Source organism: Enterococcus sp. FDAARGOS_375, from assembly GCF_002393265.1.
In the GTDB taxonomy this organism is placed as follows: Bacteria; Bacillota; Bacilli; order Lactobacillales; family Enterococcaceae; genus Enterococcus_D; species Enterococcus_D innesii.
In genome coordinates this window covers 2,967,501-3,198,186 of the sequence record NZ_CP023515.1, presented here as the reverse complement: position 1 = coordinate 3,198,186, position 230,686 = coordinate 2,967,501, and the positions used below count along the sequence as shown (strand labels likewise).

The 230,686-nt window shown below is 41.8% G+C and carries 226 protein-coding genes, 1 other RNA gene, 5 pseudogenes and 1 riboswitch (2 of these 233 only partly in view); of the genes and pseudogenes, 89 read left to right on the top strand and 143 right to left on the bottom strand.

All coding sequences use genetic code 11. The features are described from left to right. The 19 genes from CO692_RS16635 to coaE form a co-directional block, all read left to right on the top strand. On the top strand, positions 1-564 hold the 3' end of the coding sequence (locus tag CO692_RS16635) for an FtsW/RodA/SpoVE family cell cycle protein (protein WP_077454538.1). 600 nt of this gene lie to the left of the window's left edge; only the last 564 of its 1,164 coding nucleotides appear in the window; the start codon falls outside the window, past its left edge; it ends in the stop codon at positions 562-564. A gap of 22 nt (positions 565-586) precedes the next feature. Then, a complete protein-coding gene (locus tag CO692_RS16630; protein WP_096742762.1) occupies positions 587-4,015 on the top strand; it encodes a pyruvate carboxylase in 3,429 nt (1,142 codons plus the stop codon). Positions 4,016-4,030: 15 nt separating this feature from the next. Then, positions 4,031-5,161, top strand: coding sequence for a CAP-associated domain-containing protein (locus CO692_RS16625; RefSeq protein ID WP_096742761.1), 1,131 nt, complete (start codon positions 4,031-4,033; stop codon positions 5,159-5,161). Continuing rightward, the gene (locus tag CO692_RS16620; protein ID WP_096742760.1) at positions 5,148-5,576 is read left to right on the top strand and encodes a YlbF family regulator; all 429 of its coding nucleotides are present in this window, start codon (positions 5,148-5,150) and stop codon (positions 5,574-5,576) included. The genes CO692_RS16625 and CO692_RS16620 overlap by 14 nt, the downstream gene beginning before the upstream one ends. Further along, positions 5,563-5,907 (top strand): YlbG family protein, encoded by a 345-nt coding sequence (locus tag CO692_RS16615; protein ID WP_077454534.1) that lies wholly within the window; start codon positions 5,563-5,565, stop codon positions 5,905-5,907. The genes CO692_RS16620 and CO692_RS16615 overlap by 14 nt, the downstream gene beginning before the upstream one ends. A 100-nt stretch (positions 5,908-6,007) precedes the next feature. Further along, positions 6,008-6,562, top strand: a complete 555-nt coding sequence (rsmD, locus tag CO692_RS16610; protein WP_096742759.1) for a 16S rRNA (guanine(966)-N(2))-methyltransferase RsmD — start codon at positions 6,008-6,010, stop codon at positions 6,560-6,562. 1 nt (position 6,563) lies between these two features. Further along, a complete protein-coding gene (gene coaD / locus CO692_RS16605; RefSeq protein ID WP_005231326.1) occupies positions 6,564-7,058 on the top strand; it encodes a pantetheine-phosphate adenylyltransferase in 495 nt (164 codons plus the stop codon). Then, a complete protein-coding gene (locus tag CO692_RS16600; protein ID WP_077454533.1) occupies positions 7,048-8,100 on the top strand; it encodes a SepM family pheromone-processing serine protease in 1,053 nt (350 codons plus the stop codon). The genes coaD and CO692_RS16600 overlap by 11 nt, the downstream gene beginning before the upstream one ends. A 92-nt stretch (positions 8,101-8,192) precedes the next feature. Then, positions 8,193-8,606 carry a DUF1149 family protein gene (locus CO692_RS16595; protein WP_077454532.1) on the top strand — a complete coding sequence of 138 codons (414 nt, stop codon included), beginning with the start codon at positions 8,193-8,195 and terminating at the stop codon, positions 8,604-8,606. A gap of 22 nt (positions 8,607-8,628) precedes the next feature. Then, positions 8,629-9,000: a VOC family protein gene (locus CO692_RS16590; RefSeq protein ID WP_042890720.1), complete on the top strand. Its 372-nt coding sequence runs from the start codon at positions 8,629-8,631 to the stop codon at positions 8,998-9,000. A 164-nt stretch (positions 9,001-9,164) separates the two neighbouring features. Beyond that, complete coding sequence (locus CO692_RS16585; RefSeq protein ID WP_077454530.1) at positions 9,165-9,899, top strand: metallophosphoesterase family protein; 735 nt, start codon at positions 9,165-9,167, stop codon at positions 9,897-9,899. Positions 9,900-10,035: 136 nt separating this feature from the next. After that, on the top strand, positions 10,036-12,222 hold the full coding sequence (locus tag CO692_RS16580; protein WP_096742758.1) for a Tex family protein: 2,187 nt from the start codon (positions 10,036-10,038) through the stop codon (positions 12,220-12,222). Beyond that, positions 12,219-12,683 (top strand): SprT family protein, encoded by a 465-nt coding sequence (locus CO692_RS16575; RefSeq protein WP_005225994.1) that lies wholly within the window; start codon positions 12,219-12,221, stop codon positions 12,681-12,683. The genes CO692_RS16580 and CO692_RS16575 overlap by 4 nt, the downstream gene beginning before the upstream one ends. Before the next feature lie 114 nt (positions 12,684-12,797). Next, positions 12,798-14,132, top strand: coding sequence for a UDP-N-acetylmuramate--L-alanine ligase (gene murC / locus CO692_RS16570; protein WP_005225995.1), 1,335 nt, complete (start codon positions 12,798-12,800; stop codon positions 14,130-14,132). A gap of 142 nt (positions 14,133-14,274) precedes the next feature. Next, entirely contained in the window at positions 14,275-14,748 is a 474-nt protein-coding gene (locus tag CO692_RS16565) for a MaoC family dehydratase (RefSeq protein WP_005225996.1), read from the top strand. Further along, the gene (locus tag CO692_RS16560; protein ID WP_096742757.1) at positions 14,741-15,433 is read left to right on the top strand and encodes a Bax inhibitor-1/YccA family protein; all 693 of its coding nucleotides are present in this window, start codon (positions 14,741-14,743) and stop codon (positions 15,431-15,433) included. Before CO692_RS16565 ends, CO692_RS16560 begins: the two co-directional genes overlap by 8 nt. A gap of 125 nt (positions 15,434-15,558) precedes the next feature. After that, complete coding sequence (gene polA / locus CO692_RS16555) at positions 15,559-18,204, top strand: DNA polymerase I (RefSeq protein ID WP_086292321.1); 2,646 nt, start codon at positions 15,559-15,561, stop codon at positions 18,202-18,204. 15 nt (positions 18,205-18,219) lie between these two features. Next, positions 18,220-19,062: a DNA-formamidopyrimidine glycosylase gene (gene mutM, locus CO692_RS16550; RefSeq protein ID WP_096742756.1), complete on the top strand. Its 843-nt coding sequence runs from the start codon at positions 18,220-18,222 to the stop codon at positions 19,060-19,062. Continuing rightward, a complete protein-coding gene (gene coaE / locus CO692_RS16545; RefSeq protein ID WP_096742755.1) occupies positions 19,059-19,652 on the top strand; it encodes a dephospho-CoA kinase in 594 nt (197 codons plus the stop codon). Before mutM ends, coaE begins: the two co-directional genes overlap by 4 nt. A gap of 161 nt (positions 19,653-19,813) precedes the next feature. Here coaE and CO692_RS16540 read toward each other — a convergent pair whose 3' ends face one another. Next, on the bottom strand, positions 19,814-20,593 hold the full coding sequence (locus tag CO692_RS16540; protein WP_096742754.1) for an ABC transporter ATP-binding protein: 780 nt from the start codon (positions 20,591-20,593) through the stop codon (positions 19,814-19,816). A gap of 176 nt (positions 20,594-20,769) precedes the next feature. On the opposite strand from CO692_RS16540, the gene CO692_RS16535 reads away from it, so the two are divergent. The 12 genes from CO692_RS16535 (at position 20,770) to CO692_RS16480 (ending at position 30,992) form a co-directional block, all read left to right on the top strand. After that, the gene (locus tag CO692_RS16535; protein WP_008380072.1) at positions 20,770-21,099 is read left to right on the top strand and encodes a hypothetical protein; all 330 of its coding nucleotides are present in this window, start codon (positions 20,770-20,772) and stop codon (positions 21,097-21,099) included. 246 nt (positions 21,100-21,345) lie between these two features. Further along, positions 21,346-21,987: a FusB/FusC family EF-G-binding protein gene (locus tag CO692_RS16530; protein ID WP_096742753.1), complete on the top strand. Its 642-nt coding sequence runs from the start codon at positions 21,346-21,348 to the stop codon at positions 21,985-21,987. A 203-nt stretch (positions 21,988-22,190) separates the two neighbouring features. Then, complete coding sequence (gene nrdR, locus CO692_RS16525; protein ID WP_005226004.1) at positions 22,191-22,661, top strand: transcriptional regulator NrdR; 471 nt, start codon at positions 22,191-22,193, stop codon at positions 22,659-22,661. Positions 22,662-22,674: 13 nt separating this feature from the next. Next, positions 22,675-24,051, top strand: a complete 1,377-nt coding sequence (locus CO692_RS16520; protein ID WP_096742752.1) for a replication initiation and membrane attachment family protein — start codon at positions 22,675-22,677, stop codon at positions 24,049-24,051. Continuing rightward, positions 24,051-24,980, top strand: a complete 930-nt coding sequence (gene dnaI / locus CO692_RS16515) for a primosomal protein DnaI (RefSeq protein WP_005226006.1) — start codon at positions 24,051-24,053, stop codon at positions 24,978-24,980. Before CO692_RS16520 ends, dnaI begins: the two co-directional genes overlap by 1 nt. Before the next feature lie 26 nt (positions 24,981-25,006). Beyond that, positions 25,007-25,468, top strand: a complete 462-nt coding sequence (locus tag CO692_RS16510; RefSeq protein WP_096742751.1) for a hypothetical protein — start codon at positions 25,007-25,009, stop codon at positions 25,466-25,468. Positions 25,469-25,563: 95 nt separating this feature from the next. After that, complete coding sequence (locus CO692_RS16505) at positions 25,564-26,259, top strand: tRNA (adenine(22)-N(1))-methyltransferase (protein ID WP_096742750.1); 696 nt, start codon at positions 25,564-25,566, stop codon at positions 26,257-26,259. Continuing rightward, positions 26,256-27,374 carry a Nif3-like dinuclear metal center hexameric protein gene (locus tag CO692_RS16500; protein WP_226818200.1) on the top strand — a complete coding sequence of 373 codons (1,119 nt, stop codon included), beginning with the start codon at positions 26,256-26,258 and terminating at the stop codon, positions 27,372-27,374. The genes CO692_RS16505 and CO692_RS16500 overlap by 4 nt, the downstream gene beginning before the upstream one ends. Positions 27,375-27,385: 11 nt before the next feature. Further along, complete coding sequence (gene pepT, locus CO692_RS16495) at positions 27,386-28,618, top strand: peptidase T (RefSeq protein ID WP_096742748.1); 1,233 nt, start codon at positions 27,386-27,388, stop codon at positions 28,616-28,618. 100 nt (positions 28,619-28,718) lie between these two features. Next, positions 28,719-29,627 carry a diacylglycerol/lipid kinase family protein gene (locus tag CO692_RS16490; protein ID WP_096742747.1) on the top strand — a complete coding sequence of 303 codons (909 nt, stop codon included), beginning with the start codon at positions 28,719-28,721 and terminating at the stop codon, positions 29,625-29,627. 33 nt (positions 29,628-29,660) lie between these two features. After that, positions 29,661-29,933 carry a DUF1294 domain-containing protein gene (locus tag CO692_RS16485; protein ID WP_005235800.1) on the top strand — a complete coding sequence of 91 codons (273 nt, stop codon included), beginning with the start codon at positions 29,661-29,663 and terminating at the stop codon, positions 29,931-29,933. Between the two features lie 27 nt (positions 29,934-29,960). Continuing rightward, positions 29,961-30,992 (top strand): lysylphosphatidylglycerol synthase transmembrane domain-containing protein, encoded by a 1,032-nt coding sequence (locus CO692_RS16480; RefSeq protein WP_081118567.1) that lies wholly within the window; start codon positions 29,961-29,963, stop codon positions 30,990-30,992. 38 nt (positions 30,993-31,030) lie between these two features. Here the strand turns inward: CO692_RS16480 and CO692_RS16475 are convergent, their stop codons facing one another. Then, entirely contained in the window at positions 31,031-32,557 is a 1,527-nt protein-coding gene (locus CO692_RS16475; protein ID WP_096742746.1) for an ABC-F family ATP-binding cassette domain-containing protein, read from the bottom strand. A gap of 308 nt (positions 32,558-32,865) precedes the next feature. Here CO692_RS16475 and clpB point away from each other — a divergent pair, with 308 nt between their 5' ends. The 4 genes from clpB to lepB (CO692_RS16455) all read left to right on the top strand — a co-directional run bounded on the left by clpB (position 32,866) and on the right by lepB (CO692_RS16455) (position 38,865). Then, entirely contained in the window at positions 32,866-35,472 is a 2,607-nt protein-coding gene (gene clpB / locus CO692_RS16470; protein WP_096742745.1) for an ATP-dependent chaperone ClpB, read from the top strand. A gap of 164 nt (positions 35,473-35,636) precedes the next feature. Next, positions 35,637-37,178, top strand: a complete 1,542-nt coding sequence (locus CO692_RS16465; RefSeq protein ID WP_096742744.1) for an ABC transporter permease/substrate-binding protein — start codon at positions 35,637-35,639, stop codon at positions 37,176-37,178. Continuing rightward, positions 37,175-38,128 (top strand): ABC transporter ATP-binding protein, encoded by a 954-nt coding sequence (locus tag CO692_RS16460; protein ID WP_096742743.1) that lies wholly within the window; start codon positions 37,175-37,177, stop codon positions 38,126-38,128. Before CO692_RS16465 ends, CO692_RS16460 begins: the two co-directional genes overlap by 4 nt. Positions 38,129-38,295: 167 nt before the next feature. Beyond that, positions 38,296-38,865 (top strand): signal peptidase I, encoded by a 570-nt coding sequence (lepB, locus tag CO692_RS16455; protein ID WP_096742742.1) that lies wholly within the window; start codon positions 38,296-38,298, stop codon positions 38,863-38,865. 58 nt (positions 38,866-38,923) lie between these two features. Here the strand turns inward: lepB (CO692_RS16455) and CO692_RS16450 are convergent, their stop codons facing one another. The 4 genes from CO692_RS16450 to eis form a co-directional block, all read right to left on the bottom strand. After that, the gene (locus tag CO692_RS16450) at positions 38,924-39,109 is read right to left on the bottom strand and encodes a hypothetical protein (protein ID WP_005226019.1); all 186 of its coding nucleotides are present in this window, start codon (positions 39,107-39,109) and stop codon (positions 38,924-38,926) included. Positions 39,110-39,385: 276 nt separating this feature from the next. Continuing rightward, positions 39,386-40,051 (bottom strand): hypothetical protein, encoded by a 666-nt coding sequence (locus CO692_RS16445; protein ID WP_086292337.1) that lies wholly within the window; start codon positions 40,049-40,051, stop codon positions 39,386-39,388. After that, on the bottom strand, positions 40,052-40,537 hold the full coding sequence (locus CO692_RS16440; protein WP_096742741.1) for a nucleoside 2-deoxyribosyltransferase: 486 nt from the start codon (positions 40,535-40,537) through the stop codon (positions 40,052-40,054). A 51-nt stretch (positions 40,538-40,588) separates the two neighbouring features. Beyond that, positions 40,589-41,803: an enhanced intracellular survival protein Eis gene (eis, locus tag CO692_RS16435; RefSeq protein ID WP_008380051.1), complete on the bottom strand. Its 1,215-nt coding sequence runs from the start codon at positions 41,801-41,803 to the stop codon at positions 40,589-40,591. A gap of 145 nt (positions 41,804-41,948) precedes the next feature. Between eis and lepA the strand changes: the two genes are divergently transcribed. The 11 genes from lepA (at position 41,949) to CO692_RS16380 (ending at position 55,612) form a co-directional block, all read left to right on the top strand. Further along, a complete protein-coding gene (gene lepA / locus CO692_RS16430; protein WP_074535928.1) occupies positions 41,949-43,784 on the top strand; it encodes a translation elongation factor 4 in 1,836 nt (611 codons plus the stop codon). Between the two features lie 360 nt (positions 43,785-44,144). Beyond that, positions 44,145-44,873, top strand: a complete 729-nt coding sequence (locus tag CO692_RS16425) for an ABC transporter ATP-binding protein (protein WP_096742740.1) — start codon at positions 44,145-44,147, stop codon at positions 44,871-44,873. 1 nt (position 44,874) lies between these two features. Further along, entirely contained in the window at positions 44,875-45,591 is a 717-nt protein-coding gene (locus CO692_RS16420; RefSeq protein WP_096742739.1) for an ABC transporter permease, read from the top strand. 779 nt (positions 45,592-46,370) lie between these two features. Continuing rightward, positions 46,371-47,018, top strand: a complete 648-nt coding sequence (locus CO692_RS16415; protein ID WP_096742738.1) for a GNAT family N-acetyltransferase — start codon at positions 46,371-46,373, stop codon at positions 47,016-47,018. 132 nt (positions 47,019-47,150) lie between these two features. Further along, positions 47,151-49,166 carry a HelD family protein gene (locus CO692_RS16410; protein WP_096742737.1) on the top strand — a complete coding sequence of 672 codons (2,016 nt, stop codon included), beginning with the start codon at positions 47,151-47,153 and terminating at the stop codon, positions 49,164-49,166. Further along, positions 49,153-49,908 carry a MerR family transcriptional regulator gene (locus tag CO692_RS16405; RefSeq protein WP_096742736.1) on the top strand — a complete coding sequence of 252 codons (756 nt, stop codon included), beginning with the start codon at positions 49,153-49,155 and terminating at the stop codon, positions 49,906-49,908. Before CO692_RS16410 ends, CO692_RS16405 begins: the two co-directional genes overlap by 14 nt. Positions 49,909-49,946: 38 nt before the next feature. Further along, on the top strand, positions 49,947-50,369 hold the full coding sequence (locus CO692_RS16400) for a GFA family protein (protein ID WP_186366393.1): 423 nt from the start codon (positions 49,947-49,949) through the stop codon (positions 50,367-50,369). A 239-nt stretch (positions 50,370-50,608) separates the two neighbouring features. Next, a complete protein-coding gene (locus CO692_RS16395) occupies positions 50,609-51,175 on the top strand; it encodes a M23 family metallopeptidase (RefSeq protein WP_312778827.1) in 567 nt (188 codons plus the stop codon). 416 nt (positions 51,176-51,591) lie between these two features. Further along, positions 51,592-52,542, top strand: a complete 951-nt coding sequence (locus CO692_RS16390) for a zinc-binding dehydrogenase (protein ID WP_096742734.1) — start codon at positions 51,592-51,594, stop codon at positions 52,540-52,542. 273 nt (positions 52,543-52,815) lie between these two features. Continuing rightward, the gene (locus CO692_RS16385; protein ID WP_096742733.1) at positions 52,816-53,067 is read left to right on the top strand and encodes a hypothetical protein; all 252 of its coding nucleotides are present in this window, start codon (positions 52,816-52,818) and stop codon (positions 53,065-53,067) included. Positions 53,068-53,563: 496 nt separating this feature from the next. Continuing rightward, positions 53,564-55,612 (top strand): glycosyl hydrolase 115 family protein, encoded by a 2,049-nt coding sequence (locus CO692_RS16380; RefSeq protein WP_192940736.1) that lies wholly within the window; start codon positions 53,564-53,566, stop codon positions 55,610-55,612. Between the two features lie 78 nt (positions 55,613-55,690). Here the strand turns inward: CO692_RS16380 and CO692_RS16375 are convergent, their stop codons facing one another. Beyond that, entirely contained in the window at positions 55,691-56,203 is a 513-nt protein-coding gene (locus tag CO692_RS16375) for a GNAT family N-acetyltransferase (RefSeq protein WP_096742732.1), read from the bottom strand. Between the two features lie 345 nt (positions 56,204-56,548). On the opposite strand from CO692_RS16375, the gene CO692_RS16370 reads away from it, so the two are divergent. The 6 genes from CO692_RS16370 (at position 56,549) to CO692_RS16345 (ending at position 60,782) form a co-directional block, all read left to right on the top strand. Then, positions 56,549-57,256, top strand: coding sequence for a flavodoxin (locus CO692_RS16370; protein ID WP_096742731.1), 708 nt, complete (start codon positions 56,549-56,551; stop codon positions 57,254-57,256). 416 nt (positions 57,257-57,672) lie between these two features. Continuing rightward, complete coding sequence (locus tag CO692_RS16365) at positions 57,673-58,554, top strand: LysR family transcriptional regulator (protein ID WP_186366392.1); 882 nt, start codon at positions 57,673-57,675, stop codon at positions 58,552-58,554. Positions 58,555-58,718: 164 nt separating this feature from the next. Next, positions 58,719-59,285: a flavodoxin gene (locus tag CO692_RS16360; RefSeq protein ID WP_096742729.1), complete on the top strand. Its 567-nt coding sequence runs from the start codon at positions 58,719-58,721 to the stop codon at positions 59,283-59,285. After that, complete coding sequence (locus CO692_RS16355) at positions 59,254-59,598, top strand: carboxymuconolactone decarboxylase family protein (protein ID WP_096742728.1); 345 nt, start codon at positions 59,254-59,256, stop codon at positions 59,596-59,598. Before CO692_RS16360 ends, CO692_RS16355 begins: the two co-directional genes overlap by 32 nt. Further along, the gene (locus CO692_RS16350; protein ID WP_096742727.1) at positions 59,599-60,018 is read left to right on the top strand and encodes a cupin domain-containing protein; all 420 of its coding nucleotides are present in this window, start codon (positions 59,599-59,601) and stop codon (positions 60,016-60,018) included. 14 nt (positions 60,019-60,032) lie between these two features. Further along, positions 60,033-60,782 (top strand): SDR family oxidoreductase, encoded by a 750-nt coding sequence (locus CO692_RS16345; protein ID WP_096742726.1) that lies wholly within the window; start codon positions 60,033-60,035, stop codon positions 60,780-60,782. Positions 60,783-60,845: 63 nt separating this feature from the next. Here CO692_RS16345 and CO692_RS18160 read toward each other — a convergent pair. Next, a pseudogene (locus CO692_RS18160) lies at positions 60,846-61,025 on the bottom strand (LysR family transcriptional regulator); the annotation flags it as partial. A gap of 64 nt (positions 61,026-61,089) precedes the next feature. On the opposite strand from CO692_RS18160, the gene CO692_RS16335 reads away from it, so the two are divergent. Both CO692_RS16335 and CO692_RS16330 read left to right on the top strand, forming a co-directional pair. Then, positions 61,090-61,353, top strand: a complete 264-nt coding sequence (locus CO692_RS16335; protein WP_413464659.1) for a triphosphoribosyl-dephospho-CoA synthase — start codon at positions 61,090-61,092, stop codon at positions 61,351-61,353. 173 nt (positions 61,354-61,526) lie between these two features. Then, the gene (locus CO692_RS16330; protein ID WP_096742725.1) at positions 61,527-62,570 is read left to right on the top strand and encodes an AI-2E family transporter; all 1,044 of its coding nucleotides are present in this window, start codon (positions 61,527-61,529) and stop codon (positions 62,568-62,570) included. Positions 62,571-62,641: 71 nt separating this feature from the next. Here CO692_RS16330 and CO692_RS16325 read toward each other — a convergent pair whose 3' ends face one another. The 4 genes from CO692_RS16325 to CO692_RS16310 form a co-directional block, all read right to left on the bottom strand. Next, positions 62,642-63,118, bottom strand: coding sequence for a GNAT family N-acetyltransferase (locus CO692_RS16325; RefSeq protein ID WP_096742724.1), 477 nt, complete (start codon positions 63,116-63,118; stop codon positions 62,642-62,644). Positions 63,119-63,295: 177 nt separating this feature from the next. Then, entirely contained in the window at positions 63,296-63,520 is a 225-nt protein-coding gene (locus CO692_RS16320; RefSeq protein ID WP_096742723.1) for a hypothetical protein, read from the bottom strand. A 160-nt stretch (positions 63,521-63,680) separates the two neighbouring features. Then, on the bottom strand, positions 63,681-64,646 hold the full coding sequence (locus tag CO692_RS16315; protein WP_096742722.1) for a Gfo/Idh/MocA family protein: 966 nt from the start codon (positions 64,644-64,646) through the stop codon (positions 63,681-63,683). After that, on the bottom strand, positions 64,643-65,536 hold the full coding sequence (locus CO692_RS16310) for a MurR/RpiR family transcriptional regulator (protein ID WP_096742721.1): 894 nt from the start codon (positions 65,534-65,536) through the stop codon (positions 64,643-64,645). The genes CO692_RS16315 and CO692_RS16310 overlap by 4 nt, the downstream gene beginning before the upstream one ends. Positions 65,537-65,740: 204 nt before the next feature. Between CO692_RS16310 and CO692_RS16305 the strand changes: the two are divergent. From CO692_RS16305 to CO692_RS16295, 3 genes and pseudogenes are all read left to right on the top strand, one after another. Further along, a pseudogene (locus CO692_RS16305) lies at positions 65,741-66,765 on the top strand (Gfo/Idh/MocA family oxidoreductase). A gap of 147 nt (positions 66,766-66,912) precedes the next feature. Continuing rightward, on the top strand, positions 66,913-67,278 hold the full coding sequence (locus tag CO692_RS16300) for a heme-binding protein (protein WP_264291236.1): 366 nt from the start codon (positions 66,913-66,915) through the stop codon (positions 67,276-67,278). Between the two features lie 23 nt (positions 67,279-67,301). Then, complete coding sequence (locus CO692_RS16295) at positions 67,302-68,279, top strand: Gfo/Idh/MocA family protein (protein ID WP_096742719.1); 978 nt, start codon at positions 67,302-67,304, stop codon at positions 68,277-68,279. A gap of 62 nt (positions 68,280-68,341) precedes the next feature. Here CO692_RS16295 and CO692_RS16290 read toward each other — a convergent pair whose 3' ends face one another. After that, on the bottom strand, positions 68,342-68,530 hold the full coding sequence (locus CO692_RS16290) for a hypothetical protein (RefSeq protein WP_096742718.1): 189 nt from the start codon (positions 68,528-68,530) through the stop codon (positions 68,342-68,344). Positions 68,531-68,712: 182 nt separating this feature from the next. On the opposite strand from CO692_RS16290, the gene CO692_RS16285 reads away from it, so the two are divergent. Next, positions 68,713-70,038, top strand: a complete 1,326-nt coding sequence (locus tag CO692_RS16285) for a dihydrolipoyl dehydrogenase family protein (RefSeq protein ID WP_096742717.1) — start codon at positions 68,713-68,715, stop codon at positions 70,036-70,038. Between the two features lie 705 nt (positions 70,039-70,743). On the opposite strand, the gene CO692_RS16275 is transcribed toward CO692_RS16285, so the two are convergent. From CO692_RS16275 to CO692_RS16255, 4 genes are all read right to left on the bottom strand, one after another. After that, positions 70,744-71,538 carry a hypothetical protein gene (locus CO692_RS16275; RefSeq protein WP_096742715.1) on the bottom strand — a complete coding sequence of 265 codons (795 nt, stop codon included), beginning with the start codon at positions 71,536-71,538 and terminating at the stop codon, positions 70,744-70,746. Further along, on the bottom strand, positions 71,528-72,067 hold the full coding sequence (locus tag CO692_RS16270; protein WP_096742714.1) for a sigma-70 family RNA polymerase sigma factor: 540 nt from the start codon (positions 72,065-72,067) through the stop codon (positions 71,528-71,530). The genes CO692_RS16275 and CO692_RS16270 overlap by 11 nt, the downstream gene beginning before the upstream one ends. Before the next feature lie 61 nt (positions 72,068-72,128). Further along, positions 72,129-72,521, bottom strand: a complete 393-nt coding sequence (locus CO692_RS16265) for a hypothetical protein (protein WP_096742713.1) — start codon at positions 72,519-72,521, stop codon at positions 72,129-72,131. A 292-nt stretch (positions 72,522-72,813) separates the two neighbouring features. After that, positions 72,814-73,299 (bottom strand): AmiS/UreI family transporter, encoded by a 486-nt coding sequence (locus tag CO692_RS16255; protein WP_096742712.1) that lies wholly within the window; start codon positions 73,297-73,299, stop codon positions 72,814-72,816. A 341-nt stretch (positions 73,300-73,640) separates the two neighbouring features. Between CO692_RS16255 and CO692_RS16250 the strand changes: the two genes are divergently transcribed. Beyond that, the gene (locus CO692_RS16250) at positions 73,641-73,895 is read left to right on the top strand and encodes a LexA family protein (RefSeq protein ID WP_077453350.1); all 255 of its coding nucleotides are present in this window, start codon (positions 73,641-73,643) and stop codon (positions 73,893-73,895) included. A gap of 33 nt (positions 73,896-73,928) precedes the next feature. Here the strand turns inward: CO692_RS16250 and CO692_RS16245 are convergent, their stop codons facing one another. Then, positions 73,929-74,924 (bottom strand): DNA/RNA non-specific endonuclease, encoded by a 996-nt coding sequence (locus CO692_RS16245; protein ID WP_077453481.1) that lies wholly within the window; start codon positions 74,922-74,924, stop codon positions 73,929-73,931. A 407-nt stretch (positions 74,925-75,331) separates the two neighbouring features. On the opposite strand from CO692_RS16245, the gene mgtE reads away from it, so the two are divergent. Continuing rightward, on the top strand, positions 75,332-76,696 hold the full coding sequence (gene mgtE / locus CO692_RS16240; RefSeq protein WP_096742711.1) for a magnesium transporter: 1,365 nt from the start codon (positions 75,332-75,334) through the stop codon (positions 76,694-76,696). 152 nt (positions 76,697-76,848) lie between these two features. After that, on the top strand, positions 76,849-77,790 hold the full coding sequence (gene rsgA / locus CO692_RS16235; RefSeq protein ID WP_081119455.1) for a ribosome small subunit-dependent GTPase A: 942 nt from the start codon (positions 76,849-76,851) through the stop codon (positions 77,788-77,790). A gap of 315 nt (positions 77,791-78,105) precedes the next feature. Here the strand turns inward: rsgA and CO692_RS16230 are convergent, their stop codons facing one another. The 4 genes from CO692_RS16230 to CO692_RS16215 all read right to left on the bottom strand — a co-directional run bounded on the left by CO692_RS16230 (position 78,106) and on the right by CO692_RS16215 (position 79,524). Continuing rightward, positions 78,106-78,459 (bottom strand): DUF2200 domain-containing protein, encoded by a 354-nt coding sequence (locus CO692_RS16230; protein WP_086292379.1) that lies wholly within the window; start codon positions 78,457-78,459, stop codon positions 78,106-78,108. A 96-nt stretch (positions 78,460-78,555) separates the two neighbouring features. Further along, the gene (locus CO692_RS16225) at positions 78,556-78,843 is read right to left on the bottom strand and encodes a hypothetical protein (RefSeq protein ID WP_005226077.1); all 288 of its coding nucleotides are present in this window, start codon (positions 78,841-78,843) and stop codon (positions 78,556-78,558) included. Continuing rightward, positions 78,840-79,118, bottom strand: a complete 279-nt coding sequence (locus CO692_RS16220) for a hypothetical protein (protein ID WP_077453357.1) — start codon at positions 79,116-79,118, stop codon at positions 78,840-78,842. The genes CO692_RS16225 and CO692_RS16220 overlap by 4 nt, the downstream gene beginning before the upstream one ends. 37 nt (positions 79,119-79,155) lie before the next feature. Next, positions 79,156-79,524, bottom strand: a complete 369-nt coding sequence (locus CO692_RS16215; RefSeq protein WP_016611785.1) for a hypothetical protein — start codon at positions 79,522-79,524, stop codon at positions 79,156-79,158. A gap of 211 nt (positions 79,525-79,735) precedes the next feature. On the opposite strand from CO692_RS16215, the gene CO692_RS16210 reads away from it, so the two are divergent. Further along, positions 79,736-80,185 (top strand): hypothetical protein, encoded by a 450-nt coding sequence (locus CO692_RS16210; RefSeq protein WP_226818191.1) that lies wholly within the window; start codon positions 79,736-79,738, stop codon positions 80,183-80,185. Between the two features lie 1,341 nt (positions 80,186-81,526). On the opposite strand, the gene CO692_RS17765 is transcribed toward CO692_RS16210, so the two are convergent. The 23 genes from CO692_RS17765 to CO692_RS16090 form a co-directional block, all read right to left on the bottom strand. Further along, entirely contained in the window at positions 81,527-81,679 is a 153-nt protein-coding gene (locus CO692_RS17765; RefSeq protein ID WP_170920142.1) for a hypothetical protein, read from the bottom strand. A gap of 126 nt (positions 81,680-81,805) precedes the next feature. Next, positions 81,806-82,654 carry a sce7725 family protein gene (locus tag CO692_RS16200; RefSeq protein ID WP_096742709.1) on the bottom strand — a complete coding sequence of 283 codons (849 nt, stop codon included), beginning with the start codon at positions 82,652-82,654 and terminating at the stop codon, positions 81,806-81,808. Positions 82,655-82,669: 15 nt separating this feature from the next. Next, positions 82,670-83,338: a hypothetical protein gene (locus CO692_RS16195; RefSeq protein ID WP_096742708.1), complete on the bottom strand. Its 669-nt coding sequence runs from the start codon at positions 83,336-83,338 to the stop codon at positions 82,670-82,672. Between the two features lie 84 nt (positions 83,339-83,422). Then, entirely contained in the window at positions 83,423-84,058 is a 636-nt protein-coding gene (locus tag CO692_RS16190) for a hypothetical protein (protein ID WP_096742707.1), read from the bottom strand. Between the two features lie 125 nt (positions 84,059-84,183). Next, on the bottom strand, positions 84,184-86,451 hold the full coding sequence (locus tag CO692_RS16185) for an AAA family ATPase (RefSeq protein WP_096742706.1): 2,268 nt from the start codon (positions 86,449-86,451) through the stop codon (positions 84,184-84,186). Between the two features lie 18 nt (positions 86,452-86,469). Then, complete coding sequence (locus tag CO692_RS16180) at positions 86,470-86,949, bottom strand: DUF6530 family protein (RefSeq protein WP_005235941.1); 480 nt, start codon at positions 86,947-86,949, stop codon at positions 86,470-86,472. 197 nt (positions 86,950-87,146) lie between these two features. Then, on the bottom strand, positions 87,147-87,407 hold the full coding sequence (locus tag CO692_RS16175) for a TfoX/Sxy family DNA transformation protein (protein ID WP_096742705.1): 261 nt from the start codon (positions 87,405-87,407) through the stop codon (positions 87,147-87,149). Continuing rightward, positions 87,404-87,943, bottom strand: a complete 540-nt coding sequence (locus CO692_RS16170; RefSeq protein WP_192940713.1) for a GNAT family N-acetyltransferase — start codon at positions 87,941-87,943, stop codon at positions 87,404-87,406. Before CO692_RS16170 ends, CO692_RS16175 begins: the two co-directional genes overlap by 4 nt. Positions 87,944-88,123: 180 nt before the next feature. Further along, the gene (locus CO692_RS16165; protein ID WP_077453370.1) at positions 88,124-88,972 is read right to left on the bottom strand and encodes a DegV family protein; all 849 of its coding nucleotides are present in this window, start codon (positions 88,970-88,972) and stop codon (positions 88,124-88,126) included. 93 nt (positions 88,973-89,065) lie between these two features. Further along, positions 89,066-90,340 carry an LCP family protein gene (locus CO692_RS16160; protein WP_096742703.1) on the bottom strand — a complete coding sequence of 425 codons (1,275 nt, stop codon included), beginning with the start codon at positions 90,338-90,340 and terminating at the stop codon, positions 89,066-89,068. Positions 90,341-90,457: 117 nt separating this feature from the next. Then, complete coding sequence (locus CO692_RS16155) at positions 90,458-90,928, bottom strand: GNAT family N-acetyltransferase (protein ID WP_096742702.1); 471 nt, start codon at positions 90,926-90,928, stop codon at positions 90,458-90,460. Beyond that, the gene (pheA, locus tag CO692_RS16150) at positions 90,903-91,784 is read right to left on the bottom strand and encodes a prephenate dehydratase (RefSeq protein WP_086292390.1); all 882 of its coding nucleotides are present in this window, start codon (positions 91,782-91,784) and stop codon (positions 90,903-90,905) included. Before pheA ends, CO692_RS16155 begins: the two co-directional genes overlap by 26 nt. A 1-nt stretch (position 91,785) precedes the next feature. Next, on the bottom strand, positions 91,786-92,292 hold the full coding sequence (locus CO692_RS16145) for a shikimate kinase (RefSeq protein WP_086292391.1): 507 nt from the start codon (positions 92,290-92,292) through the stop codon (positions 91,786-91,788). After that, entirely contained in the window at positions 92,289-93,578 is a 1,290-nt protein-coding gene (gene aroA, locus CO692_RS16140) for a 3-phosphoshikimate 1-carboxyvinyltransferase (RefSeq protein WP_096742701.1), read from the bottom strand. The genes CO692_RS16145 and aroA overlap by 4 nt, the downstream gene beginning before the upstream one ends. Positions 93,579-93,587: 9 nt before the next feature. Beyond that, positions 93,588-94,673 (bottom strand): prephenate dehydrogenase, encoded by a 1,086-nt coding sequence (locus tag CO692_RS16135; protein WP_192940712.1) that lies wholly within the window; start codon positions 94,671-94,673, stop codon positions 93,588-93,590. Between the two features lie 44 nt (positions 94,674-94,717). Further along, on the bottom strand, positions 94,718-95,884 hold the full coding sequence (gene aroC, locus CO692_RS16130; RefSeq protein ID WP_096742699.1) for a chorismate synthase: 1,167 nt from the start codon (positions 95,882-95,884) through the stop codon (positions 94,718-94,720). Between the two features lie 19 nt (positions 95,885-95,903). Next, a complete protein-coding gene (gene aroB / locus CO692_RS16125) occupies positions 95,904-96,959 on the bottom strand; it encodes a 3-dehydroquinate synthase (protein WP_081118657.1) in 1,056 nt (351 codons plus the stop codon). Between the two features lie 36 nt (positions 96,960-96,995). Further along, positions 96,996-98,021: a 3-deoxy-7-phosphoheptulonate synthase gene (gene aroF, locus CO692_RS16120; protein ID WP_096742698.1), complete on the bottom strand. Its 1,026-nt coding sequence runs from the start codon at positions 98,019-98,021 to the stop codon at positions 96,996-96,998. A gap of 30 nt (positions 98,022-98,051) precedes the next feature. Next, entirely contained in the window at positions 98,052-98,921 is an 870-nt protein-coding gene (locus CO692_RS16115) for a shikimate dehydrogenase (protein WP_175632034.1), read from the bottom strand. A 415-nt stretch (positions 98,922-99,336) separates the two neighbouring features. Beyond that, complete coding sequence (locus CO692_RS16110; protein WP_096742697.1) at positions 99,337-100,095, bottom strand: ABC transporter ATP-binding protein; 759 nt, start codon at positions 100,093-100,095, stop codon at positions 99,337-99,339. Further along, on the bottom strand, positions 100,095-100,979 hold the full coding sequence (locus tag CO692_RS16105) for an ABC transporter permease (protein ID WP_081118660.1): 885 nt from the start codon (positions 100,977-100,979) through the stop codon (positions 100,095-100,097). Before CO692_RS16105 ends, CO692_RS16110 begins: the two co-directional genes overlap by 1 nt. A gap of 76 nt (positions 100,980-101,055) precedes the next feature. After that, positions 101,056-102,108: a tryptophan ABC transporter substrate-binding protein gene (gene trpX / locus CO692_RS16100; RefSeq protein ID WP_096742696.1), complete on the bottom strand. Its 1,053-nt coding sequence runs from the start codon at positions 102,106-102,108 to the stop codon at positions 101,056-101,058. A 377-nt stretch (positions 102,109-102,485) separates the two neighbouring features. Then, the gene (locus CO692_RS16090) at positions 102,486-103,061 is read right to left on the bottom strand and encodes a hypothetical protein (RefSeq protein WP_096742695.1); all 576 of its coding nucleotides are present in this window, start codon (positions 103,059-103,061) and stop codon (positions 102,486-102,488) included. A 125-nt stretch (positions 103,062-103,186) separates the two neighbouring features. On the opposite strand from CO692_RS16090, the gene CO692_RS16085 reads away from it, so the two are divergent. Both CO692_RS16085 and efbA read left to right on the top strand, forming a co-directional pair. Next, positions 103,187-103,585 carry a DUF1622 domain-containing protein gene (locus CO692_RS16085; protein WP_077453383.1) on the top strand — a complete coding sequence of 133 codons (399 nt, stop codon included), beginning with the start codon at positions 103,187-103,189 and terminating at the stop codon, positions 103,583-103,585. A gap of 107 nt (positions 103,586-103,692) precedes the next feature. Beyond that, positions 103,693-105,393, top strand: coding sequence for a fibronectin-binding protein EfbA (efbA, locus tag CO692_RS16080; protein WP_096742694.1), 1,701 nt, complete (start codon positions 103,693-103,695; stop codon positions 105,391-105,393). A gap of 313 nt (positions 105,394-105,706) precedes the next feature. On the opposite strand, the gene CO692_RS16075 is transcribed toward efbA, so the two are convergent. The 19 genes from CO692_RS16075 to CO692_RS15985 form a co-directional block, all read right to left on the bottom strand. Beyond that, positions 105,707-106,198 (bottom strand): pyridoxamine 5'-phosphate oxidase family protein, encoded by a 492-nt coding sequence (locus tag CO692_RS16075; RefSeq protein ID WP_081118664.1) that lies wholly within the window; start codon positions 106,196-106,198, stop codon positions 105,707-105,709. Next, positions 106,198-107,115 (bottom strand): helix-turn-helix domain-containing protein, encoded by a 918-nt coding sequence (locus tag CO692_RS16070; protein WP_096742693.1) that lies wholly within the window; start codon positions 107,113-107,115, stop codon positions 106,198-106,200. The genes CO692_RS16075 and CO692_RS16070 overlap by 1 nt, the downstream gene beginning before the upstream one ends. A 321-nt stretch (positions 107,116-107,436) precedes the next feature. Beyond that, positions 107,437-108,114, bottom strand: a complete 678-nt coding sequence (locus CO692_RS16065) for a carbonic anhydrase family protein (protein ID WP_096742692.1) — start codon at positions 108,112-108,114, stop codon at positions 107,437-107,439. Between the two features lie 157 nt (positions 108,115-108,271). Next, positions 108,272-108,907 (bottom strand): orotate phosphoribosyltransferase, encoded by a 636-nt coding sequence (gene pyrE, locus CO692_RS16060; protein WP_096742691.1) that lies wholly within the window; start codon positions 108,905-108,907, stop codon positions 108,272-108,274. Then, complete coding sequence (gene pyrF, locus CO692_RS16055) at positions 108,904-109,623, bottom strand: orotidine-5'-phosphate decarboxylase (RefSeq protein ID WP_077453388.1); 720 nt, start codon at positions 109,621-109,623, stop codon at positions 108,904-108,906. Before pyrF ends, pyrE begins: the two co-directional genes overlap by 4 nt. Further along, a complete protein-coding gene (locus CO692_RS16050) occupies positions 109,623-110,546 on the bottom strand; it encodes a dihydroorotate dehydrogenase (protein WP_096742690.1) in 924 nt (307 codons plus the stop codon). The genes pyrF and CO692_RS16050 overlap by 1 nt, the downstream gene beginning before the upstream one ends. Continuing rightward, positions 110,546-111,322 carry a dihydroorotate dehydrogenase electron transfer subunit gene (locus CO692_RS16045; protein WP_096742689.1) on the bottom strand — a complete coding sequence of 259 codons (777 nt, stop codon included), beginning with the start codon at positions 111,320-111,322 and terminating at the stop codon, positions 110,546-110,548. Before CO692_RS16045 ends, CO692_RS16050 begins: the two co-directional genes overlap by 1 nt. Before the next feature lie 21 nt (positions 111,323-111,343). Beyond that, the gene (carB, locus tag CO692_RS16040) at positions 111,344-114,529 is read right to left on the bottom strand and encodes a carbamoyl-phosphate synthase large subunit (protein ID WP_096742688.1); all 3,186 of its coding nucleotides are present in this window, start codon (positions 114,527-114,529) and stop codon (positions 111,344-111,346) included. 1 nt (position 114,530) lies between these two features. After that, complete coding sequence (locus CO692_RS16035) at positions 114,531-115,610, bottom strand: carbamoyl phosphate synthase small subunit (RefSeq protein WP_005235984.1); 1,080 nt, start codon at positions 115,608-115,610, stop codon at positions 114,531-114,533. A 1-nt stretch (position 115,611) separates the two neighbouring features. Beyond that, on the bottom strand, positions 115,612-116,895 hold the full coding sequence (locus CO692_RS16030; RefSeq protein ID WP_096742687.1) for a dihydroorotase: 1,284 nt from the start codon (positions 116,893-116,895) through the stop codon (positions 115,612-115,614). A gap of 31 nt (positions 116,896-116,926) precedes the next feature. Continuing rightward, positions 116,927-117,853, bottom strand: coding sequence for an aspartate carbamoyltransferase catalytic subunit (locus CO692_RS16025; RefSeq protein ID WP_096742686.1), 927 nt, complete (start codon positions 117,851-117,853; stop codon positions 116,927-116,929). A 47-nt stretch (positions 117,854-117,900) separates the two neighbouring features. Continuing rightward, positions 117,901-119,181 (bottom strand): solute carrier family 23 protein, encoded by a 1,281-nt coding sequence (locus tag CO692_RS16020; RefSeq protein WP_081118672.1) that lies wholly within the window; start codon positions 119,179-119,181, stop codon positions 117,901-117,903. Positions 119,182-119,200: 19 nt separating this feature from the next. Next, positions 119,201-119,737 carry a bifunctional pyr operon transcriptional regulator/uracil phosphoribosyltransferase PyrR gene (pyrR, locus tag CO692_RS16015; protein WP_077453394.1) on the bottom strand — a complete coding sequence of 179 codons (537 nt, stop codon included), beginning with the start codon at positions 119,735-119,737 and terminating at the stop codon, positions 119,201-119,203. Positions 119,738-119,980: 243 nt separating this feature from the next. Next, positions 119,981-120,889, bottom strand: a complete 909-nt coding sequence (locus CO692_RS16010) for an RluA family pseudouridine synthase (RefSeq protein ID WP_077453395.1) — start codon at positions 120,887-120,889, stop codon at positions 119,981-119,983. Then, positions 120,873-121,358, bottom strand: a complete 486-nt coding sequence (gene lspA, locus CO692_RS16005) for a signal peptidase II (protein ID WP_015509729.1) — start codon at positions 121,356-121,358, stop codon at positions 120,873-120,875. The genes CO692_RS16010 and lspA overlap by 17 nt, the downstream gene beginning before the upstream one ends. Beyond that, positions 121,355-122,062: a CBS domain-containing protein gene (locus CO692_RS16000; RefSeq protein WP_077453397.1), complete on the bottom strand. Its 708-nt coding sequence runs from the start codon at positions 122,060-122,062 to the stop codon at positions 121,355-121,357. Before CO692_RS16000 ends, lspA begins: the two co-directional genes overlap by 4 nt. Beyond that, positions 122,055-122,462 carry a hypothetical protein gene (locus CO692_RS15995; protein WP_010748376.1) on the bottom strand — a complete coding sequence of 136 codons (408 nt, stop codon included), beginning with the start codon at positions 122,460-122,462 and terminating at the stop codon, positions 122,055-122,057. Before CO692_RS15995 ends, CO692_RS16000 begins: the two co-directional genes overlap by 8 nt. 228 nt (positions 122,463-122,690) lie before the next feature. After that, the gene (locus CO692_RS15990; protein ID WP_096742685.1) at positions 122,691-124,361 is read right to left on the bottom strand and encodes a formate--tetrahydrofolate ligase; all 1,671 of its coding nucleotides are present in this window, start codon (positions 124,359-124,361) and stop codon (positions 122,691-122,693) included. 209 nt (positions 124,362-124,570) lie between these two features. After that, positions 124,571-124,981, bottom strand: coding sequence for an EbsA family protein (locus CO692_RS15985; protein ID WP_005231379.1), 411 nt, complete (start codon positions 124,979-124,981; stop codon positions 124,571-124,573). A 65-nt stretch (positions 124,982-125,046) separates the two neighbouring features. On the opposite strand from CO692_RS15985, the gene CO692_RS15980 reads away from it, so the two are divergent. Next, positions 125,047-125,463 carry a ribonuclease HI family protein gene (locus tag CO692_RS15980; RefSeq protein WP_086292405.1) on the top strand — a complete coding sequence of 139 codons (417 nt, stop codon included), beginning with the start codon at positions 125,047-125,049 and terminating at the stop codon, positions 125,461-125,463. On the opposite strand, the gene cls is transcribed toward CO692_RS15980, so the two are convergent. The 4 genes and pseudogenes from cls to CO692_RS15960 all read right to left on the bottom strand — a co-directional run bounded on the left by cls (position 125,443) and on the right by CO692_RS15960 (position 132,401). After that, positions 125,443-126,909, bottom strand: coding sequence for a cardiolipin synthase (cls, locus tag CO692_RS15975; protein WP_096742684.1), 1,467 nt, complete (start codon positions 126,907-126,909; stop codon positions 125,443-125,445). The genes CO692_RS15980 and cls overlap by 21 nt on opposite strands. Positions 126,910-126,933: 24 nt before the next feature. After that, positions 126,934-128,078: pseudogene (locus CO692_RS15970) on the bottom strand (cation diffusion facilitator family transporter). Positions 128,079-128,354: 276 nt separating this feature from the next. Then, a complete protein-coding gene (gene alaS, locus CO692_RS15965; RefSeq protein WP_096742683.1) occupies positions 128,355-130,997 on the bottom strand; it encodes an alanine--tRNA ligase in 2,643 nt (880 codons plus the stop codon). 351 nt (positions 130,998-131,348) lie between these two features. Then, positions 131,349-132,401, bottom strand: a complete 1,053-nt coding sequence (locus CO692_RS15960; protein ID WP_081118679.1) for a hypothetical protein — start codon at positions 132,399-132,401, stop codon at positions 131,349-131,351. 70 nt (positions 132,402-132,471) lie between these two features. On the opposite strand from CO692_RS15960, the gene CO692_RS15955 reads away from it, so the two are divergent. Next, positions 132,472-132,909, top strand: coding sequence for a GNAT family N-acetyltransferase (locus CO692_RS15955; RefSeq protein ID WP_096742682.1), 438 nt, complete (start codon positions 132,472-132,474; stop codon positions 132,907-132,909). 37 nt (positions 132,910-132,946) lie between these two features. Here the strand turns inward: CO692_RS15955 and CO692_RS15950 are convergent, their stop codons facing one another. Both CO692_RS15950 and CO692_RS15945 read right to left on the bottom strand, forming a co-directional pair. Then, positions 132,947-134,293 (bottom strand): DEAD/DEAH box helicase, encoded by a 1,347-nt coding sequence (locus tag CO692_RS15950; RefSeq protein WP_005226134.1) that lies wholly within the window; start codon positions 134,291-134,293, stop codon positions 132,947-132,949. A gap of 58 nt (positions 134,294-134,351) precedes the next feature. Further along, entirely contained in the window at positions 134,352-135,515 is a 1,164-nt protein-coding gene (locus tag CO692_RS15945) for a VanZ family protein (protein ID WP_081118681.1), read from the bottom strand. Between the two features lie 93 nt (positions 135,516-135,608). Here CO692_RS15945 and CO692_RS15940 point away from each other — a divergent pair, with 93 nt between their 5' ends. Then, positions 135,609-135,935, top strand: coding sequence for a hypothetical protein (locus tag CO692_RS15940; RefSeq protein WP_081118682.1), 327 nt, complete (start codon positions 135,609-135,611; stop codon positions 135,933-135,935). A gap of 158 nt (positions 135,936-136,093) precedes the next feature. On the opposite strand, the gene CO692_RS15935 is transcribed toward CO692_RS15940, so the two are convergent. The 8 genes from CO692_RS15935 to CO692_RS15900 form a co-directional block, all read right to left on the bottom strand. Next, positions 136,094-136,327 (bottom strand): hypothetical protein, encoded by a 234-nt coding sequence (locus CO692_RS15935; RefSeq protein ID WP_096742681.1) that lies wholly within the window; start codon positions 136,325-136,327, stop codon positions 136,094-136,096. Continuing rightward, positions 136,324-136,704, bottom strand: a complete 381-nt coding sequence (locus CO692_RS15930; RefSeq protein WP_081118684.1) for a hypothetical protein — start codon at positions 136,702-136,704, stop codon at positions 136,324-136,326. The genes CO692_RS15935 and CO692_RS15930 overlap by 4 nt, the downstream gene beginning before the upstream one ends. 83 nt (positions 136,705-136,787) lie before the next feature. Further along, positions 136,788-137,447: an HD domain-containing protein gene (locus CO692_RS15925; RefSeq protein WP_096742680.1), complete on the bottom strand. Its 660-nt coding sequence runs from the start codon at positions 137,445-137,447 to the stop codon at positions 136,788-136,790. 147 nt (positions 137,448-137,594) lie between these two features. Then, entirely contained in the window at positions 137,595-139,109 is a 1,515-nt protein-coding gene (locus CO692_RS15920) for a carboxypeptidase M32 (protein ID WP_081118686.1), read from the bottom strand. After that, positions 139,106-140,269, bottom strand: a complete 1,164-nt coding sequence (locus CO692_RS15915) for a THUMP domain-containing class I SAM-dependent RNA methyltransferase (RefSeq protein WP_077453413.1) — start codon at positions 140,267-140,269, stop codon at positions 139,106-139,108. The genes CO692_RS15920 and CO692_RS15915 overlap by 4 nt, the downstream gene beginning before the upstream one ends. A gap of 66 nt (positions 140,270-140,335) precedes the next feature. After that, positions 140,336-140,701, bottom strand: an RNA gene (gene rnpB, locus CO692_RS15910) — RNase P RNA component class B. A gap of 19 nt (positions 140,702-140,720) precedes the next feature. Further along, positions 140,721-141,131 carry a cell division regulator GpsB gene (gene gpsB, locus CO692_RS15905; protein WP_005226142.1) on the bottom strand — a complete coding sequence of 137 codons (411 nt, stop codon included), beginning with the start codon at positions 141,129-141,131 and terminating at the stop codon, positions 140,721-140,723. A 71-nt stretch (positions 141,132-141,202) separates the two neighbouring features. After that, positions 141,203-141,748: a DUF1273 domain-containing protein gene (locus CO692_RS15900; protein WP_077453483.1), complete on the bottom strand. Its 546-nt coding sequence runs from the start codon at positions 141,746-141,748 to the stop codon at positions 141,203-141,205. Between the two features lie 70 nt (positions 141,749-141,818). On the opposite strand from CO692_RS15900, the gene recU reads away from it, so the two are divergent. Beyond that, positions 141,819-142,457, top strand: coding sequence for a Holliday junction resolvase RecU (gene recU, locus CO692_RS15895; protein ID WP_077453414.1), 639 nt, complete (start codon positions 141,819-141,821; stop codon positions 142,455-142,457). Then, positions 142,447-144,768, top strand: a complete 2,322-nt coding sequence (locus CO692_RS15890; protein WP_319016569.1) for a PBP1A family penicillin-binding protein — start codon at positions 142,447-142,449, stop codon at positions 144,766-144,768. Before recU ends, CO692_RS15890 begins: the two co-directional genes overlap by 11 nt. Positions 144,769-145,176: 408 nt before the next feature. Here CO692_RS15890 and nth read toward each other — a convergent pair whose 3' ends face one another. From nth to CO692_RS15850, 8 genes are all read right to left on the bottom strand, one after another. Next, complete coding sequence (nth, locus tag CO692_RS15885) at positions 145,177-145,833, bottom strand: endonuclease III (protein WP_077453416.1); 657 nt, start codon at positions 145,831-145,833, stop codon at positions 145,177-145,179. A gap of 24 nt (positions 145,834-145,857) precedes the next feature. Next, positions 145,858-146,559, bottom strand: a complete 702-nt coding sequence (locus tag CO692_RS15880) for a DnaD domain protein (protein WP_077453417.1) — start codon at positions 146,557-146,559, stop codon at positions 145,858-145,860. A 111-nt stretch (positions 146,560-146,670) separates the two neighbouring features. After that, entirely contained in the window at positions 146,671-147,057 is a 387-nt protein-coding gene (locus tag CO692_RS15875; protein WP_077453418.1) for a RidA family protein, read from the bottom strand. Next, positions 147,054-147,494, bottom strand: coding sequence for a Fur family transcriptional regulator (locus CO692_RS15870; RefSeq protein ID WP_077453419.1), 441 nt, complete (start codon positions 147,492-147,494; stop codon positions 147,054-147,056). Before CO692_RS15870 ends, CO692_RS15875 begins: the two co-directional genes overlap by 4 nt. A 166-nt stretch (positions 147,495-147,660) precedes the next feature. After that, positions 147,661-148,590: a cysteine synthase A gene (gene cysK / locus CO692_RS15865; protein ID WP_081118689.1), complete on the bottom strand. Its 930-nt coding sequence runs from the start codon at positions 148,588-148,590 to the stop codon at positions 147,661-147,663. Positions 148,591-148,790: 200 nt separating this feature from the next. Beyond that, on the bottom strand, positions 148,791-149,660 hold the full coding sequence (locus CO692_RS15860) for a glucosaminidase domain-containing protein (protein ID WP_081118690.1): 870 nt from the start codon (positions 149,658-149,660) through the stop codon (positions 148,791-148,793). Positions 149,661-150,030: 370 nt separating this feature from the next. After that, on the bottom strand, positions 150,031-152,028 hold the full coding sequence (gene tkt / locus CO692_RS15855; protein ID WP_096742678.1) for a transketolase: 1,998 nt from the start codon (positions 152,026-152,028) through the stop codon (positions 150,031-150,033). 100 nt (positions 152,029-152,128) lie between these two features. Further along, complete coding sequence (locus CO692_RS15850; protein ID WP_081118692.1) at positions 152,129-152,368, bottom strand: DUF896 family protein; 240 nt, start codon at positions 152,366-152,368, stop codon at positions 152,129-152,131. A 136-nt stretch (positions 152,369-152,504) separates the two neighbouring features. Here CO692_RS15850 and lexA point away from each other — a divergent pair, with 136 nt between their 5' ends. Continuing rightward, positions 152,505-153,125 carry a transcriptional repressor LexA gene (gene lexA, locus CO692_RS15845; RefSeq protein ID WP_096742677.1) on the top strand — a complete coding sequence of 207 codons (621 nt, stop codon included), beginning with the start codon at positions 152,505-152,507 and terminating at the stop codon, positions 153,123-153,125. 129 nt (positions 153,126-153,254) lie between these two features. Then, the gene (locus CO692_RS15840; protein ID WP_005236082.1) at positions 153,255-153,467 is read left to right on the top strand and encodes a hypothetical protein; all 213 of its coding nucleotides are present in this window, start codon (positions 153,255-153,257) and stop codon (positions 153,465-153,467) included. 119 nt (positions 153,468-153,586) lie between these two features. Here the strand turns inward: CO692_RS15840 and CO692_RS17760 are convergent. From CO692_RS17760 to obgE, 8 genes and pseudogenes are all read right to left on the bottom strand, one after another. Next, positions 153,587-154,995, bottom strand: a pseudogene (locus CO692_RS17760) (IS3 family transposase). Positions 154,996-155,072: 77 nt separating this feature from the next. After that, the gene (locus CO692_RS15825; protein WP_005226167.1) at positions 155,073-155,585 is read right to left on the bottom strand and encodes an adenine phosphoribosyltransferase; all 513 of its coding nucleotides are present in this window, start codon (positions 155,583-155,585) and stop codon (positions 155,073-155,075) included. Between the two features lie 11 nt (positions 155,586-155,596). Then, positions 155,597-157,897 (bottom strand): single-stranded-DNA-specific exonuclease RecJ, encoded by a 2,301-nt coding sequence (gene recJ / locus CO692_RS15820; RefSeq protein ID WP_096742675.1) that lies wholly within the window; start codon positions 157,895-157,897, stop codon positions 155,597-155,599. A gap of 147 nt (positions 157,898-158,044) precedes the next feature. Continuing rightward, positions 158,045-158,482 (bottom strand): lipopolysaccharide assembly protein LapA domain-containing protein, encoded by a 438-nt coding sequence (locus CO692_RS15815; protein WP_005226169.1) that lies wholly within the window; start codon positions 158,480-158,482, stop codon positions 158,045-158,047. A 12-nt stretch (positions 158,483-158,494) separates the two neighbouring features. After that, entirely contained in the window at positions 158,495-159,283 is a 789-nt protein-coding gene (locus tag CO692_RS15810) for an SDR family NAD(P)-dependent oxidoreductase (RefSeq protein ID WP_096742674.1), read from the bottom strand. Beyond that, positions 159,267-160,223 carry a ribonuclease Z gene (gene rnz / locus CO692_RS15805; protein ID WP_096742673.1) on the bottom strand — a complete coding sequence of 319 codons (957 nt, stop codon included), beginning with the start codon at positions 160,221-160,223 and terminating at the stop codon, positions 159,267-159,269. The genes CO692_RS15810 and rnz overlap by 17 nt, the downstream gene beginning before the upstream one ends. Positions 160,224-160,295: 72 nt before the next feature. Beyond that, positions 160,296-160,871, bottom strand: a complete 576-nt coding sequence (locus CO692_RS15800) for a DUF456 domain-containing protein (RefSeq protein WP_010748409.1) — start codon at positions 160,869-160,871, stop codon at positions 160,296-160,298. Between the two features lie 180 nt (positions 160,872-161,051). After that, the gene (obgE, locus tag CO692_RS15795; protein ID WP_077453427.1) at positions 161,052-162,365 is read right to left on the bottom strand and encodes a GTPase ObgE; all 1,314 of its coding nucleotides are present in this window, start codon (positions 162,363-162,365) and stop codon (positions 161,052-161,054) included. Between the two features lie 248 nt (positions 162,366-162,613). Between obgE and gap the strand changes: the two genes are divergently transcribed. Beyond that, positions 162,614-163,624 (top strand): type I glyceraldehyde-3-phosphate dehydrogenase, encoded by a 1,011-nt coding sequence (gap, locus tag CO692_RS15790; RefSeq protein ID WP_096742672.1) that lies wholly within the window; start codon positions 162,614-162,616, stop codon positions 163,622-163,624. A gap of 52 nt (positions 163,625-163,676) precedes the next feature. Here the strand turns inward: gap and CO692_RS15785 are convergent, their stop codons facing one another. Together CO692_RS15785 and CO692_RS15780 are read right to left on the bottom strand one after the other, a co-directional pair. Next, the gene (locus CO692_RS15785) at positions 163,677-164,627 is read right to left on the bottom strand and encodes an alpha/beta hydrolase (protein WP_096742671.1); all 951 of its coding nucleotides are present in this window, start codon (positions 164,625-164,627) and stop codon (positions 163,677-163,679) included. Between the two features lie 180 nt (positions 164,628-164,807). Beyond that, positions 164,808-165,899, bottom strand: coding sequence for a DUF871 domain-containing protein (locus CO692_RS15780; protein ID WP_086292419.1), 1,092 nt, complete (start codon positions 165,897-165,899; stop codon positions 164,808-164,810). 182 nt (positions 165,900-166,081) lie between these two features. Between CO692_RS15780 and CO692_RS15775 the strand changes: the two genes are divergently transcribed. After that, entirely contained in the window at positions 166,082-166,831 is a 750-nt protein-coding gene (locus CO692_RS15775; protein WP_186366423.1) for a peptidylprolyl isomerase, read from the top strand. 51 nt (positions 166,832-166,882) lie between these two features. On the opposite strand, the gene fabZ is transcribed toward CO692_RS15775, so the two are convergent. Next, positions 166,883-167,323, bottom strand: a complete 441-nt coding sequence (gene fabZ / locus CO692_RS15770) for a 3-hydroxyacyl-ACP dehydratase FabZ (RefSeq protein ID WP_005226178.1) — start codon at positions 167,321-167,323, stop codon at positions 166,883-166,885. Between the two features lie 203 nt (positions 167,324-167,526). Between fabZ and fabI the strand changes: the two genes are divergently transcribed. Next, positions 167,527-168,282 (top strand): enoyl-ACP reductase FabI, encoded by a 756-nt coding sequence (gene fabI / locus CO692_RS15765; RefSeq protein WP_096742669.1) that lies wholly within the window; start codon positions 167,527-167,529, stop codon positions 168,280-168,282. Positions 168,283-168,429: 147 nt separating this feature from the next. Beyond that, positions 168,430-169,347, top strand: coding sequence for a mechanosensitive ion channel family protein (locus CO692_RS15760; protein WP_096742668.1), 918 nt, complete (start codon positions 168,430-168,432; stop codon positions 169,345-169,347). Positions 169,348-169,382: 35 nt separating this feature from the next. On the opposite strand, the gene cbpB is transcribed toward CO692_RS15760, so the two are convergent. The 8 genes from cbpB to CO692_RS15720 form a co-directional block, all read right to left on the bottom strand. Further along, positions 169,383-169,886, bottom strand: coding sequence for a cyclic-di-AMP-binding protein CbpB (gene cbpB / locus CO692_RS15755; protein ID WP_005226181.1), 504 nt, complete (start codon positions 169,884-169,886; stop codon positions 169,383-169,385). Between the two features lie 109 nt (positions 169,887-169,995). Next, positions 169,996-170,508: a metallophosphoesterase gene (locus tag CO692_RS15750; protein WP_096742667.1), complete on the bottom strand. Its 513-nt coding sequence runs from the start codon at positions 170,506-170,508 to the stop codon at positions 169,996-169,998. After that, complete coding sequence (gene rph / locus CO692_RS15745) at positions 170,505-171,857, bottom strand: ribonuclease PH (protein WP_096742666.1); 1,353 nt, start codon at positions 171,855-171,857, stop codon at positions 170,505-170,507. Before rph ends, CO692_RS15750 begins: the two co-directional genes overlap by 4 nt. After that, the gene (gene racE, locus CO692_RS15740; RefSeq protein ID WP_081118702.1) at positions 171,858-172,673 is read right to left on the bottom strand and encodes a glutamate racemase; all 816 of its coding nucleotides are present in this window, start codon (positions 172,671-172,673) and stop codon (positions 171,858-171,860) included. Positions 172,674-172,900: 227 nt separating this feature from the next. After that, a complete protein-coding gene (locus CO692_RS15735) occupies positions 172,901-173,557 on the bottom strand; it encodes an amino acid ABC transporter permease (RefSeq protein WP_005226185.1) in 657 nt (218 codons plus the stop codon). Between the two features lie 17 nt (positions 173,558-173,574). Next, positions 173,575-174,222, bottom strand: a complete 648-nt coding sequence (locus CO692_RS15730) for an amino acid ABC transporter permease (protein ID WP_077453437.1) — start codon at positions 174,220-174,222, stop codon at positions 173,575-173,577. Between the two features lie 11 nt (positions 174,223-174,233). Next, positions 174,234-175,043, bottom strand: coding sequence for a transporter substrate-binding domain-containing protein (locus CO692_RS15725; protein ID WP_077453438.1), 810 nt, complete (start codon positions 175,041-175,043; stop codon positions 174,234-174,236). An 18-nt stretch (positions 175,044-175,061) separates the two neighbouring features. Further along, positions 175,062-175,799, bottom strand: coding sequence for an amino acid ABC transporter ATP-binding protein (locus CO692_RS15720; RefSeq protein ID WP_077453439.1), 738 nt, complete (start codon positions 175,797-175,799; stop codon positions 175,062-175,064). 267 nt (positions 175,800-176,066) lie between these two features. Between CO692_RS15720 and trpS the strand changes: the two genes are divergently transcribed. Next, entirely contained in the window at positions 176,067-177,074 is a 1,008-nt protein-coding gene (trpS, locus tag CO692_RS15715) for a tryptophan--tRNA ligase (protein ID WP_081118703.1), read from the top strand. Positions 177,075-177,473: 399 nt separating this feature from the next. Here trpS and pheT read toward each other — a convergent pair whose 3' ends face one another. The 6 genes from pheT to lepB (CO692_RS15685) form a co-directional block, all read right to left on the bottom strand. Then, positions 177,474-179,894 carry a phenylalanine--tRNA ligase subunit beta gene (pheT, locus tag CO692_RS15710; protein ID WP_096742665.1) on the bottom strand — a complete coding sequence of 807 codons (2,421 nt, stop codon included), beginning with the start codon at positions 179,892-179,894 and terminating at the stop codon, positions 177,474-177,476. Further along, positions 179,895-180,941, bottom strand: coding sequence for a phenylalanine--tRNA ligase subunit alpha (gene pheS / locus CO692_RS15705; RefSeq protein WP_096742664.1), 1,047 nt, complete (start codon positions 180,939-180,941; stop codon positions 179,895-179,897). 357 nt (positions 180,942-181,298) lie between these two features. Beyond that, entirely contained in the window at positions 181,299-181,619 is a 321-nt protein-coding gene (locus CO692_RS15700) for a winged helix-turn-helix transcriptional regulator (protein ID WP_005226192.1), read from the bottom strand. A 67-nt stretch (positions 181,620-181,686) separates the two neighbouring features. Beyond that, positions 181,687-185,364 carry a helicase-exonuclease AddAB subunit AddA gene (gene addA / locus CO692_RS15695; protein ID WP_096742663.1) on the bottom strand — a complete coding sequence of 1,226 codons (3,678 nt, stop codon included), beginning with the start codon at positions 185,362-185,364 and terminating at the stop codon, positions 181,687-181,689. Beyond that, the gene (locus CO692_RS15690) at positions 185,357-188,974 is read right to left on the bottom strand and encodes a PD-(D/E)XK nuclease family protein (RefSeq protein ID WP_096742662.1); all 3,618 of its coding nucleotides are present in this window, start codon (positions 188,972-188,974) and stop codon (positions 185,357-185,359) included. The genes addA and CO692_RS15690 overlap by 8 nt, the downstream gene beginning before the upstream one ends. Before the next feature lie 126 nt (positions 188,975-189,100). Beyond that, complete coding sequence (gene lepB, locus CO692_RS15685; protein ID WP_077453443.1) at positions 189,101-189,649, bottom strand: signal peptidase I; 549 nt, start codon at positions 189,647-189,649, stop codon at positions 189,101-189,103. A 215-nt stretch (positions 189,650-189,864) separates the two neighbouring features. On the opposite strand from lepB (CO692_RS15685), the gene CO692_RS15680 reads away from it, so the two are divergent. Further along, on the top strand, positions 189,865-191,316 hold the full coding sequence (locus CO692_RS15680) for an NAD-dependent succinate-semialdehyde dehydrogenase (RefSeq protein WP_096742661.1): 1,452 nt from the start codon (positions 189,865-189,867) through the stop codon (positions 191,314-191,316). A 113-nt stretch (positions 191,317-191,429) separates the two neighbouring features. Then, positions 191,430-192,026 carry a nitroreductase family protein gene (locus CO692_RS15675; RefSeq protein ID WP_081118709.1) on the top strand — a complete coding sequence of 199 codons (597 nt, stop codon included), beginning with the start codon at positions 191,430-191,432 and terminating at the stop codon, positions 192,024-192,026. 63 nt (positions 192,027-192,089) lie between these two features. Here the strand turns inward: CO692_RS15675 and CO692_RS15670 are convergent, their stop codons facing one another. Beyond that, entirely contained in the window at positions 192,090-192,584 is a 495-nt protein-coding gene (locus tag CO692_RS15670; protein WP_096742660.1) for a hypothetical protein, read from the bottom strand. A gap of 137 nt (positions 192,585-192,721) precedes the next feature. On the opposite strand from CO692_RS15670, the gene CO692_RS15665 reads away from it, so the two are divergent. Further along, positions 192,722-193,249 (top strand): HdeD family acid-resistance protein, encoded by a 528-nt coding sequence (locus CO692_RS15665; RefSeq protein WP_096742659.1) that lies wholly within the window; start codon positions 192,722-192,724, stop codon positions 193,247-193,249. Positions 193,250-193,369: 120 nt separating this feature from the next. Next, positions 193,370-193,813: a hypothetical protein gene (locus tag CO692_RS15660; RefSeq protein WP_077453448.1), complete on the top strand. Its 444-nt coding sequence runs from the start codon at positions 193,370-193,372 to the stop codon at positions 193,811-193,813. A gap of 32 nt (positions 193,814-193,845) precedes the next feature. Here CO692_RS15660 and CO692_RS15655 read toward each other — a convergent pair whose 3' ends face one another. Beyond that, positions 193,846-195,780, bottom strand: a complete 1,935-nt coding sequence (locus CO692_RS15655) for a heavy metal translocating P-type ATPase (protein ID WP_096742658.1) — start codon at positions 195,778-195,780, stop codon at positions 193,846-193,848. Positions 195,781-195,964: 184 nt separating this feature from the next. On the opposite strand from CO692_RS15655, the gene rsxC reads away from it, so the two are divergent. The 3 genes from rsxC to CO692_RS15640 are packed head-to-tail and all read left to right on the top strand — an operon-like array spanning position 195,965 to position 198,961. Beyond that, positions 195,965-197,302 carry an electron transport complex subunit RsxC gene (gene rsxC, locus CO692_RS15650; RefSeq protein ID WP_081118711.1) on the top strand — a complete coding sequence of 446 codons (1,338 nt, stop codon included), beginning with the start codon at positions 195,965-195,967 and terminating at the stop codon, positions 197,300-197,302. Continuing rightward, a complete protein-coding gene (locus CO692_RS15645) occupies positions 197,295-198,365 on the top strand; it encodes an RnfABCDGE type electron transport complex subunit D (protein WP_077453450.1) in 1,071 nt (356 codons plus the stop codon). The genes rsxC and CO692_RS15645 overlap by 8 nt, the downstream gene beginning before the upstream one ends. Positions 198,366-198,388: 23 nt before the next feature. Next, a complete protein-coding gene (locus tag CO692_RS15640) occupies positions 198,389-198,961 on the top strand; it encodes a hypothetical protein (RefSeq protein WP_096742657.1) in 573 nt (190 codons plus the stop codon). Positions 198,962-198,997: 36 nt separating this feature from the next. Here the strand turns inward: CO692_RS15640 and CO692_RS15635 are convergent, their stop codons facing one another. Next, positions 198,998-199,195, bottom strand: a complete 198-nt coding sequence (locus tag CO692_RS15635) for a hypothetical protein (RefSeq protein ID WP_096742656.1) — start codon at positions 199,193-199,195, stop codon at positions 198,998-199,000. A 135-nt stretch (positions 199,196-199,330) separates the two neighbouring features. Here CO692_RS15635 and CO692_RS15630 point away from each other — a divergent pair, with 135 nt between their 5' ends. Further along, a complete protein-coding gene (locus CO692_RS15630) occupies positions 199,331-199,603 on the top strand; it encodes a hypothetical protein (RefSeq protein ID WP_005226206.1) in 273 nt (90 codons plus the stop codon). An 88-nt stretch (positions 199,604-199,691) separates the two neighbouring features. Here the strand turns inward: CO692_RS15630 and CO692_RS15625 are convergent, their stop codons facing one another. The 3 genes from CO692_RS15625 to CO692_RS15615 form a co-directional block, all read right to left on the bottom strand. Beyond that, entirely contained in the window at positions 199,692-200,063 is a 372-nt protein-coding gene (locus CO692_RS15625; protein WP_005226207.1) for a hypothetical protein, read from the bottom strand. 168 nt (positions 200,064-200,231) lie between these two features. Next, the gene (locus tag CO692_RS15620) at positions 200,232-200,777 is read right to left on the bottom strand and encodes an ECF transporter S component (RefSeq protein WP_096742655.1); all 546 of its coding nucleotides are present in this window, start codon (positions 200,775-200,777) and stop codon (positions 200,232-200,234) included. Next, complete coding sequence (locus tag CO692_RS15615) at positions 200,761-201,180, bottom strand: DUF4430 domain-containing protein (RefSeq protein WP_086292435.1); 420 nt, start codon at positions 201,178-201,180, stop codon at positions 200,761-200,763. The genes CO692_RS15620 and CO692_RS15615 overlap by 17 nt, the downstream gene beginning before the upstream one ends. A 165-nt stretch (positions 201,181-201,345) precedes the next feature. On the opposite strand from CO692_RS15615, the gene CO692_RS15605 reads away from it, so the two are divergent. Continuing rightward, positions 201,346-202,746 carry a C69 family dipeptidase gene (locus CO692_RS15605; protein ID WP_086292436.1) on the top strand — a complete coding sequence of 467 codons (1,401 nt, stop codon included), beginning with the start codon at positions 201,346-201,348 and terminating at the stop codon, positions 202,744-202,746. Positions 202,747-202,931: 185 nt separating this feature from the next. After that, the gene (locus CO692_RS15600) at positions 202,932-203,102 is read left to right on the top strand and encodes an aldo/keto reductase (protein ID WP_081118717.1); all 171 of its coding nucleotides are present in this window, start codon (positions 202,932-202,934) and stop codon (positions 203,100-203,102) included. A gap of 62 nt (positions 203,103-203,164) precedes the next feature. Here the strand turns inward: CO692_RS15600 and CO692_RS15595 are convergent. Together CO692_RS15595 and CO692_RS17995 are read right to left on the bottom strand one after the other, a co-directional pair. Then, positions 203,165-203,326, bottom strand: a pseudogene (locus CO692_RS15595) (pyridoxal phosphate-dependent aminotransferase); the annotation flags it as partial. A 244-nt stretch (positions 203,327-203,570) separates the two neighbouring features. Next, a complete protein-coding gene (locus CO692_RS17995) occupies positions 203,571-203,753 on the bottom strand; it encodes a hypothetical protein (protein WP_077453460.1) in 183 nt (60 codons plus the stop codon). 164 nt (positions 203,754-203,917) lie between these two features. Here CO692_RS17995 and CO692_RS15585 point away from each other — a divergent pair, with 164 nt between their 5' ends. Continuing rightward, positions 203,918-204,583 carry an NAD(P)H-dependent oxidoreductase gene (locus CO692_RS15585; RefSeq protein ID WP_096742654.1) on the top strand — a complete coding sequence of 222 codons (666 nt, stop codon included), beginning with the start codon at positions 203,918-203,920 and terminating at the stop codon, positions 204,581-204,583. Further along, a complete protein-coding gene (locus CO692_RS17755) occupies positions 204,583-204,756 on the top strand; it encodes a hypothetical protein (RefSeq protein ID WP_005236169.1) in 174 nt (57 codons plus the stop codon). Before CO692_RS15585 ends, CO692_RS17755 begins: the two co-directional genes overlap by 1 nt. 98 nt (positions 204,757-204,854) lie before the next feature. Here CO692_RS17755 and dat read toward each other — a convergent pair whose 3' ends face one another. From dat to CO692_RS15485, 20 genes are all read right to left on the bottom strand, one after another. Further along, positions 204,855-205,709: a D-amino-acid transaminase gene (dat, locus tag CO692_RS15580; RefSeq protein WP_077453462.1), complete on the bottom strand. Its 855-nt coding sequence runs from the start codon at positions 205,707-205,709 to the stop codon at positions 204,855-204,857. A gap of 129 nt (positions 205,710-205,838) precedes the next feature. Next, positions 205,839-206,939 (bottom strand): AI-2E family transporter, encoded by a 1,101-nt coding sequence (locus CO692_RS15575; RefSeq protein ID WP_081118721.1) that lies wholly within the window; start codon positions 206,937-206,939, stop codon positions 205,839-205,841. A 162-nt stretch (positions 206,940-207,101) separates the two neighbouring features. After that, positions 207,102-207,530: a hypothetical protein gene (locus CO692_RS15570; RefSeq protein ID WP_186366425.1), complete on the bottom strand. Its 429-nt coding sequence runs from the start codon at positions 207,528-207,530 to the stop codon at positions 207,102-207,104. Between the two features lie 77 nt (positions 207,531-207,607). Continuing rightward, on the bottom strand, positions 207,608-208,024 hold the full coding sequence (locus CO692_RS15565; RefSeq protein ID WP_096742653.1) for a GNAT family N-acetyltransferase: 417 nt from the start codon (positions 208,022-208,024) through the stop codon (positions 207,608-207,610). A 204-nt stretch (positions 208,025-208,228) separates the two neighbouring features. After that, positions 208,229-209,152: an LCP family protein gene (locus CO692_RS15560; RefSeq protein ID WP_081118723.1), complete on the bottom strand. Its 924-nt coding sequence runs from the start codon at positions 209,150-209,152 to the stop codon at positions 208,229-208,231. Between the two features lies 1 nt (position 209,153). Beyond that, a complete protein-coding gene (locus tag CO692_RS15555) occupies positions 209,154-209,807 on the bottom strand; it encodes a phosphatase PAP2 family protein (protein WP_077453464.1) in 654 nt (217 codons plus the stop codon). Then, positions 209,804-210,997: an FtsW/RodA/SpoVE family cell cycle protein gene (locus CO692_RS15550; RefSeq protein WP_096742652.1), complete on the bottom strand. Its 1,194-nt coding sequence runs from the start codon at positions 210,995-210,997 to the stop codon at positions 209,804-209,806. The genes CO692_RS15555 and CO692_RS15550 overlap by 4 nt, the downstream gene beginning before the upstream one ends. Beyond that, a complete protein-coding gene (locus CO692_RS15545) occupies positions 210,975-212,129 on the bottom strand; it encodes an FtsW/RodA/SpoVE family cell cycle protein (RefSeq protein WP_170920146.1) in 1,155 nt (384 codons plus the stop codon). Before CO692_RS15545 ends, CO692_RS15550 begins: the two co-directional genes overlap by 23 nt. A 125-nt stretch (positions 212,130-212,254) precedes the next feature. Continuing rightward, positions 212,255-212,430: riboswitch (M-box (ykoK) riboswitch) on the bottom strand. 288 nt (positions 212,431-212,718) lie between these two features. After that, positions 212,719-214,614 (bottom strand): endonuclease MutS2, encoded by a 1,896-nt coding sequence (locus tag CO692_RS15540; protein WP_096742651.1) that lies wholly within the window; start codon positions 214,612-214,614, stop codon positions 212,719-212,721. 356 nt (positions 214,615-214,970) lie between these two features. Further along, positions 214,971-216,500 (bottom strand): alkyl hydroperoxide reductase subunit F, encoded by a 1,530-nt coding sequence (gene ahpF / locus CO692_RS15535; protein WP_096742650.1) that lies wholly within the window; start codon positions 216,498-216,500, stop codon positions 214,971-214,973. A 9-nt stretch (positions 216,501-216,509) separates the two neighbouring features. After that, positions 216,510-217,073 carry an alkyl hydroperoxide reductase subunit C gene (gene ahpC, locus CO692_RS15530; RefSeq protein ID WP_005226227.1) on the bottom strand — a complete coding sequence of 188 codons (564 nt, stop codon included), beginning with the start codon at positions 217,071-217,073 and terminating at the stop codon, positions 216,510-216,512. A gap of 308 nt (positions 217,074-217,381) precedes the next feature. Next, complete coding sequence (locus tag CO692_RS15525; RefSeq protein ID WP_096742649.1) at positions 217,382-217,591, bottom strand: hypothetical protein; 210 nt, start codon at positions 217,589-217,591, stop codon at positions 217,382-217,384. A gap of 147 nt (positions 217,592-217,738) precedes the next feature. Next, positions 217,739-218,695, bottom strand: a complete 957-nt coding sequence (locus CO692_RS15520) for a permease prefix domain 1-containing protein (protein ID WP_077453469.1) — start codon at positions 218,693-218,695, stop codon at positions 217,739-217,741. Next, positions 218,692-219,024, bottom strand: coding sequence for a PadR family transcriptional regulator (locus CO692_RS15515; protein ID WP_077453470.1), 333 nt, complete (start codon positions 219,022-219,024; stop codon positions 218,692-218,694). Before CO692_RS15515 ends, CO692_RS15520 begins: the two co-directional genes overlap by 4 nt. 183 nt (positions 219,025-219,207) lie before the next feature. Further along, positions 219,208-220,179, bottom strand: a complete 972-nt coding sequence (locus tag CO692_RS15510) for a siderophore ABC transporter substrate-binding protein (RefSeq protein WP_096742648.1) — start codon at positions 220,177-220,179, stop codon at positions 219,208-219,210. 24 nt (positions 220,180-220,203) lie between these two features. Continuing rightward, on the bottom strand, positions 220,204-220,962 hold the full coding sequence (locus CO692_RS15505) for an ABC transporter ATP-binding protein (RefSeq protein WP_096742647.1): 759 nt from the start codon (positions 220,960-220,962) through the stop codon (positions 220,204-220,206). After that, positions 220,959-221,903, bottom strand: a complete 945-nt coding sequence (locus CO692_RS15500) for an iron chelate uptake ABC transporter family permease subunit (RefSeq protein ID WP_077453472.1) — start codon at positions 221,901-221,903, stop codon at positions 220,959-220,961. Before CO692_RS15500 ends, CO692_RS15505 begins: the two co-directional genes overlap by 4 nt. Continuing rightward, entirely contained in the window at positions 221,900-222,850 is a 951-nt protein-coding gene (locus tag CO692_RS15495) for an ABC transporter permease (RefSeq protein ID WP_096742646.1), read from the bottom strand. Before CO692_RS15495 ends, CO692_RS15500 begins: the two co-directional genes overlap by 4 nt. Positions 222,851-223,486: 636 nt before the next feature. After that, positions 223,487-224,851: an FAD-dependent oxidoreductase gene (locus CO692_RS15490; RefSeq protein ID WP_096742645.1), complete on the bottom strand. Its 1,365-nt coding sequence runs from the start codon at positions 224,849-224,851 to the stop codon at positions 223,487-223,489. Then, the gene (locus CO692_RS15485) at positions 224,848-226,317 is read right to left on the bottom strand and encodes a helix-turn-helix domain-containing protein (RefSeq protein ID WP_170920147.1); all 1,470 of its coding nucleotides are present in this window, start codon (positions 226,315-226,317) and stop codon (positions 224,848-224,850) included. Before CO692_RS15485 ends, CO692_RS15490 begins: the two co-directional genes overlap by 4 nt. Positions 226,318-226,479: 162 nt before the next feature. Between CO692_RS15485 and CO692_RS15480 the strand changes: the two genes are divergently transcribed. After that, the gene (locus CO692_RS15480) at positions 226,480-227,583 is read left to right on the top strand and encodes an SLC13 family permease (RefSeq protein WP_096742644.1); all 1,104 of its coding nucleotides are present in this window, start codon (positions 226,480-226,482) and stop codon (positions 227,581-227,583) included. 131 nt (positions 227,584-227,714) lie between these two features. Here the strand turns inward: CO692_RS15480 and CO692_RS15475 are convergent, their stop codons facing one another. The 4 genes from CO692_RS15475 to CO692_RS15460 form a co-directional block, all read right to left on the bottom strand. Beyond that, positions 227,715-228,431, bottom strand: coding sequence for a class I SAM-dependent methyltransferase (locus tag CO692_RS15475; RefSeq protein WP_096742643.1), 717 nt, complete (start codon positions 228,429-228,431; stop codon positions 227,715-227,717). Then, on the bottom strand, positions 228,432-229,439 hold the full coding sequence (locus CO692_RS15470; protein WP_096742642.1) for a zinc-binding alcohol dehydrogenase family protein: 1,008 nt from the start codon (positions 229,437-229,439) through the stop codon (positions 228,432-228,434). It abuts the gene before it with no gap. Between the two features lie 71 nt (positions 229,440-229,510). Continuing rightward, positions 229,511-230,572: a hypothetical protein gene (locus CO692_RS15465; RefSeq protein WP_096742641.1), complete on the bottom strand. Its 1,062-nt coding sequence runs from the start codon at positions 230,570-230,572 to the stop codon at positions 229,511-229,513. After that, positions 230,544-230,686, bottom strand: the final stretch of a protein-coding gene (locus CO692_RS15460) for a hypothetical protein (protein WP_096742640.1). The gene runs 769 nt beyond the window's last position; only the last 143 of its 912 coding nucleotides appear in the window; the start codon falls outside the window, past its right edge; it ends in the stop codon at positions 230,544-230,546. The genes CO692_RS15465 and CO692_RS15460 overlap by 29 nt, the downstream gene beginning before the upstream one ends.

Below are 230,686 nucleotides of genomic sequence, written 5' to 3'. Positions count from 1 at the left end.
ATCGTTGGTAGCGCATTGATCGTCCTATTTGTGAATCTAACCGGCGGTAAGCTTTTGCCAGCGTATGTCTACAGTCGCTTTTCATCCTTTTTGAACCCGTTTGCTGATGAATACGATACTGGTCATCAAATGGTCAATGGGTATTACGCAATGTTCAACGGTGGGCTTTTCGGACGCGGACTTGGAAATAGTATCCAAAAACGTGGTTTCTTAAACGAAGCGCACACCGATTATATATTTTCGATCGTTATGGAAGAATTAGGCTTGATCCCATCGATCATCATTTTAGGTGTTTTATTTTATATGGTGGGACGGATCTTTCTTGTCGGTATTCGTTCAAGAGATCCCTTTAATTCCATGATGTGTATCGGCATAGGGGCTCTATTTATGTCCCAGATTTTTATCAACTTAGGGGGGATCACTGGTTTGATCCCATTGACGGGAATCACATTTCCGTTTCTAAGTCAGGGAGGATCAAGTTTGCTGATGCTGTCGATTTGTATTGGTTTTGTATTAAATATCAGTGCCGAAGAAAAGAGGAAACAATATTATTTGAATTATTGATCAATTGAATGGAGTGGATTAGATGAAGAAAATTCTTGTTGCCAATCGTGGAGAAATCGCGATTCGTGTCTTCCGCGCATGTGCGGAGTTAGGAATCAAAACAGTCGGTATTTATGCTGCGGAGGATGAATACTCCGTCCATCGCTTTAAAGCAGATGAAGCGTATTTAGTAGGGAAAGGCAAACGACCGATCGATGCGTATTTAGACATTGAAGATATTATTCGCACAGCGAAAAAAGCCGGGGCCGAAGGGATTCATCCAGGGTACGGCTTTTTATCAGAAAACCTGAGCTTTGCGCAGCGCTGTGAAGAAGAAGGTTTGATTTTCATCGGACCATCCACTCACCACTTAGATATTTTTGGCGACAAGATCAAAGCAAAAGCAGCGGCGATCGATGCGGGGATTCAATCGATTCCCGGATCTGACGGCCCAGTAGCATCGATTGACGACGTTTTAGCATTCGCCGACGAACATGACTATCCGATCATGATCAAAGCAGCCCTTGGCGGTGGTGGTCGAGGTATGCGTGTCGCTCATGACGAAAAAGAAGCACGTGATGGCTACGAACGCGCCAAAAGTGAAGCGAAAGCGGCTTTTGGTAGTGATGAAGTTTATGTTGAAAAATATATTAGTAATCCAAAACATATTGAAGTTCAAATTCTAGGGGACAAGCACGGAAATGTCGTCCATCTATTTGAACGTGACTGCTCCGTTCAGCGCCGTCACCAAAAAGTAGTCGAAGTGGCACCATGTGTGTCAATGACGGCTGAACAGCGGGAAAAAATTTGTCAAGCTGCCGTTCAACTGATGAAGCATGTTGGCTATATCAATGCCGGAACAGTGGAATTTTTAGTTGAAGGCGACAAATTTTACTTTATCGAAGTAAATCCTCGGGTTCAAGTGGAACATACGATCACTGAAATGATCACCAATTTAGATATCGTGACGACGCAAATTTTGATTGCACAAGGCAAAGACTTGCATAAAGAAATCGGGATTCCTGAACAAAAAGACATTCGCTTTGAGGGTGTTGCGATTCAATGTCGGGTGACAACGGAAGATCCAGCCAATAATTTTATGCCAGATACTGGTAAGATCGATACTTACCGTTCTCCAGGTGGATTTGGGGTTCGCTTGGATGTCGGAAATGCTTACGCCGGTGCGGTGGTAACCCCTTATTTCGACTCGCTGCTTGTAAAAGTCTGTACACATGCGGCAACCTTTGATCAAGCGATTCAAAAAATGATGCGCTGTCTGAAAGAATTCCGAGTACGTGGTGTAAAAACAAACATTCTCTTTATGCGTAATGTTGTTTCTCATCCAGCCTTTCGTTCAGGTGAAGCCAAAACCACCTTTATCGACAATACGCCAGAACTGTTCAATTTCCCTCGGATTCGTGACCGTGGAAACAAAACCATGAAGTATATCGGTGAAATCACGATCAATGGATTCCCGGGAATCGAAAAACAAAAGAAACCTTTCTACAATGAACCACGGATGCCACAACACATCCAAGCAACGCCAGATTTCGTCAGCGCCAAAAATATTTTAGATACGAAAGGTGCCGAGGGAGTCGTTGAATGGATCGGTCAACAAAAGAACGTCTTGCTGACGGATACAACCTTCCGAGATGCCCATCAAAGCTTGTTAGCAACTCGTGTAAGAACCCATGACTTTAAGAAAATTGCCGCGATGACAGAAGCGGGTCTGCCACAATTGTTCTCAAGTGAAATGTGGGGCGGAGCAACGTTCGACGTTGCCTACCGTTTCTTAACAGAAGATCCATGGGAAAGATTGCGGATGTTCCGGAAAAAAATGCCGAATACCTTGTTGCAAATGTTGTTCAGAGGCTCCAATGCTGTGGGATATTCCAATTATCCAGACAATGTATTGGAAGAATTCATCAAAGAATCTGCAGCGCAAGGAATTGATGTGTTCCGAATCTTTGATAGTTTGAACTGGGTTCCACAAATGGAGAAAAGTATTCAAGCCGTTCGCGATACAGGAAAAATTGCAGAAGCAACGATTTGTTATACAGGGGATATCAATGATCCGACCCGTCAAAAATATTCAGTACAATACTACAAAGATATGGCGAAAGAATTGCAAAATCTTGGTGCCCATATTATAGCTATCAAGGATATGGCTGGATTATTAAAACCGCAAGCAGCTTATCGTTTGATCAGTGAGCTAAAGGATACGATCGATGTGCCGATTCATCTGCATACCCATGATACCAGTGGAAATGGGATCATTACTTACTCAGCAGCTACCAAAGCCGGTGTTGACATCGTGGATGTCGCTATGTCAGCGGTCAGTGGCGCAACAAGTCAACCAAGTATGAGTAGTTTGTATTATGCACTATTGAACGGCGAACGCTGCCCAGAAATCAATGTAGACAACATCCAACAGTTGAACCACTACTGGGAAGATGTCCGCATGTACTATCATTCCTTTGAAAATGGCTTGAACGCACCTCAAACGGAAGTGTACAAGCATGAAATGCCGGGGGGACAATATACCAACCTTCAGCAGCAAGCCAAAGCCGTTGGTTTAGGCGAAAAATGGGATGAAATCAAAGAAATGTATCATGAAGTCAATATGATGTTTGGAGACATCGTAAAAGTGACACCTTCTTCGAAAGTCGTTGGTGACATGGCACTCTTTATGGTACAAAATGGCTTGTCAGAAAAAGATATTTTTGAAAAAGGCGATACATTGAGCTTCCCAGAATCAGTGATCACCTTCTTCCAAGGTGAGTTAGGTCAGCCAGTTGGTGGTTTCCCGAAAGAATTGCAACGCATTATCTTAAAAGGACGCCCAGCTTTTACAGAACGTCCCGGAACATTTGCGAAGCCAGTTGATTTTGCTGAAGTGAAGCAAGAACTAGCAGAGAAAATCGGCTATGAACCAAAACATGAAGAAGTCTTGAGCTACTTGATGTATCCGCAAGTCTTCCTTGACTATCGGAAAGCTTATGAACAGTTTGCCGATGTGAAAGTTCTTGATACGCCAACTTTCTTTAACGGCATGCGCTTAGGTGAAACGATCAATGTTGAATTAGAAAAAGGCAAAATCTTGATTATTCGTCTCGATGAGATCGGTGAGGCAGATATTGAAGGTAACCGGACCCTCTTCTTTAACTTGAACGGTCAACGTCGAGAAATCGTTGTTAAGGACAACTCTATCATCAGCTCTGTTCAAACAAAACGTAAAGCGGAGCCAACGAATAAAGAACAGATTGGTGCTTCCATGAGTGGCTCAGTCTTAGAAGTATTAGTCAAAAAAGGCGACCGAGTGGCACGTGGACAGACCTTGATGGTCACGGAAGCAATGAAGATGGAAACTTCTGTCGAAGCTCGCTTCTCAGGTGTGGTTGAACATGTGTATGTAACCAATGGTGAACCAATTCAGTCAGGAGACCTTTTGATTGAAGTCAAAGAGAAGTAAGGAGTCGATCCACAGATGAAGCGGAGAGGATTATTGTTTTGCGGCTTATTTGTCCTGGCCCTAATAATCGTGTATTTGCAGCCAGTATTCATGCAAAACGCTTCAGATTCAAGAATGACGATCGAAAACCCAATCAAAGCGCCAACAACCATGAATTACGAACCGATCGCAGCCCAAGGATTAGCTGAAATGATTGGGGAGCCTGTTTCGGATTTTGAAGAAGTCTACGGTCTTCCCATTCAAACCTATCGCTCGGGCTACGAGTTTGAAATTCGGGTCTACAATCAATTAGACGATCAACAGTATGTTGAGATCAATACCGATGGTGAAAGTGTGCAAGCAATCAAAGTAATCGGCGCCGGGGGCTCTTCCCTGGCACCTTTTACGATGGGCATGACCTTGACTGACTTGACGGAGTTGACCATGATTTATCCTAACTTTACCTTGACACAAAATGATCGTGCGATCAGTTTCGAATTGATGGAAGAAGATATGAACTATCGTCCATTAGTGGCTTTTGACAACGGGACTTTTGCTGTTTTGTTCTTCGATCAGGAGACTGCCCAACTGCAAGCCGTTACTTACTTGGATCAGACCACGCTACTTAAACTGGCACCTTATCCCTTGACGGAAGGACAGCGACCGCTGTTTCAAGTTTCGCAAACAATTGACCAAGCCCAAGCCAACCTTGAAAAAGAGACCCTGGCGTTTGTTATCATCGATAAAATTCGCCAGCAAATCGGCTTAGAAAGCTTCTCACAGGATACCCAAACACATCAAGAAGCAGCTGGACTTTTATTTGATTTGACGAATAATCTATCAGACTATTTGACTTCTCAACGAATCCATTCTTATCAACGCGCTCTTTCTTCAGAAAAAACGAGTAATTTTGTTTTAACGAACGACGAGTGGCGAGAGTTGTTGGCGGATAAGGAATTGGAAGCATCTGCTTCGATCTTCGAAGCGCCTGTTTACGATCCGACTTTTACGATTTTGTCTTGGTTTAGTAACCCAAGATTTGCTGAACATCTGACCTATGAACAATCAGAAAAGATAGGAATTGCTTTTTCTGAAGCAAATATGGTAGTCTTAGTGCAAGAAGATGTGGAAGGGACCGAGGATAGTACGTCAGATGATTTACGATGAAGCATTTTTCGAGATTGAAGATCAAATCGATTCACTTGTGATGGCGATCAAAGCAAGTGAAACGTGTAGAACCTATCAAAAAGCGAAAACAATTATGTATCAAGATCCTGTTGTTCAGGAATTGATGCGATCGTTTTTAGAAAAGAAGCTGGATTTTGAAAGAATTGAAGCTTACGGTGAGTATGCGCCTGATTTCAAAGAAAAAAAACGGGCGTTGCGCACAGCCAAGCGGCAGTTGGATCTTAATGAACAAGTAAGTGAGTATCGCTGGAGTGAAACACAACTACAGCGTTTGCTGGATGAACTGACTGTGGCGATCTCTACTTGTTTTTCTCCCTCTGTCAAAGTGGACGCTGGGAGTCCCTTTTTTCAATCAAAATCAAGTTGTGGAGGAAATTGTCATGCACGAGGATAAAGAGCCTTTTACGATGCAAAAGCGTCGAGGATTGATCGTATGGGTTTACAGCCTACGCCAACTAAAAAATTTGCGTCGTTTTGGTTTTGTTCATTATGTATCACGTAAGATGAAATACGTGGTCATGTATTTGAACGAAGAAGAATACGAAAGCAAAAAAGCAAAAATCGAGCAGTTTCACTTTGTTCGACAAGTTGAAGCTTCCTATCGACCAGATGTCGAAATGGATTTTGCTGAAAAAATTGGTACTTCAGCAGCCTATCCAGTGAAAGATGAAGGGTTTGATATCGAAGAAAAAAATACGATGATTCGATTGGCAGAAAACGTGTAATAAAAAAGTGGGGGTGCCTTGAGTCACCGCCATTTTTTTATTGCTATTTATAGAAACAGTGCTATATTTGTATTTACGAAGATCTTGGAGGGAAAAACGCATGCGTGTAGTAGCCGGAGAATATGGTGGCCGCAGATTAAAAAGTCTCGCTGGAGACAACACTCGCCCCACGACAGACAAAGTAAAAGGGGCGATCTTTAACATGTTAGGGCAATATTTAGATGGAGGAGTTGTACTGGATCTGTTTAGTGGGAGCGGGGGCTTAGCGATCGAAGCGGTCTCTCGGGGAGCCGATCATGCCGTTTGTGTCGACCGTAGTTTTCCAGCTATTAAAGTGATCCGTGAAAATATTGCAATAACCAAAGAACCAGAAAAGTTCATGGTACTAAAAATGGATGCCAATCAAGCCTTACGCCAGTTTGCAGCTGAGGGACAAAGTTTTGACTATCTATTTTTAGATCCACCTTACGCAAAGCAAGAGATTCTGCAACAGCTAGAAGCTATGCTGAAGGATGAATTGATTCGTCCGTTTGCTTATGTAGTTTGCGAAACAGATAAGTCCATCGCCTTGCCAGAAAAGATTGGTTCTTTGCATTTGATGCGCGCCCAAACCTATGGCATATCTGCGGTGACGATCTATAGAAATGAGGGATAACATGAAAAAGATTGCTTTATTTCCAGGAAGTTTTGACCCATTGACGTCCGGTCATGTTGACCTGATCGAGCGAGGAGCCACGCTTTTTGATGAACTGATCGTCGGTGTTTTTACAAATACCAATAAAAAAAGTTTTTTTACAAGTGAAGAAAAAGTTCATCTAATTGAAGAAGCCCTCGCTCATATTCCAAACGTCAAGATTCTGGCGCAAGAAACGGAGCTGACAGTCACGATCGCGAAAAAACTAGGCGCCCAGTTTCTGCTTAGAGGCATTCGCAGTGTGAAAGATTATGAGTATGAGCGGGACATCATGGAGATGAATCATCACCTAGAACCCTCATTAGAGACCGTTTTTCTTTTAGCAGACGCAAAACACAGTTTCATCAGTTCCAGTTTGTTGAAAGAAATCTTAACCTTTAACGGCGATGTTGCCGAATATTTACCTCAAAATATCTACGATGCTATAGTAAAGAAGCGTGATACCAATGAATCTTAAATCAACGATCAAATATCTTCTTCTGTTTGTTTTAGCGCTGATCATCGCAGCTTGTGCTTTTTTGCCGATTCCCTATTATATCGAGCAACCAGGAGCAACGATCGATTTAAAAGAGCTGATTACCGTCAATCAAAAAGAAGACACCTCAGCCGGCTCCTTTTCTTTGACCAGTGTTGGGATTCGACAAGCTACCGTGTTCACAGCGATTGGAACGAAATTCAATGAATTCCAAGACTTGATCAGTGAGGAAGAACTTTTAGGCGGTGCGACAGATGAGGAGTACAACCGCATTCAACGTTACTATATGGAATCCTCGCAAAATAGTGCGATTGAGCAAGCATTAAAGCTGGCAGACTTACCTTATGAAATGACCTATAAAGGGGTCTATGTCATGGGGATCGATCCAAATTCCAGCTTTGCTGGGAAAATATCCGTTGGAGATACCGTCACCGCAGTCAACGGTAAAGAATTTAAAAGCAGTCAAGATTTTATCGACTACGTCCAAAGTCAAACCATTGGTGATGAAATCACCGTGACTTACTTGCAAGATGGCGAAGAAAAAGAAGCAACGGGCAAACTAATTGAACTGGAGAGCAATCAAAAAGCCGGTATCGGCATCTCCCTCGTCGATCATACAGAGATCACTTCTGATGAAGAGATCGTGATCGATTCTGGCAATATCGGAGGACCTTCCGCTGGTTTGATGTTCACCCTTGAAATTTATGAACAGTTGACCGGAGATAACCTACGTAAAGGCCACAACATAGCTGGGACAGGAACGATCTCAGCTGACGGAACCGTTGGTCGAATCGGTGGGATCGATAAAAAAGTAGCGAGTGCCAGTGAAAGTGGTGCAGAAATCTTCTTTGCCCCAGATGATGAGATCACTGACGAAGAGCGTGAAATAGATCCTTCCATCAAAACAAATTATGAAGAGGCAGTGGCAGCAGCGAAGAAGTTAGACACGGATATGAAAATCGTTCCGATCGCCAATGTCCAAGATGCTTTGGATTATCTAGCAACACTAAAAGAAGCAAATTAAAACGGCACTCGCCGTTTTTTTTATTGTCTAAAGAATACAGTAGGCTCAAAGAAAAGGTTATGCTATACTTTTAGATAAGGAGTGTGAATCTAGTGGAATTAAAAAGACAACAACCGATCGTTGAAGCATATCATTTCGATATGAAACCGAAAGACAAAGAAATGGAAACCAAATTGAATGTCGGCTTTGCGCCGTTAAAAGTCAAAGATGAAGAATATATGGAAAAAAATAGTATTATTGGCGCTCGGCTAGAATTCCAATTGGTGTTCCCTGATTATGTTTTGTCAGGACGTGTCGGACAGGTCAATCATATTTTGAATCGTAAAGTCAATTCCGGAGAAGATCTAACAAAAGCCGAAACTGACCGCTTGGTGGAACCATTGTTTGATATCATCAAACGCTTGACTTATGAAGTGACAGAGATCGTAACTGACAAACCAGGTTTACAATTGAACTTTAATACCAATTCGAATGCTGCGCAAGAAGCGAAGGAAGAAGACAAATAACGAGAAATAGGAGGGATGCCCATTGTTTTCCAATCAAATGCAAGTGATGCTATACGTCGATGATGTGACGAAAGCAGTTGAGTTTTGGCAAGAACTAGGGTTTGCGATCATTGAACAACAAACCGTTGATGGAACATCCGTCGTCGAAATCGCGCCATCAAAAGAGGCAGAGGCTCATTTTGTCTTATATGACCGTGAGTTCATCGAAACGCACTCACCTGAAGTCGCATTAAATTCCCCATCGATCATGTTTTTTGCTGAGGATATTACAGCTCTCTATAAAAAACTTTTAGAGATGGAAGCAGAAGTCGGCGAATTGATTCAGATGGAAGAACAGCTGGTTTTCAATTTTGCCGATCCGGATGGCAATTATTTTGCTGTTTCAGGAAAATAGGTTTTACCGATCGTAATCAATCATTCGTCTTTATGAACCCGACTCTATGCTGTCGAACCGTTCAAGACGAATGATTGTTTTTTGATTTTAATGCAAGACATTTTGCAGCCAAAGGGCTAAAATTGATAATAAGAGACTCAATTGCCTTTAAGGAGGGAATGACTATGCAAAACTATCTCTATGCAATCAGTGATATTCATGGAATGGCCGATCTTTTTAAAAGTCTTCTTGCGGAATATGATCCTAAAATCCATCAGTTGCTTTTGATTGGTGATCTAAATGACCGAGGACCAAAGTCCAAAGAGTGTTTAATGCTCGGAAAGAAATTAGTTGAAGAACATCAAGCGATTTATTTACGTGGCAATCATGAAGAGTATTTTCTGCAATTTCTAAATGCCCCAGAGGATTGGTTCGCCGCCTACGTACGCAATGGCGGCAAAGAAACGATTGAAAGTCTTTTACATTCAGGAGCTACTGAAGAGTATTCTCCAACGGAAATTGCCTTGATGATCCGAAGTAGATATGGAGACTTAATAGAGTTTTTGATGGAGCGGCCGCTTTATTACGAATGGGGGAAGTATCTTTTTGTCCATGCGGGCGTGGATTTAAGTAAAAAAGATTGGCGGAAGACCGCTGACCACGATTTTATCTGGATTCGCGAGCCATTTCATAAAGGAAAAAACCGTACAGGAAAAACGATCGTTTTTGGTCATACCATCACGCCGATGCTGCATGGAGATATGCAGACGACGGATCTTTGGCAACAAGATGACAAAATCGGCATCGATGGCGGGGCAGTATTTGGTGGATCGGTGCATGGCGTGATTTTTGATGAGAAAGGGATCGTTCAGGACATCGAATACCAAAATTTAGCAGGCCCTTGGCAACCAGACTTTTAAAAGTCTTTTTTGGAAAGACAAAAGCAGCCATAACAAGAGTCGCGAAAGCAACGTTGTTTTCGTGCAATCTTGTTCGCTCAATGGCTGTCTTTTTTATGTTAAAATAGCAAAAGCAACAAAGGAAAGGTGAGAACAAATGGCAGAAATGAATCAAGAGGTACTTGATTTAGTGAAACAAGAATTAACCGCTTTTACCCAAAAACAAATCAGTACGGTGTTGCAGTTATTGCAAGAAGGAAATACCGTCCCCTTTATTGCCCGCTACCGTAAAGAAATGACGAATGGACTTGACGAAGTTCAGATTCGAGAAATCGAAGAGCGATACCAGTACTTAGAAAACTTAGAGAAACGCAAGCAAGAGGTTTTGCGTTTGATAGAAGAACAAGAAAAGCTAACGCCTGAACTATCTCAGGCGATTTTAGCTGCGACAAAAATGCAGGCCGTCGAGGACCTGTATCGTCCTTATAAACAAAAACGACGCACCAAAGCGACGATCGCTAAAGAAAACGGCTTGGAACCATTTGCTCAGTGGCTGTTAAGCTTCCCAAAAGCAGGTGACGTACAAGAAAAAGCGGCCGAATTTTTGAGTGATGCTGTTCCTACTGTAGAAGATGCCTTAGCAGGCGCGCACGAGATCATTGCAGAAGGTGTTGGTGACACTGCAGAGTTTCGTAGTTGGATCCGCAGCTATTACACAAACAAAGGGCTGTATCAAAGCACGGTCAAAAATGCTGAAAAAGATGAAAAAGGCGTTTACGAAATGTATTACGATTTCCAGCATCCTATCAATAAGATGGTATCCCACCGAATTTTAGCCACCAATCGTGGGGAACAAGAAGACATCTTGAAGGTCGCACTTGTGGCAGATGAAGAAAAAATCATGGATTACCTACGGCGTAAACTGATTACAAATAGTGATTCACCCGCAGCCAGTTTTGTTGAAGCTGCAGCTGCTGATGCGCTGAAACGTTTTATTTCACCAGCCATCGAACGAGAGATCCGCAACGAATTGACAGAAAAAGCCGACGAACAAGCCATTGCGATTTTTGGCGAAAATCTTCGCAATCTGTTGCTGCAGCCGCCACTAAAGGGCAAAGTCGTTTTAGGTTTTGATCCAGCGTATCGTACAGGCTGTAAACTAGCAGTCATTGATGAGACAGGAAAAGTACTAGCGATCGAAGTGATCTATCCTCATAAACCAGCGCCTATGAATAAGCGAGAAGCGGCTGGACCAGCGTTTCGTCGCTTATTGCAAACCTATAAAGTCGAGATGGTCGCAATCGGTAATGGGACGGCGAGTCGGGAATCAGAGCAATTCGTCGCTGAACAATTAAAATTGATCGATCAAGAAGTATATTATGTGATCGTGAATGAGGCAGGGGCTTCTGTTTATTCGGCCAGTCCGATCGCCCGGCAAGAATTCCCTGATCTGCAAGTGGAAGAACGCAGTGCCATCAGTATTGGTCGCCGTCTGCAAGATCCGCTGGCAGAATTAGTCAAAATTGATCCACAATCGGTGGGCGTCGGGCAATATCAGCATGACGTCTCACAAAAACGCTTAGCCGAACAATTGGATTTTGTCGTTGAAACAGTCGTCAACCAAGTAGGCGTTGATGTCAATACCGCAAGTGCGGCACTCTTACAGCACGTGGCTGGTCTAAATAAAACGACCGCTCAAAATATTGTGACTTATCGAGAAGAAAACGGGGTATTTACGCAGCGAAATCAACTGAAAAAAGTCCCTCGCTTAGGGCCAAAGGCCTATGAACAGGCGATCGGTTTTATGCGGATTCCTGGCGGAAAAGTCATTTTGGACAATACCGGGATCCATCCAGAAAGTTATGACACTGCCAAAGAAATTTTGGCGATCGCGGGTATTTCTTTAGCGGAGCTAGGGAAAGAGCAAATGGAAGAAAATAAAGCGAAGCTTGCCCAACTACGCCCAGCAGAGCTTTCCGCAAAATTGTCAGTCGGGAAAGAAACCATCACGGATATCTTAAAGGCGTTAATGCAGCCTGGACGCGATATGCGTGATGAAATGCCAGCGCCATTATTGCGAAAAGATGTGCTGAGTATGGAGGACCTAAAACCGGGAATGGAACTGAAGGGAACGGTTCGAAATGTGATCGACTTTGGTGCTTTCGTCGATATCGGTGTCAAACAAGATGGACTGGTGCATTTGTCGAAGCTGAGCCGTTCGTTTGTAAAGCATCCGAAAGACGTTGTTTCCGTCGGTGATGTCGTAACCGTTTGGATCGAGCAAGTAGATGTCAAAAAAGGCCGTATCAGTTTAACCATGGTCGATCCGGGAAATGCAAAATGACCCAACAAGAATTGCAGCATTTGGTGGAAGAGCTGTCGCTGTCTGTTTTCAACAAACCATTCACTCATCGAGCGGTGTTTAATTCTCGCTTAAAAACAACCGGTGGCCGCTACCATCTAAGTGATCACCACTTGGATTTCAATCCAACCATGCTCACAGAACACGGGATGGAGGTTTTTATCGGCATTATCAAGCATGAATTGTGTCATTATCATTTGCACTTAGCAGGTCTTGGTCACCGTCACCAAGATCCTGCCTTTAAAGCATTGCTGGCAAGAACGGGAGGCTTGCGTTATGCACCTCCTGCCAAAAGGACAGCCAAACATCGCTATCGATGCCAAAATTGCGGCTGCGAGATTCGGCGGCAGCGACGGGTGGATATCAAAAAATATGTTTGTGGAAAATGTCGTGGACGTTTGCTAGAAATAGGAAACGATGAGAAAAGTCAAGTCGAAAAATAAAACTCGTTGCTATTTTTTTCATTTTGTATGATAATGTAGGTCGTGTGACAACCTGATATTTGTCAATACACGCGTTTTTTTACGACGCGGATTTGAGAAAAGAGGATTATAATAATGGAAAATCAAAACAAAATACATCATTTTGTTGGAATCAAAGGTTCCGGTATGAGTTCATTGGCTTTGATTCTGCACGAAAAAGGCTACCAAGTACAAGGCTCTGATGTGGAAGAATATTTCTTCACTCAACGTGATCTAGAAAAAGCAGCGATCAAATTGTTGCCTTTCGATAAAGCAAACATTCAACCAGAAATGGTCATTATCCAAGGGAATGCTTTCCCTGACACCCACGAAGAAATCGTACGGGCCAAAGAACTTGGTTTAGAAGTTACTCGTTATCATGACTTTATTGGCCAATTCATTCAGCCCTATACGAGTATTGCGGTGACCGGTTCTCACGGGAAAACCAGTACGACAGGATTGCTTTCTCATGTCTTAAGCGGCATCCGTCCAACAAGTTTCTTGATTGGCGATGGGACTGGTCATGGGGAACCTGATGCGGAATTCTTTTCATTTGAAGCCTGTGAATACCGTCGTCATTTCTTAGCGTATTCACCGGATTATGCAATCATGACCAACATCGATTTTGATCACCCAGACTACTTCCACTCGATCGAGGATGTCTTCTCAGCCTTTCAATCGATGGCAAGTCAAGTGAAAAAAGGCATCTTTGCTTTTGGTGATGATGAATATTTGCGTAAACTTGAAGCCGATGTCCCAATCTACTATTACGGCGTCAACGATAACGACGATGTCCAAGCAAAAAATATTGAACGCACCACCCAAGGTTCAGAGTTCGACGTCTTTATCCATGGTGAAAATATTGGCCATTTTGTCTTGCCAGCGTTTGGTCAGCACAACATCAACAACGCACTCAGTGTGATCGCTGTGGCTTACAAAGAAGGATTGGATATGAAAGAAGTTGCTGCTGAGATGATTTCATTTCCTGGAGTGAAACGCCGCTTTAGTGAAAAAATCGTGGCGGATATGACGATCGTGGACGACTACGCCCACCATCCTGCAGAAATCAAAGCAACGATCGATGGCGCTCGTCAAAAATATCCAGAGAAAGAAATTATTGCTGTCTTCCAGCCACATACCTTTACCCGTACGATCGCTTTGATGGATGAATTTGCGGAAGCCTTGGATCTTGCAGACCATGTCTATCTATGTGACATTTTTGGATCTGCTCGTGAATCACGAGGAGATGTTAAAATTGAAGATCTAGGCAAGAAAATTCAAAAAGGCGGAACTGTGATCAAAGAAGAGAACGTATCTCCGCTATTGGATCATCAAAATGCTGTCGTGATTTTCATGGGAGCAGGCGATGTGCAAAAATTTGAAACAGCCTATGAAAAACTATTAAGCAATACAACTCGTAACGTATTGTAATCAAAGACTCTTGTGGCGTTTTTGCTGCAAGAGTTTTTTTACATATGAAGTTTTTGCAAAAGCAGCACCGCGAACTTGCACTTTTGTCGGCATCTGATAGAATATACTCAGATGAAACTATTCTTTTTGGAGGAATTAAATTTTGAATATAGGGAAACCGCGAAAAATAGGAAAAAGTATTGAAGATATCGAGGAAGGCGATTCGTTATCCTTAACAGAATCGATCGAAGACAATCAACTATTGTTATATTTAGGGCTTACTAATGATGCAAATCCTTTGTATATACAACATGACTACACGCAAAAAACTGAGTATCAGCGTCCCATCGTGCCATCCATTATGTTGATGGGGATCATCACCAGTGCCGTATCGAAACATTTGCCTGGTCCTGGTTCTCATGTAGTCAATTTTTCGGTAAACTTTATTGAACCTGTATATCATTATGAAACGTTGACCTTTGAATTCGAAGTGATCAAAGTGGATAAAATGAAAGACGTGGTAACTATTTCGGTTGAAGCGATCAACACAGAAGATCATCGTATTTTAGATGCTGTGGTCATGGTCCAGCCACCAAAAGCAGTAGCAGAAAATGAGGAGGAACAACAAGATGAATAATTTAAACAATGAAACCGTCCAAGCCCAAGGCTTAAATCGCTTTTATTCAAAAGTGTATTTATTCTTCGGCGTTGGGCTTGCGATCAGTGCGATCTCGGCCTATATTTTTGGGGAAGTCTTCCAAGCGCAAACCCTGCAATTTATCGACAATTTTCCGCTAGGATTTACTGGTCTTTGGATCGTACAGATCATTCTAGTTATTGTATTAGGGGTGAAGGCGCAGAAAAATCCTTCCTTGACCGTTGCTGGCTTTTTAGTCTATTCTCTCTTGAATGGATTGACCTTGTCTGTGACACTGATGATCTATGACTTTGGATCGATCGTGGGGGCATTTGTTTCCGCAGCTGTCACTTTTGGTGTCATGTCAGCATTTGGGATCATGACCAAACGTGATCTAAGTGTGGTTGGACGTATCGGCTATGGTCTGTTGATCGGGATCATCATCTCGACGCTCTTGAATGTATTTATTTTACGCAGTCAACCGGTTGATTTCTTTTTATCGATCGTGACCGTCTTTGTCTTTATGGGGATCACCGCTTATGACAATCAACAAATCCGCAATGTATACTTCGCAACGAATGGTGGCGCAAATACTGGAGTGGCCGTTTTCATGGCATTACAACTGTATTTGGATTTTATCAACTTATTCCTTGCGTTATTGCGAATCTTTGGAAAAAACAACTAAAAAAAGTGCGAGGAAACTCGCCTTTTTTTTTGTATAAAATGAGAGAGAAAACAAAGCAATTCATCGCTTTTGTGCCCGTTCTTTGATAGAATAAAGAGGAACTTTTTGAGAAAAGGAGTAATCAAATGCCAAAAAATAAATTACTACTCGTTGATGGGAATAGTGTGGCTTTCCGTGCGTTTTTTGCGTTGCATAATTCATTAGAACGGTTTAAAAATGCCAACGGGCTGCACACAAATGCCATCTATGCGTTTCATACTATGTTTGAAAATGTGATGGCAAAAGAACAGCCAACACATGTTTTAGTGGCTTTTGATGCTGGAAAAACCACCTTCAGGACAGCGATGTATGAAGATTATAAAGGCGGACGTTCGAAAACCCCTGGGGAATTTAAAGAACAAATGCCTTACATTCGCGAATTGATCAACGCGTTAGGTGTTCAATACTACGAATTAGATAACTATGAAGCCGATGATATCATTGGCACATTGGCAAATAAAGTCGATAAGGAGCTATTTGATGTCGTCGTTTTATCTGGTGATCGCGATTTGACTCAGCTGGCAACGGAGCACGTGAAAGTTGACATTACGGTCAAAGGAGTTAGCGAAATTGAAAGTTATACGCCCGCTCATGTGGCTGAAAAATATGACGGCCTAACGCCCTTACAAATCATCGACATGAAAGGACTAGCTGGCGATGCTTCCGATAATATTCCCGGCGTCACCAAAATTGGTGAGAAGACAGCCATCAAGCTATTGAAAGAATATGGCTCTGTTGAGGGGATCTATGAACACATCGATGAAATGAAAAAAAGCAAGATGAAAGAAAACTTGATCAATGATCGTGAGATCGCCTTTCTTTCAAAACAATTAGCAACCATCGATGTGGATGCGCCCATTGAGGTCGATGTCGACAAACTCAAATATGAAGGCAAAGATTTAGAGAAATTGGTGCCATTCTACCAAGAAATGAACTTTAATAGCTTCTTAGATAAGTTGCAGATTACAGCTGAACCAGTTGAGATGGAAGACATTTTGTTTTCGGTCGTTGAAGAAGTAACGGAGGATATGTTCCAGGGAGACACGGCATTGTATGTCGAGATGATGGGGGATAACTATCATTTGGAAGACATCGTCGGTGTTGCTTGGGGCAATCAAGAAAAAATTTATGTCAGCAATCGTGAAGAATTGTTTGAAAGTCCAGTCTTTACCGATTGGTTAAAAGACGAGAAACGTAAAAAATTCGTCTATGATGCCAAACGCACGTACGTGGCGTTAAACCGGTACACGACAGCACCAAAAGGAATCGCTTTTGATGTTTTATTGGCAGCTTATCTTTTAGACACGAATGATACGAATAATGACATCGCAGGTGTTGCCGCTCACTATGGCTATGATGCGATCCAATCGGATGAAGCGATTTATGGAAAAGGCGCGAAAAAAGGGCTGCCGGCGGATGAGGAAGACTTCTTTGCTCATTTAGCCCGTAAAGTAGCGGCGATTACGAACCTAACCCCAAAACTTACAGAAGAATTGGCAGCGAAAAATCAAACAGCGCTATTTGAAGAAATGGAATTGCCTTTATCAATGATTTTAGCTGAGATGGAGATCACTGGAATCAAAGTTGATGCGTCTCGCTTGCATCAGATGAAGGGCGAATTTGCGCAACGGTTGCATGAAATTGAAGAAAAAATCTACGCCGAAGCAGGTGAAACCTTCAACTTAAACTCACCGAAACAATTGGGTGTGATTTTATTCGAAAAAATGGGCTTACCAGTTATCAAAAAAACCAAAACTGGCTATTCGACCGCAGTCGATGTGTTAGAACAACTAAAAGAGCAAGCACCGATCGTTGAAGACATTTTGACTTATCGTCAAATCGCTAAGATCCAATCAACCTATGTAGAAGGCTTATTAAAAGTGATCCAAGGGGATGGCAAAGTCCATACACGATATGTACAAACCTTGACCCAAACTGGTCGTTTAAGTTCTGTCGATCCGAACTTACAAAACATTCCGATTCGTTTAGAAGAAGGTCGAAAGATCCGTGAAGCCTTTGTGCCACGAGAAGCTGATTGGGTGATCTATTCTTCTGACTACTCTCAAATCGAATTACGGGTGTTGGCGCATATTTCAGATGATACCCATTTGAAAGAAGCCTTTATCGAAGGTCAAGATATCCACTCAAGCACAGCGATGCGAGTCTTTGGTATCGAAAAAGCAGAAGATGTGACACCAAATATGCGTCGTCAAGCCAAAGCAGTCAACTTCGGTATCGTTTATGGTATTTCTGATTATGGCTTATCCCAGAATCTAGGAATCACCAGAAAAGCCGCCCAACAATACATCGATACGTATTTTGAAAAGTATCCTGGGGTGAAAACGTATATGGAGGATGTCGTTCGTGAGGCGAAGGACAAAGGGTACGTTGAAACCTTGTATCATCGCCGTCGTTACCTACCTGATATCAATTCGCGCAATTTCAATATTCGAACTTTTGCCGAAAGAACTGCCATCAATACACCGATTCAAGGCAGTGCGGCGGATATCTTAAAAATTGCCATGATCGATCTGGCGAAACGTTTGAAAGAAGAAAAATTAGCAGCAACGATGCTGCTGCAAGTACACGATGAATTAGTCTTTGAAGTACCTGAATCTGAATTGCCTCGTCTTGACGCTTTAGTGAAAGAAGTGATGGAGCAAGCCGTTGCATTGCATGTCCCTTTACTGACAGACAGCAATTGGGGCAAAACATGGTACGATGCTAAATAAATGAGGTGAACAGAGGTGCCGGAATTACCAGAAGTTGAAACGGTCCGTAAAGGACTTGAAAAACTTGTTTTGAATAAAACGATCGAATCGGTCGAGATCCTGTGGCCACGAATCATTGAAAGTCCTGAAGTGCCGATCTTTTCGGCGCTTTTGAAAGGGCAACGCTTTGAAAAATTTGAACGACGCGGAAAGTTTTTGATTTTTAAATTGACAGATTATGATTTGATCTCACATTTGCGAATGGAAGGCAAATATGAATATTTTGAGTCAGAACCAATTGTTGATAAACATACACATGTCATTTTCCATTTTACAGATGGCAGTCAGTTAAATTATCATGATGTAAGAAAATTTGGTCGTATGACCTTAGTGGATAAAGACCAAAGCGCAGCCTATAAAGGGATCATGCAATTAGGTCCTGAGCCTAAGCCTGAATTGTTTTTATTAGAAGCATTTGAACAAGGATTGAAGCGGTCTAAAAAAGCCATCAAACCGTTATTGCTTGACCAAAAGCTCGTTACTGGTTTGGGCAATATTTATGTAGATGAGGCGCTGTGGCAAGCGAAAATCCATCCAGAGCAACCAGCGGATTCATTAATGCCAACTGAAGTAGATGTGCTGCATGAAGCAATTATCGATGTCTTAGAACGAGCTGTTGAAGCAGGCGGAACCACCATTCGTACCTATCTCAATGCACTAGGAGAAGCCGGGAAATTCCAAATGTCATTAAATGTCTATGGCCAGACGGGCAATCCTTGTGGCAGATGCGGTACACCAATCGTCAAGATCAAAGTTGCCCAACGGGGGACGCACTTTTGCCCTCAGTGCCAAAAATTGCATGTGAGGTCCAGCAAATGAGTTTTGTCTTAGGAGTCACGGGGGGGATTGCCACCGGAAAAAGTACCGCAGTCGCGTATTTTCGATCACTGGGTTTACCGATTATTGATGCCGATATCATCGCAAGAGAAGTCGTTGAACCGAATACTGAGGGCTTGCAGGCGGTGACGCAAGCCTTTGGTCCGCAGATTTTGACCGATGATGGACACCTAGATCGGCAAACCCTCGGTGCTTTGATTTTTAACGATCCAGAGAAACGCCGCATGCTGAATCAGACGTTATCTCCTTTTATTCGACAAGAGATTTTGTCTCAGATCGAAGAAAAAAAGCAGGAAGTGCCATTGTTGATCGTTGACATTCCTTTGCTTTATGAAGCCGACTATGACCAATACATGGATCAAACCGCAGTCGTTTATGTGCCAGAAGCCATTCAAAAAGAGCGGTTGATGGCACGCAATCAGTTGACTGAGCAAGAAGCGCAACAACGAATCGACAGTCAGCTGTCAATTGAGAAAAAGAAACAACGGGCCGATATTGTCTTTGACAATCAAGGAACGATCGCCCAACTCAATCAGCAGATCGATGATTGGTTTGCATCTATAAACAAATAGGTAAAGCAGCAGGTTCCCTTTCACCAAAGGAAACCTGCTGTCTTTTTTTGTACAACAGCAAATCTTCGTAATCTTACAAAGAACTATCGTTTCTGAAAAAAGTTGACTTGTGGCAAACATCATTGTGTGTCTAATGTTTACCATGCATTGATGCGTACCTCTTACTTGGGTGTCACAATGATTCGGTCACCTGTGAAGGGGTGAAGAAGGATCGGCTGATCATAAAAAGTAGTGAGAACCTCCTCAGTAAAAATGGCCTCTCGTTTACCTGCAGCATGGACCTTGCCGTTTTTTAGCATCAGCAAATGAGTGAAAAGCGGTAGCAACTCTTCTGTATGATGGGTAACGTAAAGAATGGTGGGTGTATTTGTCAGCTTTGAAAAATCCTCCAATCGTGCTAACAGTTCTTCTCGCGCAAATAAATCAAGACCCGTACAAGGTTCGTCCAAAATCAGGATCTCTGGTTGTGCCATCATGGCACGTGCGATCATGACAAATTGTTTTTCTCCTTGTGAAAGAACGTGATAGGAACGATGGATCAGATGAGTCAGGCCCAAGTCAGCCAAAAGCGCTTTTGCTTGGTCTAATTGTTTTTCATCATAAGTTTCATAAAGACCAATACTGGAATAAAGCCCAGATAGAACGATCTCTTCAGTAAGATCTCGTCCATAAAATTTATTTTGTAAAGCGGAACTAACCCAACCGATGCGCCGTTGAAGATCCGGGACAGATGTTTTGCCATATCGTTCACCTAGGACTGTTCGTTGACCAGAAGAAGGCCATAAGGTTCCTGTTATCAGTTGCAATAGTAAGCTTTTGCCTGCGCCATTCAGGCCTAAAATCGCCCAATGTTCATTTTTTTTCACTTGCCAATTGATAGTTTCTAATAAAAATTGCTGGTTGCGAATGAATGAAACCTGTTGAAAATCAAGGACTGTCATCGATAATTGAACCTAATCAGGTTCTTCACCTCCATTTGTAAGAATATTCAGAAAATAATACCTGCTATTATAACACATCCTTCCAAATTTCGCTGGTTGGTTGGTATCGCATTCATATCTTTTGTCAGAATTCAGAATGCTTGTTATGATGAAACTATACAGGAGGAATGATAACTATGGGTACTTTTAAAGACGAAAAAGATGTGATCGTTGGCAAGGCTAAAGAAAAAATTGGTGAATGGACCAATAATGAAGAACTTGCCCATTCTGGAAAAGAACAAGCACACGAAGGTCAGATCAAGAAAGAGCACGATCAAAAAAGAGTCAACGAATTAGAAGATCAAAATGACGAGCGCGATGCCCGCAATGATCGAACTACCCCAGAAAATGTCAGCAGTGAAGAATTGTTGCGAGCTGAAAATCCTGATGCCAATAAAATTTCTTCTGCCGATCGTCGAGATGCAGACCAGCTGAAACATTATACTGGAATTGAAGATAAATTATAACTGAACACGGATGCCTTCGTCTTCTAGACGAGGCATTTTTTTGTTAATCAGAGTGGATGAAGAGTCAAGAGACTACTGCTCAGTTGACAATTGCTCAACATCTCATTATAATCCATTAAGATCGCATAGCGAGAAGCAAAGAAATTGGGAGGTGGTCATCAAATGCTAATTTATGCATTGTGTACGACTGTCAAGAAAGTAGAACAGCCGCGAGAATAAATGAGAAAATAGAAAGAAGGCTTTTCAATGATTGAACCTTACCAATTTCACGCGATTAAACACCAAGTGTACCAATTAGTCCGAACCTATCAATCGGTCAATGACCCTCGAACGATCAAAACGGTCGAATCGATGACCAAAGATGCAATTGAACAATTTTTTCCTGAAGAAGAAACCGCACCCCGAGCCATTTTAGCTGCTTTCTTCCAACCAGGAATGACGATCAGCCGGAGTAACGAGCTGTTAGCTGAACTTAAAGAATACGTTCGCCCCTTTCAGGTGCCGACAACGAAGCAAATTGAAAAAATGTTTCGGAAAGTAAAAAAACTGAAAGTACCTGATTTTGCTTCCGTGGATTTGAAGGAAACCACTTATCTTGCCTGGGATGATATCGGTAGTCAAAGTAAGTTTATGATCATAGCCACTGAACAAGGGTTTACAGGGCTTCACGGTCATGTGTCAACCGAGGTCAAAAAAGGAATTTGTCCCTTGTGCCAGCAGGAAGGAAATGTGTCAATGTTTCTTTCTTTGACCAAAAGCAACGGCGATGGGACGTATACGAGACGCGGAAATTATATTTGCCGTGATAGTCAACAGTGTAATCAGCAGTTGGAGCAGCCGGAGAATTTGCATGAGTTTGTTTCTTTGCTGCAAATGAAAGATAAATAACGAAATGAAACGGCAGAAAGATTTCTGTCGTTTTTTTACATTGAAAAAAACAACAGTTATAACATTATTTAAATTTTGTATTAAATGAACAGAATAAACCACTTTGGCTATTGTACCAATGGATTTCATGTTATAATTAATCATAGAAATCGATGACTTTACGTGAAAACGTAAGCGCATAAGAGAGAAAATGAGGTGGAACTATGCAATGTCCAAAATGTCATCATAACAATTCGAGGGTAGTTGATAGTCGACAAGCCGATGATGGACGTGTGATTCGCCGTCGTCGTGAATGCGAAAATTGCGGCTATCGCTTTACAACATTTGAACGTATTGAAGAGGCACCCCTTCTTGTAATCAAGAAAAATGGTGCCCGTGAAGAATTTAACCGAGAAAAAATTTTACGGGGCTTGATTCGTTCTGCTGAAAAACGACCAGTGACAATGGATCAAATGGAAACGATCGTCGATCATGTTGAAAGCCGTGTTCGTGCTCTTGGAGAAAACGAAATTTCAACTACGCAAATTGGTGAATATGTGATGGAAGATTTAGTTGATTTAGATGAGATCGCGTATATTCGTTTCGCCAGTGTGTATCGGCAATTTAAAGACATGTCGGTTTTCTTAAAAGAACTGCAAGACATTGTCGAGAAAGCGAAAGAGCCACAAGAATAGAGGGGGACAGCAAGTGGGCAATAGTTTACCGAATCAAACGTACAAAGTGTTTAAAAGCCGTCCACTTACAACGGAAGGAAAAGACGCCCTCATTTATTTGTATCAACCAATTATTGAAAGTGATGCTTTAGCATTGTATTTGACACTCGCAAGCGATGTCCAAGCCCAAACCTTTTATGGTGAGGAGGCGATAACGACGGTGCATTTAGATATCTTGAATGCCATGAATGCCGGAATGCCTCGCTTCATAAAAGCCAAGCAAAACTTAGAGGGCATTGGCTTGCTAAAGTCTTATGAGAAAGCAGATGCTCAAAACGGGAGCTCGTATCTGTATTGGTTGCAAGAACCGGTTCATCCAGCAGCGTTTTTTCAAGATGAATTGTATGCCTATCTTTTGTTGGAAAGAGTCGGGGAGCGTAAATTTAATCAACTGGTCAAGCTGTATCAACCAAAACAATGTTCTTTAACCGATTATCAGGAAGTGACTCAATCCTTCTCAGCCGCTTATGGGTTAAATACCGTTCGTTTTGCTTCCCAGGAAGAAACGCTACAGGCAGTCAGTGATTCTTTTCAGGAAACCAATGCGAACTTGGTGCTTGACGAAAAGCAGTTGGATTGGGACTTTCTTTTATATGAAGCGCAGCGCCGGTATATCCGTGCCGCTAATTTCACGCCAAGTTTTAGACAAAAGTTAGTTCTATACCATTCTTTATACGGCTATGATGTGTTGGAATTGTTGGATTTGATGGCGGACAATGTTTCTTTGACAACAGGCGAGATCGATCAGAAGAAGCTGGAGCAAGCGATCATGAAAAAATCGCGGCAGACCTTCACGAAAACAACAAAAAGGGAAGATCCTCAAGCAGAAAGCCAATTACGCCGCTTCAATACACTAAAGCAGAATGGTTTTTCAGAAAATGATGTATTATTGATTCAAGAAAGTGAGAGCAATGCACCGATCGCTTTTCTCAAGGCGATCAAAGCGGAGAAGAACAGTTTCATGACGGATTCAGAACAATGGCTGATCAAGAGCCTTGTCGAACGGTCACCATTGCCGAATAGTGTGATCAATGTTCTGGTTCATTATGTCTTGGTGGTCCAAAACAATGCCGCTTTGTCAGGGAATTATGTGAACAATATTGCCGCTCAGTGGTCAGAATTAAAAATCGGTACGGCAGAAGATGCGATCAAACATGTCCGGAGTCTTGTTCGAAGTGCCAAGGAAAAGCGCAGCCGACCACAAACAAGCGGAAAAAAAATCATTCGCGAAGAAAAGCTGCCTTCTTGGGCTGAAAAACCAGTGGAAGAGACAGCATTAACACCAGAGCGACAAGCAGAATTAGATAAAAAACTGCAAAACTACTTGCATAAGAAAGCTGGTGACAAGTAATGGAAGATGTAGGGAAAAACTTAGGAAAACTATTGGATAAACGCAATTACCGTGATCAGTTTTCAGCAATGATGGCAGAGGTTTTACAAGATCCTGATGTTAAAGCGTTTATTGCCGAAAATGAAGAGGTATTGACCGAAGCAGATATTCAAAAAAGCTATGCGAAACTGTATGAGTTCGTCCAAGAAAAGCGGAAATTCCGCATCAATGATCCATCCATGATCGCACCGGGCTATGAGCCGCGCTTAGCGTTAAATTTTCATTTTATTGACGTCACTTATGTACCAACGAAAGAACTACTGGCATATCAGAAGCAAGAAGAAATTCGCAGTCGCATCAAAGCGATGGATATGCCTAAAGATATACAAGAAGCAAGTTTTGCAGATTATCAGCAAACGCCTGGCCGAATGGAGGCCATCGCAGCTGCCGTTGATTTTATAAGTGAGTTGACAGCCAATCCACAGGAGTTTCATAAAGGGCTGTACTTTGTGGGGAGTTTTGGGATCGGAAAAACCTATCTGCTTGGCGCGATCGCCAGAGATTTAGCGGAGGCAGGCTATACGACGACATTGGTTCACTTCCCGACATTTGCAGTTGAGATGAAACAAGCAATCGGCAAAGATCAGGTGGGGGATAAGCTGAATGCAGTAAAAAAAGCCCCAATCTTAATGATGGACGATATCGGTGCGGATGCGATGAGCAGTTGGATTCGTGACGAAGTCTTCGGTGTGATTCTACAATACCGAATGCAAGAGCAACTCCCGACGTTCTTCACCTCGAATTTTACCATGCATGAGTTGGAACAGCATCTTTCGGTAACGCAACGCGGCGAATCCGAACCATTGAAAGCCAAACGTATTATGGAGCGTATTCGTTACTTGACACAAGAGATCCAAATGACGGGCAAAAATCGACGAAATGATGCCTAAAAAATGACCATTACTGGAGGAAGATGATGATGAAAAAACAACTGATTCTAGGCTTGTCCTTAGCAACAGTGCTGCTGTTAACGGCTTGTGGCAGTCCCGAAAACAACAATGCATCAAGTGGCGATAACACGCCTTCTGAATCAAGTGAGAATGCTAGTTCCGTTGCCAATAGTTCTTCAGAGAGCGAAACAGCGACGGTTTTTACTGGTATTATCCAAGAAGATGCCCAAGCAGGTTCGGATGATACCTTTCAATTATTTTTGAAAGACGTAGCGGCAGTTGAAGATGAGGATCAAGTCGTCCAAAGTTTTCATAATGATGGGGTCATTCTCCATGTCCCTGTTGAGGCCTATTCAGGAGAGATCGAGGAGTTAGTTGAAGGAGACAAGGTCCAAGTGTCGCTGCAAGGCGTCCCGATCATGACGATGTCGATCCCACCGCAAATTCCCGGCAACTCGATTCAAAAGGTTGAATTAGTGAAGGATTAATGCAATGTGCGCCTTGGCAATGGCACCACAGTCAAGACGCACATTTTTTTCTATTTTTGGAAAGCGTGTTATACTACGAAAGAAGGAGTGACAATATGAACGAACATGCATTATCGGATCGTTTGGCTTGCGTGGGCGAACAAATTCCCGACCAAGCACGTATCGCCGACATCGGCTCCGACCATGCTTATTTACCTGTGGCATTAATGCTGCAGAACAAAATCACTTATGCTGTAGCTGGAGAAGTCGTTCAAGGACCTTATGATTCTGCCAGTAAACAAGTACGTAAAAACGGGCTCACAGAGAAGATCGTGGTGCGCTTAGCAGACGGATTGGACGCTATTCAGCCAGCAGATGAGATCGACACGGTTGTTGTTGCTGGAATGGGCGGTACACTGATACGTTCGATTTTAGAAGAAGGAAGCCAGAAAAATCGCTTAGCGGGGGTCAAACGTTTGGTCTTACAACCGAATGTTGGCGAAAGGACCTTGCGGGAATGGCTTGTTGATCACAATTTTACGATCATTCATGAAGTGCTGTTAGAAGAAAATGATAAAAATTATGAAATCATCGTTGCGGAAACTGGAAAAGCGACGTACACGACCCAGCAATTATTTTTTGGGCCTTTTTTATTAAAAGAAAAAAATCCAGTTTTCCTAAAAAAATGGCAGCATGAATTGAAGCAGCGTCAACGAGTGGTCAAAGAGTTAGAGAAAGCCAAAGAACCACCTGCTGAGAAAATGAATGAATTAAAGGAACAAATCGAATGGATCAAGGAGGTGTTGGCATGATTTCTGGTCAAGAATTTATCAAACGCTTTGAAGCATACTGCCCGTTATGGTTGGCAGAAGAAGGCGATCCTGTTGGTCTACATGTTGGCACATTAAACAAACCGCTCGAGCGAGTCATGATGACTCTTGATGTGCGACCAGAAGTGGTGGCAGAAGCCATCGAGAAAAAGATCGACTTGATCATTGCCAAACACCCACCGATCTTTCGGCCTTTGAACCGCTTGCTGACAGATGATCCGCAACAAAAGATGTTGATGGATCTCGTCAAGCATGATATCGCCGTTTACGCCGCCCACACCAATATGGATATTATTGAAGACGGTTTGAACGATTGGTTTTGTGAACTGCTAGAAGTTGAACCAGATACGTACTTGAAACAAACCCATCAAGTAAAAATGAAGAAACTAGCTGTTTTTACCCCTGTTGAATCGGCACCAGCGTTACGAAAGGCATTAGGTAAAGCTGGTGCTGGTCAGCAAGGCAATTATCAAAATACCAGCTATTCCTTGATTGGCACTGGACGTTTTACGCCGCAACAAGCTGCTCATCCAGCGATTGGTGAGATTGGAAAAGAAGAACAGGTGCAAGAAGCGAAAATCGAAGTCATTTTTCCAGAAACGATCGAGAAAAAGGTCCTTTCGGCAATGATCGCTGCTCATCCTTACGAAGAGCCAGCTTATGATCTGTATGCCTTAGACAATTTGCCGAAGACCTATGGAATCGGGCGGGTTGGCAACCTTGCTGAACCTCTTTCTGTTGATCAGTTTGTTGCACGTGTCAAAGAACGCTTTGGTTTGTCTGCTTTACGCCTCGTCAGCTTTCCTGATGCACCTGAAAAAATTCAGCGAATCGCCATTTGCGGCGGCAGTGGCCAATCCTTTTATTCGAATGCCTTACGCCATCAAGCGGATGTGTACATCACTGGCGATATCAGTTACCATTTTGCCCATGACATGCAAGCCAATGGGTTGATCGGGATCGATCCAGGGCATAACATCGAAAAGGAATGTATTCCTCGGTTTATTGAGAAATTCAACCAGTGGAAAGCAGAAGAGAACTGGGCTGTGACCTTTGTTCCTTCCACCACTTCAACAAATCCATTTGACTATAGATAGGAGAATTATTTATGTACGAAAATTTATTGCCTCGCTTTTTGAACTATGTAAAAACAGAAACCCGTTCGGATGCAACAAGCACGACAACACCTTCCACCGAAACACAGGTCGCTTTTGCTAAAGAACTGCAAAAAGAACTAGAAGAATTAGGATTAAGCGATGTTCACTACAACGAATCCAATGGTTTCGTGATTGGGACATTGCCAAGTAACGTGGATCATGACGTACGCTCCATTGGATTTATCGCCCATATGGATACGGCCGATTTTAATGCAGAAAATGTTGATCCGCAGATCATCGAAAATTACGATGGCGAATCGACCATTAAATTAGATAAAGAAGGAAAATACACATTAAACACAAAAGATTTTCCGAATTTAAAAAATTATGCTGGCGAAACCTTGATCACTACTGATGGTACCACTTTATTAGGTTCTGACGATAAATCAGGTATCGCAGAAATCATGACAGCTATGGAAATCTTACTTAAAAACCCAACGATCAAACATGGGGAAATCAAAGTCGCTTTTGGCCCTGATGAAGAAATTGGTGTTGGTGCAGATAAGTTCGATGTTGAAGATTTCAATGTTGATTTTGCCTATACAATGGATGGCGGTCCAGTAGGAGAATTGCAATATGAAACCTTTAATGCGGCGCAAGCTGAAATCACGATCCAAGGAAAAAATGTCCACCCAGGAACTGCGAAGGACACCATGATCAACGCTTTGCAACTAGCAGTCGATTTTCAAAATACGCTACCGGCTGATGAAGTTCCTGAGAAAACCGAAGGGACAGAAGGGTTCTTCCATTTGATGAGCCTCAGTGGCTCAGTAGAAGAAGCGAAAATGGCATACATTATTCGAGATCATGACCGGACCCGTTTTGAAGAAAGAAAAGAACAATTATTAGCGGTTCAAGAAAGCTTGAATGCCCGCTTTGATGAACCGCGAGTGCACGTTCATCTATATGATCAATACTACAACATGAAAGAAATCATCGAAAAAGATATGAGTATCATTGATTTAGCAAAAGATGCGATGGAAGCAGTGGGAATCACTCCGGTAACAGAACCTGTTCGTGGTGGGACCGATGGGTCGAAAATCTCCTATCTAGGGATTCCAACACCGAATATCTTTGCTGGTGGAGAAAATATGCACGGTCGTTATGAGTTCGTCTCGCTACAATCAATGATGAAGGCGACCGATGTGATCGTGAAAATCGTCGAACTGAATGCTCAAGCATAAACGTTGCTTTTGATTTGATGGAATAAATGAAAAACTCTTGGGCTGGGAACTCTTCACGCAGGTCTTGCGTAAGACCCGGCCTTTTTAGGATGTGAATAGGATGAAAATTCTCGTTTTATACAATGATACAGCGGGGAAAAGTGAAGCAAAAGAAACAGCAGAAAAATTCCAAGCCTATGTGAAAGAACAAGGCGAAGAGCATCAAGCGTTCTTGCAGGCCTCAAATCCAGACGTGGATCCAAAAGACGTTCGAGAGGCTGCCAAAAAACACGCAGTCGATACGATTGTGATCATCGGCGGAGATGGCACGATCCATCATGGGCTGCAAACCTTCAAAGAAAAGCTGGATGAGCTGAAGATCGGGATCATTCCTGGAGGAACGGTAAATAATTTCGCTCGAATGTTGGGTATACCAGTCAAACCAGAAGAAGCGTTTGAGAATGTTTTAACAGGGGCTGAACGTCCGATCGATTATGGGATGGTCAATGATCAAGTAATGATCTCGACGATGACCATTGGTCTTCTGGAAGATACCGCCGCCGCAACTTCCCAAGAAGAAAAACAGCAGTATGGGCCGTTAGCGTTTATGAAACGGTTCATTCATCTGTTGATCAAAAAGAAACAATACAAATTAGAAGTTATTGCTGACGAACGGAAATGGCAGGGAAAAAGTCAATTACTGACAATCGTTATGTCAAATTCAGCAGGTGGGTTTAAGAACTTTGATGAAGAAGCAAAACCTGATGACGGGTTGTTTCATGTCATTCTTTTGCCAAAACTGAATATTTTACGGTTTATTTTGTATCTACCAAGAATTATTCGTGGTAGAATTGCCAAAGTCCCAAGTGTTGAATATTTCACTGCCGCAAAGGTCTCAATAAAGGCCAAAGAAAAAACGGTTCATACTCGAACCGATGGCGACCCAACGGATGATCTGCCGATTGAGATGAAAGTCATCAAACATGGGTTGACGATGCTGGTACCTGAGGAAGCAAAAGAATCAAAATAATGGTCCCTACGATCAATCATATGGAGGAAATGGATGAATGCACTGATTTACAATCCATTGTGGTTTTATTTAATTGCAGTCAATCTTTATCTTTTCTGTCTGATGGGGTATGATAAATATCAGGCAGTGAAACAAGGTTGGCGGGTTCCCGAAGCAAATCTCCTTTTTATGGGGGCGATTGGCGGCGGATTAGGCGGTTTAATTGCGCAACGCGTATTTCGCCACAAAACAAGAAAGAAGAAGTTTCACCTCTTTTTTGCTTTTGGCACCGTTTTTGCTATCCTGCTGATGGTCTTTTTTGCATAAATTCGGTATAACAAGCAAGGAGTTAATATGAAAACTAAAGTGAAGTTCGCCCTTAATTTACTTTTACTAGTAGGGATTCTGGGTGTGATGTATTTTTTTGTCCGTAACTCGATGATGGATATTTTGGCGGGGCTAAGAGAGACCAGCTTTCTCGTCGTCTTATTAGTTATGGGACTTGGCACATTGTACCTGGTGATCGAAGGACGGACAGTGAAAGAGATCGCTGTGACGTTTCAACCGGAATTTACTACTAAGGCAGGCTTTTTAACGGTTTGTTACAGTGGTTTTTACCGGATCGTGACGTTTGGGGCGGGCACCTTGATCTCAGAGGTGAATTTTTATCGTAAAAATGGTTTGCAATTGTCACAAGGGGTTGGTGTCACCACCTTACACATGGTGATGTATAAGTTTGCCATATTGACATATGCAATCGCTGGGTTGATTATTCAATTCTCGCTATTCTATGACAATGCGCCGAATATGATTTGGGTAATTTTGGTGGGGATCGTACTCGTCTTTTTGATCATTGCCGCTTTATTGGCACTTTCTGTCAGTATCAACATTCAAGTCTTTTTTGTGATCATCAGCAATAAGCTGTTCAAAAGTGCAACGTTAAGAGGGATCGTTGACAAATGCAACACCCAGATCTATTCTTTGCGAGAAACGGTCAACGCAATCATTACCGACCGCACCGCTTTCTTGCGCATCTACCTTTGGAATCTTTTGAAGATGCTACCTTGGTATGTGATTCCTTACGTGATTCTTGTTGTGCAGCATCCAGAGATCGATTTCTTATTGACGTTATCCTTCATCAGCTTTGCCGTCGTCTTGTCCGGGGTGATCCCAACACCGGCGGGGATCGGATCATTTGAATTTATTTATATGCTGCTTTTTGGTCCATTAGTTGGCACGGTCGATGCTGCGTCTTCCATGCTGCTGTATCGCTTAGCGACATTCATTTGGCCCTTCATTATTGGCTTTGCATATGTAATGAAAGAAAAGCGCAAAGATATCAGCCAAGAGTTGACTGAATTAAGAAAAGAAAAAGTGGAAAGTTAAAAACACGCTTATCTTCGAGTAGAGGATAAGCGTGTTTTTTAGTCTTTCAAATCAATGATCCGATCAACAAAGGATTCATAAAATTCAGCTTCATGGGAAACGATCAGAACGGTTCCAGGAAAGGCTGCCAGGGTTTCTTCCAAATTGTTTTTCGTGTCTTGATCGATATGGTTGGTCGGCTCATCAAGAATCAAAAAGTTGCTTTTGATCAACATCATTTCAGCTAACTTCACTTTTGTCTGTTCGCCACCACTTAATAATTTCAATTCTTCCTGGGCTAATTGGCTAGGTAATCCCGCCCGAGAAAGTTGCCGCCGCAATTCTTTGTTGGTGGCCTTTGGGAAAAGATCCTCAAGGTATTGAAGAGGGGTCTGCAAGGGATATTCCCAGTCCAGGTCTTGAGAAAAGTAATTAAACTTTGTATGCTGCGGGTAAGAAACGGTTCCTTCAATTGCAGGGATCACACCAAGAATCGTTTTGATCAGAGTTGATTTACCGATCCCATTAAATCCCCGAATCGCAATTTTTTCGCCATAGCGGATCGTTAGGTTGATCGGAGAGAGTAAGGGCTTTTGGTCGTACCCAATGACTAGATTGGTCGTCTCTAATGCCAAGGTGGTAACGATTGGTGCCAAATCAAATCCTAGATGCGGTTTAGGGACATCTTGGGGTGGAGTCAAGCGTTCGATTTTTGCCAATTGTTTTTCACGACTCTTTGCCATTGTTGAACGAGAACCAGCTTTGTATTTACGGATATAGCTTTCGGTTTTCTTGATATGCTCTTGTTGTGCTTCGTATTGCTTCATATAACTTTCATTTTGCAGCGTTTTTAGCTTTAATGCTTTGTCTAAATTCCCCGTATACTTAGAAAGCTTGCCGAATTCGATATCAATGATATGGGTCGTGATTTCATTCAAGAATTGACGATCATGAGAAACGACTAAGTAGGTACCAGTAAAGTTTTGTAAAAATTCAACCAGCCATTTGATATGCTCATCATCTAAGTGGTTGGTTGGTTCATCTAAAATCAGCATGTCGGGTTTTTCTAGCAGCATTTTTGCTAAGATCAGTTTTGAGCGTTGACCACCACTTAAGGAAGCAAGGGGGGTATCCATTCCAAGAACCGAAATTCCTAACCCTTCAGCTAAATCATCGATCAATGTATCCATTTGATAGAAATTTCCTTGATCCAATTGATTTTGCAATTCGCCCGCTTTTTCTAAAAGCTTATCGTCGAGACTTTCGCCATAAGCAGTATAAAGATCGGCGATCTGTTGTTCTTTTTCGAAGTCTTCTGCAAAGGCAGAGCGCAAAAAATCACGGATCGATTGCGTTTCATCAACATTGACGTATTGATCCAAATAGCCCATTTTTAAATTTTTTGGAAATTGAACAAAGCCATCGTCTGGGAGAATTTCTCCTGTAATGATTTTGATTAAAGTACTTTTGCCAGCGCCGTTCCGTCCAATCAAACCGACTTTTTCCCCACGGTTGATTTGAACGGAAACATCTTCGTAAAGCAATTTGTCGCCAAATTGTTGGCTAATATTCGTTAATGTTAACATCGTTTCCTCCATATAAAAAAGCTGTAAACAGTAGACGTTACAGCTAAGTAGATAATCTTACTGAATAAAATACGCCAAAAAGCGCTTAAAAAGATCGGGAAAATCGGTTGTTCCTGACCAATCAGGACATAGCATACCATTGCTACTTCCCATCTGTCAATTTTCATGAAATAATACTGAAAAAATTTTTGATGTTCGAGGGAAATCTTTTGACCATTACTGACCAATATTGTATAATAGAAGAGTAGAAAAAAGGATACTGCTTGCAGCGTACTTTTTTTCTGACTACCATTTTGGGAGGGAAAAGTATGAACCCAGAAAAAATGACGACTACATTACAAAGTGCTATCGCTGAAGCCCAGCAGATTGCCATGACCCGTCACCATCAAGAAATTGATATTCCGCATTTATGGAAGATTTTATTGCAAGCCAATCAATTTGGCCGCAATTTTTATACGGACACAGGGCTCGATGTCGATGCTTTTGAAAAAGAAGTCGACCGATTATTAGATGAACTGCCTTCCGTTGAAGGAGGAAATGTTCGTTATGGTCAATCCATGAGTCAAAATCTGTTTCATCTTTTGTCTGAGGCAGATCAATTAAAAAATGAATTTCAAGACGAGTATCTTTCCACAGAAATCGTCCTTTATGCGTTGATGAAATTGAAAAATCATCCCTTGACGGTGTATTTAAAGAAACAAGGAATCACCGCAAAAGAAATCAAGCAAACGATCGAAACATTAAGAGGAGGGGATCGTGTGACCTCACAAAATCAAGAAGAACAATACAAAGCATTAGAAAAATACGGCGTTGACTTGGTCCAACAAGTCCGCAGCGGAAAAATGGACCCCATTATCGGACGAGACGAAGAAATTCGCGATGTGATTCGCATCCTTTCTCGGAAAACAAAAAACAATCCCGTTTTGATTGGTGAACCGGGGGTTGGTAAAACAGCCATCGTTGAAGGATTGGCTCAACGGATCGTGCGAAAAGACGTCCCAGAAAACCTAAAAGACAAAACGATCTTTTCTCTGGATATGGGTGCCTTGATCGCAGGTGCCAAGTTCCGAGGTGAATTTGAAGAGCGTTTGAAAGCCGTCTTACAAGAAGTGAAAAAAGCCGATGGCCGGATCATTCTCTTTATTGATGAGATCCACAATATTGTAGGTGCTGGTAAGACGGAAGGTAGCATGGATGCTGGAAACTTACTGAAACCAATGCTGGCACGGGGAGAATTGCATACGATTGGCGCAACCACCCTTGATGAATACCGTCAATACATGGAAAAGGACAAAGCCTTGGAACGTCGTTTCCAAAAAGTGCTAGTACAGGAACCAACCGTTCAAGATACGATTTCGATTTTACGTGGCTTGAAAGAACGGTTCGAGATCCATCATGGCGTCAACATCCATGACAACGCGCTTGTTGCTGCGGCGACCTTATCTGATCGGTATATCACGGACCGCTTTTTACCAGATAAAGCCATTGACTTGATCGATGAGGCGAGTGCCACAATTCGGGTGGAAATGAATTCGATGCCTACTGAGCTCGACCAAGTTACCCGTCGTTTGATGCAACTTGAGATCGAAGAAGCCGCATTGAAAAAGGAATCCGATGATGCATCGAAAAAACGCTTAGGCATTTTACAAGAAGAATTGGCGGAATTGCGTGAAGAAGTCAATACCATGAAAATGCAGTGGGAAACGGAAAAAGAAGAAGTCAATGCAGTTTCCAACAAACGGGCAGAGATCGATAAAGCCAAGCATGAGTTGGAAGATGCTGAAAATAACTATGATTTGGAACGGGCAGCTGTTCTTCGCCATGGGACGATTCCCCAATTGGAAAAAGAACTAGCTGAACTAGAAGAAAAAAACCAAGACGAAGGCATTCGGATGGTCCAAGAATCAGTGACCGAAAACGAGATTGCCCTAGTCGTTGGACGTTTGACAGGAATCCCTGTTGCGAAATTAGTGGAAGGCGAACGAGAAAAACTGTTGAAATTAAATGAGACCTTGCATCAAAGGGTCATCGGACAAGACGAAGCAGTCGATGCTGTCAGTGATGCAGTTATTCGTTCACGAGCTGGCCTGCAAGATCCAAATCGACCATTAGGTTCCTTCTTGTTCTTAGGTCCGACCGGCGTCGGTAAGACCGAATTAGCGAAAGCGTTGGCGGTCAACCTCTTTGATTCAGAAGAGCATATGGTTCGGATCGATATGAGCGAATACATGGAGAAACATTCAGTGTCTCGTTTAGTTGGTGCCCCTCCAGGCTATGTAGGGTTTGAAGAAGGTGGGCAATTGACTGAAGCTGTCCGCCGCAATCCTTACACGATCGTTTTGTTAGATGAAATCGAAAAAGCCCATCCTGATGTCTTTAATATCTTGTTACAAGTGCTTGATGATGGCCGTTTGACAGATTCAAAAGGGCGAGTCGTTGATTTCAAAAATACAGTCTTGATCATGACTAGCAATATCGGCTCTCAAGTCTTGCTAGATGGCGTGACCGCAGAAGGGACGATCCCAGAAAACGTTGCTGAAAATGTCCGTAATCTCTTGAGAGGGCATTTCAAACCAGAATTCTTAAATCGGATCGATGATACGATTTTATTCACACCGCTTAGTCTAAACGATGTGACAGGCATCGTCGACAAGATCATCGCACAGCTTTCACAACGACTGGAAGTCCAAGATATACTGTTGACGATCACTGAAGAAGCCAAACGCTGGATCGCTGAAAATGCTTATGAGCCAGCGTATGGTGCGCGTCCTCTCCGTCGGTTTATCACGAGAGAAGTCGAAACCCCATTGGCAAAAGAAATCGTTGCCGGCAGAGTCTTACCAAAAACCCAAGTCACGATTGAATTATTGAACGATCAACTGGTTTTTGAAAATACGCCAATTACCGAAGAATAAAAAGATAAAAAATGGATAAATGCAAAACGATGGTTGCCGTTTAAGTGGCAGCCATCGTTTTTTTGTCGCTCAACATAAGATAAAAAAGTTCCCCTTGCTTGTTGTTTGGAGGAAATTCGCACTTCGATTATACTGTTCTTATGGAGTAGGAGAGGAATGAAAAGATGAATACTTTTTTTGAAACGTTGAATGAGCGAAAAGGGGAATTGCTGACAGCTGTCTTTGAGCATTTGTCATTGTCGATCATTGCGCTGCTGGTAGCGATCGTTATTGCTGTCCCGTTAGCCATTTGGCTGGTTAATCATAAACGGGCAGCGGAAGTCGGCCTACAAATAACGAGTGTGTTACAAACGATTCCATCACTGGCACTGTTAGGTTTATTGATTCCATTCGTTGGGATCGGAACACCGCCTGCGTTGATCGCACTTGTTATTTATGCGTTATTGCCGATCTTTCAAAATACCTATATTGGCCTTTCGGAGATCGATCCATCAATCGAAGAAGCTGCGGCGGCATTTGGTATGTCTCGGATGCGCCGATTGATCAAAGTCGAGTTGCCGATTGCCTTGCCTGTCATAATTTCGGGGATTCGCACGGCGTTGGTCTTGATCATCGGAACAGCGACTTTAGCCGCTCTGATTGGCGCTGGTGGGCTAGGTTCCTTTATTTTGTTGGGGATCGATCGGAATGCCCCTGAATTAACGCTGATCGGTGCGATCGGGTCTGCTTTACTGGCTATTGTTTTCAGTACGTTGATCCGATATCTACAACACCTGAAACCGCGCTATACCTTGATTACGCTGGCAGCCATCATCTTGCTGATTGGCGGCGTTTCTTTTTCACAGAGCGGATTTTTCGCGCCGAAAACCATCACCATCGCAGGGAAACTAGGGTCCGAACCTGATATCTTGATCAACATGTACAAAGAATTGATTGAACAAGAAGACCCTGATGCCCAAGTTGAACTAGAGCCAAATTTCGGAAAGACCTCATTCTTATTCAGTGCATTAGACAATGGCCAAGTTGATATTTATCCGGAGTTTACCGGTACCGTGTTGGAGAGCTTAGTTGAGGTACCAGAAGAGCTTGCGAGTCAAAAACTTGACTCCGACGAAACCTATACCGAAGCAGTCAATCTATTGAAGGATCAGTTTGAGATGACCTTGCTTCAGCCGATGGCGTATCAAAATACCTATGCGTTGGCTGTGAAAAAAGAATTTGCTGAGGAAAATGGACTAACCACGATCTCTGATTTGAAGAAAATCGAAAATCAAATCAAAGCTGGCTTCACCCTCGAATTCATTGATCGGACAGACGGGTATGCGGGGATCCAAGAACGCTATGGGCTAGATTTTCCAAGTGTCCAAAGTATGGAACCAGCATTGCGTTACCAAGCCATCAATAATGGCGATATCAATCTACTGGATGCCTATTCCACGGACAGTGAATTGCGTCAATATGGCTTAGTTATTCTAGAAGACGATCAGGAACTATTTCCACCTTATCAAGGAGCGCCTTTGATGAAAGAAGCCTTTGCTAAGGAACATCCAGAAGTCGTCCGTGCATTGGAAAAGTTGGCAGGGAAAATCACTGAAGAACAAATGAGTGAAATGAATTATCAGGTCAATGTCGAAGGAAAAAATCCAGCAGAAGTCGCGCGTACCTTCCTGATAGACGAAGGATTAATTAAGGAGGGACAAGAATGACACCAATTATTGAATTTAAAAACGTCAGTAAAAAGTTTGATCAAAAACTAGTGATCGATCAATTAGATCTGAGCATCAATAAAGGGGAAATCTTTGTTTTGGTCGGTCCTTCTGGGAGTGGGAAAACGACGACTTTGAAGATGATCAACGCGTTATCAGAACCAACGGATGGCGATATCTACTTCAAAGAAAAACGGATCAAAGAATACAATATCCAAAAAATGCGTTGGCAAATGGGGTATGTTCTCCAGCAAATCGCCCTGTTTCCGACGATGGATGTCAAACAAAATATCGAAGTGATCCCAGAGATGTTAGGGTGGTCAAAAAAAGATCGCTCAGAAGCCGTGGATCGTTTGCTGACACAGGTCAAACTTGACCCAGAGCAATACCGCCATCGAATGCCTAAAGAGTTGTCAGGAGGAGAACAGCAACGGATCGGGATTTTAAGAGCGTTAGCTGCTAACCCAGAAATTATTCTGATGGACGAACCCTTTAGTGCCCTTGATCCAATTTCTCGTAATTCCTTACAGGAGCTAGTCCTCGATTTGCACCAAGAGCTTGGGACGACGATTATTTTTGTCACGCATAACATGAAAGAAGCGGTAAAACTAGGTACGCGAATTGCTGTCATGAATCAAGGGAAGATCGTCCAATGTGATACACCGGAAGTGATTGTCTCGCAACCAAAAACTGCTTTTGTGAAAAGCTTTTTTGAAGAGACCGGTGAAGACGAAGCAAAACTGGTCACAGCAGGGGATTTGATGCGGATGAACTTTTTCAGCGATGAAGTCAACCCAGTGGCTCCTCAAATCGCTGCATCTACTACTTTAAATGAGTTGTATACCTTATTTGCAACTCATGACACGGTAGTGATTGAAGAAGAGCAGAAACTGGTAGGAAGTCTAAGTCGAAAAGATGTGTTTGCTTTCTTGAGTCGTGATCGAACGTAAAAGGTTCTTTATAGCCACTAAAAATATCATAATTTTTTTAAAATCGATGATTTCTCTTGCTCAATGTAAAAATTCCACGTAAGATTGAGGAAGATATCTTTTGTCAGAATGCCAGAAACGAGCTTTGATAATGACAAAAGATGCAGTAAAGGAGCGAAAGAGCAGCTATGGTAAAAATCCTAAAAGAAAATTGGTTACTGCTTTTCTTTATCGTCGCCGTGGTTCTCATCCGTCTGTTTGTCCTGACGCCTGTTCAAGTCAGTGGCCATTCTATGGACCCGACTTTGGCCGATAAACAGCGGCTGATTGCATCAAAAATTTCTTCATATGACCGGCAAGACATCGTGATCTGCGTTGAACCAGATGATCCAAGCAAAATCGCTGTCAAGCGGCTGATTGGTTTTCCCGGTGATACCATTGAAATGAAAGATGATGTCTTAACAATCAATGGAGAAGTATACGAAGAACCCTATTTAGATGATTTTAAAGAAAAATTTGCGGACGATCAATTACAAGATGAATATTCTTATCGCGAAATGTTTCAGCAAATCGCCGCTGGTGCCGAACACTTTACCGATGATTTCACGGTAACGGTTCCTGAAGGCAGCTATTTTGTGATGGGAGACAATCGTTTGATCTCTCGGGACAGTCGCAGTTTCGGGGTTGTAACAGAAGATCAAATGGAAGGGAAAGTGCTGCTGCGCTTTTGGCCATTGAATCAAATCAAACTTTTCTAACCAAAAAAAAACATTCTTACCAATGCAGCGAAAACGCCGCAACTGGTAAGAATGTTTTTTAGATCACCCAAGCGACAAAGGCAACCATTGAGAAGAACATTGTCCAAACCGCAATAATAGCTGATGCAATAAAAATAATTTTGATTGATAAAGGTTGGACAAATTTCCGGGCATCTTTAGAGAACGCATAGGTGATCGATGAAAAAATCAAGCAGCATAAAATAAAAAACACTGTTAGGACCATAAGCCTCTCCTTTACTGACGCAATGTCAAATGAATAATGTAATTATAACAGACCAAGGTTTTTTGGGGAAATAAAAATGATTAAACGAGGGAATTTTTTTTAGATTGTAAACGTTTTATTAGTTTCTACACACGATAGGAACCCCTGGTATACAGTGAATCAGCAAAAACAAGAGCTACCATTTAAGTATTTTTATAAATTTTCTTTATCAATAAAAGAACAACAGAAAAAAGCTGGTTGAAAAACGATGCTTTTCAACCGGCTTTTAAAGGTAGACTATGATAATTTCCGAATCCGATAACTTTCAAAGTAATCAGGTTTGCCTCGTCCTTGTACGTAAGCGAACACGCCCATTAGAGCAGCACCAATCGTGTTGGTCAGTAAATCGCCCATCGTATCCATCAGTGCTTCACGGCCGATAAACGGTGTGCCATCTAAAGTTGCATAACGTTGGAGATTCATTCCACCAACGGAATCGCAGATGAATTCCCAAAACTCCCAGAAAACACCACATAAGCCAGCAAAAGCAAAGCCCATTAATAAAAATAACCATGGAGAAACTTTTGAAACGGGGACTTCTTTTAGTAAGAGACAGATCAATCCATAGCCAACAGCCGTCAAGACCATAGGACTCACCGCATGTAGAATTTTATCCCAGAAAGCAATGGTTTCAATCAAATGCAGAATTGTTCCCATAAATACAGAGATCAGCAAGAAAAACCAATAAAAGTAGACGGTGGCATTTGGTAGCTGGATTTTTAAGAACTTTTTACTCATTTCTGGGACGAAAATCAATAAAATCCCAAGCAATGCCTGAACTAAGAAAATCAATCCTTGTGTTTGCGGATAGACCCCACGGAAAAATTCCCACAAAGAAAAACAAAACACGAGAATACCAAAAATAGTGAATACCTTTTGCAGTCGCTGATAAGTTTGTCCCATTTAGTTGTCCTCCGAAAAATAGTCGGCTAAGCCAGCTAAAAGGGCTGCTTCAGAGGAATAAATCTCACCATTTAGTTTGATCAAACCCACCGTATAAAGATTGACATAGTGGAATTGGTTTTCCGCAACGGTTTGTAATGCTGCCAGCTTTTGCTGATTGTCGGCTCCTTGTTGGCGACTATCTGTATAAAGCCCTAAAACAGGAATGCCTTTTGCATAGGCGACACCGATCTCAGAGGCAACCCCAGCATCGATGGTCAAACCATCCAGTAATGCGATCATCAAATCACTTTCCAGTACTTTTTCGGTATCTGCCAAAGCGATCATTTTGCTATCCGCATAGGCGGATTTATCATTGATCGCGGCATTTTCTTGAGGTAAATAAATCTCCAGCTGCGGATACTGCTGGCGAATCGACGCAACAAGTTCGGCGTTGTAGCGCAGGTCACTAGCAGCAAACAGGGGAGCAGCAAAATATAGTTTCATTCAAAAACACTCCTTAATCATTCATAGTTGTACGTTTTGTTGAATTGTTGTTTAGAAATAATCGCTGAAATAGGCTTCCATATCAGGGATGATCGATTCCAGTAATGCCAGTGTTTCTGAATCGGTATTTAGCCGTTCCACACGCTCTAAGTAAGCCGGACGGCGGTAATTCATCAACAGACACGACAATGTCTGAATATCCAGCTGGACCGCTTTTCCGATAGCTTCTCTTGAAACTACGATCTCTCCGTGATTGTATTGGACACCAAAGATTCCGTTGTTCCAATCGGCAACTGGGTCGGATACAACAAAGTGAAAAGGTGTTTGGAAGGCTTCAAATGGGAAGTTTTTCAAAAACTGTTCTACATCGACGATCCGCGCCATGTAATAAGGCTCGATGGTTTCTTTGATTTGGCTATCATCCAAGTAGAAGGACAGAGGTTCATTTGAATAAATGTCTCCTTTGACCCAATAAACCATTGAGAAATGAGCAGAGATAAAATTCCAAAGACCATTGCGGGCTTCTTGATTCAAGTAGAACATTTCCTTTACGTGGAAGACTTCTTCGGCTACCCAATAAAAAAGTACACCAGTCGGATGACCGCTGGCATTGTAATAGACAGCCGCGGTGCGCTCTTCTTCATTTTCATAGCGCCAATACTCCTCCCAGTGAAAAGAGGTCCGCTGCAAGGCACCATGGTTGTCGCGGGAGAATTGGTTGTAGACAGTAAAGACATCAGGATCATCCACTTCTTTGCGCTCTACGATCCCAGGGACTTCTTTGGTTTTCGGAAGTTGGGTATCACGAATTTTGAAAGTCAGCTTGTCGGACATAATCTCCCAGCCTTTGCGACGATAGTAGGGCACATTGTATGGATAAAGGTAGGAGATCCATTGCTGATCTTCCCGCATCGTTTCTAAGGCAAGCTTAATCAAGTCTTTCATCAGGCCATGTCCGGCATATTCAGGGTAGGTCCCAACACCGGTCACTCCGCCCATTTTAATCAATTTACCGTGTATATTGACTTCACAAGGATAAACGGCGATTTGCGAGATCAATTTGTCTTCATTGAACCAACCAAAGACCTTGGAAAGTTCTAAGATCGGGCGCTTAGATTTGATCATTTCCCGTTTGCTCTCATAGCCGCTTTCTTCAATATCCGATTCAGTGATCTGAAAAACGTAGCTTAACAGTTCATTGAACTGATCAACGTCTTTTTCATCCACCGCTCGAATATGTAGATTTTGATGAAAATTATTGTCCATTCTTTCAACTCCAATTTATTTGCTAGCTCTAGTATAGCAAAACCTGAATGAATATGTCTAAATAACGGTTAAGAAAAATACTTTAACTATTGGCGTTTCGTTGGTATAATAGAAAAGCTGACTAAAAGAAATGAGGAACGTATCCATGAACATAGAAGAAATGAAAAAACGACAGGAGAAGATTCGTAATTTCTCCATTATCGCCCATATCGACCATGGGAAATCAACACTGGCGGACCGTATTTTGGAACAAACCCATACAGTGACGTCACGGGAAATGCAAAACCAATTATTAGACTCCATGGATCTTGAACGTGAACGAGGAATCACGATCAAATTAAATGCCGTGGAACTTAACTATACCGCCAAAGACGGAGAAACCTACATTTTCCATTTGATCGACACTCCAGGGCACGTCGATTTCACCTATGAAGTGTCCCGCAGTTTGGCCGCTTGTGAAGGCGCCGTGCTCGTCGTTGATGCGGCTCAAGGGATCGAAGCACAGACATTGGCAAACGTCTACTTGGCGTTAGACAATGATTTAGAGATCCTACCAGTCATTAATAAAATAGACTTGCCAGCTGCCGATCCTGAGCGAGTACGAACAGAGATCGAAGATGTGATCGGTATCGATGCCAGTGAAGCTGTTTTAGCGAGTGCCAAAGCAGGTATTGGGATCGAAGACATTTTGGAACAAATCGTTGAGTATGTCCCAGCTCCAGCAGGTGATATTGAAGCACCGTTAAAAGCGTTGATCTTTGACTCCGTGTACGATTCCTATCGTGGGGTGGTCTTAAACGTCCGCATCATGGACGGGATGGTCAAACCAGGTGACAAGATCAAAATGATGAGTAATGGCAAGACCTTTGATGTCACAGAAGTCGGCGTCTTTTCACCCAAAGCCATTCAACGAGATGCGTTGATGGTGGGCGATGTTGGGTATATCACTGCTGCCATCAAGACCGTTAAAGATACCCAAGTCGGGGATACGGTGACTTTAGCCAACAATCCAGCAGAAGAAGCCTTAGCCGGTTATCGTCAAATGAATCCGATGGTTTATTGCGGATTGTACCCAATCGATACCTCACGTTACAACGACCTTCGAGAAGCATTGGAAAAATTACAATTGAATGATGCAGCATTGCAATTTGAACCAGAAACCTCTCAAGCATTAGGATTTGGGTTCCGTTGCGGCTTCTTAGGCCTATTACACATGGATGTCGTGCAAGAACGGCTAGAACGTGAATTTAACCTTGAGTTGATTACGACTGCACCATCCGTAATCTATCACGTCAACAAGACTGATGGCTCAATGGTCGTCGTTGATAATCCAGCAGAGTTTCCTGAACCAGTCACGATCGACAACGTGCAAGAGCCTTACGTCAAAGCACAAATCATGGTCCCTAACGATTACGTCGGTGCTGTAATGGAATTGTCCCAACGCAAACGGGGAGACTTTGTCACGATGGATTACTTGGATGATTATCGAGTAAACGTCGTTTATGAGATCCCATTATCGGAAATCGTCTTTGATTTCTTTGATAAATTGAAATCCAGCACCAAAGGGTATGCATCACTCGATTACGAAATGTCTGGTTACCGCACTAGCAAGCTAGTGAAGATGGACATCTTGCTGAACACTGAAAAAGTCGATGCGTTAAGCTTTATCGTTCATCGCGACTTTGCCTATGAACGCGGCAAAGCCATCGTTGAAAAACTGAAAAAACTGATTCCACGACAACAGTTCGAAGTGCCGATCCAAGCAGCCATCGGACAAAAAATCGTTGCCCGTTCCGATATCAAAGCCTTGCGTAAGAACGTATTGGCGAAATGTTATGGCGGTGACGTTTCTCGGAAACGCAAACTTCTGGAGAAACAAAAAGAAGGGAAGAAGCGGATGAAACAAATCGGCTCCGTCGAAGTACCGCAAGAAGCCTTCATGGCAGTTCTGAAGATGGATGAGGATGAACCGAAGAAATAAGGCTTTAGATAGAAAACACTGTTTTAAAAGTCGTATTCACTTTACTTATTTCACTACTCGGATTGTCTGCAAACATTTACGAAAAACTTCTTATTCGGTTCTTAAACAGAAAGTTATCGAATAGAAAGATACAACTGATAGTAAAGTTATAACCAGTTAGGCAGCGTCCCTAACTGGTTTTTCTTTATTTGGAAGATCAAGAACAGATGGATGTAATCGAGTATTTAAGTGATGCATTGCTATTACGTATTATTTATTGGAAGTCGAGATAGGATTTTCCCCTAATTGAGAACCCTCCACTAGACCACCTTCGAATCGTTTTCGGCTAGAATGAACCTAGAAAATGATTGGAGGGATAAAATGATCGATAAAAACACCAATGCAATAGAAGTGAAAGATCTGGTCAAAACATATGGAGACAAACGTGCAGTAGACAATTTGAGTTTTGCCGTAGAGAAAGGAACGATATTTGGCTTGCTCGGTCATAATGGAGCAGGCAAATCAACGACGATCGATTGCCTTTTAGGTACGCAAAAATATGATTCTGCAGATATCACCTTGTTAGGCAAAGATCCAAGAAAAGAGCGAAAAAAGCTCTTTCAATATGTAGGGGTTCAGTTTCAAGAAGCAGCTTTTCAAAATCAGTTGAAGGTCAAAGAAATCTGTGAAATTACTCATTCCTTGTACGAAAAACCGATTGATTGGATGAGGACGTTGGATGAATTTGGTCTTTCAGCAAAAAAAAATTCGTTTTTAGCTACATTATCCGGCGGAGAAAAACAGAAGCTATGTATCCTATTAGCGATTATGGGGAATCCGGAGATCATCTTTTTAGACGAGCTGACAACGGGTCCGGATCCTAAAGCAAGGAGAGAAGTTTGGCGATACTTGCTGATGCTTAAAGAAAAAGGTGTGACCATTTTCCTGACTTCACACTATATGGACGAAGTAGAAACTTTATGTGATCGAATTTTAGTCCTAAAAGAGGGCAAAGAAGTGGCAAGCGGTACAGTCGCAGAAATAGTATTGAAAAGCAAAAGAGACACACTTGAAGAAGCCTTTCTAACACTTATTGGGGAGGAGTATTAAGATGAAGACATTTTGGTTACTTTATAAATCAGAAGCAAATCTGTCGATAAGAGAAATGTCTTCCATTATATTTGGCATTTTTGTTCCCCTTGGGATTGTTTGTCTTATGGGGGTTATGGATTCTAGTAATGACTCGCTGAATACAGCTTTTGTGGCAGTTTCGACTGTAGGGATTTGTTCAGCAGGTGTGATGGGGCTTCCTCTTGCATTATCTTCCTACCGTGAGCGAAAAATCTTGAAAAGATATCAGGTGACACCAATTAGTCCGATCCAATTACTTTTGGCTCATTTACTTTTTTGCTTTACGATCAGCATCGTGTCGATGTTGTTACTATTAGGCGTGCTAGTTGTTTTCTTTCAATTTTCTTACGTTGGCAACTGGCTGTACTTTATACCAGCGTATCTGTTAGTGATGATTTCCATTCATGCCATAGGTTTGATCGTTGCCAGCTTATCGCCTAGTGAGAAAGCAACCGGGGCGATAAATTCAGCAATTTTCTTTCCAATGTTTTTTTTATCAGGAGCGACAGTTCCTTATGAAATCATGCCGCAGGGATTGCAGAAAGTAGCGGATATTATGCCTTTGACGCAAGGCATCAAGTTATTAAAGACGGTTACGTTTCCAGAAGAAAATGGGCTGCTTTATATGGTTTTATTGTTAACAGCTATTTCTATTATTGGGATTTTTATTGCGGTGCGCTATTTTAGATGGGAATAAGGATAATCGGTTATAGCCAGTTGTTTATATGTGAAAAATAGTTTAGATAAACTTTGTGCGAAAGCATGATTTGTTCTACTAAAAATTGAATGGAGTCTGTCCGATGAGTATCATAAGTATCTGAACAATAAGTTGAAAAACGAATAAAGTAAGGTCTATTTTTATGCTAATAGAAAAAGTATTTGCAGAATTATCAAATTTTTATAGTTTTGACGATTGGTGAAACCTATCGTCTAAGACTGTAGACAAGGTTGAATTTAAAAAGACAGTAAATGTGCACCTATAATTACTCAATAGTAATCATTTAGTTTTACTTCTTATTAGCAATTCCAAATCAAAAATAATTGATTTGGAATTGCTAGTCATAAAGACCCATTGCCTAAATAAGAGGTAATAGCTGGATAACCCTATTTAAGTAAATTCCACGTTTAAGAGTACTGAAAGTTTCACCATTCTCTACACATCTCATCATTGGGAATGTCTTTTTCCATGAGAATGAGCTAGAGATATTCTTTCAGTTAGAATAAAAACGACGATAAAAAAGGAGTTCAAGATGGACATACCAGTTTTGTTCGTCCTAAATAGAACTAGATGATGTATTTCATATGGTTAGTATTTAAACGAGCTATCATGTGGCATTTTAGTTCAACGATGATAGTATAGAAACGAAATAAAGATCTTTGACTATAGTCTAGGCCATCTCCTACTATTTCGAGGATTAGACAATTAAGTCAGTTATCTTTTGTAAAAAAAGAAAAGAAATACTTTTGGAGGAAATTATGACTATTACAATTAGACATGAAGAAGAAAAAGACTATAGAATAGTGGAAGAAATCACACGAGAAGCATTTTGGAATTTATATTTCCCAGGAGCAGTCGAACATTTACTTGTTCACAACATTAGAAAACATCCTGACTTTATCCCCGAGTTGTCCTTCGTTATTGCATTAGACAATGAGATCATCGGCAGCATTTTTTATACAAAAGCGAAAGTGATCGATAAGGATGGCGGAGTACATCCAATTATAACCTTCGGACCAGTAAGCATTTCGCCAGAGTATCATCGGCAAGGGTATGGTCGCATGCTGATTGAGCACTCACTTGCTGAAGCGAAAAGACTAGGCTTTAATGCCATTATTCTTGGCGGCTTTACGTATCATTACCATCCATATGGATTTGTAGGAACAAAGAAATATAATATATCAATGCCTGATGGTAAATTTTATACTGGCGTAATGGCATTGCCTCTATTTGAAGGTGCATTAGATGGCATAAGCGGCAGTGTTCATTTTTCAGAAGCGATGTATCCAGATGAATCCATCTTAAATGATTTTGACAAAACATTCCCACCAAAAGAAAAAAAAGTTCTACCGCATCAATCAGACTTTGAAAAAGCTGTCAGTGAAATTGATACGTATGATTACTGATTGAAAATGAGAGAATCACTTTAAAAGAAAATTAGACAAAGAACAATCAATCTATTTTAAAATTTCCAAACCCTACACTAAACCACCAATGTACCCTTTCTTGATAAGATCATTGAGAAAGGGGAATTTATCATGTTAAATACGAAAGAAAATGAGCATTTAAAAGAAGTTATAACAAAAATTGAGAAAAAAATTAAACAAATTGATGGAACTGTCAATGCTAATGAACAAGCTTATAAAGATATCAAAAAATATACAGTTGACTATAAAAATGAATTAGACAAATATGAAGTTTACAATCACCAGCAAAACTTAAGTTTTATTGATAAGCGTAATAACTTTGAAACGAATATTAGTAAAAAGTTAGCGTATTTAAAAGGAGCACCTTACTTTTCAAAAATTAAGTTTCAGTTTGAGGGTGACGAAGATGTAGAAAATTTTTACATTGGTAGGTACGGGTTTGCGGATGAATTTGGACAGCAGCTGATCTATGACTGGCGGGCACCGATTTCCTCATTATACTATGATTTTAGTTTAGGTTCTGCCTACTATGAGTCATTAGGGAAGAGATTTCATGGATACTTAAAAGGAAAGCGACAGTTTGAAATTGAAAATGGAGCGCTTAGAGTTGTTGTCGACACAGATGACACAGTAAACGATGAATTCTTGATGAATGAGCTGAGTAAAAACACTTCAAGTGAAATGAAGACCATTATCCACACGATTCAAAAAGAACAAAACGAAGTAATCAGAGATGTAAAAGCCAAGAACTTGATTATCCAAGGTGTTGCTGGTTCCGGAAAAACATCTATCGCACTCCATCGAATTGCTTATTTACTCTATCAAAAAAGAGAAGAACTACAGGCCTCAGATGTTTTGATTCTATCACCTAATGATGTATTCTCCAGTTACATTTCAACTGTTTTGCCTGAATTAGGAGAAGACGAGCTAAATCAGCTTGAAATCACCCAGCTTGTCCAACCAATGATCGAAGAAGAGTTAAAAGTAACTGATAAACAGGATGAAATAGATCAAATGATAGAAAAGTCAATGTCAAAAGAGGCAAAAACCTTTTTATATAAAAGATCTGAGAAATTCTTTTTGTCTTTGAAAAACCATATCCAACAGCTCAATAATAGATTATTTTCCGAAGATATTATCGTTGATCATCAATACACATTTTCAAAAAAAGAATTGGAAAAAGTAAATAATACTCTTTCGGAAAGTGCATTATTCGTTAGAACTAAGCAATTAGCACGGCAATTAAGTAAGATCGTGCCTGAGAATGACCAAGATCATATAAGCAAAGCAATAGAAAAAGAGTTGCTAAGCAGGTTGCAAATAACAACTAGCTTGAATGAGTACGTGAACTTCTTGACGTCAGAAAAGATTCCTTTTAATCAAAACAAAAATAAGATTGATTATGCAGATCTATTTCCATATCTCTATTTCAAAATGAACATTGAGGGAATCCTTCCCAACCGACAAATCAAACATATTGTTATTGACGAAATGCAGGATTATTCGCTGTTGCACTTTTATGTGTTGGATCGTTTGTTTCCTTGCCAAAAAACAATTTGTGGAGATGTCAATCAAGATTTACTGACATCGGAAATGAATTTTTTGGAGCGACTACAAACCGTTGTTTCAAACAACCGTGTAGTCACATTCAATACCAGTTATCGGTCCAGCTATGAAATAATTAAATTTGCTAAACAATTTACGGCAAATAATGCACTTACTCCGATTGAACGTCATAATAAAGAAGTTGAGTTGAACTATATTGATCACCAACAGGAAAAACAAGAAAAGCTGACAAAAATAATAGAAAGATTTGAATCGTCAGCTCATAAAACCTGCGGCATCATTTGCCAAACTTGGGATGAAGTTGCTAAAATCGAAAAAAGCCTATCTTCTTATGAGGTCACTCGTTTTGGGAAGCAGTCTACAGCCATGACGGAAGGAATCATTGTCACGACGCCACAATATGCTAAAGGCTTGGAGTTCGACCAAGTTATCCTGACTGATATTAGGGAGGAACAATTATCATCAAAAAGCAATCTTTTGTATACAAGCTGTTCCAGAGCACTTCATGAATTAACGCTTTTTATTTTGAACGAGGGGGGAGAAACGGATGGAAACATATAAAACGTCTGAGGTAGCAAAACTAGTAGGTTTTCATCCTAACACGATTCGACGCTATGAGGAATGGGAACTGATTCCAAAGCCTCAAAGAGCGAAAAATGGCTATAGAATTTACAATGAATATCATGTTGAATTGATAAGAACAGCAAAAGTTGCTTTTCAGGTCGAGGTGCTCCAATCTGGTTTAAGAGCAATGATGAGAGAGCTGATCAAAGCCTTGGCAAAATATGAATTTGCTTCAGCCACAGCATTGCTCCATGATTATGTACTGGCTATTGATCAAGAAATCGATGAGGCGAATGAAGCGATTCATATCGTTGAAGATATGATCAAAGGAACGACTGAAGAGGAAGACATTTCTTTAAAGCGGAGTGAAGCAGCTAAATACTTAGGCGTAACAACTGATGCATTAAGAAACTGGGAGCTGAACGGCTTGTTATTGCTAAAGCGAAGTGAAAATGGGTATCGCATTTATGCAGCAGACGATCTAAAGCGATTAAAAATCATTCGTATATTACGCTCAGCAAAATATTCATTAGAAGCCATTTTACGCTTACTTCATTCGATCGATCATCAAGAAGAACATGATGTAAGAGCTATTTTGAATAATCCTGAACCGTCAGAGGATATCATTTCTGTCTGTGATATGCTGATCCTCTCTTTAGAGAAGGCTAAAATGAATACAGCCGAACTAGCCAAATGTATCAATAATTTGAAAAAAGTTGCTGCAAAACGATTTGTTTAAAAATGACAAAGGAAATCTGTTTAAAAGGAGGAATTTCATTGAAAAAAGCCACTTGCTTATGCGGAAAAGTTTCTATCATTGTCAAAGATTTTCATTCGGAGATTAGTGCTTGTCATTGTTCCATGTGTCGAAAATGGGGGTCCGGACCGTTTCTTTCTGTTTCAGCAGGAAGCGGTGAAGACATCACCATCACTTCTGAGGAATCAGTTACAAGATACAAATCCTCTGATTGGGCAGAGAGAGGATTCTGCAGAAATTGTGGATCCAATCTATTTTACTATCTTATTCCTACAGATTCTTATGACATTCCCATTGATTTGTTTACTGATGAAAGTGAATCCTGCTTAAAATTAGAAATATACTACGATCAGAAGCCTCATTATTATGATTTCGCCAACGAAACCGATATAAAAACAGAAGATGAAATTATGCTGGGGATACAAGAAAAATTTTTTGATTGAATAATCAGTATGTTGATAGATTAATGAAAAACACCGGCAAAAAATAAAGATATTTATTTGAATTAGCAAGAAATAGAACCCATTTAGGTTTCCAATCGCTCACTCTTTCCTGAAATAAAAAAGAAGCAAGAAACTCTTTCTACGAAGTTGGGAAAATTTGACCAAAAGAAAAGTGGACTTCAAAAAAATAATTTTTCAAAAAGAGACTGAAGAGGCTTTTTTGAAAGGAGGAATCAGTGGTGATAAAAGACCAGCAACGATCGATTATTATAGAATTTCCACTTAGAGGGGAATGGCAAGCACCTACTACACCAGTAAAGAAAATCCCTAGTCACGGTACTAATCGTATGGGATTAAGATTTGCATTTGATTTTGTGCAAGTTGATTGGGAAAAGGAAAGAAAGCCGTTTTACAATACTAGTTTTACTAGGTATTTTTTCTTTGGAGTACCGTTAGATAAATGCTATGGTTGGGGGAAACCGATTTTTGCGCCTTGTGATGGTGAGATCGTAACGATTAGAGATGGTATTCCAGAACGTGCTGTTGTGCATTGGATAGTGGATTCGGCAATTGCTATAAAAAATGCTAACTCATTTAACGAGTATAATGACGACTTCAGTCAAATTGCCGGGAATTATCTGGTTTTAAAATGCCAAAATAATATCTATATGGCATTTGCACATTTACAAACGAATTCGATAAAAGGAGTAGTTGGTGATCGAATCAAAAAAGGAGAGAAACTAGGAAATGTTGGACATTCAGGTAACTCTACGTCCCCCCCATTTACATTTTCAATTGATGGATAGCGCGGATATTGCTCAGTCGAATGGTTTGCCCTTTTTATTTGAAGAATATGAAGTCTATCGAAAGGGTGTTTGGGAATCAGTTTATAATCAGATACCAGCACATACAGATCGAATTCGCTTTTATAAAAAATGATTTCCTCATAACATAAACGTTTTTTTAATAATCAATGATTACTACTCTAGTCTTTACTTCGTTTAAGAGTATAGTAATATAGCTAGACATCTCTTAGATTGACTATTTAATAAATCAATTAATATGCAGGATCCATTCATAACCGTTTTAAGATGGATAATGAAACTTCAAACGGTTGATTGTTATACCGTTCCGTTCTATGAAAGCTTGGCGATTGATAGATTTCTGATTTTAGACAGAACAGGACGATTTCGATAGACTGAAGATAGGAGAGGATTTGCGCATGAAGGCGTTGTATTTTAATGAATTCGGTGATTCAACTGTTTTAACATATGGGGATTTGCCTGATCCCGTCATTCAAGAAAATGAGCTATTGATAGAAATGATGTATATTGGTTTGAATTATGCAGATATTTATCGAAGAAAGGGCAGCTATCATATTGAATCCCGAAACCCTCTAATTAATGGCTATGAAGGTGTAGGGAAGATTATTCAAAAAGGAAGATCAGTCTCTAAGTTTCAGCTAGGGGAAACGATTCTTTTTGTGGATGTTCCTTTTGCTAATGCAGAATTGGTGGCTGTTCCTGAGGAAAATGCCATCCGTATTCCATCTAGTATACCACCTGAATTAGCAGCCAGTATTGGCCTGCAAGGGTTGACAGCTGATTTTTTAGCTCATGATCTTGGCAATAATGTGAATAATAGTAAGGTCTTCGTCCATGGGATAAGTGGTGGCGTCGGACAAATTTTATCGCAACTCTTAACCGCAGATGGCCTAGAAGTCTTCGGCGTCACTTCTTCGGAAGAAAAGCGACAACTGGCTTTAGACCAAGGAGCAAAACAAGTCTTTTTAAGAAACACAGAATGGCAAGAAACCTATACTTCTTTCTTTGATACCGTTTATGATGGCATTGGACATACATTAGCCGAAAGTGTCGACTTGCTCAAAAATAGAGGGAAGGTTATCTTTTTTGGCATGGCAGGCGGAAATCCGCCAGCGATCGACTTTATTCCCTTGTTATCAAAATCAAAAAGTATTTTGACCGGGGATCTCTGGGATTACTTAACAAGTTTTCAAGAGCGGGAGAGAAGAAGCACCCGACTATTTACTTACTTTAGCAAGAATCAAATTAAAATCAGTCAACCAACCATTTTTTCATTAGCTGACGGAAAAGCTGCCCATGATTATTTAGAATCTGGAAAAAGTGTCGGGAAAATTTTGCTGCAACCATAAGAAAGTAAAAAAGCTAAATGACTTTATCATAAAAGATACACCGAATGTTTGCTAATTCACTAAATCATCTTTTTATATAATCGATACTTCTCTTATGATAAATCTTTAAGGATAAAAATAAATGTAAAATGAATAGAATATTGCAAGAATCTAATGTTTTCTATTTCGTCAGTGAGAATAAGATAAAACTTTGTGATAAACAGTACATTTAATTTGAAAATATTTAATTACAGCAGTAAGATAAATATATCAAATACTTAAGGAGTGATATCTATGACAAACTATGAAGAAAAGGAAGCAAAAGCATTGGTAAAGATTGCAGAGGTTCTTGATAAGTTAGATGAGAATTTAGCTGAATTAGACACACTAGATGCAGACGCAAAAAAACATAGTATGAAGAAATGGATCGTTGAGAAAAAAGCGATTCATGAAATCAAAAAGATCGCACACGAAGCCGGTAAGTATGAAAAGTACGATGAACAAGCACTACAAAAAGAAATTGATGAAGTTGAGAAGTATATGTAATTGAACAAAAATAAGAAATTGTCACCATTATTCAGTAATTGAAATCTGAAATGATAAAAGCTTGATTTCAATTGAAGATTTAGAATTGACAATGATCTCACTAAGCCCATGCTCTTATGAGTGTGGGCTTGTTTGCTGTACATATGATTAACCACGCCAAGGTGAATAGGCATGAAAAATCATGCTCTACAACGACAAGATAAAACATTAGTTAAAGGGGGACGGGGAAAATCCAAAAACAAAGAAAGTCTGTTTTTTCGTTTTTTTCATCGACTTTCTCTATTTTTTTAGACAAGCTTTTCGCTTATTCTAAATTTATGAGCGGTATCATAGTAAACAGTTAACAAAACGTTTAGACCATCTGAAAAACATCTTTGCAGAAAATAGTGACGGGAGGTTTATGGCTGATAAGCAATTCGATTGTCTATTACAACATAGTAGAAAGTTCTTTATTGAAGATAAAATAATAAACTATATAGATGAAACGGGTGATTACATGGAAACAACATTTTTCATTTCGAAAAATACTTCTGTCACATCAAAACAGATGGAAAATGAAGTGATTGGACATGCTTGCGAGATATTACAGCGTGATATTTTAACCGTTGTGACAGACACGAGGAAAACAAATGAAATTGAATTGGTTTTACTTGATGAAAAAAATAAAACGGATGCTTTTCATATACTTTTCGTATCGCCAGATAAAGTAAAAGTGTGTGCTGAAACACCGTTAGGATTAATGTATGGGATTCTTGAAATCTCTCATAAAATTTTAGATGTTCAGCCCTTTTGGTATTTCATGGATATTCCCCCAATAAAAAAGCCATTTATTGAATGGACAGATTTTGGCTTAAAATTACCTGATTTTACAACGGACTATCGGGGCTGGTTCGTCAATGATGAGTTGCTGCTGGATCAATGGGAAGATAATGGTTCAAATGAATATGTCTGGGAACGTATTTATGAAACTTTGTTACGTTTAGGTGGAAATGTTATCATCCCGGGAACAGATAAGAACAGTCATAGATATCGACAAAGTGCACAAGCGATGGGGTTGATCTATACACATCATCATGCCGAGCCACTAGGCGCTGAGATGTTTGCTAGAAGGTATCCTGGTTTGAAGGCTTCATACGAGGAACATTTTGAGTTGTTTCAGGAATTATGGAAAAAAGCCTTACACGAGCAAAAAGGTACCAAGGTTATCTACACACTTGGTTTTCGCGGACAAGGGGATTGTCCTTTTTGGGCAGAAGATCTTGATCGACAGTGGTCAGCAGCGGAAAAAGCAGCAGTGATCAACGAAATCGTCCATCTGCAATATCATATGGTTAAAGAAGTCGATCCTCATGCAGTATGTTCAATGAACATTTATGGTGAGATGACGGAATTATTTAATCTTGGCTTACTTGAGCTTCCAGATGATGTGATTGAGATTTGGGCGGATAATGGTTATGGTAAAATGGTTTCTCGTAGACAAGAGAATCACGATCCACGAGATGAGGTGTTAACAAACACACCAAAACCAAATCATTCAAGAGGAATCTATTATCACGTTGCCTTTCATGATTTACAAGCATCTAATTTCTTGACGATCTTGCCTAATAGCCCAGAATTTGTTTCTAGAGAGTTAATGGCGGTTAGAGAAGTCAAGATGGATAAGTTTGTCTTAGTTAATACAGGCAACATAAAACCGCATATTTTGTTCTTACAAGAAATAGCGAATTTCTGGCGAGCAGATTATCAGTTACGAACCAATCAAGAGATAATTTCAGAGCATGTAACACAATACTATCAAAATCAGCAAGAAGAGATCCAAGCTGTCTATGAAGATTACTTTGAAGCGGTTATCCGCTATGGAACACATGAGGATCAAACCGCTGGTGATGAGTTTGCCTGTTATTTGATTCGAAAAATTATTCAATCCTGGCTCAAGCAAGAAACAAAAATTCCGAGGTTAGAATGGTTGACGGGTGATCGGAAAATCAAGGAGCAAGTCACAGAAATTTTCTCTATGGTAGGAGAAAAGATAATAGCCTGGGAGAATCTATTGCTGAGATGCCAGCAGATTACATTATCCCTTCAGGATAAACATGCACAAAATGCTCGCTTTTTTAATGATATTTACCTCTCAGTAGCCGTTCAATGCAAAACGTTAAAAACACTGCTCCATTTGTTAGACGCTTATCAGATGATTGATCAGGAAGAAATGGTCATTGTATTTGTAAAAGTTTTCGATGCGTTAGAAGAAATCCACCAACTAATTCAAATATTGAAGGAAAATCCTAGTGATACATGGTATGATTTTTATGAAAATGATGGCTATACCAACCTAACATTGACAAAAGAGATGATCAAAAGTCTGTTGTCTTACATTCGCATCATTGGCGATGGTCCTGATCAAGACCAGTGGGAGAGAAAATACATTATGGACTCCACTGAATCAAGAGTTATGTTGCTTTCAAATACTAAAAAAGCGTTGACGGATGAAAAGTTAGCAAGAAAAATCAGAGTAGGTTTAAGTGAAGAACTTAAAAAATATTAATTCGAGATGAAACACCTTTCAAAAGCAAGAGATTTATCCTAGCTTTTGAAGGGTGTTTTATCTAGTATACAAATTTTATTAGAATACATTAGGTGTATCGTCCAACTCTAGCACCATATTATACCAAGCAACACCTGCATGTTGTGATTCTGACAGTCCTTCTAGTTGATAGCCGTGCTTTTCGTAATATGGAATCAATGATTCTAAACAAGTTAATGTGATTCCTTTTCTATTTTGAAGACGACATTGTTGTTCAAGGGCTGACAGTAGTTTACTACCAATCTGGCAGTTTTTATAATCAGGAGCGACAGCCAAGCTAAGAATACTTTGGTAGCCACCAAAAAGTTGATTAGGACAAGTACTTTCAAAGAGATCGTCAGAGAGATAACGTTTAGAAATAATGGGCCCTACAACGTAGCCGATCGGACAATCCTTTTCATTTACTGCCACAATAAAACAGTCATTAATTGTATGTATTCGATCCATCATCGCTAGTCTAGATGCTGCTTCATCCGCTGTAAATCCTGCATTTTCGATCTGCATGATTTGATCAATATCATCTTCTTTTGGTGGTCTAAAGAAAACGTTCATTCAATCACTCCTATCCTATTTAGGAATAGTTTATCATATAATAATCCTTTTAAAATACGTCTTACGCGCTTCTATTTTATTTTTGCTTTTCTAACGTTTTTTAACATAAATGCGTTGACTTTTTTACCAAATATTTGAGAAAAACCGAAAGATACATGGAAAAGTCGTTAAATAAAATACTGTTTACGGCTTTATAAGTGCTTTTGCATGAATGACTTTTTGTGAGGGAGTTGTGAGAAAAGTGAAAAATTAAGACAAGATTTATCTGAATGCCTTGCCTTAAAGTCCACTTCAAGAAATATACTGAAACTACCTTTACTTAAGGAAGATGAAAGGAGCAATACGATGAGAAAATGGACAAAAGGTTTTTATCTGGCTATGATTTTTCTTGCAGGATGCAGCAGTGATCCAACGAATGAAGAACTAGGTACTAATCCAGGGGAAACAAGCGATCGTGACTTAGTAGCACAAGAAAATGGAGAAATCTCTTTGATTGATAGCGCGGATGACATTTTAATTGCCTACTTTACACGACCTGAAAACTTGGAGCAAGAGCCCACAGTCGAAGCAGTTTCTGGAAGTAGTTTTAATGTGATCGATAACACTTTAGTAGGAGATGTCCAAGTCATAGTAGAGATGATCGCTGAACAAACAGGAGGTGAGTTATTTTCGATTCAAACAGAAGTAGGTTACCCTAACGTTTACGATGAACATACAGCTTTTGCCACTAGAGAGGTGGAAGAAGATGCCCGACCAACATTGATGACTGACGTTGCCCAAATGACTGAAGTGGATGTTCTCTTTATCGGCTTTCCCGTTTGGTGGAACCGTGCCCCAAGAGCCGTGTTAACATTTCTTGAAGCCTATGATCTTACGGATAAACAAATTATTCCTTTTGCAACCCATGGGGGAAGTGGACTGACCAATAGTCAAAATGAACTTCAAACGTTGTATCCAGCGTATGACTTTCTTGAAGGCTTTGCAGCAAGAGCGGGAAGTGTTGAAGACGCTGAACCCAATCTGTTGAATTGGCTCGATGAACTTGGGTACTAGGAACATTACGGTTTAATAGATATTTCTTGACCGGCTAATAGTCCATTATGTTTTAAAACCAAAAGAAACATAATGTTATTATGGTAAACAAGTGTGTTTGACTCATGAATCCTATGAGAACGAGAAAATAGTATTCCTTCAAGTCATTGTAAGAAGAATCATACCAAGATACTCATATAACCTATACCAAGTGTCGCAAAAGTATATAGCTGATAAACCTGTTCGTTTGTGCGAACAATTTCTCATGTCATTCCATAAAACGCTCCTCTTAAAATTCTACAGTCTTCTTCTTTTTTTTAGTATGATTCGCTGGAATAGCGATTATTTGTTATTATTAGAAATGAATAGACCAAAAAGAAGGATGATTCTTTTCATTGCTAAGAGTTAAAATGTTGCAAAAAAGAGGAGGCGATTTAGTGGAATTTCGTTTATTAAAATATTTCTTCACGATTGCAGAGGAAGGAACGATCTCACAAGCCGCAGAAGTGCTCCACATCACCCAACCGACATTGAGCCGCCAATTAAAAGAATTAGAAGATGAATTAGGAACGGCTCTTTTCATTCGTGATAATCGTACAATGCTCTTAACAGAAGCAGGTCGTTTTTTAAAAAGCCGTGCCGAGGAGATATTGAGTCTAACGGATCAAACCATGCAAGAGTTTGAAGATCGTAAGAAACAGTTGTTTAGTGGTCATTTCACAATTGGCTGTGTGGAAGCAGATAATTCCGACACGCTTTCTTTGATGTTGGAAGAATTTATCAGTGACTATCCAGATGTCCGCTTTCATATTCACAGCGGCACAGGAGATGATATCAACGAGCGTTTGGAGAAAGGCTTATTGGATTTGGCGATTTTGATCGAACCCATCGAGATCGAGAAATACGAAAAAATCGTTCTACCAAGAAAAGAGACTTGGGGCATACTGACATCGGCTGATTCTTTTCTCGCCCATAAAGAGGAGATCACACCAGAAGATATCAAAGGGGTGCCATTGCTAGTGTCAAGGCGTCCGGAGGTGCAGCAAATGTTCAGCCAATGGTCAAAAATACCAATAGAAGAATTACCGATCGTTGGAACATATAACTTGATTTTCAATGTCTTTTCCTTAGTAGAAAACCATGTTGGTTCGGCGTTGACCATCAGCGGAGCAGTCGGAGAACGGAGGGATGAAACGATCAAATTTTTGCCTTTAGTCCCTCAAATCGAAACCAGCTGTGTCCTGGTGTGGAAAAGAAATCGTGTGATGTCGCCTGTTGTGACGGCGTTCATTGCCCGCTTTCGTGAAGCTTTTGAATAATTGCATCCTAAAAGCCAAAAGAAGTGGAGTAATCCGCTTCTTTTTTCTTCCACCTCTCCCTATGCTTCATAAGCATAGGGACTTTTTATAGAAAGCATTATTCAAAGGCTCCGCTTTGCCTTACTATTAAATATACCAAGAAGAGAAACCAAGGAGGTGACAAAATGCCGGCAATACTTGTGTATTCACGAGCAGGAGAGAATCTTATTGAAGGGCAGCGAAAAAAGCTGATAGTGGGAAATACCCGGGTTCTAGCAGAGAAAATAGCAGATAAATTACAATGTCCGCTTTATTCTCTTGAACCGGCTTATCCTTACCCTGAAAGCTACCAAACAATGGTCGAGCTAGCAAAAAAAGAAAAAGCGGCTAATGATTTCCCCCTCTATCAAGAGGTATCGGCAGCGTTTTTTAAAGAACGGGTTTTGTTTATCGGTTTTCCAAATTGGTGGGGCACATACCCGATGATCCTAGCGAGTTTTTTAAAAGATCATCGATTGGAAGGGAAGAGTATTTTTCCGTTTTGTACTCATGAAGGCTCAGGATTTGGCAACAGCCTAGGAGACTTTAAAAAGACTTGTCCTGAAGCAACTGTTTATCCTGGATTAGCTGTTCGTGGTTCAAGAGTAGCTAAAGCGGATATAGCTATTCGAAATTGGTTAAATCAGCATTTTATTAAAATAGATGAAGGAGTCGATCGATATGGTAAAGAAACAAACCGCAGGAAGAGATAACTTAGGCAAATTTGCGCCGAAATTTGCGCAACTGAATGATGATGTATTATTTGGTGAAGTTTGGTCACGTGAGGCAGAATTGGCTCCTCATACGAGAAGTTTATTGACGATATCTGCCTTGATTTCCGGTGGCAATTTTGAACAGTTGACTGCCCATTTAACGATTGGCAAGGAGAACGGGATCACTGTAGAGGAAATTGCAGAAGCAATCACTCATCTGGCTTTCTATGTTGGCTGGCCTAAAGCTTGGTCTGCTTTTAACATCGCCAAAACGGTTTATCAAGAAGAGCTAGCTGAATTGGAGGAAAAATAAATGTCAGAACTCGATGCAGTAAAAGAAGCAGGAATCTTTTCACTGGGCAACACAAATGACGCCTATGCACAATATTTTAGCGGTCAGAGTTACTTGAATCCTTTAGTAGCTGATCCAGCGATTCCAGTCAACGTTGGCAATGTGACCTTTGAACCAGGTTGCCGCAACAATTGGCATCGGCATATCGATGGTGGGTATCAATTGTTGTTGGTGACTTCAGGAGAAGGCTGGTACCAAGAAGCAGGGAAGAAACCGCAAAAACTTACTGTTGGGGATGTTGTAGTCATCAAGGAAGGGGTCAAACATTGGCATGGTGCAGCGAAAAATAGTTGGTTTGCCCATGTAGCGATTACTGCTGGTGCTTCAGAATGGTTAGAAGCAGTCAGTGATGAAGAATATGATCAGTTGCCTGACGCATAAAGGAGGAAAAAGGGATGAATCGAATCAAAGGAAAAGTCGTGATCATTACGGGTGCATCAAGCGGAATTGGTGAAGCAACAGCGTTACTTTTAGCAGAAAAAGGTGCCAAATTGGTTTTAGCTGCTCGGCGGAAAGAGAAACTAGCGGAGATTGTTACAACAATACGTGAGAAAAATGGAGAGGCTGTCTATAAGGAAACCAATGTGACCAAACCAGCGGATAATCAAGCGCTGATCGACTATGCAAAAGAGATCTATGGGAAAATCGATGTGATTTTCTTAAATGCGGGCATTATGCCTAGTTCTCCTTTGTCTGCTTTAAAAACAGAGGAGTGGGATCAAATGATCGATATCAATATCAAAGGGGTATTGCATGGTCTAGCTGCTGTTCTGCCAGATTTTATTTCCCAAAAATCTGGACAGGTGATCGCAACCTCTTCCGTAGCCGGATTAAAAGCATATCCGAACGCAGCAGTTTATGGGGCTACAAAATGGGCTGTGCGTAATCTAATGGAAGTTCTGCGGATGGAGTCGGCACAAGAAGGAACAAACATTCGAACTGCCACCATCTATCCAGCAGCGATCAATACTGAATTATTAGACACGATCACAGATGAAGCAGCAGCTAAAGGTATGACCGCATTATACAAAGAACATGGGATATCACCCGATCGAGTAGCCAATATCGTGGCTTTTGCAATCAACCAGCCAGAAGATGTCAATGTGAATGAATTTACCGTCGGGCCAACCTCCCAACCTTGGTAAATACGTAGGAGAAAATAAGCTTCCGCTTGCATAACCAATACGCGAGTGGAAGCTTATTTTTATTTAGCCAAGATAAAATTCAATCAACGTTTTTGCAATTAGTTTCGTCATGGAATGACCTTTAGTAAAGCTTGAAGCTAAATAAATCGTCCGCGATAAGGGAATGTCCGTTAGTGAATGCAGAACAAAAGGTGCCTCACCTTCATAACCCCAAGTAATTTTAGGAAAGAACGTGATTGCTAGTTCTTTCGCTTTAGCGGATTATTTTTCTCGGGATTGTACCAATGAGACTGAAAAAAGGCTCCACATGCTATTGGCGATCATCGCTACGCTGGACGATACGTGCATTTTATACCGCAGCAATCAAGAGGTACTGACACTGGTTCAGCAACTCGCACAAAACGCCAATCGACAAGCGTTGCCGAACCCAGCATTTCAGGCACTAGCAGCCTTCTGCCAGTCAGAAAATGTATCTCCCGGAGGCTGTGCGGATCTGTTGGCTGCCAGCTTCTTTTTGTTGTCCATCAATTCGATTTTACCCATAAAAGAAGGAGAGACCGTTTATCAATAACTCTTTTCCTTAGAAGAAAGGTAACGATTCTTCTAAGGATTTTTTGTTTCATTTTTTTGCTCGTTTAAGAAAAATAAAATCTCTTGCTATTTGCATAGTTTAATGATTAGATAATTCTTAGGCACTACTGAAATGCTTCGTTGCTTCATTGCAACGAAAAAAAGGAGTTACAGATGAAATATTATAATGCTTTTCTTCAAAATCTTGTGTTGCGGCGCTGGACGGTCTTGTTTATGCTTGCGGGCATTCTTTTTTTGTTTCGCAGTATGATGACCATTCTTTTGCTGACTTTTATCTTTACGTATTTGATTTATCGGCTGGTTCTTTTGCTCCATCGAAAAAGCCGACTGCCCATCAAGCTTACGAGCATCCTGACTTACAGCTTGATTGTGTTCATTCTTTATTTAGTAGCAACAAATTATGTTCCCATCATCATCAAACAATCCGTCCAATTAGTCAATTCCGTTGCTGATTTCTACCAACGGACAGACTCCAATAATGAATTGATCGAATATGTCTTGAATTTATTGCAGACCAGCGAATACATCCAGAAATTACAAAGCGGCGTTCTAGTCGTGATCAATTATCTGTATAATTTCGGTGAGTTGGCGTTGACTGTGCTGATCTCCTTTCTGCTTAGCTTCTTCTTTATGATCGATAACAAAAAGACCGTTGCGTTTTCTCGGCTGTTTTTGCAAGGGCGAGGGGCGTGGTTCTTTGAAGATGTTTACTATTTAGGAGCTAAGTTTACGCGGGCTTTCGGAAATGTGATCGAGACGCAGTTGGTGATCGCCTTAGTCAATACAGCGATCACTGTTTTCGCCTTAGCGGTGATGGGCTTTCCGCAGCTGTTGAGTTTGGCGTTGATGATTTTCTTTCTCAGCTTGATTCCTGTTGCTGGTGTGATCATCTCGTGTATTCCATTAACGTTTATTGCCTATTCTATCGGCGGATTTAATGACGTGATCTACATTCTATTGATCATAGTGTTTGTTCATGCGTTGGAATCCTATATCTTAAATCCCCGCTTGATGGCTAATAAAACAGAGATCCCGATGTTTTACACGTTTATTCTCCTGTATCTTAGCGAACATCTCTTTGGCTTGTGGGGCTTGATCATCGGGATCCCATTGTTCACTTTCTTTTTAGATTTAATGAATGTGAAAGAGATTCCGCGATTGCGTAAAAAATCCGATGACACCTTGCAGGACCAATAAAAATGATTGCTATAAAGGATGGCAATTGATAGAAAAAACCATCTCTGCCGATGAAAGGCGAGATGTCTTTTTTATTTCGCAGCAATTTTTTTCGTAAAGGAGACAAAGCAGATTGCTGAAGAGGGGCTTTGAAACCTCCCTGTTGCTGAATACCCTAACGAGTGATAAAAGTGAACCAGCTTGGGTTCTTGCAGGATCGTATGCAAACGAATCGTATCTGTTTGTACGTTCCTTTCAATCAAGGTCATTGCTTGTCTACCGATCCCGCGGTTCTCGTAGGAGGGAAGAAGGGCGATGGAGGATAGCTTCGTCGTATGTTCCTGCTCAACCGTCAGTTTTATAAAGCCCACGATTTTCTGAGCGGTCATGATTAAATAATAAGTTGTACTCGACGCAGAAAATTTTGCGTTTAGCTTCTCGAAACTTTGTAAGTAGGGAGAAGTTTCTTTGTCTTGATAACGGAGAAAGAGTGGTTTGAAGGCAGCTTTTTGTATCAAGTAGATAGAAAGTAAATCGGAAAGCTTCGCTTCTTTAAGCTGAATGAGCATGCACACCTCCATAAAAAGTCAGACATCATTTGTTGAAAGACATTGATTCGGTATAGAAGGTCCTGATGAAAAAGCCATCGAATAGCAGTCTTTCATTGGCTCGTTTCCGTTTTGATCCTTCCCTCAACCAGAGGTTCAAAAACGAAGAGATCCGCAGGGCTTCGTGCCAACGGTGTTTTATTGAAAAAGATCATTTATCGATGTAACCAAGTCGTCATAGGTTTGACCGGTAGCGATTGCATAAAGAGAAAGCAAAAAGACGAGGGCTGCTGCCAGCACGTAAAAAATTCGGAGGCGATAACCGTCACCTGTCCGGCGATTTTTTACAAAAGTAAAAATCGTCACAGCTAGATAAGCGAAGGTCAATAAACAAATAAGATACGTAATAATTTCTGGTGTCATGGGCGTTTTCCTTTCTTTTTCTATTTGTATAAAAATATACTCAATAAATATAATATAACCATTTCGATACCGTCAAAGAAAGCGCTCAATTTTTGACACATAAAAACTGACCGAATGGTAGCCATTGGTCAGTTCTATTCAAAAACGATGGGGTATGATCTTAATTGTCTTTTTTTTCTGCCTCTAGTAAGTTTCTTAGTTCATCAGCTAAAGCGATACAGGCAATACTATCTGTTAAGGACATCAAGGGATTTTCGAGTTGTCCTTGTGCAAGTGCGGTGTGAACTGCTTGAATCTCTGAATGGAAATCATCGATCTCGTACCCAATATCATAGATCGTGTCTTCTTGGTCAATCGTTACGGTAAAAGAAGCGGGGCGATGGAAGTTTGGGACCGTGATTTTCCCTTTTGTTCCTTGTAATTCCGCCACCGTCTCTTTTGTTTGGTCAAATCCAGTCTCAATCACTGCAACAAAGTCTTCACTGACAAAGCGTGCTTCAACGTAGGTATCAACCCCAGTTTCATAAAGGCTGTAATCGATCAATTCGGCAGTTAAATTTTCTGGTGAAAAATCTTGGATAAAGGCTAAGTTATAGATCCCCATATCCAGTAAAGCACCCCCTTGTTTTGGCAGATAATGATAAGTACTGCCTTCGACTGGTAAATGGCGGCGAAAAGTAGTCGTGACACTTGTTAGCTCACCGATATGACCACCATCCACAAGTTCTTTTAGTTTGCGATACGCTGGGGTGAAGCGCGGTTTCATAGCTTCCATAAAGAAGACTTCGTGTGCTTGGGCTTGTTTTTGTACATCGCACATTTCTTGTGCAGTCAAGGTTGCTGGTTTTTCACATAAAACAGCTTTTTTCGCTTGAAAGGCTTTGATGATCCATTCATAGTGATACGAATGCGGCAAAGCAATATAAACGACATCGATAGCTGGATCATCTAATAGGTTTTGGTAGTCATCAAAGACAGCATCACACGGAAATTTTGCTTGAAACGCTTGCGCTTTTTCCATCGTACGACAAGCAACCCCATAAAGTTGGGCATCTTGAAAATTTTCTAAGCTTGCAGCAAAGCGATTGGCGATATTTCCGGCACCAATAATTCCCCAATTGATCATTTCATTTCCCTCTTTTCTTCAGTTGACGGGTATTCTGAGAGAATCCCTGATTCCAAAACAGTTTGTTTTTTTCTTAGTTCAGCAATATTTTTTTGGTATTCTTTGGCATACAGCAATGCGAACAGTGAATCTAAAATATACTCAAAGGCGACCTGCGAAGAAAAGGTACCGACTTTGAGGAAATCACGTTCATCATGAGAAGCGATGATCGCATGGGTCGCTAATGGGATGATTTTTGCATGGGCGTTGCCAGAGATCACGATCACTGGTACCCCAACATCACGAAAGTGTTGCATGATTTTTTCGTATTGTGTATTTTTCCCACGATAGGTAATAAACACGGCACAATCTTTTTTCGTGACGTTCGACGCATTCCACGCATCATCTCCATACTCATCAGCAACGATCAGATACTTATTAATCTTGACCAACTTATTTTGAAAACTTCTTGCCCGGATCTGAGAATCACCACGAGCAAATAAGAAAATCCGCTGCGCAGCTTCCAACGATTGTACCACTGTTTCCATCGTTTCCGGAGCGACCTGAGCATGGGTTTTGTGGATCGAGTTGATCGTTAGATCGGCCATTTTTTTCAAAATGTCAGGTGTTTGATCCTTGGGCGAAAAGGGGAAATTCGCGTCAACAAAGGTTGGATTGAACATCTGATTATGGGCAATTTCAGCCAGACCTAAGCGAAAACTTTTAAATCCTTCATAACCCATCTTTTTGGCTAGACGAATGACGGAAGAGTGGGATGTGTACGTATGCTTGGCGATGACTTCAATCGTCAACGAAGGCACATCATTGATATTTTGCAAAATATAATCGGCAATCCGTTTCTCCGTATTGGTCAATCCTTCTTGAAGCCGTAATTTATCTCCTAATAACATCAAACCACCTCTTTCTAATCATAGCCTAGGACAAAGAAAACCAAAAGTAAAAACTGTGCCTTTTTGGTAATTTGGTAAAAATGTTCAGAAGCACTCAGCAGTTTGCAAAAAAGTCTGGTCAAAAGCACCTGTTTTTGGCAAAAGACTTCCCATTTTGAAGAATTTCATCAATAATCAAGCTATCAATTTATAGGAGGAGTCACAATGTTAACTATCGCATATCTCGGAAATGGGAAAAGCACCAATCGCTACCATCTGCCTTTTTCAACCAAGCTACAGGATAAGATAAAAGTGAAGACGATCTATTCACCAAGCGGCAAGCTGACCTGGCCAACACTGGAAGGCGTTCATTACACCTCTGACTTAGAGGATATTTACCGTGATCCTGAAATTCAATTAGTTGTGGTCACGACCCCAGTCATTTGCATTATGAATTAGGCAAGGATGTCTTGCTTCATGGGAAAAATGTCTTAATCGAAAAACCTTTTACGGAAACCTCGGCACAAGCAAAGGAATTGTTCGCACTGGCGCAGGAGAAAGGCTTGTTTGTGCAATGCTATCAAAATCGCCGCTTTGATTCTGATTTTTTGACCACGCAAAAAGTGATCGAAAGCGGCGTGCTCGGAGATCTCTTAGAAGTAGAGATGCATTATGATTATTTTCGTCCAGAGGTTCCACGGTCAGTGACCGAATTTTCACTGAATACTAGCTACTTATACGGACACGCTTGTCATACACTGGATCAAGTGATCTCCTATTTTGGGCAACCTGACGATGTCCATTATGAGGTTCGGCAATTGCTTGGGAAAAATCGCATGAACGATTACTTCGATTTGGATCTGTTTTATGGTCGAATGAAAGTCTCAGTCAAATCTAGTTACTTCCGATTAAAAGAGCGGCCTAGTTTTGTCGTTTATGGCGAAAACGGCGTTTTTGTAAAACAAACGAAGGATCGACAAGAAGAGCATCTAAAACAGTTTTATCTCCCAGATCATGCAGATTTTGGGATCGATTTGCCAGAGCACTATGGCACACTAACTTATATGGATGCTAACGGTGACTACCATGAAGAAAAAGTCATCTCTGAAATTGGTGATTATAGCCGTGTGTATGAGGGCGTCTATGAAACGATCATCAATGGCAAAGAGAAAATCGTAAAAGACGAAGAAACAATTTTGCAAATCGAAATGCTAGAAACAGGCATCAATCAAGTGATCACTGAGTCATAAGGCAGAGTGATTACGGGGCTTTTGACAAACAAAGCGCCTGAAGGCATCAACTGACTCAACGTAAAGGAGGAGATACGAATCGAACCTTCAGAAATCCTGCAAGAAGAACAGCAGCTGCAGTTTGCTCATTTTGACAATGCCCTCGTATTGCGGTTGGTAATTGCCATTGATCAGTACGTTAAAAGGAACTATCCGAAGCCGGTAGGGATCAAAGTTGTTCATCATGGCTTGCCGATCATTCGATTTTTAATGGTAGGGCGAAAAGAAAGTCCTTGGCTTGAAAGAAAAGAACGAACGGTACTAGAAAGCGGTCATAGTTCACTATACGTCTATACCCAAAAAGATAGAGATACACAATTCGCTAAATGGGCAGAAGACGAACACTATGCAATTTGTGGCGGTGGTTTTCCAATTATCGAAGATAGAAAAGTCACTGGTGCTATCTGTGTGTCAGGTTTGGCTCATTTAGAGGATCATAAAGTGATCACCGAGGTATTGAAACAAATGATCTAAGAAGATAGAAAAGGGGAAGCAAGATGAACTTAGCGATTTTAGGCGCAGGCATGATTGTCCATGATTTTTTGACGGTGGCGGGGGATGTCCCGCAGCTTGAACTGTCCGCTATTTTTGGGACAGAAAGTGATTTAGAGAAAATGAATCACTTAAAACAGCAATACGGGATTCAAACCGTCTATACAGAGTTAGGGGCATGTTTGGCGGATCCATCCGTTGACACCGTGTATGTCGCATTACCCAATCATTTGCATTATTCCTTTGCCAAAGAAGCGATCCTCGCTGGCAAACACGTCATTTGTGAAAAGCCATTTACGTTGCAGACACGAGAATTAGTAGAATTAACAGAATTGGCAGCTGCCCATGAGGTGCTTTTGATGGAAGCCATCACGAATCAGTACTTAGCCAACTACCAAGGAATCAAAGCGCAGCTTGAAACATTGGGAGAGCTGAAAGTGATTGAATGCAACTATTCGCAATATTCTTCTCGTTATGATTTATTCAAAGAGGGAACCGTTTTACCTGCATTTAACCCGAAAATGGGTGGTGGGGCATTGATGGATATCAATATCTATAATATTCATTTTGTCGTCGGGCTTTTAGGAAAACCCAAAAGTGTCCGCTATTTTGCTAATGTCGAACAGGGGATCGATACTTCTGGCATGCTGTTTTTAGACTATGAACAAACAAAAGTCGTTTGTATTGGCGCCAAAGATTCGACAGCGACGATTCGCTCAACGATCCAAGGGACGAAAGGATCGATCATCGTCAATGGGCCAACGAATATGCTTGCCAGCTATGACGTTGAACGGATCAACGGGGCAAAAAGCCATCAGGATCAAAGCGTTCACGGACATCGTATGTTTGAAGAATTTGCCCGTTTTGCACAAGCCATTCACGAAAATGATCAGGCCTTTGTCAAGGAACGCCTTGCCCATAGCAAGCTGGTGATGGAAGTAGTGGAAAAAGCATTGGCAGATGCCCAGATCGTATTAGGATAATCGCATCAATGAGGAAAGACACCAGCTTCTTAGAAAAGTTGCTGGTGTCTTTGTTTGTTTTCTTATTTTTTCTTCTTTAAACTCAATAAAATTAGTGGGATACCCAAGGTGAGGTAGCCGACAATCGTCATCAAACAGACCACCAGCCAAAAGTTATCTACTGCTAGAAACGCAATCAGACCATAGGCCACCAGAATCGAGAGAAAATAAAAAAGAAAGAGCTGGAAAAAACGTTTAAAACTCACAGTCATTCATTCTCCTTTGTTGTTAAACTGACTAGAAAAGTATACCATATCAAACGCAACTTCAAGGGATGATTGTGAACATTCGTAGGAGCCGCAAAAGGCGAATTGTTTTGTCGGCTGACCGTGATTCGCTATACTTGAAGGGAAGAGAAAGCGTAGGAATTTTTTTTAGGAGAAGGAGGAGACAGATGAAAAAGGTGGATGTACTGATTATCGGAGCGGGTCCAGCTGGAACGGCTGCTGCCTACGGGTTAAAAGCCAAAGGAAAGACCGTGGCGATCGTTGAAGCCGATTTATGGGGTGGCACTTGTCCCAATCGCGGGTGTGATCCGAAAAAACTACTGATGCGAGGCGTAGAAGTCAAAACAGAGGCGAAACGTATGCATGGCAATGGTATTCAAGGGCAGGTATCCATTGATTGGTCGGCACTGATGGCGTTTAAGCGCTCGTATACCGATCGGGTGCCGGAGTCAACCAAGCAAGGGTTACTAGCAGAAGGCATCACTACTTACTACGGACAAGCCGCTTTTCGTGATGCCCATACGGTCGTCGTGGACGCAGAAGAGATTCAAGCAGAAAAAATAATTATTGCGACAGGACAGCGTCCAGCCGTACTGCCAATCGTCGGCAAGGAGCATTTACAAAGCAGTAGTGATTTTCTTTCCTTTGAAAAGATGCCAGCAACGATTGCTTTCATAGGTGCTGGGTATATTACCTTCGAATTGGCGATGATCGCTCAAGCAGCAGGTGCTGAAGTGCATGTAATTCATCATAATGACCAGCCACTAAAAGGATTTGATGCAGAATTAACCACAGAAAAGGTTCGCTCAATGCAGGACCAAGGTGTTTCGTTTCACTTTAACCAGAACACACAGCAAATCACGAAAGAACAAAACCACTATACGATCCAGACACAAGCATTGTCTCTCACCGTAGAAGCAGTGATTGGTGCCACGGGACGTAGACCCAATAGCGATCAGCTGCAACTGGAAAAGGCAGGGGTAGAAACGTCAAAACAAGGGATCGTTGTAAATGAGTTTTTGCAGACTAGTCAAAGACACATCTATGCCATCGGGGATGTGCTCGCGAAAAAGCAGCCCAAACTGACGTCTGTCGCCAGCTTTGAAGCCGCCTATCTTGTCGAGCATTTAGATGACCCCAAAATACCCATCCGCTATCCGCTGATCCCTACACTGGTTTTTGGTGCGGAAAAACTGGCAAGAATCGGGATCAGTGAGCAAGAGATTGCCGATAATGCCTCAGAATATCATAGCGAGGTGATGGAACTATCTTCTTGGTACACCTATCGACGAATCAATGATCAAGAGGCAAAAATCAAATTGGTTTATGACACATCTGATACCATCGTTGCTGTCACGATTTTTTCTGCATTGGCCGATGAGTTGATCAACTACTTTGTTTTTGTATTAGAAAATCAGCTATCGAAAGAAGCGATTGCCAAGATGATTTTCGCGTATCCAACACCTGCCAGCGATTTGCCTTATTTTCTATAGATAACCAAACAAGCCTGCGCTAGTTTCCGCTAGCACAGGCTTTAAATTATTATGTCCGAATTGACTATAGTCTGCCAACCTTAAATGAACCTTAAAGTTGGTCTGAGGATTATTTAAGAAACGGGTTTGTTTCCTTTTTCAGGCTCTCTTTGAAAGCCGGCGTACCGCAATGATTAGTACGATCGATGACAAGAAGAGTCCGATCAAATAGATGATGAAAATAAAATCCGGCTCATAAAGCCGATAATTGAATATTTTTATCATAAAAAAGAGAAACGGGATCGCTGCAATAAGGGTTGAAACGAAACGTTTCCGCCATTGTATGAAAAACGATCCAATCACTAGAAAAAGACAAAATGGGACCCAGAAGATCAGATGTCCGATAAGTTCGATTTTTCACACCTCCTAGCAAGTAAAATCATCATAACGTTTCTTCCTAAAAAGCAAGCGTGAATGAAAAAATAATCCCATTAGGCACGTATGAAATTATGAGTGGAGTCTTCTGAAAAGTTCACAAGAAATCTGAGAATTTCAAAAGGAAATGAAAATCGAGCGATTAGGAATGTCCCAATAGGTCGAGAAAAAAGCACCTCTTGCAGGATTCAAGTGAAAATGAATGCTGCAAGAGGTGCTTTTTCGTAGAGTATCTGGTGCTTTATTCAATTGATAGCAAAGAAATGATTAGGAAGGAACGGCAGTCTTTTTTTATGGCAAGATGTTCTTACTATAAAAAAGGGAAATGACCATACCTATGTCCAATAGATCCTTATAATAAAATCCTTTCAGTGGCCCTAAATGTAAGAAAAATCCGAGAATCATTAATACAAACAGCAGCAGGAAGAGCAGGTTGAAAATGGTCATTAAGCGAAAACTGAAATGCCAATTAATCAAGAAATACTGATATTTCGCTGCTCGGTAAATTTTGTTTTGAATCGGAATTTTCTTGAGTGCAGGAATGGATTCATGATAGGACGTAAATAACTCGTAGTCTTTTTTTGTCAGCACTTCTGAGAATATGTTCGTCCCCCCTTGAAAGTCGAAATAGCCCCAATGGAATTGCTCTTTATCATCTGGCGATTCATGCTTCATCAGCTTTCTTGGCTTGATGGTGAAGGCTTTGATGGTCTCATAGGGGTAACTGAAATAGGTGTTGCTTTCTAGATAGTCGATGATGACCAAAAAAAGCATTCGGGTCTCTGTGAAAACCAACAAACGATTGCCACGGGTGTCATGAAAGATGTCACGGTATGCTTTTGCTTTTTTGGTTGTTGCATAGGCATAGGCGCCAAGCCCTTGATTGGCGAAGGCGAGGTTTCCATCTGGCGTCAAGGGCAGATAGCCAAGAATCGTTTCGTCTTTTGCTAAAAGCGTCCGAAGCTCCTCTAATAGATCTTGCAAGAAAACATATTGTTTGGACAGCTCGAAGGTTGTTGCTTTTTCTTGTTCAGATACTTTTGTCAGTGGTTTATTTTCATTTAAAACTAACTGTTTAAAATCCATCGATAGTCATCCTTTCTTTTAAGCGTTTGCGGCCATGGGAAAGACGATTGTAAATTGCTGAGATATTTAAGTCCGTCTGTTCTGCGATGGTTTCGGGTGATTCCTGATAAAAATAGTAGAGCAGAAAGATCCTTTGATCGAGGGCTTCAAGGTCTTCAATAAAGCCCAAAAAGTTTTCCTTTGTCAAAGGTGAATCTTCGATCGCTAGTTCCTGCTCATCAACCGGCTTTTCTTCCAGCGAGCGTTTGTTCAGCTTCCGCTTGTGGTCAATCGCACGACTGCGACTAATCAAAAGCAGCCACGTAATCAAACGACTTCTTTCTGGTTGGTACGCAGCAATCTTTTGCCAAACCTCGTAAAAAACTTCGTTCGCTACATCTTGTCGCTCGCTCACTTCATGCGGTTGCGAGAGGACACTATGAATCGTCCTCAGCATGCTATCACCATAAACCGCTAACAGTTCTTCTAAGCCGGCATAGTCTTTCTTTTTGATTCGTTCAATGATTTCTTCATCCTGCACCTTTTTCACCCCTTCACACTATATACGAAGAATTTTTGCCTTTTCTATCAGAAAAAGAAAAAAACCTCTGTTAACGAGGTTTATGTTCTTTGGCCAGAAGATCTGTTGCCAAGCGCTGTGCTAAATACTCCCAAAGAATGCCGCCAAAAAAAGCACCAATCATATAAAGAGTGACTGCTTGCAGCTCCATTGGATTATTTGCTAGCCAGAAAGAAAACAGCGAGCCGATGATCAATAGGTAGCTGCCAAAAAGCACTTGCCGCCACGAGCGTTTATTAACAAACTTGCTAATGAGAAAGGTTGAAAGGATCATCAAGAGAATTTGGATGAATGCCAGCGAAGGCAGAAGTGCAAAGCCAGAAACAACCATTTCCCAAAATTGTTGAATCAAGAAAAAGAAGGCAAAGAGAATCAGCCCGCGTGAGAATATACTAAGCCGCAAGGAAGATATTTTTTTTCGCATTTGTTTACTCCTTGAAAGGTTTTCTTTATTATAGCAAATTTTTAGTTAAATAATGTAAAAAGATGAACGAGAAGGTCTGCAAAAAAAACTTCTCCTACATGTGCCTACTTTTAGTATACTTGAAAGAAACGAGTGGATGGACTCGATACATAAGGAGGATTTCATGCCAATGATTCTTTTTGCACCTGCCAAATGGTCCTCAGAAAGCGATGCAGGAGATTGAACACTTTTTAGAAAAAAACAGTTTTCCTACTAAAAAAAAAGCGATTATCATTGAGATAATCACTTTTTTTTAATAGAGATCTAATATCATCAGCAAACCCGGGACCCACGTAGTGAAGATACCGCAAGCGATCGCAAAATAATGAATCTTACGTCGAAAGTTTACCTTTACGATTGTGTCTAAAAAGCCGCAAAACCATAACGCTCCCCATGTTAACCAAATCAGTGCAAAAAGGGGATCTTGCTCCCATCGCCAAGAAACCCAGGCAAAAGGCAAGGTATTGATGGCTACGAATAGCGCAAAAATCCCATAAATACGTAGATCTAAATCAAAGAGGTAAATGATCCCTACCAACAAATACGTGAATGCAAAGAGAAAGCCAGTGCCTGCTTCATAATAAGCGCCTTGAAGCATATAGACTAGATTGATAATAAAAGATAACGAACCTGTAAAAAGATTGATTAAAGCAAGTGAGCGATAGTCAATGTGAAGCAAGCTGCCCCAACCATTGATTATCAAGGTGATTCCTACGAAAAATAAGCCAATTCCTAACATACAATCCTCCTTTAATTAAATTTAGAATAACAAATTCTAAGAAAAAATAATAGTTCTATTTGCTTTTGTGTCAATAAAAATAAAAATAATCGGTAAATCTGCTATTATTTGCTGTTAAATTTGATAAAATCAATAGCAAAGAGTGTTGCTTGCCGATGCTTTTCTCGATAAGGGGAAAATTTCAGCGTATAATAAGAACTTTTACTCGTTGAAAGAATGGGAAAAGAGACAGCATCAATAGATTTTCAGTGTATTGATCGGACAAAAAGCAGACGAAGCAGTAGTTTATCAGTTTTTACAAATTTGCAGCAGCGAGGACTGCTTCGTGGAAAGGAGGAATTATGCCGAGAAAAGACCGAATTTTACTTTTTATTGACGACTATATGCAAGAACAGGGTTGTGCACCTACCATACGGGAAATCTGTGCCAATGAAGAGATAAAAACAACTTCTTTGGTTTATCGTCATTTATTGCGTCTTGAAAAAAGAGGCCTGATTTACCGAGCTTACCGTTATAAGTCACGCTCGGTACGTTTTACAGATGAAGGGAAGGCCTATGTCAAAGCGTTGCGGCAAGCGCAAGGCAATGAAGAATAAATAAACACTAAAATAAAAAAGCCTAAGGCTTTTTTATTTTGGTGCACGGTAGCCGGCAGCTTCCGCTTCAGCGATCGTTTTGAACCATTCTTTCGGGTTGGTAGTATCCTCGTAGTATTTAGATCCTGGCAAATGATAGATGCCACTTTTTGACCCTTTAATTAAACCGTTGCCTTGTTCATCGACATATTGTTTCTGTTTCTCATCCGCTTCATTGCTTTTATTGCCGGCAGAAGTCGAAGCTGTGGTTTTTTCACTACTTGAAGCATCCTTCTCCGATTGTGGCATTTCTTCGCTTGAAATCTCGCTGGTACCATCCGCATAGTTGATCGTGACGCCATCTTGGATGTTAAAGATATAGCAGTTAAATTGGATCGTGTCATCACCAATGGATTTTGCTTGCATCTGGACACCACGAGCAACCAGTTCGTCTTCGCGATAGATCGGAGTGACGGAATATCGGACATAATGCTTTTTATCTTGCTTGAGATAATAGTTGATATCCATTTCTAAGCGCAACATCTCGGGATTGTTCAACTGACTAGTCCCCGTGATCAGATTCTTCCAGTTTGCATTTTCGCCAGCTAAAGCAAACCCAATCAAATGGGTCCGATTATATAAATATTTTCCATTGGGGAGTTGCTTATTACGCCAGCCCGTTGGTTTCACACTAGAGATATCGCCACGCTTTTCCGTTGGCATCAAGGATTGATTCAACATTGCTTCAGCAGAGGTCGCACGATTGAGGTGGTCAAGGTCGCCGTATACTTCCCAGGCACCATTTTCAAGTGAAAGATCATCTTCTGAAAACTCAGGAATGTTCTGATTGACTTCAATCGTTTGGGTGCCTTGGTAGGTTAACTGTGCCAGTTCATCTGCACGAATATCCTTAGCAGAAGTGGCAGTCACCTCTGATGATGGTGTGTTATGGTTTGGGAATAGCTCATTATTTTGTAGGAATCCAAAGCCAACTGCTGCGAGTGTGAGAAGCGCAGTGACCGATCCGATAAATGTTTTTTTCTTTGCCATCTTTTTTGCCTCTCTTTTCATTGATGTATAGTTAGCATAAACGGGGAGTAAAAAAACTGCAACCCATTCATCATACCATTTGCATGGAGCGTTTGACAGAGCTTTCCTGCTGCTTTTGTTTTTACTCTTGATTGTTTCCAATCAACGCTCCTTACAAAGGGAATATATTAGAATAAAATTTTTCGTCTGCAAGCCATATTTTTCATGTTTTAAAAAAACTATGTGATATAATGAGTAAAGTTGCTGCTCTATCCCTTTGGTGCTTGTTTTAATAACAGGTATCTCCAGCTGCGGAACGAAATTTCAGCTGTCTAGCAGACAACCTTCAAACGAAAGAAATCCGGACAATTTTCTGAACGATTTCCTTTCTTTCTTTGGGCAAAATTATAGGAGAAGGAGTGTATCCCATGAACCAGCGAGAAACTATCTTACATTATTTAAATAAGAAAGACTCTGAAAAATTAAAAAAACTCGTATCAGGAATGGAAGAGCTGCCGCTGTTACAATTATTCAGTAATTTATCCGCGGATGAAAAAGTGATCGTTTTCCGACTATTACCGAAAGATAAAGCCCTTATCCTATTTGAAGATTTGACACCAGCCACACAACAACACTTGTTACGCTCTTTCACCGATGAGCGGGCAACCGAATTTGTAAACGAAATGGCCCCCGATGTCCGTGTAAGGCTCTTGGATGAGCTGCCAGCCACCGTCACGCAAAAACTTTTACAATCGTTGGCCCCCGATGAACGAGCCGCGACAAACCTCTTATTAGGATATGAAGCTGAGACTGCTGGCCGTTTAATGACACCGGAATTCATCACACTGAAAAAAGACATGACAGTCAATCAAGCGTTAGAAAAAGTGCGGATGCAAGCCAAAGAAAAAGAAACGATTTATACGCTCTATGTGACCGACCAAACGAAAACCTTAGAAGGGGTCTTGTCATTGAAAGATCTCTTGATGGCACAAGGGGAGCAACTCATCAGTGAAATCATGTCACGAAAAGTAATCTATGTGACTACTGACACGGACCAAGAAGAAGCGGCACGTTTGCTAAATGAACTAGATATCATTGCGCTACCAGTCGTAGACAAGGAATCACGAATCGTTGGGATCATCACTGTCGATGACGCCATCGATGTCATCGAGCAAGAAACGACGGAAGACATGTTTAATGCCGCAGGTTTAGTCGATGTTGCTTCTAATGAAGCAGACCGTAGTAATGTTCTGATCAACGGCAGCCTTTGGCAAATTTGGAAAGTCCGATTGCCGTTTTTAGTGATCACTTTGGTTGCTGGTCTTTTAGCTGGGGTAGTCATTGATGAATTTGAACAAACATTGGAATCGGTGGCAGCTGTTGCAATCTTTATTCCTTTGATCATGGATATGGGGGGGAACGTTGGAACACAGTCCTCAACTGTTTTTGTTCGCGGGATGTCATTAGGGCATATTGATCTTTCGACCTTCACCCGCCATTTCTTTAAAGAGGTTTGGATTGGCTTGAGTTTAGGTTTGATCGTAGGGATCATCTCCGGCACCGCCGCTTCACTATGGCAAGGGATCCCAATGTTAGGTGTGGCTGTTGGTGTTTCGTTAGTTTTTGCCATGACCTTAGCCGCAGCACTTGGTTTCTTAGTTCCGTTTGTACTTATTAAACTGAACATCGACCAAGCAGCCGGTTCGGCACCCATTATTACCTCAATCAAAGATATTGCCGGCTTGTTTATCTACTTTATTTCTGTAAATGCTCTCTTGGGACATTTACTTTAGCCATCCGTCCGTTCCGATGGTATAATAAAGCGACATCACATGATGAGCACAAAATAGAAAGGGGAAATGTCTTATGACAAATCAAATGAAGCAACATCAACTCGGAGGTTTCTCTTTTTAAGTGCGGCCTCCTAACTAACTGGAGGGAAATCATGGAAAAACAAGGAATTGTGGTCTTTCAGGCCAAAGATATCGCAAAAGTCCGCTTGACTACAGGAGAAGAATGTTTAGCAACAGTTACAGGAAAATTTCGCCAGCAGGCACTAGCACCCAAGGATTATCCTATTGTTGGTGATTTTGTACAAGGGCAGGTGTATGATCAAGATCATTTCTTGATTGATGCTTTGCTCCCACGAAAGAGTTTTTTACAACGAAAAGTAGCCGGAAATCGGACGGATGAACAAGGGATCGCGGCGAATATCGACACGGTTTTTATTGCAACCAGCGCCAATGAAGAATTCAATTTCGCTCGGTTAGAGCGCTTTGTCACGATCGCTTGGGACAGCGGGGCTAATCCGGTGATTCTCTTGACCAAAGCCGATCAAGTCACAGCTGATGAAAAAGCAGAGCTACTGCAAGCATTAAACGATGCATTTGGTGTGAAAACATTTGCTACGTCCATTTTTGAACCAAACGAATTGCTGATGGAAACGTATTTTTCTGACGGACAGATCAGCGCATTTATCGGTTCATCTGGGGTCGGAAAGTCCAGCTTATTAAATCAGCTTATGGCGCAAGACGTTCAAAAAACCAATGACATACGAGAAGATAGTCGAGGACGACACACGACGACGAGTCGTCAGTTATTCACTCTGCCCTCTGGCGCAATGATCATCGATACTCCTGGTATGCGGGAAGTTGGCATCAGTACCGTCCGCTCAGCTTCGATCGACCAATCCTTTGAAGCGATCAGCCAGTATGCTGAAGGTTGTTTCTTCCGAGACTGTCGTCATGAAACAGAACCGAAGTGCGCGGTCAAAGCAGCCATTGCTGCCGGTGAGCTTTCAGAAGACGCCTTCGCCCGCTATCGTAAAATGGAAAAAGAGCTGGCGTATTTGAAGCGAAAAGAACAGATCAAAGAATTGAAAAAGTAACAATGAGCACTCCTTTCATTTAGGAGTGCTTTTTTGTGCGTTTCAAGAGAGTCTGGTTAAGTGGAGAAGAGGAGAGCCATAGACAATGTCCTTATGTTTTCACGAAAAAGGCGGCCAATTCCAAAGGGCACTACATGCTAAGTGGTTGAACTAAGCTAAGGTTGCCTAGCTGGTTACAAGCTGTCGTCAAGAAGCGCAGCATAAAAAACACAGTGGGGTGATTTCCCACTGTGTTTTGAGCAATGATTTGCCCCTGCCAAGGTACTTTCCAGTATAAAGGGTTGATCTGCAAATGACAACTTGAAAAAAAGGGGGTCATTCGACAGAGCGCAAAATTTTCGTCATGGCTTTTCCTTTCGCCAGTTCATCAATTAGTTTATCTAGATAACGAATTTCTTGAACCATTGGCTCTTCGATCTCTTCTACCCGAATCCCACAAATGACACCAGTGATCTGTTTTCGCGCTGGATTGAGCTGTGGGGCTTGACTAAAAAAGGTTTCAAAAGAAAGCTCCTCATTCATCTGTTGCAGCGTTTCTTGGTCATAACCAGTTAGCCACGTAATAATCTGATCCACTTCTTCTTTTGTTCGATTTTTCCGCTCTGCTTTGGCAATATATAGGGGATAGACTTTCGCGAAACTCATTTGGGTGATCTTTTGATTTTTCATGATATGCTCCTTTAGTCTTTACACAAAGTATACTTTATTTTCTTCGTTTTGCCGAGATTTTCGACACTTGTTGTGTGCCCAAAATAGGCGAGGGGACTAAAGAATGATCTTTTCTTCTTGTTCACGAAACCCTAGTACTTTTTGACGTGACTCGCCATCCCAATAGAGCAAGTCCAAATTCTTATGCAGCATTAGCTGTGTATATAATTCTTTCAGCGTCAGAGCAGGCTTTTTGGGTTCGAAAAATAAAATCAATTGGTTATGGCTATCTTGAGCGATCGTCGTAAAAGGAATCAGGTTTTCTTTGTACGTTAAATAAATTCCTTGGTAATCCGCTGCACTCGATGACGTTGTCAGTGCTGTCAAGAGGTCTCTTGCTCTCATAATGAACCCGCCTTTACTGTTTTTTGTCGATAGGCATCGATATCCAACATGATTTTTGTTTTGCCGTACACCGTATACTTTTGTACCACGAATTGGTGGCGCTTATTCCAATAGCCACCCACGGTTAGAAACATGCCGTCATCAACATCCCCTAAAAAGTTCAAACTGTGCTTCGCAATCAAACAGTTGGTGGTGCCTAGTGTAAAGCGGACCAAAGGGGAGGGGGCAAAGGAAACGATCCTTATTTTTGAGACAGTGCCTTTTTGTGTTTGCATCAGGTGTTCCTCCTTTAGTAAGTAGTAAAAAGCGGCATCATTCGTTGAGATCAAACCATTTTTTCTCTTCATAAAAAGCAACATGACGAATCTCATCATAATGGATTTTTTCTGTTGTTTCTCCCGTCAAGTAAATACCTAATGGATCATAACCACTGATTTTCCCGATAATATCTGGAGGATAGCCGCCTTCTTCATTGACTTCTTCTCGTTGGATCGCCACAGTTAGGTTCTTTTTCATGGCTTCAAATAAACACTGATTGATTTCTTCCGTTGTGAGTGACGGCTTAGGTGGACAATCAAATTTACGTGTCGGCTCTTCTTCAATTTCAGTTGTATGCTCAGATAAAAAGAATCCTTGCCACTTTAGCTTTTTTCGATCTTCATATGGTTGCAGCATACCCATAGCAATCACCTCTTATCTATATAATACAAACATACGTTCTCTTTTGTAAAGCGAACAGATTTTTAAATTTCTGATTCTTCTATGAAACATCTAAAAAGTGCATCAAACAATGGGATAGTAGTGAGTATCGTTTTTTTATACTATATCTGCTATAATTCACTCGAATGCAACAATCAACTTTTAAAAAAGCAGCTGGGGAGAAGGGAATATGATGTCTGGATTAGTGGTGGTCATACTTACAATATACCTTGCAAATAGACAGGATAAAGAACAGTGGCTTTTTGATCGCAAGCGATTGACTATTCTGGCGCTTATGTTTATGATCGTCGGCATAAGTTGGGGCTTAAATGACAAAATAATGAAGGATCCTCTGAACCAAAATATTAGAAGTGATTTACTGTTTAATTATTCGTTCCCCTTATTGATATGTATGCTAGGTTTATTTATCAAAGAAATCCCACGGTGGGGACGGATCGTGACTTTGTCGTTTGGCTTTATGATTTTCGGGTATTTAGCTCTGCACTATTTGATAGGGTTTCACAACCCGTATTGGGAAAATCTACAGCTACGTCCATTGTATTGGCTATCAATTGGTCAATCAAACACAAAGCAAATTCAATACGTAATAGGATACATTCTGTTCCGTACTTGTTGCAGCTAATGGGCAGCAACAATTGGTTTTCTGTTTTTAATTTTGAATTTGTATCAGCTGATAAAGAGGTTTAGGAAGGAGAAGGGGCGTTGAATCGTTAGAATAATTGCTTTTGGATCAATCCGAACCTTATGTATTTTATCCTAACTAGCGGCACTTTAAAGCAAAATCCATTCACTAGCCGTCGAAAAGCTAGTGGACAGCAGCAGGTTTGATCTTATTGGCAAATGATTCTATTTTTCCAAAGAATGATCAACGGCGCTTTATTCAGACTTTTTTAGCAAAATATGGACGTTTATGATGAGCTATGAACATTACAATTATATTAAATAACAAAAGTACCCAATTTATCTACATGACTTTAGGGTTCTTTTTTATCAAATCATGTAATAGATATGTGTTAGCAGTTGCAACGTCTAAGCACCTGTATAAGAACTTTGAAACGGATTGGCTATATATGAATAAAGTTATAGAAAAAAGCTCAAAGATTTTCAAAATGATTATAGCATACACTCAAACCGATTGGTTCGTGAATCAAGGCTGATAGCTTGAATCTGTATTTGCTGAGATAAAAAAGACGAATCCGCAAGTAACTTGCTACAAGACAGTTTACAATGAACAATCTGTTGATCAGCAAATCATAAAAAAGAATCTGAAGAAACTTGTAAAACAAGAAATCTTAGTTTTAGTTGAATTTTAGGTAAATTAGTGACAATCTACTAATAAAAGTTATTCGGAGGGAGGTAAAATGATGCAGAATTGATATGAACTGTCTAGAATGGCACGAACTCTTTTTCGAATACATCTTTGTATAATATATATTATGTAAACTAAAATATATAATTTTTCGAACACCGTATTTAACTGGTAATTTTACGACTCTCCTCCCTCTTATTCATGATTATTTCCTTCAAATTCAGCGAATTGGCAGCATAATCAAAATAAATGGTCATTTGAGCGATAGTTTTTGGATTTTTGTTTCTTCTACGAGTGAAACGAAATACAACGTTTATATTTAATCTTGTTGATCCTTGAATCTTTGAATTCAATCTTTGTTTGCAGCTGCTGGCCAATCTCAATGAATCACTCAATGAATCGTTGTTCACGATCTTATCAGTAATGACTCGTAATGATTCGTACATAACCCAGCAAATTTGTTCTAACTAAATAGCCTAATGGGAATCTTGATCACAGGCAAACCAGCAACGATAAACAAGAAACGTTTCGTTGCTTTTAGTTTTCACCTAACGGATCAGATTCCCATAGCGAGTCCTAATCAAGGGATCACAGTCATTTAAGTACAATTTCTTCCTATTGCTGCCGATAATGTAATGACAGCTACGAAAAGTTTCAAACTATGTAATACAGGATCGCCAAAAGAACAATGATCGAAACGATCAAAACAAACGCTAGTTGATTTAAACGTTGAATAAGCAGGTTTTTCTTGTTTTTTTCAGATTTTTTTACTTCGTTTCGATAATATTCTCTATCTTTTGTTCCCATAAGTGCCAACTCCTTTTCCCTGATTTTATCGCTATCCTGAAATCATATGGTGCAATCAAGGCAATTTGTACGATTAACTAAAGTGGCAGGATCTGACTGAGAACCTACAATCGTATCTTATAGAAACTAAATAAGTCGACTGACGAGCTCCAAGTGATTCATAACGGCAGCTTTTCGGATAACCCCCATGCCTGGAAATGAGCCTTGGTGATAAGCAGCAACTAATAGTTGCAGACCAGCGGTTTGGGTAGGATGTTGCTCTTCGTGCTGCAATAAAGCCTCCATGACTTGGAAAAACTTTTCTTTCTGGTTTGGTAATTCTTCCTCAGAAAATAAGTGAACGATACGCAATGCTTGCTCAGTTGTTGGATAAATCCAATGCAAAACCAACCGCTTTGAAGGATAACTGTGCTCATAATAAATTTTGCTATCGACAGAAAAATCACTAAAACCTGCATAGCCCAATTTTTGATAACTGTGATGGGCATTTGAAAATCCTTCGTCAAGACATTCTGTATAGAAACTATTTTTGGGTAAACGTGTGAAAGGATCTTCCATCAGTAGCTTGGGACCGTTGATTTTATTTAACAAACGAAACTCTTTGCCTACCAACACCGGCAGCGTATTTTCCCGCCAATCACTAGCGAGTGCTTGATCCGATTGATGAACAATCCAAAGGTCAGGCTTTTCTTCCACTGTTTCAATGGGACGATCCACGATCATTGCTTTAGGCCCAGCAACATTTCGCAACTCTGATAACCCTTCTGCCGTCAGAAAAGCCCCTGCCTGGGGATTGCGAATCAAATAAAAAGGATGTTGTTTCTTTTGAAATAAATCGATGGTTGTCCAGAACGTTTTTGATTGCTTGACCGGTTCAATGATCGGTTGGATCGCTTCTGATAAGCGATCTTGTTCCAATAAAGCTTTTAATGCCAACAAATCAAATTGTTTGCCACGAATATATGGGAAGTACATCTGCTTCTCTCCTTCTTACTCGCCTGATAAAAAACGTTTTTCCAGCGCTTCATAGGCTGCTCTCGTAGCGGCCAATTCTTCCTTCAACGCTTCGATCGCTTGTAGCTGAGTATCTTCAATAAATCGATCATAGTAATTGACCCCACCACCGAACAAGTCATACTCAGGCTGACGTTTCTTCAGTTCTTGGTACAAACGTTCTGTTGAAAATACCCGCAATCCTCGAGCAGTCTGTTTTGCTTTGCCGACTTCTCTTGCTTGTGCCGAAATCAGCCGAAACAATAAGGCATTTTCTGGAACCTGCAGCTCTTGCCGTTGGGGTTTCTTTTCGACACTGAAATACCCTTTGCTGCCCGTTTCTTTTTCAAGAAACGCATGATAGACCAAGACACCAATTGTAGGAGCAATCTGATCTTTGACTTTTTCGTACAATGCCTTGGGTAAGACAAAATAATTATAATTCCCAATAAAGGATAGTTTTGCTTTTGAGCGAAAATCTGCCAAACTGACTTTTAGTTCATAGCAACGCCATTCAAAGGTGTTTTCTACCGTCAAGCGACAACTTAAGGTATCCACGATGCCATGATCGTCGGGCATGACTACCTCTTCTACCACAATATCACTGTTTTCACGACAATAATAATAAAGTGCCTCTTCCATTTCTAAAGTTAAGGATGTCTTCACAATTTCACGACCTTTGTCTTGTTTCACTTATTATAAAACATATGTTCGCATTTTGAAAGAGGGAAATAAAGGCAGCCTATTCCCTCACCCATTAGGGCATCCGTTAACGAGAATCTCTTCAACCGTCCTCTTTGTACCGCGGAAACGTAACACGACAAGCAACAAGAGCACACTAAGTTGAACTAGGAATAGACGCTTAAAAGGAAGCTCAAATGTAAAGCCTGCGGGAAGATGAAAGAACCCGAAAAAATCATGCAGTGCTTTTTTACAAAGCCACAAACCACTGACAAATCCTATTACATAAATGACGGTACTTTGTATGGTGATAAAGACAAGTTCTTCCAACGTGACCAGTAAAGGTGTTTGTCCTAATAATAAACGTATATGCAAGGATTGCTCTTCCTCACCGATTAAGTGATAATGATACATGTGGTTACACTGCCACAAAAAAGCACTGATCAAGCCCAATGTTAACATTCCTAACGCAACGCGCAACAATTGCAAGAAGAAAATCCAACTGGCATAGGTGAGATCCGTCTGGATTTCGCTGTTATTTGATTCATACTGCAACCAGTCATGAAAAAACAACAGCCAATTTTCTGCAAAGATGGTAAGAATCAGCAAGAAAACAGCCAATAAACCACTCATTAGTAAACTGCGCCTGCGAAGAGCTGCGTGCCAGCCAAACTGGTAAGGATAGAAATAAAGCCATTTGTCCATAGTACTCCTCCTTTTGGCATCTATTTTACAGAATTTTCCGAATTTAGACAAACACCATTTTGTTTACATAATATAATTATAGACAAAAAAGAATGCAGCACTCGGCCTACACTCTTTTTTGTCTATTACAAATACCTAGTCAGTAGCTGCAACAAACGCTGCGGAAATTCTGTTAGATTGGAAAGATCAATGAAGCGTTCTTCCCCATAAATCGCTTTGATCACTTCTTTGTCTTGGCCAATGGCAGCTGCCAGAAACAGCACCCCTTGTCGTTCGTAGTCAGCGATCACCTGCTGAATATCTTCTTTGGCTTTTACCCCTGTATAATCAGGAAGAGCCTTTGGCTGGCCATCACTGATATTCAAGAGTAATTTAGTAGTTGCCGGCTGATGAGCGAGCTTTTCAGCTAGTACGCGCAAGACTGCCCCATCACGGTTATTTTGCCGAGGCTTCATTGTCATGAGTTTCTCTGGCACAAATTCAAAACCTTCGTTAAATTCTTTGTAAGCAAAAAGCGAGGTCTTTTCACGAGCGGTCACATCTGCTGTATCGCCATAAATCATCAATGGCAAAGATAAACGCTCCGCGAACGCATTCACCGCTAAGACCGCCTGTTGCGCATACTGTATCCGATCATCTCTAATCATCGAACCTGATTCATCAATGCGCAAAGCGAGAGCTAAGGAAGGCTGTTCGTGAGGTGGATTTTTCTTGTCAAAGGTCCGAAAATCTTGATACGCGACCTTACTGGCATCAAAGCGTGTGCCACTGTACTTACCTTTACTGTATGCCGAAGCTTGTTCGTTTTCCAAAACTTCTTGGGTTTGCTTGATCAATGACTCTACGATCGGCAACAACGGCTGCAAACGCTGCTGGGCTTCAGCCGCTTTCTTTAAATCGACGGGTGGTCGATGAACGATCAGCCCTTCTTTGGCATGGATCGATTCTTTTAATGCTTGTCGAGCCGCCTTTGATGCCGTGGTTTTCTTTTCTTTTTCCTGGGCTTCATACGCTTCGATCGACAAAGAATGAGCAGTAGGAGCGGTCTCTTGTGTCTCACTCCCAGCTTTTGCTTGGCCATCATGACTATTGCGTTCTAGTTCTTCTGAAAACGTCGCCTCAGTTGCTGCGTCTTTCGCTTCTTGTTTGTCAGAATCACTGGTTTCCATCGTTTCCGCCTCAGTTTCTTGATTGGGGGTCTCAAGGACTTGTTCATTTTTTAGGACGGTCGTGCCTTCTTCCACTACATTGCGCTGGTCCGCCTCTTCGCTGCTGATTCGGCGTCCTTTGATTTGTTCTTTAAAGGCATTTAACGGTTGTCCAGAAAACAAAAGCCGCAATTGCGCCAATAACCCTGAAGCTTCTAGCGCCTGTTGTAAAAGAGCAAGCTCATTTGGATCGGTGGTGATTTTGTAGAGCACTTTGCTATCAATTGCTGTAAAGGGATCCTGTCCTTGCTTGACTGCATTTAGCCAATAAAAATAGGAGCGCATGCCCGCCACCCCTTTGATGGCATTGGCTTTGGCGGTCACGTCCAATAAGCGAATGATCTCAGCCATTTTCTCGGCCGTTGCTTTATCTGGATAATTGGTTTTGGCAATGCCTCGCTGCACCATGACTGCCAGCTCAGGTAAATCCATTTTTTCAGCATGCTGCATCCGGTCTCGCAAGGATTCGTTCAAAGGACGGTTGCCTTGGTAATTTCGATTCGTGGTGATGACTACGACACAGTCAGGGTGCCGGCGAACAAAGCCAGTGGGAATATTCAGCATTCCATTTTGTTCAAGAGCAGAGTTTAAGGCCACTAGTACCGAAGCATCACGAATGACCGTTGGCTCTTGAATCTCAAGCAAATAACCTTTTTCCAGCGCCCGTACGATTTCCGAGGGATAAAACTTGTATTGAATCGTTGGTTGCTGATCGCTGGTTTCGATCCGCTCGATCAGTTCCGCAAATTTCGCCCGTGCCCGCTCACGAGTCAGGGAAAAATGCCGCTGGATCAACGCCAAGACATCTTCAAAACAATCACTTTGATAAATCGCATCCAGCAAGTCCTTATCTTCTTCTTGGTCGGTGTTGATCACTGGTAATAAAGCACCAAACACATCTGACTTATCCATATCCGCAAAGCAAGTGATTTTGGTGTAGGGCAGTTGCAGGTCGGCAGAAAGTGCCTTTGCCAACTGTGTTTTACCAGACCCAGCATCGCCTTCCAGCAACACATTGAAAATTTTCATTTCTGGATCCGTCCAATTCAGCGCGATCTCTGATGCAATTCGTAGTTCTTCATCACTGGTCTGATGACTTTGTGGTTTTTTCCAAATCATTGTTTGTTCTAATTTACTAAAAGCGCGTCCTTTCGTTACGACAAAAGATGGTTGATGTTGTGTCATGGCAATCTGCTCCTTTTCTTAATAACCTAGCTCATCTAAAAGCCGTTTCAGGATTTTGAAGCGTTCGCCGTATAGCTCACCATCTTTTTGCAAGGAATCATAGAAAAGCAGAATGTCTTCATCGATTTTAGGATTTTCGGTGTCTACTTCGACGGTCATGCGATTTCCTTGTAGGCCAATGATTTCAATCAAAGGATTTTCAGGATCGTAAAACTTTTCATGGCGATAGGCCTCTTGAAAATATAAACTGGATTGAGCCACTAAGATCGCTAGATCCAAAATTCTCGTAAGTGGCAATTCTTCGGATTGTCGAGACCATTTTTCACCAGTATGGCGCCAGACTTTGCCGGAGATATCGACTTTCCCGCGATCATTCCATTGCGCCAATCCGAGGGAAAGGCCTTTTGCATCTGTATGTAACGCATTTTTTCCGTCAACAGTATCATAGTCTTCTACTTTAATGACAGGTTTATGTTTCAAGTTTTCTGGTATTTTCATTATTTCCACTCCTTGTTTAGTAAATTAGTAATTTACTAGATAGAGTAAGTATAATAAGGAAGCGGGTCTGGAACAAGCAAAAGGTCTTTTCTACTATACATAGACAGTATAAACAGAAGTCTATAGAAAAAGCACCTTGATAAGGAGCTTCTAAAAAAGAAGCCTCTTAAAAAAGTGCTTTGCTATGTCGCCTTGATTTATTCACTCAATTGATTGAAAAAAAGGCGCAATTCTTGCTTTCTCTGACTTGTGAGCTGGGCTTTGGGAATGCCTTGGATCGCCCCCTCAATGCCATAGAGCATGTGCAGGCAAGCACCTGCATCGCATTGTTGGCGGATTGTTAGAAAAACCGCTTCGGCTTTTTTGGCGCGTAATTGCTCCGGGGTATTGATACGGATCCTAACGAAATGATCCGCTAAAACCTGTCCAACATTTGGTAACTTTTGCAGTTCATTCATAGGGTATCTCCTTTTTGATTATTGTCATCCTGCGCATCTTCCTCTTGACGAATCAACGAATAGAGCTTCATATCTAACAGCTGGTGATTTTTTTGCGCATTTTTTCGTAAAATTCCTTCCAACTCAAAGCCTGCTTTTTCCAACACGCGACAAGAGGAATGATTCTTAGCAAAAGGCTCAGCAAAAATACGAACAATATTTGACGTAGTAAATATATAGTCACATAGTTGCTGAACAGCTTTGGTCATCAGGCCTTTTCCCCAATATTCTTCTGCGATGTAATAGCCTATCTCAGCTGTTCTAAAATGGATGTTTTCTTTACGAAGGGCGCTAATACTCCCCACAGCTCGATCATCCACAGTGATCGCAAAGGCGAATTCTGCCTTTGCGACAGATTGAATATAGGCTTGTGCATCTGCAACAGTGTAAGGAAAGGGGAGTCCATCTCGTAAATTGCCATGAATTGTCTGGTTATTTAGAGCTCGAGCCAGATCATTTGCATCACTCATCTGCCACCTTCTTAAGGAACACTTCATTTCAACGTCTCCTTTGCCAGTGCTTCATTTTGATCCTATTGTACGAGTTTGTGTGTTTTTTTACAAGCAAAACTCAAAAAAAGATTGTTGAAAAAAACCAGCTAGACAAACGTCTAACTGGTTCTTTCCTTTACTGTCTCCATAAAGATAATTGATTTTGTAAACACAGATAAATAAAAATTATTGCGCTGATATGGCGATCCCGATGGCTTTTTCTCCTAAATGCGAGCCGATAACTGGTCCGAAGTGGCCAATCTCAATTTCTGCATTTGGGTATTTCGCTTGTAGTTTTGCTTTTTCTTCTTTGGCTACTTCTAAATTATTGGCATGGATTACATAAAATTTAACAGGCAATGCGATTTCTTGCTCCCGTTGACCAATGATATCTTCCGCGCGATTGAATGCTTTTTTACTGGAACGAATGCGCTCGTAAAGCACAATTTTTCCTTGATCAAAAGTCAAAATCGGTTTGATTTTTAATAATCCGCCAATTAAGGCTGCTCCATTGGTTAAGCGACCGCCACGAACCAAGTTATTCAAGTCGTCCACGATCAGATAGGCATAGGTATTATCTCTGATAGTGTCCAGATGGGAAATGATCTCTTCTACGGTTTTGCCTTGACTTGACAGATCAAGAGCGGTTTCTACCATGTGGCCCATCGGCATACTTGTGATTTTCGAATCGTAAGGAATGATTTGAACGCCTTCGATTTCATCGGTGATTCCATAAAGCGTTCCGATAAATCCAGAAATACCGCTTGATAAGTGGATACTAATGATCGTGTCGTAACCGCGATCTTTCAATGACTCATATAAGGCTAACACTTCACCTAGTACCGGTTGAGAAGTGGTTGGGAATTCTTTGCTGTTTTTCAGCAAAGCGTAATACTCATCAGCTTCAATGTCGATGCCCTCATTGTAGACTTTTCCATCTAAAATAACAGGGATCGGTATGATAAACAAATCTTCATGGTTTTTGATCCGTTCCGGCAGATAAGCTGTACTGTCAGTAACAACGGCTAATTTCATTCTTTTTCCTCGTTTCAACAAATTTCAAACGTCATTAATAATATAGCATAAATTTACTTACTTTCAAATGGTTTTCAGAACTTTTCATTCTGCTTATTCATTAAGAAAATTCCTGATTGCTTGTTGATTGGTTTCAAGATTAACGACTAACACACTTCCGGCACTCGCACTTGAACCGTATTGCCAAGAGTCAGCGACTGGGACAGTCAAGCTGTCGATCCCCCCTGCCCCACGAGCAATCGATAAGGTATTTTTTAATAGGAAAGACATTGGCAGGTTGGTGGAAGCATAGCCTAAAACTTTTCCTGCTGCATAAGGCAATTTTAAAACAGCTAACGGATTTTTCATTTCGCTAAAGATCGCATCCATTACTTGCTGCTGTCGTCTTACGCGACCGAAGTCACCTTCTTCGTCCATCCGAAAACGTGCGTATTGCAACAGCTCAAGCCCATTCATTTGTTGTTGCCCTTGTTTGATGGCAACTTCAAGATTTTTACTCATATCTTTTTCCGCGTTGATAGCAACGCCTGAGGGAAACAGTGTATCGATCACTTTTTCAAAGGAACGAAAGTCAACTTTTGCATAATAATTGGTTTCTAGACCGAAGTTCTCTGCTAACGTTTGTCTGACTAAATCAGCACCACCAAAGGCGTACGCCGCATTGATCTTGTTTTCGCCATAACCAGGAATGGTCACCAAGGTATCACGCATAAAGGAAATGAGCTTCGGTTTTTTGCTAGGACCATCTAATTGCAAAACCATAATGGTGTCTGCTCGTCCAGCTTCTCCTTCACGACTATCACTACCAATGAGCAATATATTACGAGCACCATTTGCAGCTGCCGTACCATTAAAAGTCTCCTCATCAGTTGTAGCAAAAGCAGCGTCACTTCTTGCGACTTGCTGACCGACAAGAAATGCAATCAATGAATAGGCAAAAAGCACCAATATTACCCGGATCACAATACGCAGAACTGGGTGCTTCCGCTTTTTCTTTTGTTTGGGTGGCTTGCTCTTCTTAAGCTTTTGCGCTTTTTGTTTGCTTTGTTCCTGATTTTGATGTATCGCAGGCCCCTGAGCAGATAGCGGGGGAATTGCGCTTTTTCGTCCCTCAGTTTTTTTTGATCCTACTTGTGTCTGTTCTCGGAAACTTTGGGCCACACGAGGGTCGCTTGCCCTAGACTGCTGGGTGTTTTGATAAGAAATATCTCCTACTTCCTCATCAGCAGACGGAGTAGAATCGCTCGGTCTGACGCGCTGGTTTCTTCTTTTGGCTTCTCTGCGGGCAAAGATACTTTCTTTGGCTGCCTGACTGGATTCCTTTTCTAGCCGCTCATGCAGTTTTTTATTTTTTTCCATCCTGCTCATTGCTTCTGATCCTCCAACTAAAAAATAGCTCTCTGTCTATAAGGATACCCTAGACCTTATAGAAAGAAAGCTATTTTCTGAAATTTTAACCTTTTTCTAGGAAATTTCTTCAATTTTTTACCTTAGATGCTTTGATGCGCCTTGTCGTGTGCTCACAAATCCTGCTTGCTCATAAAATGATTTCACTGGATTTGCCGACCAAAAATTTAGTGAAAGATCAGCGAAGCCTTTTTCCAACGCAACTTTTTCAGCAAATGCCAACAATTGTTTTCCAATATGCATCCCTTGGTACCGAGTGTCAACGGCAATCGCCGCAATTTCCAGCCACTTTCGTTCATGCATCATCGCATTTTGTGGCAAACAGACCTCTTGAAGATGCACAAAGCCACAAGGCTGTTCCGCTAACCAAGCGATAAAAAAGTGGTGGCTTGGCTCTTGTAGCTGTTGTGTGATTGCTTGTTCAAATCTTGACTGATCAAAGGACTTAAAAATCGTTGGGTACCATTGATGGTGCTGTGCTTGGATCTCTTTATGAAACGTTGCTAAAAGCTTTTCATCTTGGCTAATTTTTATTTTGACTTGAGTCATTTTTTGTCACTTCCTCAACAACATTTACCGCATACACGCCGAGAAGATGGACGTGTCCACCCAACAACTGAATCTCTTCAAAGGCATTTATAATCAGTTGCCACGGTTTGTCCATCACCAGATCAATGACAAAAAAGTATTCACCTAAGGTAGTTTTCGACGGACGCGATTCAATTTTGCTTAAATCAATTTCCCGCCAGCCAAAAGTTGCTAAGATTTTGTGCAAGATCCCCGGACGATTTGCTGGCAATGTCACAAAAATGGTTGCTTTTTCGGCTGTTTGTTCTGGTACTTCGGTGTTGGCTGTTTTCTTTGTCAAAACCCAAAAGCGGGTTTGATTAAAGGCAACATCTTGGATATTGGTTTCTTTGATCGTTACTTGATAAGCGAAAGCTGCTTCTTTGGAAGCAATCGCCGCAACTGCTTCTTCTGGATGTTTTGCTACGTAGGCTGCTGCAGTCGTTGTGGAAGCAACCGCCTCAACAGTAGCTCCAGCAAATCGGGCTTCGATAAAGTCGGCACATTGCGCCAATGCTTGCGGATGAGAAATTATCTTAGTGATGGGACGGTTGTCTTTTGCTGTTTGCTGAGAAACTAACAATTGATGATTGATCGGTAAAATAATTTCCTGTTCAATGCTCAACTGATTTTGACGAAATAGCGTATCAATCGTGGCATGAACAGACCCTTCTAATGCATTCTCATTGGGAACGACCGCTCGATCGATTACGCCGTTAGCTAGTGCTTGAATACAAAGTGGAATCGATCCATAGGGCATAAATGTATTTTCTGGATACGCTTCTTGCGCAGCTAAATACGTAAAAGAGCTTTCAGGTCCTAAATAACCAATCTTCATTTTAGGCACCCGCTTTAGTTAAAATTTCCTGAACGATTTCTTGTGGTGCTTTGTTTGTCGTTTCAACGATCAATGAAGCAGTTTCTTCATAAAGAGGGATCCGGGGTCGGTAAACAGCCAATATTTCTTCGGGTGTTTTCGAGACAACCAAGGGACGAATACTACCAGTATCCGCCTTTAAACGGTGGATCAGTTCCTCGGGATCTGTTTTTAAATACACGACTAAGGGCATCTCTTTTAAAAGTTGACGATTTTCTTCTTTTAATACAATGCCCCCACCTGTGGAAATAATTTGTTCCTTTGCCAAAGTTTTAGCTAAAATATCCGTTTCGATTTTGCGAAAGGCTTCCTCACCGTGTTGGTCAAAAAATTCTTGAATGGTCATGCCGATCTCAGCAACGATCAAGTCATCAAAATCCACATGGGACTGTTTCGTTTCTTCAGCCAAAAGACGACCAATCGTGGTCTTTCCGGCACCCATAAAGCCAATTAATATCATTTTTTTCACTCGCTGTCTCCTCCTTTGGCCAAACGCGCGACATCCTCAAAAAAATCAGGATAAGAAACTGCTACGGCTTCGGCTTTTTCTAATTCTACCTCTTCATCTGTCAATAAGGCGGCAATCTGCAACATCATACCGATGCGATGATCTCCCCGACTTGAGACCTTTCCGCCATGCAAAGGAGTAGGTCCGTTGATGATCAAGCCGTCCTCGGTAGGAGTGATATCCGCCCCTAGTTTTCTCAGCTCTTCGGCAGTTGCATCAATTCTATTGGTTTCTTTTACTTTTAACTCCTCTGCATCTTTGATGACCGTTTTACCATGAGCTTGTGTAGCCAATAAGGCAATGATCGGTAATTCATCAATCAGACGCGGAATAATATCGCCGGCGATGGTTACTGCCTGCAAGGTAGAACTTTGAACAGTGAGGTCAGCCGACTGATTTTGATCATCTTGATTAGAAAAAGCAATCGATGCCCCCATTTCTTCTAACACATCAAGGATCCCTGTACGTGTCGGATTGATTCCGACATTTTCTAAAACGATCTCGCTATCGGGCATAACCGCACCTGCAGTTAGGAAGAAGGCAGCGGAAGAAATATCTCCCGGAACGACTACTTCTTGGCCGAGCAGTGTTTGTGGGCCGGTTACGGTAATCGTTTTGCCTTGGGTGGTGATCACACCACCGAATTGACGGATCATTTCTTCAGTATGGTTACGGCTCGCCTCTTTTTCAATGATAGTCGAGGTACCTTGTGCTTGCAATGCCGCAAAAATCAGCGCCGATTTTACTTGGGCACTTGCAACGGGCATCTGATAATTGATGGGCTTTAAAGAAGCAGTACCATTAACGGTGATCGGTGGGAACTCTGTCTGCTCATGACCTGTAACATTTGCCCCCATTTCTCTTAATGGCAGCATCACTCGGTTCATCGGACGTTTATTCAAAGAGTTATCGCCGAATAAGGTGGTTGTGAACGGCTGCCCAGCCAAAATTCCCATCATTAAGCGAATTGTTGTACCAGAATTGCCGATATCAATTGGGTCTTGGGCAGACTTAAGGCCATTAAAGCCCTGTCCTTCAATCGTGATCGTCTGACCGTCATCATGGATTGGAACTCCTAATGATTGAAATGCATGAAGGGTGCTATAGCAGTCTTCTCCACGCAAGAAATTACGGACAGTCGTTGTTCCTTCGGCTAATGCCCCGAACATGATACTGCGATGCGAGATCGATTTATCGGCGGGAACAGCTATCGTCCCTCTTAAATGTGTTGCTTTTTTTAGTTTCATCGCGGCCTCCTATTTTTTTCGACATGAATAGGTCGTCTTTTTTTGAATCAGCTGCTCTGCTTGCAGCAAATCATTTTGCGTTTTGAATGAAATCTGTAAAACACCAATGATATCTTCTCGAGTTTCAAGAATTTTTAAGTTGATCAAAGAGAGCTGATGATCGCTCAATAGCCCCGTCACTTCAGCGACAACACCGGGATGATCCGGTACATCGATGAATAGATCGTAGAATGCCGGGATCGCTCCATTTTGATGAATCGGCAATTGGTCCCGTGTTTCCTTCGCGGATTCAAAGAACCGAAAGATCGCCGTTTCATCTTTTTCCTGCAACCAGTGAGTCATGGTCGTCATTTGTTTTTGCCACTCATCGATCAGCTGCAGCAGTTCCTGTCGATTACTCAATAAGATATCGGTCCACATACGAGGGTCTGAAGAAGCAATGCGAGTGATATCGCGAAAACCGCCTGCTGCGAGTTGCTGTGCTCTAGGGTGTTCATGGTTGAAGGCATCTGCCTGATTGACTAATCCTGAAGCAATAATATGGGGCAAATGGCTCAACATCCCCGTGATTTGATCATGTTCTTGCGGAGCAAGTGCCACATACTTGGCCCTCGTCCCTCGAAAAAGCACCTGTAATTCTTCCACCCGCTGACTTTTCGTCGGCGTAAAGATATAGTAAGCATTCTCAAAGAGGTTCTCATCGGCTGCTGTGATCCCGGATTTATGAGAACCAGCCATCGGATGGCCACCAATAAAATCAAAGGAAAAGGACTCGGCAAATTGCGTAATTTCTGCTTTGGTACTGCCTGTATCTGTCACCAGGACTGAAGGCTTTAGTGAAAGGGTCCCAAGTTGGGAAAGATACGTTTTGGTGATCTCTACCGGCAATGCCAACAAGATCACGTCGGCACGAACAGCACCCTCAGAAAATGAAGGAGGTACTTCGTCTACTAAACTTGTTGCTAATGCGATCTCATTGGTTTTACGACAGTGATCCCACCCCATTAGATGGGTTTGGGGATGTGACTTTTTAATACATTTTGCTATGGAAGCGCCGATCAATCCTAAACCGGCGACGAAGATATTTTGGTTCATGAAAAGAATCCTCATTTCTACTGGAATTTTTGCTGTTTCTTTAATCAGTAGATTAACAAGTATTCCCGATACGCCTGAACAGATGCAGTCAATTCTTCGAAAGAATCACTTGGAAACTTTTCTAATAGTTCATTGGCCACCACTGTTGCCACCACACTTTCACAAACAACACTGGCTGCCGGAACGGCAGTGCTATCCGAGCGTTCCACACTAGCTTTATACGGTTCTTTGCTGTCGATATCCACACTTTGCAACGGCTTGTACAAGGTCGGGATCGGCTTCATAACCCCGCGAACCACAATTGGTTCCCCGTTCGTCATGCCGCCTTCAAACCCACCTAGGTTGTTGCTGCGACGGGTGTAGCCCCGTTGTTCGTCCCATAAAATCTCATCCATGACTTTTGAACCTGGTAAAACACCGGCCTCAAAACCAACACCGAACTCAGCCCCTTTAAAGGCATTGATACTGACCACGGCTTGGGCGATCTTCGCATCAAGTTTTTTGTCCCACTGCACGTAACTACCAAGACCAGCAGGAACCCCGCCAACAAGCACTTCCACTACGCCGCCGATCGTATCACCATTTTTCTTTGTTTGATCGATCAACTGTTTGATTTCTTCCTCGACAGATGGATCTAAGACCCTTACTTCCGAAGCTTCTGAGCGTTGTGCGATTTCTTTGACGGTCAACCCTTCAGGAATTTCTGCTTTGATGCCGCCTAACATCGTTACATGACCTGCCACATCGATGCCGAGTTCCTTCAAAATTTTCTTCGCGATTGCGCCGATGGCTACCCTCATGGTCGTTTCCCGGGCAGATGAACGTTCCAAGACGTTTCGTAAATCTTGATGATGGTATTTCATCCCGCCGACTAAGTCAGCATGACCAGGTCTTGGTCGTGCCACTCGTCGTAACTTGCGGTCTTTTTCTGGTACTTCTTCAATCGCCATGACCTTAGTCCAATTTTTCCAATCTTTGTTCTCGACCACTAAAGTCACAGGAGAGCCTAATGTTTTTCCATGACGGATACCGGAAGTGATACGGACTTGGTCTTTTTCAATCAGCATCCGTCCCCCACGGCCATAGCCGGTTTGTCGTCTCGCTAATTCAAAATTAATGTCTTCTGCCGTTAATGGCAATCCTGCCGGTAACCCTTCGATAATGGCGGTCAACTCTGGTCCATGTGATTCGCCTGCTGTAATATAACGCATGATCCGTTACCTTCCTTTCTTATAATAGGTAGTCTTTGATTTCTTCCGTGGGAATCGTCACGATTTTTGCCTGACCGATCCTTTCTAAAAGAATGATCTTTAATTGTTGCCCACGGGCTTTTTTATCATGAGTGATTGCTTGGTATAATTGCTCTTTCTCAATTTCTCTTGGTTTGGTCGGCAAATGAAATTTCTCAATCATTTTCGTTAACTGCGCGGTGGTCCCTTTTGGTGTTAGTCCAATGGCTTCAGCATGACGGGTGATCATAATCATCCCCATTGCAACCCCTTCGCCATGACTGGTGTCAAACGCAGCTGTTCTTTCTAAGCCATGCCCGATCGTATGACCGAAGTTCAGTGTCAGACGACTGCCATGATCAAAAGGATCTTCTTCCACTACTTTTTGCTTTACTTTTAAAGAAGCTGTGATCACTTTTTCAGCATGGGCCAAAAGATCGACTTCATCTTTCAAACCTGCTAACGTTTGCCAAAGTTCAGGGTCCGCGATAGCGGCTGACTTAATGATTTCAGCGATGCCTTCTTGCACACGTTTAAGGGGCAAACTTTTAAGCAAATCCGGATCGATCATCACACCGACTGGTTGGGCGAATGTGCCAACGAGATTCTTGGCACTGCTAGTATTTACAGCTGTTTTTCCGCCGATACTTGAATCGACCTGTGCCAATAACGTCGTCGGAATCTGCAAGAAATCAATGCCTCGCATATACGTAGAAGCAACAAAGCCTGCAAGATCTCCAATTACACCGCCACCAAGAGCGATGATTCCATCGCTTCTAGTCATCCCTGATTGAGCAAGACGGTCATATAAAAAAGCAGCTTGTTCAAGGGATTTACTGTTTTCGCCAGCCGGCACGGCTAACAGTGTTGCTTCAAAGCCTGCGGCAGATAATGCTTCGATGATGTGTTCGCCATACAGGGGGGCGACATTGCTGTCAGTAATGACGGCAATGCGCTGTTTGTTCCATAATTGCTGGACCCAGGTTCCGACTTCTTGAAACGCCCCACGTTTGATGAGGATGTCATAGGAATGTTCTTCTAAATGGATGTGTAGCATTGATTTTTGCACCTCTTTTATTGGTTGTCTTAGCGCTTAGTCTTGCAACGCTTTGATTTCTTTCATCGCTTTTTCCATGATATGGACTTCTTTCATCATATTCATGTATGTTTTTTCGTTTAACGATTGCGGACCATCAGACCATGCATTGGCTGGATCTGGGTGGATCTCAACGATCATGCCATCGGCGCCAGCAGCAACGCCTGCTCTTGCCATTGGTGGTACGAGATCCCAAATGCCTGTTCCATGACTAGGGTCAACGATGATCGGGAAGTGGCTCAGTTTTTTGATGATTGGTACCGCACTTAGATCAAAAGTATTACGGGTCGCTGTTTCGTAAGTTCTGATTCCGCGCTCAATGAAAATCACTTCACTTTTATCTTGGACGGCGATGTATTCCGCTGCATTCAACCATTCGTCGATCGTCCCAGAGATTCCTCGTTTAAGGCCAATTGGTTTCCCAGTTTTTCCAACTGCAGCTAGCAATTTGAAGTTTTGCATGTTCCGAGCACCAATCTGCAAAATATCACTGTATTCCGCAACCATATCGATATTTCCTTCGTCCATGACTTCTGTGATGACTTTCATACCTGTTTCATCGGCTGCTTGACGAATGTATTTTAACCCTTCTTCTTCAAGCCCTTGGAAGGCGTATGGTGAAGTCCGTGGTTTGAAAGCACCCCCACGTAAGATTTGTGCACCACCAGCTTTGGCAATTCGGGCACATTCACGAATTTGGTCTAAGCCTTCAATCGAACACGGACCAGCCATTGTGACAAAGTTGCCATCACCGATTTTTACGCCATCTACATCAACAACCGTATCTTGTGGATGGAATTCACGAGAGGTCAACTTGTAGGTATTTGAGATCCGAATGGCATCTTCGACACCTTCGTAGCTGCGAAAAGCGACATCTTGGATGCGGCGTGTATCTCCTTTTAAGCCGATAACAACCTGTTCTTTTCCTTGGTTGACTTGAACATCCAACCCTTCTTTTTTGATTCTTTTTACAACGACTTCAACTTGTTCTGGGGTAGCACCTGGTTTCATAATTACGATCATTTTTTCTTCCTACTTTCGTTTTTTTATTTTTTACATGGATTCAATGAGTGCTTTTACTTTTTCAACGGGCATCTCTTGGCCGGTCCAAAGTTTAAATGCAGCTGCACCTTGATACAGCAACATACTTAAGCCGTTTGCAGTTTTGGCCCCGACTGCTTTCGCATCTTTCAAAAGCTGCGTTTCTCTTGGATTATAGATGACATCATAGACAGCTAATGATTCCCGCAAGAGTGTTTTGTTTTTCAGAGGACTCACCGTATCATTCGGCTTCATCCCCACGCCAGTAGCATTAACTAAAAGGCTGCTTTGATCGATGGCTGATTTTAAAGCCGTCTGATCTTCTAAATCCGCTAATGTGATTTCACAGGCGGTCTTTTCTGCGATCTGTGTCAATTTATCCTGGATGATTGGATAAAACTCATCCTTGCGGTTGAAGACATGGATCGTTTTGACACCGTCTAGTGCGGCTTGACTAATGATCGCTGTCGCTGCACCACCCGCACCGATCACGGTCATGGTGTCGCCAATGATCGACACTTGAATGTCTTCAAGTGCGCGCATAAAGCCGATGCCATCTGTATTGTGCCCAACTAATCGTCCCTCTTGATTGACGATTGTATTGATTGCGCCGATCAGCTCTGCTGCGGGTGAGCATTCATCCATCAACGGTACTGCCGCCATTTTATGGGGCATTGATAGATTGACACCTAAGAGATCCAGCTGACGGATGCTTTGAATACTGGCTGCCAAATCATCCGGCTCAACATCAAAGGCCAGATACACGGCATCGATCCCTTGTTCTTCAAAAGAAAGATTGTGCATTGCTGGAGAGATGCTGTGTTTGGCTGGTTTGGCAAACAGTGCCGCCAACCGTGTGTGACCGGTTATCATTTGTTTCATCTGGTTCATTCCTTTCAACAAAAAAAGATGTACACCGTAAATTTAAGAATCTACAGTGAACACCTTCAAACATTACATATCGGCAAAGCCAGATATGTGAATATAAAAAATAGCCACTATAGATTTTACGATCTACGTGGCTGCGAATTCATTACGAAATGCTCTAGCCATCATAGATACAAACTTAGCGTTTGTACCCATGCTTTCATGAATACAAACCTATCTAAAATAGCTAAAGTAATATTTATTCAGTTGTGTGGGGTTCGTTAGCAATAATTTTTGCATAGTCCTTCGCTCCAAACTGATGTAAGATTGACCTAAGTATAGGTTTAACTTTGAAAGATGTCAATGATTTTTTCTTATTTTTTTCATTTATTTGATTATTTTTTTTGAAAACACCGTTCTATCAAGGGTTTTATAAGTCGTCTTCAAAGAACAGTAATAGTTCTGGTAAACTTAAGCGTGCTTTTTCATCTGCTGAAAGATCCTTGACGATTTCCCCTTTTCTAAGCAGGATCAGGCGATCTCCGTATTTTAATGCATCTTCCATCCGATGGGTGATCATGAGACAAGTTAGATTTTGTTCTTCTACCCTTTTTGCAGTGATCTGCATCAGCTGCTTGGAAGTTTTCGGATCTAAGGCAGCCGTATGTTCATCCAACAACAATAGTTTAGGGGTTTGGATCGTTGCCATCAATAAGCTTAGTGCTTGTCGCTGACCACCGGATAAACTACCCGTTGGCGTATCTAAATGATTTTCCAACCCATTGCCGATTTCTTTACAAAGGGCATAGAACGATTCTCTTTGTCCTTGCAGTTGACGAAGACCTAGTGACCGTTTTTGCCCTCTTTTTTGTGCTAACAGCAGATTTTCTGCCACTGTCATACGGGGAGCTGTCCCCATTTTCGGATCTTGGAAAACCCGTGCCAAAAAGCGCGCGCGTTTTTCTTCCGAAAGCGTGGTCACATTTTGATCATCGATCGTCACTTGGCCACTCGTTAAAGGCATGGTACCAGAGATGCAGTTGAATAACGTGCTTTTGCCGGCCCCATTTCCTCCCACAACCGTAACGAATTCACCGGGTTTTAAAGAAAGATCGATTTTGTTCAAGAGTACTTTTTTCTCATTCGGTCCGTTGCCGACAACTTTAAAGGCTTTATTTAAGGCTAACATTATTCATCCTCCGTTTCAAAACCAGTGCGTAGATGCAGGGCTTGTTTAAATTGAGGGATCAACAAGCAGATCGTCAAGACGATGGCCGAGAAGATTTTCAAGTAAGTCGTATCAAAACCAGCTTTGATCACAAATAGGATCAATAATTGATAGATGATGCTGCCGATCACGATAGCGATCAAACGTTCTAGCAAGGTCAATTCGCCATATAACACTTCTCCAATGATGATGGATGCCAATCCAATCACGATCACACCGATTCCCTTACTGATATCGGCATAGCCGTCGTTTTGAGCGATCAATGCGCCTGAAAGTGCGATCACGCCATTAGAGACGATCAGACCGATGATTTTCATTCGATCCGTATTAATCCCCATCGACTTCGCCATATGTTCATTATCCCCTGTAGCAATATAAGCTTGACCCAAGTTGGTATGGAAAAAGTAAACCAGTACGCCACCGATCAATAAGACCATGATCAGCCCGATAATGACGGTATCATAATAATTCGGTAAGTTCATTTTAGTAAAGAAATCCTGGATCTTGGGCTGGTTTAAAAGCGACAGATTAGGAGACCGCATGACAAACAGCATCACCGAGTTCAATGAAGACATCACCAGGATACCAGCTAAAATCACGGGAATTTTGCCTTTTGTATAAAGAAGTCCGGTCACACATCCGGCACACATCCCAGCCAATACTCCTAAACAAGTCGCTAAGACAGGGGAAACCCCATGGGTGATTGCTGTCACACAGACAGCACCGCCTAGTGGAAAGGACCCTTCCGTCGTCATATCCGGGAAATTCAAAATTCGATAGGTCATAAATATCCCTAAACCAAGGATCCCCCAAAGTAGTCCTTGCCCAATTGCTGAAACAATCATCATTTTTCCTCCATTTTCTTACATGTTTTCTCTTTCAAACCCTCGTCGTGATCCTAGATGGTCTTAAGATTCTTGATCACTCATCACTTGCTTCGGTTTCTGGTGTCGTTGTAATCAATTTTGCCTCGTCTTTGAGATTTTCTGGGATAGTGATGCCCAATAACTGCGCTTGTGTTTCATTAATGATCGTCTCGCCATCGCTGAATGTATAGATCGGCGTTGTCGCTGGCTCGGCTGTCCCGTCAAGAATTGCTGCCACCATCTTCCCAGTTTCGACCCCAATCGTAAATTGATCTTGCCCGACCGTTGCTAAGCCGCCTTGTTCCACCATCGTATCAACAGATGTGATGATTGGCGTTTTTGATTTATTGGCTTCTTGGACTACCGTCTGCATAGCATTTGCGATCGTATTGTCTAAAGGAATATAGATAAAGTCGACTTCTCGTGCCATAACTTGCACCATTTGCGCAATTTCGTTACTCGAAGGAACGGCATAGGATTTACTGGTCAAGCCATTCTCTTCAGCAGCAGCTTCTGCTTCTGCCACTTGGTATTTCGAATTGTCTTCAGTCGAAGAATACAAAATACCGACTGTTTTTGCCTCTGGCAACAAATCTTTTGCTAGTTTGATTTGCGCGGCTACTGGTGCTTTATCTGAAACGCCAGTGATATTGCCGCCGGGTTGGTCCATATCTGCCACCAGATTGGCCCCAACTGGATCAGTGACCGCCCCTAAAACGATTGGTACATCCTGAGTGACATTCGCCAATGCTTGTGCTGCGGGTGTTGCGACCCCAACCAAAACGTCGGCATCTTTATTTAGCAGCTGCTGGCTCATCGTTGCCAATTTGCTTTGATCCGCTTGGCCGTTTTGGAATTCGATTGTCAAGTTGTCCCCTTCGGTATAGCCTGATTCTTTAAGGCCTTCTTTGATCCCCTCGGTGATCGCATCCAATGCTTCATGGCTGACAAATTGTAGGATCCCAACTGTTTTTTCAGCTTTCTCTACTGGTTCTGAAGCCTCACTGGCTTGATTGGTCCCACTTCTCATTCCTAACTGATAGACGAAGGTCGCTCCTAAAAATAATAAAATAACGGCAACTGATGCAATTAATCCCTTGTTTTTCATTTTTTATTCTCCTTTTTTTGCTTATATTTTTCGAGTTTTTCTTTTTATGGTTTTTGAGAACAAAAAAAGCAACTGCCTATGTGACGGCAATTGCAAGTAAGCAAAAGCCGCATAGAAGCTTGTCCTATGCGGCGATAAATTCAACTACCAGCATAGATACAGCACTTTAGAAGGTTCTCTAAAAAGTTGTATCTATGGAATGAGGTCCCATCAATACAACTATCTACGCCAGTTTTGCCATGATTTCACTTGCAATGGAATAAATAGTTTCATGATTGTTCCTCCTTCTCAACTTGTTTTCTTTCTTGATTGAATTCAGTTTAGCTTATTGATAAAAAAACGTCAACAATTTTCTGTCAAATTGTCAGATTTTTTTATCAATCATTGGCAGAAGTACGAATCGTCCACATCGGTAAACGATTCAATTCTGGGATAAATTCCGTCGTTGGCTGGTCAAATGAATCAAAGGTAAAGCGATTTTTTTCGACTCCTTCTTCATAAAAGACAAAGGTTACTTTATCAGGATCAATATCATATTCATTGGAGAAAAAAGCCGCATCATAGACGATTGGATAATAAAAAAATGTCCGATTCATTTCATCTTCTTGTGCTTGGATCAGATCAAACACTTGATCCAACTGAGCACCACTCGGTTTACTATACATCACAGAAATCGCTCTTGTTTCGCGAATCGTCTTGTCAGCTGTCAGATAAGGCAATGGTTGTACTTTTTCTGAAGGTAGCTTATCAAAAGCGATCCGATCCACTAGAGAAGCGTTGATACGATTCTGAGAAAAGACGATCAAACCGGCGAAAATCAAAGCGAAAAGAATCCCCCCGATCAGCGTGAAAATCGTTTTTTTCTGATCTCGGTAGAGATCATCTAAAAAAGCTTGCCAGCTTTCTACTACTTTTTCTTTCGTGTAATGAACAAAGCTTTTCACTTGTTCCATAATTTGCCCACCTTTTTAAAAATACTACTATTATTTCATACTATCAATTCCCTTCTAGAACGTCAAGAAACTTCACATTTCCTCGATAATTCGGTAAGATAAAAGAAAACGGTAAAGGAGTCATTATGCATAATCTAGCTGATTCATTGATGACTGGAGCCAATCCAATCTTCGATTTCATCGTTGTCTGTTTGAACTTTCTCTCCATTTTCGTCATCGTTTGGGGTGTATTGATTGCAGGCATTGATTTTGTGCGTTACGAATTAACAGAAAAGGATCGTTTGGTAGCAGCCAGAGAAAACAATTTTATTCGCAATTATTTAGGAAGTTACGTCTTGTTAGGTCTGGAGATTTTGATTGCCGCAGATATAATTGAGACAATCATCCACCCCACCTTCGAAGACATCGTACGTCTAGCTGCAGTCGTTATTATTCGAACAGTCATCTCTTATTTCTTGAACAAAGAGATCGAACGGGCTTTGCAAACCACCGATCATCAGCCTGCCAAGAAAAAGGAAAGCTAGCTGTCATGGCTTTTCTACGGATTCTTCGGTATAATAGATAGGAATATTTGACATTAGAAGGATCAATCCCTCAGTCAAACTATCCTTAAAAGAAAAGAGGGAACAATATGTCTTTTGATGGTGTTTTTACCCATTTAATGGTCAAAGAATTACAGAGTCAATTAACTAGTGGACGCGTGAACAAAATTCATCAGCCTTATGAAAACGAGGTCGTATTTGTGATCCGTGCCCAAGGAAAAAATCACAAACTTTTGCTATCCGCTCACCCCACCTATGCCCGTGTGCAATGCACAACGATCGCCTATAGCAACCCAGAGACCCCACCGAATTTCTTGATGATGCTGCGGAAATATTTAGAAGGGGCGATCCTAGAATCAATCGAACAAATCGACAATGACCGTGTGATCCATTTTCATTTCAACCGACGAGATGAATTAGGTGATTTGCAAGCCCTCGTCTTGATCGTCGAATTAATGGGCCGTCACAGTACGATTTTAATAATGAATAAGACAAGCGGAAAAATTGTCGATACAATTAAACACATTGGTCATTCACAAAATACGTATCGCACCTTATTGCCAGGTGCTGTCTATGTTGCACCACCAAAGCAATCGACGCTTAATCCTTTCACAGCCTCTCGCACCAAGATTTTTGAAGAATTATCTACTCTCGATCCCTTGACGGCAAAAGAACTGCAACAACGATTCCAAGGCTTAGGCCGCGATACCGCAGAAGAATTGATTGCCCGAATCAGTGCCAATCCTAATGAAAAACTGCGTCAGTGGGAAACTTTCTTTTCAGAGCTTACGGAAGATTTAACACCAAGCTATCTCCGGTCAGAGAAAAAGGAATATTTTACACCGATTCCCTATTCATCATTGATTGATGCGACCACCACTGTCACCCATTATCAGACTCTGAGCGAGCTTTTAGATGCATTTTACCATGATAAGGCGGAAAGAGATCGGGTCAAACAACAAGGTGGCGAACTACTGAAAAAGGTTGAAAATGAACTGAAGCGTAACCAGCTGAAGTTAAAGAAACGCCAGCAAACCTTGAGGGATTCAGAAAACGCCGAGGAGTTTCGCCAAAAGGGTGAACTCTTGACGACCTTTATGAACCAAGTACCTCGTGGTGCTACATCCGTTGATTTGGAAAATTATTATGAGGAGAATCGGCTTTTGACGATCAAATTAGATCCCGCTCTTTCTCCTAATCAAAATGCTCAGAAGTATTTTCAGCGATACCAGAAATTGAAAAACGCAGTTAAATTGATCCATCAGCAGATTGCCGAAACGAAAGAAGAAATCGCGTACCTCGAATCCGTGTTAGCCCAATTAGAAATTGCCTCTCCAATGGATCTAGCGGTTATTCGGGAAGAACTAATCGCACAAGGCTATGTCAAAAATCGGACGAAGCAGCGTAAAAAAGTCGCCCCTTCGCAACCGGAACGATTTGTTTCTTCAGATGGAACAGAAATTCTCGTCGGAAAAAACAATTTACAAAATGACCAACTGACCTTAAAAACAGCTCGTAAGAGTGATATCTGGCTGCACACTAAAAACATTCCTGGTTCGCATGTCATCATTCGTTCGGACGATCCTAGCGAGACAACCTTAATGGAAGCTGCAGAGCTTGCCGCATATTTCTCAAAATATCGTCAATCTGCCCAAGTACCGGTGGACTATGTGCAAGTCAAACATATTCGGAAACCGAATGGTGCCAAGCCTGGATTCGTCATTTATGAGAATCAAAAAACCTTATATGTGACACCGGACGAAGATATTTTGCGATTAAAGCAGTCCTAGCTATTCCTAAGTCTATTCGAATCAAAAAATCTTAGAGTAAGCAATACAAGAACCGACCACAAAAGTGCAGCTAAGAAGTGTATTGCCCCCAAAAGTTAGTTTTTGGTCTAACTTTTTGGGGGTGCTTCACTAAGCTGCACGCGCTTGTGATCGGTTTTTATGCTTTTTCGTTCTATCTACTGCTCTTTCAACAACAATTTTGCTTAGCTTGAATCACAAAAGGCAAGCCTTCTCAGAATTCAGCCATCGACATATCTGCTAGATCCGCTAGAAAGGCAATTGAAAATCACCGTCAGAAAATAGCTTCTGCTAGCTAATAAATACCGCCATCCTCCATAGTGACTTTCTTCTCGAAATCAAAATGATACAGCTTTTCCCAGTGATTGATATTCAAGGTTCCTTTAGTCAAACGGATCGCCAGAAAGCAACAGCCCTTATCATTCTCGTTGTTGACTTCGTCGTACCAAACAAAGGCTTTGCGAATTTTGCTTCTTAATTCTGCATTTTTAGGGTCTAGCACCCAACCTAAATTCTCCCCTTGACCGATCGCGGTAAACCATTCACCACTGACAGCAATAGAAACTGCTGGGTTCTTTTTGATTTGCTTGATTTTATTGGATTGTTCGTGCGTCGACACGTAAAAAATGCCCTCTTCATAAAAAGCATCAACTTCTCGAACGACTGGTTGTATGTGTCCCTCTGCAGTTTTGTCACAAGCTGTCGTCGCAAGGGCAATCACATTGTCTTTGAAATGCCCAAATTTTTCTTCAAGCAGCTTTATTCCTTCTTCATACTGGTGAGTCATTATTCTGTTCCTCCTTGCATCTCTCTTCTTTTTTTAAAAGGAATCCATAATTCGACATGTGTAACACGATTGTCCCCTTTTCGATATAGCTCTGGAAAAAAATCCTCAGCAATCCAACCATTTTTCTTGAGCCAAAAACGGGTATAACGCATCGCCTTTCCCATATTGATGATCAGTTGCTCTGAAATCGTATCAAAGCTGCAAACAATGTAATCACGTGCTGGTAGCGTCCATTCAATGGGGGTCGATAATTGCGTACCGTCACTTAATTGGCCAACAAAGTAACTTGAGTACCCTTCTGGCGCATCTCCCGGAAATGAAACACCGATCAGGCAATGATCGGTGCGAGGCTGATTTGCAATCTTTTGATAAAAATCACGCCAAATTTCATCAATAGGGTCGATTCCTGTTCGTTGACCCAGCATTTTTCCATATTTAAATGGATAATAACCAATAACGCCATAAAAAACCATTGGTTGCTTGTTTCTTTTTTTCTGAATCTCCAAAACGACCCCTTCACTGATCAATGGATTACCTTCTTCTGTGACAATATACCCTAAAGATAGATCTGGCTTATCAAAATTTTGTAAGCCGATCGGCGCTTTTTGGTAAAGAGAAGGCGAAAGTCCATAAACGGTTTTAAAGGTTCTTGAAAATACTGCATGGCTGCTAAAACCAACCTCAAAAGCGACTTCAATGACTCGACTTTTTCTGTCTTTTAATAAATGAGCGGCTCTGGCCAGACGACGCAGTTTTATATATTCCCTAACAGAAATTTTAACTAAACGGGTGAATAAGCGTTGATAATAAAATACAGAAAGGGATGCGACTTGTGCTAACGTTTCGATCTCTAATGGCTCGGCAAGATTGTCTTCAATATAATCGATTGATTTTTGGATTGCTTCCCATGCATGCATATGGATTTCCTTTCTTTCACTATAAAATATTCAGCCAAAAAAGCTTTACCGTGTCTGCTCTTTTTCCGCAAAAAACTATATTTGTATTTATTTTCACAATAGATTATCTGCCGCGAATCAGCTTATTTAATATTTTAGCATAGCCTTCATGGTCCTAGGATATAAAAATAAAAAAAGACGAAGAGTTTTCGTCTTTTTCCAGTCAATGACATTCTAAAATTCTAACATCTTTTTATGGACTACCCTTACGAAGTGGTTTCTATAATGACCATCAAATGCAGTCAGTGAGAAAAACTACGTAAAAGGAACTATTTTTATAAATCAATAGAAATAAATAGGCCGATCTTTGCGGTCTTGCAATGGACGATTATTATTTTCTAATACTTCTTCGCGGAATTCTAAAATGAAGCGACGACTCATCTCACCAATCCAGTCAAAGACAAACCAGTTGATTGGACCTTTCGTTGGCGGGGTCGTCAAGGAACCTACATAATGAAAATGATGAGTGCGCTCTGGCAAGAACATGCTCGGATCAAACCATTGGGTATGGTTCTCAAAATCCCAGATGCTGTCGTCTTGCTGATTGCAGATCCAGTTGAGTTTATCCGTCAATTTGAATAAGACACCCACGACCAAGTTTTCTCCGTCATCATTCATATGAACGAGATGAAACTCTAATTCTTGCTGCTCGTCATCGATAATGTGTTCAGACGGCATGTGAAAATGAATATCCGTCAAATAGTAGTTGATCCCTTTAAACGTGACATAGCTTTCTTTATTATAAGGAACGAAGTGAATCGTATTTTTGAATTCTTTTTCCGTAAACCGCTCTCGTTTATAGTGAAAAGCCAAGTCCTGATCGATGGGTTCTTCGGTCTCATCGTGGACTAAAGCGATTGGGGATTGGTACGGAAATTCGGCACCTTGTGCATACCAGTCGCACAAAGTGTGCCAATGTTCAGGTCCATTGTCTCCGGAATAACTCCAGGGAACGTCCATATTTCTTTTCAAAAAAAACAGCCTCCTAATTCAAGTTGACAGCAAGGAATAGCCCTTCCTATCAAAAAAACTTTCTCCCAATGCTATCAGAAAATAGGTAAAAATAAAACGAATATGCTTGGTCATTCCCTCACATATCCGTTTCTTTTTCAATTCCTTATTCACTCAACCAAGCAGCAGGATCTTTTCGCCACTCTTGTAACAGGGCAACATCAGACTCTTGAATAGCACCCGTTTCTAAAGCCGACTCGATCAGAGCCGTATAGTTTGTCAAAGTCACGTATGGTAGATCTGCTTGATTAAAATTCGCTTGAACTTGAGGCAGTTCGTAAGTAAAGATCGCAGCGACGCCTAATACGTCAGCTCCTTCTCTTTTGGCTGCTTCACAAGCTTCTAAGACACTGCCACCTGTTGACAATAAATCTTCAATGACGACCATTTTTTGATTTGGCTGAATACGTCCTTCAATTTGATTGCCTTTGCCGTGTTCCTTTGCTTTGCTGCGAATATAAACCATTGGTAAATCTAACAATTCAGCGACCCATGCAGCATGGGGAATCCCGGCTGTTGCGGTCCCTGCAATCACTTCTACTTCTGGGTAAGTGGTTTTGATGACTGCAGCTAAGCCTTTCGCAATGGCACGACGCACAGTTGGATAACTCATGGTGATTCGATTGTCGCAATAAATAGGGCTTTTGATACCGCTGGCCCACGTAAATGGTTCATTGGGTCGTAAGAAAATCGCCTCGATGTCTAAAAGATCTTTGGCGATTTGATTGGATTGTTCCTTCATTGGCTAGCTTCCTTCCATTCTTGTTTAATTTGCAAATAACTTTCATAGGGTGTCTTAGACTGGGTGATCGGACGTCCTACAACGATCATGGTAGCCCCTGCTTTACGAGCTTGTGCAGGTGTCATGATCCGTTTTTGATCGCCAACTTCACTGCCAGCTGGTCGGATACCAGGCGTCAAGCGTATGAAGGCATCGGTTGTCCTTTGCTTGATCTGGTTTGCCTCGTGAGCGGAACAAACAACACCGTCTAATCCAGCTTTTTGGGCACAAGTGGCGTAATGGATGACACTTTCTTGCAGTGACGTCATGATCTGCTGATCATGATGCATTTGTGCCTCGCTAGTGGAGGTCAATTGGGTGACTGCAATCAAGTCAGGGACTTTTTGTCCTGTCGGGGTTCCTTTTTGTAGGCCGTTTTTAGCAGCAGTCATCATCTCGATCCCGCCGGCTGCATGAACATTCGTCAAAGCAACTCCTAACGAAGCTAAGCGTTCCATTGCTCGTCCTACTGTATTGGGAATATCATGTAGTTTTAAATCTAAAAAGATATCATGGCCACTGTTTTTTAACCAAGTAACGATTGCTGGCCCTTCTTGGTAGAAAATCTCCATTCCCACTTTTACAAATAATTTTTCTTCCGCAGGAAATTGCGCTAAAAATGTTTCAATAGCCTGTTTGTTGGGGAAATCTAGGGCAATAATTGGCCGTTCACTCATCACATATGCTCCTCTCTCACTTCTTTTATCAGCTGTTCCAAAGAAGGGATCCCTAATTCTGCCATTCGGATAGGCAATTCTTCAATCAATTTCGGGCAAATGTAAGGATCGGTAAAGTTTGCGGTTCCGACTGCAACAGCACTAGCACCTGCCAGATACATTTCAAGTACATCATCCACTGACATCACGCCCCCCATGCCAATAATTGGTAATTGAGAAACTTGCGCCACTTGTTTGATTAGACGGATCGCCACCGGTTTGATAGCTGGTCCAGATAAGCCTCCGGTTTGGTTGGCTAAAATTGGTTTCCGTGTTTTTAGATCGATCCGCATGCCTAAAAGTGTATTGATCATCGTAAACCCGTCGGCGCCGCCTGCTTCGATCGCTTGCGCAATTGGGACGATATCCGTCACATTCGGCGATAGTTTGACATAAATTGGCACTTGCGAGACTTTTTTGACCGCTTCAGTCAATGCACCAGCAACCGCGGGATCGGTGCCGAACGTGATACCGCCATGCTTGACATTAGGGCAAGAAATATTCAGTTCGATCGCTTTGACATTTTCTGCTCGACTGATTTCCTGACACACAAGAACATAATCTTCGACAGTCGAACCGGCAACATTCGCGATGATTGGCAAATCGGGGTGTTTTTGAGCTAAGTCCGGCAATATTTGATTCATGACCGTTTCTAACCCAGGATTTTGCAACCCTATGGCATTTAACATACCCCTAGGCGTTTCTGCTACCCTTGGGGTTGGATTGCCGAAACGTGGTTCAGGTGTGGTCGCTTTGATCATCACCGCACCTAATTGACTGATGTCATAATATTTATCATATTCTGCACCAAACCCAAAACAGCCGCTGGCAGGCATGATCGGATTTTTCAGACTCAATCCGGGTAGCTCGACGTTGATCGACATTAAATGACCACCTTTCTCGCCTGAAATACAGGCCCTTCGTCACAAACTTTGACACTTTTTGTGCCTTGTTCATCATCTTTCGTATGGCAAACACAGGCATAACAGGCACCCATCCCACAAGCCATTCGTGCTTCCATGGATAATTGAACATCTGGGAGGTCTTCGAAAAGCTGGGCGGTGGTTTTTAAAAGACCGTTATTTCCGCAGGCAAAGACCGCCGCAGGTGTTTGCTCTGCAGCTAATAACAGGTTGCCAACATTACCTTGTAAACCAGCGCTGCCATCATCGGTAGCAATCCTCGTGTCTCCTAGTGCGCGAAATTCCTCTTCATAATACATGACGTCTTTGCTGGCAAAACCCAAAAAGTGAATGACGTGGACGCCTTGTTGGGTCAGACGTTTCGATAATTCATAGAGCGGCGGTACACCGATACCGCCACCTACGATAAATGCAGTGTCCCCTTGATTTAAATGATGATAGCGAAACCCATTTCCTAACGGCCCCATCACATCGATTGGATCACCAACGGTCATTTCTGAAAAAATTCGTGTCCCCTCTCCTTCGACCCGATAAATGATACGGCATTCTTTTTTCTCAGCATCGATATGATTGATACTGATCGGTCGGCGAAGAAGAAAGGCATTTTGAGGAACCCGTAGGTGCAGAAACTGCCCAGGGGTCCTCATCTCATTGACTAACTCACCCGTCAATGTCATTTCAAAAATCCGCGGTGCCAGTTGACGCTGTTTGCTGATGGTCATGATTTCTTGCTTCATCAAAAAACTCCTTTATCTGCGTTAAATTGCTTTTGTTGAAAAACTGCGGGATTCCATCACTTTTAGAATTGCATCCGCTGTATCAAGAGAAGTAAAGGTCGGTACACCATGTTCCACTGCTTCTCGACGAATGATAAATCCGTCTTCCGTTGCATTTTGGCGATCTTTATCCATGGTATTGACTACTACTTGGGTCGTTCCTTTACGGATCAAATCAACAACCGTTTCTTCTGCTTGTTGATCAGAGATTTTAGCAACTCGTGTCACTTGCAGGCCTTTTTCTTCAAAGTAATCAGCGGTTCCATTGGTAGCCAATAAGGTGAAGCCGACCTCTACGAAACGCGCCGCCAGCGCTGCTGCCTCTTCCTTGCTTTCGTCTGCAACGGTGAAAAGTGCTTTTCCAAATTCAGGAATATGCAGGCCTGATGCCTCAAAAGCTTTATAAAGTGCTTTTGCCAAGTCTTTGTCTGATCCCATTACTTCACCTGTTGATTTCATTTCAGGGCCTAAGTAAGTATCGACTTTTAAAAGTTTTGTAAAGGAGAAGACCGGTGCTTTGATGTGTACTTCATTTGGTGTTGGCGCAAGTCCGTCTTGATAACCTAACGCTGTGATTTCTTCTCCGAGAATCGCCTTCGTGGCAATTTGGGCCATTGGGATCCTTGTTACCTTGCTTAAAAATGGTACGGTTCGGCTAGCACGAGGATTTACTTCAATGACATACACTTTGTTTTCATGGATGACAAATTGGATATTCATCATACCGATACAATTTAAACCTAATGCCAAGCGTTTGGTATATTCTTCGATCGTAGCAATCAGTTCATCCGAAAGATTTTGCGGTGGATAGACCGCCATTGAATCTCCTGAATGGACCCCTGCACGCTCGATATGTTCCATGATTCCAGGAATCAAAACAGTTTTGCCGTCACAGATAGCATCGACTTCACATTCTTTACCGACCAAGTAACGATCTACCAAGACAGGATGTTCTGGTGATGCTTTCACTGCATGACGCATGTAATCTTCTAAATCGGCTTGGTTTTCCACGATTTCCATCGCGCGCCCTCCTAAGACATAACTTGGGCGAACTAAAACGGGGTAGCCGATTTTTTGAGCGATGGCGATCGCTTCTTGCTCGTTTGTCGCTGTATCTCCTGGTGGTTGTGGAATATCTAATGTTTGTAATGCTTGCTCAAAGAGATCACGATTTTCGGCACGATCAAGATCTTCAATGCTGGTGCCTAGGATTTTGACCCCAGCTTTTACTAAAGGCTCTGCTAAGTTGATCGCCGTTTGCCCGCCAAATTGGACGATGACCCCAATTGGTTGTTCCAAATCGATGACGTGTAAGACATCTTCTAAGGTCAATGGTTCAAAGTACAGCTTGTCGGAAATAGAGAAGTCAGTCGAAACCGTTTCAGGATTACTGTTCATGATGATTGCTTCATAGCCAGCAGCTTGGATCGCTTTCACCGAATGTACAGTCGCATAATCGAACTCCACGCCTTGACCAATTCGGATCGGTCCAGAACCTAAGACAAGAACAGATTCTTTTGCGCTACGTTTGCTTTCATTCTCAAACTCATAGGTGCTGTAAAAATAAGGCGTTGCTGATTCAAATTCTGCGGCACATGTATCCACCATTTTGTAGACTGGCAAAATCTTTTGTTCATGGCGTAGCGTGCGGATCTCAGCTTCTGTGGTTTCCCACAGCTCAGCGATCTTTTTATCCGTAAAGCCGTTTTGCTTGGCTTTTTTCAACACATCAAGGGATTGTGGGTCGTTTGCTAATGCTTGTTCGATCTCAAAGATGTGAAGCATTTTATCTAAGAAGAATAAATCGATTTTCGTCATTTCATTCAAATCTTCGATGGTATACCCTCTTCGGATGGCTTCCATGACGTAGAATAGGCGATCATCTTGCGCCTTGATGACTTTTTCCATCAGATCATTGTCAGAAAGAGCTTCTAGTTCTTTCATTTCGATATGATGTGTGCCGATTTCTAATGAACGAACAGCTTTCAGTAATGACTCTTCAATATTACGACCAATCGCCATCACTTCTCCAGTTGCTTTCATTTGTGTTCCTAATCGACGTTCCCCAGTTTCAAACTTGTCAAACGGCCAGCGAGGAATTTTTGCCACAACATAGTCAAGGGCAGGTTCAAATTCTGCATAGGTGGTTTCTGTGACTGGATTTTTCATTTCATCCAATGTTAAACCGACGGCAATTTTTGCTGCCAATTTGGCAATTGGATAACCTGTTGCTTTACTTGCTAGTGCAGACGAACGAGAAACCCTTGGGTTTACTTCAATCACATAGTAGTTAAAGCTATGAGGATCAAGCGCCAATTGAACGTTACAACCACCTTCGATTTTTAATGCGCGAATAATTTTTAATGACGCATCTCGCAGCATTTGGTATTCATGGTCTGACAAAGTTTGGCTCGGCGCAAAGACGATAGAATCGCCGGTGTGGATGCCGACTGGATCGAAGTTTTCCATATTACAAACGACGATCGCGTTGTCAGCAGAATCTCGCATCACTTCATATTCGATCTCTTTAAACCCTGCAATACTACGTTCAATCAAGCATTGGGTCACTGGCGAGAGCTTCAAGCCGTTTTCAGCGATTTGGCGCAGCTCTTCTTCATTGTTACACATGCCGCCGCCTGTTCCCCCTAGCGTAAATGCTGGACGAACAATGATTGGAAAGCCGATTTTTTTTGCAAATTCAACTGCTGCATCCACCGTTGACACGATTTCGGATTCTGGGATCGGTTGATCCAATTCTTCCATTAATTGTTTGAATAGATCTCTGTCTTCTGCTTGGTCGATTGCTGCTAATTTGGTTCCTAGCAACTCAATTCCTAATTCATCCAAAATACCTGAGTTGGCTAATTCCATCGCCATATTCAAGCCCGTTTGTCCGCCTAATGTCGGTAAAATTGCATCAGGCTGTTCTTTACGTAAAATCCGTGAGACAAATTCAAATGTGATTGGTTCAATGTAGACTTTGTCAGCAATTTCTTTGTCCGTCATGATCGTTGCGGGATTCGAATTGACTAACACCACTTCGTAGCCTTCTTCTCGTAAAGCTAAACAAGCTTGTGTGCCGGCATAATCAAACTCTGCCGCTTGTCCTATAATAATCGGTCCAGAACCGATAACCATGATTTTCTTGATATCTGTACGTTTTGGCATATTAGTTCTGCTCCTTCCATGCATCGATCATCTCTAAAAATTCGTCAAATAAGTGGACTGCATCATGCGGGCCCGGTGCCGCATCTGGGTGGTATTGGACACTGAATGCTGGGTAGCGGCGATGACGAACCCCTTCGATCGTGCCATCGTTCACTTCGACGTGGGTCACCATTAGTTTTTCAGGATCGATGGATGCTTCATCCACAGCAAAGCCATGGTTTTGTGAGGTAAAATCGATCCGACCAGTGGCGATTTCTCTTACTGGATGGTTCAATCCGCGGTGACCGAACTTCATTTTATAGGTATCTGCCCCATTTGCTAATGAGAAGAGCTGATGGCCTAAACAAATCCCGAAGATTGGTACCTTACCTTGAATCCCTTGTATCATTTTAATTGCTTCTGGCAAGCTTTTAGGATCGCCCGGTCCGTTCGTCAGCATTACACCATCTGGTGCGAGGTCTAAAATTTCTTGGGCTGTCGTATTGTATGGCAAAATCGTTAGATTGCAGTTGCGACGTGACAGCTCTCGTAAAATACTGTGCTTCAAGCCGAAGTCGATGACCACGATATTGCGACCCGTTCCAGGACTTGGATAAGGTTTTGAGGTAGAAACTTGTGCCACTTGATTGGTTGGTAAAACCGCTGCTTTTAATTGATCAAAGGCATGGTCAAAGACATCTCCCGCATCAACGATGCTCGCTTTCATGGTTCCGTGTTGACGGATCTTTCTTGTCAGCGCGCGTGTATCGATTCCTGCGATCCCTGGAATATTTTTGCGTTTTAAAAATTCATCTAACGTCAGCTGTTTCCGCCAATTACTCGCTAGACGCGCGTGTTCTTTCACAACGACCCCTTTACAAGTCGGTGAAATTGATTCGTAGTCGTCTCGGTTGACGCCGTAATTTCCTACCATCGGATACGTAAACGTAATGATTTGTCCGTTAAAGCTTTGATCCGTAATGGCTTCTTGATAGCCCGTCATGCTGGTGGTAAAAACAATCTCACCAAAAACATTGATACTGGCACCAAAGCCTTCGCCTTCAAAGTATGTTCCATCTTCTAAAATAAGCCAACGTTTCATATTATTGCCCACCTTTTTGCCATACTAATTTTCCATTTACAAATGTATAACTTGTATCCCCATATAACGTCCATCCACCGAAAGGCGTATTGACTCCTTTTGATAGGAATTGCTTAGGATCCACGTTATAAGCTGATTCTAAGTCAAAAATTGCGAGATCGGCTTTGTCTCCGACCATCATCGTTCCGGTGCTTAGACCAAAGATTGATGCTGGTTTCACGGTCATCCAATCCACTAATTGCTGTAAGGTAAAGCGTCTTGTTTTTACAAAATGAGTGTACAACAATTGGAAGGCATATTCTGATCCGACGATGCCAAAGGGAGCTTTTAAAAAGCTTTGCATTTTTTCTTCATAACCATGCGGTGCATGATCCGTCGCGATACAGTCGATCGTGCCATCCAGCAGACCTTCGATCAACGCTTCACGGTCTTCTTGCCCACGTAATGGTGGGTTCATTTTCCAAAAGCCTTCATCGGCAGGAATATCTTCATCGATCAGAAGTAAATGGTGGGGAGAAACTTCGGCTGTCACATGAATGCCAGCTTTTTTGGCATCTCGGATCACTCGAACACTTTCTTTCGTAGAAACATGGCAGACATGGTAATGGGCTCCTGTTGCTTCCGCCAAAAGCACATCCCGAGCGATTTGAGAAGCTTCCGTTACACTCAAGATCCCTGGCAATCCAAGCTCTTCCGCTTTTTTACCAGCATGCATCACGCCGCCAAAGAGTAAGGAATCATCTTCTGTATGGGCAACCAAAGCCAAGTCATTTTCGGCTGCTTGCTTCATTGCCAGATACATTGTGCCAGCAGTCTGAACACCCACGCCATCGTTCGTCAAGGCGAAAGCGCCAGCAGCTTTCATTCCAGCTGCATCCGTCAATGTTTCACTGCGCAAGTTTTCTGTAATCGGCGCGTATTGTAAGACATTGATAGACGCATCTGCGTTGATTTTTTCGTATACAGCTGTTAATTTTTCTGGTGTATCAGGAACTGGGTCAAGGTTAGGCATTGCGCAAACTGTTGTGAACCCACCACGAGCTGCTGCCCTACTACCCGTTTCAATTGTTTCTTTGTATTCAAAGCCTGGTTCTCTGAAGTGTACATGAACATCCACTAACCCTGGTGTGATCAATTGCTCTTTGGCATCGATGACTTCGTCAAAATCTGTTTCGGGAAATGCTGTACCGATCCCGCGAATGATTCCTTCTTCGATCCAAATTGCTGCAGGAACACAGTGATTGTCTTTTTTGATGATTTTACCGTTTTTAATGAGTGTTTTCATGTAAACTTCCTCCTCTTATTCCTTTTGACTGTTAGGCTTTACCATTTAATACTGCTTCAAGAATCGCCATTCGAACGAAGACGCCATTCGACATCTGTGTAATGATTCGTGAGCGTAAGCTTTCAACTAGCGCATCAGCCAATTCCACATCGCGATTGACCGGCGCTGGGTGCATTATGATCGCATGTTCCTTCATTCTGGCTGCCCGTTCGACGGTCAACCCGTGATTTTTTAAGTATTCTTCTTTGGAAAAGCTTTCCGTTCCATCATGGCGCTCGTGCTGGACACGAAGCATCATCATGACATCAACTTCTTCCACTAATTCATCTAATGGCAGCCAATGACCGTACACTTCAAACTCTTCGTCGTACCATTCTTTCGGTCCTGAAAAGAAAACTTTTGCGCCAAGTCGCTTGAGCATTTGCATGTTTGATTTTGCGACCCGTGAGTGGGTGATGTCACCTACGATGGCGACTTTCAAGTCGTCAAAGTGCCCGAACTCTTCATAGATCGTCATTAGATCCAACAAACATTGTGTTGGGTGTTGGCCGCTGCCGTCCCCGCCATTGATGATACTGCACTGGATCGTTTTGCTTTGGATCAAAGCGTCGTAGTAGTTTTCATCGCCGTGGCGAATGACTGCCACATCTACGCCCAGAGCTGACATCGTCAAGACTGTGTCATACAGGGTCTCGCCTTTTTGAACAGAACTGGTGGAGGCTTCAAATTCAATGACTTCGATCCCTAGTTTTTTCTCAGCAACATCAAAGCTTTTGTGGGTTCTAGTACTGTTTTCAAAAAAGAGATTTGTTGCGAAATACTGTTCCTTTTGGGGCATCCATTTCGCCCCTCTTTTGAATTCTTGTCCTCTGCGGATGAGTCCCATCACTTCACGGTCTGTCAATGCTTCGACCGTCAAAAGATGCTTTAAGCTGATTCTTTCGGATTGAATAATCATGAATGAATTCCTCCTTTGATTCTGTTTAAACGATGAGTTGGCACAAGTTATTTTTCTTCGCTGCGAGAGCTGTCAGGTAAAATAAGATTCAAGAAGATTCCTAGGACAGTTGCTAACGCCATTGCAGATAAGGTGAAGGTACCGACCGTGAATACAAGACCGCCGATTCCTACCACAAGGATCACTGACGCAATGATCAAATTCTTCTTACGATCAAAATCGATTTTGTTGTCGATCAAAATTTTCAACCCGCTGGCAGCGATGACGCCAAAGAGCAGGAAGCTGATCCCTGAGATGACTGGACCAGGAATACTTAAGATCAATGCGCTTAGTTTTCCAACGAAGCCTAGTACGATGGCTAAAACTGCCGCACCACCGATGACGAACACGCTATGGACCCGTGTAATTGCTAAAACCCCGATGTTTTCTCCGTAACTTGTCACTGGCGGTCCCCCAACGAGACCGGCTGCGATTTGAGCAAAACCGTCGCCTAAGAGTGTTCGGTTCAAGCCCGGCTCTTCAAAGAAGTTCCGCTTCGTTAGTTTGTTTAAGACCATCAGATGTCCGATATGTTCTGTCATGGTGACGAAAGCGATCGGTGCCATCGTAGTAATCGCATTTAGATACAGTTTGGGTTCATAATTAATGAAAGGAATTTCGAAACTTGGCAGCCCAAACCAGTTGGCGTCAATGATTGGTTGTACGTCGACGATCCCTGCCGCTAAGGCGATCAAGTATCCGCCAACGATCCCTAGCAGGATCGGGATCAGCCCTAAGAACCCTCGCAAAAACATGTTGAAGAAAATCGTTAATCCCAAGGTAGCCAAAGCTACTAGAATGTACTTGAAATCGTAAACTGAGTCATTGTACATCGCATTTTGGGCGGCGTTGGCGGCTAATCCTAGACCAATCACCATAATCACAGGACCGACAATGATCGGTGGTAAGATCTTATCCAACCAAGCAGCGCCAGCACGTTTGATGATCAGAGAAACGATCACGTAGACCAACCCAGTCGTGATGGCGCCTTGGGCGATGGCTGGGTAGCCGTCTGATTCCATCAGCATTTGCATCGCCGCGATAAACGCAAAGCTGCTGCCTAGATACGCTGGGATTTTCCCTTTCGTTGTGACCAAGTAAACCAATGTCCCAATACCGGAACTTACCAAAGCGATACTGGGGTTGATCCCTACCAAGATCGGTACTAAAACTGTCGCACCGAACATCGTGAAAAGATGTTGTAAACTAAGGCCTAACCAAGGCAATGCTTTGGGCCGATCTTTGATGTCTAAAACTGCGTCTGGATTACGAAATTCTTGCTTCTGCATGTTGCTGTCACTCTTCTTCCTAGTCGTTTTCTTTATTGATCATGATCCGGTCAGAACCGTCTGATTCTTCCATCTCAACGATAATTTCTTCACTTAAAGCAGTTGGAATATTCTTCCCAACAAAATCTGCCCGAATCGGCAGTTCCCGATGGCCGCGATCAACTAGAACGGCTAGTGAGATTCTCTTTGGTCGACCAATATCCATGATGGCATCCAAAGCTGCTCGAATCGTCCGTCCGGTAAACAAGACATCATCGATCAAGATCACTTCTTTGCCGTCAATAGCCGTCGGAATGTCTGATGAATGGATCTCTGGATCATCTTCGCTCTTTTTATCATCTCGGTACAAGGTGATGTCCAATTCACCAACAGGTACTTCTACGCCTTCCAATTGTTTTAAACGTTCCGCAATCCGTTGGGCGATATAGATGCCTCTTGTCTTGATTCCTACTAGCACCAAATTATCAATGCCACGATTTCTTTCAATAATTTCGTAGGTGATCCGTGTTAACGCTCGTTTCATTGTTACTGCATCTACTACTTCTTTCGCTGCCATATGTTGTTCCCTCCTAATTTTGAACATAAAAAAACTCCTACCTGATTGAGGTAGGAGTCATGTTTTCCGATCGTTACCTAAAATCCCATTCTGTGGATTTTGGGTACACGTTATCATCCAGTAAGGGTTCGAATCTCCAACGCGGGAGTCGTCTGCTTACTCATTCCTTCTTAGCCTCACGGGACTACATTTAAAGGAGCTATTTAGTTGTTACAATTACTATACAGTTCCACCACAAAAAAATCAATCATTTTTTCGTAATTTTTTTAGGGTGTCCTCAAATAGTTCTGGTAATGGGGCTTCAAAGACCATTGACTCACCCGTTGTGGGATGTGTGAAACCTAAAAGCTTGGCATGTAAAAACTGGCCGTTGCCTTTTAAGGTACGCTTTGGTCCGTAGATTGGGTCACCGGCTAACGGAAACCCGATATATTGCATATGCACTCTAATTTGGTGGGTTCTTCCAGTTTCCAATTGCAATTCCACCAAGGTAAATTGATCAAAGCGTTCCAACACGGTGAAATGAGTCACTGCGGGTTTGCCGTTCTCAATCACCGCCTGCATTTTACGATTGACTTTTGAGCGGCCGATCGGTGCATTGATGGTGCCTTTTTCGTGGCTGATATTGCCATGGACCAAAGCCACATACTTGCGTAACGAGGTTTTGTCTTTCAATTGTTTCGCTAACGACTCATGCGCCTGATCATTTTTGGCAATCATTAACAGACCCGACGTATCTTTGTCGATTCGATGAACGATACCCGGCCGAACAACATCGTTGATCGTCGATAGATCCTCCATATGGTACAACAATGCGTTGACTAAGGTGCCACTCGGATGACCAGCGGATGGATGAACCACCATCCCTTGCGGCTTGTTGATGACTGCCACATCAGCATCTTGATAGACGATCGTCAAGGGAATATTTTCTGGCTCTAAATCTACTACTTCCGGCTCTGGCACTTGGATGACCAAGTGATCGCCTGCTTTTACTTTATAATTAGCCCGGACCGTCTCACCTGCCAAAGTAACGGCATCTTCTTTCAGCCATTGTTGGACTTGTGAACGGCTATGGTCAGGCAAGCGTTCGGCCAACACTTTGTCGACCCGCCCTTTTTCTTCTTTAATGATTACTTCAATTTGCTTTTCCATTTGATTCTCCTTGTTTCCCTTTTGCTACATCATCTACTAGTGCATAAATAAAAATCAAGATTACCCCAAACACTAATGACATATCAGCGATATTGAAAATTGGGAAATTGATAAAATCAAGCTGGAACATGTCTACCACAAAGCCATGCTGCAAGCGATCGATGAAGTTCCCGATAGCGCCACCTAGAACAAACGCCAGTCCGAAACGAAACCATAGGCTGCTTTTTTGGTAGCGAAACAATAGATAAACAACGACGGCAACCGCGATAACGGTGATGATCGCAAAAAAGGTGATTTTTCCTTCTAGAATACTCCAAGCTGCACCCGTATTCTGAAGATAGGTCAGGGACAACACATTGTCGATCAGAGAATGTGTTTCACCTAGTTGATAATTGGCAACGATCCAAATTTTTAGCCATTGATCCAAACCAATGACAACAGCACTTAACAAAAAAAACAACGCGATCATAAATTTTCCACTCTTTCTTCTTTGAAAATATCTCGTGGACGGATGATGCCCAAGAGATTTCCATTCGGATTTTTATCTTTGGTGATCAATACCGCCTCAAGCAGGGCATTTTTTTGAAACAATTCTTCCACTTCTACGATGGTTGTTTCTGCCGAAACGAAACAAAAATTCGATCGTTTCCCGTCTCCTGCTAATAATTCATCGGCCGTTCTGCCTGCTAACTTGATTTCACCATGGAGGCTTTCTTTTGCTAACCAGTACCCCAGCATTCGCAAAGTGATCAAGCCCAAAAATCGACCATTATCATAGATTGGAAATTGTGAGTAGCGTTTTTGGGCAACGATTTTCAATAACTCTGGTAATGGCAGGTGCTTTTCAAAACCAGTCACTCGTTTCGCAAAACGCGGCATGACTTTTTCAGGTGCCAGTAAGGAGCGTTCAATTTCTTGAATGCGATTGACGACCCATTCATTTGGCTCTGCAATGACAAAGTTCTCACCAATTTTTTCATGAACGATGGCATTGCGCAGCTGAGCCATTTGTAATAGATCATCTTCTGCTCTTCTGACATTGATATTTTTGCTTTTTGACAAGCGACGAACCATTTCAGAAAAACCCATATTCCGCGGATTATCCAATTCGTCACGAAGCCGCTTTTCGATTCGATTAAAACTGCTCAAAAATTGATCTGCACCACTAGCCATGAGGAACCTCCTTGATAAGATACGCTTTTTTTAAATAAATCAAAACAAAGACAAAATATGCCACTAAATACACACCGACAAAAAGCAACGAGTAAAGGGAGATGGATAATAAGCCCAATACCCCCATCATGAGAAAAAGGCTTAAATAAAAGCCGATATATATTCTTTTAAGCGCAGGATTCATCACGACCTCCAGCTTGAGCGCTGATTGGCCTTTTGGTAACTGAAAAGGCTGACTTTCTAAAAAAAACATGCGCACACGAATCGGCGTCTGCTCAGCCAGCGCCAAAAAAATCGTTTGCTGATGATTGATGGCAGCGATTCTTTTTTTTCCTTGCATGACCTCCAAGGGACTGCCCATTCCATAAAAACCAGTCCTCCTAGTTAGTTGTAGCTCCATTGACAAAGATCACCTCAATTGGTTAAGTATACTTGATTATCAAAAGAAAGAAAATAGACTTTTGCTTGCTTCCTTGATTATTATAACAAGAATCCCTACTTTTATCTTCCATCACGTCTAATGAACGAGAAAAAGACGAATGCCGCTTGCATCCGTCCTTTTAAATCATCTCTTTCCGTTTTTCCGTTTCAAATGCCGCGAATGCCTTCTTTGTTTGTGATAGCTCTTTTAGAAAAGACCGATCGCTTGGCCATCAGAAGTCACGTCCATATTGATGGCGGCAGGTTTCTTCGGTAATCCTGGCATCGTCATCACGGCACCAGTCAAGGCTACGATAAAGCCAGCCCCTAATTTTGGCACGAATTCGCGAATCGTTACTGTAAAGTCATCTGGTGCCCCCAATCGCTTTGGATCATCACTAAAGGAATACTGGGTTTTTGCCATACAGATCGGCAGCTGATCCCAGCCTTGTTCTTTGAAGCTTTGCAACTGTGCCTTGGCTTTCGGCGCAAACTCAACCTCTACCCCGCCATAGATCTCACGCACGATCAAAGAAGCTTTATCCGCTAAAGGCAAATCGTCGGTATACAAGCGTTGATAGTAGGCAGATTTTTCCTCGATTAGTTGAACCACTGCTTTTGCTAGATCCGTTCCACCTGCACCACCGTCTGCCCAAACGGCTGTCCGTGCGATGGTGACGTCGATTTGCTGGCACATGGTTTCGACTAATGTTCGCTCCGCTTCGGTGTCTTGTGAGAACTCATTAAGCGCAACGACAACTGGAATCCCGTATTTACGCATGTTTTCAACATGTCGCTTTAAATTACTGAAGCCTAACTCTAATGCTTTTAAGTTTTCTGTCCCTAAATCAGCCACAGCGACTCCACCATGCATCTTCAGTGCTCTGATCGTCGCTACTACTACGATCGCATCTGGTGCCTTTGATAAGTTCGGTGTTTTGATATCAAGAAATTTCTCTGCCCCTAAGTCAGCACCAAACCCAGCTTCGGTCACCGTGTATTCGCCTAAGTGCAAAGCCGTCTCGGTTGCGATGACACTGTTACACCCATGGGCGATATTCGCAAAAGGTCCGCCATGGATCAGCGCAGGGGTTCCTTCAATCGTTTGAACGAGATTCGGTTTGAGGGCATCTTTTAAAAGTAAGGCTAAAGCACCTTGGACCGCCAAATCTTTTACGTAAATTGGTTGTTTCTCAAAAGAATAACCAATTAAAATCTTTCCTAATCGCTCTTTTAAATTATCAATGCTTGTTGCCAAGCACAAAATCGCCATGATTTCACTAGCAACGGTGATGTCAAAACCGTCTTCTCGGGGAACGCCTTGTAACGGTCCCCCTAGACCGACGATCACTTGTCGTAACGCTCGATCATTCAAATCGACAACCCGTTTCCATGTGACCCGACGTCCGTCGATCCCCAACTCATTGCCTTGCTGGATATGATTGTCGATCAATGCAGACAAGGCATTGTTTGCTGCTGTGATCGCATGCATATCGCCAGTGAAGTGTAAGTTGATGTCCTCCATCGGCAACACTTGTGCTTTGCCGCCGCCGGTGGCGCCGCCTTTGATGCCCATTACTGGTCCTAAAGATGGCTCACGTAAGGCGATGACGGTTTGCTTGCCGATTTGATTTAACGCATCTGCAAGTCCAATGGTCACGGTTGACTTGCCTTCTCCAGCAGGTGTCGGACTGATGGCTGTGACTAAAATGAGTTTCCCCAGCGGATTGTTTGCTTTTTCGGTGATTGCCGACCATTCGATTTTTGCTTTATACTTGCCATAAAGTTCCAGGTCATCGCCTGTTAAACCAAGTGGTTCAGCAATTTCAATAATCGGTTTAGGCATTGATTCTTGTGCAATTTCGATATCTGATTTCATTTTTACCCTCAATTCACGAACTATTTAGCACTTTAAAATGTATTTTGTTTGCTATGCTCTTATTATACTTGATTTTATTCAGAAAGAAAGAGAGATTTTTCACACTTTTACAAGAAGTTTCACGAATCCTTTATGTAAACAAAAAACAACGTCCCTCTTAAGGCTGTACCGCCAAAAGGAGTGATCGCTGCTTTCTAGATTTCTATGAATTACTCGTTGGTTTTGACCTGCACCCTTTTTTCAGGGATTTTTTCTTGAAAAAAAGTTTCTAACCATGCCACATCTTTTTTACGCAACGTGAAGGTATACGTTTTTTGATGATCGGTAATGCTTATTAAACGGTTTATAATTTGCCATTTTTCTATCTCAGGTAAAGAAATAAGGCTTTTCTTCCATAAGCGCGCATAGCGAATCAGGAGCAAATCATTCCTGATGAGCATGCTTCGGTGAATCCCTAACCATACAAAAAAGAAAAAGACGGCTAAAACGAGGTTGCTTTTCCAATAAGGTCTGGTATTTTCTAACGAAAGAATCAAACTGATAAATAATATCATCATAGTGAACGACCAATAAATGATCGCTGTAGCAGCTTCCGGTTGCCAATACAATTTACGCTTCATAAAAGTTCCTCACAACATAAAATTTCTAGTATACTATCTTTATCATATCAAAAAAGGGTGAGACAATGTTAAAAGTTTATCTTGATGCTTCCACGAAAGGCAACCCAGGCCCTAGTGGCGGTGGAATCGTCATTGTCGGTACTGATCTGCATGAACAAATTGCGTTTCCGCTACCTGATTCCACCAACCACCAAGCAGAGTTCGCTGTGATGGTCAACGCGCTGCAGCTGTTGATTAACAAAGGGTTACAGGAACAGACAATTATGCTTTATACCGACAGCAAAGTCGTTGCGCAGACCATCGACAAGAATTATACCAAAAACCCTGCTTTTTCTGATTATTTAACAGAAATTCAATACTTGTTGAAACAGTTCTCTTTAGCGATCATCCAATGGGTCCCTGAGAGTCAAAACAAAGGTGCCGACCATTTGGCCCGCCAAGGATTAGCAAAAGCGATGAAATTAAAGGATCGGAGACAATAACCGAGAGAAGTTTTGTTTGAAGCGCAACCAGTAAGATTGCTTAGCCAAAATTTCATCCGTCAGTAATGTTGATTGTGCCATATCCTCTTCAAAGAAGCCTTTCAACGTTTGCGTGACATCGTGATCGTAGGCGAAGGCATTGACTTCAAAATTCAAGGCATAACTCCGAATGTCTTGATTCGTCGTCCCAAAGGAACTAATGGTATCATCCATCATGACCGTCTTCGCATGGAGGAAACCGTTGTTATAGATGTAGATTTTTGCACCACGGCGATGCAAGTAATTGGCATAATGCTGTGTTGCCCGATAAATGAATGGATGATCCGGCATACATGGAATCATGATTCGGACGTCTACACCTGAGTGGATGGCAATTTCCAATGCATTCATCATACTGTCATCAGGAATCAAATAAGGCGTTTGGATCCAAATCGATTCTTTCGCAGCCAAAATCATTTTCACAAAACCGCCTTTAAGGATTTGGGTCTCTGTTTCTGGACCGTCGGCGACAATTTGCAGATCAACATTTCCAGCAAGCTCTTTCGGTGGCAAAATAAAATAACGATCTTCGTATTCTAGCTGATCCTCTTCCTTTTGCACCGATGCATTCCAATCACGAATAAAAATCTCTTGTAGCGTAAAGCTAGCGGTTCCGACGATTCTTGCGTGGGTATCTCGCCAATAGCCGAACTTGGCCTTTTTGCCAAGATATTGATCCCCAACATTAAACCCGCCAGTCCAGCCAATTTGTCCATCGATCACAACGATTTTCCGATGAAGGTGGTAATTTAGCCGTGTGTTGCGAATCAGATTTTTCGAGGTGATAAATGGCACGACTTTTCCTCCAGCATCGATCAGCGGTTGGAAGAACTTGCGATTGGCTTTCGGTGAACCCCATGGATCATAGACCAAACGGACTTCCACGCCTTCACGGGCTTTATCGATCAAGATAGACAAGAATTGGCCACCGATCTCATCATTAAAAAATGAATAATACTCCACATGCAGGTTGTCTTCAGCTTGCTTCATATCTTCGAATATTGCTGCAAATTTTTCTTTGCCATCTGTGTAAAATTCCACCTTATTTCCTTTAGTCAAGGGCGATTCATCCAGGTTTTTAAAATAGCGCTCCAATAAATGATTATCATCTGAGTAAGGATGTTCTGGAAAAGAATAATTGTGCACTTTGATGATTCGATTCAACTCATTGATCCTACTCTGATGATGCTCACTGAATTTATAAATAATTTCTCCATCGATTCCCCGTCCGCAAAACAAGTACAACAAGAACCCAATGCCGGGGATGAATACCAACGTCATCATCCAAGCAAAGACACTTGCAATCGAGCGTGGTTTCCGAAAAACAGTAATAAAAGCAGCAATCGTATTAATAAACAAAAGTGCCAATAAGACCGTGGAAATCATGCTCATATCCATTTTTATCATAGTTTCCTCCTATATCCTGTAACCCTATAATAGGTAACTATGGTCGAAAGCAAGCTTTAAATCATAGTCCCCTAGTGTTTCTTTGATTTTTTGTTTCAAGATTTCTTCGATTTCTCGATCGTTATAAACAGATTTTGCGGGAATCACTAAATCAAAAGCCAACAGATCTCCTTTGACCTGAAAATCATGCATCCGTAACTGTGGGTCAACGAAGCGAACGATCTTTGACACTTCTTTTTTCAGATGCCGATACTGCTGATTTTGAATTGGTACTGGATCAAGATGACAGACCAGGTCGACTTTCAAGGATTGGCGAAAATCTTGTTCAATCGCATCAATCACCTCATGCGCTTCTCGTAGTGACCAGGTTTCATCCACTTCGATATGCACACTGGCAAAACGATTTTTCGGCCCATAATTGTGAACCAGTAAATCATGGTAACCGAGAATCGTCGGATAGTGATCCAAGCGCTGCTCCATGGCGGAGACTTCTTCTTGCGTAGGTCTTGCCCCTAGCAATTCATTGATGAAAGACCGAATCATTTTAATGCCGCTGATCAAAATGTAGAGAGCAATCAGACAACCAACATAGCCATCGATTCGTAAACCGGTCAACCACTCGATCGTCGCTGAAAACAAAACCGCCCCTGTTGTATATACACATCGTTGAGACTGTCTTGACCACTGGCACTTAGTGTTTGAGAGCCGATCAACTTAGCCAATCTGCGGTACATTGCTCCCTGCCAGACTTTGATCAAAATCGATAAAACCAAAACGATAAACAATAGTGGGGAAAGACGGATACTCGTCGGTTCCATGACGCGTTGCACAGAACTGATGAGAAATTGGCCACCAACAAATGTGATGATCAAAGATACCACAAACCCACTGATGGCTTCAAAACGCTCATGTCCATATGGATGTTCACTGTCAGCTGGTTTCGCCGAGATCCGAAAACCGATCAATGTTAAAATAGACGAGGCGGTATCTGAAAGACTGTTGATGGCATCGGCCATAATCGAAACAGATTGTGCAGATAAGCCAATGATAAATTTCCCTGCGAATAATAGGAGGTTGGAAAGCAACCCGAGGCTACCCGCTAACTTCCCGATGGCTGTACGTTCGTAGACACCATTTTTTTTGCTACGTTTTAAAAAAAAGTTTAGCAAATCATCACCCTCTCAAAAAACCATCTTTCTTATTTTACCCCGAAGGAATTCAATTAAACAACTATTCGTATCGTTTTTTCGAAAAAAAAGCGAATTCCCTTCAATTATCAAACGCATTTTCAGATAACACGTAGGAAAAAGGAAAAAGATAACGGAAGGGTCTCCCCCTCCGTCATCTTCGTTCAAAAAAGGAATGTGTTAAAGACCTGCGCTCCTCTTTCATCTATCTTCTCAAACGAAAGAAACTTGCTGCACAGATTCAACCAGTGAGTGTAATTACTTGGCAGCTAACCACGTTGCTGCTGACTCAAGTGCTGCTGCGATTCCTTCAGGATTCTTCCCGCCGGCTTGCGCCATATCAGGACGACCGCCACCGCCGCCACCAACTTTAGGTGCAATCTCTTTGATCAAATCGCCCGCTTTCAATCCTTTTTCATTGGCTGCTTTGTTCATGGCAGCTAAAAGATTCACTTTGCCATCATTCGCGGTAGCTAACACTAAAATATCAGAATGGTCTTTTTGTTTCCATTGGTCAGCTAGTTGACGTAATTGGTTCATGTCCTTTACAGTCACTTTTGCTGTGATCAGACGCAGACCATTTACTTCTTTGACATCTTTGAAAACATCCCCTGCTTGCTGGTTTGCTAACTTGCTGGCAAGAGCTTCGTTTTCTTTTTGCAATTCACGCAGCTGCGCTTGCAGTTGTTCTGTTTTGGCAACGACTTCTTTTAATTGAGCGGATTTAACGATCCCTGCGATTGCTTTCAATTGCGTCTCTTCTTCATGCAATAGCGTATAGGCCTCTTGACTAGTCACTGCTTCGATCCGACGAACACCAGCACCGATCCCTGATTCAGAAACGATTTTGAAAATACCGATATCCTCCGTATTTGCTACATGGGTTCCCCCACATAATTCGATCGACCAATCGGCAACATTGACGACGCGAACGTCATGCCCATATTTTTCACCAAAGAGTGCCATCGCTCCCATGCCTTTTGCGGTATCGATATCCGTTTCGATCGTCACAACAGGGAGGGCTTCCCAAATTTTTTGGTTGACGATTTGTTCCATTTGGCTCAGCTCTTCGCTGGTCACTTGCCCGAAATGACTAAAGTCAAAGCGCAAATGTCCTGGAGCAACTAATGAACCTGCTTGGTTCGCATGGCTACCTAATACTTCTTTTAACGCTTTATGCAATAAGTGAGTCGCCGTATGATTTTTGATGATCTTATTGCGACGATGCTGATCCACTTGTAAGAAATAATTCACGCCTTCTTGTAGTAGCGCTTTGACTGTAGCAGTATGCAAGAACTGACCGTTCGGTGCTTTCTTGACATCCGTCACCTCTGCTACGATCGTGCCATCCTCTGCTACGATCGTCCCTGTATCTGCAACTTGTCCACCCATCTCTGCATAAAATGGTGTTTCAGCAAAAATCAGTTTTGCTTCACCTGTCGAAACAGAATCATGTAACGCTTCGTCTTGGATGATCACTAATAATTCGCTGTTTGCTTCAAGTGAATCATAGCCAACGAAACGGCTGTCTACTTTGATATCTGTCAATAAAGCGGATTGTACGCCCATTGAAAGCTCCGTTTGTCGAGCCGCACGAGCACGGGCACGTTGTGCATCCATTTCTTGTTCAAACCCTTGGTGGTCCACTTTCAACCCTTCGTCTTCCGCCACTTCTTCTGTCAATTCAACTGGGAAGCCGTAAGTATCATACAATTTGAAAATATCTTGACCAGCTAACGTATCTTGCCCGTCTGCTTTTACTTGGGCGATCACTTGATTTAAAATATCTAACCCTTCATTGATGGTTTCATGGAAACGTTCTTCCTCGTTGCGGATTACTTTTTCAATAAATTCTTGCTGCTCTAATACTTCAGGATAGTAGCTTTCCATGATCTCGCCAACGATCGGTACTAATTTGTATAAGAAGGCAGCATCGATCCCTAATTTTTTCCCATGCATGACTGCACGACGTAATAAACGACGTAAAACATAGCCACGGCCTTCATTTGAAGGCAGTGCCCCATCGCCGATCGCAAAAGAAAGCGCGCGGATATGGTCTGCAATCACTTTAAAGGAGATATCTGTCGTTTTGCTGTCGCCGTAGTTCACACGACCGCTTAAATCTGCCACTGCATTGATGATCGGCAGAAACAAGTCTGTTTCAAAATTGGTTGGTGCATTTTGAACGATGGAAACCATTCGTTCCAGCCCCATCCCCGTATCAATGTTTTTATGTGGTAGTGGTTCATAGGAGCCATCTGGTTGATGATTGAATTCTGAAAAGACCAGATTCCAGATTTCCAAATAGCGTTCATTTTCGCCACCAGGATAGTTTTCGGGATCATCTTCCGCTACGTCATTAAACTCAGGACCACGGTCATAGAAAATCTCTGAATCCGGTCCACAGGGGCCTGCACCGATGTCCCAAAAGTTGTCTTCAATCTCAACGATATGCTCTGGTGTTAAGCCGACTTCTTCTGCCCAGATCCGTTTTGCTTCCGTGTCTTTTGGATAAACCGTGACATATAATTTCTCTGGATCAAAAGCCATCCATTCTGGGGAGGTCAAAAACTCCCAGGCCCAATGAATCGCTTCATTCTTAAAGTAATCGCCGATCGAAAAGTTGCCTAACATTTCAAACATCGTATGATGTCTTGCTGTTTTCCCAACGTTTTCGATGTCGTTGGTCCGAATCGATTTTTGCGCATTGGTCATTCTTGGGTTTTCAGGAACAACACTGCCATCAAAATATTTTTTTAGCGTTGCCACCCCTGAATTGATCCATAATAGGGTTGGATCGTTGACTGGGACAAGGGACGCACTTGGTTCAATTGAATGACCTTTTGATTGAAAGAAGTCCAAAAACATTTGGCGTACTTCTGCACTGGATAATTGTTTCACGTTATTCTCCTACTTTCTTCTGTGTTCGCTTAAGATAAAGGGGCTGACAAAATTGCTGGTAAGGCGCTCTTATGCCTGTCGAGACATTTTGACGATAAAAAAACACCATTGCAGAGCAAGGACGTCGATACGCGGTACCACCTTGCTTGCAATGATGTGACTCATTACCTCTTAGACTCGTTAACGCGGAGTGGACGGCAACATTTCTGCTGCAGTTGAGCACCAAAGGGAGCAATCCGTCCGAATTCATGTTTTTCTCTCAGCAATGAAAAACTTTCTGTAATGAATCATCAAACCGACCATATCCTTCGTCATTCAAAGTATAAGGAAATGTTTTGAAAAAGTCAATCCTCAAATCCGGTCTTTATTGATTAGGATCCCTTTGCGGTAACGATAGTTCTGGGGAGAAAGCTTTTGATCGGGCTGCAACATTTTCCGTGAACGGTAATAACTGGCATACGGCAATGCATCGAATAAGGGATGACCACAAATTTGCCAATTCTCCATTTTTAAAGACAAGCCATCTGTCAGCTCCCACGCATCCGCAAGCCCATAGGTGCAGCCAAATAAATTCGGTTCAAGCAATTCAGCGGTTGACAAAGAGACGCCATCATCGCAGGGCTTTTCATTGCCCCAGCGAAAAAGTCGCCGAGTCGCAGCACCGCAAACGTATTCCCATTGATCCTCTGATAGCAACTGAAAGCCTTGTTTATCTAACTGCTGTTTCAATTCTGTTTGACTGACGGATTCGTGGGTAAATAACTGATAGGTTTCCGATAACGGCTCGAGTGCAGCAAAATAGCGATTCTCTTCGTGATAAAAAGCGGGTAATTCCCAACGCAAGCTTTCCTCAAAGGACGCTGGTGCTGTGAATTGTGCCTTTAGCTCTTTTTCGAAAACACTGAATTGATCGACTAACCCGTGAAACTCCCCAGTGATCGTATTCAGCTGCCCGATATACCTTGCGCCAGCAGGCAGCGCACTTTTTTGGACTAGCATGGGATCAATCACAGCTTTGCGCAAAGGGCTCGTAGACTCATTGACAAAAATCCCCCAATCTTGGCTGGTTTCTAATTCATAGATGGTTTCCAGCTGGTGAATGATCTCGTTGGGTGCTGACTGCCAATTTTTACTCCAGCAAGTAGCCGGTAACCCTTGCACACCGAGATCCCAACCTAAGATCGCCTCAGAGTTCCCTGGTATAAAGACAAAGTCTTCGCCATCGATCGTTAATTCAAAGGTAGCACATTTCAACCCTGCATACGTCAATTGACTAAAATGGACATCGGTGATCTCCTTTAAAGGACTGACAAAATACATTAAAATTTGCTGGATCAGCTGTTCTTTGATTTCAAAGGACAGTGTCTTCCAATTTGACCATTGTAACGCCTCAAAAAAATCCACGTCATTTCTCCTCTCATCTGCTACAATTACTATATGACGAGTATACCACGAAAAAGGAGGAAAACGACTGATGCTTTATTTTGGACGCAGTCCGTGGATGCTACAAGCGGTTTTCGCCCTTCGGCAAGCTGTTTTTGTGGAAGAACAGCACATCCCTATAGAATGGGAATTTGATGAAAAAGACCAAACTTGTCCATACTTTCTTTGGCATGATGGAAACACACCGATCGCTACCATCAGATATCAATTCTCTACGCCAAATACCCTGCAACCTGACCGCTTTTGCGTAGCTAAAGCTTTTCGTCATCAAGGTTATGGAAGGAAGCTCCTGCATTATCTCGAAATGCGCGGTATCCAAGAGGGTGCCATCCAATCAGTTTTATCAGCAGAGATCGATGCTTGTGCGTTTTATGAAGCCTGCGGGTATCAAAAAACGTCCGATCCCTATACTGAAGATGGTGTATTGTGTGTAGAAATGACCAAACAATTAAAAACAGCAGTCAAGTAAGAGAACACCCCTTACATGACTGCTGTTTTGGTAACCATTAACTATTCGAATTTTTCTTGTTTTTGCGGGCAGTTCGAGTCGTTTGACGACGTTCGATCTTCCGTTTTTCTTTGTTCTTTTTATCAACAGCCCATTGAATTTTTTTCTTGTAGCCAGGCTTGATTTTTTTCTTCTTCTTCTTGACTAAGCCAATCAAGGTTGGGTCTAATTCATCACGAGATTTTTCCCGCTTTTGTCGACGATTCCGATCGTAAGTCGCAACGATCTCTCCGTTTTTGATTTCCTTCGGTTGGAAAACAACCCCTAGATCTTCGATGGCTTGGATTGCCCCTTCATCACTTGGATCATATAATGTAATCGCGGTCCCATCCATTTGGTTTCGACCTGTCCGACCAACACGATGGATAAAGAAATCCAAATCAGCTGGAATCTCAGCATTGATGACATGAGACACCCCTTCAATATCAATCCCTCGCGCCGCTAAATCTGTTGCGACCACATATTGGTAGTCCAAATTTTGCACTTGGCGCATGATCCGTTTTCTTTCACGAGGGCTGATGTCGCCGTGGATCTTCGCCACTTTTAAACCTTGCTCCTTTAAGTAATCCGTAATTTCATCCACACGGCTCTTCGTGTTGGCAAAAACGATGGCAAGATAGGGATGGCCTGTAGTCAATAATTGGTAGATCAATTTATTGGTATTTTTCCCTTTGGTAGAAATCAACCAATTCTCGATCGTATCAGAGATGACTGCTTTCGATTTGATTTCTTCGATCAATGGATTGGCCATGTATTTTTTCAAGAAAGGTCGCAATTTCTCTGGAATCGTTGCGGAGAAAACCAGCATTTGCAGTTTCTCAGGCAAACGCCCCGCAATTTGATCGACTTCTTCTAAAAAGCCCATATCTAAGGTCATGTCTGCTTCATCCACGACAAATACATTGGCAGTGTGAACCCCTAACGCTTGTTCGTTGATCATATCCAAGATACGACCAGGTGTCCCAATCACGACATGGGGCTGTTGGTTTTGCAGACGGCTCAATTGACGTTGCTTATCCGTTCCTCCGACGAAATTTGACACTCGAATTTCAGGATCATGAAATCCGCCGATTTGTTTTGCGGCGTGATAGATTTGCGTGGCTAATTCACGACTCGGTGCAGTGATCACTACTTGCACTTCATCTTTTTCGGCATCGATTTTATCCATCAACGGCAGTAAAAATGTATGGGTCTTACCACTTCCGGTCTGTGATTGCCCTACAACACTGCGGCCTTTTTGGATAACAGGTATCAGTTTTTCTTGCACTTCTGTTGGTTTAGAGAACTTTTTATCAGCAAGTGCTTCATAAATAAATGGTTGAAATTTAAATGACTCAAAAGACATTCAAACACCTTCTTTCTTTTAGCATCCTTTGGATTATAGCATATGTTGCCTTGTTTTCCTAACTTTCTTTTGTAATCGATTGAGGATCGATCGTACTGATAGTATACGTTGCACTGCGGCGTTCATAGAAAAAGCGGCTTTCTTTTTTTATTGCTGCCCACAAGAGATTCAAGTAAAAGCCAAACTGGATCAACCCAAAAATAACTACCATCAACAAACTAACGACTAAAAGCAGCATATTATCCGACTCAAGAAACGGTGCGAAAAAGATATTGACCCGACTGATGCTGGCATAAATCAGATAAAACAAGCCATAGCGTTTCAATAAAGCCCCCAAGCTAACACGCTCACGACCTTCTTGCATGATTTTGATCCGTACGAGTTTTTTTCCAATCGTTTGTCCTTTGGCAAGATAAGCCAACAACACAAAGTACAGCAACACTTCAAGAGCAAAGTACCAATAGTCCCCACTAAAGTCTCGTACCGTCTGTTGAGTGAGCAAACGAACAGCGATCACCACAAGGAAACTGATCACATTCAGTATTCCCCAGTCGATCAACCAAGCAACCACCCTTCGTGTCACGGTTACCCGAGTACCCTTGGCGTAAGAGTCGGCGTCCATTTCTTCTCTTGATGGCAATAAGAACGTAAAAAGTGGGGCGATCGTCCAGCCCACAAGCCCTCCGACTGTATTGACAAAGAGATCATTGACATCGAATAAACGATACGGACGAGGATAGATAAAATACAGTCCCGTCAACTGCGTTAATTCAAAAAACAACGTCAGACAAAAGGTCATCGCCAGTGTTTTAAAAAAAGAACACTTGAAGTAATAACGTAAGTAAACCCCGAATGGCAAGGTCAACAATAAATTAAAGAGAGGTTCTAAAAAGACCCCTTGTTTCATAGCGGGAAGATAGGTTTGTGGATCGTGAATGTTTAAGACGGTCTGTTGGACAAAATGTTGCCACGATGCCCCTAACTGCAATTCCATCTTAGGGCCAGTCATCTGCGCTACCTCTTCGATCGAGGGCAATGGCAGGATAACTAAGAAATAGGCGCACAATAAATAGAAGACAAACGAATACAGAACCAGTGCGCGTGACAAGATAAAACGACCGTATTTTCGGTATTGGATAACAAAAAAAATCATTGATATCGCCAATGCTAGGAAAGGAAAAACCAGCAGGGCAACTTTTATTGGGGTAATATAAGCGGACATAAAGAACTCCTTCACGTTTTCTTTTTATCTTACACGCTATTTCCCAAAACGTAAATTTTGGAGTATCATAAAAGAAAAGGAGGTTAAAAAACCATGTTAAATCCCTATTTTGCCTTTGGCGTACCGGCATTCCTTTTGGTTTTATATGTAGCTTTTGCTCTTTTTCGCCGGTCTTCCGATATACCCTACTTAGGATTTGTTCTATTCATCATTGCTGGTTTTCTGACTGGATTTAGTTTACAAGTCATTCAACAAGCCATCAATGAAGTGGCTAAAACATCTTTTCAGCACGTACAAGATACCCATCTTTACTCACCTTACTTATTAGCGATTCCATTGATTGTGGGGATTCTTTTACTTATAGTTAACTTGGTTCGCGGCTATCTAAAAGTCAAAAAAGTGCGCCTGCAGTCAAAATAAAAGCAGCCTACCTTGTGATACGAAGCAATCTGCTCCCCTTGCTTGAGGAATGAAATTGCTTCGTATTTTTTGGTTAGCTGCTTAGTTAGAGAAGATTCTTTGAAATAACTTCAAGATGTAGAAAGGGTAAAACAGTTTATCAATCCTTCAATGCCTTGTTATTCATTGGTTAAATCTCCAGTAACGTCCATATCTGAACGATCGGCGAAAGCTTCTTTTACATCATCATCGACTTGTTCCAACAAATACTGCCAGTCACTATTCGACACAACTACCACATCGATATTTTTTTCTTCATCGATCAGCTCCAGATTCGAAACATCCTCTCCTAACTGCTGGAATAGGTCAATCAATGTTTGGTCTTGTAGCGTTACGTATTCAGTCCGTTTCATTCTTCTTCCCCCCATGAATCAAAAAATTCATAAAACAAGATATCGAAACTAGTAAGATCGGTCATCTTTTGCAAAGTAGATAAATCTAAACGAATAAACGCTTTTTCCACTAATAAATAATGGTTTTCTTCCAACGCTTCTTCGATAAATGGTAAAATCTCTTCCTCGTCCCCTAATGTCTCACTAGAGATTTGGTCGATTTGATCAAATAAGCGATCATCTTGTAACAAAAAGAATTGATCGTCGTAAAGATAGACTGCGATTTGATATTGCCGGATGGGTAGCTCAGCCTGAATGACAAAAAAACATTCCCCTGAATTGGAAATTGCTGGCAATAGTTCATTCGGTTGTAATGCCTGTTGGTAGTACATTTCCATCCCTCCTTTGTACTTACTATTATAAAGAACAACGGAAGAAAAAGGAAATAATCGAATTTTCGTTTAAAAAACTCTAAACAAAGCTATACATCCCATTCTGTATAAAATTCTTGCAAGAAATCTTTCATAAAAGCCACACGTCGCCGGGCTTCTTTTTTGCCATACGCCGTGGTCATCTTTTCGGGAAGCAAAAATAGTTTTTCATAAAAATGATTGATCACCGTGGTTCCTTTACGGTAATCCTGATGATCTTGAAACGTCTTTGGTGCTAAGTTACTGTCATGGATCGGGTGTTGATGACTGCCACCAAAATAGCTCGTTCGTAAAATACCGATCGCACCTAAAGCATCGAGACGATCTGCATCACGGACCACACGTCCTTCTACTGAGGCTACCTGTGCCCCTTGTAAAAGTTCTTTTGAAAAAGATAGATTCTCAATAATAGAAAAAATTTCTTTCGTTTGTGCTTCACTGGCTCTCGCTGCGGTCAAACAAGCTCGCACCTCGGTATACGCCGCTGTGACATCCGCCACAACTTTATCATCCACTGTATCGTGTAAGTAGGCTGCTGCCTGAACGACAAAGGTATCAACCGTTAATTTGTCGGCATCGATGATGGCTTGACTTAATCCCGCCACTCGTTTGACATGATCATACCCATGTCCTGTGTGATCGTTCCCCAGTATACTCTTGGCATAAGCAATTACTTTGCTAAGATCTGCCGCATTGTTTTCCTTGTTCATCTCTCTCCTTCTTTCGATACGAAAGCAGCTAACCTGCCTTTTTTCAATTGATGATAGCGCGAAAACGAAAAGAAGTTCAACAAAACGAGCTCCCACTAAACAGTTGAGGAGGCAACGCTTTGCGAAGCTTCTTTCCACTTGTTACTTTTAAGCGAAATCTTGCGTCTCGCTGATTTTATAGACACTAAAATAGATCTTACGTAAATAGTCTAATAGGTATTGAGGATTCAATAATTCATCCGTTGCATCTAAAATCAATTCATTTGGTTTCTTGGATGCACCATATTGATGAATATTTTCAGTCAACCATTTACGAATCGGTGAATAATCATCTGAAGCCAAGACTTCATCGACATTGATTTCTTTTTCCATCGCATGAAGTAATTGTGCTGCATACATATACCCTAGAGCATAGGATGGGAAATACCCGAAGCTTGAACCTGACCAATGAACATCTTGTAGGATCCCTTCAAGGTCATTTTCTGGACGAATCCCTAAATATTCCTCGTATTTGTCATTCCAGATTTTCGGTAGTTCATCGATCGATACGGTTTCGTTAAAGATCATTTTTTCGATCTCGTAACGAATAATGATATGGATCACGTAGGTCAAACTGTCAGCTTCAATACGGATCAAGCTAGCTTTTGAGTGTTTTAAAGAGTCATAGAAAGTGTCAAAAGACACATCATCAAACGTGCCTTCCGCACATTCTTGGAAAAACGGGTATTGCTTTGCCCAAAAATTGCGGTTGCTGCCGATAATGATCTCATTAAACAGCGATTGGGATTCGTGGATCCCCATTGACGCCCCTTCATGGACCGGTGTTCCTTCGTATTTTTCGTCAATGTTTTGCTCATACATTCCATGACCGGCTTCATGAATCACACCGAACAGTCCCATTGAAAAGTCGTTTTCACTCCAACGAGTGGTCAAGCGCACATCGTTGTGGTTGATCCCAGTGGCAAATGGGTGGACCGTATTATCCAAACGACCACGAGAAAAGTCATAGCCTAAGTCGGCAATCACTTTTGAGATAAATTTGCGTTGTTGCGCTTCGGTCATCTTACGTGAGAGGATCGAAGTATCTGGCGCTGTTCCTTTTTCAGCCAATTGACGACGAATATCCATGATGCCGTCTCTCACTTGCGAGAAAACATTATCCAAGATCTCAACCGTCATATTCGGCTCGTATTGGTTTAACAGCACATCGTAATTCGTTCGCTCATTTTTTTTCCAATAAGGAATCAATTCTTTCGTCAAGCGAATGTTTTCAGAAAGTGCGTCTTTAAATAAAGAAAAATCTTTTTCTTTGCGGGCTTTCAACCAAGCAGTATGTGCTTTTGACGTAGCTGCTGAAGCGGCCATCGCTAACTCATTGGGCACATCTTTTTGCAATTCATACTCTTCTTTGACTAATTGATACGCCGCTTTCCCTACTTCAGATAATTCTTCTGGGTGCTTTCCAAAATAGCTGATCGCTTCTTGGATTGGTTCCCCAACTTTTTTGTCAAAATAGAGACCATATAAATAGCTGTCAACTTCCGCCCGGTAATCACTGGCTTTTTCTGGCATCCCCGTTTGGTTATCCCAGCCTAGGATCCCCATTGCTTGTTGTAATAGATCGATTTCTTTTAATTCTTTCAGAAATTCTTGTTCTTTCATTCAGCAGACTCCTTTTTGCGTGGCGGACGTTGTCCCCAGTATTGGAAGAGATCGGTACGAATCGCACCGTTGTATAATTTGCGTTTTTTCGTTGCTTTCTCACCATAATGCGTCTCGAAGGTCAAATCACTAGTTAAAAAGTACTTGCTCCATGTTTTAAGGGGCCGAAACACTTGGCCCATTTCTTGATACAATCGTTGAACAGATTCTTCTTCCCCTAAGCGTTCACCATAAGGAGGGTTAGCCACAACGACACCATATTCTTTTTCTGTTTTAAAGTCCTTAACGGCTTGTTGTTTGAAGGTGATCGAGTCTCCTAGACCGATTTCTTCTGCATTTCGGCGGGCGATCTCAATCATTCGACCATTGATATCTGAGCCAGTAATATCCAATTCGACATCATAGTCTGCCGCTTCATCTGCTTCTTTTCGTACTTTTTCAAAGACTTCTGCTGGGAACCAATCCCACGTTTCACATACGAATTCCCGATTAAATCCAGGGGCGATATTATGGCCGATCAAAGCTGCTTCAATACATAAGGTCCCTGATCCGCAAACAGGATCGACAAAAGGCTTGTCTTTGTACCAATTTGTCAGCATCACTAAAGCCGCAGCCATGTTTTCTTTCAGAGGTGCGCCCCCTTTTTCTAAACGATAGCCGCGTTTAAACAAACTAGGGCCAGTCGTATCCAATGTGATCATCGCATGGTCTTTCAATAAAGCGACTTCTAATTGGAAAAAAGCGCCCGTTTCAGTCAGCGGCACACTTGCCGGACGATGATATACTTCTCTTAAGCGATTGACGATTGCTTTTTTGGTAATCGCTTGACAATCAGGCACACTAAACAGTTTTGATTTGATTGACTTTCCGGCTACTGGGAATTCAGCATCTAAAGGTAAAAAGTCTTCCCACGGTAACGCTTTAACTTCTTCAAACAGCTGATCGAAAGTCAATACGTCAAATTCTCCGACGACGATTTTGATCCGATCTGCTGTACGGAGCCACAAATTCGCGGTAGCAATGGTCTCCATTGTCCCTTTAAAGCGCGCTCGGCCGTTTTCAACCTCACACTCGATCCCTAAATCCCGTAATTCTTTGCCCACAAGTGCTTCTAAACCGCTCGCAGCGGTGGCAATACAATTAAATGTTTTTTCAGTCATAACGCTCTCCTTCTTGATATAAAAAAACCTTCCGTTGCTGGAAGGATTCCCTGATAGGTTGTGATTTTCTATAAGCCATGTTTTGTCCGTATTTTCCTCAGGGAGAAGAAAACACTGGGTAATTATCTATCTGCAATTACTTGCCTTCTTGCTCCGTTCATTTCCGTGCAAAAAGTGCCCCTACCATTGTTTGGGTTGCTCGCTCGAGGGGTTTACCGCGTTCCACCAAGACGGTTTCCCGGCTTGCTTCGTCACTGTGGCACTTTCAAGGATACTTTGGCATAGCTTGCACCTTAGCCATTTTTCCTGCCGTTACTTTCTCAAGTACCCTAGCTTATGGTTTCGCTAGGCACGAACACTACAAGCGTCTCAGCTTGTGCGAGCATGGACTTTCCTCAGCATAATCGAGTTATGCCGCAATTACCCGAAAACCACAACTATCTTTGCTAAATTAGAATTGACGGGTTTTTTCGTTATCATCTTCAAAATCAGCATTTGTATAATTGCTGTTGTATGAAGAAGAACGAGTGACAGGTTCTGATTCACGATCAAGCTTTTTGCCAAAAACTTCTTTTTCAAGGTTCGACAAACGTTTTAAAATATCAAAGTTTGTGACTGTTTGGCTTTTCGGTGCTTCTTGTTGAACACGAGAAGCGATTGCTTGGTTTTTCGACAATTGATCGATTTTCGCTGTCAGACGATCATTTTCTTCTTGCAGGGCTAAGATCTCTTTATTGTAGCTTTCGTAGTCTTTAATGATATTATCTAAAAACTCGTCCACTTCCACTGGATCGTATCCACGCATTTTTGTTTTGAATTCTTGTTGCAGAATATCTTTTGGACTATAAATTAAATTTGCCATTATTTACACCTCATTGTTTATTCCAAATGGTTTTCACTTTCTAGACCATTCTAACAAAAAATACACGAAAATCAAAGTAAATTACTATCAAATGTTGCGTTTTGTAAATCATCCATTGTTATTTGATGAATAAAGTAGGGATTTTGCTCACTATAGGCTTTGGCATCTCTTAAGAAATAATTAGGTTTTCCTGGAAATTCATCATCATATAACACGAGCGCACCTTCGGTATGTTCAAGCAAAAACGCGGTGTGATTTCTTAATTGACTAGGATCTTGGTAAGGCTTATGGCTGGTGGCATTGACATAATCGGCAAATGACTTCGCTGTTTGCAGTGCCTGCTGATTTGTTTCGTTCCAATTTTCACCAAATCCTTCAAAGGGAAAAATGATTCCTAGTTTCAGTTCGGGGTATGTTTGTTTCAATTGTTCTGTGACTTCTGCGCACCATAGCTCTGCCCCAAGATTTCCGCTGATCAAGACCCACTCCAAGCCTTCTTCCAAATAATTCGTCAAGGCCGACATTATTACTTTCTTAATAACTGCAATCTTGGGATCTTTTGCTTGAAAGACACCTAATTCATAATTACGATAGCCAGTAAAGTATAAGGTTTTCATTGTTTCTCTGGTCATCTCTTTTCTTTCCAAACGACTTTTTGGTATAATGTTGCCTAGGAGTGTGAACAACATGGTTATTCGTTACCCGAATGGACAATCTACTACCTATGATGACGGCAAAAAACAAAAAATGCAAGAAAAACTAATAAAGCCAAAAACGTATGCCAATCGTGGGATGCGTTTTGAAGAAGCGATCAATGAAAGCAACCTTTATTATTTAAATCGTAAACTTGCGGTCATTCATAAGAAACCGACACCAGTTCAAATCGTCAAGGTAGATTATCCGAGAAGAAGCGCCGCAGTAATTAAGGAAGCCTACTTTCGAGAGGCCTCTACCACCGATTACAACGGTGTTTATCAAGGGCAATATATCGACTTTGAAGCGAAAGAGACTCAAAACAAAACGTCATTTCCCTTTAAAAATTTTCATCCACACCAAATCAAGCATATGGAAGACTGTTTGGAACAAGCAGGATTATGTTTTGTTCTTTTATGGTTTTCTAGTCTACAACGCTGCTTTTTCTTAGATAGCAAGTGCTTAGTTTCTCAGTGGCACCTGCAAAAGGAAACCGGAAAAAAATCAATGACGTTGACCTATATCGAAACCAATGGGATCGAAATCATCCCTACCATTGCGCCGCGTATTCCTTATTTAAAAGCAGTTGATCAATTTTTAACGATGAAGGAGAATGATGAGTATGGCAAATGAATCACAATCGAGGACCTCTCGGCATGATTCTAAGAAAGGTACTGCTAAAAAAGCATCAAAGCCCCCTAAAGCCAAAGGCAAACGAAGTATTGGGAGTATTATTTTAAAAGTGTTTATGGGCCTATTTTTCTTAGGCTGTATCGGGATTTTATCAGGAATGGGGCTGTTTTGGTGGTATGCCAAAGATGCGCCAGCACTTGATGAAACACGTTTGGATTCGACTGTTTCTTCACGTTTTTATGCCTCCAACGGTGAATTGATCACTGAATTCGGAAGTGAAACGAGAGAAAAAATCACGGCAAGTGAGATCCCCCAACTGCTAGAAGACGCGATCGTCTCTGTTGAAGATCGTCGGTTCTATCAGCATATCGGGGTCGATCCGATCCGGATCGTTGGTTCTGCATTATCCAATGCCACAACCGGCGGTATGCAAGGCGGAAGTACCTTGACCCAGCAATTGATCAAGCTGTCCTTCTTTTCTACCAGCGCCGAAGATCAAACATTACGAAGGAAAGCACAAGAAGCTTGGATGGCGGTTCGGCTTGAACAAACCAAATCAAAGCAGGAAATTTTGACTTACTATATTAATAAGGTGTATATGTCCAACGGGGTTTATGGAATGCAAACAGCCGCCATGAAGTTTTACGGCAAACCTTTGGCTGAACTAGATCTTGCCCAAACTGCCTTAATAGCTGGTTTACCAAATGCCCCTTCTGCTTTTGACCCTTTCGCTCATCCTGATAATGCGAAAAGTCGTCGAGATGTGGTTTTGGGCGCAATGCTTGAAAACGAGAAAATCACGCAAGCAGAATATGATGCCGCCGTTGCCGAGGATATTCAAGAAGGCTTGCAGAAAAACCCACGAGAAAATCAAGAGTGGAAATACTTTGATAATTACTTCAACGAAGTGATCGCAGAAGTTAAAGAAAAAACTGGCAAAGATGTTTATACAGATGGTTTAGATATTTACACCAATGTCGATATCGATGCACAAAAACGGTTATATGATATCGTCAACAGCGATGACTATGTTAATTATCCAGACGACAAGATGCAAGTTGCCGCTACCTTAGTTGATGTCAATACGGGCAAAGTCACGGCTCAAATCGGTGCCCGCAACGTTGATGATGTTCTCGCAAACAATCTGGCTGTCAACGTCGCTCGGGACTTTGGATCGACCGTTAAACCGATCACAGACTACGGCCCTGCCTTCCAATTTTTACAAGACTCTACCGGTAGAATGATTTTAGATGAACCTTATACTTACAAAGGAACCGATATCCCTGTGTACAACTGGGATCGCCAATATATGGGCAACATCACGCTGCGAACTGCTTTAGGAGAATCTAGAAATGTACCAGCAGTGAAATTGTTTGATGAAGTTGGTGCGGATAATATCGCAGACTTTCTTAGCGGTCTAGGTATCGAATACCACACGATCACTCAATCTAATGCGATTTCCAGCAATACGGATAAATTAGATGGCACAAAATATGGAATCTCCAGCCTGAAAATGGCCGCTGCTTATGCTGCGTTTTCAAATGGTGGCACCTATTATGAACCTCAGTATGTCAATAAAATCGTCATGCAAGATGGCACAGAAGATGAAGAATCCTTTAAAGTTGATGGTCAAGAAGCAATGGATGATACCACTGCTTATATGGTGACAGATATCTTGAAAGATGTTATCTCCGTCGGTACTGGAACCAACGCGCAAATCGATGGTTTGTACCAAGCAGGGAAAACGGGAACTTCCAATTACACCGATGACCAGCTAGCACAACTTGATACATCGAATGGTGCCTACCCTGATATTACTTTTGCCGGCTATACTCCCTCCTACTCATTGGCGGTTTGGACCGGATACAACGACAAAATGACACCTATCACTGATAGTAGTACCCATGTGGCTTCTGATGTTTATCGAGAATTGATGCAATATGTTTCTGCTTCTGTAGAAAACAAAGACTGGACAATGCCAGATGGTCTGACACGGATCGGAAATGAACTTTATATTGAAGGAACTTATACCCAGCCGACCTATTCGGCACCAAGTTCTTCTAGCAGTAGTTCCTATGTTGAACCTTCGACATCTTCTACAGAAAGCAGTGAGTCAACCGAATCTAGTTCAACCGAGTCCTCAAGTGAAGTGACACCACCAGTATCGACACCGGATGAGGATGATTCATCATCGGTCGTTACACCTCCTGCTTCTAGTCAGGACCCTGGCTCAACAACACCTTCCAGCAGTGAAGAAAATCCTTCCTCACCGCCGGATCCGCCAGAGCCAAACGATGGCAATTCCGAATAACTGTGAATAGCGAAAAACAGTAGATCAACGTTTGATCTACTGTTTTTTTTGAATCACTACCATGAAAAAAGAAGCTTACTTTTCAAGCTCTTAAAAAATAATCTCTTATCAGATAACTGATAGACCTGCTTGTGCATTTCATCAAACAAACCAATCACATTTTCTTTCGCCTTGTTGACTTAATAAACTCTCTTTGGAATGATCATGAATCCCCTCGATTCGCATTTTGGTCTTAAGAATCATCTGTTCTGGTCTGATCTTTGCCTCTTGAATCACTCGGTTTGCTTTTCTTCTAGCAAAGACTAAGACTCCGCTGCACTCTGTTCATTTGTTCTTTTTTAGCAAGTAAAAACGCTAAGCAAAATTGCCTAACGTTTTTAATCATAACTAGTTTATTTTGCGTACTTTTTAGATAGTTTTTTTTCCCTTCATCCGGAGCTTCCCTTCTTGACACATCGCCAGCAACGGGCAAATCTCACACTTTGGTGCCCTTGCAGTGCAATGATAGCGGCCGAAAAAAATCATTGTATGGTGGGTTTTGACCCACAATGGTTCGGGAATCTTTTTCATCAGCGTTTGTTCAACTTCTAATACATTGGCGTCTAATTTACAGATACGTAATCTTTTTGATACCCGTTCGACGTGAGTATCAACAGCAATTGCCGGTATGCCATAAGCATCACCTAAAACCACGTTTGCAGTTTTTCTACCGACACCTGGTAACGAAACCAAATCCTCTCTCGTTTTTGGCACTTCCCCACCAAAACGCAATAGCAATTCTGAAGCACAAGCCTTGATATTTTTTGCCTTGTTTCGATATAAACCGATCGACTTGATTTTTGCAATCACGTCTTCTAAAGGTGCTTCGCTCAATGCTTGCGGTGTGGGATAGGCCTCAAAAAGCGCAGGGGTGACTTTATTTACCGAGACATCTGTTGCTTGCGCACTTAAGATGACTGCTATCAATAATTCAAACGCATTTTTAGATACCAATTCGCCATGCGCTTCGGGAAACATCTCATACATTGTTTCGATAGCGGACATTGTTTTTTCTTTACTGATCATAGGACTATTTGAACTCCTTGTCTGTTACTCTCCTTCTAACCAATTATGCATAGGGATTTTGGGCATTGGTCCTTCTTCCTGTGAAGCATTCTCATTTTGAAGAAATTGTTTTTTTCTTCTTTTTTGTTCTTCCTCAACTTGCGCTTTCGACGTAATATTCTTACGTTCCCACGAAAGTAAGATACGATCGATGTAATTCAAGCTATAAGCCTGATTCAAAACCGCTTCTCGCAAAGCAAACTGAATCAGTTCCGGATCGTAGTGGTCCTCATCCAACCACTGCCCGATCCGCTGGTATTCGATCGCTGACAACGGCCGACCGAACTCTCCTTCAAACAAACGATATAACCCACGAATTTTTTCCTCATTTGATTCTGCTTTTTCATTTTTTGATTGCTGTTTTAAGAGAAATTCTAGACGCTCATAAATCCCTGTAAAATCATAATAATCAACCATTTTCCCAGCAGTATCTTTTTTTGACTCCATCCGCACTACATCTTTTTTTAGCAATTGATTTAACCAATGATAAATTTCTTTTTGATCACTGCCCATCACAGAGGCAATCTCACGTAAATCGGGAAAATCATTTCCTTGCTCATGACTCCGATACAACTGCAGCCATAACAAAAATTCATCATTCGTCAATCCCAGATGATGGTAATTCTCTAAAAGCAAATTTGAAATTGTTGTTTGCCCTTTTGCTAAATATTCCTTTAACGAAACCATACTGCATCCTCTTCTCCTTGATTCACCTGAAACCCTATGATCCTTTCGTTCAGGATCAATCCAATAAAAAGGGGACGACGCAAATGCGGACGTCCCACGATTCCTTGTTGGTTACGCTTTTTCTTTCACTGCCGCGATGATTTCAACTTCAACCAAAACATCTTTTGGCAAGCGAGCAACTTCTACAGCAGAACGTGCCGGTAACTCTTCATTGAATAACGTACTATACGTATTGTTAAAAGGAACGAAGTCATTCATATTTTTTAAGAAACAGGTAGTCTTTACAATATCATTTGGTGTCAGTTCTGCCGCTTCAAGAATCGCTTCAATATTTTTTAGTACTTGCTGTGTTTGAACCTCAATCGTCGTGCCTACAACTTCCCCTGAAACAGGATCTAACGGCACTTGACCAGAAGCAAACAAGAAGCCGTTTGCGATTTTTGCTTGAACGTAAGGACCGATTGCTTGTGGCGCTTGATCAGTAGCGATTATTTTCATTTTGTTTCCTCCTCTTTCGCTTGGCACTCTGGACATAGACCATAAACTTCTAATCGATGGTTATTTATTTGATACCCAGTTAGTTTTGAAGCAGCCATTTCGACATCTTCAAGCCCTGGATAGTAAAAATCAGCGATCTTTCCACACTGTTGGCAGATAGCATGATAATGAGGCTCAGTTGTAAAATCAAATCGACTGGAGGCATCTCCATAATTCATTTCTTTTACAAAGCCAATTTCTGTGAATAAACGTAAATTATTGTAGACCGTTGCGACACTAATACCAGGAAAATGAACTTCAATCGCCCGATAAATCTCTTCAGCAGTTGGATGAGCATCGTGACTGGCCAAAAATTCTAATATCGCTACTCGCTGCGGTGTAATACGAATATTCTCATGTTTTAATCGTTTGATCGCTTCATCGTAGATCGTACTCACAGGAGTTCCTCCATTTCTCTTATCTTTCCTATCATACTATGTAAAACTCAAAAATTCAAACAGCTTTCCTTGTTTTTTTCTAAGGTATAGCGCTTTTTTCAGCCCGTCTTTATGCCCCTTTTGAGAAAGAAAAGCAGACAATCCAATGTCTGCTTTCTCCTTCTTGTTAGTCTTCAAACTGATAGAGCGCTGTGGACAGATAGCGTTCGCCATTGTCGGGCACGATTGCTAAGACTTTTTTCCCGGAACCTAGTTCTTTTGCCACTTGTAAAGCAGCTTGGATCGCAGCTCCTGAAGAGATACCTACTAAGATTCCTTCTTTCATTCCAACTTCGCGTGCAGTTTTCATCGCATCTTCACTAGCAATTGCAATGACTTGGTCATAGATTTCGGTGTCTAATACTTTAGGGACAAATCCAGTACCGATCCCTTGAATCTTATGCGGTCCTGGCTTGCCACCTTCTAAAATCGCAGATTCGGCAGGCTCAACACCAACTATTTTCAAATTGGGATAGACGCGCTTCAGTTCTTTACCCGCTCCAGTGATCGTTCCACCAGTGCCGATCCCAGCGACAAAAGCATCTAAACCTTTTGATTCAAACGCATCCTCAATTTCTTTACCTGTCGTTTTTTCATGAATTTCTGGGTTAGCCGGATTTTCAAATTGTAATGGCATATAGTAGCCGTCTTGCTCTGCTAATTCTTTTGCTTTATTGATGGATCCTGTGATCCCTTCAGATCCAGGGGTCAAAATCAACTCTGCGCCATAAGCTTGTACGATTTTGCGTCTTTCGATACTCATCGTTTCTGGCATAACCAACACAACGCGATAGCCTTTTGCCGTACCGATCATGGCTAAACCAATCCCTGTATTTCCTGAGGTTGGCTCGATAATCGTATCGCCAGCTTTCAATAAGCCACTTTTTTCAGCTTTTTCAATCATGGCTAAAGCAATTCTGTCCTTTACGCTACCCCCAGGATTGAAAAACTCTAATTTCACATACACATCAGCAGAACCTTCTTCTACGATATGATTTAATTTGACGATTGGCGTATGACCAACTAATTCATTGACCGATTGATAGATTTTTGTCATTGAAAATCCCTCCCGTTCTTATTCTTCCATTCTACCTAAAATACCTCGGAGTTGCGAATAAAAAGTAAGCAATTTCAAATTTTTTTTCTTATAGTTTTCTACTTTGGTCTTTTTCCACTGACTAGAGTTTGATTGTCACGACAAAAAAACCTTAAGATTAGCTGCAGTTGTAGCAACCCATCCTAAGGTTTTTAATATACTTATACGATCAACTCTTGTCCGATGACGATTGTCTCACTGGATAATCCATTCGATGCCATCAACGCATCAACGGTTGTGCCAAATCGATTGGCGATATCCCAAAGCGTATCCCCAGAAGCAACTTGATAGCTCTGAGCTGAAGATGTACTACCTGAATACGTGGTCGTCGTTGTTTCGCTGGTCGTTGTGCTCGTTGTGTTTGACCATGCTGTACTTTGTGTCGTTCCTGTATCGAACCGTGTAAGCTGATAGGTTTCGATCAACCAGTTCAGTTTTTGTGCGTAACCTGGATCGGTAGCATAGCGCCCCGTCAAATAATTTGTCGCATCATAAAATGAGGTGGTTTGGCTTTTCCAGACACCACTGTAATGGGCAGTCCCTGTCGCAAAACTTGTACTTCGCAAGACGTTCGCATGATCCTGAAACGATTCCCAATAAGAGTTATATTGACGAAACGGTTCATTCATTTCTACCCACTGACCATTCAAATACTCTTGGGTAGGCATATACACACTTTGACCGTTGTAGCTGCCTTTGACCCCAAACAAATTGTAATAAGGTGCATTGGATAATGCGGAAGAACCATAGCCGCTTTCTAAAATTGCTTGAGCGATCATCACAGAAGCATACAGATCATTGTTGGCAGCAACATCTTGTGCTGACCAGCCAATTTGCTCGATGAAACCTGAGATGTCTTGCGTCGCATATTGGTTCTCAGCAGCTTGTACTTGTTGAGGAACGAAAGAGATCGCCGTTGGAGCTAACATCATTCCGGCGCTCATTAGTGAAACGACCGCCTTCTTGCTAGGTTTTTTACTCGACTTCTTTGGTTGATGATGTCTTTCGCTTCTAGTTTGATAGCTTTTCATTTTACCCTCCACTAAGTGTACGTTTTTTCAAATAAATCAATAAAACTATTATACGGAAAAACTTTCAGCTATGCAAACAATGTCTCCTTTTTGATCGCTAAAAAAACTTTAAAAAAACTTTTCAGTCCCCCTCCTCATTTTCCGATCCATCGCCGAGTTTTTTAAAAAACTATTTGCTTTTATCCTGTTGCTTTCCTCTTCGTATTCAAAAACTTTGTATCTTGCTATGAAACCTTTTTTTCAAAATCTTAGCCACTGCTAATCTACATCCATCACTCTGGCACTTTCAGAGTGATAATAACTCGAAAAAAAACACGTTCGAAAATCGAAAAGATTCTCGAACGTGCAGCTTTTTCTTTGTATCGACCAATTAGTTGATTGATTTGAAGGTATTCACGACATTCTCAACACTGAAGCCGAATTCTGCTAATACCTTGTCACCAGGTGCTGATGCACCGAAATGATCGATCGCGATCACTTTTCCATGGCAGCCAGTGTAACGTTCCCAACCAAATGGGGAAGCCGCTTCGATCGCTACCCGTTTCTTCACTGCTTTTGGCAAGACGCTTTCTTTGTATTCTGAGCTTTGGGCTTCAAACAGATCAAAGCTTGGTAAGGAGACCACCGATACATCGATGCCTTCTTCTGCCAATTTAGCTTGTGCTTGGACCGCAAGATTCACTTCAGAACCTGTGGCGATCAAAATCCCCGCTGGTGTTTCACCGGCTTGTTTTGAAATCACGTAGCCACCTTTTGCGACATTTTCATCCGCACCAGTTTGCGTGCCTTCGATCACTGGTAGGTTTTGTCGGCTTAAGACTAAGACCGTTGGCTTATCGGTTGTTGTCATGGCCAGTTTCCAAGCAGCACGGGTTTCATTGCCGTCTGCTGGACGAATCACTTGGACATTTGGCATGCAACGGACGCTAGCTAATTGCTCGATTGGCTCATGCGTCGGTCCATCTTCTCCAACCGCCACGGAGTCATGTGTCAAGACATAGATCACAGGTGCATGCTGGATCGCAGACAAGCGCACCGCTGGACGCAAGTAATCAACGAAGACAAAGAAGGTTCCACCATAGATTCGCGTACCGCCATGCAATTGGATCCCGTTCATGGCTGCCGCCATCGCAAATTCTCGGACACCAAACCAAATGTTACGGCCTTCGTATTGGCCAGGTTCAAAGTCTTTTTCTGCTGCTACCATCGTGTTGTTGGAACCAGAAAGGTCAGCCGATCCGCCCCATAAGCTAGGTACGGCTTTGGATAAAGCTTGGATCATCTCTTTGCTGGATACCCGGCTAGCTTGTGAGCTGCCAACTTCGTAGCTTGGTAATGCTGCATCCCAATCTGCTGGCAATTCACCCGCAAAGGCTTGTTTGAATTGCGCCGCAAGTTCTGGGTAGGCTGCTTCATAGGCACGGAAAGTTTCGTTCCAAGCTGCTTCAGCTTTTTGCCCTTCATCGATCATGGTTTCTTTGAAGCGCGCGGCAACTTCGTCAGGTACGGTAAATTCTGGGTATTCCCAGCCATAAATCGCTTTGGCTGCAGAAATGCCTTCGGCACCGATCGGCGCACCATGAACGGCAGAGGTGCCTTGATTTGGCGCACCGTATCCGATCACAGTCTTGATTTCGATCAAGGTTGGTTTGTCACTTTCAGCTTTTGCTTCGTCGATTGCTTTTGAGATCGCTTCTAAATCATTGCCGTCTTCAACGAGAATATGTTGCCAGCCATACGCCTCAAAACGCGCACCGACATTTTCTGTAAAGGCTTTTGAGGTCGGACCATCTAGGGAGATGTCATTTGAATCGTACAAGACGATCAGTTTATCTAATTTCATGTGACCCGCCATGGATGCAGCTTCTTGCGAAACGCCTTCCATCAAGTCCCCATCGCCACATAAGGCGTAGGTATAGTGATCAATGACTTGATACTTGTCGCGATTGTAGGTTGCCGCCAAGTGGGCTTCGGCCATCGCCATACCGACTGCCATAGCGATCCCTTGTCCTAAAGGTCCAGTGGTTGCTTCCACGCCGTCTGTGTGATCGACTTCTGGATGCCCTGGCGTGCGGCTATCCCATTGACGGAAGTTTTTTAGATCCTCAATGGTCACATCGTAACCAGACACGTGCAACAAGCTGTACAATAACGCCGAACCGTGTCCAGCAGACAAAACAAAGCGGTCACGATCCACCCAGTTGCGAGAAGTCGTTGGATTGACTTTCAAGTGTTTCGTCCACAAGGCATAGGCCATGGGTGCTGCCCCCATCGGTAATCCTGGATGTCCTGAATTGGCTTTTTGTACAGCTTCGATACTTAATGTACGAAGGGTGTTCACTCCTAATTGATCGATTTTATCAAACAATGGTAGTTCCTCCTAATTTAGGTTTTTTTTACCTTTATTACATCTCTTATTATACGTGATTCAGATGCTTATTTCAATAGCAATGAAAAGGAATTCACAATTATCTGCCGTGGAGACCTTTTTTCTTCTGAATCTCTTTCAATTTTTCTGGTGTCACATCAGAACCTTCAGGATCAACGATTTTCATTCCTTCGATATGGTGACGCATTCCTCCACGAAAGGCGGTTAAATACTCTTCACGTAGAACTTTTTGTTCGTTCGTTTCTGCCTCGGTCAATCCTTCTGTTTTTTTCTTGTTGGCAAGTTCATTGATTCGAGCTAATTTTTCTTGAGATAGCATATTCGTTCCTCCTTTTCCCTCTTGATTTTACTACAAACTAGCGAATAAAAACAATAGCGCAAAAAGCGAACATTTGTTTGAATATTCGATATACCTATGGTACACTAATGTTATCAAATGAAAGAAGGTGTCAGTTTTGGCAAAACGAACAGAAAATCGACAAATCGAAATTCTTAAGTTCATTCATACCCGTGTCACTGAAAAAGGCTATCCGCCGACTGTTCGCGAAATTGGCGAAGCCGTTCAGTTATCTTCTACCTCAACTGTTCATGGCCATTTGTCCCGACTTGAAAAAAAAGGGTTGATCTTACGAGATCCTACAAAACCCAGAGCCATTGAATTAACTGCTTCCGGTCTTGAAAAAATCGATGTTCAACCAGCATCCATTCCGATGCTTGGTGTCGTAACTGCGGGAGAACCGATTTTAGCAGTGGAAGATGCATCCGATTTCTTTCCGATTCCGCCAGATTTAGCAAATAGTACCGGCAGTTTGTTTATGTTGACGATCCGAGGAGAAAGTATGATTAATGCTGGCATCCTTGACGGCGATCAAGTGATCGTTCGCAAACAACAAAGTGCGAAAAATGGTGATATCGTGATCGCTATGACAGATGAAGATGAAGCTACTTGCAAACGATTCTATAAAGAAAAGAATTACATTCGATTACAGCCAGAAAATGATTATTTAGAGCCCATCATTTTGCCTGACGTAACGATTTTAGGATTAGTTGTTGGTTTGTATCGCCATCTGCTTTGATTCTAATCGGCCTACCTAGGAAATCTTCGTACTTGCGAAGATTTTTTTTCTTTCCTCTTTACAAACCGAACAAACATTCGTATAATAGGTATACAAACATAAGTTCGTATTATTTAAGGAGTGAATGAGATGAAAGCAGTTCGTCGATTTGGTTTTATGTTGTGGGTATTATTGATGGGTATCGTTATTGGCTATTTTGGCGTTCTAAGTGCTGTTCTGATTTTTTGTCCTCTAATGATGCTTTGGTTCATGCTATGGGATGAAAAGAAATTCCGGCAAGCAGAGCGCAAACGTAACCGTCATTATTATCATGATCATGATTTTTATCGGTATGAACCATGATCCTTTCTCTACATAAGCCTTAAAGCAGAAAAAAAGGACTCGTAATGTAGTGACCCCAAAAAGTTAGACTTTTATGGAGTGGAGAAATCCACTCCTTTTTTGTACGATAAAATTAACTGTTAGACAGCTGTTTTTACAGCTTCTCGAAACTGAACCGGACTTCGCCAATTTAATTTCTTTTTGATGCGTTTATGGTTGTAATAATAGATATATTGGTCAATTTTTGTTCTCAATTCATCTAAACTCCGATAGACTTCTCCATGAAAAATCTCTTGCTTTAATAAACCAAAGAAGTTTTCCATAGGTGAGTTATCTAAACAATTCCCTTTACGAGACATACTCTGGAAGATTTTATGCTGCTTCAATTTATTCTTATAAGCATTCATTTGATAGGCCCATCCTTGATCTGAATGGAAGGTTCTACGAAATGGACAATCATTTGTCATCTGGATTGCTTCTTCTAATCCTTCCATTATGGCTAGTGCGTTTGGTTTTTCAGAAATCCGATAAGATAGAATTTCACTATTGTAGAAATCCATGAAAGGATCTAAATACAGCTTTTTCTGACGAACGACACCTGTGGTGTCTACTTCATAATACTTAAACTCTGTGGTATCAGTTGTAATTTTTTGGTGACAGATATTTGTATAAAACCGACGATGAATACGATTTTTGGCGACAGTGCCAACCTTCCCACGATAAGAATTGTACCGTCGAGATTTTCGAGTGTAAGACTTTACTTCGATACCTAGTTTTTTTATCAGACGTTGAATCTTCTTTTTATTGACATGAATCCCTTGATTCTCTAATTCTTTTTTAGTCGCAGACAGCCATAGTCTTTATGCTCCTTGCGAATTTCAATCATTTTTTCTTCAATTTCTTGGTCTGGGTTTGGTCTGTCAAACCGTTTCTGCCAATACATATAGGTTGCTTTAGGAAATTTCAATGTTTCAAGAAGCTCAACTAGTTTGAATGATCCTCGGAGGCTGGCGATGATTCGTGCGATTGATTCTTGCGTCTTTGCTGGGCTTCCTGTTTTCGCAGCTTCCTCAACTCTTTTAAAAAGGCATTCTCAATTTGAAGGGATCGGACTTGCTTTTCTAATGCCTTGATACGATCGCGTTCTTCAGTTGTTGTATTTTCTTTTTGTTCTCTTTTTTCTAGCCAAAGTAAGTGATCGCCCTTTCTCTTTTGAGATCCCCTCAATACCTGCTTCTCTGAAATTACGCATCCAATTGGCAATAAGCGCAGGGTTGTTCATTTCTAAAGTGCTGGCAACTTCTCGATAGGACATCTCACTTGTTTGATATAACTCTATCGCATTTAACTTAAATTGAACAGAATATTTCTGATTTTGATGCTTTCTCAATAGACCTTCCTCTCCGTATTCACGATAGGCATTCACCCAATCACTTACTTGAGACTTGCTTGAAATACCGTATTTATTGGCAAGATGCCGATATCCACCCACACCACTAAGATATTCTTTAACGATTTTTAGTTTTAATTCAAAAGGATATTTTGCCATACAAATAGCGACCCCCAAAAGTTAGATTTTTGGTCTAACTTTTGGGGGTCGCTTCATAAGAGTCCTTTTTTTCTGCTTTAATATTCCATCAAGGTTTTGATTTCGACACCTTGGATTTTATCTCTTCCATGTAAATCCATTAGTTCGATCAAAAAGGCGCAGCCAACAACGATACCGCCTAATTTTTCTACGAGTTCAATTGTTGCTTTGATCGTTCCGCCAGTTGCTAGTAGATCGTCACAGATCAAGACACGTTGTCCTGGTTTGATAGCATCGGCATGCAACGTCAAAACATCCACACCATACTCTTTTTCATACTCTGCTTCAATGGTTTCTCGTGGCAATTTGCCTTTTTTACGTACTGGAGCAAAGCCGACACCCAACTGGTACGCAACTGGACAACCAACGATAAATCCGCGGGCTTCTGGTCCTACCACCATATCGATGCCTTTTTCTTGTGCATACTCAACGATCTGCTGTGTCGCATAACGATACGCTTCTCCATCAGCCATTAACGGCGAGATGTCCCGAAAAATAATTCCCTCTTGGGGATAATCCGGAATACTAGCAATATACTCTTTTAAATCCATTTTTTTTCCTCCTAGACTGTCAACCACTGACGCAGGGTTGATAAATCACTCATTAATAAAAATTCTTCTGTTTTGATCATTTTTTGTCGTTGCTGATACAAATGACTCTCTGTCAGCGGACGAGAAACAGGATCAGCCGTTTTATTCAAAACACCATCTTGTATTGTAACAAATTCCAGCTCAGAAAACACCTGAATCATGAAAATAAGTAATTTTTCTGGAATTTTTAGATAGTCAGCAACCATCCTTAATTTGTAGCGAATATCCAAACGAGGTTGTTGCTTGATCAATTGAAAAAGCCGACCATATTGCTCTCTGGTGCCTACCCCATCTAAATAAGCATCTTCGGTCGAGTAAAACACAAACGCAATTCTTGAAGCATGAAGCGTTTGGATGATTTCTTTGATCACTGCAGGATCAGTAGGACAATCTAAAAAGGCGATTTCTTGAAATTGAGCTTCATGAAACGTGTCTCTCAAGTTAGCCACTGAGTCGAATAAGATCGTTTGTCCACAAAACCCTTGTAGCTCTCGAGGAATTTTCTTATTGAAAACGACCCCTACTGTTTGATTTCCCAGAGAGACACCTTGCCGACTCCTTTTCGAACGATAATCAAACAACTGCAGACCTTCCACAGCAAAATCATCCAACATCAACTGCGGTTTTTTGTTGCCATTCCATTCATTGATTGAAAGCTGACCGACGATCGACAGTCGATCATTTTCAAACTCTACTAAGTCTTTTCCAAAACCAAACCCAATCACATCTAGCTGTGTATTGGACTCATCTGTCATCACTAACTTCAAGTGTTGGTTTTCAGTACCAATCTGGCGAGCATTTTGAGTCGATAGATTGGAAAACAGAAATTTCGGTAACGGATTATCCGTGCCAAAAGGCGCTAAAACGTTTAAAGATTCAATAAAATTGATCGATACTTCTGTCAATGGCAGTTCTTCATCAATTGTCAAGGGGATCCCTTGGCTAATATCAATTCCATTTTCTTCCACATAGCGATTCATTTGGGCTTGTAGCATATCTAAATGATCGATGGGGATACTTAATCCAACTGCTGCATGATGGCCGCCAAAACTAGTAAACATGTCTTTCATCGTGGTCAACATTTCAAACAGATTCAACGCAGCAATACTTCTTCCTGATCCTTTTGCCAAGCCATTTTCTTTTTTGGTCAAAACGATCACAGGTTGTCCGGTACTTTGCATGATTCGTCCGGCTACGATTCCTAAAACCCCTTCGTGCCAGTCATCACCTACGACTAGATGAACATGATTGGCAGGGTCGATTTTTTCTTGCGCTTCTTTCATGATTTCTTCAACGAAAGTTTTTCGCTGCTGATTGATCGTATCTAATGTCTTGGCTAAGGTTACTGCTTCTTCTTCGTCAAATGTGGTTAACAAACGAACAGCAGGATTTGGGTCTTCCAAGCGGCCGATCGCATTAAGGCGCGGGCCAATAGCAAAACCAATGTCGGTTTCGTTGACTGTTCGTTTTTTCAATCCACTGACCGTCAGCAACTCATTCAAACCAAGCCGATCAGTTTGTTGGATCATTTTCAGGCCATTGCTGACTAGTAGTCGATTCTCATCTGTCAAAGAAACCATATCAGCAATCGTCCCAATTGCAACAAGATCAAGCAGTTCGACGGGCACTTCTTCTAATAAGGCGCACGCCACTTTAAATGCGACACCGACTCCTGCCAAATCACCAAACGGATAGTTTCCTTCAGGATGACGAGGATGAACGATAGCAAAGGCTTCTGGGAGTTCTGCAGGAAGTTCGTGGTGATCCGTCACGATCACATCGACGCCTTGTCCTTGAGCATAAGCAATCGCCTCATGTCCAGACACTCCGTTGTCAACAGTGATGATCAATTGTGTCCCTGCGGCAATTTTTTCTTGATAGACAGTTATATTGGGACCATAGCCATCTGTAAAACGGTTGGGCAGATAATACTCAGCCTCAGCCCCCAGCAGCTCCAGCGTTTCTTTTAATACGGTGGTGCTCGTAATCCCATCTGCATCATAGTCGCCATAAATCAAGATCTGCTCACCATTTAAAATGGCTTCATGGATTCGTTCCACGGCTTTATCCATATCATGAAAGAGAAACGGATCATGAAGGTATTGCAAATCAGTGGATAAAAAAGCGTCTAGCGCTTCTGCTGTTCGAATATTTCTTTGCCATAGCAATGCGCCGATCCGCTCAGGAATCTTTCTTGCTTGGATCAATTCTTTAAATTCAGGGGTAGCTTCGCTATCTTGCGGACGCACCCAATGAAAATTTGCACGTTTCACCAAATCACTCCTAACTAGGATATTATAGCAAAGTTTATGCAAAAAGGAAAAACAACGAAAGAAACAATTTATTTTTTCATATCACAAAAAAGAGCTTGCAGCGAATGATGCACCTGCAAACTCTTTTCTTCATTACGCTCATGTATTCTAGGCTTGCGATTCAAAAGACTTCATTTCTTCATCGATCGTTGGCGGCGTTGAGGCACCTGCTGCACGGGATGAAAGTTGCGCTTCTTGATCGTCGAGTTGCTGCTGCCTAGCTGCTAACTCCGCCTGCTTGTTGGTATATTCTCGTTCCAAGGCTTCTCGTTGTTCTTGCAGAACTTTCTCGTTATTCGAGCGATAATCCGAGAGCTCTTTTCTCAATTGTTTTAGTTCTTTTTTTTGACGGAACATTGCGCTTGTGGAAACCAGCAACAAAATCAATGCGCCTAACAAAGCAGAACCAATAATGACTAAGATCAATGGCGATTGAATCGTTGTGAAGCCAAAATTGATCGGAACAGTCATATTGTTTGCAACCGCAAATAAAACGATCACTAAAATCAGTAAAATACCAACAATAACACGCCATTGATTTTTCATGGGTTTCAACTCCTATTTTTTGTTGAACATCGTTCCTGCCATATAATCCCCAATTGCAGGGAACAGTGTATAAAGTTTTGCAGCCGCCCCTAAAATATGTGGGCGATTGATTTCTCGTTTTGGATGAATCATGGCTTTGACGATCGTTTGTGCCAATTTGTTTGGTTCAAGGACAAGGCTACCCACCGATGATAAGTAACTACCGCTAGGATCTGCTTGGTCAAAGAATGCCGTTTCGATCGGCCCTGGATTGACTGTTGTTACGTTGATTCCCAGTGGTTTTAGTTCTAAACGTAATGCGTTAGAAAAACCAAGTACAGCAAATTTCGTTGCAGAGTAGACTGCCGTCTTCGGCGTAGCGATTTTACCCGCGATTGAAGCAACATTTATGATATGACCATGCTTTTGTTCAGCCATTTGAATCGCAACTTGCTGAGTCAAAACCATCATCCCAAGCACATTGACTTCAAACATATTACGGATGACCGCAGGATCCATCTCCGTAAATTCTTGAAAGATCCCGTAGCCGGCATTATTGACAAAGACATCGATCTTTCCGACTTTCTCACTAATTTTTTCTAATAAGCGCGCCACGCTTTCAGGATTTGCTACGTCCAATTGAAACGCATACGCTTCTTTGCCGCTTAATTCCATGCATTGTTCTTTGACTTTCCCAATCAAATTTGTTCTGCGAGCACAAGTCACAACGATCGCACTACGTTTTGCGGCTTCATAACAGATTTGTTCTCCAAGTCCGGCAGAACCACCTGTTACAACGACAACTTTATTCTCCAAGTTCATCTGATTCTTCCTCTCCGGCAAAAGGGATCTCGACAACATCAAAATCTTTGACGATCAACGTATTCGGAAATACTTCTTTTGCTTCATTTACTAAATTTGTAATATCTTTACCAACATAGCGCGCGCTGATATGGGTCAATAGCAAACGCTTGGCGTGAGCTTCTTGGGCCACTTCAGCAGCTTGGCGTGTCGTCGAATGAAAATAAGCGCGAGCCAGCTTGGCTTCTTCTTTGTTGAAGGTACTTTCATGCACTAATACATCCGCATTTTTCGCTAAAAGCACGGCGTTTTGACATTTACGCGTATCACCTAATATTGCCAAGATCCGACCCTTTTTCGCTTGACCTAAGAAATCAGCCCCATTGATTTGACGTCCATCGTCGAGGGTAACTACTTCACCTTTTTTCAAACGTCCGAAGACGGGACCAGGTTTCAGACCAAGTTCAAGCAATGCTTGCACTTGCAATTCCCCTTGATGGCTTGCTTCAACAATACGATAGCCAAAACTATCAATGCCGTGATCAAGGGGCAGACAAGATACCTCAAATTGCTGATCTTTAAAAAGAATCCCTTCTTCTTCAATCTCGAAAAAATGCAATGGATAGCTGACTTTCGTCTGGGAAATCCGCAAAACGGTTTGAATGTAAGCTTTGATTCCCTTTGGGCCATAAATCTCTAGAGGCGTGTCGCCCCCTTGAAAGGAGCGGCTGCTGATCAATCCCGGCAACCCATAGATATGGTCACCATGAAGATGAGTGATAAAGATTTTTTCAATCTTTCGTGGTCGAATTGTAGAATGCAAAATCTGCATTTGGGTTCCTTCGCCACAATCAAAAAGCCAAACGGCATTCCGTTCATCTAAAAGTCGTAACGCAATGCTGGTCACGTTTCGATGTTTTGCAGGCACTCCCGCACCTGTTCCTAAAAATTCTAATTCCATAAGCTTCTTTCCTTTCATCTCTTCCCAATTTTAGCGGAAAAGAAATCAAGTTGCAATTGAAGCTTGCGGTTTTTATTTCTCAGATTGGCGATCTTCTGCGTCATTATGAGAGTTTTTCCAGTCCTCTTGAACCCGTGCTTTGGTGGATTCTTCGACTTTCTTAGCTGTTTCAATCTCTGCTTCCACTTCATCGTAGTCAAAGCGCGTGATATCGCCGCCCAATTCATTCATGATCAATTGATTCAAAGGACGATTGTCTTCTTCATCGGCGATCAATAATAACCCGGTATCACCTACACCAATTTGATTTCCGACGTGTTCAAAAAGCATTTGCGCATTTTGGATCTCTTTTGCATCCCGAGTAGCACCGATCATACTGCCGCCAAACCAGCCCAGCATGATTCCTAAAGGTCCGCCTAACACACCAACGAGCATCCCGATCAAACCACCCGTTGATGTCTTATTGTTCCCAGTAAAATCAAGAAAGTCCTCGACTTTAAATTGATGCACGCCTTCATTGGTGTGGGTAAGAACTGCCATTTGTTCCCCTTTGATCTTCCGTTCCATATGCATCCGTTTCACTTCCGAAAAGGCTTGATACGCTTTGGCACTAGCATCAAAGTTCATTACAATGACTCGTTTTGACATAAAAATCGCTCCCTTTGGTTTATTTGTTCTTTTCTTTATTTTAACAGTAAATCATTTAAATGAAAAAAGAAACCAAAAAGACTGTTGATCATTGATTTCTTAGAGAAAATCAATGATCAACAGTCATAACCACTTCAACTATGAAGGATTTTTTTTTACAAATGATGTTCTTTTAAACGCTTATTCGACAAACTCGAATTCAAAATTACCAATACGCACGATGTCGCCGTCTTTGGCACCTCGCGCACGCAATGCTTCATCAACACCCAGTCCACGCAATTGACGTGCAAAGCGCATCACGGTCTCATCATGATCAAAGTTCGTCATTTGGAATAGTTTTTCGATTTTCTCACCGCTCAAGATCCAAGTTGCATCAGGATCGCGATCGATTGAAAACTCCGGCTCATCCGATTGGAAGCCGTAATGAACCACATCTTCTTCGATTTCTTCATCGTACAAGAGGAACTCAGGAGTGACTTCCAATAAATCCGCTGTCGCATTCAGCAAGGCATCGATTCCCTTACGAGTGACACCAGAGATTGGGAAAATCATTGGTTCATCCGCGAACTCATCCGTTTTTTCTTTTGCCAACTGCTCTTTGAAAAGGGCTAAGTTTTCTTCAGCATCCGGCATATCCATCTTATTGGCAACGATGATCTGTGGGCGCTCTAGTAAGCGCAAGTTGTGGGTCGACAATTCATTGTTAATGGACAAATAGTCCTCGTATGGATCGCGCCCTTCCATGCCACTCATATCGATCACATGTAAGATGACCCGCGTCCGTTCGATATGACGTAAAAACTGAGTCCCTAAACCAACACCTTGCGAAGCACCTTCGATCAAGCCCGGCAGATCGGCTACTGCAAAACTACGACCATCAGTGGTCGTTACCATGCCTAAATTTGGCACCAGTGTTGTAAAATGATACGCGCCGATTTTTGGCCGAGCAGAGGAAATCACAGAGAGTAATGTGGACTTCCCAACCGAAGGGAAACCAACTAAACCAACATCTGCTAAGACTTTTAATTCGAGCTCGATTTTTCTTTCTTGACCGGGTTCCCCGTTCTCAGCTAATTCTGGTGCTGGGTTTTTCGGAGAGGCAAACCGAATGTTCCCGCGCCCGCCCCGCCCGCCTTTTGCGATCACTAATGTTTGACCTTGCTCAATCAAATCCCCTAATAAGGCTCCTGTTTCAGCATCACGAACGGTGGTGCCTTGGGGCACTTTGATGTAAGTATCATCTGAGCCACGGCCGTGCATTCCTTTACTCATGCCGTTTTCCCCGGGTTGTGCTTTAAAATGACGATTAAAGCGGAAATCCATTAGTGTACGCAAACCTTCGTCTACGACTAAAATGACATCACCACCACGTCCGCCGTCACCACCTGCGGGTCCGCCGTCTGGGACATATTTCTCTCGGCGAAAAGCAACCATTCCGTCGCCGCCTTTTCCTGCTTTGACATCGATTGTCACTTGATCTAAAAACATGGACATTATTTGTCCTCCATTCTTTTTTTACTACCTTCTATACTTTTTGATTATCAGTTATCTCACCTTAAGTGGTTACTATTTCTCTAATAAGAAAGTCTATTTTATTGTAACGACCGAAACGCCTTTTGTCTATCTTTTCTCATGGGTTTCCATAAGAAATCGTGAATTCTTAAGGGTTATTCTTTGACAGTCACATCAAATCGTAGCAAACTTTTAAGTGTACCAGACACAATTAAAGGAGGAAACAAGAAATGACAGTAAAAGTTGGAATCAATGGTTTTGGACGAATTGGACGTTTGGCTTTTCGTAGGATCAAAGAAGTTTCTGCCGATATTGAAGTTGTGGCAATCAATGATTTAACAAGCCCCGTCATGTTAGAACACTTGTTGCAATTTGACTCGACCCATGGCACTTACCCTGGCACTGTAACTGCAACGGATAATGCTATCGTTGTCGATGGCAAAGAGACCCGTGTGTACGCTGAACCAGACGCAAGCAAAATCCCTTGGGCAAAAGAAAATGGCGTCGATATCGTTTTAGAATGCACGGGTTTTTACACTTCCGCAGAAAAAGCCCAGGCCCATCTTGATGCAGGTGTCAAACGAGTGGTCATTTCCGCTCCCGCCGGCAATATGAAAACGATCGTATACAATGTTAACTCTGACACGTTAACACCAGATGATACTATCATATCCGCAGGCTCTTGTACGACCAACTGTCTAGCTCCGATGGCCTACTTTTTGAATGAAGAATTTGGGATCGAAGTTGGTACGATGACGACAGTTCATGCGTATACTTCTACTCAAATGCTATTGGATGGTCCTGTAAAAGGCGGAAACTTAAGAGCCGCTCGGTCCGCTGCCGACAACACGATCCCTCACTCAACGGGTGCCGCCAAAGCAATCGGTTTGGTTATCCCAGAATTAAATGGCAAATTACAAGGCCACGCCCAACGGGTTCCGGTCGTCGATGGTTCTTTAACAGAATTAGTCTCAATTTTGAAAACCAAAGTAACCGCCGATGAAGTCAATGAAGCCATCAGAAAACACACCGTCGATAATCCGTCATTCGGTTACGATGACCGTGAGATCGTCTCGGGTGATGTCATTGGTACCACTCAAGGTTCTATCTTTGACCCGACGCAAACAGAAGTGACCACTGCTGGCGATTTCCAATTGGTGAAAACCGTCGCTTGGTATGATAATGAATATGGCTTTACTTGCCAGATGATTCGTTTACTCGAAGAATTTGCTCGTTTGTAAGTCAATGAGTAGGCAAAAAGTGCCGGTTCTGAAAAAAGAACCGGCACTTTTTTTATTCACTTGCTGGATGATCGTATTTTTCCAAGAAAGCCGCGATTTTTTCTTTGTAAAGCGCTGGATCAGTTTTGTAGCTTTTCGCATGCTCGGCTCCTGAAACGACCCATTTTTCTTTAGGCGCATCGGTCGCGTTATACAAAATATCCAGCATCGCATAAGGAACAAATGTATCCGCATCGCCATGAATAAAAAAGATTGGACGCGTATTTTTTTGCAGTTGTTTGACTGCATCTGCTTCACCAAAGAAATACCCCGCTCGGATTTTTGTGACAAGGCTAGTGACATTCATCAATGGAAATGCGGGCAACCCAAACAATTGATCGAGTTGATAGCCTAGTTCTTCATTGACGTTGGTATACCCACAATCTTCAATGATAGAAGTGACATTTTTTGGTAAGTCTTCTCCGCTGGTCATCATCACTGTGGCCGCACCCATACTGATGCCATACAAAGTGATCGTCTCTTCAGAACCATTTTTTACAAGTATTTCATCGATCCATTGCAAGTAGTCTTTACGTTCGTGCCAACCAAACCCAATATAATCCCCTTCGCTTTGACCATGCCCTCGAGCGTCTGGAACCAACACATTATAACCTAAATCATGATACATCTTGGCGTAGTCCGCCATCGTTTCTGCATTCCCCATGTAGCCATGCGCGATGATCGCCGTTTTTCCTTGATTCTTCTCCTCCGCCGGTAGATAAATGGCGGATAATTTTAAATCATCTTCAGAAGTCAGCTGCCACATCTCACGATTTGCTGCATCTGTAAACCAATTTTGCGCTTCGCTTCCCGTCTGATTTTCATCAGTACCCGGGGTATCTCCTTCCAAGAAATCTTTTTCTGAAGGAACTACCGCATAGTCGTAAAAATAGTTTCCAGCATATCCTAATCCCGAAATCGCTAATACAGCTACTCCGATGGCAATTTTCCAGCGCAATTTCACACTTGTCACGTCCTCTTAAGTATATAGTTTACATAATATTATTATGGTCTCAACATTCCTCATGGTAAGAACCCACTACATAAATTACCGTTTTTTACTCGTGTTTGTCAATCGCAAGCGCCCAAAAAGAAAAACCATTGCCAACAATAGGTGTTGACAATGGTTGATTCCTCGTAATGGCTAGTTGTTTTCGACCAATTTAAAACTTGACCAAGGTTTCAAAAATTCTAATAAGAAAAGCTCTTCTTCAGCGATTTTCCCAACGACATTGACCCGGCCGTCATTTTTCATTTCTTTCAAGGCGATTTGCGTCTCCCCTTTGTATTGTCCATAGCCAGCATTATCGATCAAGACATCTCCTCTTACCATATCATGGGTATCATGGGGTGGAAATTCTTTGTCTTTATAATAGATCCGGGTCATCGTTGAACGCAAGATGTATTCTGAACGATCTCCTCGGTAACTATGCAGATTATCAAACAAACAGATGCGTTCATCTTCAGTGATTCCATCAACCACATCAACTCTTAATGTTGGATAATCCGCGTGAAATGCTTCAGCCATTGCCGCCAATTCTGCTTCTGAAGCATAGGCATTACCAATAGAGATATCATCGATCAAACCAGTCAACACTAAATGTTTGACTTGTGTAGCTAACGGCAGATCACGATGGTCTTCCAAAGAACATAAGCCATCTTGTGTTGGCCAAGGACCGAAATCAGCCTCGTGTGAATTCACAAAAGCCATCGTATTTAAATTGTACTTGCGGAATTTTTCCGAACAAAAAACGAAATGGTCATAGCCTAACCCTGAATAGCGATGAGGGTAGAAATTATGCGAACCTAGTAAATTTTCGGTGTTTGGTGAATAACTCATGATGTTATCCACGTAGCTCGTGCCACTGCTCATATTGATCTCAATTTTGATCCCGTAAGGATTGCGGGTCATTTTGGCTTCTTCTGAACCCGTAAAACCGATATCTAATCGAACACCGTAAGCCCCCATCTCATCAAAGAAGGATAAATCATCATAAGAAATGCCTAGCTGTTCAAATAAACCAGGATTGATATCTACCATGACTTCCATTCCTAACTGATTGGCATAATCCACGACTTGTTTAAAGTCTGCCAAGACTTTTTCTTTGTCATCGTTGATTTGCAGCAAACTGGTAAATACCCGTTTAAAGCCGTATTTGTGTGCCAAGTCTAGATACGCTTTGTCCTTTTCAAACGTTGAGCGCTCTGGATAAATCGATATCCCTAATTTTCCCATCAAAAAAACCTCCTGTATATTCTATCCGTTTATTATAATGAATCCTCTTTCATTATAGCAAACATCTAAAAAGTGGTCTACACCTTTCCACCTGTTTCTTTCTCATTCCACAAAATCTGCGCTTTCTTCTATGTCTCTTTTTTGTTATGATTAGCATTAAGAAAACTGGAAGGAATGAAAGAATGAAAAAAATCCTATTCACACTGACAGCAGCTGCTAGCCTTTTATTATTAGCTGCTTGTACAGATTCAAGTACCACCGATCCCTCATCAAGCAATTCGGCAGAAAGCACGTCGACCTCAGAATCCGTTGACTTGAATGCCCTAGAATTGCCGCAATTATCAACGGATGTGCAAGAGAATGAAGCTTTAGTTGAAATGGTGACGGAAGAAGGCTCGATCAAAATCAAACTTTTCCCAGAGATTGCACCCAAAGCCGTCGAAAACTTTTTGACCCATGCCAAAGATGGTTATTATGACGGCTTGACTTTCCATCGTGTCGTAGAAGAGTTTATGATCCAAGGGGGCGACCCTAATGGTGATGGCACTGGCGGAGAAAGCATATGGGGCGAAGGATTCGGCGAAGAATACTCGAACCAGCTTTATCACTTGCGAGGCGCATTGGCAATGGCAAAATCAAGTGCGCCAAACAGCCAAGGCAGTCAATTCTACATCGTTCAAAATGATCAAGACGTATCCGACGGTCTAGCGATCCAACACTATCCTGAAAAAATCATCGAAGCCTACAAAAATGGTGGAACACCACGATTGGACGGTAGCTATACCGTTTTTGGTCAAGTGATCGAAGGCATGGATGTCGTCGATAAAATTGCGCAAGCAGAAACCCAAGACTCTGGCAATGGTGAGAATTCTCAACCGGTTGTGCCAGTGAAGATCGAAACGATCAAGGTCTTACAAGAAGCCAAAGAATAAATAAAAAAACCGCTGAAAGCCCCGATTATCGGATGCTCCAGCGGTTTTCTTTTATTTTTGGTCGCCTACGATAAAAGTAAACTCGCACTCCGCAGCTTTTTTGCCATCCACTGTCGCTACTGCATCTGCAGTTCCTACAGAACCTTTGATTTTGGTGATTTCAAAAACAAGTTTCATGGTATCTCCCGGAACAACTTTTTGACGGAATTTTGCTTTGTTGATGCCGCCGATATACGCCGTTCTGCCTTGGAATTCCTCAGATTTCAATATTAAGATCGATCCTGCTTGTGCCAATGTTTCTAAAATCAAGGCACCTGGCATCACTGGATTTCCCGGAAAATGCCCTTGAAAAAAATCTTCGTTGATGGTGACATTCTTCGTTGCGATAATTTTTTTACCAGATTCGATTTCATCAACATAATCAATATAAATAATTGGGTAGCGATTTGGAATCAAATCCATGACTTCTGTTTCAGTCAATAGTTTTTTCATGGTGTCCCTTCCTTGCTTAAGAATTTATTATAGTTTGATTATCAAAGTATCATAGTTCAAGGAAATTCGCAACTAAATATTTATTAAGAAAAAAATAGTTTGACAATCAAACAATTATGCTTAATAATTAGAAATCAAGATAGTTTGATTTACTATTTGTCATTATACGTATTTTATTGTTGAATTTATTAAGGAGTGGAATTATGAGTTTTTTAACCGGTAAAAAAGTTGTCGTCATGGGCGTTGCTAACAAACGCAGTATTGCTTGGGGCTGTGCACAAGCACTAAAATCCCAAGGAGCCGAAGTGATCTACACATATCAAAACGACCGCATGAAAAAGCCTTTAGAACGCTTATTGGAATCTGATGAATTTGTAGTGGAATGTGACGTCGCCAACGACGAAAGCATTGCTGCCGCCTTTGAAACGATCAAAGAATATGCAGGTGAGATCCACGGTGTGGTCCATGCCGTTGCTTATGCTAATAAAGAAGATCTATCGGGCGATATTTTAAATATTAATCGTGACGGTTATGCTTTAGCGCAAGATATCAGCAGTTACTCATTGATTGCAGTCACCAAATATGCCAAACCAATCTTAGCTGAAAATGCTGGAATCGTTACCCTTTCATACTTAGGTGCCGAACGGGCATTACCGAACTACAATATGATGGGGATTGCAAAAGCTGCTTTAGAATCAAGCGTCCGCTATTTAGCTGCCGAACTTTCACCGCAAAAGATCCGTGTTAATGCGATTTCAGCTGGCGCCATCAAAACGCTAGCAGTAACAGGTGTAAAAGACTATCAAAAGCTGATCCAATTGTCAGAGGATCGGACACCTGACCATATTGGTGTAACGATCGAAGAAGTCGGCAATGCTTGTGCCTTCTTGATCAGTCCATTATCAAGCGGGATTATCGGCGAAGTGATTTTTGTTGATAAAGGCGTTCATTTATCTTAATCAATAATTGTCATAGAAAAGTCTGCTATTTGCCTCTCCGTTGGCTGAGCAGGCTTTTTCTGAAAAAAACAGGTATTTCAGAAAACCTCCTTTGCATTTCTATTTTATCTTGGTTAAAATAGATGCAGTAAGACTTGGAGGGATTTTATGAAACAACTGCTACTTGCAGCTAGCACGACCGATTCAAGTGGTTCCAGCATTACCGAACCAGCGGCTGCTCAACTCAATGCATTACAAAAATGGTGGGCGTCCATCGACTGGGAATCGATCATTGGCTTACTGATCCAAAAAGCATTGATGTTGCTTTTTTTATGTATCCTATTTGGTATTTTATTGAAAATAAGCAATATGATCATCGATCGAATCTATCGTTCCTATGAAAAAAAAGCCAGTTTCAATGTGAGTCGAATCAACACGATCCATACCCTGATCCGCAATACGGTTCATTACACATTAGGCTTCTTTTTTGTCTATGCACTCCTTTCCACCATCGGCGTACCTGTAGGCTCGTTACTAGCCGGTGCCGGAGTCGTCGGGGTCGCACTTGGTTTAGGTGCCCAAGGCTTTATGAATGACTTGATTACTGGCTTCTTCATTATTACCGAGCAACAAATCAATGTTGGTGATTACGTCCGCTTGACCAATCTGACGCTTGAAGGTACGGTGACGGCAGTCGGGATTCGAACGGTCCAATTAAAATCCGTTGATGGAACCGTTCATTATATCCCAAATCGTAACATCACGACCATCAGTAATACATCAAGAGCCAATATGCAAGTCGTTGTCGACGTACGTATCTTACCATCTGAAGGCCTAGATGAAATACGCGCCATCATTGAAGAAGTCAATGACCAGATCGCTCAACAACACGAAGAAGACATTCAAACAGCCCCTACTGTCTTCGGTCTGGTGGATCTAGGGAACAACAACTTTGCGATTCGAACCACCATGTATGTGACCAACGGTACGCAATGGAAAATCAAAGAGGAATTTTTAGCAGCATCGATCGACGCTTTGACAGCCAAAGGCTATACGATCCCTAATGCGCCCATCGTCGGTATTTAAAAAAAGGTTATCCCGAAACTGGGATAACCTTTTTTCTATACCACATGCAGTTCATCTGTCATCTTTGGGGCATCTTCTTTCGAAATCAGCAAATAGCGTCTTTCAATTTCATGTGCCAAATGATTGACGGATTTTAAAATCTCTTTGCGGGTGATGATCCCTACAAAGACATTGTCATCATCAACGATCGGCAAGAATGCTTGATCTACTAAAAGATGCAGCATACTTTCCAACTCATCGTTTTCCTTGATGCAATTCACGTTGACTTCCATGACGTCTGCCACAGTCAGCCCTTCAATATTTTCCATACTGAAGCCAGTGAGATCCATCATTCGTTCCACGATGTTTGAGAGGCTGATTAAGCCGACTAAATGGTCCTCACTATCTAGTACAGGGATCTTTGAATAGCCCACTTTTGATAAAACAAGCAATGCGTGACTCAAAGGGTGGTTATAAAATACCGATGCCACATTCTCTGCAGGTACCAAGAAATTTTCTTGATTCTCGAGTAATATTTTTTCTACGGTCTGTCCTATCAATCTAATTGCCTCCGTTTCACAGCTACTCTTCTATTTTACTTGAAAATGAGAATAGAAAGTAGAAACCTGCAAAATTATAATGAAATTTTTACTTTTTGATTCCGCTTACTTAACGTGTGAAAACGAAAGCTAGCTCTGGGACTTTATGAAAGGAACGATCATAGTATTGGATTGCCCATTGTTCTGGCGTACTTTCAATAATCGCAAAGCTTTTGATTTGAATTTGCCCTCGCGGTTGGGAAACACTGCCAGGATTCAAGAAAAGTCGATTCCCGACTTTCTCACAAGCAATTTGATGCGTGTGACCAAACAAAGCGATCGAGGCATCTGCTTGTTGCGCTTTTAATCCTAATTTGGTTACGCCAAAACGAACATCCGCCAAATGGCCATGGGTCATATAGATGGTATCCAGCGACGTTTTAACGATACGCTCATTGGGAAAACCACCACCGTAATCGCAATTGCCGCAAACGACTTGGAATGTTTCCCATAAAGGATCTGTATCAGGCAGTTCAGAGTCTCCACAATGCAGGAATAAATCGACTTGATTTTCGAATTCATTTTTAAGATCAACAAGAATCTCACGATCTGAATGATTGTCACTGACAACTAAATATTTCATACATTTTCTCCTTCTAGCCACACCTGCCACTGTTCTTGGAGTTTTTTGATTGCTTGACCACGGTGGCTCACTCGGTTCTTTTCTTCTTGACTCATTTGGGCTGCGCTTTGCTCTGAACCATCAGGAATAAACAATGGATCGTAACCGAACCCATTTTCTCCACGAGGGATACGGCCGATTCTCCCAGGCCATTGGGCTTCAACCACCAAGCTATCTTTTCCTGGTGCTGCGAAAACTAACGTACAGTGAAATTGAGCACTGCGTTTGTCATCTTCGACATCCGTCAATTCATAAAGCAATTTTGCATTATTGGCAGCATCACTTTTTTGCTCACCGGCAAATCGAGCAGAGTACACGCCTGGGCGTCCCCCTAATGCATCGACTTTCAGTCCTGAGTCATCAGCCAACACCGGTCTTCCCAAAATTCTGGCGATAGTTTCCGCTTTAAGGCGGGCATTTTCTTCGAATGTGGTGCCGGTTTCTTCAACATCCGGCAAGGAAGGATAATCTTTCAAGGTGCGGACATCGTACCCTGCTGCCCCAAAGACGGCTTTAAATTCCTTGGCTTTTCCTGGATTGCCTGTGGCAATGACGATCGTTTTTTCGGGAATCTCATAAGGGGGTTCATCTGGTAAAAACAGTGCCTCTTTTTGATAGGCAATCAATTCTTCGATAGCTGTTTTTCCGTAGATCAGCATCTCATTCAACTGCTGACCATCAAAGGTCGCTTCTTCCCCAGTTCCTTGCAATTCGACAAATCGACCGGATTCTGTCATCACCAAATTCATGTCGACAGCAGCTGAAGAATCTTCTTGATAATCGAGATCAGTCACACAGGTGCCATCTGGTAAGATTCCAACGCTGATGGCTGCCAAATGCTCCTTGATCGGGTCTTCCGTCAATGCTTTGTCACGCAACAATGTATCGATAGCTAAACGCAACGCAACAAATGCGCCGGTAATACTAGCTGTTCGGGTACCACCATCTGCTTGAACGACATCACAATCGACCACAATACTGCGTTCTCCTAGCTTTTCTAAATCGACCACAGCTCGCAAGGAACGAGCGATCAGCCGTTGGATTTCCATTGTACGACCAGAAAGCTTGCCTTTGGCACTTTCTCGACGGTTACGAGTGTTGGTCGCTCGTGGGAGCATACTGTATTCGGCTGTGACCCAGCCTTTTCCCGTATCTCGTAAAAACGGAGGGACCCGATCTTCAATCGTTGCCGAACAGATCACGGTTGTGTCACCAAAAGAGATCACAACCGATCCTTCGGGGTGTTTGTAGACGTTGGTTTGAATTTTAACTGGTCTTAACATTGTTTCTTTTCTGCCATCATGTCGCATTTAAAAGCCTCCTAAATCAGTGTGAACCGATGAGATCGTGTCTAAATCAAGCCAATCATTGGCGATCTCATCAAATATTTTCGGTGAACCAGTAGTAAAAAATGCATGCTGCGGGTGCGGATCGTCCTGGCTCGTTGCTGCAATGGCGAAATAGTCCAACAAGGTACTGACTTCCCCCACCGTTTCTGCCCCTGAATCAATGAGCTGGATATGGGCCCCCAATTCATTTTGGATCAAAGGGCGCAATAAAGGATAATGGGTACAGCCCAGAATCACCGTATCTAACCGCTTGTTTTTCAAGGGGCGTAACGTTTCTGCCACAATTTTCTTGGCGACCGAGCTATGGTATTGTTTGCTTTCTACGATCGGTACAAACTTTGGGCAAGCCAAACTGACGACTGACGCATGGGGGGCTTTCCCATGAAGGGCGCGCTTGTACGAGTCGCTTTTAATCGTTCCGTTTGTCCCAATAACACCGATTCGTTGATTTTTGCTTGCTTTGACCGCTGCTCGACTGCCAGGCAGTATCACGCCGATCACTGGAATATCCAGTTGTTCTTTGATTTCTTCAAGAGCGACCGCTGTTGCTGTGTTACAGGCGATCACCAACATTTTAATGTTTTTTTCCAATAAAAAACGGGTCATTTGCCACGTATACTCGATGACTTGCTCAGCAGGTCTTGGGCCATAAGGGCATCTGGCAGTATCGCCTAGATAAAGAATCGATTCGTTGGGCAGTTGTTTGATTGCCTCTTTGACGACCGTCAACCCACCAACACCAGAATCGATAAAGCCAATTGGTCTGTTGTTTGTCATAGTTTCCATCCTTTACATGAAAGAAAGAGTTTGATGCATTTTTCTCTCTTATTCATTTTGGACTTTTTTTGTCTATTTTTCAAGTATTCCTTTCGTTTGCTAAAGAAAGCTTTCCCAAAAAAATACCAATCGGTACAAAAAAAGCCCCAACCATTGGCTCACAACCAGCAAGTTGCACTTGCATGGTTGAAAGACCGATCGCGGGGATTTTTGTCGATTGTTCATTTTTAGTAATCGTACTGACGTTTTTCCAAAAAACCTGAAAGCAATGACAGTGCATAACAAACCAAAAAGTATAAAACAGTCATTGCCAAAAACATTGGCAAAACATAGTTTGTATTTTGACCATAAATGATCCGGGCATGATGGGTCAACTCTGGTAAAGAAATGATCACGGCTAGTGATGTATCCTTGATCAAAGAGATCAACTGACTGACGATCGCTGGCAACATCGCTTTAAATGCTTGTGGCACGACGATACTGCGCAATACTTCAACATAACTTAATCCCGTTGATAAACCAGCTTCCATCTGACCTTTTGGCACAGAATTCAAGCCCGCTCGAAAGATCTCAGAAAGCATCGCTGATTCAAAAATCGTCAACGCCACCACCGCTGACCAAAAAATGTTAAAGCGGATGCCAATCTGTGGCAAGGCAAAGTAAGTGAAGAAAATGATCAAAAGCAAAGGCAAGTTACGAATAACATCAATCACGACACCTAGTACTTTAGAAAAGACCGGAATCGAGCTGAAGCGTAAAATACCGGCGATTCCTCCAATAATAAAGCTAAATAAGATCGAGAGGATCGACACTTCAACCGTAACACGTAAGCCATCGATCAAAAAGCGAATGTTAATCGCTGAAAAAGCTTCAAAAAAATCCATAGTTCTTTAGCTCCTTTCTATGAGCGGACAGCCCAACGCCGTTCCAAGTAAACCATCAAATAAGACAATGGCAGGGTGATAATCAAATAGAAAAGACCAACAATGATATAGGTATCAAATGTATTGAAGGTCTCGCTTGCGATCAAATCCCCTTGATACATGATATCTAATCCTGCGACCATCGCTAAAATTGAGGAGTTTTTGACGAGGTTAATAAATTGATTGCCTAGTGGCGGCACAACGATTTTAAATGCTTGAGGCAAAATAATGTAGCGCATCGCTTGACTATAAGTAAAGCCAGAAGACAAGGAAGCTTCCATCTGTCCTTTAGGAACCGTTTGGATCCCTGAACGGATCGTCTCGGCGATAAATGCCGATGTATAGATCGTTAAACCAATCGTTCCAGCTTGAAATCCGTCAAAAGAGACCCAATACATTGGCACAACAACATAAAAGAACATCACGATGATCAATAAGGGAATATTTCTAAAAAACTCGACATATGCTTTGGCGATCCCTTTGATGAAGCGATTGTCTGACAACTGAAAAATTGCCATTAAAGTTCCGATCAAAAGGCTAAAAAACAGTGCGATCAAACTCGCCATGACTGTATATTTAAAGCCTTCAATAAACTGACCGGTATAGGTTTGAAATAATTCAACCATTCAGTTTCCTCCTAATCTACTTTTCCTGATTCGTCTTCAGGGAACCACTTGTTGTAAATCTCATCATAGGTTCCATCTTCACGCATTTCCCGCAAGGCTTGATTGACAGCATCTAGAAATGGTTTTTGACCTTTGTTGATGGCAATCCCATAAGGCTCTTCGGTAAATGTTTCGCCAACTAAATGATAATTTGGATTTTCACTCGCCATCCCTAATAGGATTGCGTTATCCGTAGTCATAGCATCCCCTTGTCCTGATTGCAAAGCAGTAAAGGCTTCTGCATAATTTTCAAGTTCTAGGATTTGCGCTTCTGGTGCAGCCTCACGAATGTTTACAGCTGACGTAGAGCCTTTCACGACCAATACAGTGGTGTCTGCGGTCAAATCTTCAATCCCTTGGATTGGACTATCTTTTGCGACCAATAAAGATTGTCCTGCATCAAAATAAACATCCGAAAAGTCAACTTGCTTTTTACGCTCTTCCGTGATGGTCATCGTTGCGATGATCGCATCGATATTGCCGTTTTTCAAAAGCGGAATCCGAGTTTTTGAGGTAACTTCAACAAAAATCGCATTGCCATCACGCCCTAAGATTTTTTCAGTGATCGCACGAGCGATATCAATATCAAAGCCACGTACTTCTCTAGTCGCGATATCCATCAACCCAAATAGACGGGTATCGTTTTTTACGCCCCAAACGATCTGATTCGTCTCTTTGCTGTTTTCTAAAATATCAATATCTGCGGCACTTTGTCCTTTACAACCTGAGAAAGTCACAAGGGCAAAGGCTAAAACTAGAAAAGAAAAAATTTTCTTTTTCATATAGGTTCCTCCTGTCGCTTAATGATTTGTGACTTTGCTCAAGAATTGTTTTGCACGCTCGTCCCTTGGTGCGTCAAAGAATCCATCGACATCCCGTCGATCTTCTAGCACTTGGCCTTCTGCCATAAAGACGATTCGATCTGCTACTTCACGAGCAAAGCTCATTTCATGGGTAACGACGATCATGGACATTCCTTCACTGGCGATTTTTTTCATGACATCTAGTACATCGCCAATCATTTCTGGGTCCAATGCTGAAGTTGGCTCATCAAAAAGCAGCATCTCTGGTTTCATCGCAAGGCCTCGGGCAATTGCGACCCGCTGCTGTTGTCCACCGGATAACATAGACGGATAAGAATCTTTTTTATCCAACATCCCAACTCGATCAAGTAGTTTTTCCGCCAAATTGATGGCTTCTTGCTCATTTTGTTTTAATACTTTAATCGGCGCTAACGTAATGTTTTCTAACACGGTTTTGTTTGGATACAAGTTAAAATGTTGAAACACCATACCAATGTTTTTTCTAACTTCTGTCATTTTGACATCTTTATCAAATAAGTTCTTGCCGTTGACTAACAATTGACCACCTGAAATGGTTTCTAGTCCATTAATTGTACGGAGCATTGTACTTTTACCAGAACCTGAAGGTCCGATAACAACAACGACCTCACCTTTTTCAAATTCAAGGTTGATGTTTTTTAATGCATGGAACTTTCCGTAATATTTCTCTACGTTCTTAAATTCGATCATTGCCATTGATTCACACTCCTAGCTATTTTTAAAATTAAATGAGTAAATGGAAAGATTTGATTCATATTATAGCCCAATCTTTTTTCATTTGTAAAGGTGCTTTTCCAATGTTCCCCCCTTATTTCTGAAAAGACAAGTGCTATTTTACTTTGATGTGAGGTTTTTGTCCATGAAAATTTTTCTAACCTCGACAGATCACAAGGAGAACCTGTTGTTTCTTTTGCTAAAAAAAGGTAAGATAAACCATATAACAAAGGTAAAGGTGGAAAAAAAGTGAATACGATTTTAACTGGCGACCGCCCAACTGGCAAACTGCATCTTGGCCATTATGTGGGGTCTTTAAAAAAACGGGTCGAAATGCAAGCTGACCCTGAAAATCAGCTTTATATCATGGTCGCTGATATGCAGGCACTAACAGATAATGCGAAAACACCTGAGAAGGTCTCAGCGAATATTTTAGAAGTCGCTTTGGATTATTTAGCCGTTGGATTGGATCCATCAAAAACAACGATGTTTATTCAATCGCAAATCCCTCAACTCTCTGAATTGACGATGTACTACCTAAATTTAGTCAGTGTAGCACGCGTGCGACGCAACCCGACGGTCAAAGCAGAAATTGAACAAAAGAAATTTGGCGAAGGCGTTCCTTCTGGTTTCTTCATCTATCCAGTCTCTCAAGCAGCGGATATCACTGCTTTTAAAGCAAACTTAGTCCCCGTTGGTGAAGATCAAAAACCAATGCTGGAACAAACACAAGAAATCGTGCATAGTTTTAATTCTACGTATAGTGAAGTATTGGTCGAACCAAAAGCTGTTTTACCGCCAAAAGGTATGGGACGTTTGGCTGGGATCGACGGCAATGGAAAAATGAGTAAGTCACTAAATAACGGTATCTATTTAGCAGATCCAGCTGATGTGTTACAAAAGAAAGTGATGAGCATGTACACTGATCCAAATCACATCCATGTCGAAGACCCCGGACAAGTCGAAGGCAATATGGTCTTTACGTATCTTGATGTATTTGGTACCGAAAAAGAAAAAATTACTGAATTAAAAGAACATTACACCCGTGGCGGATTAGGAGATGTCAAAATCAAACGCTATTTGATCGATGTTCTGGAAGCCGAATTTGCACCGATTCGGGAACGACGTGAAGCTTTTGCGAAAGATCCCGGTGAAGTGATGAACTTATTAAAACTTGGTAGCGAAAAAGCAGAACAAGTTGCCGCCCAAACGTTAGCTGAAGTCAAAAATGCAATGGGCATCAATTACTTTGCTTAAAAAAATAAGCCTTAGCGGCTTATTTATTTGTTCACAAATCGAGAATACAATTTAATGCTAAACCTACGAGCACACTCTGTGTTAGGTTTCACGAGCAAACTTCATCCACAGACCGATCCATTAGGCAACTTTATTTGATGCGATTTCTTGCGAAAAAACCTAGAAAATTGCCCTAAAAATAACTTCGAAAATGCTGATTAGAGGATCATTTTCTCAACCTTGACAGCGCTAAAAAAAGAACAGATCAAAAAAGCTGGATTGCCTTTGATAGTGAGATACTTTACGGCTCCAATCCAACTCCTAACATTTTTGCGTCATCTGAACATCTATTATAATAGTAGAAAACATTCCCCACCTTCATTTTTTTCAAGGTGGAGAACGTTTTTCTTCATACTTCTATTAACGGATTTCTGCTTGAACTTTCTCTTTTAAGTTACGAGTAATTTTTGCGATTGCTTGATTGATCTCTTCATCCGTCAAAGTAGCTTCAGGATTGCTAAACGTCAGGCTATATCCTAATGATTTTTTGCCTGCGTCAATGTTCTTCCCTTGATAAACGTCGAATAAGCGAATATCACTTAAGAAGCGACCGGCACTTTCACGGATAATCTCCATCACTGATTGGTTGTCGATTGCTTCATCAAGCAAGAGTGCCATATCCCGCGTTACTGATGGGAATTTTGAGACCGGTTGATAGACCAATTGCTCAGTTTTCGCTGCTAGCAGTTGATCCAAGTCCAATTCAGCGACATACGTTTCACTCACTTCATAGGCTTTGGCGATCGATGGGTGGACTTGTCCCAAGAAGCCGATTTCTTGGTCATCTAGCAAGATCATTGCCGTACGACCAGGATGCATCTCTTTGATAGCTGCCGTTTTTTGATAACGAATACGGTCGGTTAATACCAACGAATCAAATAGATTTTCTAAAATGCCTTTTAAATGGAAGAAATCAACTTTTTGAGCTTGGGTTTGCCAGTCTTTCTCATGGATATTCCCTGTCAATGCTAGTCCTAAATGATTGACTTCTGTTGGCAGCTCGTGTTTACTGTCGCCTGTCTGATAAAAGACGCGACCAATTTCATACAAAGCAACACGATTGTTTTTACGTGCCAAGTTGTACGCAACGTCGTCTAACAAACCTGAAATCAGATTCAAGCGCAAGACGGCACGTTCTTCGGTCATTGGCCAATCCAATCGAGTCACTTGGCTCGATTTATTCGTAAATTGTTGTGCCTTCTCTTCCGTTGTCAAAGCATAGCTGATGGCTTCACTGACCCCATTGCCTTCCAATAGCGTCCGAACTTCTCTGGTCAGACGTTGCGCTTTGGTTAGATGACCGGCAACCGTTTCTCCTTGCGGTAAAGTCGATGGCAAACGATCATAACCGTAAATACGCGCCACTTCTTCAATGATATCTGCTTCGATCGTAATATCCCAACGACGAGGTGGGACAGAAACAATATAGCTGTCTGCTTCTTGACGATGACCAAAGCCTAATGCATCAAAGATTTCTTGCACTTCTTCATCAGTGATTTCTGTGCCTAAATAGCTATTGATTCGAGCTAAAGTGATTGTAACCTCAACAGGTTCTACTGCTACTTGGGAACCTATTACTGCCCCTTTTAAGACCGTTCCACCAGCAAGTTCCGCAATCAGTGCTGCTGCTGCATCACAAGCTTTTGCAACCGTGGCTTGGTTGATCCCTTTTTCAAAACGAGCGGAGGATTCGCTTCTTAAATTGAATTTCTTTGAGGTCAAACGAATCGCTAACGGATCGAACAAGGCCGCTTCTAAAGCGACTGTAGTCGTTTTTTCCGTGATTTCTGAATCAAGCCCTCCCATGACGCCTGCGAGCGCAACGGGCGTGGTTCCGTTGGTGATAACGATGTCTTCTGGGGAAAGCTGACGTGTTTCTCCATCTAAAGTCACCAAACTTTCATTTTCTTTACCACGACGGACAAGTATTTCTTTGCTGTCGAGCTTTTGATAATCAAAGGCATGCAATGGTTGGCCAAATAATAGTAAGATATAATTCGTCACGTCCACGACATTGTTGATTGGACGAATACCTTCATTCATCAAGCGATTTTGCAACCATTGTGGACTTGGGGCGATCGTTACACCATCAATGATTCGAATTTGGTAGGCGGGTGCATCTGTTGCTTCAGTGACCTTCACCTGAATTTTATCGGCAGCAGCTACTTCACTTTCAGTAAGCGAAATTTCAGGAAACTTCGGTGTTTGGCGATAGATCGCACCGACTTCATAAGCAACCCCCCGCATGCTCAACGCATCCGCACGATTCGGAGTGATCGACAATTCGATAATGTGATCATCCATATCCAGATAAGGAAAAACCGGTGATCCTGGTTCTGCTTCTGCTGGTAAATAATAGATTCCTTCCGCGTATTCTTTGGGAATCACGCTATCGGCATATCCCAACTCTTGCAACGAACAAATCATGCCGTTGGAAACTTCTCCCCGCATCTTGCCCTTTTTTATTTTTACGTTGCCCGCGATTCGAGAGCCGGGTAATGCCACGATGACTTTGATGCCGCTTTTGACATTCGGCGCACCGCAAACGATCTGTGAGTCTTCATCCTCGCCAATATTTACTTGGCAAATCGATAGATGGTCAGAGTCCGGATGCGGTCGGCAGTCGGTCACTTCTCCGACAACGATTTTTTTTAAACCTTCTTCAGGCACGTCAATACCTTCGACTTCGATCCCCGTCACTGACATTTTATCCGCCAGCTCTTTGGGTGTGATCTCAGACAGATCAAGGTATTCATTTAACCATTTATATGATACTAACATTTATTGTTCCCCCTTGAACTGGCGAATAAAACGCACATCATTTTGATAGAATTGGCGAATGTCGTTCACGCCGTAGCGCAACATTGCCACTCGGTCAGGACCTAAACCAAAAGCAAATCCCGAATATTGGGTTGGATCAATCCCTGACATTTCTAAGACGTTAGGATGGACCATTCCGGCACCAAGGATCTCGATCCAGCCAGTTTGTTTACAAACATTACATCCGGCACCACCACACTTGAAGCAACTGACATCGACTTCGACCGATGGTTCTGTGAAAGGGAAATAGCTTGGTCGCAAGCGAATTTGGCGATCTTCCCCAAACATTTTTTGCATCATGACTTCTAAGGTTCCTTTTAAGTCACCCATCGTAATATTTTTATCGATTACCAATCCTTCAATTTGATGGAATTGGTGGCTATGGGTCGCATCATCTGTATCACGACGGAAAACTTTCCCGGGAGAGATCATCCGTAACGGCCCTTTTGAAAAATCATGGGTTTCCATTGTTCTCGCTTGAACGGGTGATGTATGGGTTCGAATCAACACTTCCTCTGAAATATAAAAGGTGTCCTGCATGTCTCTGGCAGGATGATCTTTTGGCAGATTCATCCGCTCGAAGTTGTAATGATCTTTTTCCACTTCATAGCCTTCAACGACTTGGTAGCCCATACCAACAAAGATGTCTTCGATTTCTTCCATGATTTGTGTCAGCACATGGCGAGTTCCTCGGTCCATCTTTTTACCAGGCAACGTCACGTCGATGGATTCTTCAGCGAGGGCTTTTTCCAAGTTTGCTGCTTCGATAGACGTCTTGGCTTCTTCGATCGCTTCTGTCAAAATATCACGAATCTCGTTGGCATAGCTCCCCACCTTCGGCCGTTCTTCCGCAGAAAGATCTTTCATCCCCCGTAGAACTTCAGTGATGGGTCCTTTTTTTCCAAGCACTTCCACTCGAATTTGATTCAAGTCGTTCAAGGTTGGACTTTCTTTGATTTTAAGCAATGTCGTTTCCTTCAATGCTTCTAATTTTTCTTGTAAAGACATGTGTTTCCTCCTTCTATACTGTGAATAGTGTAAGAATAACAAGACTGGATTGACTGAATAAAGGGAATATCATTCATTTAAAGACAAAAAAAGACATCATCCCTTAAAAAAGGAACGACGTCTCGTGTTACCATCCTCATTCGCGAAAAAACCGCGCACTCACTTCGGCTAACGACAGCAAAACTGCCGACTGACTGTAATCAGCAAGCTCCAGAAGTGAAATTCATTTTTCGAATGCAGGACTTGCTTTCAGTCTGTGACAAGTCTCCCTTTTTCTGATTCAGCCAAATTACTAGTTTCTATCAACGCTTTTTAACTATTCATTTAAGGTTAGTTTACCTAATTTCTGGTGAGAAATCAACTGCATTCTTCCTCACGTACCCATGTTTCTGCCCAACGCTTCACACTCATCATACTCTTTTCAAGAGCAATACCTCTTGGCGTCAAGCAGTAAAGATTGTTTTCTTTGCAGACAATTTCTTCCCGCTCTAATTCTTTCAAGCGTTCGACTAACACCCGATCACTCACTTGAGGAATCTTGTTTGCTAACTCAACAAATCTTTGTTTGCCGTCTTCAAGAAGGACATCAATGATCAAGCCGTTCCACTTTTTGCCTAAAATAGAAAAAGCTTTTTCAAATTTAGGACAAAGGGCATAATCCGATTCTACTTTTATCATTCTCCATCACCTCTTTTACCTATTATAGCATATGACTTACGAATTGTAAGAAACTAGGATCGATCAGTTAGAATGACACGATCATCTTAGGTTTTAACAGCACTAAATAGGTCTGTTTCACTGGTTTGTTCAACGCTTTCTCCAATGCTTGGCAATAGAGTTTCAATTGACCATAATATCGTTCGCGCATTTTCTTTTCAATCTGAGCCTGACTACCGAAAACATCATCTGTTTTAAAGTCATACAAAATGATTTCATCCGCCAATTCAATATAGCCATCGATAATTCCGTGGATCAAAAGCGGCGCATCTGGTTCGTCAAACTCTTCAAAGATCGTATCAGCCTCTTTTAGCATCGAAAACGGTTGTTCCCGCTTCACCAAATCAGAGGATCGATTCAGCAATTCACCTAGTTCAGTTTGATAAAACCACAAAATGCTCGATCGGTCAATTTTTTTGGCGATTTCTTCAGAAAAAAATTGCTTTTTCACGAGTTCAGCAATCAGGAGCTCCAAAGTATCTTGATTTGGCGTCATTCCCAATGGGATCATTTGCAAAACCGTATGGGTTGCGGTCCCGATACTGCTGGCGAGAGGCTTCGTCTCTTGCAGAAATTTTGGTTTCGCCAATTCATCCTGTACGTAGCGATATTGCTGAGGATTCGTCTTCTCGGAAACCGACCGCCATTCCAACAAAGTGGTCTGTTGATCATCAGGATCATTATAGAGTCTTTTCAATTCTGATACAGATTGATAACTAGTCGTTTGGGTCGCTTTTTGATAAGGATAGCGATAGGCTAGGCGTTTCAAAAGATCATCGATATTGCTATCTGGCGCAAGCAATCGTTTAGGCTCCTCGACTGGCGCAAGGGTCTCTTGGACTTGTTGCGCGATCGTTTCTTGATTCCACCATGACAGACGAAAATGAGCAGGATGATCGATCGTCCGCTTGCGCTCTGACGCTTCAGAGAATACTGCTTCCATATCTGGATGGCGCATCAGGGTCCGTCCGACCCAATCCATCAAACTCCCCCGGGCAACAAGGCGCAATGCAGGGTCAAGAACCATTTCGGCTTGCGTCAAGCCAGATTGCCACGTCTTAAAGGCATCCGCTTGATTTTTGTAGGAGCCCACTAAGAAAAGCTTCTGCTCTGCTCGTGTCAATGCTACGTACAATTTTCGCATTTCTTCTGATAAGGCTTTTTTCAAACGAACTTGCTTGATGGCTTGAAACGGCAGTGTCTCAAATTTAAGATTTTCTGTGGGTTCCACATATTGGATTCCAGCCCCCAGTTGTTCTTCAAAGATATAGCGTTTTTGAAAATCTTGGTAGTTAAAGAATTTTGTTGTATCCAATAAGAACACAACAGGGAATTCCAAGCCTTTACTTGCATGAACGGTCATCACTCGAACGGCATCTTCTACAGGAGTAGCCACAGGCTCCGCCAAATCCTTGTTTTTTTCTTGCATTTTTTCGATGAAGCGTATGAATTGGTACAAACCACGGAAACTGCTCTTTTCGTATTTTTCGGCTCTGTGGATCAATGCCACTAAATTTGCATAACGCTGCTGTCCTGCAGGAAGTCCCACAACATAATCCAAGTAAGCAGTATCTTCATAGATTTGCCAAAGCAAGGTCGGGATCGGCAGTCTGCGTGCTTCTTCTCGCCATTGATTTAGTTTAGCTAAAAACCCATCCACCGTTTGCCACAAGTTTGACGCTTCATGTTGACCATGATAATCCAATACTGCATCGTAGTAGTCGCCGGAACGATTGGCTAAACGGATTTCAGCTAATTGATCTTCTGTTAAGCCGACGATTGGCGAGCGCAAGACCGCCACAAGCGGGATGTCTTGGTACGGATTGTCAATGATTTGCAGCAAAGATACGACGGTTTGGATCTCCGTTGCCTGAAAATAGTTTTGAGCATCATTGACCGCCATCGGAATTCCAAACTGCTTAAAGACATCTAGGATAACAAGATTGTTTTTACGTGTGGGGGTCAATAAGACGATATCATTGTAAGTGATTGGTCGATTCGCTTTAGCTTTTTTGTCATAGATCATGAATTTTGATTCAATCAACTCTCGAATCTTCAATGCAGTAATCTGCATCTCACCTTCTGTTTTGTCATCGATCAATTGTTCTTCAGATTCATGCTCTTTTTCATATAACAAGAGCTCTGTGGCAAAGGCATCGCTTTCTGGAAAATGAGGAAAACCGGTAATCAAGGCTGCCGCCTCATCGTAAGGGATTTGGCCAACCTGTTCATCCATCAGCTGTTGAAAAACTAGATTCGTAAAATCCAATACGTCGGAGCGAGAACGGAAATTTTCTGCTAAGACAATTCTCCGCCCACCATTCTCCGTTTCAAATGCCAAGTATTTTTCGATAAACAGCGTCGGATCTGCTAGTCGAAACGAATAGATCGACTGCTTCACATCCCCCACCATAAACATGTTGCCAGGGTTATGATCAACTTGTCTCACCCAATATAAAATTGCCTCTTGCAACCGATTGACGTCTTGGTATTCATCGACTAAAACTTCTTCAAAGCGATCCCGATAATAGACCGACGCCTCACTTCCACTGCCGTCACCTTGTAAAATCTGCAAGGTAAAATGTTCCAAATCATTAAAGTCTAAACGGCCTTTTGAAAGCTTTCTTTCTTGAAATGCTTTCATAAATGCTTCGGTCATGGCCGCCATTTTCTCAACGACAGGTGCTGATCGATGAAGCAGTTCCATCATTTCAGCCGGCGGGTATGGAAAGGCCACTTTCAATTGCTCGACCAATTTTTTTGCATCATCTCGCAAGGGCTTGATTTCTTGAGAGAGTTCCTTTTGTTCTGGTTTGCGAAAAGCTGGGTAGCGACCAAAACGCAACACTTGGATCTGCTCATAGAAGCCATCAACATCGTCTGCATCCAGCAGAGCCTTTAAGGTTTCCACCATTCCCATTTCGGTATCGATCAACTGTGCCGCTTTTTCCATCGCTTCATCAGAACGGGCATAGTCTTGCGCCGCCTGCAGCAAATGCGCCGCTGTCTTCAAATTTTCTTGCAAAGTCGGTTTGATTTGCGATTGGTACAGGATATTTTCAGCAAAGGTTTCTTTACCGATATAGTGATCACTTAGATGAGCTAGCCAGTTGACTGGATCCGGATTTGCTCGGGCAAAGTCATAAAGAGACAGGATCAGATCCCCGACGCCTTCATCAGAACGATCACTAGAAAAATTTTCTGTCAAACGAAAGAAGGCTTCATCATTGGCTTCATATTGTTGATCTCTCAGCTGTGTCCAGATTTCTTCTTTCATCAATAAAATTTCGGTTTCATCGGTCATCATGCGGAAATTTGGATCTAAATCGATCAAATAATAAAAACGCCGAATCACCGTTAAACAAAACGCATGCAAAGTAGAAATGTTAGCTGTCGGCAATAGCTGCAGCTGACGGACGAAGTGCTGGCGTTTTTGCTCATCACTTTCTTGGTTGATGGCTTGTTGCAATGCCGCTTGAATCCGTTCTTTCATTTCTCGAGCAGCTGCTTCGGTAAAGGTCACGATCAGTAAAGAATCGATCGTCGTTCCTGCTTTTAACTTTTCGATCACTCGCCGAACCAAAACGGTGGTTTTTCCTGAACCCGCTGAAGCGGAAACGAGGATATTATCCCCTTTATCAAAAATGGCTTGCCATTGGGTATCCGTAAAGGTTTCATTTTGCGGTTTTAAAGGGATCTTACTCATCTTCTTCCTCCCTTAAGCGATGGATAATCTCATCTTTAGATAAGTTTTCTAAACGGTGGTACTCATTTTCTTTCAACAATACATCAAAATCACAGATGCTGCGAAACGGACAAAACTCACACGCCCGTTTTTTGTCTTTTAAATTATAAGAAGGGTTTAAGGCGATTTCACCGCTTAATAGCTTCTCACCGCTTTGTTGCATGTTTTTACGATTGTGTCTTCTTAACAGCTCAAGCTCTTCTTCTGTATAAAACTTGTTTTTCGCCTGCGTCGTTTTTTGATAATCGCCGTTTTTGTCTTTTCGAACAGGAAATATCGGTGAATTTTTGCTGGCTTCAACATCCTCATCTAGCAATGGGAAAACAGCCGGTTCGTCAATAAACAACCCGTCATACTTGAAACGTTTTAAACGTTCTTCTTCACTGGCTTCTTGTCCGTCCAAAAGCGGATTATGCACATGCAGATAATATGCACCGGCTGGTCGCACATTTGGCGAACCAACCAGTTGGACAGCATCCGTCAATGCGACATCGAGATAGGTGATCAACTGCATCGCAAGTCCGTAGTAGGCTTCAGAAAGGTCAAAATCTCGGCTGCTAGATTTATAGTCAACAACAGAAAGCCATTGTTCTTCTTCCGTTTTCGCCGTATCGACTCGATCGATCTTCCCCCGTACATGTAGTTTCCCACCAGAGCTTAAAGGCAATTCGATCCCGTTGATCCCATTTGAGCCAGCGATCTGGCCGAACAGTACCTCCGTCTTTTCCGGACTAAAATGCATTTTTTGTCCTTGTTTCGCTAATGCCCACGCTACTCGCTGAATCGTCTTGCCTAATTGATACCGAATAAAATTCATCCGAGCAGAGCTCGTCAGTAAGCGATAACGGCTTTCGCCAAAAATTTCCTGCAAAACGACTTCCACAAATTGCACGCGTTGGTCAGCAGTTAACTGGGTCAAGGAAATATTTTCAGCAATCAGGACTTTGACAAAGCGGTCCAACGCATCATGGAAAAACTCACCGGTCATCGCTGGATTTAAACCATAAACTTCCCGTTCTTTTAACCGTAATCCGTAGCTGACGAAATACTTGTATTCACACTGATAGAACGTCTCCATCTGAGAAATGGAACTGTAGATCGACGGTCCATATAGTGCCGCAGCTTGTGCTTGAGACAAAGGAATCGGAATATTTTGATGAGTTTGGCTTTCAAATACTTGGGCAGCTAAATCAGTCAATTTTGAACGTAACAGTGCTTGTTTCAGCTGCTCCCAAACTCGAGGCAAGGTCTCTTTGTTTTTTTGCGCTTGCTGACTGAGGTTATTGATTTGATAGATCAGGCCACGGTAACTGCCGACATAGTTTCTCGGGTCACTGGTCAGCGTTAAAATGCCGCGATCTTGCAGAGGAACATCCAAATGTTTGATCACGCGGTCTAAATAAGGCGACAACTTGATGTTTTGCTGGGTATCAAAATTAACGGCATAGGACAGTGATAAGTGTTCCGTTGCTGAAAGCAAGACCGAATAAAAGGCAAATGGCTCTTTGACACTGCCTTCCACCACTGTATCCCTAAGGTATTTTTCACCGTTGAACAACTGATTGAAATGCTGACGTTCTTCATTCGTCAGCAATGTTTTGTTCTCTATTTTTCTTGGCAACGCCGTTTCATTCAATCCCGGTGCAAATGTGATCTTCGCTTGTTTTGGACGAGCCAAATCAAGGCGGTTGACGTTGACCTGGTCGATCGCTGTTGGGATCTTCCCGAATGTGACATTTTCTAAGCCAGTCAATAAGACATCTTCAAAGAGCGCAAAATCAAAGGGCTCTTCTCCATAGATCGTGGCATATTCATCTAGCAAATCCATTAAAGCTTGCCATGCTTGTTCATGGTTGCGAGCTTGATCCAATTTTCCTTGTTGGATTGCCTGGTCTCGCCAATGCCGTAGTTGTTGCTCGACACCGGCATTCAGTAAAAAGCGATACAGCAGTTCTACGGCATCTCGATTTGTTCTAGCAGCCGTCAGCCAGTCAAGAGTATCAGCAACATCTTGCTTAAAGGCCCTACGCAACTGGTTGGTATACGCCGTCAAATCCACTTTATCCGTCTGCTCTTCTTCTGATTGTAAATGCTCGATCAGTTCCCAATCTTCGTTTCTTGTCCAGCTAGCTCCTTGAAAGTCATGGGCTAATGCTTTATTTTCAGTAATATCCACTAACTTACGAAACTGGTCACGCCCAACGAGCCAATCTGCTTCGGAGCGATAGACTGCCGGTAAATAAAGTTCCGTTCTTAATAATCGCAAAATATCATTTAAGCGGAAACCATAGGATTGACAAGCAAAAAAAGCATTCAAAAACTCAACCAATGGATGTTGTGCCATCATCTGCTCTTCATCGATATAAAAAGGAATCTCAAACTCAGTAAAAATTTTAGGAATATACTGATGATAGATTTCTGGTTCGGCGATCAATAATTGGATATCACGATACCGTAATGTTGGGTACCGTTTCTTATCACTCATCATCCCGCGGATCGACGCTGCGATTTGACGGATCTCTTCTTCGGGATTCCCAACTTTCCAGACTGCCAAGAAGTCTTTGACGGAGGTCTGCTGATGATAATTGGCTTGTGATTGGGTCTGGCGCCAAAAAGTTTCTACTTCCTTGTACGCCTGCGGGATCGATCCCTCGTCTTCTTTGTCCACCTCTTGGTTGACGGAAAGTTTCTGATCTAAGAAAATGTTCACTTGATTTTCTCGGGCAAAACTGATCAACTGATAATAGGTCCGTCCTGCTTCGTAAAATAAATTCAATGGCGTGGGCATCTCTTGTGGGTACCCGCGATCCAAAATAAGATCAATCACTACATGACTTCTCTTCATCAGTACATGTATCAACTGTTGCTCTTGGGTTGAAAATGCGGAGAAACCGCTGATAATGAATAAGGCGTGGGAAAGATCTGGCGCTTTGTTCAAAGACACAGCAGTTGGTATCGTTTGATCCACCCGAGAGTCACCCAGCAAGGAACCTTCCAGAAAGCGTGTCAATAAGGTGAGCGGTTGTTCGACTTGTAATGCACGCCCCAGAAGTTCTTGTTCAAATCGTTGAAAAATTATCGCCAATTCACTGTATTTCTTCTCTTCATCTTGGCTTGCACTGGGGGCAGCACCACCAGCTAATAAATCCTCGATCCCCAAACGGCTTGTATGCATTTCTTGATAAAAAGCCAACAATTGTTGGATAAACCCCGCTTTATTAATTTCGCCGCGATACAAGACAAGTTCTTCTTCTAAATCCAAAAGCAGCTTGCGCATGATCATGGAGGCACCATTTTCAGTGATGGCATTTTGAGAAAGCAATCCTGTTTGCTGCAAATAAAACCAAGCCAAACGGTGAAAACTATACACTTGGGCCCGAATGGAAGCGAAATCCCCTAATTGATCATTTTTAAGTAATTGAAGGATCTCCCGCTCTCGTTCAAATTTATTGTAGTTAGGAACGAGGAAAAACACTTCTTGATGGTCTTTTTCTAACCAGCTTTTTGCCTGCTCTATCACAGCTTGATCATGACGACAACGGCCATCACCAAGGATAAATCGTAAACTCATGAAAGGACTCCTTCTCTACATAGTTTTAAAAAATCCCCAAAAAACAATGAGCAGCTTTTCTTCGAAAGCGACGTTTTTGTCTAGTGGTCATTTTCAGAAACACGTTACAAAATCGGTAATACTCGTTCAATCTTTTCCTAACATGCCAAAATCGGCAATGGGCCAAAAAACAAATTTTACATCACCCAAAATCGTTGATTCATCGATCAAGCCTAATTGACGGCTATCTTTAGAGATTCGGCGATTATCACCTAAAACCAATACTTGGCCTTCAGGAATGACTTCCACACCAAATAGACTCATGTCAAAGTCACTGGTCAAAGGAAAGCCATCGGTGACAGCCGCTTTGAATTCATCCAAATAGGGTTCATCATACGCTTGTCCATTAATGTACAGGGTATCGTTTTGATAAGCAACCCGATCCCCCGGCAAACCGATCACTCGTTTGATATAATTTTTCCCCTCTTCATCCGGCGCTTCGAATGTAATGATATCAAAACGCTCGATTTCCGTGTTCTTTAAAGCAATCACTCGCTCACCATCATGTAAGGTTGGATCCATCGAATCTCCTTTTACAATAACTGGGGTAAAGACATATTGTCTTAATAACAAAAGGAATAAGGCGAAGATCACGACAAATCCCACTGTTTTTAAAAGCTCTTTTATCTGTTGCACGTGTCCTTCACTCCTTGAATGTTTTTACTATTTTTTTAAAAGAATCGAACAAACATTCTTATTTTCTATTCTACCATAAAATGATAGAAGCAGGACATCTCCTCTCTGGTTCTTTATGAAAATTTGGGGAATCATTAGACTTGCATATGAATTGTCATCTATTCTGATCCGTGCTACGGTTGAAATAGAACCCATTATTGAAAGGAAGTGCCAAAATGAACCAACAGTTACCACAAGTGCCCACGAAGTTATTGATTGACGGAAAATGGCTTGAAGGAACAAAAGAGTCGGTTTCGGTTACCAATCCTGCCACGAATGAAGAACTGGTAAAAGTCAGCCAAGGAGGCATCGATGAAACAAAGCAAGCGATCGATGCCGCCGCGAAAGCCTTCACAGATTGGTCAAAACGTTCGCCTCGAGAACGAGCCGATTTGATGAACAAGATTGCTGATTTAATGGAACAAGAAAGCGACCGTCTGGCAAAGATTATGAGTATGGAACAAGGAAAACCATTCAAGGAAGCGGAGGCAGAAATCCAATCCAACGTTGATAATTTCCGTTGGAATGCTGCTGAAGCACAACGAGTCTATGGTGAAGTGATTCCAGCTCCTGCACACAATCATTGGCTGGTACGCAAAGAAGCCATCGGCGTTGTTGGTGCGATCACACCTTGGAACTTTCCGTCCAATATGATTGCTAGAAAAATCGCGCCTGCTATGGCAGTTGGCTGTACCCTGGTTATGAAACCATCTAAAGAAACACCATTATCAGCATTGGCTTTAGGTGAACTTTTTCAACAAGCGGGCCTTCCTGACGGAGTCGTCAATATCGTCTTAGGGGATTCTTCTGAAATCGGGAAAGAATTGACTGAGAATGAACAAGTCAAAAAAATCACCTTTACCGGCTCCACGAAAGTTGGGATGAAATTATATGAACAAGCTGCACCAACTCTGAAAAAAGTTTCATTGGAGTTAGGCGGCCATGCCCCGTTTCTTGTTTTTGCCGATGCTGATTTAGATTTAGCTGCTGAAAAATTAGTTGCAGCTAAATTCCGCAACAACGGTCAAGTTTGTACGTCACCAAATCGTATTTTTGTCGAAGAATCCGTCAAAGACGCTTTTACTAAAAAACTATTAGCGAAAATGGAAACCGTAACGGTCGGTAATGGTCTTGATAACCCCACCGTTGGTCCTTTGATCAATCAAGCTGGCGTTGAAAAAGTTATCGAACAGCTGGAAGATGCGGTAAACAAAGGGGCTGCAGTCTTATGTGGCGGTACAAAACTTACTGAAGGCGAATATGAGAAAGGCAATTTCTTTGCACCGACAGTCATTGATGGCATCACTCCTGACATGACTATTTACTATGAAGAAACCTTTGGACCCGTGATTCCATTGATCTCATTTACGGATCGACAAGCAGTCATCGCTGCGGCAAATGATACGGAATTTGGACTAGCCTCCTACTTCTTTTCAACGAATCTGCAAACAATCTCGGATGTAGCCCAAAACCTCCAATATGGGATGGTTGGAGTCAATGACATCGCGATCTCAAACCCGGCGGCTCCCTTCGGCGGCGTCAAGCATTCTGGCTTTGGTCGCGAAAATGGCAAATATGGTCCCGAAGAATATGTGACTGTCAAATTTATCGCCATTGATGTCCAGTAAGAAAAAAAGTCAGGCGCGTTTGCCTGACTTTTTTCTTATAAAGCATTTTGTTTTACTAACATTAAGTAAGAATGTATACTTCACTTTAAGACAATAGAAAAGGTGGGAATACGATGACAAAATTTCTTGATACGATCAAACAACGCCGTTCAATCTATGGGTTAGGTAAAAATGTTGCTCTTTCCGACACAGAAATCGAAGACATTGTGAAAGAAGCAGTGAAAAATAGTCCAACTGCGTTTAACGCACAATCGCCAAGAGCTGTAATTTTATTTGGCGAAGCCCACGAAAAACTGTGGACATTAACAGAGGCTGCGTTAGAACCATTGACACCACCCGAGGCTTTTGAAGCGACAAAACAAAAACTTGCTGGCTTTAAAGCAGGTTACGGAACCGTTTTATTCTTTATTCACACAGATACCGTTAAAAACTTGCAGGACCAATTTGCCCTTTATGCAGAAAACTTCCCGGTTTGGGCGGAACAATCGAATGGGATCGCTCAAGCGAACGCTTGGACCGCTTTAGAAGAAGCTGGATTAGGTGCCAACTTGCAGCATTACAACCCTGTCATCGATGACGCTGTTGCAGCTGAATGGTCAATTCCTGAAAATTGGCAACTGCGGGCGCAACTAGTCTTTGGTTCAAAAGAAAGCGAACCGAACGAAAAAGAATTTCTAAGTGATGATGAGCGCTTCCGCGTGTTCCATTAATCCAATGCGCGACCTAAAAAAGACCCTTGATTACGGCCACATACGGCAGCAATCAAGGGTCTTTTAGTCGTTGGTTCCTTGATCATGGTCGACCAGAATATCGATCGGCGTTCCTTCATTCAAGTGCTCCGACAAAAAAACCACTAATTCAGCTAACGGCTGTTTGAATTTCATTAATGGTCCCCGCATCCCTTTTCGAAAATAGTTCATCTTAATAGGCTGCCCTTCCTTTTCTTGAAATAAAACGACCCGATCGATCTCTTGGTACAGTACCCCTTTAATACTCATTGGATGGACAATAATTCGATCAAGGGCTAACCCGCGGCTGTCTAGCACAAAGCTTAAAAAGACAAAACCTGAAACGATTCCTCGCACCTGATTATCCAATTGGTCACCCATCATCAACATGGACCCGATGATCATTACTGAAAAGATCGTAATAGCGATTTTGCTTAGTTTGCGCTCAACAGCAAGAAAGTGAATCTCTTTGCGTACCACCAATAAATAGAGGTACAAAACAATCGTAAAGGCACACATCATTAGCGTTAACCCACTCATAATACTCTCCGTTCTGTTTTCTTTTCCCTATTTTACCAAAAAATGATCTGTTACAAAAGGCTTAGCCTATTTCCTAGGTTTTTTGATATCTATTTTCACCAGAATTCGGTACAATAGGAAAAAAAGGAGGAATTATCATGAATGCATTTTTTGATAAATTACAACGCTATGACTTGCTTCGTGCCGTCGTATATATCGTCTTCGGCTTCATTATCTTGATCGCACCACGATCTGTCTTTAACACGATCGTTTATCTTGTTGCCGGATACATCGCATGTCTAGGGATTATCAGCTTGTATACGAGCTACAAAGAAAAACAAAAGGGCTATCGCAATGTGCAATCGGTCTCTGGTATCTTACTATTGATCGCTGCAGCTGCGATTTTAGTTTTTGCTAAAGGGTTACTTGCTATTGTACCATTTTTCTTGGGAATCATGATCACCATCAGCGGATGCACCCGCTTAATGGCAAGCTTTAACCAAAAACGCATTGGCTTACCTTACATCACGAGCTTAATCATCAGTCTCTTGATTATTGCTGCTGGACTCGTTCTTGTTTTAAATCCATTTGCGACTTGGCTCCTGTTCTTCCAAATTTTTGGTGGTATCTTGATTTTCATGGGGGCATCCGACGCTGTTAACCATTTTCAACGAAAAAGAGCTTAATAAATGAGAATGTTTTAAAATTTCCTTTGAATCTAACATCTACATGTAGACTTTTCCCGCTATTCCTTTTAAAATAGGAGATATCAAACAGTCAGTCCATTGAGAGGCGGGAGGTGCGACATGAAGAAAATCAAGCAAGAAGCAAAACATCCAAATGATGTGCCGGTAATTTTTTTGACCGATGCAACTGGCAAAGTCGTACGAAAAATCTCGATCAATGAGTGGCGTGCGTTAAAAGCGAATCCAGACCAAATCGAAGAACTCGATATCAAATTGTATCGAGAAGCGATCAGTTTCTATCTTCAAGAAGACTATGCGAAAGCAAAAGATCTCTTGCATTTCTTGATCAATAAAACGGACTATAGTCATTACGAATATGTTGAGCGGTTAGCAAATATCTATCGCATCGAAAATCGTCCTGCTAAAGAAAAAGTCCTATTGCTGACTGCTTATCATGCAATCAAACCGTTAGAATCCTCTGAAGGAATTCTAAGAAGGATCGAAAATCGATTACAAAAAATCGATGCCTTTGATTTTCCAACTTCGACACAATTCAGTCATTAAAAAAAGCAGCTATCTTTCGATAGCCGCTTTTTTTATGCTTCTGGCAGTTTACGCAAAAGGCGCAACCCGTTGAACAATACAATCAATGTACTGCCTTCATGGGCAAATACCCCCAACCCAATGTTCATCATGCCGAATAGATTCAAGCCGACTAATAACGCGACGATAAACATGGAGAAGAAAATATTTTGCCAAATGATCCGATCCATCTTCTTCGCTAAGCGATAGGCATATGCAAAACGTGAAAGGTCATTCTTCATGATCACTGCGTCTCCTACTTCAATCGCAACATCTGACCCTTCCCCCATCGCAAAGCCGATGTCTGCTTGAACGAGTGCAGGAGCATCATTGATACCATCACCCACCATGGCGGTTTGTCCGTATGCTTCTTGGAGTGCTCGTACCGCTTCCGCTTTGTTCTCAGGCAAAACATTGGCAGCCACTTGGTCAACCTTTAAGCGCTGACCGATTGCTTCACCAGCAGAGGCACTGTCTCCGGTGATCATAACAGTATGGATACCTTCATTTTTCAAATAATGAATCACAGAAGCTGCCTGTTCGTTCGGCTCATCCATCAATGCGATGATTGCCGTAACCTCTTCGTTGATGGAAAACACGACCATTGTTTTTCCTTGCGCTTCCAATTGACGGTACTGTTGCTCCATCAAACCCGTGAACTGGGTGTTTTCGGTTCTTTTTCCTAATCGATAGGTTTTTGTTCCTGCGACGGCACCTAACCCGGAACCAATCTCGTTTGTGACAGTCAACTGTTCGATTTTTCGTATTTTCTCTGTCTTCTCGAAATAAGTAACGATCGCATCTGCTAATGGGTGGTTGGCTTGCTTTTCCATCGAAACGATGATTGCTGCTGCCTCTGCTTGATCGATCCTATCAGCGAAAACGGCTTCGGTGACTGTAGGTTTTCCGACGGTCAATGTTCCCGTTTTGTCAAAAGCCACCGCTTTGATCTGAGCAAAATTAGTCAAGTAACTGCTCCCTTTAAAAAGAATCCCTTTTTTTGCTAAATTTGAGATCGCCGACAAACTAGCAGGGACAGCGCTTGCCGCTAAAGCACAAGGAGAAGCGGCAATCATCATTACGATCCCACGATAAAAACTTGTATACCAATCCCAACCAAATAGAAACGGTGCAGTCAAAATGAACAAAGGGACTGCAATGAAAACAACTGTTACATAGATTGGTTCGATTTTTTTGATTCGTGTTTCGGTCGGTGATTGATTTGATTGCGCCGCTTCCACCACTGAAAGAATTTTTGCGAAGACTGTTTCAGAGCTGTCTTTCGTGACTTCCATCAAAAATGTGCCGTTTCCATTAATCGTACTCCCATAGACTTCGTCTCCTGTAGTCTTTTCTCGAGGAATACTTTCCCCATTGATCGAGGCTTCATTGATGGCACTCGTTCCAGAAAGAATTACGCCATCTGTTGCTAACTGATCACCAGGCAGCACTTGCAAAATATCCCCTTTTTTTATCTCTGAAGCGGCAATTTTTTTGGTTTTTCCATCTGGACCCATCAAACGGGCTTCCGTGGGATTCAGTTTGAGAAGATTGGTGATTTCTCTTCGACTTTGGCCCTCGGCGTATTCTTCTAAGAAGTGAGCACCTGCAAAAATCAAAATCAACAAAGCGGCTTCATTAAAATTTCCTATGACCATGGAACCAATCGCTGCCAACAACATCAAAAGATGTACATTCGGTGTGAAGCGCCGATTGGCTCTGGTACTTTTTATGGTATCTTCGATCCCTTCCCAAGAAATGTGATAGCCCGCTAATAAAACCGCTGCAAAATAAAAACCATCTTTCACCCATTGGTTCGGAACAAAAAGTGCCAGTATAAAGAGCAGTAAGCCTGCAAAATAAACGTTACGCGGAAGAGTCCCATGATCGTGAGTATGAGAATGTCCCTCCGTTTTTGTGTGATTATGTTGACAAGTATGTTCAGCCATCATCAAAACCTCCTCTAGTCCATCTAACATATGAACAATCAATCATATTTATACACTTATTATATATGAATAAACAATCATATGTCAACCGAAAGAAGTTTTTCTTGTGAAATGTAAGCGTTTTGGGTTTTGTGATTCTTTACGGCATGCTAGAATAAACTTAGGAGAGAAAGGAGTGTTGGTTATGAGAACATTTACTGGCGGTATTTCACTAAGTCCCCCATTAAAAATGTTAAAAGAAAAATTAATGATCGAACAAGATGAAATTCTTACCTTTTCACCCACGATGGTTTTTATCCCTTTAGCACAACATATCGGTGCCCCGGTGGAACCGATCGTTTCCGTTGGCGATTATGTCAAACAAGGGGAAGTGATCGCTGAGACTGATGCGTTTGTATCTGCCAAAATTCATGCATCTGTTTCGGGTAAAATCGTCGACATGGTCGATTGGCCGAATCAAAACAATGAAGAAGGAAAAACCATCATCATTGAAAACGATTATGCTTACCAAAATGATTTTTTGTCTGTCCCCTTCGACTGGCAATCTGCTGCTAACGAAACCATCCTCAACAAAATCCGTCAAGGCGGCATCGCCGGCAAAGGCGGTGCAACGTTTCCCACCCATGTCAAATTCAGTATTGATGAAACAAAAAAAATCCATACTTTGATCTTAAATGGATCTGAATGTGAACCGTTCCTACGCAGTGATGCTTTCTTAATGCAAAAAGAAGCCAAAAAAATCATTCACGGCGCAAAGATCGCCCAAAAATTATTAGCTGGTCCAAAAATTATAATAGGCATCGAAGATGACAAACCAAGAGCCATTTCAGCTATGCAAGCCGCAAGTGCAGAGGATGACACGATAGAAGTCGTTACTGTCCCAACTGTTTATCCAACCGGTGGTGAAAAGCAGTTAGTAGAGTTATTGACCGATCAAGAGGTGCCATTAGGTGGTTTGACTGCCGATATTGGCATCGTCTTGATCAATGTTGCCACCAGCTTTGCCATCGCCGAAGCGGTCTGTTATGACAAACCGTTGATTGAACGCTATACAACCGTTACCGGCGATGTTCAAAATCCCTGCATCGTCAAAAATCCGTTAGGAACACTCGCAGGAGAATTGATCGACTTTGCCGGCGGCTTTCAAGGCGCCCCCAGCAAATTGATTCTTGGTGGACCAATGATGGGAAAATCCGTCAAAACCTTGAAAGTTCCGGTCACCAAAGGCAGCAACGGCATCGTTGTTTTTAATGAAGAAACCGATTGGCTCTATGCCGAAAACCCCTGCATTCGTTGCAATAAATGTGTCGAAGCTTGTCCGATGCGCCTGATGCCGATGGAGATCGATCAGTTTTATCGAGCGGGGGATTATCAAAAATGTGAAGAACTGTTGGCAGAAGCATGTATCAATTGTGGTGCCTGTACCTTCGTCTGCCCAGCCAAACGTTCCTTAGCTGCCAATATCACTGCCGCAAAAGGCAAAGTTGCCCAGCTGCAAAAGGAGGCGAAGGAAAGTGCCTGATTACTACAAGGATTCTGATAGTGAGCGTCTCTTTCAACAGCGGAAAAATCAAGAAACGCCCCCAAGCCCCCATATTCGCAGCAATGATGAGACCATTAAGATCATGGGGTGTGTGGTACTAGCCCTATTACCAGCAGTTTTATTCTCTGGCTATCTTTTTGGGCTCAAGGTATACGGTTTGTTTTTCATTGCGCTAGCTACGGCATTTTCTGCCGACGGTCTTTGGTCCTATCTTGTCAAACGGCCGTTTCGCTTCGATTTAAGCATCGTCGTGACGGCCTTGCTTTTAACCATGAACCTCCCACCAACCGCACCTTGGTATTTCCCAGTGATTGGTGTAGCGTTTGCCGTAATCATCGTCAAAGAATTTTTTGGCGGTATTGGTTATAATTTTCTAAATCCAGCCCTCGGCGGTCGAGCCCTGTTGATTGGCTTGTTTTATAACCAAATGTTTCTAATCAGTTGGCCTGATCCACCATTCGGTAGCATCGCACCAGATGTCGTTTCGCAGGCTACAGCGAACGATGTTGTTTCCGGTGCTACGCCGTTAGCTGTCATGAAAGCGGGAGAAACGTTGAGTGGCTCTGAACTAGTGGATGCCTTTTTAGGATTTACCGGGGGGCGAATCGGTGAAACCAGTGCCTTGCTTTTACTGCTGGGTGGAATTTTTCTCGTTTACAAGAAAATCATCTCCCCTCGTATCCCATTGATTATCTTTGCGACGATCGGGCTCTTTGCTTTTATCCTTGGTCCAGAAGGACTTTTTACTGGCAGTTGGCAAACGGTCATCGGTCATATCATCAGTGGTGGTGCCATGTTGGGTGCGATTTATATGGCGACTGATTATTCTTCGACCCCAGGAACAAAAGCAGGAGAAAATCTTTTTGCCTTAGGCGTTGGCCTCCTCGTTGTCCTCTTCCGTTTCTTTGGTTTTACAAATGAAGGCATGAGCTATGCCATCTTGATCATGAATTGTTTCACCCCACTTATTGATCGCTTCTTACGCCTTCGCATATTAGGGGAAGGAAAAAAGACCCCGTTCAACCTTAAAATCATGAGCTAAATCGCAAAAAAGGAGGGTTCCTTATGATGATCGCCAATCGGCTAGTGGTCTTTCTAGTCATTCTACTCACAAATTACGCCTGTCAAAATTTGGCGCCGACCGTCAAAGAGAAAAAACCGAACGTGACGACACGGGTGGTTTTCCTCTCAGGGATCATTGCGGTCGCTTACTTGTTCAGTGGGTTAAGCTTTTATCTTTTGCTTCAAAATCGTTTCGTCTATGGCAATCAAGTGGTCACCAACTTGGTAAGTGCTGCCATCATCGCCTTGATTACGGGGGGCTTGTGTTTACTGATCGTTCCTGCAAAAAAGTATTTCTTGACGACTGATCTAAAAAAGACGATCCTAGTCAGTGTCTTCTTGCTGACGATCGCTACCGTGACCCAATTTCCCTATACCGATTATTTAACCAATTTATTTGTTGCTGTAGGCATGTATTTCCTCTTTTCTTGTGCTTTGTCAGGGGTTCATACACGGAATCAAATTGCCGCAATTCCGCCAATTCTAAAAGGTTTCCCACTGGATATCGTAACACTTTTTCTATTTTATCTGAGCTTTTCCTTTCTCAACGGTGTCTTCTTCAACTATTTATTCTAAACAAAAAGCAAGTCCCGCCTTGGCAGCGGAACTTGCTTATTTTTTGCGGAATAGCTCTCTGAAGGAACCGATCAAAAAACCAGTCGAAAAAGCATTTTGTGCTTTTTGTTCTTTTTCAGCAGCGATTTTTTGTCGGGTTCGCAGCCCTTTATTGGCATTTTTGGACTTCTTCCCTTCACGGAGTTCTCTCGAAGCCTTTTGAAACTCATTTGAGAAACGATTATACCCAACCATTCCTTTTGCCCCCTTTCTTTTTACATGATACTTAATAACGAGGATTTACTATAGGAATTGCCTTTCTGATGCAAATCAGGTAACATAACAGACAGAAAGATGATTTACCCTAGGTTTATCAGAAAGGAAGATTCCATGAACGAAACCCACACTGGATTGTTAGTCAATAGCCGCGTTTTTCAAGAAACGCCAATGATGCTGACAGGTATCCAACTTTTAGAAGACCACAAAATCGTAAATTGCATTATTAAGGATCGCTACTTAGCCAGCTATGTCTTACGCCTTCCATTAAATAAATACCAATTAGAAGTCGAAGGGAAATGGAACAAGCGGGAACAGTTAGTGATCAAGCATATGAAAATCAAGAATATCGATGAGTTTATTAAAATCGTCGGTACGCCAGAATAACAGGACTCACGAAAGCAAGTGCAGGCAACTGCCCTTGCTTTTTTTTCTGAAAAAATCCAGCTGATTTTCCTCTCTATTCCTCCGAAGTCTATCGCGACATTCTGGTAAACCGATCGATCAAGGCTTTTTGCTCCTCTTTGATACCGATCGCCAACGGTTTGATCATTAATTTGACAGTGGTCGAAGGTGTCTGAATCTGGACTTTTTTATTTACCACACCGCCTAATTGTAATTTTGTGATCTCATGGATCATAATTGTCTGCATCCCTTTTTCATGAAATTGCAGATCTAACTGAATCAAGTGGATTTTTTCTTCGTCAACCACCACGATAAAATACTTTGGGGTTGGCAGGGCAATCATTTTGGCTTCCTCGGCATAACCAGCCAGTTTTCCATGGAACTTCGCGCGGTAGCTTTCTAAATCATCTTTTTTCACGATCCATTTCATCAAAAGCCACATCCTTCCTTAGATACCTTAAGGATACCTGCAGAAACCGCTTTTGCACAACAATATGCCTGCTTGTTTCCTCACATAGCCCCTTTTATCTCGTTTGATCGTCAAAGACTTTTCCTCTAGACATAGATGTTTTTGCCTGACACTAGCAAACGCAACAAAAAAGCGAAGCGCTTAGTGCCCTTCGCTTTTTTTCTTTGGATAGTAGTGTTGGAAAAGCCGTAGAAAGATCGGTGCTAGTAACAAATAAAAAATGCCATTGCCTACTGCGTGCAGGGCATCAAAGCTCAATCCTTGAAAATAGTAAGCCCAAAAACTAGGAAACCCGTAAAGTTTGACACTGATCCAAGATATCACAAAGCCATAAGCAAACCCTGCAAACACACTGTAGCTGACTTGTAAAAGCAACCGTTTCATAAACAGCTTGCTTTTTGACAACAGATACATCCCCAAAATAATGATTGCATAACTAACTAATTGAGCGATCGTCCATATTCCCATTCCCATGTAAAAATTGGTAATCAGCATCGAGAGCAGACAAACGATCAATCCACGACGAAGACCTAAATGGATGGTTACTAATAAAAAGATCACCGTCATTGGTTGAACATTGGGTAAGGGTTGAAAAAGTGTCCTGCCGACGACGGCCGCTGCCACAAGCAGCCCTAAATAAGCAATTTCTTTTCCAGCAAATGAAAGTAGTTTATTCGAATTTTTCATAGGTGAAAACCACTTTATCGTTGTTTCCTAAAAAGGTATCATCCGCCCCAGTTGTAATCATTTCATCATTGATTGTATACGTCCAATAATAGCCAGCTTTTTCATCTTGCGCTAAACCGTCGATGCTGGTGATCATCCCTTGATTTTCTTCCAAGTCAAAGTTGTCTTTCATGATGGTCATCAAAGAAACCCCTTCTTTAAAAGTGACCGTTTTGGTATCAATCTCCCGGTCTTGCTCTTCACTTTTATTATTGAAGCTGATTTGGGCAGTGCGCTCTTCGGCATTTTGTTGGACTGACGAAGAGTCACTGGAGGAGTTTCCCGCATCCATCGATGGTTTGGCACAGCCGGCAAAAACCAGACTAAGTAAAAAAATATAACTAAAGATAACTGTTTTCTTCATAATAATGGCTCCTTTGATTACTTTTACAACACCTTATTGTACTAAAAATAAATAAAAAAGGCGAAATATTTTTGTTCCTCTCTATAGAAAGCATTGTAAAACCATGAGACTATGGGTATACTAGCTTCAATCATTCGTAAGAAGAAATGAAGGAGTGTTGGAAAGATGGATAGAAAAAAAGCGTCCTGTACCACTTTACTAGTAGGAAAAAAAGCATCGATCGACGGCTCGACCATGATTGCCCGTAATGAAGATTCTGGAAGCGGTTCGGAACCGCAAAAATTCGTCGTTATCACTCCAGAACAGCAAGGAAATGAATTTTACGCCGTTTTAAGCGGCTGTCGAATTCGTTTACCTAAGGATCCCTTACGTTATACTTCGACACCTGAAGCAGATGAATCCCAAGGAGTCTGGGCAGCTTCAGGAATCAATGAAGAAAATATCGCCATGACTGCGACAGAAACGATCACAACCAATTCACGCGTTTTGGCTATTGATCCATATGTGGAAGATGGTATCGGGGAAGCTGATTTCGTCAGCATCGTACTGCCTTACATCCATTCCGCTAAAGAAGGTGTTTTGCGCTTAGGGGAACTCTTAGAAACCTATGGTACCTATGAAGCCAACGGGATCGCGTTTTCTGATGCCGAGGAAATTTGGTATATGGAAACCATCGGTGGACATCACTGGGCAGCTGTTCGCCTACCCGATGATGCCTATGTCGTGGCACCCAATCGCTTAAACATTGATCACTTCGATTTCGCCTCAGAAATGACGTTGTGTTCGCAGGATCTCGAACAGTTGATTGAAGACTATCAATTAAATCCTGATTTTGAAGGTATCAATCTACGCCATATTTTTGGCAGCTCATCAGAAAAAGATACCCGTTACAATAACCCGCGGGCATGGTACATTCAAAAACACTTTAGCGGAACAGCTGCTGAACCGATCAATCAAGAGCTCCCGTTTGTATGCTACCCAAAACAAAAGCTATCCGTGGAAGATGTAAAATGGGCATTGAGCTCCCACTTCCAAAATACGCCTTTTGACCCTTACGGTACAGGAACCGAGACACAAAAAACACAATTCCGATCGATTGCTCTCAATCGCAACCAGCAAGTCCATATTTTGCAGATCCGCAACCACGTGCCTGCAGCAATCGCTGGCATTCATTGGCTCGCCTTTGGTCCCAATACCTTCAACGGCGTTGTGCCATTTTATGCAGCTATCACTAAGACCCCACTTGGCTATTGCGATACGACAAAGACCTACGATCCAACAAATAGCTATTGGTTAGGACGCACCTTGGCGTTGATTGGGGACAGCGACTACGATCGCTATAGTGATCTTGCCAACCGTTTTGAAATGGAAACGATGGCGGCTTGTCGCCGCATCCAACAAGAAACTGATTGTAAAGCTTCCGCTGAAAAGGAGCCTACTCGTCTGCTTGAAGAAGCCAACGCTGAGATGGCTGAACTGTATTTAAAAAATGCAACAACGTTACTAGGAAAAATGGTGGAGTCTGGCAGTAATAAAATGGCCTTGCGTTTTTCTTTAGCCGATTAGTCAATCGCTGAAAATAAAAGGATTAACAAAAACTTTACATGGAATTGCAGCAATCTAAACATTGCTCTCCTATACTAAAGATACCAATTCGTTTTCTTTTTCCTTGCTGGTACAAATCAAGCAATTGATTTGTACTGGTCCCCCTATGGAAGACCAATTGGTAAAAACCGTTGGGAGGAATGAACATGACTACAAGCATTTATCGGACTGTCACCAACGAAATTGTTAAAGGTGAGATCATCAAGAGCAAGAGTCAGCAAGATATGCTGATCATTCAAGACAAAGAAGGTTATTTCCATGTCGTTGAACCACTCCCCGTTACTACTGCAATGACTCCCCGCACGACGAAAGACTAAAAAAACCACTGGCGATCAGAAAGAATACAGGATCTTTCTGATTGCTCAGTGGGTTCTTTTTGTTAGGTCAAACTCAATGTGAATCGTTTCAAGCCATCAATGAGTTTTTCTCGCGAACAGCCAATGTTTAGGCGCAAAAAATTTCTCCCCTCTTTCCCATAGATTTCCCCTGACATAATCGCAACTTTTCCCTTACGAATCATTCGTTGCTGCAATTCTGCCATCGGCTTCTTTCAGTAGGACTAAGAAACTAAAAAGGCTGACTATATTAATTGGCTCTATTTCTACGAGAAATTGAATAATTTCCACATCACATTGTTGCTTCAGCGATTTTCTCTCTACGATTCTTTTTACTTCTTTATCGATCGTTATCCAAGCAAACACCCCAGTTGAAGGCAATTTGCCGTCCTGCAAAAAAGGACTCACCCTTTGATGAGTGAGCCATCTTTGTTATTTTCTCTGCATCGGTCATCTGTAGACAGTCACTTCAGTAAACTCTTGCCCGTTTCCGTAATCATTTTCTTGCGTATGACGCTTTCCATCAATTCGTTGTTTGCAACTGGCAAGTCCATTTTCGACATAGTTCACTGTATTTGCAACGATCCTTATTATAGTTGCTAGACCTTTCATCAAGGGATCATTTGATTCCATCCTCTATTCCCTCATTTCTATCACGCTTAAGCCGCTACTGGCTTTTTCTTATAACAAGTATAAAAGAAGTACCTTAAACGAAACTAAAAGAGAAGAACTTCGGCAAAAAGAAAAGCAGACTAGTTTCTCTTTTTGGTAAAATATGGTACATGTAATAGGAAAGGATGATCAGTCTCATGATAAAAACTTTAGTGGTAGCCAGCCATCCGAATTTCCACAATTCGCTTTCCCAACGATTCTTTAGTGAAAGTGCCAAGCTTCCTAACGTCACCATGCATTTTCTTGATGGTCTTTCTGATTTTTCTCTTGCCGATGAACGGATGCTGCTGCAAACATGCGATCGTTTGGTTTTACAATTCCCCTTATATTGGTACAGCGTTCCAGCAAAAATGAAAGATTGGATTGATACGGTTTGGGAAAAATGTGCCCCTGCATTGGCGGGCAAGGAAATCAGTTTCGCCGTTTCTACTGGCGTTGCCGCCAAAGAATTTCAGCTAGGTGGTCGAGAAAATACGACCTTCAATGAAATTTTACACCCACTGGTACTTATGGCAAAAAAACACCAAATGACGGTACTCCCCATCATTGTCCTCGATCAACTGATGTATAAAACAGAGCAAGAGAAACGAGCCTTTGTCATTGCCTATCAACAATTGTTATCAATGCCGGCTCCCTTTACATTTGATCAAAAGCAACAATGGTTTAGCGAGAAACTGGCGCATTTGGTTTCTGAAAAACCGCAGCTTGCTCCTTTGCTATCCCTGTTACAGGAAAACCATGAAACGTTGACCGAATTAGAAGATGCTTTAACTGAATTGGAGGTGCTGTGATGGATCACGAATGGCTAAAGCCACTGATAGAGCAGTCAATAAAAGAAACAGCTGACTATCACGAAAAAGCATTTTTGCAAGAACTAGAGAAGTTGCTTCATCAGCAAGAAATTCGAATCGAATTGAAACAAGGAGAACTTGACGGAAAATTGTGGAATCCTAGTGAATGGTAAAATCTGCACTTGTATCCAAGAAAAAAACTTTGGTCCACCTAGCCATAAAACATGCTGGGTGGGCCAAAGTTTTTTGCATCGTTTCTTTTGCTTGTTAACTAGGATTCGCACGTACTCTTTGTAGCAGCGATATAGGCTGCTTGCAAACGTTTCGTGATCGAACCCAAAGTGCCATTGCCAACTGATTTCCCATCTACATTGACGATAGGCACAATTTCCCAGACAGAATTGGTCAAAAAACACTCTTGCACGTTGCTTAGTGCCTCAACAGGGACAGGTTCTTCTCGATAAGCAATTTCTAATTGCTGACACAACTGTAGCACCTTCATTTTCGTGATACCTGGTAGTACTAAGCGTCCATCGGGATGCGTATAGACGATACCATCAATGACAAACCAGAGATTTGATGCCGAAGCTTCCGTGAAAAAGCCATCTCGTTGAAGGAGTGCATCATCGAACCCCGCTTCGATCGCTTGATCTAACGCTAACAGATTCCCTAACAAGCTCAATGATTTGATATCACAATGCAACCACCGCTCATCTGGAAGAACAGTCGCAGATAGCCCTGCATGCTGCATTTCCAAAGGTCGTTCAAAGGGGATCACATTTGCGGTTACGACTCCTTTGACTGCTCCAGCAGACGGAAACTCGTGATTGCGGGGAGAGGCGATTCCTCTGGTGATTTGAAGATAGATCTCTCCTTCTGTGATTCCTTCGGTTTTAACCAGTAACTTAAGGTTTTCAGTTAATTGGGAAATCGTATAAGGCAACGTCAGCTTAATTTTTTGCGCACTACTTTCTAAGCGAATCATATGTTCCCCTAACATAAAGCAGCGACCATTATAGATTCGAATCACTTCATAGATTCCGTCACCATACTGATAACCGCGATCTTCAATGTCAATTTTCACCGCTTCTCGATCAACGATTTGATCATTCCATAAAACCTTCATTTCCTCACTCCTATCGTCCTTCTCGTTTCAATAAGTATAGCATTTGTCTTGAAGCCATGCTACGTAGTGCTTAAAAACAAAAAAACCTGCTGATGGAGATCACTCCAACAGCAAGGTAGAACATTTTCGTTATAATGAATCCTTATCAATTACAGATCGTTCTAATTTTCGCTCTTGAAAAAAGCGCAACAATGTACCAGACATTGCCATCACGATCGAATACACTGGCAGTGCCACGATCATGCCCACAAATCCAAGCAAGTTGCCAGCGATCAATAATAAAAACACCGCAATGATTGGATGGATATGCAATACTTTTTTCATTACTAATGGTGAAACAAGATACGATTCACCTAACTGAATGATCGTGATTCCGACAATCAGAAAAATAGCTGTTCGAATGTCTTGACTTAACGCAAATAAAAAGGCTGGTGCCGCTCCGATAAAGGGACCAAAATAAGGAATAATGTCCAGAACACCACAAATCAGGCCTAAAAGCAACGCATTCTGCAAACCTAGCAAAGAAAAAATCAAATAGCTAGAAACTGCAACGTAAGAACAAACCAACAATTTCCCACCAATGTACGCTGACGCTGCTTGATGGAAATCACTGCAAAGTTGTCGCATTAAGCCTTGATAGTTTTTCGGTGTCTTACTTGCCAAAAAATCAGGAACTTTCTCACCGTCTTTAAACATATACACTAATAACAGTGGGATCGTAAACAAGACGATCGCTGAATGAGAAACGATGGAGATCAAACTCGTCAGACTATTGGTTGCCCCGGTAATAAACTGTAAGGCAAAGTTGCTAGCTTGGGAAATATCAATCGAATCAATAAAAGGACCAAATAATTCTTCTAAATAAGAATGATCAATAGTATCGATCACCAAATTGATAATGATGGGAATTTGATTGATAAAACGCCCCATCTCATAGGCTAATGCTGGTCCAATCACCTGAACGATCAAATACGCTGCAAAAACGATCAGCAGCAATGTCGAATATAGCGCAATGCTTTTCTTTTTCGTTCTTTTTTTTACCCAATTAAAGAAAGGTAAAAAGATGTAAAAAATAAAAATCGAAATCAATACTGGTAAAAAGACACTAGAAAAGATGGCTTCCAGTGGTCGAAAGACAAACAGTATATTTGAATAGATCCAGACCGCGATCCCTAAGAGACAGACAATCACTAGACCTGCAAAAATTTTTGATTTTTTAAGAAACTCCAATAATAAATCCTCCTGATTCTAGAAAATAATTCAACTTCTTTCAGTTTAGCATAATTTTAAAAACGAAGGATGATTTCAAGAAGATTTTTTTCAAAAATCCACGTTTTCCATAGCAAACTTTCAATTAATTTAATTTTTTTCATCTTTATTTCTCAAGTCTAATCAATTTTGATGAGCTGAAAACGGCAACGGGAGATGCATGCTTCTGACAAAGTAGACTGCTGAAGCAAACTGGAATAACCCTAATAAAAAGAAAATCAGATGCAAGACATTCCATCCTCGCAATAAGATGACTTGCACGATGATCCAGACTACTAAACTCATGCCTAAAAGCATTGCCCCGTAGTATCCTTTGTTATGCCACAACAGGATAGCGACAATCAGATTCCCCAAGCCTAAGATAACGAACAAAAACAAGCCGGGAATTAAGAAGGTCGTGAAGGGGGTTCCTTGCAGCATGGCCGCCTCCAAACCAGCATATGTCTGTCCTTTACTTAACGGCTCAATGCTTTTAAACGCCAACAGACTTCCCCCACAGGCGCCAACACCGATAAAGAGGCACAAAAAAAGCAACGCAAAGCGCATCTTCATTTTTCTCCACTCCTTCTTCAAACCCAAACCAACTAAAAATAAAGCCATTCTCAGTGACACATTGATTTTCTTGTCCCTTATTCGCTTGTTGGTAAATAGATAAATGCGGCAATTTGTTGCTCTTCCACAGAAGAAAAGCCACACGTTTCATAAAAACGACGCGTTTTTTCTGTGTTGTCCGTAATCAGAACCTTTTGCCGTATCGATGGATGATTCGCCAGCATTTTTTTGAGTAATCGCTGACCGATTTTTTGACGTTGGAACTCGGGTGCAACTAATAGATCTTGAATATAAAGAATGGTTTGTCCATCGGTTATACAACGGATCAGCCCCACTAGCTGCTCTTCAACATAGGCCGTTATCACCTGTGATTGAGCTAGCCCTTTTAGAAGACGCTCAGGTTCTTTGGTGTAGGCGCTCCAACCAACCCCCTCGTACAAGGCGAGTACTTGATTTGAATCAGATGGTAAGTGGTCTTGAAAGACGATTTTCATACTTCTCCTCCTTGTGACAGCATAGCGAAAAAGTGGCACAATAGAAATAGAGCTGACAGCTCTTTTCCAGACAAACTCTTGCTATCCGTCAAGCCGTAATGCTTGCTTGACTAAAGAGTATCCTGAGGAAAAGCGGCTGTCAACTCTAATTACTAACTTACTGGATGAACAAAAATATACTAGCTCTGTTTCTAAACCAAAAGCTTAATCAATCAACAACTCATTTTTTAAACGTTGGCTCGTCGTCTGTTGTTCTTCAGGCGTTACTTCTTGATAAGAAATCCCATATTCTCCTCTAAAGCCATCACCCGTGAACCCACTGCCAGCCATTTGGTAAGACTCGACGGTCCCTAATGCGGATTGATATTGAGTGAATAGGCGACTCATTTGTGAAAAAGTTAAATCCGTTTCGCCATTATCTCCAATAATCGTTAGCAGATCCTGAATCCGCATCACGCTTGAAAGTGAAACTAACTCATTGGCCAAAATTTCAGTCACTTCTCTTTGACGACGCTGACGTCCATAGTCGCCTTCTGGATCATCTTTTCGCATACGGGTATACTGGAGTGCCTCCCAGCCATCTAACTCAAGGGTACCCTCTGGGTAATCGATCTTCTCGGCAGTAAAAGCAAATTCATTTTCAACCGTGATGCCACCAATTGCATCGACAAGATCTGCCATCCCATCCATGTTTAAGGAGAAATAATGATGGATCGGTATATCAAGGTATTGTTCAACGGTTTCAATCATCATTTTTGCTCCACCGAAAGAATGAGCATGATTGATTTTATCATGGTATCCTTGTCCCACGATCTCCACATAGGCATCTCTAGGAATACTCGTGAGGGTGGTTTTTCGCGTGGCAGGATTCAACGTTGCCACCATGATGGTGTTTGCACGAAAATCGGTTTTGCGCCGGGAATCATTGGCGATCCCCAACAAAAGAAGGCTCAAAGGTTCAGCATTTTCGATGACCTCCGCCTCTTCTCGTCCTTCGATCGGACGATGGATCGAGTGAGCAACATCCTCTACTTGAAAATACACCCTAATGGCATAGACGGTTCCTGCTGAAATAATTCCCGTCAGCAATACTAGGAAAATGATTATTAGTTTTTTTGCTGTACTCATTTTATTTCCCCCTAAGTACACGTTTTTTGATTGAAAAGACGAAAGCATAGGTGATGTAACTGATCCCACTTGCCAATAAAATACTTGCTAGCAAGTCACTGGGATAATGAACCCCGAATAGCAACCGACTCATCATGATCAGCAACAAATAGATCATTCCAAGAAATAGTGCCAGGTTTTGGATAAAGTGACGCTTGCCTCTTTTAGCGGGAACTGTTTGCCCTAAGAAAAAGAGGAGAGAAATAATCAAAGTGGTCGCTAATAATGTATGTCCACTTGGAAAACTTGCTGATGCCCGCTCCATGCTGTCAGCAAAATCCGGTCTCGGGCGATCAACTACTTTCTTGATCACTTGACCGACCCCACTGATCACAATCATGTTCGCCATCAACCATAAACTTTCTAAATACTGCTTGCGCATAAATAAAATACTTGCTAACAGAAAATGAATGGCCGCTATGGGAATGATCGTGGCCGTACTGGCAAGCGGAAGAAAAATCGATTCCACAGCAGGTGTCCGCCCTTGAGGCAATTGGGAAAACAGGTTGTCGATGCTTTGGAACCAGTGTGGTTCTAATGCAACGAGGAAAAACAGCCATGCAAAACAGCTGCAGAGTACTCCACCTATCACTCCTTTTTTTGCTGTTTTACTCATGTTAAGCTCCTACTTTCTTTTAATGTATACGACCTATTTTTGGCTTTTGCCGGAAATTTATCTAACCCAAAGATAATTCCCATAGCAATGCTGATCGCAATCAGTGAGGTGCCTCCTTGACTTAAGAATGGTAAAGGAATGCCGGTTAAAGGCAGCAAACCGATCGCCGCTCCGATGTTTTCAAAAATTTGAAAAACTAAACCAAACACATAAGTGATCGCAATATAGACCGATGCTTTGTTATTTGTTTTTAAAGCAGCAAAAATGATTTGATAGATCAGATAAAAATAAAGGAAGATGACTAAAGTACTTCCTAAAAAACCATACGTTTCTCCAATGACTGTAAAGATCATATCTGACTCACGAACCGGCACATACACCGTTGTATGGGTAGCTGGCGCTCCCAATAAGCCTCCGGAACCGATCGCCCACATACTGCGGACTTGTTGAAAAGCGATGGAATCTTGATAAGCGAAAGGATCTGCCCAAGCTCTCACACGATCCAATTGGTATTGTGAGAAGTGCAGTCGAAACAACACACGATTGCCCCATTCCGTGAATACGAGCAGCAACAAAATAGCACCAAGAGCGGCAATCAACCCGATCACGACAGTCAGTATTTTCCAATGAACACCAGAAATGATGAATAAGGCACCTAACATCACGATAAACACCAAGCTCGTTCCAAAGTCCCGCTGCATAAACATCAATAAAAACGTGGGTAAGCTGTATAGCAGGATCTTAGTGACATAGATCAAATCGGATTTGATCGTTCGTTCGGCTTTTCGTTTTTCATAAACTAAGGTGAGATAGACCATAAAGAGCATAAAGGCCACTTTCATAAACTCGGAAGGCTGAATCGTGAACGAACCGAATCTAATCCACCGTTTGGTGTGCGTTTGTTCGAACATCGTTTGATCATAAAACCAATGAAGAGAGGTCATCAAACCAAGGGATAGTAAGTACAAAAGACCAGAAAAGCGGAGGAGTAAATTCGTAGGAATCAAACTCGTCACAAAAAGAGCAATCGCCGAAAGAATACAAAAGAGGATCTGCCGCAAAACAATCCTTGAAGGATCATTGCCATCCATCACAGATGCTTGATGTTGTACCCAGATACTTAACAAAAACAGCAGGAAAACCGGCAGCAGTAAAGCATAGTTTGCTTCATGACGTTTGAGGAACTTCATTAAGGATGCCCTCCTCTCGTTCTAGTTTCAGGCATAAACTAAAGGCAAATGAAAGAATAAAGTAACTAGACCCACCATAACTAATGAATGGTAGCGGCACCCCCGTCATCGGCATCAAACCTAAAATACTGGCAATATTAATACTTGTTTGCAACAAAAGTAACGTACTCGTCCCTAATAAAATCAAGCCTATTTGAGGGTTTTCAATTGCAGCAGATCGCATAAATAAACGCAAGATGATCACGAATAATAAGCCGATTACAAAAATACCAAAAATCAAGCCTAGTTCTTCTACTAAAACTGAGAAAATAAAATCTGTTTCTGCTACTGGTAAAAAGCCTTTTTTAGTGATGCTGTTTCCTAAGCCAAGACCAGTAAGACCACCATTAAACAAAGCGTAGTAGGAGTGGATCATTTGAAACCCCTGATTATACGGATCGGAAAATGGATCCCCCACTAACCGTATGCGGTTATAAACGTGCATAAACATGTGGGGCAGTAAATCATTGTTTCCTAAAAAAATAATCAGCATGGCAATCAAGAACAGACTGATCAATAAGCCACCAAATAAAAGAGCTGTTAGTTTCACGGGCACTTGTACCGTAGTAATCATGACAAATGCTAAAAAAAGTAAAATCATTACCCCAGCTACTTTTGGTTGAATCAAGATCAACACACAGCACAAAAACAAAACCAAAAGGGGACGCTTCATTTCCTGCAGGGTGGTTTTTGCTGTTTGAAAGTAATGAGCCAGATACAAAACCATACCGACATTCACGATTTCTGAAGGTTGAAATTGAATCCCTACGATTGAGACCCAGCGTTGGGCACCATTAACAGAGACGCCGAAAAAAGGCACACGTGCTAAGAGCAATGTAAAGATCCCAAATGCCAGCAAACCGATCGCTAAGTACTTACTAAGCAGTATCTCTCGACGTGTTCTTTGAATAATGAAAAGGAGCACCCAGCTAAGTAGTAGAAAAACAAGCTGACGCAAGAATAAACTCGCTGGTGGCTGATCCCTCGTTAATAAACGGTAAGAACTTGCACTATAAATCATTAAAAGACCGATAAGGCTCAATAGCAAATAAGCTATGATCAGCAGCCAATCGATCTTCTTTTTTTCTATCATTGCTTCCACTCCTCTTGCCTTGGAGTAGGTGTTCAGACGGTACCAGTTATTTTGCCTTTTGAGCTGATTCATCCATCAAAAGAAAAGCAAAAAAGTCTCACTTCTCTTAGGACGTCAGACTTTTGCAGCAATCTCATCGTCCGAGTTTTAGCACTATACAACGTAAAGAAAGTTCTTTCCTTTCTTAGCTATTTTATGAAAAGCCTTAATCCGACAATTCCTGTTCTACACATTGGCGTCTTTCGACGTTTCTGCGCAATAGCTTATGTTTGTATAGGAGCCTCACCTAACAAGGTTATATGTTATTTTTCAATCCAATATGAATGGTACCCTTCCTCGAATAAAGATACAACCTATTCTTTGTTATTTTTATTTTTCTTTAACTTTTCTTAAAGAAATTAGATATTTCGAATATTTTCCGACCTTTAAAGAAAAACCAATGAACATCATTCAATCAACACCGGATCCCCTTCAATAATATACGTTATTAAAAAACGGTCATTCCAAAAAAAAGACAGTTCTTTTTCTAAAGATTGAAAAAGAACTGCTTTCTTGATTTGCACTGTCTGAATAAATATATCCGTGCCGATCAATCAAATGATCGTTTGGCTTGACGCTCTTGTGCTGCTTTTCTTAACTGCTTTTGCGCTTTTTTAGACCCACGTTCAATATCTCGGGTAAATTTACGTTGGGCAAAATCGAAAAATAATTGATCTAGATCATAGCCGTCTGGATAGAGTGCTTCTCGTTTTGTGAGCAGTTGCAATCGTCGAGCAGCAACAACGAAAAATTGTTTCTCAATCGAAATTTTCGCTTGCCCCTGTTCTAAATATTCATAAAAGAGTCCCCGTTTTTCATGTTCTGCTGAAAAAACTTGGTCTCCCTTTTGGAAAATGTGCTCAGGCTTTACTTCCTGCGGATCGGTTCGTTTTCTGGTCGACACAAAAGCCTGCTTTTCAAAAGAATAGGATCTATCCTTTAAATACTCCTTAGCCGTTTGCACGACCTCAGCTGGAATCGCCATTTTTTCGGCAATCCAAAACGCATTGCTATCGCCAACCGCATTGGTCAACAAGCGGTATTTGGGCGTCAGGGTTTTGGCATCAAACGCCATCGCCGCCGTTTCAAAGTCTTGATGGTCAAGGGCAAATTGCTTGATTTCACCATAATGAGTCGTGGCAATCATTAATGCCCCTGAACGATAGATCGATTCCATAATGGCGATTGCTAAAGCCGCCCCTTCATTTGGTTCAGTCCCGCTGCCAATTTCATCCAACAAAACGATACTGTTCCGGCCGGCATTCGTCATGATCTGTGCAATGTTCGACATGTGTCCAGAAAAGGTACTTAAAGAATTTTCTAGACTTTGCTGATCCCCAATATCCATCCAAAGACTTTTTAAAAACGGCACGCTGCTGTTGCCATTATGCGCTGGAAACAAGCCGTAATGTGCCATCGCACAAACGAGTCCGACGGTTTTTAAGACAACCGTTTTACCACCAGCATTCGGCCCTGTGATGACCATACATCGGTTCTCTTCTCCTAGTTTTAAAGATAGAGGAACAGCATCAGTGCCCAGTAAAGGATGCCGGACTTGATCAAGAAGCAAAACTTCTTCTTCAGTGATCGCTATCGGTTGCCCATTGATTTCCCGACAATACTTTCCGCGAGCAAAAATAATATCTAGTACCACTAAAATATCAAGACAGGCAAATACTGCATTCATTTGTTCGGCGATCGCCCCGGTCAATTCTGATAAAACTTGGTATTGAGCGGCCGTTTCTTCCGCCTGTGCCAAGATCAATCGATCATTCAGACGGGCAGCTGCTTCCGGTTCAATAAAGACAGTCGCACGCTTATTGGAACGTTCGATGATCGTTCCTTTAAATTGCTGTTGGAATTCAGCACGCACGGGTAACGTATATCGGTCATTCTTTTTGATGACACGATTTTCTTGTAAATAACGACTTTCTTTAAAAAACTTTGCAAAAACTTTTTTCAGATCAGCTTCATATTTTTCGATCGTACCGCGAATTTTCCGCAATTCTCGGCTGGCATTACTATCAACCTGACCATTGCGAATCTTTTGGAAAATCATTTCGGCGATTTCAGAAAAGTCTTCTAAACCTTGCGCATATTGATGCAATTTTGGGGCGATCGATTGATTCTTTTCGAACAATTGACGGATGATTCGAAAAGATCGTAAAAAGTCTCCATATTCGATAAGCTCCTGTGGTTCTAAAACAAACCCTTTTTCAATTTTCTCCGTATGGTGTAAGACATGCTGCAGCCCCATAAAAGGCACTTGACGACCGGCGGCTAATAGCGCCATCGCTTCAGTGGTCTCTGTCACTCGTTTTTGTGCAGAGTGGATCGTAGCTGCTGGTTTTTCATTCACAAAGCGCGCTTTGCCGTAATCGCTGATTATTTTTTTACTTACTTGTTCTTTGATTTGTTCAAATTCAGTTGCTTTTGGTATATTCATGTGTGATCCTTTCTTGTGCCTGAGGATCCCGGTAATATCCCCGTCCAAAAAAGTGTACAAAAAAAGCGACAGTCTCCCATCACCTGATTCATCAATAACGATTTTTATCGGTATCTACAGGCACAACAAATAAACAGTCTGTTTTTGCTTATTTATTTTAATTGGCTGGTTAGATACCTACGACACTCATCAATATACCTCTTTCTTTTTTGAACGAGTTTTTTTCATTGTAATATAGAAACTGTCCTGCTGTCAACAGCCTTAAAATTCCCTCATCTCCCAAAAAAACGCTCAGGAGCTCCTAGAAGTTCCTGAGACGTTTCTGTTTTAATCATATATGAGTAGCTGTTAACTGCTTACGAGCGAATCAGATGATCAAACGCACCTAACGCAGCAGTAGCACCTGACCCCATTGAAGTGATAATCTGTTTGTATACACTATCGGTACAATCTCCCGCTGCAAAGACGCCTTCAATGTTGGTTGCGCCATGTTTGTCTACCACGATCTCATTACGCTCGTTTAAAACGATGCGGTCTTTTAACCATTCAGTATTCGGCATTAAGCCAATCAAAATGAAGACACCCTCCACAGCTAATGTGAATTCGCCATTCGTTTCGCGATCAACGTAGGTCAATTGTTCGACATGATCGGATCCAGCAATTTCCTTCGTTGCGGCATTCGTAATAACAGTCACATTTTCTAACGTGTTCAAACGGTTTTGTAGCACAAGGTCCGCTTTTAGTTCTGGTAAAAATTCAAGAACGTAGACATGTTTTGCCATGCCAGCTAAATCGATCGCTGCTTCGATCCCAGAGTTTCCGCCGCCAATGACAGCAACCTCTTTCCCAGCAAATAACGGGCCGTCACAATGTGGACAATAGGCAACACCTTTATTTTTGAATTCTTTTTCTCCCGGAACATTGATGTTGCGCCAGCGAGCACCGGTTGCTAAAATAGCCGTTTTGGTTTTTAATACTGCGCCATTTTCTAATTCAACTTCGATGACATCATTGCGACGAATATCCTTGGCACGCTGCCCTTTCATGACATCGACTTTGTATTCGTTGATGTGCTCTTCTACCTGACGCATTAATTTTGGTCCTTCGGTATAAGGAGTACCGATCATGTTTTCGATACCAAGGGTTTCCATCACTTGGCCACCCATCGTTTCCACGACCATCCCGGTATTGATACCTTTACGCGCCGCATAAATCGCTGCACTTCCACCTGCAGGTCCGCCACCGACGACCAAAACATCGAAAAGCTCTTTTTCAGCAAAATCATCTTTACTCGTTGGACCAGCTGCTTTTTCCAATAATTGTTCGATCGTTTGACGGCCGCTTGCAAATTCTTCCCCATCTAGAAAGACTGTTGGCACAGCCATAATTTTTTTCTTGTCAATTTCTTCTTTGAACATCCCACCTTCGATCATGGTGTGACTAATGGAAGGATTTAGCACTGCCATAATGTTTAACGCTTGAACAACATCCGGACAGTTATGGCAGGTCAAACTGACATAGGTTTCAAAATGTAATGGCTTATCGATCGCTTTGATGCGCTTTTGTAGTGCTTCATCAATTTTCGGCGGACGACCGCTTACTTGAAGCAATGCTAAAATAAATGAAGTGAACTCATGTCCTAACGGTAAACCAGCAAAAACAATGCCGCTTTCTTCACCGGGACGATTGATCGAAAAGCTTGGTGTTCGTTTACTTGCTACAGCTTGAATCGTGATTTTTGGCGACATTTCTGCGATTTCTTCTAAGAATTCACGTACTTTTGTGGAAGAATCATCCTCACCTAAACTTGCTGCAAAAACAACCTCTGATTCCAGCATCGCTAAATACTGGGTCAGTTGGTCTTTGATTGCCTTATCTAATGCCATGAGAGCCTCCTAAATCTTGCCTACAAGGTCTAAGCTTGGCGTTAATGTTTCTTCGCCTTCTTTCCATTTTGCAGGACATACTTCACCTGGATGAGTACGAACATATTGTGCTGCACGGATTTTATCAATCAAGCCACTAGCATCACGACCGATACCATCCGCATTGATTTCAACCGTTTGTACCACACCATCTGGATCGATGATAAATGTACCACGTTGAGACAAACCTGATGCTTCGTCTAAGACATCAAAGATTTCTGAGATCACATGAGAAGGATCTGCAATCATGATATATTCGATTTTATTGATGGCATCAGAATGATCATGCCACGCTTTATGTGTGTAGTGGGTATCCGTTGATACAGAATAAACTTCTGCGCCTAATTCTTTTAATGATGCATATTGGTCTTGCAAATCTTCAAGTTCTGTCGGACAAACAAATGAGAAATCTGCAGGATAAAAACAAACAACGTTCCATTTTCCTTTAAAATCTTCTGATGAAACATCGATAAATTTTCCATTGTGGTAAGCTTTCGCTTCGAATGAACCAATCTCTTTTCCAATTAATGACATATCATTTCCTCCAATTAGAATAATTATTTGAGAATAATCTCTATTAATTATTAGTATATCTAACTACAAAATGCAATAGTTTATTCAGAAATAGTCAAAAAAAATGTTATCCTCCTCAGAAATGAGCATATTTATTTTCTATTCAAAGCAAATGGAGTATAGTAATAAGGTTGGGTAATCATATCTAAGCAAAGTTCCTACCTGTTAGATTCTCAATTACATCTCCTATTCTCAATTAAACAAAAAAAGATTGCCTCTTCCTATGATTCCTCACAATGTAAAGTGAGTCATAGAAAAAGACAATTTTTTCATTTAGTATTGAAATAGTTGAACAATCCACCAATTGTTCGCTCCCTCAACGTGATCCGCTTGCCGTCTAGAAAAACTTCTTCGACTGGGTAATGGTCTTGAAAAGGTGGGACTTCCAAGTATTGGCTCGCAAGAAAGCGCTCCGGGGATTCAACTGTTGTTACTTCTTTGCTGCCATTTTTCAGATAATGAATTTCTAACACATCCATTGCCTCTTTTCTTGTATTCTGAACTTTTAAAAAAGCAATGAGAACATCTCACTTCTCGCCGTTCTTTTTTACTTAATTCAGTTACAAGGCGTATTATAGTCTTCCTTTTTTTAAAAGTAAAGAAAGCACTCTCGGTTGAAACGTCTCTTATTTTTTGGCTTTTGTCTGACCAATAAAGTAGTCCTCTAAGACACCACCGATAACAAAAATGACCCAAGAGTAAGCCCATGCATGAAACATGAAGGACCAAAGCATGTAAACGACCAAAATCACTGGCCAATAGACTGTTCGAAAAAAGGTAACTCTACCAGCGGATTCGCCATATTTATGACGTGTTGCTCGATCCCCCGGATGGTCTTCGTCGCGAATAAAATACGTTTCCGAAGCCAATTTCGCAAACCCTGCCCGAATAATACTTACATAAATAATAAAGAACACACCTACTGCAACCGTCAAGAAAAATAGCGCTATACCGAATTCGACAGAGTAATAAATCAGCTCACTTAACAGTACAGGCGCAATCGAAAAAATGCAGGCGCCAATTCCTAAAACGAGACCAATTCGAAAACTTTTTTCATAATTTGCGAGTTGCTGAGCGGCTTCTCGTTTAGCATCCCTTTTGATCGGACGATCATCCAACTGTTTACGAGCACCGGAAAAGTGCAAACTGCTAGAGATGATAAAACCAACCCCGATGGCGATAAAAAGGATCATCACCATTACACCAAATAATTCCGCATAGAAACTAACAAAAAGCATCAAAGCTGCAAAAGCTGCGATACAAAAGCCGATTCCCAAAGACAACGAGAAAGCAAAGTGGCGCACAGTTCCCCAATAATCAAATGCATCATCTTCTGTGATAGCATCGGACCAATCATCAATTGGCTCTTCTTTAGAAACATTTAATTCTTGCAGCAATTCATCCACCGAACCAAACTCACTGATCACCGCACCGATGGCTTCGTGTTCACTTTTCCCTTGATGGATTAATTCCAAGTAGTGGTCTTCCATAATGGCTAAGAGGTCTTCTTTTGCCCTCTTCGTTTCCGGTGTGATGGGTACTGATAAAAATAAGCTGTCTAAATAGTCATGAATGGTTTTCATTTTTCTCCTCCTTGTAAGAACTGGTCAACGACGATCTTTGTCTGTTGCCACTCCAATCGTTTCTGTGTAAGGCTCGCTTTTCCGTCTGCAGTTATCTGGTAATACGTCCGCTTTTTGCCATGCGTCACTTCTCCAGGATAGGAACGAATCAATCCTTGTTTTTCTAGCCGAGTAAAAGCGGAATACAACGTCGTTTCTTTGATCACATATACGGCATCCGTTCCTTCGCGAATACGCTTGGATATTTCATATCCATAAGAATCTTCTTTTGAAAGAATGGATAAAATGATTGCGTCGTTATAGCCGCGAATTCCGTCACTCGAGATCACGCAATCGCCTCCTAAATTACTTCATCTGTCGTACTAATTATAAAACAATTACTACGACAGGTAAAGTAAAGCTGGTAAAGTTCTCAAAAATCAGTCGTAGGTCCTAGAAAATGAAAAAAAGACACGCATTCTCAGTAAACTGATACGCGTGCCCCTTGTTACTTGATTTTTGTTCTCACATACTTATTCAACGGCTGGTTTGACATCATCCATCATTAATTGGATCGACTCCAATCCGGAACCAGCTAAATACCAAACCGCAGCATCCAATTCAATCACTTGATCGTTTTGCCCAGCATTTGTTTCTTGTACGATTTCGTTTGCAACAAATTCACTTTCGCTTTCATTACCACCGATCGCTTTTGTCCGATCAATCACGAAGATGACGTCAGGATTTTTTTCAAGCAAGTACTCATAAGAAATACTTTGTCCATGAGTTGACGCCTCTAGCTCTTCATCAACTGCCGGAAAACCAAACGTATCGTATAGGATACTGTAACGAGATCCTGGACCGAAAGCGGAAAGATTGCCTTCATTCACCATAACTACCAAAGCTTTTTCGTCAGCGCTTTGTGCTTGCTCTTTCAAGGTGTTGATCTGTGTTTGCAACGAATTCAGCTGTTCTTTCGCTTCTTCTTCCACACCGAAGATTTGTCCGATAGCCGTAATATTAGCTTCGATCGATCCCCACGTATTACTATTGTCGACGCTTAAGAAAACGGTTGGCGCAATGGCAGATAATTCTTCTTGAAAATCACGTTGCCGACCTGAAATAATGATTAGATCCGGCTGTAATTGATTGATTTTCTCTAGATCCGGTTCTTTGATTCCCCCTGCTGATTCAACATCTGCATACGCTGATAAATAATCTGGCAGATTGCTGGTTGCTGCAGCAACGACTCGGTCTCCAAGACCAAGGGCATCCATTGTGTCTAATGCACTGTTGTCAAAGACAACAACTTTTTCCGGCGCATAAGGAACAGTGACAGTCCCATTGCTGTCCGTGATCTCGACTTCTGTCGGCGTTTGTGCACTTCCTTCCACTTGGGTTTGAGCTGTCCCCGTTGAATCTGTTGTCCCTGTATTATTTGATCCGCAAGCGGTCAACCCCGCTAGTACGAAAATACTCATAAAACTTACTACTATTTTTTTCATTTTTTCCTCCTTAGAAACAAAATTTTATTGGAAGGTGTAGCAAAATTGCCGCCCATCCACTTGTACCAGTTTGATTGGAATTTCATATAGTGCTTCTAATACCTCTTCTCGAATCACTGCCTCTGTGCCAGCTGCTTTAAAAATCTGACCATCTTTCATAGCGACGATGTGATCGGCATATCGTGCTGCAAAATTAATGTCGTGCAAAACGATCACAACGGTTTTCTGATACTCTTCCACCAATGTAGTCAATAATTTCATCAGCTGATTGGCATGTTTCAAATCTAGATTGTTTAACGGTTCGTCCAATAATAAATAATCGGTATCTTGGGCTAAGATCATCGCCAAGTAAACTCTTTGCAGTTGCCCACCTGAAAGTTCATGGATCGATTGACCAGCATATTCGGTGAGAGATAACTTAGACAAAGAATCATCAATAATCACATCATCTGCTGCCGATTGTCGTCCCCGGTTATATGGATAACGACCAAATGCCACTAGTTCTCTTACGGTCAGATTGACAGCATAGCGATTGCTTTGCTGCAAAAAAGCCATTTTTTTTGCTAGCTCTTTGGATTTCCATTGACGAATCTCCGTTCCATCCAGATAAATATCACCGGTGCGCTGATCCAACATCCGACTGACTAAAGAAAGCAAGGTACTTTTTCCGGCACCATTGGGCCCAATGAAAGCAATTGTTTTCTGCTCCGGCAACGCTAAGGAACATTTCGTCAAAACTTGTGTTTTTGCATAATTCTTGGATACATTTTTGGTTTCGATCATGATTTTTTCCTTTCCAGCAGCAATTTGCTTATAAAGAAGATACCACCTAATAATTGGATCACGGTGCCGATGGTCGTTTGCCATTGAAAGACCTGTTCCACTAGGAATTGACCTCCTACCAACAGGAGAAAGCCAATCAAACTACCACCGGCAAACAGCCAACCGTGACGATAAGTTGGGAAAAGCTGATAGGTGATCGTTGCCACCACAAATCCTAGAAAAACTGCTGGACCAACTAAAGCAGTGGCAGTGCCTGTCAGTAAAGCAATCAAAAATAAAACACCTCTATGAAGCCATTGAACAGAAACGCCTAAACTTTTGGCCTGTCCGCTTCCTAAATGGAGCAAATTTAATTCTGGAATCAGCAGAATCAGACAGATACTCCCTACCAAAATGATCGCGGCAGCAATCAAAAGATGTTGGGTGTTGATATTGCCAAAACTGGCGAATAAGCGGCCTTGCAGCAAATCATATTCATTTGGATCCATCAATACTTGTAAAAAGGTGCTGAGACTACCGAACATCGTGCCACAGACCATCCCTGCCATCAACAACAAAAATAGTCCGGCGACTGCTTTTTGATAGAAAAAGCCAATCAAGAAACTTCCTAGAACGGCAGTTAAACCGACAGAGAACAAAAACATCGCAGCTGTTTCTTGGCTTAACATCTGAATCCCACCGATAAAAAAGAAACAAAGGGTTTGAACAAGGACATACAGTTGATCTAAGCCTAAAATCCCAGGGGTTAGATAACGATTGCTCGTCAGTGTCTGTAGAGTGATTGTACTAAAGGAGATTGCAATGGCAACTAAAGCAAAAGCCATGATGCGACGTCCTCGTAATGCAAAGGCAAAGGACCAGTTACCATAGGTGTTATAGGTCAGATAGGCCATACATGCACAAAGGATTAGAAATAACAAGAGAAAGAGTTTTTTCTTCATCGAAATTTCCTCCCCAGAAGCAAAATCAAGAAACAGCACCCACCCAGTACGCCGGCGACAACACTGACCGGCATTTCATACGGCGCGATGACGACTCTCGCCAATACATCACACAATAACAAGAACGCGCTTCCGGCAAAGCTGATCAAGACCAGATTATTTTTCAAATGATCCCCGAAGACCATGCCGATCATATTTGGGATAACGATCCCTAGAAAAGGGATTTGTCCAACGGTCAGTAAAACGACACTGCTGGCAAACGCCACCAGAGCAAATACAGCAAAACGCAAGAACAAGTAATTGATCCCCAGACTCTTAGCCGCACTTTCACCTAAACCGGCGATCGTTATCTCATAAGCTAAGAAATACAGCAAACCGAAAACAGGAATCGTCAAATACAAAAGTTCATACTGTCCAACCATAATGGTGGCAAAATTTCCTTGTAGCCAAGAAGAAACGTTTTGAACCAATTGGAAACGATAGGCTAAGAAGCTACTAATAGCACCGATGATATTACCGAACATCACCCCTGTTAAAGGCAGCATCATTGGATCTTTCTTTGGTAGAAATTGGCTTAAAAATAAAAAGAACAACACCCCTGCATAAGCAAACACAAATGCTGCAGTCGTACGAATCAAATTTGAGGCATTTGGCAGAAAGAGCATAACCAGCAAAATTCCTAAGCGAGCGCTATCCGTCAGCCCAATCGACTCAGAGGCCACAAATTTATTTTGCATCATGTGCTGCATGATTTTTCCACAGATACTAATGATCCCACCTGCAATGACCAAACTGATCGTCCGTGGAAGCCTAACTTTTACCAAAACAAGCCAATGATTCGGATCACCCTGCTGTAAACCTGTTAAAGACAATTCATGGGTACCTGCCAACAAAGAGCAACCCACTAGAAGAATAAAGATCAGCAGTAATCCGATTTTTTTCAACATGCCCCGCCCCCTCGTTATTGAGAATGATTCTCACTCTCTTTAATAGGGTAACGTATTTCACTTAAAATCACAAGAAGTTTTTTTAAAAAATCCCTTTCCCATCGCAATTTTTGGAAAATGAGTATGCGAGGAAAGGAAATTATGTGATATTTTTCTCTTATAAACCTGCCGATAAGCGTATTCTTATCTCAAGGATGTCTATTTTATCCTTTGGATTATAAAAATACTTACGAATGATACATTCACTTTCTGAGTATCATTCAATAACAGATCACTTAGATTTGCACTTGTTTTCATCTATTGAAAACCATGTAAAATCACCACTTACCCAAGATGATGTATTTTATCAGTTAAAAGCAAATGACGTGTGTCCCCTCCACCTAAACAATCATCGTCTATCAATAAAAATCTATAAGCAAAAGCAGTTCAGTCATCGAACAAGCTTTATCGTTTTCGTTTCGAGATTCTTCATCAAAAAAAATCATGATAGTAGTTGACATCGACCTCCAACAGCAGCCCACCGGATTTATAATTCCCGAAACCAGTCACTGAAGGAAAGCGATAGTCTTCCTTGATTATCGTTACGTGCAAAAAAATAAACCTACGATGATCGTAGGTTTACCAAGGTTTCATAATTTACTTTAACAAGCCATCCAGGGCCAATTGATTCAAAAAATGCAACGGAAAAGAAATGGTAGGATTAAAAAAGTAATCCATTGTTGCTAATTGGTGCAAGGACGTCTTGCTATTGATTAACGTTGAAATCGTGTTGATGATTTCTAAACTTCCACGATCACTCGTGATGATTTGCCCTCCCATGATTACTTTCGTTTGCTGATCAAAAATCAGTTTTAAGGTTACTTCAAAATCCTCATCTGTCGCGAAAAATGTCCGAGAATGAAATGTCTGCGTCACTGAATCTACTTCAAAGCCGTAATACGGTGCCTCAGTCTCATTGATACCTGAACTGCTGACAAAATAGCCAAACAATTTACTAACAACCGTGCGCTGCATTTTGGGAAAAGGAATTTTCGTCGTTCCCTGTTCATTAGCCAATACATTGGTAGCAGCTACGATCCCCGTCCGATAAGCATTAGTCACTAAAGGGATATACAAAGAGCTATCCGAATGATTGAAAGGAATCGAGACGAGGTCGCCGATCGCATAGATGGATGGATCAGACGTTTGCAAGTATTCATTTGTAAATACCGTGCCATCGAGATTTAGTTTTAAAAAGTCTTCTACTAAGGCGACATTCGGTCGCGGATTTACAGCATAAACGACTACATCAGCTTGAATCTGGGTTCCATTTGAAAGCTCAATTCCTTGATATTCGCCCTTCTCGTCTTTGATCGTATGGGCAACGTTGCTGTTAAGATAAATTTGTAAGTTCTCTGGAAAACGTTCCATCAAAATTTCTGCAACTTCATGATCAAAATAACGGAACAACAGCGTATCCATTCGATCGATTAAGTGAATCGCTTTTTGCTGTCCACTTAACGATTCCGCCAATTCAAACCCAATCAGGCCAGCGCCGACGATCGCCACGGTTTGCGCCTTTTCGATTTTTTCTAGTGCTTGCTTTGATTGACCAATCGTTTTGTAGGTCGTTATATGTGCTTCAACATCTGAGGCGAACTCCGAGCGGAAAGTACTCGATCCCATCGCTAAAATTAAGCCATCATAACTCACTTCATCTTCTTGTCGATATGATTCCGTTGACGTCACAAATTGAACCAGTTTTTCTTGCGGAAAAATATTTATGACTTCACTGTTCAGCATCACATTGATTCCTTCTGAAAGAAGTTCGCTAGCAGTTGTGGTCCGTGAGTCTTCCAGACGCGAGATATATCCTTCTAAAACTAAATTCAAGCTGCTGGCAACATAACCAAGGACACCTGATTTTTCTATAATAATCACATCGACTTTGGGGTCAACTTTTTTTAAATGACGGGCAGCAGCAATTCCTGCATGAGAGCCTCCAATAATCACTATTCTCATATCTTTTCCAACTCACTTTCAAGGTTCTCATTGCGTATTTCATCCACGATTTGATGAAGTCGCTCTTCTTCAAATGGGGTTGCACCACCTGTTAAAATCAATCGCTTCTTATAACGATAGCCTTCCGAGATCTCAGAATGATCAACAATCAATAAATCATAGTCCTTCTCCTTCGTCCCATCGAAGTGAATATTCGGATAGCCAGCCAATTCTTTGATCAAAAAACGCCGCAAAAAGCCACTGCGTAATCGTGATTGAGTCAACAAAATGCCTACGGTAAATGCTTTTTCCTGTTTTACTTGAATCCATTGACGGATCAAAAGCAATTCATTGGTTAAATGCTGCTTTTTCTCAAGAGAAAAAGACTGGTTTACGTTTTTCTCCAACTGTTCGATTGCTTGTTGTGCCACTACAATCAAGCTTTCATTCGCAACACTTTGCGGCTGAAATTCAGCAAAAGCAATAATACCGCCATGAATGTATAACGCTTGGATCGTTACGCTGGTTAAGAAGACACCCAACTCCACTGAAGTTTCTGCGGACTTTCTTTCACTATCACCGATCGCCTGCAACAACTCTTCATTTAATGCTTCGATTTCTCGGAAGAAAAGTGACTTCTGGCTTAATCCCTCCTCTGAAGGACCAATCAAGCCTTCTGCTAGTAAAAACAAATAGAAATAAACCGTTTCATAATCGCTCCAGGAAACCGCAAAACGACTGAGGTAGCGTCCTAAGATATTCCGCAGAATCTGGAACATGGCTTCATTTTCTAGAGACTTTAATAGGTGATACGATGCTTCATGCTGCTGTGAGCCACGATAATCAAAACGAGCTTCCATAATGCCTAGCCATAACCCAACTTTCCAACGCTCAGCTTGACTAAACGTTGTCTGTAACTGTTTTTCAATAACTCGAATCAAATTATTGATGGCTGGAGCATTCAAGCGGGTAATCAATTCTTCATTGGGATAACTTTGTGAAAAAAATTGATAATAGAAAAAACGAATTTGCTTTTCATCCCCAATTAATTTTTTATTTTTTAATTGGATATCGAACTCTTTTAATAATTGATTGATGGCTTTGAATCGACGAAACAAAGATGCTTCACTCAACATGAGTTCTAACATCATTTTCGTCGTTGACTCATCTCGATGAAAAAACAAATAAGACAAAATCTGAAAATCGATCGCCTCTGACAGATACGAATAAAAGAATTTTTTTAGTGAGAAATCAAGCGGAAGTGTTAACTGTACTTGATCATTTTCTAAATAAGTCAATGTCGCATCCTCATGGAAAGCGACTAAATTCTGATGAAGATTTTGAAGCTCTTTTTGCAAAGTGGGGGCGGAAATGGATAATGTTTTTGCAAGTTTCTTATAAGAGATCTCTGAGCCATTCTGAAAAAAAACAGCTAAAATTTGAAAATGAACCTGCTGATTTTTTTCAAGCAGCTGCATAACATTCATTTTTGAACCTCCTTCACCTTTCACATACTAATTTCCCAATTAATGACTCATTTGTCAACTATAAAAATTGCCTGAATGACTTTGAATTAGACGGATAAAGCGTTATTTATTGTTCCTAAAGCGCGGGAATGGTAAAATTCTTGAGAAGAAAGGTGGTGAACTATGGGAAAACGAATGTTAGCATTTTTTCGAGCCGATCGATTATTTTCGATTTCCCTGCTACTAGCACTCATTGCTTGTTGTTTTGGCACCTTCCGTTGGTCGTTTATTGACTTCAAAGTGATCTTGTCGCTGTTTGGATTAATGCTAGTGATCAATGGGTTGGAAGAAGCTGGCTTATTACGGGTATTTGGGCAAAAATTGGTGGAAAAGAGCCGCAGTTTGCGGGATTTGATTCGTGCAGTCGTTCTTCTAAGCTTTTTTAGTTCGATGTTCTTAACGAACGATGTAGCTATTTTAACCTTATTGCCCATCTATCTGCTTTTAACGAGACAAGAACAACAGCGAACTAGTGTCATATTAGGCGCCGTCTATTTAATCGTAGCAGCCAATTTAGGAAGTAGCCTTTTTCCCTTTGGAAACCCGCAAAACTTATTTTTATTTTCTTATTATCACATCTCACTAGGACAGTTCATGTGGACAACCGGTACTTTCGTGGGGCTTTCCTTACTATTACTGCTTGTTTCGGTTCAGCTTATTTCAAAATCGCCTCTAGAAATCACTATTCAAGAAGACGACTATGAAAAAAAAACAGCGATGCGCCATGCAGGCTTGTTTGTTATCATGATTTTGGGTATTTTTAGTGTTCTACCCATCTCCATAGCCGTTCTTATCGTCGTAGCCGTGGTTTGGTTCAGCAATAAACGGTTATTTTCCAAAGTTGATTATCGTTTATTGCTTACCTTCATTTGCTTCTTCTTGATCGTTGGCAATATTCAAGACCAAACGTGGATCACCAATCGCATTCGACCGTATTTTCAAGAAACACATCGCGCTTTTTTAGGCAGTATTTTATTCTCTCAAGGAATCTCTAACGTTCCTGCAGCGATTTTGATCGCTCCCTTCACCGACTTGGAAAAAGCCGTTCTTTTAGGGGTCAATGTCGGTGGATTGGGTACATTGATTGCTTCACTAGCCAATTTGATTGGCTATAAGTTACTGAAACAAGCTCGAGCCAAAGAAGCCAAAGCATTCCAAAAGTGGTTCTTTATCGTCAATCTTCTTTTCTTACTGATCTTAGGAACGACTGTCTATCTTTTCTTATAACCAAAGCGATGCAAAACGAGATTCCAGCATAAGGACATTTGCAGCCAGTAGTCAAAAGAGGCATAACTACTGTTTCTGTTTTTCGCTCTTATGTCAGAATCTCGTTTTTTTTTGATCTCTTTGAGGGATTACTATCGAGATAAAAGAAGTTCAAAGGTTATTTTCGTATGGCTTTCAACAGTCAGCGATTCACCAAAGATACGTTGAACCATTTGTTTCCGCTGTTCCAATGAATACTCATCCTCAAAATAAAGATGAAAGAGATCCCGATCGATCTCTTCTTTCACCATATACTCAAACTGGCAGCTCCGCCATTCAATTGCCTCTTCTGATAACCACTTCTTGTAGTAGGTATTAAGCTGTAACTCTTTTTCAGCTACGGGGTCTTCTTCAAAGGGCTGAAACACATTTTCGACTTCAGCGATTGTTCTAAGAATAATCAATTGATCGGTTTTCTTTCGCAACTGCAGCAATGTCTTTTTGTCTCTTAGTGCTGGATTCATGGCCATGAAAATACAGGGCCAGTGCTGGTCCGTCGTTAAAAAGTCGCTTTGGCTCTGTTGGATCAGGTGTAGTTTATTCTGTGGATCATCAATCGTTTCTTCAATTATTCTAAGCATTTCCTTTGAAAAATCAATCGCATAATACTCATTTACATAAGGATAAAATGCGGGGATATAGCGACCCGCACCAGCAGCAAAGTCAACAAAAATAGATATGGGGAACACTTGCTGCTCCAATAAGTAAGCAACTACCTCTTTCGCAATCTGCAATGAAGACTCCTGCTGGATTTGTGCATAATCTTGAGCAAACTCATCCCAAAACAGGATTGCTTCCTCTTCTTCCATCTATAAGACGCCCCCTGTAATCACAGTCTTGCCTTTATTTCCCCACTCAACCGCTTCGGTACCGAGTTTTAAGTTTTCGATCGTGATTCCTCCATCAATCGTTTGGACCGCAGTGGTGTGAATTTTGCCCTCAACTAACAGCGAAGCAATTCGTTTTAAGATCGCTCCTTGGGTTTCAAACATCAATTGAGCATCTGTTTTGGCAAACATGTACTCCCAATAAAAATCGATGCTAAGGTTTTTAAATGGGTTTAAATCGAGCGCTTCTTTCGTATTGACGATCATTCCGACTTTACCAAATGGGACGATTGCTTTCGTTAATTGTGGCAAATAGGTGGAGGCATCATAAAAAATGGCAATGGCTGAAAAAGGTTTGTTTATTTGTTCGGCTAAAGGTAAACGGTGATTAAGAACATGATACACTTGATTGTTTTTTAGCCACTCGTTGTTTCTAGGACTAGCAGTGCCATAAACGGTTAAACCTGCCCATTTTGCTAATTGTGCAGCGATCGAACCCACACCGCCGCTGGCATTGATCAACAAAATCGATCCTTGATTGGCGTTTTCTTCAGGAATATATCCAAATTTTTCAAATAGCAATTCCCATGCGGTTAAACTCGTTAATGGTAAAGCCGCAAGATCACCGTCAGAAAAGCCGGCTGGTGCCTTTGCTGCGATTCGAAAATCAACAGCTTGAAACCTTTGATTCGCACCAGGTCGTTGTGTGGTTCCGGCATAGAATACCCGATCACCAACGGCAAAGCCACTAACTGCTGAGCCGATTTCTTTAACGATCCCAACGGCATCATACCCTTGGATCTGGAAATCTTCACTTAAAACAGTCATTTGCCGACGTTTCGTATCGATTGGATTGACCGAAACTGCTTGTACTTCCACCAGTAAATCATGTGCTTGGCAAATCGGTATAGGAATTTCCTTTTCAATAAATACTTCTGGATCATTTAAAGATCGTCCTTCATAAAAACCTAGTGCTTTATTTTTCATCATACTGCTCCTTCCAAAAAAAGTGCTGAATAGTTATAAAAACCACTCTAGCACTCTTAACCAATTTAGAACATTTATTCTTCACCTTTTACCACAAGTGGAACTAAAAACGGATAGCTTGTGAAGAAATCTAATAAGGATCGCTTCCATTGATCCGAGTCAATCGTTAGTAAAGTGGACTCTGTATACAAATGGATCGTCAATCGTTGATTTTTATCAAGTAAAATAAGAATTTCGCCTTTGTTTTCTGTGATAAAATCATATTGCTGATTCTCCATCGTGATAATAAAAATTTGATCGAGAACTTCTGCTGCAACAGGAAAATCTGTTTCCATATCGACAGCTAAGGTTTGGGTATTGTCGATCAAGCTTGGTGAAACCGTAAAGCCTAATTCTTTTAAATGCGCCAATACCATGTTGACATCATAATTAAAGAGCGAAAGCTGATTGACCGAGAAAATATTCTCCGCATGCCATTGACTGATTAAATGCAAAATCTGTTCATCATTGACAACCACCGACTGGGAGTTTGAATTGATAGTCAACAATGGCAAATAACTAGATTGATACGTAGAATTGACTGGATTTAGTTTAAAACTAAACTCGAGCTCCTTTGTTTCTGTTAAACGAAAACGGACATTGAAATGCTTTGTCTTCCATGTGTCATAGTTATCGGTAGCAGTTAAATGAATCGTTTTTAATGGTTTCAAGAATTCATAGGCATAGTATTCAAGCAATGTCTTTTTGGCGATCACCGAAATATCTTGATCTGTTAAAATCAACTGACGGTAATGAGCAAGCAATCCAGAAAAATCAGCTTCCATGATTGATTTTCGCAATTTTAAATCAGCTAGTTCGTTTTCGGCTTGCTCAATAAGCGATTCGATTCGTTGGTGATCTTGCGCTTTTACAGCGTAATAATCATCTTCGTAGTCAGATTCTTCTTCCGCTGAATCAAACGAATCATCCGCTACATTTCTAGTATCTTCTACTAAAGGACCGTCATTCACTAAGTCCGTCGCATTTGTTGGTACGTTTTCCTCAACTTCATTAGCACCTTCTGTTTGAACCTCTAGCGCCGGTTCCTGCTCCAGCAGCTGTGATTCATCAGGATTTGTCTGCGTTTCTTTCGTCAATATCAGTCAGCTCCTTTCCCGTATAGTGAGCTAAGAAAGCCATTATTTTTGTCGTAAATTCATCAAAAGAACCAAAAAAAGTATCAATTTGACGAAATTCTTTTTCTACGATCG

Coding starts and splice junctions, on each gene's coding strand:
- CO692_RS16630 (WP_096742762.1), top strand. CDS start 587: ATGAAGAAAATTCTTGTTGCCAATCGTGGAGAAATCGCGATTCGTGTC.
- CO692_RS16625 (WP_096742761.1), top strand. CDS start 4,031: ATGAAGCGGAGAGGATTATTGTTTTGCGGCTTATTTGTCCTGGCCCTA.
- CO692_RS16620 (WP_096742760.1), top strand. CDS start 5,148: ATGATTTACGATGAAGCATTTTTCGAGATTGAAGATCAAATCGATTCA.
- CO692_RS16615 (WP_077454534.1), top strand. CDS start 5,563: ATGCACGAGGATAAAGAGCCTTTTACGATGCAAAAGCGTCGAGGATTG.
- rsmD (WP_096742759.1), top strand. CDS start 6,008: ATGCGTGTAGTAGCCGGAGAATATGGTGGCCGCAGATTAAAAAGTCTC.
- coaD (WP_005231326.1), top strand. CDS start 6,564: ATGAAAAAGATTGCTTTATTTCCAGGAAGTTTTGACCCATTGACGTCC.
- CO692_RS16600 (WP_077454533.1), top strand. CDS start 7,048: ATGAATCTTAAATCAACGATCAAATATCTTCTTCTGTTTGTTTTAGCG.
- CO692_RS16585 (WP_077454530.1), top strand. CDS start 9,165: ATGCAAAACTATCTCTATGCAATCAGTGATATTCATGGAATGGCCGAT.
- CO692_RS16580 (WP_096742758.1), top strand. CDS start 10,036: ATGGCAGAAATGAATCAAGAGGTACTTGATTTAGTGAAACAAGAATTA.
- CO692_RS16575 (WP_005225994.1), top strand. CDS start 12,219: ATGACCCAACAAGAATTGCAGCATTTGGTGGAAGAGCTGTCGCTGTCT.
- murC (WP_005225995.1), top strand. CDS start 12,798: ATGGAAAATCAAAACAAAATACATCATTTTGTTGGAATCAAAGGTTCC.
- CO692_RS16560 (WP_096742757.1), top strand. CDS start 14,741: ATGAATAATTTAAACAATGAAACCGTCCAAGCCCAAGGCTTAAATCGC.
- polA (WP_086292321.1), top strand. CDS start 15,559: ATGCCAAAAAATAAATTACTACTCGTTGATGGGAATAGTGTGGCTTTC.
- coaE (WP_096742755.1), top strand. CDS start 19,059: ATGAGTTTTGTCTTAGGAGTCACGGGGGGGATTGCCACCGGAAAAAGT.
- CO692_RS16540 (WP_096742754.1), bottom strand. CDS start 20,593: ATGACAGTCCTTGATTTTCAACAGGTTTCATTCATTCGCAACCAGCAA.
- CO692_RS16535 (WP_008380072.1), top strand. CDS start 20,770: ATGGGTACTTTTAAAGACGAAAAAGATGTGATCGTTGGCAAGGCTAAA.
- CO692_RS16530 (WP_096742753.1), top strand. CDS start 21,346: ATGATTGAACCTTACCAATTTCACGCGATTAAACACCAAGTGTACCAA.
- nrdR (WP_005226004.1), top strand. CDS start 22,191: ATGCAATGTCCAAAATGTCATCATAACAATTCGAGGGTAGTTGATAGT.
- dnaI (WP_005226006.1), top strand. CDS start 24,051: ATGGAAGATGTAGGGAAAAACTTAGGAAAACTATTGGATAAACGCAAT.
- CO692_RS16510 (WP_096742751.1), top strand. CDS start 25,007: ATGATGAAAAAACAACTGATTCTAGGCTTGTCCTTAGCAACAGTGCTG.
- CO692_RS16505 (WP_096742750.1), top strand. CDS start 25,564: ATGAACGAACATGCATTATCGGATCGTTTGGCTTGCGTGGGCGAACAA.
- CO692_RS16500 (WP_226818200.1), top strand. CDS start 26,256: ATGATTTCTGGTCAAGAATTTATCAAACGCTTTGAAGCATACTGCCCG.
- pepT (WP_096742748.1), top strand. CDS start 27,386: ATGTACGAAAATTTATTGCCTCGCTTTTTGAACTATGTAAAAACAGAA.
- CO692_RS16490 (WP_096742747.1), top strand. CDS start 28,719: ATGAAAATTCTCGTTTTATACAATGATACAGCGGGGAAAAGTGAAGCA.
- CO692_RS16485 (WP_005235800.1), top strand. CDS start 29,661: ATGAATGCACTGATTTACAATCCATTGTGGTTTTATTTAATTGCAGTC.
- CO692_RS16480 (WP_081118567.1), top strand. CDS start 29,961: ATGAAAACTAAAGTGAAGTTCGCCCTTAATTTACTTTTACTAGTAGGG.
- CO692_RS16475 (WP_096742746.1), bottom strand. CDS start 32,557: ATGTTAACATTAACGAATATTAGCCAACAATTTGGCGACAAATTGCTT.
- clpB (WP_096742745.1), top strand. CDS start 32,866: ATGAACCCAGAAAAAATGACGACTACATTACAAAGTGCTATCGCTGAA.
- CO692_RS16465 (WP_096742744.1), top strand. CDS start 35,637: ATGAATACTTTTTTTGAAACGTTGAATGAGCGAAAAGGGGAATTGCTG.
- CO692_RS16460 (WP_096742743.1), top strand. CDS start 37,175: ATGACACCAATTATTGAATTTAAAAACGTCAGTAAAAAGTTTGATCAA.
- lepB (WP_096742742.1), top strand. CDS start 38,296: ATGGTAAAAATCCTAAAAGAAAATTGGTTACTGCTTTTCTTTATCGTC.
- CO692_RS16450 (WP_005226019.1), bottom strand. CDS start 39,109: ATGGTCCTAACAGTGTTTTTTATTTTATGCTGCTTGATTTTTTCATCG.
- CO692_RS16445 (WP_086292337.1), bottom strand. CDS start 40,051: ATGGGACAAACTTATCAGCGACTGCAAAAGGTATTCACTATTTTTGGT.
- CO692_RS16440 (WP_096742741.1), bottom strand. CDS start 40,537: ATGAAACTATATTTTGCTGCTCCCCTGTTTGCTGCTAGTGACCTGCGC.
- eis (WP_008380051.1), bottom strand. CDS start 41,803: ATGGACAATAATTTTCATCAAAATCTACATATTCGAGCGGTGGATGAA.
- lepA (WP_074535928.1), top strand. CDS start 41,949: ATGAACATAGAAGAAATGAAAAAACGACAGGAGAAGATTCGTAATTTC.
- CO692_RS16425 (WP_096742740.1), top strand. CDS start 44,145: ATGATCGATAAAAACACCAATGCAATAGAAGTGAAAGATCTGGTCAAA.
- CO692_RS16420 (WP_096742739.1), top strand. CDS start 44,875: ATGAAGACATTTTGGTTACTTTATAAATCAGAAGCAAATCTGTCGATA.
- CO692_RS16415 (WP_096742738.1), top strand. CDS start 46,371: ATGACTATTACAATTAGACATGAAGAAGAAAAAGACTATAGAATAGTG.
- CO692_RS16410 (WP_096742737.1), top strand. CDS start 47,151: ATGTTAAATACGAAAGAAAATGAGCATTTAAAAGAAGTTATAACAAAA.
- CO692_RS16405 (WP_096742736.1), top strand. CDS start 49,153: ATGGAAACATATAAAACGTCTGAGGTAGCAAAACTAGTAGGTTTTCAT.
- CO692_RS16390 (WP_096742734.1), top strand. CDS start 51,592: ATGAAGGCGTTGTATTTTAATGAATTCGGTGATTCAACTGTTTTAACA.
- CO692_RS16385 (WP_096742733.1), top strand. CDS start 52,816: ATGACAAACTATGAAGAAAAGGAAGCAAAAGCATTGGTAAAGATTGCA.
- CO692_RS16380 (WP_192940736.1), top strand. CDS start 53,564: ATGGAAACAACATTTTTCATTTCGAAAAATACTTCTGTCACATCAAAA.
- CO692_RS16375 (WP_096742732.1), bottom strand. CDS start 56,203: ATGAACGTTTTCTTTAGACCACCAAAAGAAGATGATATTGATCAAATC.
- CO692_RS16370 (WP_096742731.1), top strand. CDS start 56,549: ATGAGAAAATGGACAAAAGGTTTTTATCTGGCTATGATTTTTCTTGCA.
- CO692_RS16360 (WP_096742729.1), top strand. CDS start 58,719: ATGCCGGCAATACTTGTGTATTCACGAGCAGGAGAGAATCTTATTGAA.
- CO692_RS16355 (WP_096742728.1), top strand. CDS start 59,254: ATGGTAAAGAAACAAACCGCAGGAAGAGATAACTTAGGCAAATTTGCG.
- CO692_RS16350 (WP_096742727.1), top strand. CDS start 59,599: ATGTCAGAACTCGATGCAGTAAAAGAAGCAGGAATCTTTTCACTGGGC.
- CO692_RS16345 (WP_096742726.1), top strand. CDS start 60,033: ATGAATCGAATCAAAGGAAAAGTCGTGATCATTACGGGTGCATCAAGC.
- CO692_RS16335 (WP_413464659.1), top strand. CDS start 61,090: ATGCTATTGGCGATCATCGCTACGCTGGACGATACGTGCATTTTATAC.
- CO692_RS16330 (WP_096742725.1), top strand. CDS start 61,527: ATGAAATATTATAATGCTTTTCTTCAAAATCTTGTGTTGCGGCGCTGG.
- CO692_RS16325 (WP_096742724.1), bottom strand. CDS start 63,118: ATGCTCATTCAGCTTAAAGAAGCGAAGCTTTCCGATTTACTTTCTATC.
- CO692_RS16320 (WP_096742723.1), bottom strand. CDS start 63,520: ATGACACCAGAAATTATTACGTATCTTATTTGTTTATTGACCTTCGCT.
- CO692_RS16315 (WP_096742722.1), bottom strand. CDS start 64,646: ATGATCAATTGGGGAATTATTGGTGCCGGAAATATCGCCAATCGCTTT.
- CO692_RS16310 (WP_096742721.1), bottom strand. CDS start 65,536: ATGTTATTAGGAGATAAATTACGGCTTCAAGAAGGATTGACCAATACG.
- CO692_RS16295 (WP_096742719.1), top strand. CDS start 67,302: ATGAACTTAGCGATTTTAGGCGCAGGCATGATTGTCCATGATTTTTTG.
- CO692_RS16290 (WP_096742718.1), bottom strand. CDS start 68,530: ATGACTGTGAGTTTTAAACGTTTTTTCCAGCTCTTTCTTTTTTATTTT.
- CO692_RS16285 (WP_096742717.1), top strand. CDS start 68,713: ATGAAAAAGGTGGATGTACTGATTATCGGAGCGGGTCCAGCTGGAACG.
- CO692_RS16275 (WP_096742715.1), bottom strand. CDS start 71,538: ATGGATTTTAAACAGTTAGTTTTAAATGAAAATAAACCACTGACAAAA.
- CO692_RS16265 (WP_096742713.1), bottom strand. CDS start 72,521: ATGCGAAAAAAAATATCTTCCTTGCGGCTTAGTATATTCTCACGCGGG.
- CO692_RS16255 (WP_096742712.1), bottom strand. CDS start 73,299: ATGTTAGGAATTGGCTTATTTTTCGTAGGAATCACCTTGATAATCAAT.
- CO692_RS16250 (WP_077453350.1), top strand. CDS start 73,641: ATGCCGAGAAAAGACCGAATTTTACTTTTTATTGACGACTATATGCAA.
- CO692_RS16245 (WP_077453481.1), bottom strand. CDS start 74,924: ATGGCAAAGAAAAAAACATTTATCGGATCGGTCACTGCGCTTCTCACA.
- mgtE (WP_096742711.1), top strand. CDS start 75,332: ATGAACCAGCGAGAAACTATCTTACATTATTTAAATAAGAAAGACTCT.
- rsgA (WP_081119455.1), top strand. CDS start 76,849: ATGGAAAAACAAGGAATTGTGGTCTTTCAGGCCAAAGATATCGCAAAA.
- CO692_RS16230 (WP_086292379.1), bottom strand. CDS start 78,459: ATGAAAAATCAAAAGATCACCCAAATGAGTTTCGCGAAAGTCTATCCC.
- CO692_RS16225 (WP_005226077.1), bottom strand. CDS start 78,843: ATGAGAGCAAGAGACCTCTTGACAGCACTGACAACGTCATCGAGTGCA.
- CO692_RS16220 (WP_077453357.1), bottom strand. CDS start 79,118: ATGCAAACACAAAAAGGCACTGTCTCAAAAATAAGGATCGTTTCCTTT.
- CO692_RS16215 (WP_016611785.1), bottom strand. CDS start 79,524: ATGGGTATGCTGCAACCATATGAAGATCGAAAAAAGCTAAAGTGGCAA.
- CO692_RS16210 (WP_226818191.1), top strand. CDS start 79,736: ATGTCTGGATTAGTGGTGGTCATACTTACAATATACCTTGCAAATAGA.
- CO692_RS17765 (WP_170920142.1), bottom strand. CDS start 81,679: ATGGGAACAAAAGATAGAGAATATTATCGAAACGAAGTAAAAAAATCT.
- CO692_RS16200 (WP_096742709.1), bottom strand. CDS start 82,654: ATGTACTTCCCATATATTCGTGGCAAACAATTTGATTTGTTGGCATTA.
- CO692_RS16190 (WP_096742707.1), bottom strand. CDS start 84,058: ATGGACAAATGGCTTTATTTCTATCCTTACCAGTTTGGCTGGCACGCA.
- CO692_RS16185 (WP_096742706.1), bottom strand. CDS start 86,451: ATGACACAACATCAACCATCTTTTGTCGTAACGAAAGGACGCGCTTTT.
- CO692_RS16180 (WP_005235941.1), bottom strand. CDS start 86,949: ATGAAAATACCAGAAAACTTGAAACATAAACCTGTCATTAAAGTAGAA.
- CO692_RS16175 (WP_096742705.1), bottom strand. CDS start 87,407: ATGAATGAACTGCAAAAGTTACCAAATGTTGGACAGGTTTTAGCGGAT.
- CO692_RS16170 (WP_192940713.1), bottom strand. CDS start 87,943: ATGAAGTGTTCCTTAAGAAGGTGGCAGATGAGTGATGCAAATGATCTG.
- CO692_RS16165 (WP_077453370.1), bottom strand. CDS start 88,972: ATGAAATTAGCCGTTGTTACTGACAGTACAGCTTATCTGCCGGAACGG.
- CO692_RS16160 (WP_096742703.1), bottom strand. CDS start 90,340: ATGAGCAGGATGGAAAAAAATAAAAAACTGCATGAGCGGCTAGAAAAG.
- CO692_RS16155 (WP_096742702.1), bottom strand. CDS start 90,928: ATGACTCAAGTCAAAATAAAAATTAGCCAAGATGAAAAGCTTTTAGCA.
- pheA (WP_086292390.1), bottom strand. CDS start 91,784: ATGAAGATTGGTTATTTAGGACCTGAAAGCTCTTTTACGTATTTAGCT.
- aroA (WP_096742701.1), bottom strand. CDS start 93,578: ATGAAACTAAAAAAAGCAACACATTTAAGAGGGACGATAGCTGTTCCC.
- CO692_RS16135 (WP_192940712.1), bottom strand. CDS start 94,673: ATGAACCAAAATATCTTCGTCGCCGGTTTAGGATTGATCGGCGCTTCC.
- aroC (WP_096742699.1), bottom strand. CDS start 95,884: ATGCGTTATATTACAGCAGGCGAATCACATGGACCAGAGTTGACCGCC.
- aroB (WP_081118657.1), bottom strand. CDS start 96,959: ATGCTACACATCCATTTAGAAGAACATTCCTATGACATCCTCATCAAA.
- aroF (WP_096742698.1), bottom strand. CDS start 98,021: ATGATCGTAATTATGAAACCAGGTGCTACCCCAGAACAAGTTGAAGTC.
- CO692_RS16115 (WP_175632034.1), bottom strand. CDS start 98,921: ATGAAACAAATGATAACCGGTCACACACGGTTGGCGGCACTGTTTGCC.
- CO692_RS16110 (WP_096742697.1), bottom strand. CDS start 100,095: ATGTTAGCCTTAAATAAAGCCTTTAAAGTTGTCGGCAACGGACCGAAT.
- CO692_RS16105 (WP_081118660.1), bottom strand. CDS start 100,979: ATGATTGTTTCAGCAATTGGGCAAGGACTACTTTGGGGGATCCTTGGT.
- trpX (WP_096742696.1), bottom strand. CDS start 102,108: ATGAAAAACAAGGGATTAATTGCATCAGTTGCCGTTATTTTATTATTT.
- CO692_RS16090 (WP_096742695.1), bottom strand. CDS start 103,061: ATGGAACAAGTGAAAAGCTTTGTTCATTACACGAAAGAAAAAGTAGTA.
- CO692_RS16085 (WP_077453383.1), top strand. CDS start 103,187: ATGCATAATCTAGCTGATTCATTGATGACTGGAGCCAATCCAATCTTC.
- efbA (WP_096742694.1), top strand. CDS start 103,693: ATGTCTTTTGATGGTGTTTTTACCCATTTAATGGTCAAAGAATTACAG.
- CO692_RS16075 (WP_081118664.1), bottom strand. CDS start 106,198: ATGACTCACCAGTATGAAGAAGGAATAAAGCTGCTTGAAGAAAAATTT.
- CO692_RS16070 (WP_096742693.1), bottom strand. CDS start 107,115: ATGCATGCATGGGAAGCAATCCAAAAATCAATCGATTATATTGAAGAC.
- CO692_RS16065 (WP_096742692.1), bottom strand. CDS start 108,114: ATGGACGTTCCCTGGAGTTATTCCGGAGACAATGGACCTGAACATTGG.
- pyrE (WP_096742691.1), bottom strand. CDS start 108,907: ATGAAGGAACAATCCAATCAAATCGCCAAAGATCTTTTAGACATCGAG.
- pyrF (WP_077453388.1), bottom strand. CDS start 109,623: ATGAGTGAACGGCCAATTATTGCCCTAGATTTCCCCAACAAACAGGCT.
- CO692_RS16050 (WP_096742690.1), bottom strand. CDS start 110,546: ATGTCGATCAACGTCGAGCTACCCGGATTGAGTCTGAAAAATCCGATC.
- CO692_RS16045 (WP_096742689.1), bottom strand. CDS start 111,322: ATGAAGCAAGAAATCATGACCATCAGCAAACAGCGTCAACTGGCACCG.
- carB (WP_096742688.1), bottom strand. CDS start 114,529: ATGCCAAAACGTACAGATATCAAGAAAATCATGGTTATCGGTTCTGGA.
- CO692_RS16035 (WP_005235984.1), bottom strand. CDS start 115,610: ATGAAACGTTGGCTTATTTTAGAAGATGGAACATACTTTGAAGGCGAA.
- CO692_RS16030 (WP_096742687.1), bottom strand. CDS start 116,895: ATGAAAACACTCATTAAAAACGGTAAAATCATCAAAAAAGACAATCAC.
- CO692_RS16025 (WP_096742686.1), bottom strand. CDS start 117,853: ATGATTATTCAATCCGAAAGAATCAGCTTAAAGCATCTTTTGACGGTC.
- CO692_RS16020 (WP_081118672.1), bottom strand. CDS start 119,181: ATGCAGAAGCAAGAATTTCGTAATCCAGACGCAGTTTTAGACATCAAA.
- pyrR (WP_077453394.1), bottom strand. CDS start 119,737: ATGGCAGCGAAAGAAGTAGTAGATGCAGTAACAATGAAACGAGCGTTA.
- CO692_RS16010 (WP_077453395.1), bottom strand. CDS start 120,889: ATGGAAAAGCAAATTGAAGTAATCATTAAAGAAGAAAAAGGGCGGGTC.
- lspA (WP_015509729.1), bottom strand. CDS start 121,358: ATGATCGCGTTGTTTTTTTTGTTAAGTGCTGTTGTCATTGGTTTGGAT.
- CO692_RS16000 (WP_077453397.1), bottom strand. CDS start 122,062: ATGGCTAGTGGTGCAGATCAATTTTTGAGCAGTTTTAATCGAATCGAA.
- CO692_RS15995 (WP_010748376.1), bottom strand. CDS start 122,462: ATGGAGCTACAACTAACTAGGAGGACTGGTTTTTATGGAATGGGCAGT.
- CO692_RS15990 (WP_096742685.1), bottom strand. CDS start 124,361: ATGAAATCAGATATCGAAATTGCACAAGAATCAATGCCTAAACCGATT.
- CO692_RS15985 (WP_005231379.1), bottom strand. CDS start 124,981: ATGAAGCGTAAATTGTATTGGCAACCGGAAGCTGCTACAGCGATCATT.
- CO692_RS15980 (WP_086292405.1), top strand. CDS start 125,047: ATGTTAAAAGTTTATCTTGATGCTTCCACGAAAGGCAACCCAGGCCCT.
- cls (WP_096742684.1), bottom strand. CDS start 126,909: ATGATAAAAATGGATATGAGCATGATTTCCACGGTCTTATTGGCACTT.
- CO692_RS15955 (WP_096742682.1), top strand. CDS start 132,472: ATGCTTTATTTTGGACGCAGTCCGTGGATGCTACAAGCGGTTTTCGCC.
- CO692_RS15950 (WP_005226134.1), bottom strand. CDS start 134,293: ATGTCTTTTGAGTCATTTAAATTTCAACCATTTATTTATGAAGCACTT.
- CO692_RS15945 (WP_081118681.1), bottom strand. CDS start 135,515: ATGTCCGCTTATATTACCCCAATAAAAGTTGCCCTGCTGGTTTTTCCT.
- CO692_RS15940 (WP_081118682.1), top strand. CDS start 135,609: ATGTTAAATCCCTATTTTGCCTTTGGCGTACCGGCATTCCTTTTGGTT.
- CO692_RS15935 (WP_096742681.1), bottom strand. CDS start 136,327: ATGAAACGGACTGAATACGTAACGCTACAAGACCAAACATTGATTGAC.
- CO692_RS15930 (WP_081118684.1), bottom strand. CDS start 136,704: ATGGAAATGTACTACCAACAGGCATTACAACCGAATGAACTATTGCCA.
- CO692_RS15925 (WP_096742680.1), bottom strand. CDS start 137,447: ATGAACAAGGAAAACAATGCGGCAGATCTTAGCAAAGTAATTGCTTAT.
- CO692_RS15920 (WP_081118686.1), bottom strand. CDS start 139,109: ATGAAAGAACAAGAATTTCTGAAAGAATTAAAAGAAATCGATCTATTA.
- CO692_RS15915 (WP_077453413.1), bottom strand. CDS start 140,269: ATGACTGAAAAAACATTTAATTGTATTGCCACCGCTGCGAGCGGTTTA.
- gpsB (WP_005226142.1), bottom strand. CDS start 141,131: ATGGCAAATTTAATTTATAGTCCAAAAGATATTCTGCAACAAGAATTC.
- CO692_RS15900 (WP_077453483.1), bottom strand. CDS start 141,748: ATGAAAACCTTATACTTTACTGGCTATCGTAATTATGAATTAGGTGTC.
- recU (WP_077453414.1), top strand. CDS start 141,819: ATGGTTATTCGTTACCCGAATGGACAATCTACTACCTATGATGACGGC.
- CO692_RS15890 (WP_319016569.1), top strand. CDS start 142,447: ATGGCAAATGAATCACAATCGAGGACCTCTCGGCATGATTCTAAGAAA.
- nth (WP_077453416.1), bottom strand. CDS start 145,833: ATGATCAGTAAAGAAAAAACAATGTCCGCTATCGAAACAATGTATGAG.
- CO692_RS15880 (WP_077453417.1), bottom strand. CDS start 146,559: ATGGTTTCGTTAAAGGAATATTTAGCAAAAGGGCAAACAACAATTTCA.
- CO692_RS15875 (WP_077453418.1), bottom strand. CDS start 147,057: ATGAAAATAATCGCTACTGATCAAGCGCCACAAGCAATCGGTCCTTAC.
- cysK (WP_081118689.1), bottom strand. CDS start 148,590: ATGACAAAAATCTATCAATCGGTCAATGAATTAGTTGGTCATACGCCA.
- CO692_RS15860 (WP_081118690.1), bottom strand. CDS start 149,660: ATGAAAAGCTATCAAACTAGAAGCGAAAGACATCATCAACCAAAGAAG.
- CO692_RS15850 (WP_081118692.1), bottom strand. CDS start 152,368: ATGCTATCTCAAGAAAAATTAGCTCGAATCAATGAACTTGCCAACAAG.
- CO692_RS15840 (WP_005236082.1), top strand. CDS start 153,255: ATGAAAGCAGTTCGTCGATTTGGTTTTATGTTGTGGGTATTATTGATG.
- CO692_RS15825 (WP_005226167.1), bottom strand. CDS start 155,585: ATGGATTTAAAAGAGTATATTGCTAGTATTCCGGATTATCCCCAAGAG.
- CO692_RS15815 (WP_005226169.1), bottom strand. CDS start 158,482: ATGAAAAATCAATGGCGTGTTATTGTTGGTATTTTACTGATTTTAGTG.
- CO692_RS15810 (WP_096742674.1), bottom strand. CDS start 159,283: ATGAACTTGGAGAATAAAGTTGTCGTTGTAACAGGTGGTTCTGCCGGA.
- rnz (WP_096742673.1), bottom strand. CDS start 160,223: ATGGAATTAGAATTTTTAGGAACAGGTGCGGGAGTGCCTGCAAAACAT.
- CO692_RS15800 (WP_010748409.1), bottom strand. CDS start 160,871: ATGTCAAAACGAGTCATTGTAATGAACTTTGATGCTAGTGCCAAAGCG.
- obgE (WP_077453427.1), bottom strand. CDS start 162,365: ATGTCCATGTTTTTAGATCAAGTGACAATCGATGTCAAAGCAGGAAAA.
- gap (WP_096742672.1), top strand. CDS start 162,614: ATGACAGTAAAAGTTGGAATCAATGGTTTTGGACGAATTGGACGTTTG.
- CO692_RS15780 (WP_086292419.1), bottom strand. CDS start 165,899: ATGGGAAAATTAGGGATATCGATTTATCCAGAGCGCTCAACGTTTGAA.
- CO692_RS15775 (WP_186366423.1), top strand. CDS start 166,082: ATGAAAAAAATCCTATTCACACTGACAGCAGCTGCTAGCCTTTTATTA.
- fabZ (WP_005226178.1), bottom strand. CDS start 167,323: ATGAAAAAACTATTGACTGAAACAGAAGTCATGGATTTGATTCCAAAT.
- fabI (WP_096742669.1), top strand. CDS start 167,527: ATGAGTTTTTTAACCGGTAAAAAAGTTGTCGTCATGGGCGTTGCTAAC.
- CO692_RS15760 (WP_096742668.1), top strand. CDS start 168,430: ATGAAACAACTGCTACTTGCAGCTAGCACGACCGATTCAAGTGGTTCC.
- CO692_RS15750 (WP_096742667.1), bottom strand. CDS start 170,508: ATGAAATATTTAGTTGTCAGTGACAATCATTCAGATCGTGAGATTCTT.
- rph (WP_096742666.1), bottom strand. CDS start 171,857: ATGCGACATGATGGCAGAAAAGAAACAATGTTAAGACCAGTTAAAATT.
- racE (WP_081118702.1), bottom strand. CDS start 172,673: ATGACAAACAACAGACCAATTGGCTTTATCGATTCTGGTGTTGGTGGG.
- CO692_RS15735 (WP_005226185.1), bottom strand. CDS start 173,557: ATGGATTTTTTTGAAGCTTTTTCAGCGATTAACATTCGCTTTTTGATC.
- CO692_RS15730 (WP_077453437.1), bottom strand. CDS start 174,222: ATGGTTGAATTATTTCAAACCTATACCGGTCAGTTTATTGAAGGCTTT.
- CO692_RS15725 (WP_077453438.1), bottom strand. CDS start 175,043: ATGAAAAAGAAAATTTTTTCTTTTCTAGTTTTAGCCTTTGCCCTTGTG.
- CO692_RS15720 (WP_077453439.1), bottom strand. CDS start 175,799: ATGGCAATGATCGAATTTAAGAACGTAGAGAAATATTACGGAAAGTTC.
- pheT (WP_096742665.1), bottom strand. CDS start 179,894: ATGTTAGTATCATATAAATGGTTAAATGAATACCTTGATCTGTCTGAG.
- pheS (WP_096742664.1), bottom strand. CDS start 180,941: ATGTCTTTACAAGAAAAATTAGAAGCATTGAAGGAAACGACATTGCTT.
- CO692_RS15700 (WP_005226192.1), bottom strand. CDS start 181,619: ATGATAAAAGTAGAATCGGATTATGCCCTTTGTCCTAAATTTGAAAAA.
- addA (WP_096742663.1), bottom strand. CDS start 185,364: ATGAGTAAGATCCCTTTAAAACCGCAAAATGAAACCTTTACGGATACC.
- CO692_RS15690 (WP_096742662.1), bottom strand. CDS start 188,974: ATGAGTTTACGATTTATCCTTGGTGATGGCCGTTGTCGTCATGATCAA.
- CO692_RS15680 (WP_096742661.1), top strand. CDS start 189,865: ATGAACCAACAGTTACCACAAGTGCCCACGAAGTTATTGATTGACGGA.
- CO692_RS15675 (WP_081118709.1), top strand. CDS start 191,430: ATGACAAAATTTCTTGATACGATCAAACAACGCCGTTCAATCTATGGG.
- CO692_RS15670 (WP_096742660.1), bottom strand. CDS start 192,584: ATGAGTGGGTTAACGCTAATGATGTGTGCCTTTACGATTGTTTTGTAC.
- CO692_RS15665 (WP_096742659.1), top strand. CDS start 192,722: ATGAATGCATTTTTTGATAAATTACAACGCTATGACTTGCTTCGTGCC.
- CO692_RS15660 (WP_077453448.1), top strand. CDS start 193,370: ATGAAGAAAATCAAGCAAGAAGCAAAACATCCAAATGATGTGCCGGTA.
- CO692_RS15655 (WP_096742658.1), bottom strand. CDS start 195,780: ATGGCTGAACATACTTGTCAACATAATCACACAAAAACGGAGGGACAT.
- rsxC (WP_081118711.1), top strand. CDS start 195,965: ATGAGAACATTTACTGGCGGTATTTCACTAAGTCCCCCATTAAAAATG.
- CO692_RS15640 (WP_096742657.1), top strand. CDS start 198,389: ATGATGATCGCCAATCGGCTAGTGGTCTTTCTAGTCATTCTACTCACA.
- CO692_RS15635 (WP_096742656.1), bottom strand. CDS start 199,195: ATGGTTGGGTATAATCGTTTCTCAAATGAGTTTCAAAAGGCTTCGAGA.
- CO692_RS15630 (WP_005226206.1), top strand. CDS start 199,331: ATGAACGAAACCCACACTGGATTGTTAGTCAATAGCCGCGTTTTTCAA.
- CO692_RS15625 (WP_005226207.1), bottom strand. CDS start 200,063: ATGTGGCTTTTGATGAAATGGATCGTGAAAAAAGATGATTTAGAAAGC.
- CO692_RS15620 (WP_096742655.1), bottom strand. CDS start 200,777: ATGAAAAATTCGAATAAACTACTTTCATTTGCTGGAAAAGAAATTGCT.
- CO692_RS15615 (WP_086292435.1), bottom strand. CDS start 201,180: ATGAAGAAAACAGTTATCTTTAGTTATATTTTTTTACTTAGTCTGGTT.
- CO692_RS15605 (WP_086292436.1), top strand. CDS start 201,346: ATGGATAGAAAAAAAGCGTCCTGTACCACTTTACTAGTAGGAAAAAAA.
- CO692_RS15600 (WP_081118717.1), top strand. CDS start 202,932: ATGACTACAAGCATTTATCGGACTGTCACCAACGAAATTGTTAAAGGT.
- CO692_RS17995 (WP_077453460.1), bottom strand. CDS start 203,753: ATGGAATCAAATGATCCCTTGATGAAAGGTCTAGCAACTATAATAAGG.
- CO692_RS15585 (WP_096742654.1), top strand. CDS start 203,918: ATGATCAGTCTCATGATAAAAACTTTAGTGGTAGCCAGCCATCCGAAT.
- CO692_RS17755 (WP_005236169.1), top strand. CDS start 204,583: ATGGATCACGAATGGCTAAAGCCACTGATAGAGCAGTCAATAAAAGAA.
- dat (WP_077453462.1), bottom strand. CDS start 205,709: ATGAAGGTTTTATGGAATGATCAAATCGTTGATCGAGAAGCGGTGAAA.
- CO692_RS15570 (WP_186366425.1), bottom strand. CDS start 207,530: ATGAAGATGCGCTTTGCGTTGCTTTTTTTGTGCCTCTTTATCGGTGTT.
- CO692_RS15565 (WP_096742653.1), bottom strand. CDS start 208,024: ATGAAAATCGTCTTTCAAGACCACTTACCATCTGATTCAAATCAAGTA.
- CO692_RS15560 (WP_081118723.1), bottom strand. CDS start 209,152: ATGAGTACAGCAAAAAAACTAATAATCATTTTCCTAGTATTGCTGACG.
- CO692_RS15555 (WP_077453464.1), bottom strand. CDS start 209,807: ATGAGTAAAACAGCAAAAAAAGGAGTGATAGGTGGAGTACTCTGCAGC.
- CO692_RS15550 (WP_096742652.1), bottom strand. CDS start 210,997: ATGAAGTTCCTCAAACGTCATGAAGCAAACTATGCTTTACTGCTGCCG.
- CO692_RS15545 (WP_170920146.1), bottom strand. CDS start 212,129: ATGATAGAAAAAAAGAAGATCGATTGGCTGCTGATCATAGCTTATTTG.
- CO692_RS15540 (WP_096742651.1), bottom strand. CDS start 214,614: ATGAATATACCAAAAGCAACTGAATTTGAACAAATCAAAGAACAAGTA.
- ahpF (WP_096742650.1), bottom strand. CDS start 216,500: ATGGCATTAGATAAGGCAATCAAAGACCAACTGACCCAGTATTTAGCG.
- ahpC (WP_005226227.1), bottom strand. CDS start 217,073: ATGTCATTAATTGGAAAAGAGATTGGTTCATTCGAAGCGAAAGCTTAC.
- CO692_RS15525 (WP_096742649.1), bottom strand. CDS start 217,591: ATGGATGTGTTAGAAATTCATTATCTGAAAAATGGCAGCAAAGAAGTA.
- CO692_RS15520 (WP_077453469.1), bottom strand. CDS start 218,695: ATGAAAACCATTCATGACTATTTAGACAGCTTATTTTTATCAGTACCC.
- CO692_RS15510 (WP_096742648.1), bottom strand. CDS start 220,179: ATGAAAAAAATAGTAGTAAGTTTTATGAGTATTTTCGTACTAGCGGGG.
- CO692_RS15505 (WP_096742647.1), bottom strand. CDS start 220,962: ATGATCGAAACCAAAAATGTATCCAAGAATTATGCAAAAACACAAGTT.
- CO692_RS15500 (WP_077453472.1), bottom strand. CDS start 221,903: ATGAAGAAAAAACTCTTTCTCTTGTTATTTCTAATCCTTTGTGCATGT.
- CO692_RS15495 (WP_096742646.1), bottom strand. CDS start 222,850: ATGTTGAAAAAAATCGGATTACTGCTGATCTTTATTCTTCTAGTGGGT.
- CO692_RS15490 (WP_096742645.1), bottom strand. CDS start 224,851: ATGAGAATAGTGATTATTGGAGGCTCTCATGCAGGAATTGCTGCTGCC.
- CO692_RS15485 (WP_170920147.1), bottom strand. CDS start 226,317: ATGAATGTTATGCAGCTGCTTGAAAAAAATCAGCAGGTTCATTTTCAA.
- CO692_RS15480 (WP_096742644.1), top strand. CDS start 226,480: ATGGGAAAACGAATGTTAGCATTTTTTCGAGCCGATCGATTATTTTCG.
- CO692_RS15475 (WP_096742643.1), bottom strand. CDS start 228,431: ATGGAAGAAGAGGAAGCAATCCTGTTTTGGGATGAGTTTGCTCAAGAT.
- CO692_RS15470 (WP_096742642.1), bottom strand. CDS start 229,439: ATGATGAAAAATAAAGCACTAGGTTTTTATGAAGGACGATCTTTAAAT.